Below are 223865 nucleotides of genomic sequence, written 5' to 3'. Positions count from 1 at the left end.
TCGACGATGGTGCCGTCGGGCTTGAGCGCGCCGCTCTTCTCCGCGTCTTCCACCATCGACAGCGCGATGCGGTCCTTGATCGAGCCGCCGGGGTTGGCGCGCTCGGACTTGATCCAGACCTGCTGCTTCGCATTGCCGAACAGGCGGTTGATGCGGATGTGCGGCGTGTTGCCGATGGTCTGGAGGATGTTCTGGGCCTTCATGGGATCTCCTTGGGATCAGTCAATGCGTTTGTCGGACGGACAGCGCGCATTGTGAGACCAGCCCATGACCCCTCGCCCACCGAGCCCTATGCCGTCCCGGGCGTGAACTTCATCGCCACGCCGTTCATGCAGTAGCGCAGCCCGGTGGGCTTCGGCCCGTCGTCGAACACATGGCCCAGATGGCCGCCGCAGCGGCGGCAGTGCACCTCGGTGCGGGCCATGCCGAAAGACCGGTCCTGCCGTTCGCCTACTGCCTTGTCCAGCGGCTGCCAGAAGCTCGGCCAGCCGGTGTGGCTGTCGAACTTGGTCTTCGACGAGAACAGGTCGAGCGCGCAGCCGGCGCAGCTGAAGCGCCCGGCCCGGTGCTCGTCGTTGAGCGGGCTGGTGTAGGGCCGCTCGGTGCCTTCCTGGCGCAGCACCGCGAACTGGTTGGCGGTGAGCAGCTTGCGCCATTCGGCCTCGGTGTGCGTGACCTCGAATTTTTCGTTCTCCGCCGCCTGCGAACTGCGCGTGCCCCAGCCGAGGAACTGGGCAATGGCCAGCCCCAGTGCGGAGGTGCCGGCGGCAATGGTGAAGCGGCGTCCGGTGTCGTGCGTCATGTCGTGCCTTCGATCTGGTGGTGGGTGGAATATCGTTTTCGATATGTTTTATTGAATACAACGATGTACATTCGCCCGTTGGCTGCGAGAGGGCAGACAAAAGGCCGATGGCGGCGTTGCTTCCGGTAGTTCGTGCCGGAGAGGCTGCGGGTTACAGCCGGAAGAACGCGATTCGCTATGTCGGATTGAATACATTGAGGATGGAGACTTGGGTATGGATTGGTCCAGAGGCTGGGTGTCGGGCGCGGTTGCGCTGCTGCTCGCGGGTTGCGGCGGAGGAGGCGACAACAACGGCGGTGCTTTCATTCCACTCGTTCCGGCCCCCGCGCCCGCGCCGATGCCGGCTCCGCCGCCTCCACCCGCGCCGCCGCCGGCCCCGGCTCCTGCGCCGGCGGTCCAGCGGGGTGGCGCCGTCGACCGCCCGGCGGCCTTCACCGCGGCCGATCTCGCGGCGCGCACGCCCATCACGCAGACCGTCAATTTCTCCAGCGGCAGCGGGCCGCAGACCCACACCTACACGGGCGCCGGCCTCTGGTCGCTGCTGAACGACGCCGGCATCCAGGCCGATGCCACACGCAAGAACGACCTGCTCGGCCGCTACGTGCTGGCCACCGGCGCCGACGGCTACAAGGTGGTGTTCGCGCTCGGTGAACTGAGCCCCGACTTCGGCAACAAGCCCGGCGTGGTTGCGTATGCCGAGACCATATCGGGCACCTCGGCCCCGCTGGGCACGGCGGACGGCCCGTTCCGCGTGACGGCGCCTGGCGACGTGAAGGGCGGGCGCTATGTGTCGAACCTCGTGCGGCTCGATGTGGCGGCCGCTCCGGCGACTGCGGCGGGTGTCGGCGGTGGCGTGTCGACCTCGTTCGCCGTCTCGGGCAAGGTCGGCACCTCGATGAGCTTCGACGCCACCGCGCTGAAGGGGCTGACGGCGGCGCCCGACCTGACCATCGGCGCCAACGTGTATCACGGGGTCAGCCTGTGGACGCTGCTGGGCGGGTTGGGGTTGCCCACCACGCCGAAGAACGCGACGCTCGGGATGTACGCGGTGGTCACCGGGAGCGACGGCTACCGGGCCGCCGTGTCGCTGGGCGAGATCGATCCGAACTTCGGCGGCAAGGCCGCGATGATCGCCTACCAGATGAACGGCGCCGACCTCACCACCACCGGCTTCGCGCGCCTCGTGGTGCCGGGCGAGGTGAAGCAGGGGCGCTCGGTGTCGAACGTGATCGCGATCGAGGTGTTCTCCACCCTCGGCCCCTGATCGAGATCAGCTGGCCAGCGCGCGCCGCTGCCGCAGCGGTGCCTTCCACAGCTCCGCCAGCAGCACGCCGGCCACCGTGAGCACGCCGCCCACCGCGTGGTAGGCCGCCAGCGATTCGCCGATGACCACAGCTGCGATCACCGCGGTGAACAGCGGAATCAGGTTGAAGAACATGCTCGCGCGGCTCGGGCCGATGTGGGCCACGGTGTGCATCCACACCAGCGGCGCGAGCATGGAGGCGCCAAGGCCTGCGAAGCCGATCAGCGGCAGGTTGGCGGCCGACAGGCCCATCTTCGGCGTCAGCAGGTACATCGGCAGCAGCGCGATCACCGCGAACACGATCTGCAGGTAGAGCAGTTGCAGCGCGGGCACTTCCTTCATGCCCCAGCGCTTGAGCAGGATCACGTAGACGGCATAGGCCAGCATGGCCAGCAGCATCAGGCCGTCGCCCATGTTCGCGCCGCTCTTCAGCAGCGCACCCAGGTCGCCCGACGACACCACCACCGCCACGCCCGCGATCGACACCAGCGAGCCTGCCACCGCACCGGCCGTGAGCCGCTGCCCCAGCAGCAGGATCGACAGCGCCAGCACCATCATCGGCGTGAGCGAACCGATGATGCCCATGTGCGTGGCCGTGGTGAGGTAGGCCGCGTAGTAGGCCAGGCTCTGGTAGATCACCATGCCCAGCAGGCCGAGCACCGCGATGCGGCCCAGCTGCGGGCGAATGGCCCGCCAGTTGCGCAGCACCGGCCGCAGCGCCAGCGGCGTGAAGAGCAGGGCGGCCAGCAGCCAGCGGTAGAAGCTGATCTCGGCCGGCGCGATGGTGCCGGCCGCCATCTTGCTGACGACGGTGTTGCCCGACCAGATGGCCACGGCGAGCAGGGGGAAGGCGTATTGCCACATGAAGACGGTCCTTGGAGTACGGGACTATCATCGGCGCGTCCGTCCTGAGGCATATAACTCGATCAGGACAATCCGTCCGTCATTCCGGACTCTCTTTCGGGAAGGAGCCGAGCCCATGGCCGACAGGCTGCGCCTACTGGCCATCCAGGACGTGGAGGGCATGGAAGGCCCGTTCTACTTCCGCTATGACGACATCGGCGCCGACACGCTCGCCGCGCCGCACAGCCACAGCTGGGGCCATCTGAACTACGCCGCCCACGGCACCATGCAGATGGACACCGAGGGCCTGCGTTTTCTCTCGCCGCCGCAGTACGCGGTGTGGATCCCGCCGAAGGTGGTGCACAGCTGCACGCTGCGGCACGCCATCGTCTACCGCTCGATCTACATCGCGCCTGCCCTGTGCGGGCGCCTGCCCGCCGAGCCCTGCACCGTGCACATCAGCCCGATCATCAAGAGCGTGCTCGCCGACTTCGCCGCGCGCGACTTGCACGTGCCGCAAACGGAGGCCGACCTGCGCCTCGCGCACGTGGTGGTCGACCAGCTGGCCGTGGCCGAGGTGCAGCGCTGCTACCTGCCGGCGGCGGCGTCGCCCGCGCTGGTTTCGGTGCTCGAGGCGCTGCAGGCCAGTCCTGGCGACCACCGCTCGCTGGCCGAATGGGCCGACAGCGTGCACATGACGGAGCGCACGCTCGCGCGCCAGTGCCAGCGCGAACTGGGCATGTCCTTCGGCGACTGGCGGCAGCGGCTGCGCTTCCTGCGCGCCATCGACGCGCTGGAGGCTGGACGCACAGTGCAGGAGATCGCGTTCGACCTCGGCTACAGCACCGCGTCGGCCTTCATCGCGATGTTCCAGCGCGAGGCCGGCACCACGCCGGAGCAATACAGACGCGAGTTCTGCGGGATCGCCTGAAGGCCGGGCGATAATCCACCCCGTGAAGCACGCCAGACCGTCGCTGGTGCAAGTGCCGAAAGGCCGCACTGGAGGAACGTCCGGACTGCACAGGACAGCGCAGGAGTTAACGACTCTCCACCGTGAGGTGAGGATCAGAGCAACAGAGACGAGCCGATTGAGTTCGGGTGAAACGGGCAATCTCTGCGCGCAGCAACACCAAGTAGGCCAGTATCGAGGTGGTTCCGCTGAGCTGGCGGGTAGGTGGCATCGAGCCGTCTGGTGACAGGCGGCCCAGAGTAATGGCGGTCACGCCGCAGGTTCCGCAAGGGGCCTGCGGTGCACAGAATCCGGCTTATCGGCGGGCTTCACACTTTTCTTCTTTCTCCCTTTCCGGTTTTCCGCGCCCTTCGGCTTGAAGGCGGGCGCAAGCCTTGCCGCCTGCAAGGATTGGTAGTTACCCGTATAATCGATAGCATGCTAATTAATAGGCGGCTATCGTGAACGACCGACCCAACCCCCAACCGACGCGCGAACAGGCGCTGATGCGGCTCGGCACGTCGCTCGCGGTGCTGCAGCGCGGCTACCGTGCCGCGGCGGACAAGGCGGTGGCGCACGTCGGCGTCTCGCAGACGCTTGCCTACCCGATCGTGATGCTCGGACGCATGAACGGCGAGGTGCGCCAGGGCGTGCTGGCCGAGGCGCTGGGCATCGAGGGGCCGTCGCTGGTGCGCTCGGTCGACCAGCTGGTGGAAGCCGGCCTCGTCGAGCGCCGCGAAGACCCGGCCGACCGTCGCGCCAAGACCCTTCACCTCACCGAGGCCGGCAAGGCCGCCTGCGCGCCCATCGAGGCCGCGCTGACGCTGATGCGGGCGTCGCTGTTCGAGGGCGTGTCCGACGAGGACGCCGCCGCCTGCCTGCGCGTGTTCGCGCTGCTGGAAGAGCGCATGGGCGTGCGCTCGGTGCAGAGCCTGCCGCCGCAGGAAGAGCGCAGGTAGCAGACAGATGGCCGCGTTCAGCCTGCCGCGCTTCAGCCGCGCGGAGATCCTCTTTTCCGCCAAGAGCTTTGCCGCGGCCATGCTGGCGATGTACCTCGCCAGCCGCGCAGGCCTGCCGCGCCCGTTCTGGGCGCTCATGACCACCTACGTCGTCGCCCATCCGCTGGCCGGTGCGGTGCGCTCGAAGGCTGTCTACCGTTTTCTCGGCACGCTCATCGGCAGCACCGCCACCGTGCTGCTGGTGCCGGCGCTGTCCAACGCGCCCGAACTGCTGACGCTGGTGCTCGCGCTGTGGGTGGGGCTGTGCCTGTGCATCTCGCTTTTCGACCGCACGCCGCGTTCGTACGTCTTCATGCTCGCGGGCTACACGGCGGCGTTGATCGGCTTTCCATCGGTGCAGACGCCGCTCGCGCTGTTCGACACCGCCGTCGCTCGCGTGGAAGAAATCGGCCTGGGCATCTTCTGCGCCACGCTGGTCCACAGCCTGGTGCTGCCCGCAGGGCTTGCGCCGACCGTGCTGGGCCTGCTCGACCGCACGCTGCAGGACGCGCGCAAGTGGCTCGGCGATCTTTTCCAGCCCGCCGGCCGTAGCGGAGGCGACCCGAAGCGCCTCGACGACGACCGCCGCCGCCTCGCCGGCGACATCACGCAGCTGCGCCTGCTCTCCACCCACGTTCCCTTCGACACCACGCACCTGCGCTGGACCGCCGGCGCCATTCGCGCGATGCAGGACCGCGTCGCCGCGCTCACGCCCGCACTCTCCGCCGTCGAAGACCGCCTGCTGGCGCTGGAGCAGGCCGAAGGCGCCATCGCGCCCGACGTGGCCGCCGTGCTCGCGCAGGCCGCACAGTGGCTGCGCGAAGAAGCCCAGCCCACCGGCGATGCCTCGGCACGCGCCGAACGCCTGCAAGCCCTGCGCCGCGCCATCGATGCACTCAGCGCCACACCCGCGACCACCGAACCACAGACTCAATGGGGCCGCGCCTTACGCATCGGTCTCGCAGGCCGCCTCGAGGAACTCGTCGACGGCTGGACCGCCTGCGCCCAGCTTCGCCAGGACATCGACGAGGGCCTGAAGGGCGCCGCACCGCTGCGCCGCACGGCTGCGCTCGGCAGCCGCGTGCTGCACCGCGACTACGGCATGGCGCTGCTGTCTGCTCTGGCGGCTGTCATCGCCATCTGCCTGTGCGGCGCCTTCTGGATCATCACCGGCTGGCCCATGGGTTCGGCCGCGACCATGATGGCCGCCGTCTTCTGCTGCTTCTTCGCCACCATGGACGACCCGGTGCCGGCGATCCACGGCTTCCTGAAGTGGACGCTGTGGTCCATCCCGATCTCGGCCGTCTACGTGCTGGTGCTCATGCCCACGGTGCAGGACTTCGGCATGCTGGTGCTCATCTGCGCGCCGCTTCTCCTGCTGCTGGGCTTCTACCTGCCGCGCCCGACGCACTTCATGCCCGCGATGGCGCTGGTCTTCGGCGTGTGCGGCACGCTCGCGCTGCACGACACCGCCAGCTCCGACCTTGTGAGCTTCCTCAACAGCATGATCGGCCAGATCGTCGGCGTGGTGGTCGCGGCGCGCGTCACGCGGCTGGTGCGTTCGGTGGGCGCCGACTGGAGCGCGCGCCGCATCCAGCGCGCCACCTGGCGCGAGCTGGGCGACATGGCCGCCTCCTCGCAGCCGCAGTACGCGCAGAGCGACGCGTACGCCGTGCGCATGCTCGACCGCATCGGCCTGCTCGCGCCGCGCATCGCGCAGGCCGGCGGCACCGTCGAGGGCGTGGCCGCGAACGACGCGCTGCGCGACCTGCGCATGGGCGCCGACATCGCCGTGCTTCAGCGCGTGCGCGGCCAGTTGCCGCTGGCCACGTCGGCCGCGCTGCTGGGCGGCATCTCGCGCTTCTTCCGCCAGCGTGCCGAGGGCCGAATGAATCCGCGTCCGCAGGGCCTGCTGCCGCAGATCGACGAGGCGCTCGGCGCCGTGCTCGATGCGCGCGACACGGCTTCCTCCTCCGCTTCGCGCTCGGCCGTCACCGCACTGGTCGGCCTGCGCCGGAATCTCTTTCCCGACGCGCCGCCCATGCTGGCGAGCGCGGCCATCAACAACAGCAAAGGAGCTTCCGCATGATCGGCGAAGCCAGCTTCTACGGCCTGTACCTGCCCTGGATCATGGTGCTCGCGCTCGCGGCACTGCTCGTGCTGTGGGGCGTGCGCCGTCTGCTCGCGGCCACCGGCGCCTATCGCTGGGTGTGGCATCCGGCGCTCTTCGACATGGCGCTCTACCTGCTGCTGCTCTACGCGCTGAGCCGCGCCAGCGCCTACCTCCAATGACAACAACGAGATTCCAATGAAAGCCGCCCGAACTCCAACCGACAGCAATCCGTGGGCCCAGCGCCTGGGCCGCATCCTCATCACCCTGGCCGTGGTGGCCGCCGCCGTGTGGGCCGGCCTGCGCCTGTGGGACCACTACGAACTCGCGCCGTGGACGCGCGACGGCCGCGTGCGCGCCAACGTCGTGCAGATCGCGCCCGACGTGTCGGGCCTCGTCACCGCGGTGCCGATCCACGACAACCAGCCGGTGGCCGCCGGCACGCTGCTGTTCGAGGTGGATCGCGCGCGCTACGACCTCGCCGTGCGCCAGGCCCAGGCCGCGCTCGCCGCGCAGCGCGCCGTGAGCGCCCAGGCCCAGCGCGAGAACGCGCGCAACACCGGCCTCGACGAACTGGTGTCGAAGGAGTCGCGCGAACAGACCCGCTCGCGCGTCGAGCAGATGCAGGCGGCGGTCGCGCAGGCCGAGGTGGCGCTCGACTCGGCCCGCCTCAACCTGCAGCGTGCCGAAGTGCGCGCGCCCACCGGCGGCCTCGTCACCAACCTCGACCTGCGCCAGGGCAGCTACGCCGCGGCGGGCCGGCCGGTGCTCGCACTGGTCGATGCGCAGTCGTTCTACGTCGAAGGCTATTTCGAGGAAACGAAACTGCCGCGCATCCACCTCGGCGACCGCGTGCGCGTCACGCCCATGGGCGGCGGCGCGGTGCTCGAAGGCGCGGTCGAGAGCGTGGCAGCCGGCATCGCCGACCACGACCGCTCCACCAGCGCCAACCTGCTGCCCAGCGTGAACCCGACCTTCAACTGGGTGCGGCTCGCGCAGCGCATTCCGGTGCGCATCAAGCTCGATCCGCTGCCGCAGGGCGCGCGCCTTGTCGCCGGCCAGACGGTCACGGTGCAGGTGCTGGAGAACAAGGCGGCGCAGAAGACGGCTGCAACGGCTTCCACGCCGCAGAAGGGATGAACGAAATGACCAGCTTCGCATTCCGCCTCGCATCGCAGGCCGCCGCCGCCGCGCTCGCGGCCTGCGCGGCGGTCGGCCCCGACTACAAGCAGCCGCCCGAAGCGCTCGCCAGCCAGAGCGCCGCCAGCAAGCCTTTCGCCGAGGCGCCCGCCGATGCCGCGCCGCTGCCCGCGCACTGGTGGCGCCTGTATCACGATCCGCTGCTCGACAAGCTGGTCGAGCAGGCCCTCGCGCACAACACCGACCTGCGCCAGGCCGTTGCGAATCTCGAGCGCGAGCGCGCCATCGAGGACGAGACCGCAGGCGCCAAGCACCCCACCATCGGCGTGAACGGCGGCCCTTCGTTCGGCCACGTCTCGGGCCTGTCGCTGCTGCAGAAGGGCTACGAGCCGCCGAGCACCTTCAACTACAGCGCGGGCGTCTCGCTGTCCTACCAGGTCGACCTGTTCGGCCAGATCCGCCGCGCCATCGAGGCCTCGCAGGCCAGCACGCAAGCCGCCGAAGCCGCGCTCGACCTCGTGCGCGTGAACGTCGCGGCCGGCACCGCGCGCGCGTACGCCGAAGCCTGTTCCACCGGCCTGCGGCTGCAGATCGCGCAGAAGTCCGTCGCACTGCAGCAGGACGCCGTCAACGTCACCGACCGCCTGCAACGTGCGGGCCGCGCCGGCGCCATCGATGCGAATCGCGCGCGTGCGCAGTTGCAGCAGCTCAACGCAGCGCTGCCGCCGCTGAAGGCCGAGCGCCAGGGCGCGCTGTACCGCCTCGCCACTCTCACAGGCGCGCTGCCGCAGGACTTCCCGCGCGAGGTGGCCGACTGCACCGTGCCGCCGCGTGTTGCTGGCGTGCTGCCGGTGGGCGACGGCGCCGCGCTGCTGCGCCGCCGCCCCGACATCCGCCAGGCCGAACGCAGCCTCGCCGCATCGACCGCGCGCATCGGCGTGGCGACGGCCGAGCTCTATCCGAAGGTCACGCTGGGCCTCTCGGGCTCCTCGGTGGGGCACGCCGACGGCTTTGGCCGCAAGGACACCTTCGCCTGGAGCCTCGGCCCGCTGATCTCGTGGACCATTCCGAACACCGGCGCGGCGCAGTCGCGCATCGCACAGGCCGAGGCCGGCACGCGTGCTGCGCTGGCGAAGTTCGACGGCACGGTGCTCACCGCGCTGCGCGAAACCGAAACCGCGCTCGCCACCTATGCACGCGAGCTCGACCGCCGCGCCGCGCTGCAGGCCTCTCGCGACGAGAGCGCCAAGGTCGCCGCGCAGGCGCGCCAGCTCTATCAGAACGGCCGCACCGGCTACCTCGACGCGCTCGACGCCGAACGCTCGCTGGCCGCCAGCGAAGCCGCGCTCGCGGCCAGCGAGGCGCAGCTGGCCGACGACCAGGTGGTGCTGTTCATGGCGCTCGGCGGCGGCTGGGAGCCCGATGACGCCCATCTCGCCCAGGGTTCGACGCCGGCCAACCCAGCGCAATGACATCGGCCGCCACATCCGCGCAGCCGCAGCGCCGCCCGCACGCGCCGCTGTGGCTGCTCGCGCTGGTCACCTTCAGCGGCACGCTGGCCATGCACGTCTTCGTGCCCGCGCTGCCCATCGCCGCGAAGAGCCTCGGTGCCGGCATCGGCGAGATGCAGATGACCGTGAGCCTCTACATCCTCGGCCTCGCGGTGGGCCAGCTGGTGTACGGCCCGCTGGCCGACCGCTACGGGCGGCGGCCGGTGCTGCTGTTCGGGCTGGGGCTCTATTGCGTGGCGGGTCTTGCGGCCGCGCTCGCGCCCGAGGTGCATTCGCTGATCGCCGCGCGCCTGTTCCAGGCGGTGGGTGGCTGCGCCGGCCTGGTGCTCGGCCGCAGCATCGTGCGCGACACGGCCGAACCGCAGGAGGCCACGCGCCGTCTCGCGCTGATGAACCTGATGGTCACCGTCGGCCCGAGCCTCGCGCCGCTGGTCGGCGGCGCGCTCGCCACTGCGTTCGGCTGGCGCTCGATCTTCTACGCGCTGTTCGGTCTGGGCGTGGTCGGCTTCCTGTTCACTTGGCGCCTGCTGCCCGAAACCGGCACGCCGGGCGCGGTCGTCAACGCACGCGACCTGGCGCGCAACTACGGCAAGCTGCTGGCCTCGCCGGCCTTCCTGGGTTTCTCGATAGGCGGCGGCTGCGCCACCACGTCGATGTACGCCTTCATCGCGTCGGCGCCCTTCATCTTCGTGGACCAGCTGCACCGGCCGGCGCACGAGGCGGGCATCTACCTCGCCATCCTCGTGTCGGGCGTGTGGCTTGGCAGCTTCCTCACCAGCCACCTGATTTCGCGGGTGCGGGTCGACCGCCTCATGATCCGCTCGAACGCGCTGAGCGTGGCCGCGGCCTTCGTGCTGCTCGGCGCCGCGTTGAGCAGCCATCTATCGGTGCCGCTCATCGTCGCCTGCATGTTCCTGTTCACCGTGGGTGCCGGCATGGCCGCGCCGGCCGCGCTCACGCAGGCCATCAGCGTCAACCCGCAGGTCATCGGCTCGGCCTCGGGCCTCTACGGCTTCACGCAGATGGCGGTGGGGGCGCTGTGCACTGCGCTTGCGGGCATGGGGCACAGTAACCCGGCGCTGGCCTCGGCCATCGTGCTGGCGGGGGCGGGCTTCGTGGCGCAGCTGTCGTTCGCGATCGCGCTGCGCACGCAGAAGCGCGCGGCCGCCGCAGCGAAGCTCAGCGCGTGAACAGCCAGCCGCCCTTGGGCTGGCGCACCAGCTCATGGCGCTTGATGGCGCGCTCTTCTCCGTCGTCGCCCACGTAGACCACCTCGAAGCGCAGCAGCTTCGGCGAGACCATCTTCCAGTTCTGGATGCGCTTCACGGTCACGCAGGCGGTCTTGTCGTGGTACTGCATCTCCGCCATCGGGCCGCCCTGGAAGCCGCTGCCGTCGAACAGACGGCCGGGCGCCGCGAAGGGGTTGAGCACCGCGCCGTTGCGCGCGGTGATGCAGCCCTCGGTACGCACGAACGATTCGATGGTCGGCGAGGCGCTGCGAACCACCTTGCCCACGGCGGGGCTCGGCGGCTTGCTGGCGATGGCCTCGCGGATGCGCTCGACCTGCTCCTCGGTGATGGGCGCGAGGCCGTCCTTCGAGACGATGGGCGGCGGTGGCGCGGGTGGCGCAGGCGGGGGCTCGGGCGCGAGGTAGCTGCAGCCCGCCACCAGTGCCAGCGGCACCGTGCAGGCAAGGGCGGTGCCCCGTGTTCCGAATTTCATGGCTCAGTCTCCCTGTCGGCGGCCCTGTGGGGCCGCGGCTGAAAAATTGCGGGCCGCGAACACGCGGTGCATCGTCGTCCTCTGTCTTCCTTCGCTTCTTTTCTTTCCTGGCTGTTGTTCTTCAGAAGCGTTCGTGGGGCGCAAGGTAGCGCCACTGGCCGGGCTGCAGTCCCGCCAGCGGCACGCGGCCGATGCGGATGCGCCGCATCGCCACGATGCGAAGGCCGACGCCGTCGCAGATGTTGGCGATCTGTCCTGGCCGCGCGCCCTTGAGCGCGAAGCGCAGGCCGGTCTGTTCGTCGGTCTGCCGGCCGATGCTCACGCGTGCCGGCGAGCGCTCCAGCCGCGTCAGCACCTCGGGGCTCACGGGGCCGGCCACGTCCACCATCACCTCGTGCTCGAGGATGCCGGCGTCTTCCTGCAGCTTGCGTTCGATGCGGAATTCCTGCGTGTACGCGACCAACCCGCTGGCGCCGGTCTCGAGCGGCGTCATGCAGCGCTGCGCCTTCGCATGCGCCGGCAGAAAGCGCAGCCCGGCGCGCTCGGGCTCGTGATGGTTCGCGGCAACAAGCAGGCGGTGCGCGGTGTCGGTAGGCATGCCCGCAGGCTTGTACAGCAGCAGCGTGACAGGCAACACGGGCTCGGGCTTCGCGCCGGCCTCGATCTCGACCTTCTGGTGCGGCAGCACGCGCGACTGCGGCAGCATCTGCGGCACACCGTCGACGCGCACCGCGCCGTTCTCGATCAGCAGCTCGGCTTCGCGGCGCGACACGCCGGCCAGCGCAGCCACGCGCTTGGCGAGGCGGATGCCTTCGTCTTCGGCGGGAGCGTTCATGCTCATCGGGCCGCCGCCAGCTGGCGGATGCGCGCCACGTGCGCGGCCAGCGAACGCGCGGCCACCGGCCACATGCGTTCGGGCACGTCGTCGTAGGCCAGCGGCAGCCAGTCATCGGGAGTGCCTTCGGGCAGCTTCTGCATCGCGGCGGCGATCTTGGCCTCGCGCTTCAGCCGGTGCGCCTTCAGCATGCCGATGGCGGTGCGGGCGAAGCCGATCACGTAACCGTGCGCGGGCAGGATGAATTCGATGCCGCCGGCCTCGCAGGCCGCGTCGAGAGCGTCGAGCGAATCGAGGTACGCGCTCATGTCGCCGTCCGGCGGATCGACCACCGTGGTGCTGCCGTTGAGGATGTGGTCGCCCGAGAACAGCAGGCCGTCTTCCTCCAGCACCAGGCACAGGTGGTTGGCCGCGTGGCCGGGCGTGTGGATCACGCGCAGCGTGTGGGTGATGGCCTCACCCGTGGCGCTTGTGCCGGAGAGCACGAGGCGTTCTCCATCGTCCAGCTCGCGCTCGGGCGTGAAGCGTGCAGTTGCGCGTGCGGTCGGCTTCGAGGCCAGCCCGAGGATCGGCGGCTTGCTGCCGTTCTTGCACAGCGCCTGCAACGGCGCCGCGCCCGGCGAGTGGTCGGCATGCGAGTGCGTGCAGACGATCATGCGGATGTCGCCCTGCGTGGCGCGCCACAGCCGGCCGATGTGGTCGAAGTCGTTCGGGCCCGGATCGATCACGATGTAGCCGGTGGCCGCGTCGCCCACGATGTAGCTGTTGGTGCCCGGGCCGGTCATCGCGCTCGGGTTGGGCGCGGTCAGGCGCATCACGTTCTTCAGCAGCGGCACCGGGTGCTCGCTCTGCCAGTCGAGCGCGTGCAGCACCTGGCCGTCGGGGCAGACCAGCGCGAGCTCGCCGTAGGGCGACTCGTGCTCCATGTAGCGCGCGTCCTCGCCCTTGAGCAGGCCGGCGCGCGGGCAGCTGGTCCACAGCGGGGTTTCGCCGGCGCAGGCCGCGAGCAGGGCGTCGACGGTGGCGTAGGCGGCCATGCGCTGCAGCGTGCGCACGGTCGGGAAGATCATGAAGAAGGTGCCGGCCTCGTGGCGCGCCAGCGCATCGGCGGGGCGCACCCAGCAGGGTTCGAACTGCTCGCTCTCGTCGGCCTTGGGCGACTGGCCCTCGGGCATGCGCGCCACCAGGAAGGGCACGTCGAAGCGACGGGGCAGGTCGCGGTCGGTCATCCAGTGCGCGAAGGTGAAGACGCGGTCGGAGTCGAGCACCAGGCCGCGCGCTGCGCACTGGTCGGCGAAGGCGGTGCCGGCGGTGTCGGCGCGGTCCATCGAGGCGATCTCCTCGGCCGTGACGGGGCTGCCGTCGGCATGGTGCGCGAGCAGGATGCCCAGTTCTTCGAAAGCCTCGCGGATGGCCGCGATGGCCTGCGTGCGCTGTACACGGCTCTGCGTGGGGCGGCGCGTGGCGATGCGCTTGGCCGCCTCGTCGGCTTCGTCGATGTGGCCGCCTGGAAACACGTACGCGCCGGGCGCGAAGCTGGCGGTGGCGGAACGGCGGGTCATGAGCACTTCGATGCCGGCGGCGCTGTCGCGCAGCAGCAGCACCGTGGCGGCCGGGCGAAGGGGCGCGGGCTCGCGTGGGATATGTAGTTGTTGGGAGGAACGGACCATGGGCCAATTATGGAGAGCGGGCGCGGTACGTGCATGTCGCGCATAAGCTCATATGGATTCGGGCATCAGCCGCGCGCCACAATGCGCGCCTGCACCGTCTGCATTGAAGACAAAAGACTGACCGACCGAAAGACTGCAATGGCTCATTCTCCACTCACCCGTCTTGCCAGATTCGCCCGATTCACCAGATCCGCCCGCCGCGGGCTGCTGCTGGCCACGGCATCGCTCGCCGTGCCCGCCGCCTTCGCCCAGCACGCCGCGCACGACTGGCCGCAACAACCCGTCACGCTCATCATGGGCTTTCCGGCCGGCTCGGGCGTGGACGTGGTGGCCCGCACCATCCAGGAGCCGTTGTCGAAGCAGCTCGGCAAGCCGGTCATCATCGACTACAAGTCGGGCGCCGCCGGCAACATCGCCAGCGACTACGTGGCCCACTCCAGGCCCGACGGCTACACGCTCTCGTTCGGCACCGCCGCCACGCACGGCAGCAACGCCGCGCTCTACAAGAAGCTGCCCTTCGACGTGGAGGCCGACTTCGTGCCGGTGGCGCCGGTGCTCGACGTGTCGAACGTGCTCACCATCAATCCCGACGTGATCAACGTCAAGACCTTGAAGGAATTCGTCGAGCTGGTCAAGGCCAACCCCGGCAAGTACAACTATGCGTCTACAGGCAACGGCGCCGGCACGCACATGGCCTTTGCCGAGTTCAACTCGCGCCTGGGCCTGAACATGGTGCACGTGCCCTACAAGGGCGGCCCCGAGGCCATCACGTCGGTGGTGCGCGGCGAAACGTGCTGCATCATGAACCAGGTGCAGACCGTGCTGCCGCACTACAAGGCCGGCAAGGTGCGCCTGCTGGGCGTGACCACCGCCGCGGCCGTGCCGGCGGTGAAGGAGGTGCCCACCATCGCGTCGAGCGGCCTTCCCGGCACCAAGGGCTTCGACAGCTCGATCTGGTTCGGCATCTTCGCGCCCAAGGGCACCGACCCGCAGATCGTCGACAAGCTCAATGCGGCCGTGAAGGCGGTGCTCGAGACCCCCGAGATCCGCGAGCGCTTCGAGAGCCAGGGCAACACCGTGCGCATCGAGTCGCCCGCGCAGTTCAGGAAGACCGTGCACGACAACCGCGTGAAGTGGGCCGAGATCGCGAAGGCCGCGAACATCAGCATCGACTGACGCAGTTCTTTTCCATTGCGTCTTCGTCTGCTTGAGGGCGCTTAGAGCCGAAGTCGTAGCCCGCGACCGCCTTCAGCGCGAACGCGGGCCGCGACGGAACTAGGTGCTCTCCTGCCTGACCGCCGACACCGCGGCGCGCAACGCCAGCAGGTAGCTGTCCACGCCGAAGCCGCAGATCTGCCCCCTGACGATCTCGGCGAAGACCGACTTGTGCCGGAACTCCTCGCGCGCGTGGATGTTCGACATGTGCAGCTCCACCACCGGGCAGGTCAGTATCGCCAGCGCATCGCGGATGCCGTAGCTGTAGTGGGTCCACGCCCCGGCGTTGATCAGCACCGCGTCCTTGCCCTGCTCGAAGGCCTGGTGGATGCGCTCGCACATCGGGCCCTCGCTGTTCGTCTGGTAGCTCTCTACCTCGGCACCCAGCTCGCGGCCGAGCGCCTGCAGCGCGGTGTCGATCTCCGCGAGCGTGGTGGTCCCGTACTGCTTCGGGTCGCGCTTGCCGAACATGTTGTGGTTGATGCCGTGAAGCATGAGCACGTTCATCGCGGTTTCCTTTCCTGCTGTTGATGATTCGGTCGGCTGCGGCATTGCCATCAGCGCGATGGCTGCCACGACGCCAGAAGCTCGCGCGTTGCCGCGCAAGCTCGAGCCGCGCGCTCTGCGTGCCCGAGCGCCGGATGGGTGCTGCCGGTCGGCACTTCCACGCCGACGGGTATGTCCCGCGGCAAGGCGTCCATGAAAGCCTTCAGCGGCAACTCGCCTTCGCCGGGAAACAGGCGCCCTTCGCGCGCCTCGGCCACGATGCCGGCATCCGTCGGGTCCTTGCGCGGCGCATCGCACAGTTGCACCGAGCCCAATGCGCTGGCCGGCACTTCCCGCAACATTTCCGCCGTGCCACCGGAGCGGAACAGGTGCAGCACGTCGATCAGCAGTCGCCCGTTGGCCCGCCCCGCGCGCTTGACGATTGCGAGTGCCTGCGGCAGCGTGCCGACGATGCGGAAGCGCATGAACTCCAGGTCCACGCCGAGGCCGACGCTCGCCGCGAGATCGCACAGCGCGCCGAAGCGATCGACGAGGCGGCCCGCGTCGGCATCGTCGCCCGACACGTTGATGCGCCTCGCGCCCAGCTCCGCAGCCAGCCCCAGCGCAGGCGCGAACTCCCAGAGGCGAACCTCCGGCGTCAGCGGAATGAATTCGACGTCGTGGATGCCTACGCCGGCATCGGCCATTCGACGTCGCCACGCCGGCACCGTGGCAGCGCTCAACGGGTAGGAGACCGCACCCGGCGCAGCGGGAAGGATGCGGATGCCGACGTTCTGGAAGCCGGCCTCGGCCGCAAGGTCGAACAGATCGGGTGGCGCAACGTCGAGCACCGTCAGGTGGGCGAGGGACAGGGGCGTCATTTGTGGAGCACCTGTCCGAGAAAATCACGCAGCCGCGCGTGCCTCGGGTTCATGAAGAACTCCTCCGGTGGCGCCTGCTCGACGATCTCGCCGCGGTCCATGAAGAGCACGCGGTCGGCCACGGCCCGCGCGAAGCCCATCTCGTGCGTCACGCACAGCATCGTCATGCCTTCTTCGGCGAGGCCGATCATGGTGTCGAGCACTTCCTTCACCATCTCGGGGTCGAGCGCAGAGGTCGGCTCGTCGAAAAGCATGATGCCCGGCGTCATGCACAGCGCCCTGGCGATGGCCACGCGCTGCTGCTGGCCGCCGGAGAGCTGCGCCGGGTACTTCTTCGCATGCTCGGGAATGCGCACGCGCGACAGGTACTTCATCGCCGTGGCCTCGGCTTCGGCCTTGCCCGTGCCGCGCACCTTCATCGGCGCGAGCATGCAGTTCTCCAGCACCGTGAGATGCGGAAACAGGTTGAACTGCTGGAACACCATGCCGACCTCGGCGCGCACGGCCTTGACGTTTCTCGCGTCGGCACCGAGGTCGATGCCGCCGACGACGATGCGGCCCTTCTGGTACGGCTCCAGTCGGTTGATGCAGCGGATGGTCGTCGACTTGCCCGAGCCCGACGGGCCGCAGATGACGATGCGCTCGCCCTTGCGCACCTTCAGGTCGATGTCGGTCAGCACCTGCATCGTGCCGTACCACTTGCTGACCTTTTCCATCGAGATCACGGTTTCCGCGCCGACCGCATGCGGCACGGCGTGGTCCGGGGCGATGCCGGAGTCCTGGGAAATCATGGCCGGCGCCATCACTTCGTCACCACGCGGGGCAGGGCAGCCTCGGTCTCGCCGGAGGCCGGCAGGTCCTTGTCCATCTCCTGCCCGATCCATTTCTTATAGAGCGCGGGCAGTTCGCCGCTGGCCATCTTGCGCCCGATGAAGTCGTTGATGTAGCCGACCCACTCACGCTCGCCCGGCCGCACGGTGGCGCCCTGGAAGCCGCGTGCCACCACCAGCTTGACCTCGTACTTGCCGGCGCCCGCGACCTGCGCGATGGGCCCGAGTTGCGAGTTCGCGGCGCCGGCCAGGTCCACCTGGCCCGAGAGCAGCGCCTGCACCGCGGCGGCATCGTCGTCGAAGCGCTGGATGGTCGCGCCCGTCCTGGCCTGCGTCACCGACGAGTCCTGCACGCTGCCGCGCGGCACGCCGATGCGCAGGCCCTTCAGGTCGGCGTAGCTCTTCATCGGCGGCGAGCCGGTCTTGCCGATCAGCACCGTCTCGAGGTACGAGTAGGGCCGCGAGAACAGCACGACCTTCTGCCGGTCGGCAAGGATCGTGACCACTGCCGCAAGCATGTCGACCTGCCCTGTCAGCAGCGCCGCCGTTCGGTTGGCCACCGTCACCGGCGTGAACTCGGGCTTCACGCCCAGGTCCTTCGCGAGCATTTCGGCGAACTCGATGTCGTAGCCCGTCAGCTTGCCGCCCTTGTCGCTGAACCCCCAAGGCACCTGGGCCACCTGCGCGCCGATCTTCAGCACGCCGGCTTTCTTGATGTCGGCCACTTTCTGCGCCTGTGCGAGGCCTTGCATTGCCAGCCCCAGCAGCAGCACGAGCGCGGCGCGGCGGATGAATTGTCTGAACATGATTTGTGCTCCTCGGGTGGATGCGGCGGGATCCGCGGTTCTCTGTCTGTCGAAAAGGGGAATCGAAAAGGGGAGTCAATGACCGGCGGCGAAGCGCCGCTCCAGCCGTGCGCTGTAGCGCGACAGCGGAAAGCAGATCGCGAAGTAGCAGGCCCCCACCAGCCCGAAGGCGAGCAGCGGCTTGTAGGTGATGCTGGAAACCAGCTGGCCCGAGCGCGAGAGTTCGACGAAGCCGATGATGGCCGCCAGCGACGTGCCCTTGATGAGCTGCACCAGGAAGCCGACCGTGGGCGCGAACGACATGCGCAGCGCCTGCGGCAGCACCACGTAGCGCATGCGTGCGCCGTAGCCCAGTCCCAGCGCGGCGGCCGCCTCGGTCTGCCCGCGCGGCACCGCCTGGATGCCGCCGCGCCAGATCTCTCCGAGGAAGGCGCCGGCATGCAACGTCAGCCCCACGGCCGCGGCCACCCAGACGTTGACCTTCCATCCGAGCACCGGCAATCCGTAGAACACCAGGAACAGCTGCAGCAGCATCGGCGTGCCCTGGAAGAAGTCGATGAAAGCGGCTGCGGTCATGCGCAGCCCCTTCGCGGGCGCCGTGCGCGCCAGCGCCACCAGCAGCCCCGCCAGACTGCCGCCGATGAAGGCGATGGCGGACAGCGCGAGCGTGGCGCCCAGGCCGGCGGCGACGAGCCAGAACTCGGTCAGCGTGAAGTCGCGGATCATGGTCGCCTCCTCACCGTGCGGGGTACGAGAAGTACAGCCGGTCGATCGCCTTGAACACCGTCGAGAAGATCGTCGACATCGCCAGGTACAGCAGCGCCGCCACGATGTAGACCTCGAAGCTGCGGAAGGTGGCCGAGTCGATGTTCTGCGCGACCGATGTCAGCTCTTCGGCCGAGATCGACGAGACGATGCTGGTCGTCAGCAGCAGCATCACGAACTGCCCCGTCAGCGCCGGATAGATCGTGCGCAGCGCGGGCTTGATCACCACGTAGCGCAGCGTCTGCAGGGGGCTCAGGCCGAGCGCCGCGCCGGCCTCGAACTGCCCGCGCGGCACCGACTCGATGCCCGTGCGCAGGATCTCCGCTGAGAAGGCCCCGAGGTTCAGGCTCAGCGCCAGCACCGCCGCCGTGTTCGGCGTGAGGCTGACCCCGAGCGACGGCAGGCCGAAGAAGACGAACAGTACCTGTACCAGGAACGGCGTGTTGCGGATCAGCTCGATGTAGGCCCCGGCGAGCCAGCGAAGCCCTTTGATCGGCGATCGCTTGCCGAGCACGGTCAGCAGGCCCGCGGCGAGGCCAATGGCCACCGACACGGCGGAAAGCCGCAGCGTCAGCCAGCAGCCTTCGGCGAAGGCTTCCCAATGCGGCAGCAGCACCGCGAAGTCGAATGTGTAGCTCATGGCTGTTTGCTCTTGTCTCGTTGAGCGGTTCTTGTTCGATGTCTCTCTCTCTGTCTCTCTTCAGGGGCCTGCGTGAAGGCCCGGCGCCCGCGTCAGGGCGCGTGCGTGTCCTACGAGGGCAAGGTCACGCTGCTTCCGGTGGCGGCCGCCTCGGTCACCGCCAGGGTCGCCTCGAGCGTGCGGAAGCCATCGAGCGCGGAGCACACCGGTTCCTCGCGGCCTTCGATGAGCGCGGCGAAGTGGCGTATCTGCTCGGTGTACGGGCAGCCGGTGTGCACGGCGGTGCGCTCCTGCGTCAGTGGGTCGTGCCAGCCTTCGGCCGGGCCCTGGTCCTCGCGGTAGCGCCAGAGCTCCAGGCGCGGCAGCGTCAGCGACCCCTCGGTGCCCGAGTAGAAGTGCGCGTTGATGTCCTGGCGCGGAAAGCGCTCCGCCTCTCCCACGCCCAGGTCCCAGTTCCACGGCGCCACCGCCGTGTCGGACACCGTGACCGTGCCCAGCGCGCCATTGCGGAACCGCAGCACCACCGCGGCCGTGTCCTCGACCTCGAAGCCGCGCACCGCATTCGAGGCCAGCGCCTGCACGCTCTCGATTTCCCCGTAGAGATGGCGCATCAGGTCGATGTCGTGGATCAGGTTGATCAGGATCGGCCCGCCGCCCTGCTGGCGCCGCCACTTCACGTCGAAGTAGTCGCGCGGCTTGAACCAGGTGCACAGCACCGTCGCGCTCACCGGGCGCCCCAGCGTGCCCCCGGCAACGATGGCCCGCGCCCTGCGCATGATCGGGTTGTGGCGGCGCTGGTGGCCCACCAGCACCGGCAGCCCCGTGGCCTTCGACGCCTCGCAGATGCGCCGTCCGTCTTCGAGCGTGTCGGCGATGGGCTTTTCGACCAGCACCGCCGCGCCGCGCTCCAGGCATTCGATGGTGATGCGCGCATGCGTCGCGTTCGGCGTCGCGACCACCACGCCCCTGGGCATCGTCTCGGCGAGCATCGCGCGATGGTCGGCGAAGCAGGGCACGCCGGCCGAGCGCGCCAGCTCGGCCGCCGCCGGTGTCGGATCGGCGATGCCGACCAGTTCTACGTCGGCGCTGTTCAATGCGCGATCGATGTGGGTCTTGCCGATCAGGCCTGCGCCGATGACCGCGATGGGGAGTTTGCTCATGGACCTTGTCTCGTTGGCTGTAGGAACTGCCGCGGAGTCTAGTAACAACAGAGAGAACTACAATCCGCCTTCTGTTGACCCGGTATCAACAGATCGTTGATAAAAAAGCCATGGACCTGAAAGACCTGGAAGTGTTCTGCGAGGCCGCCCGGCGTTCCAGCTTCGCCGGCGCCTCCCTCGAGATCGGAACCACGTCGGCGCACATCAGCAAGCGCATCGCCATCCTCGAATCGCAGCTCGGCGTGCGCCTGTTCCACCGCACCACGCGGCGCGTGGTGATCACCGAGGACGGCGAGCGCGCCTACCAGTGGGCGCAGCGCATCCTCGACGACGCCAACGCCATGTCGGAGGCCTTCAGCAGCGCCAAGAAGGAGCCCTCGGGCCCGCTGCGCATCGCCACCAGCCAGCGGCTCGGGCGCGAGCACGTCGCGCCCATCCTGTCGGCGCTGGGCAAGCGCTATCCGCGCATCGAGGTCTGGCTGGAGCTGATGGACCGGCGCGTCGACCTGATCACAGAGAACTTCGACCTGGACATCCGCGTGGGCGACCCCACCCAGCCGCGGCTCATCGCGCAACGCATGGTCGAGAGCCGGCGCATCCTCTGCGCCTCGCCCGACTACCTCGCGCAGCACGGCCATCCGAAGACCGTGGCCGAGCTTGCGGAGCACGAGTGCCTGCTGTTCCGCGAGCGCGACCAGCCTTTCGGCAACTGGCGGCTGATGGGCCCCCGGGGCATGGAGGCCGTCAAGGTGACGAGCCGCTTCAGCTCCAACCACAGCGACGTCGTGCGGGGGTGGAGCATCGACGGCAAGGGCATCTGCCTGCTGTCGATCTGGGACGTGGCGCAGCCGCTGATCGAAGGCCGCGTGACGCGCGTGCTGCCTGCGTACCACGAGCCGGCCGACATCTGGGCCATGACCAGCACCCGCACTGCCGGCTCGGCGAAGGTGCGTGTGTGCGTGGAGTTCCTGAAGAAGCAGCTGGCGAACGGGCCGCACGCGCTGAACATCAATCCGGAGGTGCCGCGCGGCTGAGCGGCGCTCTCAGCTGCGCTGCGGGCGCTTCGTGGCCGGCATCGTCATCGCCACCACCCCCGCCACCACGCAGGCCAGCCCGAGCCATGCCGTGGCCGCCAGCGTCTCGCCGAGGAACACCACGCCGATCGTCACGCCGATGGGCACGCGCAGATAGGCCTGGGCGGCGGTGGACATCGGCCCCAGAGTCTTGATCAGCCGGAAGTAGATCGTGAAGGCCAGCGCGGTCGAGAGCACCGCGAGCGCTAGCACCGCCGCCATCGATGCTGAAGAGGGCGAGAGCGTCCACGGCCTGTCGACCACGAGGCTCGCGGGCAGCAGCATCGCCGCGCCGCTGACCAGCGAACCTGCGGCCGGCACCATCGGGTCCAGCCCCTTGAACACGCGGCCGAACATCGCGGCGCAGCCGTAGCAGACGGCGGCGGCCACCAGCCCGAGCTGCGCGAGCAGCGAATGCCCGAGCCCGTTCAGCGCCTCGAAGCCCACGATCAGGCAGATGCCCGCAAGGCCCGCGCCCACGCCGAACATGCGGCGCAGCGTCGGTTTTTCGGAGCCGCCGAGGCCCAGCCCCAGCAGGAAGATGAAGATCGGCGAGGTCGAGTTGAGGATCGTCGCCAGCCCCGCGTCCACGCTGCGCTCCGCCCATGCGATGAGCGTGAAGGGCAGCACGCTGTTCAGGCAGGCCTGCAGCGCGAAGCGGCCCCACATCGCCGGCTCCTTCGGCAGCCTCACGCCGCGCACGCGCAGCACGGCGAGCAGAAGCGCTCCGGCAATGAGCGTGCGCGCCGCGATCAGCGTGACCGGCGGAATGGTCGCCACGCCGATCTTGATGAAGGTGTAGGAGGCGCCCCAGCAGGTGGCGAGCAGCGCGAGCAGTGCCCATTCGAGGGCGAGGCTGGTGTGGGGCTTGTCGATGGAGGAGGGTGTTGATGCGTGCATGGTGCGCCGATCATTCCCTCACCGGCGCGGCCACACTTCGGCCGCGAACGAAGCGTGGATGCCTCAGTGGTCGTGCGCGTGCGGTTTGCTGTTCATGCTGCCGTTCAGCAGCGTCGCCAGGTCGACTTCCTGCTCGGCCGCAGCCCCGGCGATCACGCGCTGCTCCAGCTCGTCCAGGTGCTCCAGCGCCACGGCCAGCGCCTTGTCGAGCGACTTGCCCGTGGCCAGCGCCTCGATGATCTGCTCATGCTCGCGCGGCGCGCAGCTCGCGGCCTCGGCGGAGTCGTACAGCGCCTTGTAGAGCTCGGTGTTCGAAATGAGCCGCTTGATGTACGACAGCAGCTCCTCGCTTTCCGCCATCTGCGCAAGCAGCAGGTGGAAGTCGCCCGCCAGCTTGATCGCGTCCTCGCGCCGGCCTTCCTTGAAGGCCTTCTGCTCCGCCTGCACGTGCTTGCGCAGCGCGGCCACCTGCTCGCGCGAGAGATTGCCGAACAGCGTGGTCACCAGCCCGGCCTCGACGATGCGGCGCGCGCGGTAGATGCCGCGCATGTCGTCGATGGAGGGGTTGGGCACGAAGGCGCCGCGGTTGTGCTCCAGCACCAGCCGCTTTTCCGACCCCAGCCGCGCCAGCACCTTGCGCACCGCGCCGCGCGTGCAGCCCAGCGCCTCGGCCAGCGCGCGTTCGCGCAGAGGCGTGCCGGGCCGCAGCTTGCCGCTGAGCAGCGCCTTCGACACGGCGGCGTAGACGCGTTCGTCCACGTTCGCGTCGTCGGCTTCCGTGAGTTCGGGGGAGGGGGCGGTCGCTGGGGTCTTGCGGGCGGCGGAGGGCATAGGCAGCCGGATTATTGCTTGCGCGATGTCGCCCCCGGGTAAGCCCCTGGATTGACTCGCCCGGTCGTGCTCCGTACCATTCGCGCCGTTTGGTTAACCAAAATAAATTGTATGGTTAACCAAAATCACAGAAAATCCCAACCAGAGACATGAATCGAGGCTCTCCATGAAATCCGCCAAATGGCTTGCCGCACTGCCGGTCGCCGCCTTCTTCAGCGGGGGATGGCTGTCCTCCGTCGCGCCCACCTTCGTGCTCGGCATGCCCTTCCTGATGGTGTGGAACGTCAGCTGGCTGGTGCTGACCTCGCTGATCATGGTGGTCATCGACCGCGCCGAGGGCGACATCGACGCGCCTTCGGCCACCGGAGACGCGCGATGAACGCCGCGCTCGGAGTCATCGCCCTGTTCGTCGTCGGCGCGCTGGGCCTCGCGGTGCTCGCGCGGCGCGGCCGCACCATGAACCTGGAGCAATGGGCGCTCGGCGGGCGCGGGCTGGGTGCCATCATGGTGTTCCTGCTGATGGCGGGCGAGTCGTTCTCCACTTTCACCTTCCTGGGCGCGAGCGGCTGGTCTTACAGCAAGGGCACGCCGGCCTTCTACATCCTGGCCTACGGCGGGCTGGCCTACCTCATGGCCTTCTGGATGCTGCCGGCCGTCTGGCGCTACGCCACCACGCACAAGCTGGTGTCGTTCTCGGACTTCTTCGCGCACAAGTACGACAGCCGCCCGCTCGGCGTGCTGGTGTCGGTCGTGGCGCTCATGGGCATGGTCGCGTTGCTGACCATCCAGCTGCGCGGGCTCGGCATCATCGTGTCGGAGGCCTCGTACGGCTCCATCGCGCCGCAGGTGGCGATCTGGATCGGCACGCTGGTGATGGTGAGCTACATCCTGTTCTCGGGCATCCACGGCTCGGCCAGCATCGCGATCGTGAAGGACATCCTGATCCTCGCGCTCGCCGTGTTCCTCGGCATCTACCTGCCGTGGCACTACTACGGCGGCGTCGCGCCCATGTTCACCGCCATCCATGCGGCCAACCCCGGCTTTTTCGAGTTCCCGAAGGAAGGCCTGAACCTCACCTGGTACAACTCGACCATCCTGCTGACGGCGCTGGGCTACTACCTCTACCCGTTCAACCTCACCTCGGTGTACGCGGCAAAGAGCGCGAGCGCGGTGCGGCGCAACACCATCCTGATGCCGCTGTACCAGGTGGTCATCGCCTTCCTGTTCCTGGTCGGCTTCGCGGCCATCCTGCAGGTGCCGGGGCTCAAGGGCTCCGACGTCGACCTGGCCCTCTTCGGCCTCGTCAAGCACACTTTCGACCCGTGGTTCGTCGGCGTGATCGGCGGCACGGGCGTGCTCACCGCGCTGGTGCCGGGCTCGATGATTTTGCTCACGGCCTCCACCGTGATCGGCAAGAACGTCTACAAGGAAGGCTTCGCGCCCCATGCCACCGACAGGCAGGTCTCGCGCGTGGCGCGCGGCGTGCTGCCGGTGTTCGCGCTGGTGGCGGTGTACTTCGTGCTGCGCGGCGGCACCACCATCGTGGCTGTTGCCATCTTCGCCTCCAGCCTGCTCACGCAGCTGCTGCCCTCGCTGCTCTTCAGCCTCATGAAGAAGCCCTTCGGCAACAAGCACGCCGCCTTTGCGGGCATCCTGGTCGGCGGCGCGGTGCTGGCCTTCATGATGACCACGAGCTCGAACCTCGGTACGCTGTTCCCGGCCGCGCCTGTCGTCTTCAAGTCGCTCAACACAGGGCTCGTGGCTCTGGCGACCAATGCGCTGGTGTTCGTGATCGTGGCGCTCTTCACCCCGCGCATCTCGCCGCGCACCGCCGTGGCGCAACCCGCCTGATGAAGATTTCAAGAATAGGACTCCCACCATGTCATCGCTCCTGATTCGCAACGTGCGCCCCATGGGCGCTTCCCCGGTCGACGTGCGGGTGCAGGACGGACGCATCGCCGAGCTCGGCACCGCGCTCGCCGCGCCCGCAGATGCCGCCGTCGAGGAAGGCCACGGCGCCTTGCTGCTGCCCGGCCTCGTCGAGGGCCACACCCATCTCGACAAGACGATGTGGGGCATGGACTGGTACCGCAACGAAGTCGGCACGAACCTCACCGACAAGATCGAGAACGAGCGTGCCTTCCGCCACACCAGCGGGCACGACGCGGCCGCGCAGTCGCTTGCGCTCGCCAAGGCATTCCTCGCGCTGGGCACCACGCGGCTGCGCACGCACGTCGACGTCGACACGCAGGCTGGCCTGCGCCATCTCGAAGGCACCCTGCGCACGCGCGAGACGCTGCGCGAGGTGCAGCAGATCCAGGTCGTCGCCTTTCCGCAATCGGGCCTGCTCGGCCGGCCCGGCACCGCCGAGCTGCTCGACCAGTCGCTGGCGATGGGCGCCGACGTGCTCGGTGGCCTCGACCCCTGCGCCATCGACGGCGACCCGGTGAAGTCGCTCGACGTGCTTTTCAACATCGCCCACAGGCACCAGCGCCCCGTCGACATCCACCTGCACGAGCCCGGCGCCATGGGGGCCTTCTCGCTCGATCTGATCCTGCAGCGCACCGAGGCGTTGGGCATGCAGGGCAAGGTCGCCATCAGCCACGGCTTCTGCCTCGGCGACGTTAGCGAACGCGAGCGCGATGCGTTGCTCGCGCGCATGGCGAAGCTGGGCGTGGTGCTCATCACCAGCGCGCCGCCTTCGCGCACCGTGCCGCCGCTCATGGCTTGCCGGCAGGCCGGCGTGACAGTGCTCGGCGGCAACGACGGCATCCGCGACACCTGGTCGCCCTACGGCATCCCCGACATGTTGGAGCGCGCCATGATCATCGGCCTGCGCTACAACCTGCGCCGCGACGACGAGATCGAAGTGGCGCTCGACACCGTCACCCACTCCGGCGCGCGCGGCTGCGGCTTCGAGAACTACGGCCTCGTGCCCGGCAACCGTGCCGACCTCGTGCTGGTCGACGCGCAGACGGTCGCGCACGCCGTCGTCTCGCGGCCCGTGCGCAAGCTGGTGGTGGCGGGCGGGCGCGTCGTTGCGCGCAACGGCATGCTGAGCGCCGAACTGGCCGCCTTGTGAAGGCAGGGGGCAAGCACGACGGAGGCATCGCCTTCGCAATCGTCATCGTGCTGGTGGCGCTGAACCTGCGCGCCTTTCTCACGTCGAGCAGCCCGTTGCTCGAACCCATCCGCACTGCGACCGGCATCGGCTTCCACTCGGTGGCGTTGCTGACGGTGCTGCCAATGTTCGCGATGGGCGCCACCTCGCTCTTCGGCGCGGCCGTCGGCCAGCGCATCGGCGCGCGCGGCGGCGTCGCGCTCGGGCTCGTGGCCATCGCCGTTGCCTGTGCCAGCCGCTATGTGGCCGGCGGCGCGGCGGCGCTGCTGTGGAGCGCCGCGCTCGCGGGCGCTGGCGTCGGCCTGGTGCAGGCGCTGATGCCCGGCGTGGTGAAGCAGGCTTACCCGGCGCGCATCGGCGTGATGACCGGGCTGTACTCCGCCGCCATCATGGGCGGCGGCGGGCTTGGCGCCATGGCCAGCCCGTGGGTCGCGCATGCACTGGGCGGCGACAAGGGGCCCGACTGGCACGCAGGCCTCGCGATCTGGGCCCTGCTCGCAACCTTCGCGCTGCTGTACTGGCTCAACATGCGGCGCATCGAATCCACTTCCACAGCCGAGGCGCCGGGCCTTCGCGGCCTTTCATGGCTGCGCTGCTTCGCGAGCCGCCGCGCATGGCTGCTGGCCGCGTGCTTCGGCCTCATCAACGGCGGCTACACCAGCCTCGTCGCGTGGCTGCCGCACTTCTATGCGCAACAGGGCTGGACCGCGCAGCAGGGCGGCTCGGTGCTTGCGCTGATGACTGCCGCGCAGGTGGTCTCCGCGCTCGCCATGCCTGCCATCGCGCGCAGCCGCGGGCGCGACCTGCGGCCCTGGCTGGTGCTCACGCTCGCCGCGCAACTCGCAGGCTTCTGTGCGCTGACCTTCGATGCGCCCGTGCCGGCCGTCGCCATCGCCGTCGTCCTGGGCTTCGGTCTCGGCGGCGCGTTCTCGCTGTGCATGGTGCTCGCGCTCGACCACCTGCCCGACCCCGCGCAGGCCGGTGCCCTCGCGGGCTTCATGCAGGGTGTCGGCTTCATGATCGCGGCGCTTGCGCCGTTCGTCACTGGCTGGGTGCGCGAGCAGACCGGCGGCTTCACGCTCGCGTGGGCTTATCTCGCGGCGGTCGTGGCGGCGCTGCTGCCGCTCATGCTGCGCTTCGATCCGCGTCGCTATGCAGCCGCCACGGCGGGCCTCTTCGTTGCGCGCGGCACTCAAGCCGGCGCACCATCCATCAACGCGCTCGACAGCGCGGCCACCAGAAAGGTCTGAACACGATGTACCAAGAGCAATTCATGCAGCGGGCGATCGCTCTTTCCGCACAGGCGCTGAGCGAGCCCGGCACCGAGCCCTTTGGCGCCGTCGTCGTGAAAGATGGCGTGATCGTCGGCGAAGGCTTCAACCATTCCGTCGCGCACCACGACCCGACATCGCACGGCGAAGTCGAAGCGATCCGCGATGCATGCCGCAAGCTGGGTACCGTCAACCTGCAGGGCTGCGAGCTCTACACCTCGTGCGAGCCGTGCGCCATGTGTGCGGCGGCGATGCACATAGCGGGCATCGCGAAGCTGTACTACGCAGCCTCGCTTGCGCAGTCGGGCAAGGCCTTCGAGGGCGTGACGGTGGAGGCTCGGCACCCCATCGACGTGGAGGCGCTGCGCGCCGAGGCTGGTGCGCCGTTTGAGCGGCGCAGCTTGCCCGCCGAGCAGAAGATGGATGGCGAAGCCGTGCGGATCCTGTCGGCGTGGGCCGCGCCACGCAAGGCCGCCTGACGCACCTGTGGCACCTATGTCTTGAGCGCTTTCACGACCGCATCGAAGAACGGAACCGCCGGAATGCCGGTCGCCGTCGGGTTGGTCTGCGCTCCCCAGATGACGATCACGACCTTTTCCTTGCGGTTGATGTAGATCTGCTGGCCCATGATCCCGACCGCGAAGAACGCGCCGTCCACCGCGGACTGGCTGCTCTTGTTGGTGGGGATCCACCACATGTAGCCGTAGTCCGATGCGGTGCCGGTGCTCAGTACCTTGGGGGAACCCGCTTCCATGACCCACCCCGGGGGCAGCAGTTGCTGACCGCCGGCAAAGCCGTCGTTCATGACGAACATGCCGAAGCGCCCATAGTCGCGCAAGGTCGCGCTGATGCCGCCGGCCGCGAACTCGATGCCGTCCGGCGAGTCCAGCCACCAGTTGGCTTGTGCTTCCATGCCGAGCTTCGACCAGACCTTCTCGGACAGGTACTGCGCCAGCGGCTTCTTGACCGCGTTGTAGACGATCTCGCCGGCCACCCGTGCCTCACCGGTGCTGTAGTTGTACACGGAGCCCGGTGCGGCCACGCGAGGCAGCTTGCTCATGAGGTCCATGGCCGACCCCGGCTTCTGGCCGAGCTGTGCTTCCAGCAACTGACGGCGATCGGATGAAGGGTCGGTGTAGGTCTCGTTCCATTTCACGCCCGAGGCCATCATCAGCACATTGCGTACCGTGACGCCGTCGTAGGCGCTCCCTGCCAACCGAGGCACGTACTTGACCACCTGGTCGTCGAGGCTGGCGATGTAGCCGTCCTTCACCGCCAGGCCGACCAGTGTCGACGTGATCGACTTGGCCACCGACATAGACATCCAGCGGGTCTTCTGCGTGTTGCCGTACTGGTAGGTTTCATTGGCGATCTTGCCGTCCTTCAGGATCAGCAAGCCGGCCACGCGGTTGGCGGCCATGAAGTCGGCCATGCTGTAGGTCGCGCCGCCAGTCGAGAAGCTCAGCTGGGTCAACTGGGAGGCGGCCGCGGGCAGCGCGTAGGGCGTGCCGCCGGGCTCGATCGTCCGTGTCGGGAACAGCCGGTCGGTGTTGCGGTATGTGTTGACGGCGAGATCCGGAGACAGGGCGCCGTCGTAGATCTGGCGGACCGTGCCGATGGGCTCCGAGGCATGCGGATAGCCGCTGCCGGTGCCCGGATTGCCGCCACCACTGGCAGGAGGAGGCGCCACGACGATGGGCAGGATGGCGCCGCTCCCACCACCTCCGCCGCCGCCTCCACCACCGCAGGCCGCGAGCAGCACTGCGGCAGCAATCAGCGAAACCGACAACGCAGCGCGCACCGGGCGCGCAACGACAAACACCCTCCGGACACCTTGATCCACGCGAATCTCCTCGTCTGTTTATTGGTGATGACGCCTGCGCGCCATGGGCAGGGCATTGCACCTTGCCGCCGCGAATGATCGCACTCATGCGCTCCGGCACCAAACCTGTCGTCGGGATTCACGACGATGTTGTTACTCACCACTCTGCCCAGCTCTGAATAGAGTGACCTCACGGCGCCACTCGACGCGCGCCAAGAGGAGCTGGCAATGTTCATCACCAGAAGCAGCGATAGCGGCAGCGCGACGAAGCCGTCTTCCGCCCGGGTCGCGCGTGCGCTCGAAATCCATCGCAGCGTGGCGGCGTGCAACGCGCACATAGCGCGCGGCAGTGACAGCACCCACGCACTCACCGCAGCACTGATGCTGCCTTGCTACAAGACCGAATTCCGCAATCTCGTGCTCGCATTGACCTCGGACGAAGAGCGCGAACTTAGGTACGCGCTCGATGCGCTTTGCGATTGCGCCGCATGAAGAAGAGAACCTTCGCGCCAATTTCCGGCGCATCAGGTTTCATTCCGAACCCTTGCGCGGCTTGCGGAATTACAGAGTTGGATTGAACGGGATTCCACTCGTAGCGGCAAGCATGCCGAGCGCCCAGACTCCGCTTCCCCGGCCGGGAAGTCATTTCATGGAAGTCATTTCTTTTGAAAGGAGTTGGCTATGGCGGAAACGCAGAAATTCACCATCCTCTCGTTCGTCGGCGGTGGCATACGAGGGCTGATGCCGGTGTCGGTGCTGAACAAGCTGTACCAGAAGTACCCTCAGATCATCGACAACACCGACCTCATCGCGGGGTGCTCGACGGGCTCGATCATCACGAGCGAGCTATTGGCGGGGAAGACGCCGCAAGACATCATCAATCTCTTCACCTCCCAGAACGGGGAGATCGGGTTCTATCAGAAGATGAACACCGATCCGAGGCAGCCCGCGTACTCGATCGACGAGGTCTACGCCTCGCAGCTTGCGCTGCATGGCGACGCGAAGGTCCAGGACATCCTGATGAAGAAGGCGCTCTTCGTGACCTTCAACGTCGGCGGGCTCGAGGTGAAGAACTCGGTGCAGACAGCCATTCCGTGGCAGCCGGTCATGTACACGAACATGATCCCCGGCCTTGGCGACGTGGCCATCGCCAAGGCGGCCACGTCGAGCGGCGCAATGCCCGGGCAGCTGGGCTCGTTCGACGGCAACGTCGACGGCTGCTTCTTCAACCACGACCCCACGGTCGCGGCAATCGCCCTGGCGGTGAAGGCGGGTCATGCACTCGAGGACATCACCGCCATCACCTTCGGCACCGGCTACATGCCCGACTGGGTTGCCAGCGACACCCACAACTGGGGCGCCGAGCAGTGGATGAACGGCGATGCGAATCCTTTCAACAACTCGCCGCCGTTCCTCATGAACCAGGCGAAGTCGTCGCCGGTGCTCGACATGAGCCTGAACGGCACTTCGACCGAGCTCATGCCGATGCTCGCCAAGATGCTGCTGGGCGATCGCTACACCAACATCAACCCGACGCTGCCCTTCTTCGTGCCGGAAAACACGGTCTACCCGCAGGCCCTGCAGCTGCTGCAGGACAAGGGCGCGAACGCGGACACCGCGTACGCCGAAGCCCTGCTGCAGAAGTACTGGGTCGAGCACTCGCTCGGCTCGGTGCGGACCTGAGCGCCACTTGCCACCGCTCACCACTGGCAAGCAAACGAAGAACGCATTCCAGGAAAGGAGAAACGACGATGTCGATCACCTCAACAGGCGCTCCGGCGTCAACGCCCGCCATCCCCGTGGGGAACCTGAACCTCGGGCCCTACAACATCCAGTACCTGCCGGGCGACCATTACGTGCTGGACGTGAACGGCAACAACCCCGCCAAGGGCGCGGGGGTTATCGGGTACACGCTCAAGCTGCCGCAGACCGGCAACCAGCAATGGTTGTTCATTCCCTCGCCCGATGCACCGGGCTGGTGGTATCTGCAGACGCAGATGGGCACCGGGTTCGTCCTCACGCTGCAGCCCGGCTCCACGATCGTGCCCACGTCCGTCGTGATGATGCCCGCCGGCCTGGCCGATGCCGACAGGCAACTCTGGAGCCTGCTCTCTACCGAGGAGCCCGGCTACTGGTACATCCAGTGCAAGCTGGGGGCGAGCAACTCGAATGCGCCGCTGGTCATCGGGCTTGCCGACAACAAGGTGGAATCGAGCGCCGTGGCCGGCCCCATCAGCTTCACCGGGTTCCGGGCGCAGGCCTGGGGGTTCAGGCCCGTGGGCAACGCGGGCTGAAGAGAGGAAAAAAGCGCAGGGAGGCTCAGTCCCAGGCCGGCGACAGACCGGCCGGGTCTGTGAGGCGCTCGTTGCGGTCGAGCGCCGCGATCTGCGCCATTTCGGCGTCCGTCAGCTTCAGCTGCAGCGCCTTCAGGTTGCCTTCGAGGTTCGCGCGCTTGGTGGACGACGGAATCACCGCGTAGCCCAGCTGCATCGCCCAGGCCAGCACCACCTGCGCGGTGGCTGCGCCGTGCGCCTTGGCAATCGCCTCGATCACCGGGTCGTTGATGACCTTGCCGTAGGCCAGCGTCATGTAGGAAGTGATGTGGATGCCGGCGCTCTTCGCGAATTCAGCCACCTTGCGGTTCTGCAGGTAGGGGTGCAGCTCGATCTGGTTGGTGGCAATGTTCTGCGCGCCCACGGCCGCGATGGCTTCCTTCATCAGCGCGATGTTGAAGTTCGACACGCCGATGTGCTTGGTGAGCCCCTGCGCCCTGGCCTCGGCCAGCGCGCCCATGAACTCGGCCACCGGCACCGCGTTGCCGGGCGAGGGCCAGTGGATCAGCGTCAGGTCCACATGGTCGGTGCGCAGCTTCGCGAGGCTGTCCTTCAGGCTGGGCACCAGCTTGCTCCTGGCGTAGTTGTCGGTCCAGATCTTGGTGGTGATGAAGAGACTCTCGCGGGCCACGCCGCTTTCGGCAATCGCCTGGCCCACCTCGGCCTCGTTGCCGTAGATCTGCGCCGTGTCGATGGTGCGGTAGCCCACGTCGAGGCCGTTCTTCACCGAGTCGATGACCACCTGGCCCTTCAGGCGGAAGGTGCCGAGGCCGAAGGCGGGAATGGGGTTCTTCGTGACGTTCGTGTTCATGGTGTTGTCCTTGTGCATTGAAAAGAGAGAAGAGAAAAAAGAGAAATTCAGTGGCCGACCGGCACCGGCCCCGAAGCCCGCACCGGAATGCCGGCACGGCGGTCGAGCCTTCCGCTCCATTGCGTGAGGGCCAGTGACACCAGCACCACCAGCGCACCGATCCACGGCGTGTGCATCAGCCCCAGGTGAGTCACGATCAGCCCGCCGGCCCAAGCCGCGCCGGCAATGCCCAGGTTGAAGGCCGCGATGTTCAGGCCCGAAGCCACGTCCACCGCCTGCGGCGTGAAGCGCTCGGCCTGCTTCACCACGTACACCTGCAGCCCCGGCACGTTGCCGAAAGCCACCGCGCCCCACATCAGCACCGCGAGCAGGGCCAGCCACTTGTGCGGCGCCGCGAAGTTGAAGAGCAGCAGCACCGCGGCCAGCAGCGCGAAGATGATCTTCAGCGCCGGAATCGGGCCCTTGCGGTCGGCCAGCTTGCCGCCCCAGATGTTGCCCACCGCCACCGACACGCCGTAAACCAGCATCACCCAGCCCACGGCGCCGGCGCTGAAGCCCGACACCTCCGTGAGGATCGGCGCGAGGAACGTGAACGGAATGAACGAGCCGCCATAGCCGATGGCCGTCTTCGCATACACCAGCAGCAGGCGCGGCTCGGCCAGCACCTTGGCTTGCTGCGCCAGCGAGGCCGGTGGCGTGTGGCGGATGTTGCCGGGCACGAAGAGCCAGCTGCCGATGAAGGCGATAACGCCCAGGGCAGACACGGCCAGGAAAGTCTCGCGCCAGCCGAAGTGCTGCCCGATGAACGTGCCCAGCGGCACGCCCGTGACCAGCGCCACTGTGAGGCCCGTGAACATGATCGCGATGGCGCTCGCCGCCTTTTCCTTCGGCACCAAGCCGGTGGCGATCGTCGAGCCGATGGAGAAGAACACCCCGTGCGCCAGCCCCGTGAGCACGCGGGCGGCAATCAGCGATTCATAGCTGGGCGCCTTCCACGCCAGCAGATTGCCGAGCGTGAACAGCGCCATCAGCCCGAGCAGCAGCGCCTTGCGCGGCAGCTTGCCCGTGAGCGCGGTGAGCACAGGCGCGCCGATGGCGACGCCCAGTGCGTAGAGGCTGACCAGCAGGCCGGCGGAGGGGAGGCCGATGTTGAGGTCGGCTGCGACTGTGGGGATGAGGCCAACGATGACGAACTCTGTCGTTCCGATGGCGAAGGCGCTGAGGGTCAGCGCCAGTAGGGCGATGGGCATGAGGGCACTCCTTCTTGGATGGGAGGAGTGTCTCGCGGCTATCCTTGCAGAAAAATAGCAAATTCTGCAGAAGATAGTTGACTTGAATTCAAGTATTAAGGCGCCGGCATGATTGATTGTTTTGCTTCAAATCGACCGCTATTGGGGTCGATATTCAATTCATGAGCTCTTGTGTTTTTCGAGTCGCTTGCTGACTTCGGTGACTATTTCGTCTATCTTTTTTAATGTCTCTGGTTCTAGATTGGAGCTAGTCAAGCGTCCTGCTTGAACTTCTTCCCAGAACTGATAGGCCATCACCGGCTTTGACCGTTTTGCGGATTTTAAAAATTCTGTATTCTTAATTGAAAAATTTGCTTCTGTGTCTCGAAGAATGTGAGATTTGAAATCACGGTGAGAGAAAATATCTTCGATTCCGGAGCAATCTCGAATTTTCCAAAGTCTCTCGGATGCGATTGCTTCATCGTCTCCACATAATTCTTGTTTTAATTGTTTGTAGACCGTGCGCCCTAAGTTGTCATCATCAATGACGGCAATGAATTTAAGCCCCCATCCGGTAAACATATTGGCTAGGGTTGGGATATTGCTAGCTCCTGTGGCTGCAATGAAATGCGCTGGCTGTTTGCAGTCCCTTAGTTTCCAGAAAGCATTGAAATAATAAAAACCACTGATCTCTTCAAGCAACACGTTGTGCTCTCTCTTGATCACGTTCTGGCTTGAAAGGTCAATCCCCATCGCCATCAAAAGTGGAGTAAGCGTATCGGTGGAGGCTGCACTCAAGCTGTGTGCATCAATTATTTCAGTTGGACTCTCATCTTCATCCCCTGTCCTTTGCACTGCATGCACTCGATAAAGCTTATTGAACTCCAGCAACGCGCTACTATGAGTCGAGTAGACAATTTCTATTCCAGAGCTTAGTGAGTTTACGAGCCGCAGTACATCTTCTTGTGCTTTTGGGTGTAGATTTGCACCTGGTTCGTCCATTAAAAAAATGCGCTTAAGGCCGCGCGACTCCGATGCCTTTAGCTGCAAATAGAATGAAACAAACCATCTAACGCCTTCACTTCGTTGTTTGGGATAAAGCATGGAGTGGCCATCGCTTATTCCAAAAACTAAGTGCGGCTTTCCTGCCTTGTCGCCGGCCTCTGAACTGTAAAATTCAATCTCGCAGCCGATTTCTAGTTTTCTATTTTTTCCAATGGTTTGAGTCCAGAAAAGATTGAAATCCTTGCTGATTTTCTCTCTTGCCTTGTTGAGTAGAAACTGTCGCTCCCTTCTGTCTGTATTTAGAAGATGTTTTAAATCAAGGCCGGCAATTTGAAGATAGTTTGACGCGGCTAGTTTGTTGACTCCAATAAGATTAAATTTCTCATCGATATCTACTGTATTTGGCAGCAATCCAGTTGCTGGATTGAAAAGGGTTGAAGAGGGTGAGGCGTTGTGCAGGCAATGTGCAATATCAGAGGATGTAAGGAAAATGATCTCACCTTCTTCCTCCTCTTCCTCCTCTTCATTTTCTTCTGTGGGTGTCGCGATGCTTGGAATCGGGGTAGCTGTCGCAATTGCTGAGACAGTTGCCTTGAGGTTATCTAGAGCGGTTTCTCGTAGATCAATGTTTTTTTGCTTCCTCTTGGAGTCTGTCAGAACGTTTTCCAATTGCTCGTCAAGAATGGTGACGTCATACGCAAATTTACTATCGTTCTCTCTACTTCGTCTCCAAGTCATTTTTAGTTCAAAAATAAACTTGCATCGCTTGGCGTAGCTGTGAAATGCATCTTCTTGAATGCTGCTCCAATTTTCCTCATCAATTGCATCAGTTAACTCTTGGGCGGAAAATTCACAGCGGATGTTCATTTCTGGCAAAGGCGCTGCTGCACGCAAATCGTCTTCCGAAATTGAGACTCCGCTTAGCAGGCAATGAAGTGCTTCCAATATGGAGCTTTTGCCGCTCTCATTTTGACCAACCAGAACTGTTACGTGGTCGCGTGAAAAAGGACACCATCCGGTGTTCACGATTGATCTGAAGTTTTTTATGTTGAAGGCGTGAAGGCGCATCTTTCTACTCCTGCGATCCGGAACCATAGCACGCTAGTACACACAAAGCACTCGGTGAAAAGGAGAGGGAACTGCTCCTAGCACGGCACCCTTGCTTGTTGAATCACTATTTCTTGGTATCTAGTGGCGCAGGATGATCAATCGATGTCCTCGCCGATATACTGCCCCGTCGCGAAAAAAACGCGGCCGGGTTTGGAAGCCCGTCGAAGTTCTGCGACGAAAGCCGCAGCTACCGCACATGGTCTGCGGCTTTTCTGTTTGCGCCCCCAGTTTTGGCGGCTCGAACGGGAAGGCGCGAGCCTTGCCGGTTCTCGTCAGAGCTTCCCGGTCTTCCAACCCGTTCGAGCTGCCGCCATCGTTTGGAAGCGGTTGCGGCGGTTGTTGCAAAACCGAAGTTCTGGGAGGCCACACATGGCTGAATCTGCATCCGCCTCGACGCGATCAAGCGCTCGATCCACTTCCCCCGATCCCGCATCCCCCAATCTCGACGACCTCGCCCTACAAGCCTGCGACGACGCCGAAAACCTCAACGACGTGATGCGCGCCTACGCCGCGCTCAGGAAGCTCGTCGACACCAGCGCCCTGAACGACAGCGAGGAACTCACCCCCAGCCGCACCGAACTGAGCGCCTTGCTCGGTGTGCTCAACGATGCGCTGACGGCGCGCATCGATGCCATCAACCTCGCGGCCGGCGCGGTGCGCGAAGCGTTGCAAGGCACCGCCGCTGCGTCGTACGGTTCATCAAGCGAAGTGGTTGCGCCATAGCCAGACGCTTCCGCTGACGCTCAGCACAAGGGCCAGCCCTAGCGCTCCGAGTACCTCGACCCAAAATCGAAAGGGGGCTGCTTCTGCCGGCAGCTCTCGGCCATCTTTCAATTTGAACTTCCTGCGCTTGTACGCATGGCGAGCGTAAATGGCGAGCGCAATGGCCAGAGGCAACCCAGCAGGGCCGATGAGAAATGCAGTCAATGATTCTTCAGTCACGGCTTGTACGTTCCTCTTGCGCGATCTTTACATAGCAGGCATGCCCGGCTGCCCCGCTTCACCACGCATCTCCCCAACATCCACTCCCGAAGCGCCACCGCCCGCGCGTCCTCACTGCTCCCCTCCGGATACACCAGGTGGTACGCATACGTCGGCGCCATGCTTACGCCGATGTCGAACAGCCTCACAAGTCGCCCCTGCGCGAGGTCGTTCGCGATCATGTCCAGGTCGGCCAGCCCCGCCGCGCCGCTTTCGAGGCAGATTGACCTCAGCCGTTCGACCATGACGCATGATGGCAAGCTGCCTCGGTAACCCCCCAGCCATGCAAAAAATCCTGATGCGCGCACTGGCGCTCTGCTGCGCCTGCACTTCCTTGATGATGGTGAGCGCATGCACCTCAACGCTCGAGACGCCGCCTGCCGTTGCGGTCGTGGCCACCTATCCGGCCGCTTCGTGGCAAGCCATTCCCGCATCGTCCCTGAGCGATGCGTGTCGGCGCGACCTCGATGCGGCGCGCGACTACCTGCATACGCTGGACTCCACCGCCCTCATGGCTGTGCAGGACGGCCGCGTGCTGTTCAGCTACGGCCCCGTGCAGACGGTCAGCATCGTGTTCTCCGCGCGCAAGAGCGTGTTGTCCATGATGTACGGCAAGTACGTGGCGAACGGCACGATCGATCTCGACCGCTCTCTCGCCGACCTGGGCATCGACGACATCGGCGGCCTGCTGCCGGTCGAGCGCCAGGCGCGCGTGCGCGACCTGCTTTCGGCGCGCTCCGGTGTCTATCACGCAGCAGCCAACGGTGGCGACGATGCGTCCGCCGCACCGGCACGCGGGTCACAAAAGCCCGGAAGCTACTCCCTCTACAACAACTGGGACTTCAACGCGGCCGGCACGGTGTTCGAGCAGTTGACCGGACGCAGCATCTACCGGTCGTTCGCGGACGACCTCGCGACGCCCCTTGCGCTCGAAGACTTCGACCTGGCCCGCCACAAGCGAAGCGGAAATGCCAGGCTGTCGCAGCACCTGGCCTACCCCTTCTACCTGTCCACGCGCGACATGGCGCGGCTGGGCTACCTGATGCTGAAAGAGGGCAACTGGCGCGGGCAGCAACTGATTCCGGCCGACTGGGTCAGGCAGATGACGCAGCAGCGAACGCCCTCCACGGACATGCATCCGCCGCACACGGCTCGCCGGGGCTTCGGGTATGGCTACCTTTGGTGGCTGCTGGAAGAGCCTCCAGACTCGCCGCTGAGCGGCGCCTACATGGCCTGGGGCGTCCATGGCCAGTACATCCTCGTGATTCCGAAACGGCAGATGGTGGTTGCGCACAAGCGCGAGGTGCCGGTGGCGGGCAACTGGAATGTGAGCTGGGTCGCGCCGAAGGACTTTCTGCGCGCGGTCCGCATGATTGCGGATGCTCCTTGTCGCTGAGTGAGGCTGTGTAAGGGCTGAGGCGCCGGGCGTCTCGAATCACGGTGAAGCTTGGATGTGCACGGGCCCTTCGAAGTCGTTCCCCGGTGCGGCACCGGCGGGTGTGGCCGCTAAGCGCCGTGGATCGCCAGCATGACCCAGAAGGTCACCCACAGTGCGCCTGCTCCAAGCAGATACATCCCCAGCAGAAAAGCGGCCAGATAGCCGATTCGTTGCCAGATTCGAGGGGCGCTCGGAACGAAGCGCCAATAGATCCAGGCCGCCCATACAAAAAGGATCGCGGCAGTGATCGGAACGATGTTCTCGAAGAGTGGCTGGAACTTGTGCTGGTCCAGCGCCCCCACAGCCACGAACATTGCCGGCATCGCGAGGAACCATGCCAGCACGCTGAGTAGAAGACGTCCCCAGACCTTCATCATCGAATTGCCTCTCCCTTGAAGAAATGCTCTGGCACTGGTGTTTCCCGGCTCGGAGCCCCGACCAAGACAACTCTGCGCATCATCCTGAAACCTCCCTTGTTGAGTCGGGGAGTTGTAGAAGGATGCGCGTGTTGACACTGTGGACCAATGTCAACCGACTACAGATTTTTCACGCTGGCTGGAGTTTTCGAGTTTCGAAGATGCGCTGCATGCACTGAAGAACACCGACGGCATTGCAAGCTATGGCGCTTTGGGTGAGCTATGCGGTTCAGGACGTCGATCTTTCTCTTGTTCATCACCATGTCGGCCGCCGTTGCGGACGCGGCCGTGTCTTCTTCGCCAGCGAAGTTCCAACCCAGCTCCGAAGAGGTGCTGGCCGTATTGGCGCATCGCTCCGGGTTGGCCGAAGACGCGCTGCGCGGCCTCTTGTCCAACTGCGATGCCAGTCAATCCGCGATGAACATATGTGCGTACCGCGATGCCGTCGCGGCGGACCTGGTTCTTCAGCACGCCATCGCCAACAAGGCAGAGCAGTTGCCGGCCTGCAAGGACCGGCTCGAAGCCAGGATTGCCCGCTGGGCAGCCGAGCGTGATCGAGCTTGCAAACGCAGCGCTGCCAAGGCTTACGGTGGTGGATCGCTCGAGCCGATGGCCATGGCAATGTGCGTGCAGCATGAGAACGAGCGGATGGCGAAGAAGGTCGAACGCCAGCGCAGCTGCGATCGCTAGGTACTTTCGAGGCCCTTCACGCAAGGGGCGGGCGGAGAGGTTCGCGTGCGGGCGCGGTTCAACTCTTCGCCTTGAGCAGGTCGTCTGCGAACTGGCCAGGTTCGTCAGGCGGCTGATTTGTCTGGCTGCCCGGTGTCACGACCTTCCACTTCTCCCAGCAGCCACTCCCGAAACGCCACGACCCGCGCGTCCTCACCGCTCCCCTGCGGACACACCAGGTAGTACGCATACGGCTGCGCCATCCGCACGCCGACGTCGAACAGCCGCACCAGCCGCCCCTGCGCCAGGTCGCCCGCGATCATGTCCAGGTCGGCCAGCCCCACGGCGCCGCTTTCGAGCACGGCCTGCACCACGAAGCTCGAATCGGTAAAGCCCACGAGGCGGCTGTCGTCGATGTCGTTGCTGTCCACGCCGGCCGCGGCCATCCACATGCGCCAGTCGGGCCAGGTCATGGTGTCGGTCTTCCAGTCGACAAAACAGAGCGTGAGGTTGTGGCGCAGCAGGTCGCGCGGCTCGTTGAGCGGCGGCCCGGTCTCGATGAGCCTGGGGCTGCACACGGGCACGATGAGGGTGTCGAACAGCCGGTCGGCGCGCGCGCCTTCATAGCTGCCGGTGCCGAAGCGGATGGCAATGTCGATGTCGTCGGCCTCGAAGTCGCGCAGCTCGTCGGTGATGTCGAAGCTCAGCTCCAGCCCCGGGTTGGCGGCCCTGAACTTCGGCAGCCTCGGCAGCAGCCAGTTGGTGGCAAAGCGCGCGCTCAGCGACACGCGCAGGTGCGCCGCGCTGCGCGTGAGCTTGCGCGCGCGGCCGGCTGCGCGGTGCAGGCTGTCGAGCGCGTCGGCGGTGGCCTCGAACATCACGGCGCCGGCGGGCGTGAGCTGGATGCTGCGACTGGTGCGCGTGAAGAGCACCACGCCGAGCTGGTCTTCGATCTCCTTGATCTGGTAGCTCACGGCCGCGGGCGTGAGCCCCACTTCGTCGGCCGCGCGGGTGAAGTTCAGGTGCCGCGCGGCCGCCTCGAAGGTGCGCAGGGCGCGAGTGCCGGGGAGCATGCGGTTGCTGCCGTTGTTACTGGTGCTGCTGTTGTTCGTCATCGGCGTGGATGCCATCGATCTTCAAGCTCCGTTTGACGGTTCGTTGAGAACTACTCGTTTCTCATCGCGGGGCGGGCGCGGGACGATCGGGCCAATCAAGAAACCATGGATTGATTGGAGCAATCGGATGTCTGCCAGCCTGAACCCGCGCGACGCGCGCCCTGACGATGAGGGCGCTGATGTTGTTGTTGATGTTGTCGGTGTCGCCGCGACGGAGAGAAACAAGGACCCCCTGCATTGGCCCGCGCGCATGTGGATCGCGCTGCTCATCTTCAGCGGCGTGATTCTGCTCGATGGGCTCGACATCTCGATGATCGCGGTGGCAATCCCCGAGATCCAGCATGCCTTCGGCATCGGCGCGGCCACCGCGCAGTGGCTGGTCAGCGCGTACATCCTGGCCTTCGGCGGCTTTCTGCTGCTGGGCGGGCGCTGCGCCGACCTGTTCGGCCGCAGGCGCGTGCTGGTGGCGGGGCTGGCGGTGTTCGCGCTGGTGTCGGTGGGCGGCGCCTTCGCCACCGACGCGGGGCTGCTGATCGTTTCGCGTTTTGTGAAAGGCATGGCGGCGGGCTTCACCGGGCCGGCCGCGATGTCGCTGCTGACCACCACCTTTGCCGAAGGGCCGGCGCGCAACAAGGCCTTCGGCATCTTCAATCTGTTCGAGGCCTCGGGGTACTCGTCGGGCCTGCTCATCGGCGGGCTGCTGGCGGCGCTGAACTGGCGCTACATCTTCGTGCTGCCGATCCCTGTCGCGGTGCTGCTGTTGCTGGCCGCGCTGCGCTACCTGCCGCCCGATGCGCCGCGTGTGAAAGGAGCGCAGCGGCCGCGCCTCGACATCGGCGGCGCCGTCACGCTGGTGGCGGGCATGCTGCTGATGGTGTTCACCGTGGTGTCAGTGGAAGAGGCGGGCTGGTCGTCACCGCGCACGGTCATCGGCTTCGCGGTGGCCGCGGCGCTGCTGGCGGCTTTCGTCGTCATCGAACGCACGGTGAAAGAGCCACTGGTGCGGCTGGGCATCTTCCGCAACCGCGCGCTGGTGGCCGCCAACATCAGCGCCGCGCTGCTGTACGGCGGCGCGATGGGCTTCCAGTTTCTGATCGCGCTGTACCTGCAGAACATCCAGGGCTGGAAGCCGTGGCAGATGGCGCTGGTGCTGCTGCCGGCGGGGCTGATGGTGGTGGTGATCGGCCCGAAGATCGGCGCGCTCATCAGCCGCTTCGGCGTGACGCGCGTGCTGATGGTCGGCCTGCTGGCATTCGTGCCGTGCTACCTGCTGATGCTGCGCATCGGGCCCGAGCCCGACCTGTGGGGCGTGCTGCTGCCGGCTTCGGTGCTGTGGGGGCTGGGGTTTGCGCTGAGCATCTCGGCGCTGATGGTGGCGGGGACGAACGGCGTGGCCGACGATGAGCAGGGGCTGGCGGCTGGGCTGCTGAACAGTTCGCTGCAGGTGGGTGGGGCTTGTGGGTTGGCGGTGTTGACTGCGGCGATTGGGCCTGGGACGGAGTTGGGGATGCTTTATGCGGGGGTGTGGGTGATTCTCGGGTTTGCTGTGCTGACGTTGCTGGCGCAGGTCATACGGGGTAGGGGGTGAGGTGGCCCCCAGTGCCAGTGTCGTTTCATGACGCGCGCCGCATTCGATTCAGGGGCACGTTGTCGGCTCTAAAAAATCTTCTGCCCCCTGCATCCAAACCCACTCCTGCCGTGTAGACCCTCCAGCAGCGAGGAGCTGCTGACCTTCTACAACCCAGGAGAATTTCCATGCACACCTCTCGTTCCACCCGCTCGCTCGCCGTTCTCGGCGCCGTCTCCGCCGCTGCCGCCGCGCTCACTGCCTGCGGCTCGATGTCCTCGGGCTCGATGGCCCCGGCCTTCAACCAGTCCAGCCTGCCGCCGACCATCCAGGTGCCGGCCGGCAACAAGGTCGCGATGGAAACCGTCGGCAAGGGCGAGATCACCTACGAATGCCGCGACAAGGCCAACGCCCCCGGCCAGACCGAATGGGTGTTCGTCGGCCCTGACGCCAAGCTGTGGGACCGCGGCGGCAAGCAGGTCGGCAAGTACTACGGCCCGCCGGCCACCTGGGAGTCGAACGACGGCTCCAAGCTCACGGCCACTCAGCTGGCCGTTGCGCCTTCGGGGCCGACGAGCCTGCCGTTCCAGCTCGTGAAGGCCAACCCGGCCGTGGGCTCGGGCGCGATGACGGGTGTGACCTACATCCAGCGCGTGGCACTGCAAGGCGGCGTGGCGCCAGCTTCCGTGCCCTGCACGCCGGCCACCAAGGGCCAGAAGCAGGTCGTGCAGTACCAGGCCGACTACATCTTCTGGAAGGCGTCCTGATCGGCGGGTAATTCAGCGGCGGGGCCGTTGGCTCCACTACCATCGGCCGGTGCAGAACCCGCCGCCCACCGCCGCCCCCTTCGACTACGACGCCGCTCTCATGGCTTGCGCCCGCGGCGATCGTCAGGCCCTGCAGCAGCTGTACCAGCGCGAGGGCCGCTACCTGATGGGCGTGGCGCTGCGCATCGTGCGCCAGCGCCAGCAGGCCGAAGACGTGCTGCACGACGCGTTCATCAGCATCTGGCAGCGCGCGGAAACCTTCAACCCGGCGCGCGGCGAAGGCCGGGGCTGGGTCTACAGCGTGGTGCGCAATGCCGCGTTGAACATGGTGCGCAGCGGCGCGCGCCAGGTGGACGTGAGCGAAGACGCAGCCGAGGCCATCGACGACCAGGCTGCGCTGGCGGCATACGCAGCGGCCGGCGACCAGTTCGAATTGCGTGCCGACCTGGGCAGGCTCGAGAACTGCCTGAACGGGCTGGAGCCGGCGCGGCGCGACTGCATCCTCTTCGCGTATGTCGAAGGCTGCTCGCATGGCGAGATCGCCGAGCGGCTGCAGACGCCTTTGGGCACGGTGAAGGCCTGGATCCTGCGTGGCATGCGCGCGCTGCGGGAGTGCATGGCATGAACGGCAACCCGACGACCACAACCGGCGACGAAGGCATCGACGCGCTGGCGGGCGAGTACGTGCTCGGCACGCTGTCGGCCGGTGCGCGCGCCGCGGTCGAGGCTCGCATGCGCGATGAGCCGGCCTTGCGCGATGCCGTGCAGGCGTGGGAGGCGCGGCTGCTGCCGCTCACTGTGCTTTCGCTGCCCGAGGAGCCGTCGCCGACGCTCTGGCCGCGCATCGAACGCAGCCTTGGCAGCGTGGCGGGGCCGGAGGAGAAGAAGGCCACGTCCGCGCGTCCATCGACCTTCCCGGGCTGGTGGAACGACCTGAGGTTGTGGCGCGGCCTTGCCGCGGGCGGGTTCGCAGCGGCCGCGTTGATGGTGGCCGTGCTCGTCACGCGTCCGCTGCCGACGCCGCAATACATGGTGGTGCTGGTCGCCCCGCAGGACAAGTCGCCGGGCTGGGTGATCCAGACCTCCTCGTCGCGTCAGCTGAGCCTGGTGCCGCTGGGCACATTCGAAGTGCCGCCGCAGAAGACGCTTCAGTTCTGGACCAAGGCCGACCAATGGCGCGGACCCGTGTCGCTGGGCCTGGTCAAGCAGGGCCAAGCGCTGCGCATTCCCATCGACAAGCTGCCTCCGCTGGAGCCGAACCAGCTGTTCGAGCTCACGCTGGAGCCGGAGAACGGCTCGCCGATCGACCGGCCGACCGGGCCGATCCAGTTCATCGGGCGTGCGGTCAAGGTGATGTAGCGGGGGCTTTTCTGCCGGCCACGGCCGAAGCAATTCCGATCGCCCCCACCAGCAAGCACACCGCAAAGATCACCCCGCGCGTCTGCGTCGCATCCGCGAACGCGCCGACGATCAGCCCGGCCAGCGGTTGCGTCAGGTTGTTCAGCAGCACGATCACGCCGGTGGTCTTGCCGTAGTCCTGCGCCGGAATGATCCGCTGGCGGTGGATGCGGATGTAGATGCTGAACATCTTGTCGAAGCCAATCACCAGCAGGAAGCCGGCCGCGTAGCCCCAGTGGCTGGTGCTCGCGGCGGTGAGCAGGCCGCCGGCCAGTATCAACGCGTAGGCGGTGACGCCCATGCGCCTGAGCGGGATCGACCCGCGGATGATCGCCAGCAGGATCGCGATGGTGGCGACGGCCCCGAGCGTCTGCAGCCCGGCGTAATAGGTGGCCGAGCGCTGGTGCAGGCCGGTGACCATCGCAGCGGCGGATGCCAGCGTGGTGCCTAGCATCAGGTTGACGCCGGAGGTGAGCATGGTCAGGCGCAGCAGTCCCGGCAGGCGCAGCACGTGGCCGAGGGCCGTGATGACGGGTTGCAGCAAGTGGCCTGGCGCGCCCTGCGGCTGTTGCAGCTGCACGGGGTTGCCGCGGCGCCAGTACGAGGTGGCGACGTCGGCCAGCAGGAAGAAGCCTGCGGCCGCGCCGACCACCGCCTGCCACGGCCACAGCGCGAACAGGGCCGCTGCCACCAGCGGGCCGAGCACGGTGCCGGTCTGCTCGGCGGTCTGCGCATAGGCCAGCACCTTGTCGAAGCCGTGCTGCGTGGCGATCTGCGGCAGCATCACCTCGCGGGCCATCACGCCCTGGGTGGTGAGCACGCCGCACACCGCCGAGAGGCCCACCAGCCAGCCGATGCCGCCCATCGCCTCGTTGGCCAGCACGCCGAGCACGCAGACCAGCGCGCGAAGAATCTGGCTGCCGCGCAACAGCTTCAGCGGCGACACCCGGTCGCACAGCGCGCCGCAGACGGGAAACGACAGAAAGCGCGGCAGCGTCTCGGCCGCGAAGGCGTAGCCGGACCACGCCACGTCCTGCGTCACCTGGAACACCACCAGCGGCACCAGGAACAGCAGGATCTGGTCGGCGAGCCGGGAAAGGAACAGCGAGAAAAGAAAGGCCGGGAACTTCATCGCGCCGCCATGTCCCGCGCGGCTGACCCCGAGGGGAGAGGGGTGGAAGGCGCGGCGAGGGCGGGCATGCGCTGAAGATAATCGAAACATGATCGCGCTCGACTGCTACTACAGCCTCTCCTCCCCCTGGGCCTACCTCGGTGGCCCGCAACTTCAAGACATCGTGCGCCGCCACCACGTGCGGCTCACGCTCAAGCCCTATGACTTCCAGGCCGTGGTGCCGCAGACCGGCGGCATTCCGCTGAAGACCCGCCCCGAGCCGCGCCGCACGTACCACGCGCTCGAGCTCGCGCGCTGGAGCGACTACCTCGGCATGCCCATGAACCTGGAGCCCGCGCACTACCCCAAGGGCGCGCCCACCGATCCGAACTGGAACAAGTACCCGGGCTGGATGGTGATCGCTGCACAACTGAAGGGCCTCGACGCCCAACCGCTGTCGCACGCGCTGCTTCGCGCGCTGTGGGCCGAGGAGCGCGACACGTCGAAGGCCGAGGTGCGCATCGCGGTGGCCGACGAGAACGGCTACGACGGCGCCTCGCTGCAGGCGATGGAGCAATCGGCCGAGGTGCTGGCGGTGTACCGCGCCAACAGCGCCGAGGCGGTGGAAGCGGGCGTGTTCGGCGCGCCGACCTTCATCCTGAATGGCGAGCGCTTCTGGGGACAGGACCGGCTCGCGTTCCTCGACCGGGCGCTGGACAAGCTGCGCGCGGCGGGCTGAGCGCCCTGACGTTCACAGGGCCGAGCGCGGCAGCAACGCCGGTATCAGCTTGCGATTCATCCGCTCGCGCCACCAGCGCAGCGCCTGCCCTTGCGCGCCGGTCTTCCAGGCCAGCCAGAACGCCTCGGGCGGGCGCGGTTCCTCGGTGGGCAGCTCGACCAGCGTGCCGCGCTTCAGCTCATCCGCGATGCAGGCGCGCGGCAAAAAGCCGTGGCCCAGGCCGGCCACCTGGCAGGCGATCTTCGCGGGCATCGAAGGCACGGTAATGCGCGGCTGCCCGGCCAGCAGACCGACGGTGCGCTCCGACAGCGTGCGTGCGCTGTCGCCCACCACGATGGCGTTGCATTCGAGCAGGTCGCCGCGCTGCAGCGGGCGGCCGATCCGCGTGAGCGGGTGCGAGGGCGCCACGCAGAACGCGAAGTCGAGGCTGCCCACGGTCACGGCCTGATAGCCGCCGCCGGCAGGGCCTTCGCCGGCGGCGATGACGATGTCGGCGCGGCCCTCGCGCAGCGCCTCCCAACTGCCGGTGAGCGCCTCGCAGCCGATGCGCAGCCGGGTGCCGCAGCGCAGGTCTTCGAAGGCGCGGATGTCGCCGATGAGCGCCTGCGTGGGAATCAGCGAGTCGTGCACGAGGCGCAGTTCCGACTCGTAGCCGGTGGCGATCAGCCGCATGCGCGATTCGAGGTCGCTCGCGGCGCTGAGCAGCCAGCGGCCCTCCTTGAGCATTTCCTCGCCGGCGGCGGTGAGCGTCACGCGCGGGCCGTTGCGCTCGAAGAGCAGCATGTCGAGCTGTTCCTCCAGCTTGCCCACGGCGTACGAGATGGTGGAGGGCACCTTGTTCAGGCGCGCGGCGGCGGCGGCGAAGGAGCCGTGGCGGGCGATGGCATCGACGACCTCGATGGCTTCCAGGCTGAGTTTGAGCACGCTGCGGTTCCTTGAAAGAAGAAGGAAGGGTTAAGTGGGAAATCGATGATCGAAAACTTCGATGATTGAAGGTGAAAAGTTTCGTCGATAACAGCTTGATTGACCTCGATGATTCATCCCGTGCCAAGGAGATTCCCTCCGAAAGCAAATTGTGAATCCAATCGAACATCCATTCAATCCAAAGGAGCTTCCCATGACCGTCAAAGCCACCCCCACCGCCGGCGCCAAGCTGCTCAACCCCACCGACCACACGCTGGTGATGATCGACTTCCAGTCGCAGATGGCCTTCGCCACCCACTCCATCGACGCCGTGAACCTGCGCAACAACGCCGCGCTGGTGGCGCAGGCGGCGGCCGGCTTCGGCGTGTCGACCATCCTCACGACCGTGGCCGAGAAGAGCTTCTCGGGCCCGATGTTCAGCGAGATCACTGACGCCTTCCCGGGCCAGAAGATGCTGGACCGCACCTCGATGAACACCTGGGAAGACGCCGCCGTGATCGAGCGCGTGAACCAGATCGGCAAGCCGCGCATCGTGCTGGCTGGCCTGTGGACCAGCGTGTGCATCGTCGGCCCGGCGCTGTCGGCGCTCGACCAGGGCTTCGAGGTGTACGTGATCGCCGACGCCTGCGGCGACGTGTCGACCGAGGCGCACAACCGCGCGATGGAGCGCATGGTGCAGGCCGGTGCGCAGCCGATGACCTCGCTGCAATACCTGCTCGAGCTGCAGCGCGACTGGGCCCGCGGCGAGACCTACGAGCTCACCACCGGCATCGCGAAGAAGGTGGGCGGCGCCTACGGCCTGGGCGTGACCTACGCCAAGACCATGTTCGGCGCGCACGAAGGTTGATCGACAAAGCCGAGGCGAACCAGATCATGAAGCCCTATGTCCTGTCGCTCGCGCTCGGCCTGCTGGTCGGCGTGATCTACGCACTCTTCCAGGTGCGCTCGCCGGCGCCGCCGGTCATCGCCCTGGTGGGGCTTCTCGGGATCCTGCTCGGCGAGCAGATCCCGCCGCTCATCAAGAGCGTGATCAAGCCCGACGCGGTGGCCACCTCGTGGCTGCACCACCAGGTCAAGCCGCACGTGTTCGGCGAACTGCCGAAGTGCGCCCAGCCCTCGGCGGCGAGCACCGCCGAAGCCCCGTCCACCGGCAGGCGCGACGCATGAGCCCATCCGCAGACCCCAGCCGCCGGCGCCTCCTCGGAGCGCTCGGCGCCACCCTCGCAGCCCCCGGCCTCGCGGTCGCCTCTCTTTCCAGCAACATGTCCAACACCCCCGACACCCTTCAACGCCCCGACCTGATCCTGCGCAACGGCCGCTTCACCACGCTGGACCGCGCCAACCCGGTGGCCGACGCCGTGGCCATCAAGGACGGCCGCTTCACCCGCGTGGGCCGCGCCGAAGACGTGCTGCCGCTGGCCGGCAGCGCCACCCGCGTGATCGACCTGCAGGGCAAGCGCGTGCTGCCGGGGCTGATCGACAACCACCTGCACATCATTCGCGGCGGCCTGAACTTCAACATGGAGCTGCGCTGGGACGGCGTTCGCAGCCTGGCCGATGCGATGTCGATGCTCAAGCGCCAGGTGGCGATCACGCCGGCGCCGCAGTGGGTGCGCGTGGTGGGCGGCTTCACCGAGCACCAGTTCGTGGAAAAGCGCCTGCCGACCATCGAGGAGCTGAACGCGGTGGCGCCCGACACGCCGGTCTTCATCCTGCACCTGTACGATCGCGCACTGCTCAACGGCGCCGCGATGCGCGCCGTGGGCTACACCAAGGACACGCCCGCGCCTCCCGGCGGCGAGATCGTGCGCGACAGCGCCGGCAACCCCACGGGCCTGCTGCTGGCCAAGCCCAACGCGGCCATCCTCTACGCCACGCTGGCCAAGGGCCCGAAGCTGCCCTTCGACTACCAGCTCAATTCCACGCGCCACTTCATGCGCGAGCTCAACCGCCTGGGCGTGACCGGCGCCATCGACGCGGGCGGCGGCAACCAGAACTACCCCGACGACTACGAAGTGATCCAGAAGCTCGCCGACGACGGCCAGCTCACCATCCGCCTGGCCTACAACCTGTTCACGCAGAAGCCCAAGCAGGAAAAGGAAGACTTCCTGAACTGGACCGCCAACTCCAAATACAAGCAGGGCGACGACTACTTCCGCCACAACGGCGCCGGCGAGATGCTGGTGTTCTCGGCCGCAGACTTCGAGGACTTCCGCCAGCCGCGCCCCGAGATGGCACCCGAGATGGAAGGCGACCTCGAAGGCGTGGTGCGCATCCTGGCGCAGAACCGCTGGCCCTGGCGCATGCACGCCACCTACGACGAGACCATCAGCCGCTCGCTCGACGTGTTCGAGAAGGTCAACAAAGATACCCCGCTGGCCGGCCTGAACTGGTTCTTCGACCATGCAGAGACCATTTCGGAGAAGTCGATGGACCGCATCGCCGCGCTGGGCGGCGGCGTGGCGGTGCAGCACCGCATGGCCTACCAGGGCGAATACTTCGTGGAGCGCTACGGCGCTGCCGCCGCCGAGGCCACGCCGCCGGTCAAGCGCATGCTGGAGCGCGGCCTGAAGGTCTCGGCCGGCACCGACGCCACCCGCGTGGCCTCGTACAACCCGTGGGTGTCGCTGTCTTGGCTGGTCACGGGCAAGACGGTGGGCGGCCTGCAGATCACGCCGCAGCGCAACCTGCTCGACCGCGAACAGGCTCTGCGCATGTGGACCGAGAACGTCACCTGGTTCTCGAACGAGGAGGGCAAGAAGGGCCGCATCCAGGCCGGCCAGCTCGCCGACCTGGTGGTGCCCGATCGCGACTTCTTCGCCTGCCCCGAATCGGACATCGCCGACACGACCGCGCTGCTCACGATGGTGGGCGGCAAGGTGGTCTACGGCGCCGGCGTCTTCGCCTCTCACGACGAGGGCTCGGTGCCGCCGGCCATGCCCGACTGGTCGCCCGCGCGCACCTTCGGCGGCTATGCCGGATGGGCCGACAAGAAGGAAGGCGCGCCGCTGCAGAAGGTGATGCGCAACGCTGCTGCGTCCTGCGGCTGCGCCAACAACTGCAACGTGCACGGCCACAGCCACGCCACGGCCTGGAGCAGCAAGCTGCCCGTTGGCGACCTCAAGAGCTTCTGGGGCGCCCTCGGCTGCGCCTGCTGGGCGGTGTGAGGATGACGATGCGCTGGACAACCTCACCCGCACTGCGCTGGATCGCCTTGCTGCTGCTGTGCGCGGCCTACCTGCAGGGCGGGCTCAACAAGGCGATGGACTTCAACGCGGCCCTCGCCGAGATGAACCACTTCGGCCTGTCGCCCGCCGGCCCGCTGGCCGTGGCAGTCATCGTGCTGGAGCTCGGCGCCTCGGCGCTGATCCTCACGGGCCGCCTGCGCTGGCTCGGCGCGCTGGCCCTGGCCGGCTTCACCCTGATGGCGACCTTCGTGGCACTGCGCTTCTGGCAGATGCCCGTCGGGCAGGAGCGCTTCATGGCGGCAAACTCCTTCTTCGAACACCTGGGGCTGGTCGGCGGCTTCCTGCTCGTCGCCTGGCATGACCTGAAGGAGCGCGCAAATGTCTGACACCTCGCACGGCGCAACAGCGTCGGCACCGCAACCCGGAGCCTTTGCGCCTCTTCGCCAGCCGGTCTTCGCGGTGCTGTGGGCCGCCACGGTGCTCGGCAACATCGGCAGCTTCATGCGCGACGTGGCCAGTTCGTGGCTGGTTACCGACCTGTCGGCCAACCCGACGGCGGTGGCGCTGATCCAGACGGCGGCCACGCTGCCGATCTTCCTGCTGGCGATTCCGGCGGGCGTGCTGTCGGACATCCTCGACCGGCGGCGCTTCCTGATCTTCGTGCAGCTGGTGCTGGCGGCCGTGAGCGGCGCGCTGCTGGTGCTCTCGCACACCGGCTCGCTGACGGTGGAATACCTGATCGCGCTGACCTTCGTGGGCGGCATCGGCGCGGCGCTGATGGGGCCGACCTGGCAGTCGATCGTGCCCGAGCTGGTGCCGCGCGCGGACCTGAAGGGCGCGGTGGCGCTGAACTCGCTGGGCATCAACATCGCGCGCTCCATCGGACCGGCGGCGGGCGGGCTGATCCTCGCGAGCTTCGGCGCGGCGGCCACCTACGGCGTCGACGTGCTGAGCTATGTGTTCGTGATCGCGGTGCTGCTGTGGTGGAAACGCCCGGCGCCGGCCGACAGCGGCCTGTCGGAGAACTTCCTGGGCGCCTTCCGAGCCGGCCTGCGCTACACCCGCGCCAGCAAGGAGTTGCATGTGGTGCTGCTGCGCGCGGCTGTGTTCTTCCTGTTCGCCAGCTCGGTGTGGGCGCTGCTGCCGCTGGTGGCGCGCCAGATGCTCGGCGGCAGTGCCGGCTTCTACGGCGTGTTGCTCGGCGCGGTGGGCGCGGGCGCCATCGGCGGTGCATTGGTGATGCCGCGCCTGCGTGCCCGGCTCGATGCCGACGGGATGATGCTTCTTGCCTCGCTGCTCACAGCCGCGGTGATGGGCGCCTTGGTCTTCGCGCCGCCCAAGTGGCTGGCCGTGGCGCTGCTGCTGGTACTGGGCCTGGGCTGGATCGTGGCGCTGACCACGCTCAACAGCGTGGCCCAGTCGATCCTGCCGAACTGGGTGCGCGGGCGCGGCCTGGCCGTGTACCTGACGGTGTTCAACGGCGCCATGGCCGCCGGCAGCCTGGGCTGGGGCCTGGTGGCGCAGCAGATCGGCGTGCCGATGACGCTGGTGGCCGGCGCGGTCGGGCTGGTGGTGACGGGCCTGGTCTTCCACCGCGTGCGTCTGCCGGCCGGCGAGGCCGACCTGCAGGCCTCGAACCACTGGCCGGAACCGCTGCTGGCCGAGCCGGTGGCGCACGACCGCGGGCCGGTGATGATCCAGGTCGAGTACCGCATCCGCAAGGAGGACCGCCCTGCGTTCCTGGATGCGATGAAGCGCCTGTCGCTCGAACGCCGCCGCGACGGCGCCTACGCCTGGGGCGTGCACGAGCACACGGCCGATGCGGAGCGGGTGATGGAGTGGTTCCTCGTCGAATCGTGGGCGGAGCACCTGCGCCAGCACCACCGCGTGTCGCATGCCGACGCCGACCTGCAGAGCGACGTACTGCGTTTCCACATCGGGCCGGGCAAGCCCGAGGTGCATCACTTTCTTGCGCTCTGATTTCCCTTCGTTCCTTCGTTCATTCACTTCACTTCACTGGAAAAACCATGACCACACTCACACTGCGCGACGGCACCGAGCTCTACTACAAGGACTGGGGCTCGGGCCAGCCCATTCTCTTCAGCCACGGTTGGCCGCTCAGCGCCGACATGTGGGATGCCCAGATGCTGTTCTTCGCGGAACGCGGCTATCGGGTGATCGCGTTCGACCGGCGCGGCTTCGGCCGTTCGAGCCAGCCGTGGACGGGCTATGACTACGACACCTTCGCCGACGACATCGCCGAGCTGATCGAGAAGCTCGACCTGAAGGACGTGGTCCTCGCGGGCTTCTCGATGGGCGGCGGCGACGTGACGCGCTACATCGCGCGCAAGGGCAGCGCTCGCGTGGCCAGGCTCGCGCTCATCAGCGCCGTGACGCCGCTGTTCATGAAGACGGCCGACCACCCGGTGGGCCCCGACGCCTCGCTGTTCGCAGGCATCCGCGCCGGTCTGGCCGCCGATCGTCCGCAGTTCCTCGACGACTTCAGCACGCTCTTCTACGGCACCAACCGCCCCGGCGCCAAGGTGTCGCAGGGCGTCTTCAAGCAGACCCTGCAGATCGCGCTGCAGGCCTCGATCAAGGCCGCCATCGACTGCGTGACCGCATTCTCGGAAACCGACTTCCGCCCCGACATGGCAAGGATCGACGTGCCCACGCTCGTGATCCACGGCGATGACGACCAGGTCGTGCCCTTCGAGGCCACCGGCAAGCTCGCGGCCGAGATGATCAAGGGCAGCCAGCTCAAGGTCTACGCAGGCGCGCCGCACGCCACCTGCACCACCCACAAGGACCAGGTGAACGCCGATCTGCTGGCGTTCATCCAGGGCTGATCGTCCATGGCGTTCGCGGCGCATGCGCGGACGCCACCTTCCCCACCCGAGACCCTCTTCATGACCACGCCTCCTCCCCCTGTCGTTCAGGACAATCCGTCGAAGCACCGTTTCGAGTTCGCATCGCAAGGCGAACGCGCGGTCGCGATCTACACCCTTGCGGGTGATGTCATCACTTTCGTCCACACCCTGGTGCCCGAGGCGCTGCAAGGCCAGGGCGTCGCTAGGCAACTGGTGCTCGCGGGCCTGGCCTCCGCGCGCGAGCGCGGCCTGCGCGTCGTTGCGCAGTGCCCCGTGTTCGCCGCCTACATGCGCACGCACCCCGAAACGCACGACCTGCTGTCCGACGAAGGCCGCGCACTGCTCGGTCTCTGAGGCGGCCTGCTTCCCGGCGCTGCAGGGGAGGGCTTGGGCCCATGGTCGCCAGGGACAGTGCCCGTGGCGATAATCCCGGGATGCGAATCCGCTTTACCAAAATGCAGGGAGCCGGCAACGATTTCGTCGTGCTGGACGAAACGCGCGGCACGCTGGGCCTCAGCGCCGCGCAATACCGCTTTCTGGCCGACCGCCACTTCGGCGTCGGCGCCGACCAGATCCTCACGGTGCGGCCTTCGCCTGCCGAGGGCGTCGACTTCCAGTACGTGATCCACAACTCCGATGGCGGCGAGGTGGAGCAGTGCGGCAACGGCGCGCGCTGCTTCATGCGCTTCGTCAGCGAACACCACCTGACCGAGAAGAAGCAGGTGCGGGTGCAGACGCTCTCGGGCGTGATCGAACCCCGCATGGGCGCCGACGGCCGCGTGACGGTCGACATGGGCGCCCCCATCTTCGAACCCGCGCGCGTGCCCTTCGACACCGCCGGGCTCGACCCTCAGCCTGAAGGCGCCTGGCACAAGTGGCACCTGGCCCTGGGCACCCGCGCCGGCACCGCTATCGTTTCCGTAGCTGTGCTGTCGATGGGCAACCCGCACGCCGTGCAGGTGGTCGACAACGTCGACACGGCGCACGTGGCCGAGCAGGGGCCGCAGATCGAGCACCACCCGCGCTTTCCGCAGCGGGTGAATGCCGGGTTCATGCAGGTGGTCGACCGCTCCAACATCAGGCTGCGGGTGTTCGAGCGCGGCGCCGGCGAAACGCTGGCCTGCGGCACGGGCGCCTGCGCGGCGGTGGTGGCGGGCATCCGCCTCGGGCTGCTGGAGCGCCGGGTCGACGTGCAGACGCGCGGCGGCATCCTCACGATCGAGTGGCAGGGAGAGGGCCAGCCGGTGCTGATGACCGGGCCGGCCGTCACGGTCTTCGAGGGAGACATCGAGGTACCGGAGCTGCCATGACCAACTTCACGAGCAACAACAACGACGCCAACGCCATGAATCCGATCACTGAAGACGACATCGCCAACTACCTGGCGAACACGCCCGACTTCTTCGAGCGCCATGCCCAGCTGCTGGCGCAGGTGCAGCTCACCAGCCCGCACGGCAACCGCGCCGTGAGCCTGCAGGAGCGCCAGGCCGAGATGCTGCGCGAGAAGATCAAGGCGCTGGAGCATCGCCTGATGGACATGGTGCGCCACGGCACCGAAAACGTGGTCATCGCCGACCGCCTGCAGCGCTGGACCAGCGGCCTTCTGACAACGCGCGACCCGCGCAGCCTGCCGTACCGCATCGCGGTCGACCTGCAGTCGCTGTTCCTGGTGCCGCAGACGGCCATCAAGGTGTGGGACTGCGGCAGCGAATACCTCAACGAGGCGTACGCCCAGTGGGTGAGCGACGACGTGAAGGCGCTGGCCACCTCGCTGACCTCGCCGTACTGCGGGCTCAACTCGGGATTCGAAGCCGCCAACTGGCTGCCGGAGCCGCAGGCCGCGATGTCGATCGCGCTGATTCCGCTGCGCCCCGACGCCGAATCGCCGGCCTTCGGCCTGCTGGTGCTGGCGTCGCCCGACGCGCAGCGCTTCAACGCCGAGATGGGCACCGATTTTCTCGAGCGCATCGCCACGCTGGCCTCGGGCGGACTTTCGCGGCTGCGTCCTTGAAGCGCCCGCGCTGGTTGCGGCGGCCCTGGCAGGTCGCGTTGGCCGGCGGGTTGCTGGTCGTGGCGCTGGCGTATGCGGCCATCGGGGCTTTCATCTGGGGGCATGCCGAGGAGCTGCTGGCGCACCCGCCGCAACGCCCGGCCGACGCGGCGCTGGTGCTCGGCAGCCGCGCGTACCTCGACGGCAAGCCGCACCCGTGCCTCACCGGGCGGGTCGACACGGCCCTGGGACTGGCGCGGGCCGGGCTGGTCAGGCAACTGGCCTTCTCGGGCGGCGTGGATTCCGAGGACAGCCGCATCGAGGCCATCACGATGCAGGAGCACGCCATCGCCTCGGGATTCACGGGGCCGATGGTGCTGGAGCCGGCATCGACTTCCACCCGGCTGAACCTGTCGCTGTCGCGCCCGCTGCTGCTGGCGGCCGGCGTGCGCAGCGTGGTCATCGTGTCGGAGCCTTTCCACCTGTGGCGCATCGAGCGGCTGGTGAAGATGAGCGGCTTCGACAAGAGCTTCGACGTGCAGTACGCGGCGGCACCCACTTCCTGCTGGCAGGCGCTCGGGCCGTTCTCGAAGGGCGCATTGCGCGAGCCGGCGGCCATCATCAACAATGCCGGGCATGGGTATCTCTTCTGACCCGGCTGCATCCGCTCCGACGACTTCCCCGGACTGGATCGAAAAATACCTGGAGCACGTGCGCGTGGAGCGCCGTCTGGCGGCGCGCACGGTCGAGCTCTATGCCTTTCACCTGCAGTCGCTGCGCGAGCACGCCGCAGAGGCGAAGCTGCCGCTGGACCGGGTGCAGACAGCCCACGTCCGCCGCTGGATGGCGCAGTTGCACAGCGCAGGGCGCGAGCCGCGCGGCATCGCGTTGGTGCTGTCGTGCTGGCGCAGCTTCTACCGCTGGCTGGGGCACGAGGGGCTGATCGGCTTCAACCCGGTGCAGGACGTGCACGCACCCAAGGCCGGCCGGCCGCTGCCCAAGGCCCTGGGGGTGGACGACGCGGTGCGCCTCGCCGAGCTCTACGACCCCGAGGCCGACCCGTGGACCGAGGCGCGGGACGGCGCCATCGTCGAGGTGCTCTACGGCTGCGGCCTGCGCGTGAGCGAGCTCACGGGGCTCGATGCGCAGGCGAGCAACACGGCGCGGGGCTGGATCGATCTCGATGCGCTGGAAGCCAGCGTGCTCGGCAAGGGCAGCAAGCGCCGCATCGTGCCGATGGGCAGCAAGGCGGCCGAGGCGGTGCGCGACTGGCTCGCGGTGCGCGACGACTGCGCCGGGCTGACGACAGCCCGGCTGCGCGACCCGCAGGCGGCTGGCGCGCTCTTCATCAGCGCCAAGGGCATGCGGATGTCGTCGCAGGCGGTTTGGAAGCTGCTGCGCGAGCGCAGCCTGAAGGCCGGCCTCGCGGCGCCGGTGCACCCGCACATGCTGCGCCATTCCTTCGCCAGCCACGTGCTGCAGTCGAGCAGCGACCTGCGCGCGGTGCAGGAGCTGCTGGGCCACGCCAACATCGCGACCACGCAGGTCTATACGCGGCTGGATTTCCAGCATCTGGCCAAGGTGTACGACGCGGCACATCCGCGTGCCAAGGCCAGGGAAGACAAAGACAAGTAAGCAAGCAGGAACAATGAAAACCCTTCGCCTCAAACCCGGCAAAGAGCGCTCGATGCAGCGCCGCCATCCATGGGTCTTCGAATCCGCCATCGCGCGCGGCGGCGCCGACTCCGGCGAGACGGTGCGCGTCGAGTCGCACGACGGCGCTTTTCTCGCATGGGCTGCCTTCAGCCCGCTTTCCAAGATCCGTGCGCGGGCCTGGAGCTTTGTCGAGACGCAGCGCATCGACGCGGCCTTCCTTGCATCGCTGTGCGCCCGCGCCGTGAACGCGCGCGGCCTGTTCGACCTGCAGAGCGATGGCGTGCGGCTGGTGCATGGCGAGGCCGACGGGCTGCCGGGACTGATCGTCGACCGCTACGGCGATACGCTGGTGGCGCAGTTTCTGTCGGCCGGGGTGGAGCGCTGGAAGGGCGTGCTGGCCGACGCGCTGCTCGAGGCCACGGGCCTTTCGAAGCTCTACGAGCGTTCCGACGCCAGCGGCCGCGAGCGCGAGGGCCTGAAGCCGGTCACGGGCTGGCTGCGCGGGGAGGGGCCGACCGAGATCGTCATCCGCGAGCATGGCTGGAAGCTGTCGCTCGACGTCGCCACCGGCCACAAGACCGGCTTCTACCTCGACCAGCGCGACAGCCGCCAGCGTTTTGCCGAACTGGCGCAGCACCGGCGCTTCCGGCGCGTGCTGAACTGCTTCTGCTACACGGGTGGGTTCACGGTGGCGGCGCTGGCGGGGCTGAAGGCGGCGGATGCGCTGCAGGGCGCGCAGCTGGTGTCGGTCGACTCCTCGCTGCCGGCGCTGGAGCGGGCGCGGGGCCACCTCGCGCTCAATGGCTTCGAGGGGCAGGGCATCGAGACCGAGTTTCTCGACGCCAACGTCAACACCGTGCTGCGCGACTTCATCGACCAGGGCCGCACCTTCGACGCCATCGTGCTCGACCCGCCCAAGTTCGCGCCCACGGTGGCGCACGCCGAGCGCGCCGCGCGGGCCTACAAGGACATCAACCGCCTGGCGCTCAAGATCCTGGAGCCGGGCGGCGTGCTGCTGACCTTCTCGTGCTCGGGCGGCATCAGCGCCGACCTGTTCCACAAGATCGTGGCCTCGGCGGGGCTCGATGCCGGCGTGGACGGCTACATCGCCGAGCGCCTGGGCGCGGCGCCCGACCACCCGATGACCATCGAGTTTCCGGAGGGCGAGTACCTGAAGGGCCTGGTGGTGGTCAGGAAGCCCGTGTAATGCCGGCTTGACCCTGCCACCAACGCAACTCAGTGGCATTGGCTAAACTGCCGGGCCGCGCCTTTTTCGGCCCCCATTTCCTGTTTTCCGCTTCCGGAGCACCAATTCCATGGCCCTCATCCCCGCGACCATCCTCACCGGCTTTCTCGGCTCGGGCAAGACCACGCTGCTCAAACGCATCCTGACCGAGGCCCACGGCCAGAAGATCGCGGTCATCGAGAACGAGTTCGGTGAGGAGAACATCGACAGCGACATCCTCGTGACCGAGTCGAAGGAGCAGATCGTGCAGATGAGCAACGGCTGCGTCTGCTGCACCATCCGCGAAGACCTGCGCGAGGCGCTGCAACTGCTGGCCGCCAAGAAGCGCCAGGGCCTGCTCGACTTCGACCGCGTGGTGATCGAGACCACCGGCCTGGCCGACCCCGGCCCCGTGGCCCAGACCTTCTTCATGGACGACGAGATCGCCGAGAGCTACCTGCTCGACTCGATCCTCACGCTGGTGGACGCCAAGCACGCGCCGCAGCAGCTCAACGACCGCCAGGAAGCGCGCCGCCAGGTGGGCTTTGCCGACCAGATCTTCATCAGCAAGAGCGAGCTGGTGTCGGCCGAGGAAACCGAGGCGCTCATCCACCGCCTGAAGCACATGAACCCGCGCGCGCCGCAGCAGAAGGCGCACTTCGGCGATGTGCCGCTGAAGGACATCTTCGACCTGCGCGGCTTCAACCTGAACGCCAAGCTGGACATCGACCCCGACTTCCTCAAGGAAGACGACCACGACCATCACGACCATGACCACGCGCATGGCGAGCATTGCGACCACCCCTCGCACAAGCACGAAGGCGGCCACGGCCACCATCACCACACGGACGACGACGTCAAGAGCTTCGTCTACAAGGCCGACCGCGCCTTCGACCCGGCCAAGCTGGAAGACTTCCTGGGCGCGATCGTCAACATCTACGGCCCGCGCATGCTGCGCTACAAGGGCGTGCTGAACATGAAGGGCACCGAGCGCAAGGTGATCTTCCAGGGCGTGCACCAGCTCATGGGCAGCGACCTGGGCCCGGAATGGGGCAAGGACGAGGCGCGCCAGAGCCGCATGGTGTTCATCGGCATCGAACTGCCGCGAGAAATCCTCGAGCAGGGGCTGGAGCAGTGCCTGGTCTGAGCCTGAACTGAAGGCTTCCTGAAAAAACGGCGCTGGCCCCAGGAGGCCAGCGCCGTTTGTCATTGGGGCAGGGCGGCTTTACTTGCCAGCGCCACCCATTCCGCCCAGCGGCTTGCCGTTGACCTTCAGGGCGCCTTCGCTGAACTCGACCTGGGCGGTGACGTCGTCACCGTCGCGCTTCACGAAGCCCTTCTCCTCGCCCTGTTCGACCAGCCCGGCCACCATTTCGGGCGGAGGCGTCTGGCCGCTCTCGGCGCCGGTTTCGGCCAGCTTCTCGATCCACTTCATGGGCAGTCGCGCGTGGGCCTTGAGCACGCCGCGCTTCATCATCAGCGCCGTGCCCGGCAGCTGCAGGTCTTCGTCGGTCACGCCGGCCATGCCGACCGAGTAGCCGAGTTCGGCGCGCTTGCCGTCGATCTCGACCAGCAGCTTGTCGATGCCGGCCTCGGGCGCGTACTTGGCCATGGCCTTGAGGTCGGGCGTGAGCTGCTCCATCAGCGCCTGCATGGCCGCCTGCGAGGCCTTGCTGCCGCCCTTGCCGCAGCTGTTGGCTGCGCTGGACTGCATCCAGGCGTCGGCCAGCTTCTTGTAGCCGGCGGCGTGGATGCGGCGTCCGCCGCTGGTCAGCTCGAACTTGTCGATCCTGGTCTCGCCGATCTTGCCGGAGCCCTTGAGCGTGGCGCTGGAGGCGTAGAGGCCGTCCTTGGTGCTCGCGTCGCCCACCAGGTCGATGTTCTGGAGCAGGACGGTGGGCAGGGCCTTCGGTGGTTCCGAGCCCTCCTCGGCCGCCTTCTTCTTGACGGCGAACTCCAGCGTGTCGAGCTTGCCCTCGGTCTTGCCGGTGGCCAGGATCCAGCCGGCGCTGCTGTCCATGTCGGCCTTGGCGACGAGCTTGCCCATCTTCATGGTCACGCCGCTCTTTGCCTCGCTGAAGTCCAGGCCGGGCATCGTCAGGTCGTAGCGTGCCTGGGTGCGCGCGGCGTTGACTTCGACGCGGGCCTGCATGCCCTGCCAGTCGAGCTTGCCCTTGCCCTCTTCGGCCAGCTTCGCGGGGGCGACGGTCAGGTCGGTCGTGAAGGCACCGTTGAAGCCGACCTTGGTGCGGGCGGACACGGGCCTGGCTTCGCCGAACAGCTTCTTCGCCTCGGCCTGGGCCTTGGCGTCGAGCACCAGTTCGCTGTCGATGGTGGCGGCCGCCAGCGTACCGCCGGCCAGCGGGCCGTGGTGGATGGTGTCGCGGATGGTCAGGCGCAGCTGCTTCGGCGGCTTGATGGCGTCGGCGTCTTCCTCGCCGTCTTCCGCTTCCTCTTCCGCGCCGGCGGCCGGCTGGCTGGCGGCGGCATCGGCCGCGCAGCCGATTTCCAGCGTGACGGTGCTGACGGCACCGAAGAAGCCGCGCTCGTACTTGCGTTCGATCACGCGAACCAGCGCGGTCTGCTTCGGCAGCTCGTCCAGCGCGGTGTCGTAGCGCGACTTGATCTGCGATCCGGCCCACCAGGTGCTGCCGCCGTAGGCGACGGCGATGGCGGCTGCCAGGACTCCCAAAACTGCTTTCTTGTTCAAGGCTTGTTGCTTTCTTCTGTCTTGCGAATGAGATCGGAATGATCGGATAGGCCCCCGGCGCCATATGGACAAAGGCCAGGGCCCGCGCGCCACCCCCTCCGGCGGCGCCGGGCGATGCTAACGGAGTCGGAGGGCACGCCGGGACTTCGCCCGCGCGTCCGAGTTCTCTATACAATCGCGCGCCTGTTCCGGCAGCCATGTCCCGTTCCCAAGGACAAGATGTGACTTCCGGCACGGGGCGCCGTACGTTTCTGGCGGGCTTTCGGGGGTATAACCCCGGGGTTCGCCACTTGGCGAGCACCCCGACAACGGGGGCCTGTGCGGTCTGAAAGCCGCAAGGGGCCTCCATGGGAGGAGACACCCAGTGAAAGCGCGTTCCAGTTCGTCCAAGGAGCCAGTCACCGTGAAGAAACCCGCCGCCAAGGCCACGCCAGCAACCAAGCCCGCCGCTAAGAAGGCGCCGGCTGCGAAGCAGGCTGTACCTGCGGTGAAGAAGGTTTCCGCCACCGTGCAAGGCTCCGCGACCAAGGAGAAAAGCGCGCCGTCCAAAAAGCCCGCAGCACCACCGGCCAAGGCCGTGACCGTTGCGACAAAGAAGTCCGCCAAGCCTGCAACTGCCGCCATCAAGACCGCGGGCGCGGGCTCATCGTCATCCAAACCCGTCGGCCGCCCTGCAGCCGTTCCTTCTGTCCCCCCGATACCCATGAAAAAAACGGCTGCCGCCTCCACTTCCGCCCCGGCGACACCCTCGATGCCCGCTCAAACCGCCACGCCCGCACCCGCCGCGCGTGGTGGCCGCGTGTCCCGGCTGTCGCAACTGACCGTCCCCTCGATGCCGCAGTCGGTGGCATCGACGGCCGCCAAGTCCACGTTCTCGCAGACCCATTCCAACGCGCTGGTGCCGCCGCCGCCCCTCGCCATCAAGAAAGATCCGAAACTGGTCAACAACTGGAAAACCAAGTCGCCCGCCGAGCTGAGCGATGCCGAAGTCATCGCCATGCCCGACGACGAGTACATGAACGAGAAGCAGATGGCGTTCTTCCGCCTGAAGCTCGAGGAACTCAAGCGCGGCATCCTGGAGAACGCCGGCGAGACCACCGAGCACCTGCGTGAAGACACGGTTGTCGTGCCCGACCCGGCTGACCGCGCCACCATCGAGGAAGAACACGCCCTCGAACTGCGCACCCGCGACCGCGAACGCAAGCTGCTCAAGAAGATCGAGCAGTCGATCCAGCGCATCGACGCGGGCGACTACGGCTATTGCGACGAAACCGGCGAACCCATCGGCGTCGGCCGCCTGCTGGCCCGCCCGACGGCAACGCTGTCGCTCGAGGCGCAGCAGCGCCGCGAACTCAAGCAGAAGATGTTCGGGGATTGAAACAAAGCAAGGTAGATAAAAGCCAGCGTCTTCGATAGCCTCCGCCGAATGCCAAAGGAAGAATCGGGCCGCCTTCTCTCCAAGGTGGCCAAGTTTGTCCGCAATCCCCTGAAGGATTGGTCGGAGCTGGATGCCCCTGCGTCCGCCTCGACCTCGGATTCCTCCCTGCCCGCCCAGACCTACAGCAGGGAAATGCTGAAGGAGATGATCGAGCGACGCCAGCGCAACGACTTCGTGCGCCGGCGCGAGTTCGACATGCTGCGCAAGCTGCGCCAGCGCGAAGCCGCGGCCCATGCCTTCGAGGCGACGGTCACGCCGTCTTCGTTCAACATCAACAGCACCTCCGAGAAATCGGAGGGTCGCGCGCTCACGCTCAAGAAGATCGACGAGATCGAGCAGCAGATGTCGCAGCAGTGGTGGAAGGGCCGGGGGCCCAACGGCGAAACGCTGGTCAACCCGCCGCCAGACGCCGGCGCCGAGACCCTGCCGCCGGTGCACACCGACGAATTGCTTTCCGAGCCCGCAGAGGCCCTGCCCGTGGCGGCGACGATGGTTCAAGGCGCGCCAGCGCCGGCAGCCGTCGCCCCGGCCGAAGGCGTGCCGCTGTTGTCCTCGCGCCTTGCGCACGACGGCGCGCTCGAGGAGGCGGTGATCCGCTTTGCGCACGGCGACGACATCGGTGCCGAGGCGATCCTGCTGCAGGCCCTGGCTTCTTCCGAGGGCACTCCGGTTCCCGAAGGTGCGCACGACGCCGCCGCCGAGCGCGACGACAGCCGCTGGCGGGCCTTGTTCGACCTTTACCGTGCAACGGGCGACGCCGCCAAGTTCGCCGCCGCCCGCATGCGCTATGCGCAGCGCATGCGGCGCATGGGCCCCGACTGGGTTTCGCTCGAGGAACTGGCCCGCAGCGTCAAGGCCGTCACCGCCAGCGAAGAGGCCGCCGGGGTTGCCGCCGAAGGCGCCAGCGCCCATGCCGACTGGACTTGCCCCACGCGCCTGGGGCGCGAGGGCCTGATGGACCTCACCCGTGCGCTGTCGAAGGCCGGCTCGGTCTGGACGCTCGACTGGCGCGCGCTGCACGCCGTCGAGCCCGAGGCCGCCGCGCCGTTGCGCGTGCTGTTCACCCATTGGTCGGATTCGCCCGTGCAGCTGCGCTTCATGGGTTCGGCCCAACTGCTGGCCGTGCTGTCCGAGGCCGCGCCCAACAACGAACGCGGCACCGACGACGTCTGGTGGCAGCTGCACCTGGCGGCGCTGCGCATGATGCACCTGCCCGACGACTTCGAGCTGGTGGCGCTCAACTACTGCATCACCTACGAGGTGTCACCGCCCTCCTGGCAGGACCCGAAGGGCGAATGCACCGCGCTGGCCGCGCCGCCGGCGAGCCGGCCCAGTTCAGTGTGGTCGCTGCTGTCGGTCGGCGGCGATTCCGAGAGCTTTCCCTCCACCGACAGCGGCTTCGCCGCGCTGGCGGGCGATCTGCGGGGCGAGTCGCTGTCGAGCTGGCAGCGGCTGGACCACGACCTGCGCCACACCACGGCGCCCGTCATCTCGTGCGCGGCGCTGCTGCGCATGGACCTCGCCGCCGCGGGCACGCTGCTGAGCTGGGTGCGCACGCGCGACGCCAACGGCGAGCGCGTGCAGTTCGTCGATGCGCATCGGCTCATTGCCGCACTGTTCAATCTGGTAGGCATTGCCGATCACGCAACGGTGGCGGTTAGGAAAAACTAAAACCCGCGCCGCCTTGCGGCGGTTGCATTGCCGTCGCGCATCCCCAGATGGCTGCGATGGAACAGTTTCACGGCACCACCATCGTGAGCGTGCGCCGCAAGACCCCCCAGGGCGACCAGGTCGCCATCGGCGGGGACGGGCAGGTCACTCTCGGCAACATCGTCATCAAGGGCACGGCGCGCAAGGTGCGCCGCCTCTATCACGGCAAGGTGCTCGCGGGCTTTGCCGGCGCCACGGCCGACGCCTTCACGCTCTTCGAGCGCTTCGAGGCCAAGCTCGAGAAGCACCAGGGGCACCTGACCCGCGCGGCGGTCGAGCTCACCAAGGACTGGCGCACCGACCGCGTGCTGCGCAAGCTCGAGGCCATGCTCGCCGTGGCCGACGCCACCACTTCCCTCATCATCACCGGCAACGGCGACGTGCTGGAGCCCGAGGACGGCGTCATCGCCATCGGCTCGGGTGGCGCGTATGCCCAGTCGGCGGCCAAGGCGCTGATCGAGAACACCGAGCTCTCGGCCGAGCAGATCGTGCGCAAATCGCTGGCGATCGCCGGAGAAATCTGCATTTACACGAACATGAACCACACGGTGGAAGCGCTCTGACCATGTCCATGACCCCCCAGGAGATCGTCTCCGAGCTCGACAACCACATCGTCGGCCAGCCGGCCGCCAAGCGCGCCGTGGCCATCGCCCTGCGCAATCGCTGGCGCCGCCAACAGGTCGACGACAAGCTGCGCCACGAGATCACGCCGAAGAACATCCTCATGATCGGCCCCACGGGCGTGGGCAAGACCGAGATCGCCCGTCGCCTCGCACGCCTGGCCGATGCTCCTTTCATCAAGGTCGAGGCCACCAAGTTCACCGAGGTGGGCTATGTGGGCAAGGATGTCGATTCGATCATCCGCGACCTCGCCGAGATCGCCGTCAAGCAGACCCGCGAGGCGGAGAGCGTGAAAGTGCGCGCGCGCGCCGAGGATGCCGCCGAGGAGCGCATCCTCGACGTGCTGTTGCCCCCCGCGCGCGGCGCCGACGGTGCCGCGGCCGACAGCACCGGCAACGCCACCCGCCAGGCCTTCCGCAAGAAGCTGCGCGAGCACCAGCTCGACGACAAGGAGATCGAGCTCGACCTCGCCGAGGCCCGCGCTCCGCTCGAAATCATGGGCCCGGCCGGCATGGAGGAAATGACCGAGCAGCTGCGCGGCATGTTCGGCCAGCTCGGCGGCGGCAAGCGCAAGATGCGCAAGCTCAAGATCGCCGAGGCGCTGCGCCTCTTGACCGACGAGGAAGCCGCCAAGCTGGTCAACGAAGACGAGATCCGCGCGCAGGCGATCGCCAATGCCGAGCAGAACGGCATCGTTTTCATCGACGAGATCGACAAGGTCGCCACCCGCAGCGAGGCACAGGGCTCGGACGTCTCGCGCCAGGGCGTGCAGCGCGACCTGCTGCCGCTGGTGGAGGGCACGGCCGTCAGCACCAAGTACGGCGTGGTGCGCACCGACCACATGCTGTTCATCGCGAGCGGCGCCTTCCATCTGAGCAAGCCCAGCGACCTGATCCCCGAGCTGCAGGGGCGCTTTCCGATCCGTGTGGAGCTGCAGTCGCTGTCGGTGGCGGACTTCGAGAGCATCCTCACGCAGACGCGCGCGTCGCTCGTTAAGCAATACCAGGCGCTGCTCGCCACCGAGGGTGTGACACTCGAATTCACGCCCGAAGGCGTGAACCGGCTGGCCACCATCGCCTTCGAGGTGAACGAGCGCACCGAGAACATCGGCGCGCGCCGTTTGTCGACCGTGATGGAGCGCCTGCTGGATGAGGTAAGCTTCGACGCGACCCGCCTCGAAGGGCAATCGATCCGCATCGATGCCGCCTATGTCGACCAGCGCCTTGCGGCACTAAGTCACGACGAAGACCTTTCGCGCTTCATCCTCTGAAGCCGCTTCTCCTTCCCCCTGTAACGGGGGAATCCTTCACGCATCACTTTCACTGCGTGAGCTAAGTGCTTAATTCTCAACGAAATTCGCCGATTCCAAGGATTTGGAATCGGCGCTAAGTCGTTGATTCCATTACAAAAAATAGCCCAAACGGCCAGTTGCTTCCGAAGTGTTTCCTGCTACAGTGCAAAAAAGTGCAGTTAAGTGGGAAAAAGTGCGGGTAGTGCCCCTTCCGGGTGCCGCAGCACTCCCAACACAGGGGTTTCGTGGTCGTGTTTCAAGGCGCTTCATCGCTCAGTCTGGATGCCAAGGGGCGGCTCTCCGTGCCGACCCGGCATCGTGACGTCCTGAGCGCGACGGCAGGCGGCCAGCTCACGATCACCAAGCATCCGCACGGATGCCTGATGGTGTTCCCCCGTCCCGAATGGGAAAAATTCCGCGAGCGCATCGCCGCCCTGCCGATGTCGGCGCAGTGGTGGAAGCGCGTCTTCCTGGGCAATGCCATGGACGTCGAGATGGACGGCACCGGCCGCATCCTGGTGTCGCCCGAGCTGCGCGCGGCCACCGGCATCACGCGCGACACGCTGCTGCTGGGCATGGGCAACCACTTCGAACTCTGGGACAAGGCCACGTACGAGGCCAAGGAGGCCGAGGCCACCCAGGGCGAGATGCCGGATGTGTTTCAGGACTTCGCGTTCTGAAAGGGCCCTGTGAACACCCCATGGACCCATACGACCGTCCTGCTCGGCGAGGCGGTGGAAGCTCTTCTTTCCGGCAAGACGGCCGCGACCGGCACCTACGTGGACGCCACGTTCGGCCGGGGAGGGCATGCGCGCGCGATCCTCGCGCGGCTGGCGCCGGAAGGCAGGCTAATCGCATTCGACAAGGATGCGGAAGCAGTGGCCGAAGCAGCGCGCATCTCGGATGCGCGTTTTTCCATCCGCCACCAGGGATTCCGTTCGCTGGGCGAGTTGCCTGACGCCAGCGTCGACGGCCTGCTGATGGATCTGGGCGTGAGTTCGCCGCAGATCGACAACCCGGTACGTGGTTTCAGTTTTCGTTTCGACGGCCCGCTCGACATGCGCATGGACACCACGCGCGGCGAGAGTGTGGCCGAGTGGCTGGCAACGGCCGAACTACAGCAGATTGCAGAGGTGATCCGTGACTATGGCGAAGAACGGTTTGCTGTTCAGATTGCAAAGGCGATTGTTGCTCGCCGACAGGAACGGGGCCCAGTTTCAACCACCACCGAACTGGCCGAGCTCGTGGCTGGCACGGTCAAAACCCGCGAGCCGGGCCAGAACCCTGCAACGCGCACATTTCAGGCTTTTCGGATTTTCATCAACGCCGAGCTTGAAGAGCTGCAACAGGCGCTAGAGGCGAGCCTGTCGGTGCTGAAGCCGCACGGGCGGCTCGCGGTGATCAGCTTCCATTCGCTCGAAGACCGCATCGTCAAGCAGTTCATCGCAAAGCATTCGAAAGAGGTCTACGACCGCCGCGCGCCGTTTGCCGCGCCCAAGGCCATGAAGCTGCGCGCCCTGGAGCGCATCAAGCCCTCCGACGCCGAGGTGGGCGGCAACCCGCGTTCGCGCAGCGCCATTCTTCGAGTGGCAGAACGCACGGAGGCCGACTGACATGGCCCGTGTGAACCTGCTCCTGCTGATGGCCGTCATTGCGACGGCTTTGTACCTTGTGCACACCCAGTACCTGTCGCGCCAGCTCTACACCGAGCTCGACCGCGTGCAGCAGGACGCCCGCCGACTGGAAACCGAGCGCGACCGCCTGCAGGTCGAGAAGCGCGCGCAGGCCACGCCACTGCGCGTCGAGAAGCTCGCCAAGGAGCAGCTGCAGATGCGCACCACCTCCCCGGCGATCACGCAGTACGTGCGCCCGGACGGTTCCGTGATCCCGGCGGTCGCGCCGGTGGCGCCCGCGCCGACGACCACGTCCAAGCCGGCCGCCAAGCCGGCGACCAAGCCAGCCACCGCAGCGAGGGCCACACGATGAGCCGGGGCAATCGCAGCGTGCGCTACACCACCAGCCCCTTGCTCGCGAGCAAGACGCCGGTATGGCGCAGCAAGTTCATCGTCGCCGGCATCGCCCTGGGTTTCGTCATGCTGGCGGGGCGGGCTGCGTACGTGCAGGTGCTCAACAACAGCTTCTTCCAACGGCAGGGCGAAGTGCGTTTTGCGCGCACGCTCGAGCTGCCGGCCAACCGCGGCCGCATCCTCGACCGCAACGGACTCATCCTGGCGTCCAGCGTGGTCGCACCCAGCATCTGGGCCATTCCGGAAGACATCGAGCGCGACGACCCCGAGGTTCGCGCCAAGCTCAAGCAGGTGGCCAAGCTGCTCGAGATGTCGCAGAAGGACTTCGACAAGAAGCTGGAAGACGAGGACAAGACCTTCGTCTGGATCAAGCGCCAGGTCGATGAGCCCATCGCCAAGCAGATCGCGGCGATGAACCTCAAGGGCATCTACCAGCGCAAGGAATACAAGCGCCAGTACCCCGAGGGCGAGGCCGCCGCGCACGTGGTGGGCTTCACCAACGTGGAAGACAACGGCCAGGAAGGCATCGAGCTGGCCTTCAACAAGGACCTGGCCGGCAAGGCCGGCTCGCGCCGCGTCATCAAGGACCGCCTCGGCCGCGTGGTCGAAGGCGTGGGCGATATCGTTCCGCCGCTCGACGGCAAGGACATCCAGCTCAGCGTCGACAGCAAGGTGCAGTTCTTCGCCTACCAGAAGCTGCGCGACGCCGTGACCGCGCGCAAGGCCAAGGCCGGCAGCGTGGTGGTGCTCGACTCCGTCACCGGCGAAGTGCTGGCGCTGGCCAACTACCCGAGCTACGTGCCCGACAAGCGCCAGAACCTGACCGGCGAGCAGCTGCGCAACCGCGCGCTCACCGACACCTTCGAGCCCGGCTCGACCATGAAGCCGATCACGGTGGGCATGGCGCTGGAGGCCGGCCGCGTGAAGCCCTCGACGCTCATCGAAACCGGCCCTGGCCGCTACCAGATCGGCGGCTTCACCATCAGCGACACGCACAACTACGGCACGCTGACCGTCGAAGGCGTGATCCAGAAGTCGAGCAACGTCGGCGCGCTCAAGATCGCCCAGAAGATGACCCCGCACGAGATGTGGGACACCTACACCGCGCTGGGCTATGGCCAGAAGCCGCAGATCCAGTTCCCCGGCGCCGTCACGGGCCGGCTGCGCCCCTGGAAGACCTGGAAGCCGGTCGAGCAGGCCACCATGGCCTACGGCTACGGCCTGTCGGCGTCGCTGTTCCAGATGGCGCACTCGTATACCTCGTTCGCGCATGACGGTTCGCTCATCCCGGTGACCATCCTCAAGAACTCCGAGCCGCCGGTGGGCGTGCGCGTGTTCTCGCCGTCGAACGCGCTGGCCGTGCGCAAGATGCTGCAGATGGCCGCCGGCCCCGGCGGCACCGGCACGCGCGCGCAGACGGTCGGCTATTCGGTCGGCGGCAAGTCGGGCACGGCCCACAAGCAGGTCGGCAAGGGCTACGCCAGCAACAAGTACCGCGCCTGGTTCACCGGCATGGCGCCTATCGAGAAGCCGCGCATCATCGTCGCGGTGATGATCGACGAACCCAGCGACGGCCAGTATTACGGCGGCCTGGCAGCGGCCCCGGTGTTCAGCGAAGTCGTGCAGCAGACCCTGCGCATGATGAACGTACCGCCCGACCTGGCGGTCAAACCGCTTGTGATGACGCAGGGCGTCGACGAGAGTTTCTGAAGATGCTGACCTTCACTTCCCCCCAACTGGTGGCCGCCTGGCTCAAGGAGCGCGCGCCGCAGGCCGCGCTGCATGCCGACAGCCGTGCCGTGGGCGCGGGCGATGTATTCATCGCCTGGCCCGGCGCCGCCACCGACGGGCGCAAGCACGTGGCGGCGGCGCTGGCGCAGGGCGCCGCTGTCTGCCTGGTGGAGCACGAGGGCGTCGAGCCCTTCGGCTTCGATGGTGATGAGCGCGTCGTGAGCTACCCCGGCCTGAAGGCCGCCACCGGCCCGATCGCCTCGGCCTACTACGACAACCCCTCGGCCCTGCTCGAACTGCTGGCCGTGACCGGCACCAACGGCAAGACCTCCACCGCCTGGTGGCTGGCCGAATCGCTCTCCACGTTGCGCGCGGCGGGTGGCGTTCGCGTGATGAAGCCCGACGGCACCATGCAGCGCGACGCGCCGTCGCCCTGCGCCGTGATGGGCACGCTGGGCATCGGCGTGCCGCCCGAGCTGACCTACACCGGCCTCACCACGCCCGACCCGGTGATGATGCAGCGCGAGCTGCGCTCGCTGGTCGAGCGCGGCTTCGGCGCCTGCGCCATCGAGGCCTCGTCCATCGGCATCGCCGAGCGCCGCCTCGACGGCGCGCAGATCGCGGTGGCCGTGTTCACCAACTTCACGCAGGACCACCTGGACTACCACGGCAGCATGGACGCCTACTGGCAGGCCAAGGCGGAGCTGTTCCGCTGGCCCGGCCTGCGTGCGGCGGTCATCAACATCGACGACACGCACGGCGCCAGCCTGTGCGCGAACCTGATCGACGCCGGCATCGGCGCGCTCGACGTCTGGACCGTCTCGGCCGGCGGCAAGCCGGCACGCCTCGTGGCGCGCGACATCGGCTACGACGCGCAGGGCCTGCAGTTCTCGGTGGCCGAGCACGGCACGGCTGCCGTGGAGCGCGTGTCGACCGGGCTCATCGGCCAGTACAACGTGTCGAACCTGCTGGGCGTGCTCGGCACGCTGCGCGCGCTGGGCCTCACGCTGGCGCAGGCCGTGGCCGCCTGCGCCAACCTCACCAGCGTGCCGGGGCGCATGGACCGCGCGGGCACCGGCGAAGGAACGCCGCTGGCCGTGGTCGACTACGCCCACACGCCCGATGCGCTCGACAAGGCGCTGATCGGCCTGCGTCCGCTGGCGAAGCAGCGCGGCGGCGCGCTCTGGTGCCTGTTCGGCTGCGGCGGCGACCGCGACCCGATCAAGCGCCCGATGATGGCCGCCGTCGCCGAACGCCAGGCCGACCGCGTGATCGTCACCAGCGACAACCCGCGCAGCGAAAAGCCCGACGCGATCATCAGCCAGGTGCTGCGCGGCTTCTCTCGCCCCGACGCGGCGCAGGTGCAACCCGATCGCGCGGCCGCCATCGCCGACGCGATCGCACAAGCCGCGCCGCAAGACGTGGTGCTGATCGCCGGCAAGGGCCACGAGGCCTGGCAGGAAATCGCCGGCCAGCGCATCGAGTTCTCGGACAAGGCCCACGCGCTGCAGGCGCTGGCAAGGCGGGGAGCCACGGCATGACCGGCATCACGACGCCCCTCGACATCACGCTGGCCCAGGTGCAGCAGTGGATCCCGGGTTCGCGCCTGGTGGGTGACGCCTCGACCGTCATCGCCCGCGTGCACACCGACACGCGCACGCTCGCGCCCGGCGACCTGTTCGTCGCGCTCAAGGGCGAGCGCTTCGACGCCAACGACTTCCTCGCCGACGCGAAGAAGCAGGGGGCGGTGGCCGCCATTGCGCACCACGGGCTGGAGGCCGCGGGCCTCGCCGGCCTCGAAGTGCCCGATTCGCTGGTCGCGCTCGGCGCGCTCGGCGCGGGCTGGCGCGCGCAGTTCGACCTGCCGCTCATCGCCGTGACCGGCAGCAACGGCAAGACCACGGTGACGCAGATGATCGCGGCCGTGCTGTTCGCCTTCCGCGCCGAGCGTGCGCTGGCCACGGCCGGCAACTTCAACAACGAGATCGGCGTGCCGCTCACGCTGCTGCGCCTGCGCGCGCAGCACCAGCGCGCGGTGCTCGAGCTGGGCATGAACCATCCGGGCGAGATCGCGCGGCTGGCCGCCATCTCGCGCCCGACCATCGCGCTGGTCAACAACGCGCAGCGCGAGCACCAGGAGTTCATGGCCACCGTCGAGGCGGTGGCCGTCGAGAACGCGGCCGTGTTCGCTGTACTGCCCGAAGACGGCACGGCCGTCTTCCCCTACGGCGACGAGTTCACCTCGCTGTGGACCGACATGGCGCTCGACGGCGGCTCGCGCCGCTGCCTGACCTTCGGCGAGCACGAGGACGCCGACGTCTCTCTGCAAGGCGCCGAATGGAAGCAGGGCGCCTGGGCCGTGAGCATCCGCACGCCGGTGGGCGACTTCGATGCACGCCTGCACATCGCGGGCCGGCACAACGTCGTCAATGCACTTGCCGCCACGGCCTGCGCGCTCGCGGCGGGTGTGTCGCTGGAGATCATCGGTGCCGGCCTGTCGGCCTTCGAGCCGGTCAAGGGCCGCTCGCGCGCCAGCGAGATCGCGTTGCCCGGCGGCCATGCGATCACGCTGGTCGACGACAGCTACAACGCCAACCCCGATTCCGTGATCGCCGCCATCGACGTGCTCGCAGCCCTGCCGGGCCCGCGCCTGCTTGTGCTCGGCGACATGGGCGAGGTGGGCGACCGCTCGCCCGAGTTCCACGCCGAGGTCGGCGAACACGCCCGCCTGCGCGGCATCGAGTCCGTCTATGCGCTGGGCGCCGCGACGGCGCACACCGTCGCCGCCTTCGGCGGTGCCGACGGACGTCATTTCGAAGAGTTCGGCGCGCTGAGCGCGGCCGTGCTCGCGCGCCTGCCGCAGGTCGGCAGCGTGCTCGTGAAGGGATCGCGCTTCATGAAGATGGAGCGCGTGGTGCAGGTCGTCGAGGCACAGGCACAACAACCACAACAACAAGAGGAGGGCGGCCATGACGCATGAGCCGCGCGAAACCACATGCTGCTGACACTGGCCCAATGGCTGCAGACGCTGTCGCCCGAGTTCGGGTTCCTGCGCATCTTCCAGTACCTCACCTTCCGCGCGCTGATGGCCGCGCTGACGGCGCTCGTGGTCGGCCTGGTGGCCGGCCCCTACGTGATCCGCCGCCTCGCCGCGCTCAAGATCGGCCAGCCGGTGCGCGGCTACGGCATGGAAACGCACCTGACCAAGAGCGGTACGCCAACCATGGGCGGCGTGCTGGTGCTGTTCTCCATCGCCTTCGCCACGCTGCTGTGGTTCGACATCTCGAACAGGTTCGTGTGGATCGTGCTGTGGGTCACGATGGGCTTCGGCGCCATCGGCTGGGTGGACGACTGGCGCAAGGTGGTGCGCAAGGACCCCGAAGGCATGCGCTCGCGCGAGAAGTATTTCTGGCAGTCGGTGGTCGGCCTGATCGCTGGCTTCTACCTGCTCTTCAGCATCTCGGAAAGCTCCAACTGGCGCGTGGTGCAGCTGTTCTTCGCATGGGTGCAGTCGGGCTTCGACCTCGACTTTCCGCCCAAGATCAACCTGCTGGTGCCCTTCTTCAAGGAAGTGAGCTATCCGCTGGGCGGCATCGGCTTCGTGATCCTCACCTACCTCGTGATCGTGGGTGCGAGCAATGCCGTGAACCTGACCGACGGCCTCGACGGGCTGGCGATCATGCCGGTGGTGATGGTGGGCTCGGCGCTGGGCGTGTTCGCCTACGTCACGGGCAGCGCGGTGTACTCCAAGTACCTGCTGTTCCCCAACATCCCGGGCTCGGGCGAGCTGCTGGTGTTCTGCTCGGCCATGGCCGGCGCGGGGCTCGCGTTCCTGTGGTTCAACACGCATCCGGCGCAGGTCTTCATGGGCGACGTGGGCGCGCTGGCGCTCGGCGGCGCGCTGGGCACCATCGCGGTCATCGTACGCCAGGAGATCGTGTTCTTCATCATGGGCGGCATCTTCGTGGTCGAGGCGATCTCGGTGATGGCGCAGGTCACGTACTTCAAGTACACGAAGAAGCGCTTCGGCGAAGGCCGGCGCGTGCTCAAGATGGCGCCGCTGCACCATCACTTCGAGAAGAGCGGCTGGCGCGAGACGCAGGTCGTGGTGCGCTTCTGGATCATCACGATGCTGCTGTGCCTCGTGGGCCTTTCGACGCTGAAGCTGCGGTGAACGGAAGAAGAGAAGAAGCATGCGGCACCTGAAAGACCTCCCCGTCCTCATCCTCGGCCTCGGCGCGTCCGGGCTGGCGATGACGCGCTGGTGCGCGCGGCACGGCGCGGTCGTGACCGTGGCCGACACGCGCGAGGCGCCGGCGCTGCTCTCCACGCTGCGCGAGGAGCTGCCCGGCGTGAGCTTCGTCGGCGGGCCGTTCTCGGCCGCGCTGGTCGAGGGAACGCCGATCCGCGCCGTGTACCGCTCGCCGGGCCTGTCGCCCGAGACCATCGCGCCGGTGGCGGACGCGGCGCGTGCCGTGGGCCTGCCGGTGGGCGGTGAGCTGGACCTGTTCGCGCGTGCGTTGCTCGATCTGCGGACCGTCGATGTGCCGGTGGTGGAAGCCGAGCCGGAAACCGAGGCGGAAGCCACGGCTGAACCTGTGGCCGAAGCGCCTGTGGAAGTCGTCGAGCCCGAAGCTCAGGCGCAGCTGCCGCTGGACGAACCCGCGCCCGCCGATCAGGCAGTGGCCGAGGCTGAGCCGGTGCAGCATGCCGAAGCTGCAGCGCCTGAAGCCGCCGTCGCGCCTGCGCCCGAACCGGTTGTGCCCGCCCAGGCCGAGGCCATGCCGCGCGATCCGTCGATGAGCGTAGCCGTGCTGCCGCCGCAGGACGAAACGCCTGCGCCGGCCGAGGCCGTGGAGGCTGTCGCAGAAGAGCCGGCAGCAGAAGTCGCGCCCGAATCGACATCGGAAGCCACCGAGGCGGTCGCGGCCGAAACGCCCGAAGCCCCGGCAGCGGCGCCCGCTGCCGCGCCTGCCACCGCTTCGCGCCTGCCCGTCACCGGCAAGCCCTACGTTCCGACCGCCGCGAAGGAAGCCGCGGAATTCGTCGCGAGAATCGCCGAAATCTCCGCCACAAATCCAGCCTCGGCAGCCGTCGAGGAAGAGGCCTCGCCACAACTCGAACTGGCGCCGCCCGTCGAACCCGAGGCGCCCAAGGGCTACACGCCCGCGGTGCTCGCCATCACCGGCACCAACGGCAAGACGACAGTCACCTCGCTCACCGGCCAACTGGTCGAGCGCGCCGGCAAGACCGTGGCCGTCGCCGGCAACATCGGCCCGACGCTGCTCGACACGCTCTCGGCGCACATGGATGCCGACACGCTGCCCGAGGTGTGGGTGCTGGAGCTGTCCAGCTTCCAGCTCGACGGCGTGCAGGGCTTCGAGCCCACCGCCGCCACCGTGCTCAACCTCACGCAGGACCATCTCGACTGGCATGGCGACATGGCGGCCTATGGCGCGGCCAAGGCGCGCATCTTCGGCGCGCAAGGCCTGATGATCCTCAACCGCGACGATGCCGGCGTGATGGCCATGTTGCCCGCGCCCGTCAAGGTCAAGCTGCAGCGTCCGCAGATCCGCACGCACGTCACCTTCGGCGGTGCCATGCCGCTGCGCCCGGGCGACTACGGCATCGAGCGCGTCAACGGCATGGCCTGGCTGGTGCGCGCGCTGGAAGCCGATGAAACCCAGAAGCGCAAGCGGGGCGCCGTGGTGGAAGAAGAAATCTTCCTGCAGCGCCTGATGCCCGCCGACGCGCTGCGCATCCGCGGCCGCCACAACGCCATGAATGCCCTGGCGGCGCTTGCACTGGCCAGCGCCGCCGGCTGCCCGTTGAACGCCATGCTCTACGGCCTGCGCGAGTACAGCGGCGAGCCGCATCGCGTGGAGCCCGTCGCCATCATTGACGACATCGAGTATTTCGACGACAGCAAGGGCACCAACGTCGGTGCCACGGCGGCCGCGCTGACCGGCCTCGGCGAGGAGCGCCGCGTGGTCGTCATCCTTGGTGGCGAAGGCAAGGGACAGGACTTCGAGCCGCTGGCCGCGCCGGTGCGCCAGTACGCGCGCGCCGTGGTGCTCATCGGCCGCGACGCGCCGCTCATCGAAGCCGCGCTGGCATCGACGGGCGTCTCGCTGCTGCACGCCGCCTCGATGGACGAGGCCGTGAAGCTCGCGTCCGCGCGCGCCAACCCCGGCGATGCCGTGTTGTTGTCACCGGCCTGTGCGAGCTTCGACATGTTCAAGGACTACGCGCACCGCGCCGAGGTGTTCCGCGAGGCCGTGCAGGCCTACGAGGACAGCCCGCGCGGCCTGGGCGATTCGACGACGGAGGACCCGGTTTGAACTCTGCCGCCTCAGGCGCAACGCCCAACGCATCCACCAGCCGTTTCGGCGGCTGGTTCAGGCGCGCCCGCAGCGGGATCGACTCGCTGCCCGTGCACCTGCCCGTGCGGCTGGGCGGCGCCGGCATCGCGCAGACAAAAGCCACGCCGATGCGCGTGCTGGGCTTCGACCAGGCGCTGGTCTGGGTCACGGTGGCGCTGCTGACCTGGGGCCTGATCATGGTGTATTCGGCCTCCATCGCGCTGCCCGACAACCCGCGCTTCGCGCGCGCCGGCTACAGCGCCTCGTACTTCCTCACACGGCACGCGGCCTCGGTGGTGTTCGCGTTCATCGCCGCGCTGCTGGCCTTCCAGATCCCGATGAAGACCTGGGAGCGCGCCGCGCCCTGGCTCTTCGTGGCCTCGCTGCTGCTGCTGGTGGCCGTGCTCATTCCGCACATCGGCATCAACGTGAACGGCGCGCGCCGCTGGTTGCCGATGGGCTTCATGCGCTTCCAGCCCTCGGAGCTGGCCAAGCTCGCGATGGTGCTCTACGCCGCCAGCTACATGGTGCGCAAGATGGAGATCAAGGAGCGCTTCTTCCGCGCCGTGCTGCCGATGGGCGTCGCGGTGGTGGTGGTCGGCATGCTGGTGATGGCCGAGCCCGACATGGGCGCCTTCATGGTGATCGCCGTGATCGCCATGGGCATCCTGTTCCTGGGCGGCGTGAACGCGCGCATGTTCTTCCTGATTGCCGCGCTGGTGGTGGTGGCCTTCGGCACGATCGTCGCGAGCAGCCCATGGCGCCGCGAACGCATCTTTGCGTACCTCGATCCGTGGAGCGAGGAGCACGCGCTCGGCAAGGGCTACCAGCTGTCGCACTCGCTGATCGCCATCGGGCGCGGCGAGGTCTTCGGCGTGGGCCTGGGCGGCAGCGTCGAGAAGCTGCACTGGCTGCCCGAGGCGCATACCGACTTCCTGCTGGCCGTGATCGGCGAGGAGTTCGGCCTGATCGGCGTGCTGCTGATCATCGGCATGTTCCTCTGGCTCACGCGCCGGATCATGCACATCGGCCGCCAGGCCATCGCGCTCGACCGCGTGTTCTCGGGCCTCGTGGCGCAGGGCGTGGGCGTGTGGCTGGGCTTCCAGACCTTCATCAACATGGGCGTGAACCTCGGCGCGCTGCCGACCAAGGGCCTGACGCTGCCGCTGATGAGCTTCGGCGGCTCGGCGATCCTGATGAACCTCGTGGCGCTGGCGATCGTGCTGCGCATCGACTATGAAAACCGCGTGCTGATGCGGGGAGGTCGCGTATGACCGGCCGCACAGCACTCGTCATGGCCGGCGGCACCGGCGGCCACATCTTCCCCGGACTCGCGGTGGCCGAAGCCCTGCGCGAACGAGGCTGGAAGGTGCACTGGCTGGGCGCGCCCGGCAGCATGGAGGAAAAGCTGGTTCCGCCGCGCGGCTTCGCCTTCGAGCCCGTGCAGTTCGGCGGCGTGCGCGGCAAGGGCCCGCTCACGCTGTTCCTGTTGCCGCTGAAGCTGCTGCGCGCCTTCTGGCAGAGCCTGCGCGTGGTACGCCGCGTGAAGCCCGACGTGCTGGTGGGCCTGGGTGGCTACATCACCTTCCCGGGCGGCATGATGGGCGTGCTGGTCGGCAAGCCGCTGGTGCTGCACGAGCAGAACTCGGTGGCGGGCCTTGCCAACAAGGTGCTGGCGGGCGTGGCCGACCGCGTGTTCACCGCCTTCCCCAACGTGCTGAAGAAGGCGCAATGGGTGGGCAACCCGCTGCGCGCGGCCTTCACCTCGAAGCCTGAACCGGCAGAGCGTTTCGCGGGCCGCACCGGTCCGCTGAAGCTGCTGGTGGTGGGCGGCAGCCTCGGCGCGCGCGGCCTCAACACCGTGGTGCCGCAGGCGCTGGCGCGCATCGAGCTGGCCGCGCGCCCGCAGGTGCTGCACCAGAGCGGCACCAAGCAGATCGACGAGCTGCGCGCCAACTACGAGGCCGCGGGCGTCGAGGGCGAACTCACGCCCTTCATCGAAGACACCGCTCAGGCGTATGCCGATGCCGACATCATCGTCGCGCGCGCAGGCGCCAGCACCGTCACAGAAATCGCGGCCGTCGGCGCAGCAGCGCTGTTCGTGCCTTTCCCCTCGGCGGTCGACGACCACCAGACCACCAACGCGCGCTTCCTCGTGGACGCGGGCGGCGGCTGGCTGGTGCAGCAGGTCGACCTCACTCCTGAATTGCTGGCTGACTTGCTACAGAAAACCGGGCGCGATGCGCTGATAGAGAAGGCCGCCAAGGCCAAGACCATGCAGAAGACCGAAGCCGTCGAGGCGGTCGTCCGCGCCTGCGAGGAGCTTGCCAAATGAAGCACGCGATTCGTCACATCCATTTCGTGGGCATCGGTGGGTCCGGCATGAGCGGCATCGCCGAGGTGCTGCTGAACCTGGGCTACAAGATTTCCGGCTCCGACCTGTCCGACAGCGCCACGCTGCGCCGCCTCGCCGGCCTGGGCATCGCCACCTTCGTGGGTCATGCCGCCGCGCACATCGACGGCGCGGACGCGGTCGTCACCTCGACCGCCGTGCAGTCGGACAACCCCGAAGTGCTGGCCGCACGCGAGAAGCGCATTCCGGTCGTGCCGCGTGCGCTGATGCTGGCCGAGCTGATGCGCCTGAAGCAGGGCATCGCGATTGCCGGCACGCACGGCAAGACCACCACCACCAGCCTGGTGGCGAGCGTGCTCGCCGCCGCCGGGCTCGACCCGACCTTCGTGATCGGCGGACGCCTGAACAGCGCCGGCGCCAACGCGCAGCTCGGCAGCGGCGACTACATCGTGGTGGAGGCCGACGAGTCGGACGCCTCGTTCCTGAACCTGCTGCCGGTGATGGCGGTGGTCACGAACATCGACGCCGACCACATGGAAACCTACGGGCACGACTTCGCGAAGCTCAAGAAGGCCTTCGTCGACTTCCTGCACCGCATGCCCTTCTACGGCGTGGCCATTCTCTGCACCGACGATCCGGCGGTGCGCGAGATCGTGGCCGACGTGACCTGCCCGGTCACCAGCTACGGCTTCGGCGAGGACGCCCAGGTGCGCGCCATCGACGTGCGCGCCGTCGGCGGCCAGATGCACTTCACCGCGCAGCGCCGCAACGGCGTCACGCTGCCCGACCTGCCCATCGTGCTGAACTTGCCGGGCGAGCACAACGTGCGCAATGCACTGTCGGTGATCGCCGTGGCCGTGGAGCTGGGCATCTCCGACGAGGCGGTGCAGCGTGGCCTTGCGGGCTTCAAGGGCGTGGGCCGGCGCTTCCAGAGCTACGGTGACGTGGCGGTGCAGGGGGGCGATGCAGCCGGCACCTTCACCGTGATCGACGACTACGGCCATCACCCCGTCGAGATGGCGGCCACCATCGCCGCCGCGCGCGGCGCGTTCCCGGGACGCCGGCTGGTGCTGGCCTTCCAGCCGCACCGCTACACCCGCACGCGCGACTGCTTCGAGGACTTCGTGAAGGTCATCGGCACGGCCGACGCGGTGCTGCTCGGCGAGGTCTATGCCGCGGGCGAGGCGCCCATCGTGGCCGCCGACGGCCGCACGCTGGCGCGCGCACTGCGCGTGGCGGGCAAGGTCGAGCCGGTGTTCGTCGACGACATCGCCGCCATGCCGCGAGCCATTCTCGACAACGCGCGTCCGGGCGACGTGGTGCTCTCCATGGGCGCCGGGTCCATCGGCGCGGTGCCGGGCAAGGTCGTCGAACTCGGCGCAGCGGCCGGTGCGGCCGCCGCCCCCTCAACATCGGAGCGCGGTTCGCGCAAAGGGAGGGCCTCATGAGCCTTCAGGACCCCAAACTCTTCGGCAAGGTTGCCGTGCTGTTCGGCGGCAGTTCCGCCGAACGCGAAGTCTCCCTGATGTCGGGCACCGGCGTGCTCGACGCGCTGCGTTCGCGCGGCGTCGATGCGTATGCGTTCGATCCGTCGCAGCGCGAACTGGCCGAGCTGAAGCATGAAGGCTTCGCCCGCTGCTTCGTCGCGCTGCATGGCCGCCATGGCGAGGACGGCACCGTGCAGGGCGCGCTCGAGCTGCTCGGCATTCCCTACACCGGCTCGGGCGTGATGGCCTCGAGCGTGGCGATGGACAAGGTCATGACCAAGCGCATCTGGCAGGCCGACGGCCTGCCCACGCCCAAGTACGTGCGCCTGGCCTTCGACCAGCAAAGCCGCGAACAGGTGATGGCCGTGCCCGACGTGCTGGGCCTGCCGCTCATCGTGAAGCCGCCGCGCGAGGGCTCGTCCATCGGCGTGACCAAGGTGCAGGGCTATTCGCAGATGCAGGACGCGGTCGCCCTCTCGGCCAAGTACGACGCCGACGTGCTGTGCGAGGAATTCATCGAGGGCGAGGAAGTGACCTGCGCCGTGCTTGGCCACGGGCTCGACGCGCGCGCGCTGCCGGTGGTGCGCATCGCCGCGCCCGAGGGCGCCTACGACTACCAGAACAAATACTTCACCGACGACGTGAAGTACCAGTGCCCGAGCGGCCTGCCCGAGGCGGAGGAGCGCGAGATCCAGAGCATCACGCTGGCTGCCTACCGCACGCTCGGCTGCCGCGGCTGGGGCCGTGCCGACGTGATGATCCGCGCCAGCGACCGCAAGCCCTTCCTGCTGGAGATGAACACCTCGCCCGGCATGACCAGCCATTCGCTGGTGCCGATGTCGGCCCGCGCCGCGGGCATCGCGTACGAGGAGCTGTGCCTGCGGGTGCTGGCTTCCGCCACGCTCGACGCGACGGGAGGCTCGCTATAGCCATGGCCGACAGCATCCCAGCGCCCTTCGACGTCAAGCTCATGAACATCGTCGCGAACATTGCCTTCGTGATGGTGGCGCTCATGCTGCTTGCGGCGGGCGCGTGGTGGGTGCTGCGCCAGCCTTTCTTCCCGATCGCCGGCATCAAGGTGGACGGCGAGGTCACGCACAACAATGCCGTCACGCTGCGCGCCAACGTGGCGCCGCAGCTCAAGGGCAACTTCTTCACCATCGACCTGGGCCGTGCGCGCGCGGCCTTCGAGTCGGTGCCGTGGGTGCGCAGCGCGGTGGTGCGGCGCGAGTTCCCGAACAAGCTGCGCGTGACGCTGACCGAGCAGGTGCCGGTGGCCAACTGGGGCGACGAGTCGGGCTCGAAGCTCATCAACGGCTTCGGCGACGTGTTCGAGGCCAACGTGGCCGAGGTGGACGACAACCTGCCGCGCCTGGACGGCCCGATCGAACAGGCCGGCCAGGTGCTGGGCATGTACCGCGTGCTGCAGCCGCAGTTCCAGCCCTACGACCTGAGCATCGACGAGCTCACGCTGTCGAGCCGTGGCAGCTGGAAGGTGGTGCTCGACAGCGGCGCCGAGCTGGAGCTGGGCCGCGGCCAGAGCGAAGAGGTGACGGCCCGCCTGCAGCGCTTCCTGAAGACCGTGACCCAGGTCGCGGGCCAGTACCGCCGCACGATGGCCGACGTCGAGGGCGCCGACCTGCGCCACAACGACGCGTATGCATTGCGGCTGCGCGGCGTCACCACGGTCTCGCCCGAGGCCCCAAGAAAAATCAAGTAGCGAATACCGAGGAATCGAGGACATTTCAATGCCCAAAGAATACAAAGACCTGGTCGTAGGACTCGACATCGGCACCGCCAAGGTGATGGTGGTCGTGGCCGAGGTGCTGCCCGGTGGCGAGCTCAAGCTGGCCGGCCTCGGCATCGCGCCGAGCAACGGCCTCAAGCGCGGCGTGGTGGTGAACATCGACGCCACCGTGCAGAGCATCCAGCAGGCGCTGAAAGAGGCCGAGCTGATGGCCGACTGCAAGATCAGCCGCGTCTACACCGGCATCACCGGCAGCCACATCCGCGGCATCAATTCGAGCGGCATGGTGGCGGTGAAGGACAAGGAAGTGACGCCCGCCGATGTGGCCCGCGTGGTGGAGACGGCGCGCGCCATCAACATCTCGAGCGACCAACGCCTGCTGCTGGTGGAGCCGCAGGAGTTCGTGATCGACGGCCAGGACGTGAAGGAGCCGATCGGCATGAGCGGCATGCGGCTCGAAGCCAAGGTGCACATCGTGACCGGTGCGCAGAGCGCGGCCGAGAACATCATCAAGTGCGTGCGCCGCTGCGGCCTCGAGGTCGACCAGCTGATGCTGAACCCGCTGGCCTCCAGCCAGGCGGTGCTGACCGAGGACGAGCGCGAACTGGGCGTGGTGCTGGTGGACATCGGCGCGGGCACGACCGACGTGGCGATCTTCACCAACGGCGCGATCCGCCATACGGCGGTGATCCCGATCGCGGGCGACCTCATCACGAGCGACATCGCGATGGCGCTGCGCACGCCGACCAAGGACGCGGAAGACATCAAGGTCGAGAACGGCTTCGCCAAGCAGCTGCTGGCCGACCCCGACACGCAGGTCGAGGTGCCGGGGCTCGGCGACCGCGGCCCACGCATGCTGAGCAAGCAGGCGCTGGCCGGCGTGATCGAGCCGCGCATCGAGGAGATCTTCTCTCTGGTGCAGCAGGTGGTGCGCGAGTCGGGCTACGAAGAGGTGCTGTCGTCGGGCGTGGTGCTCACGGGCGGCAGCGCGGTGATGCCCGGCATGGTCGAGCTCGGCGAGGACATCTTCCTCAAGCCCGTGCGCCGCGGCATTCCGAAGTATTCGAGCGCGCTGTCCGACATGGTCGCGCAGCCTCGCGCCGCGACGGTGATGGGCCTGCTCGAGGAAGCACGTTTTGCACGCATGCGTGGTTTCAAGGTCGCACAGAAGAACGGGTCCGTAAAGACTGCATTCGGACGTTTCAAGGACTTCATCGTGGGGAATTTCTAGCCATGATCAAGTCTCCACTCTGGCTGGCCCGTGGCAGCCCTCCCATGCATTTCAACGAGCGATGGCGACGAACAGGTCCACCATCGCGACGGGCTCATCGTTGAACCCGTCAGCACACAAGAAGTATTCATAGACACATAACGGCAACTGCAAGATTCAAGGAGTTAAAAATGACCATCGAAATGATCGAAGTCGAAGAGTTCAATCAGGGCACGCAGATCAAGGTGATCGGTGTCGGCGGTGGCGGCGGCAATGCGGTCGCCCACATGATGGAGCGTGGCGTGCAGGGCGTTCAGTTCGTCTGCGCGAACACCGACGCACAGGCCCTGCAGCGCAGCAACGCGCACAAGATCATCCAGCTCGGCACCAGCGGCCTGGGCGCCGGCAGCAAGCCCGAGAAGGGCCGTGATGCGGCCGAGGCGGCGGTGGACGACATCCGCGCGGCCATCGACGGTGCGCACATGCTGTTCATCACCGCCGGCATGGGCGGCGGCACCGGCACCGGCGCGGCACCCGTGATCGCACGCGTCGCGAAGGAAATGGGCATCCTCACCGTAGGCGTGGTGACCAAGCCCTTCGACTGGGAAGGCGGCCGTCGCATGACCAATGCCGACGCCGGCCTGACCGAGCTCGAAGCCAACGTCGACTCGCTTATCGTGGTGCTCAACGAGAAGCTGCTCGACGTGCTGGGCGAGGACGTGACGCAGGACGAAGCCTTCGCGCAAGCCAACGACGTGCTGAAGAACGCCGTGGGCGGCATCTCGGAAATCATCAACGAGTACGGCGGCGTGAACGTCGACTTCGAAGACGTGCGCACCGTGATGGGCGAGCCCGGCAAGGCCATGATGGGCACCGCAGCCGCAGCCGGCCCCGACCGCGCGCGCATCGCCGCCGAACAGGCCGTGGCCTGCCCGCTGCTCGAAGGCATCGACCTCTCGGGCGCCAAGGGCGTGCTGGTGCTGGTGACGGCGTCGAAGAGCTCGCTGAAGCTGAACGAGTCGAAGCTGGCGATGAACACCATCCGCGCCTACGCTTCGCCGGACGCGCATGTGATCTACGGCGCCGCCTACGACGACAGCCTCGGCGACGAGATGCGCGTGACCGTGGTGGCCACCGGCCTGTCGCGCGCCGACGCACGCCGCCAGCAGCCGACGCTGGAAGTGATCCGCACCGGCACCGACAACATCCCGTTCACCGTGCCGACGCTCGGTGGCGTGGGTCATGCCGGCGGCACGGGCGGCAGCCAGCCCAACTACGACGGCATGGCCGTTCCCAGCGTGTGGCGCACCAACCGCACGATGGCCGCCGCGAAGGTGGACGCGCTGTCTTCGGGCGGCATGGACGACTTCGAGATCCCGGCCTTCCTGCGCCGCCAGGCAGACTGACTCGCCCCCAGGCTGCGCGCACTTCGTGTCGCTTCGCTAATCCCCTTCCGGGGGCAACACCTGAGGCCCGGCAAAGCCGGTTCCTCGGTGTTTCGCGAAGTGACCAGCCGGACGCAGAGGGCACGAGAGGGCGTAAGGGGTACAGGGACGACCCGAAAGGGACGTCTGCTGGCTCTAGGCGCTGCGCTCGCCTCGTGCCCTTTGCGTCCATTTCAGGCCAATTCGAAGGAATTGCATAGAACCCATGTCTATCGGTGCCATAGCGAGGGGCATAGGCCGCCACGCCCGTCGCGCGCCTAAAATCCCGGCCGTGCTGCAACAACGTACCCTCAAGTCGATCAGCCGCGCCGTGGGCGTGGGGCTCCACAGCGGCCAGCGCGTGGAGCTGACGCTGCGTCCGGCGCCGGCCGACACGGGCATCGTGTTCCGCCGCGTCGACCTGCCCGAGCCGGTCGAGATCCGCATGACCGCCGAGTCGGTCACCGACACGCGCCTTGCGTCCACGGTCTCCACCGGCGGCGCCAAGGTGCAGACCGTCGAACACATCATGTCGGCCTGCGCGGGCCTCGGCATTGACAACCTCTACATCGACATCACGGCCGACGAAGTGCCGATCCTCGACGGATCGGCTTCCTCTTTCGTGTTCCTGCTGCAGAGCGCGGGCATCGCGCTGCAGAAGGCGCCGCGCCGCTTCATCCGCGTGACCCGCAAGGTCGAGGTGCGCGAAGGCGAGGGCGCCAACGAGAAGTGGGCGAGCCTGGAGCCGTACCACGGCTACAAGCTGAGCTTCGAGATCGACTTCGATCACCGCGTCGTCAACTCCACCGGCCAGCGCGTGGAGTTCGACCTGGGCACCGACTCGTACAGCCGCGACATTGCACGGGCGCGCACCTTCGGCTTCACGAAGGAAGTCGAGTACATGCGCAGCAAGGGCCTCGCGCTCGGGGGCGGCCTCGACAACGCCATCGTGATGGACGACACCAAGGTGCTGAACGAAGGCGGCCTGCGCTACGACGACGAGTTCGTGAAGCACAAGATCCTCGACGCGATGGGCGACCTGTACATCATCGGCAAGCCGCTGCTGGCCGCGTACACCGCATTCCGCTCGGGCCATGCGCTCAACAACAAGCTGCTGCGCGAACTGCTCTCGCACAGCGACGCGTACGAGGTCGTGACCTTCGAGGACGAGAAGCGCGCGCCGCGCGGTTTCGGCGAAGTCGCCCGCGCCTGGTAGTCACTACAGGCCGCACCGCCCCACATGCTTCTCTTCCGCTGGGCCATCCTGCTGCTTCTGCTGGTGGCCGGCGTGTGCTTCGCGTTCTACGCGGGCACGGGGCAGGTCAAGTACCGGCGCATCGGCTGGATCGTGCTGAAGTGGACGCTGCTGGCTGCGTTCGGCTTCTTCGCGGTGCTGATCGCCGAGCGGGTGGCCTGACCTGAGCCTTCCTCAGCCGGCCGCCTCCTGCCGGCAGATGAAGAGGCTCAGGTAGGACGGTGTGCGCTGCGAGACTTCGCGCAACGTCACTTCGTCGAAGTTCTTCGGAACGTTCTCCACCACCAACTGTCGCAGCGCCTGGGCAGCCTCCGTCTCGTTGTCCCGCGGGTTGTAGCGGACCTGTACGCCGCGGATCAGGTAGCCGGGAACGGCATTGCTCGCCTCGGGAAATTCGCGCAACCGCCAGGTGACGTCGCTGCGCGCGGCCTTCAGCTTGCCGAGCAGATCGCGCGCAGGCCCTTCGTTGCGCTTGCGGACTTCCGTGTCGCGCTCGCTCGTGCAGTACAGGATGTCGACCCGGAAGCCGGCGAATTTCCCCGATGAAGAGTTGGCTGGCGGTTTTGTCGCCGCTACAGCGCTGCGGTTGACTTCGATGGCTTTCTGCTCCTGCGCGAACTCCCCGACTTTGCCTGCCTCGGCGCGCAGCACCGGATCGGCGAAAGACAGCGCCACGATCGGAAAGAGCCGGCCCGCCAGCTCTTCCGACGCCACCGAGTTGATGAGCGCGAAGGCCGCCTGCTCGCGGCGATGCCGGCCGGGCGCCTTCTCTTCCATCTGGAGCACTTCGACCACCTTCTCGTAGACGTACTGGTCGCGCTTGAAGCGCGTTTCGTCGAGTGAGATGTCGACCCGCTTGCGTTCGAATTCGATGCGCAGTGCCTCGTTCGCCTGCGCCGAAGCGGCGGCGCGGTGCTGGGCATCCTCGGCGGCCCTCTTCGAATTCTCGGCCTTGTATTGCCAGTAGAGGCCAAGCGCCGCCGCAAGCACGGCGATCAGCGCGGAAGCGCCGCTGGCCCATTTCGTGACCCTCTCCACCCGCGACGAAGGCGCGGGCGTTCCTCCACCGTGATCTTCTCCTGCCATGGTTCGCTCCCGATGTTGTTGACGCCGACGCGAAGTCTGTCACCGCGCCCGCGCGGTGGCCTCCCTACAAATGGGGAGGCTCGGCGCGGAAGTGTCCGGCGCTTGTGTTTCAGTTTTCGGTCAGCGCCTGCAAGGCTTGCACCTGCCGCGCCAGCAGCGGGCCCTTGCGATGCGCCGGCACCAGCAGCATGACCGTGTCTCCCAGCGCCTTCGGCCGCCCCCAGGGTGCGTGCAACTTGCCCTGAGCCAGCAGCGGCGCTACGAGACGCTCGCGTCCCATGAGCACGCCTTCGCCGTCGAGCGCAGCCTGCAGGGCGAGGCTGTAGAGCGAGAAGTCCGGCCCGGCGGCCATTGCCTCGGCTTCGGCCGTCGTGACGCCGGGACGAACAGCCTGCAGCCAGCGTTGCCAATCGTCGCGCCACACTGTGTCGTGCAGGCCGCCGCAGCGTGCGAGCAAGTCCGCCAGATCATCGAGCGGGCGAGGTCGGCCGCTGGGCAGCGGCTGCTGCAGGCGCGGGCTGCACACGGGCAGCAGCCGGTCGCGTGCGAGCGGGATTGCCTGCGCGCCCGCGGCAGTCTCGATGCGCTCGCCTGCCCGCGCATAGAAGAGGCCCAGGTCGAAGGGCTCGCGGCGGAAGTTCGGCGGCTGCTCCAGCGCGGTCACCGACACCTGGACGCCAGGCAACTCCGCCTTCAGACGCGAGAGCCGGGGCGACAGCCACAGCTGCGCGACGGCCGGTAGCGCGGCCACCTGCAGCGTGCTGCGGCGCGCGGCGGTCTGGGTTTCGTGGCGCAGCGCCTGCACGGCCAGTCCGAGTTGGTCGACGGCCGCGCTGAGGGCCGGCAATGCGCGCCGGCCGTGCGCGCTGAGGCGGATGCCCTGGCTGTGCCGCTCGAACAAGGCGCCGCCGGCCCAGGTCTCCAGCGCCTTGATCTGCTGCGCGACGGCGGCCGGCGTCACGAAAAGCTCTTCGGCCGCACGCGCGAAGCTGCCGTGGCGGGCCGCAGCCTCGAAGGCGCGCACGGCCGTATGCGGCGGAAGGCGGGGACGCGGCGGTGCGAGCGGCATGGGGGCGATCCTTCAGGCCAAGTTTTTCTATGGCCCGGGCCCAGATTATCCGGTTTGCCCGGCTGGCGGAGGCAGGCGACGATGCCTCCACCCATCACTTCCAGCGAGATCCACCGCATGCCTGCCGCCGCCCTGCAACGCCGCCCCTGGGTTCCCGCCGCCAGCGAAGACCACGTGCTTGCCATCGCCGCCGATGCCGCCGCGCGCGATGCGGCAGGCGTCGCCGCCGAGATCGAGAGGCTGGTGGTCGACAACCACCGCATCCACGACGTCGACGGCCTGAACCTCAACCCCGCCACCAACGTGATGAACCCTGCCGCCGAGGCGCTGCTGTCGCGCGGACTGGGCTCACGCCCGTCGCTCGGCTATCCCGGCGACAAGTACGAGATGGGGCTCGAAGCCATCGAGCGCATCGAGGTCGTCGCGGCCGAGCTGGCGGCCGAGGTGTTCGGCGCGAAGTTCGCCGAAGTGCGCGTGAGCTCCGGCGCGCTGTCGAACCTGTACGTGTTCATGGCCACCTGCCAGCCCGGCGACACCATCGTCGTGCCGCCGCCCAGCATCGGCGGTCATGTCACGCACCATGCGGCGGGCGCGGCGGGGCTCTATGGCCTGAAGCCGGTTTCCGCGCCGGTGGATGCCGACGGCTACACGGTCGACGTGACCGCGCTGGCGAAGCTGGTGCGCGAGGCGAAGCCGAAGCTCATCACCATCGGTGGCAGCCTGAACCTGTTCCCGCATCCGGTGCCCGCGATCCGCGAGATCGCCGACAGCGTGGGAGCGAAGCTGCTCTTCGACGCGGCGCATCTCTCGGGCATGGTGGCGGGCAAGGCGTGGCCGCAGCCGCTGGAGCAGGGCGCGCATGCGATCACGATGAGCACCTACAAGAGCCTTGGCGGCCCGGCCGGCGGGTTGATCGTGTCGAACGATGCGGCGCTGATGGAGCGCATCGACGCCATCGCCTACCCCGGCCTCACGGCCAATTCGGATGCGGGCCGCACGGCTGCGCTGGCTCGCGGTTTGCTCGACTGGAAGGTGCACGGCGTCGCCTATGCGGCCGCGATGCGCGAGACGGCACAGGCACTGGCACGCGCGCTCGACGCGGAGGGGCTGCCGGTGTTCGCGAAGGCGCGCGGCTTCACGCAGTCGCATCAGCTGGCGGTCGAGGCGGCTCGCTGGGGCGGTGGGCAGCGTGCGGCGAAGAAGCTCGCGCAAGGCGGCCTGCTGGCTTGCGGCATCGGCCTGCCGATCGCGCCGGTGGAGGGCGACATCAACGGCCTGCGCCTCGGCGTGCCCGAGATCGTGCGACTGGGCTTCGCGCCCGACGACATGCCGCAGCTGGCCGGCTGGATCGCGCGGGCCCTGGAAGGCGACGCCGCATCGGTGGCCGCCGAAGTGCGCGAGCGCCGCAAGCGGCTCGGCGAACTGCGCTACATCGTGCGCTGACGAGCCTTCAGTTCAGCGCGAACGCCCTTGCCGGTAGGTTCCGGCGTGGGTTTTCGACAGTTCGGCCGCTTCCGCGAGCCGCGCCATCGAGCGTCCCACCTGCGCGTGCGTGATGGCGATGCCCAGTGCATCCGCCGCGTCGGCGCCCGGCAGGCCGGGGAGGTCGAGCAGCCGCCGCACCATCTCCTGGACCTGCGCCTTGGCGGCCTGGCCATGTCCGGCCACCGCCTTCTTCATCTGCAGTGCCGTGTACTCGGCCACCGAGAGGTTGTTGCTGACCAGTGCGGTCACGCACGCACCGCGCGCCTGCCCCAGCAGCAGCGTCGACTGCGGGTTGACGTTGACGAAGATGATTTCTACCGCCGACGCATCGGGCTGGTAGCGCGCGGTGATTTCCGCGATGCCGTCGAACAGCACCTTCAGCCGCGCCGGCAGGTTGCCGGTGCCCAGGTGCCGGGTACTGATGGTGCCGCTGGCCACGTAGCGCAGCGCATGGCCGTCCGCGTCGACCACGCCGAAGCCGGTGGTCTGCAAGCCGGGGTCGATGCCGAGAATGCGCATGAAAGGAAACGTAAAGGCCTAAGCCGGGGAAAAGAATGTCAAAAGAGTTGCGAAGAGGGGGCTGAAAGCCGGCTGATCGTGTGCAGAATGCGCCCCGGTCCGTACCGCCCGCCCCGCCTCGCGCGAGGCGCACCATGCAAGGAAGCGAATGTGAATGTAGTCGAGTCCTCCGCGCAGCAGCAACTGGACGAGGTGCAAGCCTTGATCGCACGCCTGCGGCAGCATCCCGCCGAACGCGCGGCCGCGAGCTTCCGCCGCATCGAGCTGCTTGACGACATGGGCCGCCGCAACGAGGCGTTGGCCGCCTGCGCCCGGATGCTCGACGAGTTCGCGGCGATACCCGATGCCGGCGTGGTCGTGCCCTGCTGCCAGGCGCTGCGCCTGCTGGCGCACATGCTGCGCCAGATGCATCGTCCCGCCGACGCGCTCGCCACGCTCGACCGCCTGGTCGCGGCGCATGGCCAGCGCGCCGAGCCGGAGATCCGCGAGCACATCGCCCATGCGCTGTACCAGCGCACCTGGTGGATCGACGAGCCCGCCGCGCGCTGCGAAGCCTGCGATGCCATGAGCGAGCTGCTCGACAGCCAGCCCGATGCCGCGCTCGACACGTGGCGCGTGGAAGCGCGGCTGCTCAAGGCCGAGGTCGAGCATCACCGCGGCCTGCCGCAGGAAGCTCTGGCCACGCTGGAGGCGGCCATCGAGCGCTTCGACGGGAGCACCGACCCCGGCGTGGTGCTGCGCGTGGCGCGTGCGCGTCTGGCCTCGGTGCTGAATCTGCGAGAGCTCGCACAGCATGCGCAGGCGCAGGTCATGTGCCTCGCAGTGGCCGACCAGATCGAGTCCGATCTCGCTCATGCGGCGCCCGAGCTGCGCATTGAGGGCGTGCGGGCGCTGACGCTGTTCTTCGACGGCTTCGGCATCGACGAGCATGCAAACCGCGCCGAGCTGGTCGGCTGGCTGCTCGACCGCTATGGCCACGATGCGTCGCCGCAGGTGCGCCGCATGGCCGTACGCCGTGCCTACGACTGGTCGGTGGGCCTGCGCGAGCAGGAAGACGGCGAGGCCGCGCTGGCCGCCTGCGACCGGCTGCTCGCCACCTTCGGCGCGGACACCGACGCCGTGGTGCATCGCACCGTCGCGAGCGCGCTGCTCAACAAGGGCTTCGTGCTGCTCGAACGGCTGGGCCGCGCGGAGGATGCGTTTACCGTGTATCGGCAACTCGCGCGCCAGCTCCAGGGCGCGCCTGCGCCCGAGCTGCAGGACACGCTGGCCAAGGCCACCGCAGGTTGCCAGGCCTGCCTGAAGCGGCTGCGCAAGGCCGACGCCGCAGGCAACCTGCCGGAGCTGCCGCGTGAACTGCGCGACGAGGTGCGCGACAAGGTCAAGCAGGGCCGCGGTCTCGGCGATGCCGGCGAGTCGCGCGAGGCCATCGCGCTGTTCGATGAAGTGCTGGCAGCACACGCGGCATCGCCGCATCCGGAACTGCGTCGCCAGTGCGCGCGGGCGCTGGTCCACAAGGCCTTCTGCCTGGTCGCGCTCGAGCGCTTCGACGAAGTGATCGCAGCCTCCGACGCGATGGACGCGCGCTACGGCGCCGACCCTTCGACCGAGATGCAGGAGACCGTCGCGCTGTGCCTGCAATACAAGAGCACCGCGCTCGACCGCCTCGGCCGGCACGACGACGAGATGCGCGTGCATGACGAGATCGTCGCGCGCTGGGGCAACTCCGAGCTGCCCGACCTGCGCGGGCGCGTGGTCGGCGCGCTGTTCCGCAAAGGGGCCACGCTGCGCCAGACCAGCCAGCTCGAGGCGGCGGTGGCCTGCTACGACGAGGCCATCGCGCGCACGACCGGCGCGAGGGAGGGCACGCTGCAGCTCTGGGCAGCCAAGTCGATGATCAACAAGGCCAAGGCGCTCGACAAGCTCGGCGACCCGGCCGGGCAGGTCAAGGCCTACCGCGCGCTCATCGCGCGCTTCGGCGATTCGGGCGATGCCGCGCTGCGAGAGCGCGTCGCCAATGCCTGCGAATGGCTGGCCGAGGCCGAAGGCCGGCAGGGGCGCGTGGAGGCGCAACGCGCGGCGCTAGAAGCCGCGCTGGGCCGCTTCGGCACTGCGCTGTCGGCCGAGCAGCGCGCACGCCTGGCGCGCGAGCTGCAGGCCTTGAAGGCCAGGGCCCTCGGGCGCAAGGCGAAGGAAGTCTTCGGCCGGGTGGTGCGCCGCAAGGCCTGAATCAGCGCACGGCGCGTCAGTGTCTCTTCAAGGGAATACCGCGGAACCGGCTCTGCCGGGCCGTAGGTATTGCCCCCTGCAAGGGGGGTGGCGTAGCGACACGAAGTGCGCGAAGCCTGGGGGTGAGCTCCGGCCCCCGCGGAACCGGCTCTGCCGGGCCGTAGGTATTGCCCCCTGCAAGGGGGGTGGCGTAGCGACACGAAGTGCGCGAAGCCTGGGGGTGAGCCAGTCTCATGCGTTGAAGTACCAGCGGATGGAGTGGAAGAAGATCGGGGCCGCGAAGCACAGCGCATCGACGCGGTCCAGCAGACCATTCGCACCCGTGACGCCCACGCCCTTCTGGCCCCAGTTCGGAATGCCCCGGTCGCGCTTGAGCGCCTTCATCACAAGGTGCCCCATCGACCCCGAGATGCACGCGATGACCGACACCGCGAGCGCCTGCCCGAACTTGAAAGGCGTGATGAACGAGAACAGCGCACCCACCAGGCTCGCCACCGCGATGCCGATGGCCCAGCTGGTCCAGTTGAAGCTGCGGCTCACGTTGGGCGCGAAGGGCGTGCGTTGCATGCGCCGCGAGATCAGGTGCTGCACCAGCACCGAGGTCTGCACCACGAACACCAGGAAGAACACGAGGAACGCGCTCTTGCCCTCGTAGCCCGGAAAGCTCAGCAGCAGCAGTGCCGGCACGTGGCTCATGCCGTAGACGCAGACCATGATGCCCCACTGCAGCTTGGCGTTGCGCTCCAGGAACTGGCTCGGGTCGTTGGCCAGCGCGCTCGTCACCGGGATCGCGAGGAACACGTAGACCGGGATGAACACGGTGAACAGGTCGAAGCGCGCCGTGGCCACCAGCCAGAACTGGATCGGCAGCACCACGAAGAAGGCGAGGATCAGGCTGCGGTGGTCGCCGCGCCGCGTGGGCGAGAGCGTGATGAACTCGCGCAGCGCGAAGAAGGAGATCAGCGCGAACAGCACGGTGGCCACGGTCTCGCCGAGCGCCCAGCCGATCCAGAAGACCAGCACCATGAACCAGGTGGTGCTCAGCAGGGCGCGGAAGTGCGCGAGCTCGGCCTGCCAGGCGGCGTCGTGCACCGGGTTGCGCTTTTCCCTGAAGCTCAGGAAGAAGGCTGTGGCGCTCACGATCGCGAGCACGCCGAAGACGATGAGAAAGAGCGCCGCGACCTGCTGGGTCGGGCTGAGGCTGCGCAGGAATTCGTTCATGTCGTCGTCAGACGTCGCGCAAGGCGATCACGGCGGCGCGCGCCCGGTCGAGGAAGGGACGGCGCTCCTCGCTTTCCTCGACGCGGATCGGCGCGCCGAAGGTGACGGAGCAGAGGATGGGCACGGGCACGATCTCGCCCTTGGGCATCACGCGCTGCACGTTGTCGATCCATGCGGGCACCAGCACCACCTCGGGGAACATCGTGGCCAGCGTGTAGAGGCCCGACTTGAATTTTTGCGGCTCGCCGGTATGGCCGCGCGTGCCCTCGGGGAAGATGATGATCGAGTCGCCGCTGCGCAGGGCCTCGACGAGCGGGGCGAGCGGATCGACGGCGGGAGCCGCCGCGACGGGGGCGGGCTCGGGTTCCGCCGGGGGCGGAGGTGGCTCGGGTGGCGGCGCGGGCGGTGGAGCAGGGGGCTCGGGCAGGTCGAGCCGGCCTTGTGCGCCGGGTACGGTTTCGGCGGGCGGCTCGTACGAGGTGAGGGGCAGCAGCGGTTCCATCGAGGGCTCGATGCGCTCGGCCAGTGGGGGAACGGCTGCGCGTACGGCGGGCGGCGGTGGCGGTGCCTCGGCCATCGCGGGCGCTGCTGCTGCGGCAGGTGCCGCCGGGGCGGGCGTTGCCTGCCGCTCCACGTAGACCGCGTTGAACACCTCCGTCGTGATCCAGCGCTTGACTGGCGTGTTGGCCCAGTAGTCGCGCGCGGCAATCGGCCGCGTGATGCTGCGCAACTCTTCGGGCAGCGCCGCCCAGATCATCACCAGGTCGGCGTGGCTCTGGTGATTGGCGAAATAGATGCGCTGCTCGGCCTTCGGCGGACAGCCATACCAGCGCGCCTGCGCGCCCGTGAGCAAGCGGACGATCCCAAGAAGCAACCAACCCGTGAGCTTTGCCAGCATATGGGCGCGATGATACGGGCCATGCGATGGCGTTTCGATCCTCTTTCTCTGGCCTGGGCCGTGGCCCTGTTTCTCGTCCTCCTGCTGCTGGCCACCGTCGGCGCGCGCTGGGGCTGGCTGCGCAGCTTCTTCGGCGACGTGCTGGCCGTGGTGTGGGTGTACTTCGTGTTCAAGACGGTCATCGGTGCGCGCGTGCTGCCGCTGGCGCTGGCTGCGCTAGGCGTGGGCCTCGTCGTCGAGCTCGGCCAGTACCTCGCGGCGGCGTGGCACCTGCACATTCCGAACCGCGCCCTGCGCATCGTGCTCGGCAGCACGGCCGACTGGTGGGATGTGCTGGCCTACACGATCGGCTTCGCGGCCGTGCTGGCCATCGAGGGCCTGCGCGGCGCGGCCATCTTCAGGGCAGCTCGGCCGCAGGCATCCGCGCCATGACCGTGGAAGCACGCCCGCTCAGATAGGGCGAGCCGGTCCGGCGCTCGAAGAACTTGGGGCTGGGCAGCATCACCGCGAGGCGCGCCGCCTCGCCGGTGCCCAGGCGCGAAGCCGGCTTGCGGAAGTAATGTTGCGAGGCCGCCTCGGCGCCGAACACGCCTTCGCCCCACTCGACGTTGTTGAGGTAGATCTCCAGGATGCGGCGCTTGTCGAGCAGCACTTCGAGCAGCGTGGCGAGCACCAGCTCCTGCCCCTTGCGCAGCATGGTGCGCTCGCCCGACAGCAGCAGGTTCTTCGCGAGCTGCTGCGTGATGGTGGAGCCGCCGCGCAGCTGCACGGGCTTTACCGGCCTGCCGCGCGCCACCGCACGCGCGGCCCGCTTCGCGGCGAGTTCCTCGGCCTTGGCGTTGCGCTGGCGCGCGCGCTCGATGGCTTCCCACTCCACGCCGTTGTGGTCGACGAAGCCGGCATCCTCGCTTGCGATGACGGCGCGCTTGAGCGTGTCGCTGATCTGCGAGTAGGGCACCCACTCCTGGCGCCAGCCGCCGTCGCGGCCCTGGTGCACGGCGATCTGGAAAGCCTCGGAGCGCTGGAACGCGGTGCTCTGCGGATCGACCACGGCCATCGCCGCGATGCGCACCACGAAGAAAAGCTGGAGTGCCACGCCCGCCACCGCGAGGCAGGCGACGAGGCGCAGCACGGCCTTCATTTCAGTTCGGCTCGGATTTCGGCCAGCACCTGTGCGGAGGGGGGGCGCACGCCGCGCCAGATCTCGAAGGATTCGGCCGCCTGCTCGACCAGCATGCCGAGTCCGTCGCGCGCGACCGCGCCGTGCGCCTCGGCCCAGGCCATGAAGCCCGCCGCGGCCGGGCCGTACATCATGTCGACCGCGAGCCCGCCTTCGCGCAGCACGCTGGCCTTCACCGGCACCGCATCGCCCGCGAGGCTGGAGGCGGTGGCGTTGACCACCACGTCGAAGGCGCCCGGCACTTCGTCGAGCGCCCAGGCTTCGAGCGAGGCGCCGTGGCGCAGCGCGATGGCCGCATGCCGGCGCACCAGCTCGACGGCCTTGTCCACGGTACGGTTCGCCACCACGACGCGCGAGGCGCCCGCATCGAGCAGCGGGCCCAGCACGCCGGCCGCCGCGCCACCCGCGCCGATCAGCAGCAGCGCCTTGCCCTGCAGCGGCACGGCCGCGTTGCGCACGATGTCGTTGACCAGCCCGATGCCGTCGGTGTTGTCGGCGTGGATGCCGCCGTTGGCATCGAATCGCAGCGTGTTCACCGCCTGCGCGAGCCGGGCGCGCTCGCTGGTGTGCTGCGCCAGCGCGGCGGCCTCGAACTTGAAGGGCACCGTGATGTTGCAGCCGCGAGCTGTGTCGCCGCGTTCGGCGGCTTCGTTGCGGAAGGCCGAGATGCCTTCGGCGAACGCGCCGAGAGGAATCAGCCGGCGGCCGTAGTCCATCTGCTGGCCGCAAAGCTCGGCGAAGCGGGCGTGGATGCGGGGCGAGCGGCTGTGCTCGACCGGGTTGCCCATGACGCAGTACAGGTCCATGGTGTCTGCCTCTTGTCTTCCGTCTACTGCGATGAGAGTTCGACCGATCCGTCGTGCGCGAAGCGGAAGTGCGGCCGGATCACGATCTGGTCGGCGTGCTCCTTGCGCATCGCGTCGGTGAAGGTGCCGAAGTTGCCCACGCTGGCCACGATGGCCTGGGCGCGCTTGTCGAGTACCGGAACGCCCGAGCTTTCGTCGACCACCGTCGAGAGCAGCCGGCCGTCGAAGTTGACCGTGATGGTCATCGTGAGTTCGCCGTAGAGCTTCTTGCCGGCAAGCGTCGGGAAATTGGCGGTGCCCTGCGCTTCCACCCGGCGGCGCAGCGAATCCACGTAGCTGGCGAAGGCGGCCTCGCGCGTGAAGGGGCTCAGGAAGCGCTTCTTCGGGCGGGCGTTCTCCTCGTTCACGCGCCGCTCGATCTCGGCGAGCAGGTTGATCATCTGGCGGCGCTTTTCTTCCTGCGCCGTGGCCTCGGTCGGGTCGCCGGGGTTGCGCGGATCGGGCGCAGGCATGGCGGCCAGGTCGCGCTTGAGCTGGGTGAGCATCTGCATCTGCTCGGCCTGCATCGCATCGACCTTGCGCTGCGCATCCTCGAAGGAATCGCCGACGGTGGTGAAGCTCGACGGCGGCAGCGGGCTGGTCGCGCGGCCCTTGTCGAGGTCGCCGCCGCCCGCGAGCGAGGTCTGTGCGCGCAGACGGGCAGCGGGGTCGGGCTTGTCGTTGGTCTTGCTGTTGACCAGGATCACTTCGAGCGGCGTGTCGCTGAAGACCTTGTTGAACGACTCGGGATCGACGAAGCGCACCGCGAGCAGCGCGGCGTGCGCAATGACCGACACGCCCAGTGCAATCTGCAGCGTGCTGAGGTCCTTGAAGTTCATTCTCGAAACTCCTCCAGGGGCCGCATCATTTCTCCGGACGACGATCCGCCGGGTTTCATGCTGGCGTGTTTTCCTCGGGCGCGGCCTCGCTGTCGTTCAGGTCGACGGCAATGGCGATCGGGCCCGCAACCACTTCCTCTTCCTCCTCGTCGCCCTCCTGGCCGTCGGCCGCGCCGGTCTTGGGCGCATCGAGGCGCTCGAGCACGGTGCCGCTCACGTCGAGGGCGATCTCGTCGATCTCGCCGAGCTTCACGCGCAGGCGCGCGCCGCGCTCCTGCTGACCAGCCACGGGGAACACCAGCGGCAGCGCATCGGCGCGAACCAGCGCGCCGTTGGGCAGGTCCTTGATGACGGTGGCTTCCAGTTCGGCGATGCCCTGCTGTTGCAGGTACTTCAGCGTCCAGAAGCGCTCCATGCCGCCCTGGTAGGCGTTGTACGCGGCATAGGCCGCGTCGAAGCCCGAGAGGATCGAGAACAGGTCGGCATCCTTCGGCTTGAAGGGGGCGGCCAATGCGGCGGTCTTGCCGTGGCGCGCGGCGGCGATGATCTGCCACTGGTTCACCAGGTCGGTGTAGCGGCGCAGCGGCGAGGTGCTCCAGGCGTAGCTCTTCACGCCCAGGCCGGCGTGCGGCAGCGGGCGCGTGCCCATTCGCACCTTGATGCCGGGCGCCAGGCTGGCCTGGCTGCGGTAGAGCCCTGGCACGCCGAGTTCGCCGAGCCAGCCGCCCCAGCTGCTGTTGGCCAGGATCATCGCCTCGGACACGATCAGGTCGAGCGGCGCGCCGCGCTGGCGCGTGCTGATCTGCACCTGTTCGCCGCCGGTGGGTTCGGCGCCGTCGTTGCCGACGAGGCGGAAGTTGTAGTCGGGCCGGTTGAAGTTCTCCGGCTTGCCGCGCACCACCTCGCGCTGGGCCTTCAGCTGCTTCGCAAGGCGGAACAGGAAGGAGAGTGGGGCGCGCATGCTGGCTGCGGCCTCGGGCGTGCCTTCAGCCTGGAAGGATGCATCTTCGAGCCACTGCTGCGTGACGACGGTGTCGAGCTGGTCATGGCGCAGGTTGGCGACGATGGGCACGCGCTCCAGTTTCGTCTCGGTGCCCTGCAGTTCCAGCGTGGCTTCGTCGAAGCGCGCGTAGAGCGACACCGCCGGGCGGTCGCCGCCTTCTAGCAGCGTGTAGGTGTCGACCACCTCGTCGGGCAACATCGTGATCTTGTAGCCCGGCATGTAGACCGTCGACATACGCGCGCGCGCCACGTTGTCGATGGCGCTGCCCGGCGTGAGCGCCAGGGCCGGCGCGGCGATGTGGATGCCGACCGTGACGGTGCCCGTGCCCAGGCCCTGCACGGAAAGCGCGTCGTCGATTTCCGTGGTCTGCGAGTCGTCGATGGAGAAGGCTTGCACGCCGGCGGCCAGCGGCAGGTCGTCCGCGATGGCGGGCGCCGCGAGCGCGGGGAAGCCCGTGCCCTTGGGGAAGTTCTCGAACAGGAAACGCCGCCAGTGGAACTGGTAGGGCGAATCGATGGCACCGGCGCGCTCCAGCAGGTCGAGCGGCGGGCGCTGCGTGGCGCGCGCGGCCTCGACCACGGCCTTGTACTCGGGGGCGTTCTTGTCGGGGCGGAAGAGAATCTTGTAGAGCTGCTCGCGGACGGGCGCAGGGCACACGCCTTCGGCCAGCTGAGCGGCCCACTCGGCGATCTGCGCCAGGACGGCCTTCTTCTTCTCGATGGCGGCCAGCGCCTGCTGCACGATCTCGGCCGGCGCCTTCTTGAAGCGCCCCTTGCCGGCGCGCCGGAAGTAGTGCGGTGCCTCGAACAGCGCGAACAGGGCGGCTGCCTGCTGGGCGAGCGAGGGCTTTTCGCTGAAATATTCAGCGGCCAGCTCGGCAAAGGCGAATTCGCCCTCGGGCGCGAATTCCCAGGTGAGGTCGAGATCCATGGCGGCGGCGAGCGAGCGGCCCTCGGCGATCAAGTCGGCGGGCGACGGTTTCTCGAAGCGCAGAACGATGTTGGCGCCCTTGACCTTGACGCGCTTGCCGGTGTCGAGCTCGACCTGTGCCGACGCTTCGGCCTCCGACAGCACGCGGCCGCCGAGGTACTTGCCGGCTTCTTCAAACAATACAAACATCCCTCGATTGTCCCACGCAGAAACCGGCGCGCTCCCATTCAAGGGACGCCGCGGAACCGGCTTTGCCGGGCCGCAGGTGTCGCCCCCTGCGAGGGGGCGGCGCAGCGACACGAAGTGCGCGAAGCCTGGGGGTGTGCCTAGATGGGGTTGATGAAGGCCATCACGTCGTCGAGATGGGCCTTCTCGAAATCGGAAAGAGCATGGTCGCCGCCTTCGAGCAGCTTGATGTTGCTGTCGGGGTAGCGCGCGGACATCTCGTGCCAGTCGAGCGCCTCGTCGCCCTTAGCGATGATGGCGAACACGCGCTCGGGCCGCGTGAGCGGGCCGACTTCCATCGCGCGAAGCTCGTGGATGTACTCGGGACGGAAATAGAAATGCTCGGCCGGGTCGTGCCAGGCGGTCTGGTCGCCGATGTAGCGCATGAGATCGCGCGCAGGGTGCACGGCCGGATTGAGCAGCACCGCGCGGCAGCGCGTCATGCCGGCGACGTAGGTGGCGTAGTAGCCGCCGAGCGAGGAACCCACCACCGCCATCGACTTGCGCGGCCAGTGCGCGATGCCCTTCATCACCATGTCGATGGCGTCGTGCGGCGACGGCGGCAGCTGCGGACACCACCACTGCAGGTTCGGATGACGCCGTGCGACGCGGTCCGCGACGATCCGGGCCTTGGTCGAGCGAGGCGAAGAGCGGAAGCCGTGCAGGTAGAGCAGGTGGGTTGTTTGCGGATCCATGCGAGGAAAAGACGGGAGGTGCGGCGGCCGCACCTCGCTTGCCGGGAACGGGTAATTCTGCATGAGGTCTGTTCTCGCGAGGCCGCCTCCAACATACAAAAACCCGGCTGGGCGGGTTCTTCGATGGAGCCGCGGCCCACCGAGTCCCCGGGGTGCACCGGCATTCCATGTGCCCCGGTTCGGGGCGCGTCACGTATCTGGAATTCGAAAGTATTCAGACTTCGTTCGCGCGCCGTGCGAACCGCCTACGTTCCGGTTACTTCGTCCGCGCGGACAGGGGAGAAACCGCCCGGAAAAAAGCGGCCAGAGTTTCAGGCAAGCCCGCGCTCGCACATATCCCATGAACGAGGGATGTGCACATGGATTCCCCATGCTCGCCGAGGCTTATGCTCGGAGGATGAACATTGAGGCTCAGGACGACGCGACGCTACGCCGCTGGGGTGTGCTCGTCGTCGAAGACGATAGCCGCGCGCGCGCCTTTTTCGAGGCAAGCGTGCAGCGCAGCCCCCGCCTTTTCTGGCTCGGCAGCGCGGGCACCGTGCAGGAAGCGCTGGGCTGGCTGTCTCGTACCACCACCATTCCCGACGTGCTCCTGGTCGACCTCGGCATGCCGGACGGCACGGGCCTCGACGTGATCCGCGACGCCGTGTCGCGCTTTCCCGGCTGCGAGCCGCTCGTCGTTTCGGTATTCGGCGACGAGGAAAACGTTCTCGCCAGCATCGAGGCGGGCGCCGTGGGCTACATCCACAAGGACGCCGCGCCGGAGGACATCGCGCAGACCATCGTCGAGATGAAGGCCGGCGCCTCGCCGATCTCGCCCATGATCGCGCGGCGCGTGCTCGCGAAGTACCGCAGCCTGCAGACGGCGGCGCCCCCCGGCACGACGCCGGGCGCAACGCCCGAGGCGGCCGCGGAAGAAGCCGACCGCGGCCTGCTGTCGGCGCGCGAGCACGAGGTGCTGACGCTGATCGCGCGCGGTTTTTCCTATGCGGAGATCGCCCGGCTCAAGGGCCTGAGCGTGCACACGGTGCAGACCCACATCAAGAACCTCTACGGAAAGCTCGCCGTGCATTCCAAGAGCGAAGCGGTCTTCGAGGCGACGCGTCTCGGCCTGTTGTCTCATCCGGGCTGAGCGCAGATGCGACAGAACTGGGTGTCGCTGGTGATGCCGTGGCTGGCGATGCTCCTGATGGGCATCGCAGGCGTTTCCGGCGCGGCCGCCGTTTCCGAGGCGCCGATCGAGCTGCGGCAGGGCACCGTGACGACCACCGTCGACGGCGTCACGCGCACCGGGCCGGTCGAGCTTTCCTACCATTGGGATCGCCAGCACGGCGGGCGGCCCGGCGAAGCCAGCTTCGACCTGCCGTTCACGCTCGAAGCCGAGCCCGAGACGCCGTGGGGCATCTTCATCCCGCGCGCCGGCAACGTCTTCGAGGTGCAGCTCAACGACGCGCTGCTGCAGGTCTACGGCGACCTGACGCGCGGCAACGGCGCCGACTACGCCAAGGCGCCCATCTACGTGCCCGTGCCCGGCAAGCTGCTGCGCAAGGGCGACAACCTGCTGCAGATCCGCCTGCACGCCGACACCGCCCGCCTCGCGGGGCTGTCGCAGGTGGTCATCGGACCGGCCGCGGTGGTGCGCAATGAGCTCTTCGAGAGCGCCAACGCATGGCGTTTCACCGGCTCGGTGCTGCTGATGGCCTTCAGCCTGATCGTCGGCGGCATTGCGCTGGCACTGTGGCTCACGCAGCTCGATGTCGACGCCGGCGGCGTGCAGCGGCGCGTGGGCATCTACTTCTGGGCCGCGCTGGCGGCATTCTTCTGGGCGGCGCGCATGGCCGACGGGCTGGTCGCCGAGCCGCCGTTGTCCTGGGGGTCGTGGGGCGTGCTGATGGCTGCCTGCTATGCCGGCTGGGTGGCTGCCTCCATGATGTTCGTCTGCCACCTCGCGGGTTGGGCGAACGAGCGGCGCTACCTCTGGGTGCGCTGGTCGGTGGCGGGCATCGTGGCCGGAACGGTGCTGTTCAGCGCGCTGTCGCTGCAGCGGGACGAGCCGGCGTGGTTCACCGGCTGGCTCGCCGTCGAGCTCGTGTTCGTCGCCGCCTTCGTCGGCGCTTTCGCCGTCGCCACGCTGCGCAGCCCGAGCGACGACCGCCTGCTGATGGCCGGCGCGGCACTGGTCACCGTGGCCTTCGGCGCGCGCGACTGGCTTGTGATCCGCCTGAGCGACGCTTACGGCGAGACCACCTGGGTGCGCTATTCGTCGGTGTTCTTCGGCGCGGTGCTGCTCCTGATCGTGTTGCGGCGCTTCCGCGCGGCGACCGTGGAGGCGCGGGGCTCCGTCGCGGCCCTGGCCGAGCGGGTGGCCCAGCGCGAGCGCGAGCTGGCAGCCACCTATGCCGAGCTGGAGGCCGCGGCGCAGGTCCAGGCACGCACCCACGAGCGCGAACGCATCCTGCGCGAGATGCACGACGGCGTGGGCTCGCACATCAGTTCGGCGATCCGCCAGCTTCAGTCGGGCCAGAGCAGCTCGGGCGACCTGCTGCGCACGCTGCGCGACTCGCTGGACCAGCTCAAGCTGCAGATCGATTCCATCCACCTGCCGCCGGGCGACGTGGGGGCGCTGCTCGCGGCCGCGCGCTACCGGCTGGAACCCCGCCTGGCGTCCGCCGGCATCGAGTTCGAATGGGCTGTGGACGAGGTGGAGCCGGTGGCCGGGCTCGACGCGCACGGCATGCGGCAGCTGCAGTTCCTGCTGTTCGAGGCCATCTCCAACGTGCTGCAGCACGCCGAGGCCACCGTGCTTCGCTTCGAGGCCGGCATGCAGGGCAAGACGGTGCAGCTGCGGGTGATCGACAACGGCAAGGGCTTCGACACCGCCAAGCACATGCCGCGGTCGCTGTCGGAGCGCTCGGGGGCCATCGGGGCCCGGTTGACGGTCGAAAGCCGACCCGGGCGCACGGTCGTTCAGCTCGAATTCGATTGAGGCGGTTGGCGGGGCTGGGATAATCCGCCTCCATGTCCGCCGTGTTCAATCAGCCCTCCCTGGCGCGTCGAATTGCGCCCATCTTCCAGGGCTTCGACGGCTTCCTGGCCTTTGCCGTCCTGCTGCTCGCCTTCGCCGGGCTGCTGACCATGTATTCCTCGGGTTACGACCACGGAACCCGTTTCGTCGACCATGGCCGCAACATGCTGCTGGCCGGTTTCATCATGTTCGTGGTGGCGCAGGTGCCGCCGCAGCGGCTGATGCTGGCCGCGGTGCCGCTCTACACGATGGGCGTGGCGCTGCTGGTGGCGGTGGCGCTGTTCGGCATCACCAAGAAGGGCGCCCAGCGCTGGATCAACGTGGGCGTGGTCATCCAGCCCAGCGAAATCCTGAAGATCGCCATGCCGCTGATGCTGGCCTGGTGGTTCCAGCGGCGCGAAGGCCAGTTGCGGCCGCTCGACTTCGTGGTGGCGACGATGCTGCTGGCTGTGCCGGTGGGGCTCATCATGAAGCAGCCCGACCTGGGCACCTCGCTGCTGGTGCTGGCGGCGGGGCTGTCGGTGATCTTCTTCGCGGGGCTGCCGTGGAAGCTGATCGTGCCGCCGGTGGTGATCGGCGCCGTGGCCATCACGCTGATCGTGAGTTTCGAGTCGAGGCTGTGTGCCGACGGGGTCGACTGGCGCGTGCTGCACGACTACCAGAAGCAGCGCGTGTGCACGCTGCTCGACCCGACCAAGGATCCGCTGGGCAAGGGCTTCCACATCATCCAGGGGATGATCGCCATCGGTTCGGGCGGGGTGGGCGGCAAGGGCTTCATGCAGGGCACGCAGACGCACCTCGAATTCATTCCCGAGCGCACCACCGACTTCATCTTTGCCGCCTATTCCGAGGAATTCGGGCTCATGGGCAACCTGGCGCTGATCTCGGCCTTCATCCTGCTGATCTTCCGGGGGCTGGTCATTGCGGCCAATGCGGGAACCCTGTTCTCGCGCCTGCTGGCGGGGGCGGTGACGATGATCTTCTTCACCTACGCCTTCGTGAACATGGGCATGGTGAGCGGCATCCTGCCGGTGGTGGGCGTGCCGCTGCCATTCATCAGCTATGGCGGCACCGCGATGGTGACGCTGGGGCTGGGGCTGGGCATCCTGATGTCGATCGCCAGGGCGAGGAAGCTCGCCCAGAACTAGCGCCCGAGTGCCCTTCGGGGCAGCGCGGAAGAGGGCGGCTGCCTAGAATGGCGATCATGATCTCCCGCGAACCCACCATCGAGCGCCTCGCCACGGCGCAACAGCTCCTTCTCACGCCGTTCGGCCTCGACGAATCGCACCTGAGCAAGGCCCTGGCCGAGATCACCGCACACCGGGTGGACGACGCCGACCTGTATTTCCAGTACACCCGCAGCGAGGGCTGGAGCCTCGAGGAGGGCATCGTCAAGACCGGCAGCTTCAGCATCGACCAGGGTGTCGGCGTGCGCGCGGTCAGCGGCGAGAAAACCGCCTTTGCCTATTCGGACGACATTTCAGAGGCCTCGCTGCTCGATGCGGCACGCACCGTTCGCTCGATTTCCTCCGCCGGCCGCACCGGCCGCGTGAAGACGGCGGCGCGCAAGATCGCCTCCAGCCGCTCGCTCTACCAGGGCATCGACCCCATTTCCACGCTCGACAGCACCGCCAAGGTGAAGCTGCTCGAGAAGGTCGAGAAGCTCGCCCGCTCGCGCGACCCGCGCGTGGCGCAGGTGATGGCGGGCCTGGCCAGCGAGTACGACGTGGTGCTCGTGGCTCGGGCAGACGGCACGCTGGCCGCCGACGTGCGGCCCCTGGTGCGCCTGTCGGTCACCGTGATCGCCGAGCAGAACGGCCGCCGCGAAATCGGCTCCGGCGGTGGCGGTGGGCGCTTCGGCCTGGCCTATTTCACGGACGAGCAGATCGCCGAATACGTCGACCACGCCGTGAAGGCCGCCCTGACCAACCTCGACGCACGTCCGGCGCCGGCAGGCGAAATGACCGTGGTGCTCGGCTCCGGCTGGCCCGGTATCCTGTTGCACGAAGCCATCGGCCACGGGCTCGAGGGTGACTTCAATCGCAAGGGCTCGAGCGCGTTCTCGGGCCGCATCGGCCAGCGCGTGGCGGCCAAGGGCGTGACGGTGCTCGACGACGGCACCATCGCCGACCGCCGCGGCTCGCTCAACGTCGACGACGAGGGCAACGCCAGCCAGCGCAACGTGCTGATCGAGGACGGCATCCTCAAGGGCTACATCCAGGACGCGCTCAATGCGCGCCTCATGAAGGTCAAGCCCACCGGCAACGGCCGCCGCGAGAGTTACGCGCACGTGCCGATGCCGCGCATGACCAACACCTACATGCTCGGCGGCGACAAGCAGCCGGAGGAAATCGTCGCCAGCATCAAGAAGGGCCTCTACGCCACCAACTTCGGCGGCGGACAGGTCGACATCACGAGCGGCAAGTTCGTGTTCTCGGCCAGCGAGGCCTATTGGGTCGAGAACGGCAAGATCCAGTACCCGGTGAAGGGTGCGACCATCGTGGGCAACGGCCCCGACGCGCTCACCCGCGTGACCATGATCGGCAACGACATGGCGCTCGACTCCGGCGTCGGCACCTGCGGCAAGGAAGGCCAGAGCGTGCCGGTCGGCGTCGGCCAGCCCACCCTGCGCATCGACGGCCTGACTGTAGGTGGAACGGCTTAGGACTTTCGGCACTTGTCGATTGTTTCTTTCGGTTGCTAAGCTGCGCTCCTTTTGCGAACGACAAGTTCAAGGAGCATCTCGATGGGGAACAGGATCAATTCGCCTGCCGTGCTGTGGGCTGTGACCGCCGTAGTGGCGCTGGCCACTGCCGGTTGCGCATCCCGCGGCGGCTCGGGCAGCCAGCCCGAGGCGGCGCCCGCGGCCGCCGCTCCGGCACCCGCCGCGCGCGGCGGTGCCAAGGCCGGCATGGACGCCCAGGGCAACGTGACCGATTCGTCCAAGGTCGAGGCTGGCAGCGGCAAGACGGTCAAGGGCCTGAATGGCTACGAAGGCGAGATCACCGGCAATCCGGCGCGCAACAGCAAGTTCGCACGCCTGCAGATCGGCATGAGCGCCCGGCAGGTCACCGACCTCGCGGGCCAGCCCACCGACCAGGGCGCCTACGTGACGGGCAAGGCCTTCATTCCCTTCTATTTCGGCAGCGACCGCCACCGTTTCGAGATGACCTACAAGGGCCAAGGGCGCCTGATCTTCGCGGGTGGCGGGATGGGCGATTTCTCGAGCGGCAACCTGATCTGGATCATCCACAACGCCAACGAATCGGGCTACCGGTAAACAACGCCAGCCCCGGTCGCTTGACCGGGTTTTTGCTTTCCGTGCTACATTCCGCCCACATGTCCGCCCTCCGCGCTTATTTCTTTGCCTACTTTTGGTTCCCGGTTTCCGGCGGACGAGAGGCGAGCGCGTAAAGCAAACGAACACCCTCCCAAAACCGCCGGTGCCCTGAGCCCCGGCGGTTTTTTTTTGCCCCTGCGATATCCACTCAAACCCGACAGACAAGGAAGCAACCATGAGCACGAACACTGCCCCCGCCAGCGACAGCTGGTATGCGAGCGTCGAAAAAACCAGCAAGACCGACGACGAACGCATCAAGGACATCAACGTGCTGCCCCCTCCCGAACATCTGATCCGCTTTTTCCCGATCCGCGGCACGCCCGTTGAAACCCTGATCGAAGGCACCCGCCGCAACATCCACAACATCATGGGCGGCAAGGACGACCGGCTGCTGGTGATCATGGGGCCCTGCTCGATCCACGACCCTGCCGCCGCCCTCGAATACGCCCGCCGCCTCAAGGTCGAGCGCGAGAAATACGCCGGCACGCTGGAAATCGTGATGCGCGTGTACTTCGAGAAGCCGCGCACCACGGTCGGCTGGAAGGGGCTGATCAACGATCCGTACCTCGACGAGAGCTTCCGCATCGACGAAGGCCTGCGCATCGCGCGCCAGCTGCTGATCGACATCAACCGGCTCGGCTTGCCGGCGGGCAGCGAGTTCCTCGACGTGATCTCGCCGCAGTACATCGGAGACCTGATTTCCTGGGGCGCCATCGGCGCGCGCACCACCGAGAGCCAGGTGCACCGCGAACTGGCTTCGGGCCTGTCGGCGCCCATCGGCTTCAAGAACGGTACCGACGGCAACATCCGTATCGCCACCGACGCCATCCAGGCGGCGGCGCGCGGCCATCACTTTCTCTCGGTGCACAAGAACGGCCAGGTCGCGATCGTGCAGACCAACGGCAACCGCGATTGCCACGTGATCCTGCGCGGCGGCAAGGCGCCGAACTATGACGCCGCCAGCGTCGAAGCTGCGTGCAAGGATCTCGAAGCCGCCAAGCTGCCGCCCACGCTGATGGTCGACTGTAGCCACGCCAACAGCTCCAAGCAGCACCAGAAGCAGATCGACGTGGCGAGGGACATCGCGGCGCAGATCGCCGACGGCTCGAATCGCGTGTTCGGCGTGATGGTCGAAAGCCACCTGCAGCCGGGTGCCCAGAAGTTCACGCCGGGCAAGGACCAGCTGTCGGGCCTCGAATACGGCAAGAGCATCACCGACGCCTGCATCGGCTGGGACGATTCAGTGCAGGTGCTCGATACGCTCTCGAAGGCGGTCAAGCAACGCCGGGGCTGAGGCTGGAGCCGGGTCAGAGCATCCCGGCCAGGTCGGGCCAGTGGTGCAGCATCGACGCGGCTTCGTCGCTGTCGGGCGGCACCATCGAGAAATCGGCGAAATCGAAGCCCGGTCCGACCATGCAGGCGACCAGGGTGTAGTCGCCCGAACTGTGGCTCTGGATCGGCCGCGCCGCCTGCCACTGGCCGGCGGGCACCACGTGCTGGGGGCGCGTGCCGTGTGCGTCGACCGGGCCGAGGCGCACATGGGCCGGCGCGGTGCGCATCGCGGCGTCGCAGGTCCACAGCGCAAGCGGCACGCCTTCCAGGTGCACCCAGACTTCGTCGGACAGCACCCGGTGCCAGCGCGAATGCTGGTTCGCCTCGAGCAGGAAATAGATGCTGGTCAGCGCGCTGCGCGATTCGCGGCCATCGGCGGGCGTGACGCTCGAGGTCGAGCGGAACACCTCGCCGTACCAGCCGCCCTCCGGGTGGGGCTGGAGCTTCAGGGTTTCGATCAGCTCGCGTGCACGTGCGAGGGGGGCCATGGCGGTCATGATGCCGCCGCCGTTCGCAGCGCCGCAAGCAGCTTGTCGTGCACACCGCCGAAGCCGCCATTGCTCATGCAGACGATGTGATCGCCCGGCCGGGCTGCGGTGACGACCTGTTGAACCAGGGGCTCGATGGCTCCGGCGACCTTCGCGCGCTCGCCCATCGGAGCGAGCGCCGCGGCGGCATCCCAGTCGAGCCCGGCCGTGTGGCAGAACGACAGGTCCGCCGACTCCAGGCTCCAGGGCAGCTGCGCAGCCATGACGCCCAGCTTCATCGTGTTGCTGCGTGGCTCGAAGGCAGCGAGGATGCGCTCACTTTTCTTGCCGGCGGCATCCAGTTTCTTGCGCAGGCCGTCGAGGGTGGTGCGGATTGCCGTGGGGTGGTGGGCGAAGTCGTCGTAGACCGTGATCGCGCCGCCGTCGCGCTCGACCGTGCCGCGCAGTTCCATGCGCCGGCGCACATTGCGGAAGCTGCCGAGCGCGCGGGCCGCCTCGGCCGGCGCAACGCCCACATGCTCGGCCGCGGCGATGGCGGCCAGAGCGTTCATCTGGTTGTGAAGACCGGAGAGCTCCCACTCGACCCGGCCGACCGCCTCGCCGCGCAGCAGCACGTCGAAGGCATCGTGCGGGCCGCGCGCCTGCCATTCGCCATTCGCGCCGAAACGCGCGAGTTCGCTCCAGCAACCCTGGGCCAGCACGCGCTGCAGGCTTTCCTCGGTGGCGTTCACCACCAGCCGTCCGGTGCCCGGCACGGTGCGCACGAGGTGATGGAACTGGCGCTCGATGGCGGCAAGGTCGTCGAAGATGTCCGCGTGATCGAACTCGAGGTTGTTCAGCACGGCAGTGCGCGGCCGGTAGTGCACGAACTTGCTGCGCTTGTCGAAGAAGGCGGTGTCGTATTCGTCGGCCTCGATCACGAAGGCGGGGCCGTCGCCCAGCCGGGCCGAGACGCCGAAGTCCAGCGGCACGCCGCCCACGAGGAAGCCGGGCGCCTTGCCGCCTTTTTCCAGGATCCAGGCGAGCATCGAGGTAGTCGTCGTCTTGCCGTGCGTGCCGGCCACAGCCAGCACATGGCGGCCCAGCAATACGTGTTCGGCCAGCCACTGCGGGCCGCTGGTGTAGGGCTTGCCGGCGTCGAGGATGGCTTCCATCAGCGGGAACTTGGGGCTCCCGTCGGGCAGCCGGGCGCGGGACACCACGTTGCCGACCACGAACATGTCGGGTGCCAGGGAAAGCTGGTCGGCGCCGAAGCCTTCGATCAGGTCGATGCCGAGGGCGCGCAGCTGGTCGCTCATCGGGGGGTACACGCCGGCGTCGCAACCCGTGACCCGGTGGCCGGCTTCGCGCGCCAGGGCGGCCACGCCGCCCATGAACGTACCGCAGATACCCAGGATATGAATGTGCATCGGTCGATTCTAGGGAAGCGATGCTCCGCCCCCTCGGGTTGACGGAGCGTTTGTCCCGCGCTCCGTACTGATGTTCATGTGAGGGGCGCCTACTGCGGGCAAAATGCCCCGATGGACACGTCCAAGCGTGAAATCGCCGCTGCTGCAGCCCGCCTCGTCGTCGAGGAGGGGCTCGAATATGGGCCGGCCAAGCGCCGCGCCCTGCGCGACCTGGGGCTTCCCACGCGCACCTCGCTGCCGAACAACGACGAGGTCGAGGCCGAGGTGCGCGAATACATCGAGCTTTTCTGCGCCGACACCCAGCCGCAGGAATTGCATGCATTGCGCTTGCTCGCGCTCGAATGGATGGAGCGCATGGCCGCCTTCCGCCCCCATGTGGGCGGCGCCGTGTGGCATGGAACGGCCACCCGGCTGTCAGACATTTATATTCAGTTGTTCTGCGACGATTCCAAATCGGCCGAGATCGCCCTGATCGATCACCACGTGGACTACGAGCCGCGCATGGTGACCGGCTTTCATGGCGAGCAGGTCGAGGCCCTGAGCGTGCATGCCTCGAGCCGCGCGCTCGGCGAGGAAATTGGCGTGCACCTGCTGGTGTACGACCTCGACGACCTCCGCGGAGCCCTGAAGCCCGATGCCCAGGGGCGCACGCCGCGCGGCGATCTGCCGGCATTGCGCAGACTGATTGAACGAGAAAAGGACAAGTGAATGACTTCTTCGCCCACCCGACGCGGCATGCTCTATGCCGGCGTGGCGGCAGCGGCTGCGGCCGCCGGGCTTGCCGGCGCCTGGTGGAAGGAGCGCGGTAGCAGCGGTAGCGCGGGTGGAGGAGAGATGCTCGACGCGGCCTTCTGGGCCCAGAGCTTCGAGCGTCCGGAAGGTGGTGACCTCGTCCTGTCGAGCCTGCGCGGCAAACCGCTGCTGCTCAACTTCTGGGCGACCTGGTGCCCTCCCTGCGTCGAGGAAATGCCGATGATCGACGCCTTCTTCCGTCAAAATGGCACCAACGGCTGGCAAGTGGTTGGCTTGGCCATCGATCAACCCAGCGCCGTGCGCAAGTTCCTGCAGCGCACGCCGGTCACCTATCCGACCGGCCTGGCCGGCCTGCAGGGCACGGAACTGGTCAAGAATCTGGGCAACACAGGCGGTGGCCTGCCCTTCACGCTGGTCCTGAATGCGAACGGCTCCGTGGCGGCCCGTAAAATGGGCAAGCTCGAATCCACCGACCTGGACACTTGGCGGCGTGAACTGGTTCATGGTTAGAATCAGTTGCTTACGCTGGCGTTAGACGCCGAACGCCGAAAATCACCGATTTTCGAACAAGTTATATCCTGAAGACCGGCAAAGCCGGCACTGGAGTCCCATGGATCTGCGCAAACTCAAGACACTGATCGACTTGGTGTCCGAATCGAATATTTCCGAACTGGAAATCACGGAAACCGAAGGCAAGGTTCGCATCGTCAAGGGCGGCGGCGCTGCCCCGGTGCAGTATGTGCAAACCTTGGCGGCGCCCCAGGCGGCTGCCGCACCGGCCCCGGCCGGCGTTCCTGCCGCGGCGCCTGCCGTGGCCGGCGCACCGGCCGCCGAAGCCGCACCGGCCGGCCACGCCGTGAAGTCGCCGATGGTCGGCACCTTCTACCGTTCGTCGAGCCCGGGCGCCGCTGCGTTCGTCGAGGTCGGCAGCAAGGTCAACGAGGGCGACACCCTCTGCATCATCGAGGCGATGAAGATCCTCAACGAAATCGAGGCCGACAAGTCCGGCACGGTTACCCAGATCCTCGGCGAAAACGGCCAGGCGGTCGAATACGGACAGCCGCTGTTCATCATCGAGTAAGCATGTTCAAGAAGATCCTGGTTGCAAACCGGGGGGAAATCGCCCTCCGGATTCAGCGCGCCTGCAGCGAGCTCGGCATCAAGGCCGTGATGGTCTATTCGGAAGCCGACCGCGACGCGAAGTACATCAAGCTCGCCGAAGAGGCTGTCTGCATCGGCCCGGCCCCCTCTGCGCAGAGCTATCTCAACATGCCGGCGATCATTTCGGCGGCCGAGGTGACGGATGCCGAGGCGATCCACCCCGGCTACGGCTTCCTGAGCGAGAACGCGAACTTCGCCGAGCGCGTGGAGCAAAGCGGCTTCCAGTTCATCGGCCCGACGCCCGACAACATCCGCACGATGGGCGACAAGGTGTCGGCCAAGCAGGCCATGATCAAGGCCGGCGTGCCTTGCGTGCCCGGCTCGGAGGGCGAGCTCTCGGACGACGCCGCCACCAACAAGCGCATCGCGCGCGCCATCGGCTACCCGGTCATCATCAAGGCGGCGGGCGGCGGTGGTGGCCGCGGCATGCGCGTGGTGCACACCGAGGCGGCGCTGGTCAACGCGATCCAGATGACCAAGGCGGAAGCCGGCGCGGCCTTCAACAATCCGGCCGTGTACATGGAGAAGTTTCTCCAGAACCCGCGCCACATCGAGATCCAGGTGCTTGCCGACAAGCACAAGAACGCCGTCTATCTCGGCGAGCGCGACTGCTCCATGCAGCGTCGCCACCAGAAGGTGATCGAGGAGTCGCCCGCACCCGGCATCCCGCGCAAGCTGATCGAGAAGATCGGCGAGCGTTGCGCCGCGGCCTGCAAGAAGATCGGCTATCGCGGCGCCGGCACCTTCGAGTTCCTCTACGAGAACGGCGAGTTCTACTTCATCGAGATGAACACGCGCGTGCAGGTGGAGCACCCGGTGACCGAGTTCACCACCGGCATCGACATCGTCAAGACGCAGATCATGGTCGCGGCCGGCGAGAAGCTGCCGTTCACGCAGCGCCAGATCCAGATGCACGGCCACGCCATCGAGTGCCGCATCAACGCGGAAGACGCCTGGAAGTTCACCCCCTCGCCGGGCCGCATCACCATGTGGCACCCCCCGGGCGGCCCTGGCGTTCGCGTCGACTCGCATGCGTACACCAACTACTTCGTGCCGCCGAACTACGACTCGATGATCGGCAAGATCATCGTCTACGGCGACACGCGCGAGCAGGCCATGGCCCGCATGCGCACGGCGCTGAACGAGACGGTGATCGAAGGCATCCAGACCAACATCCCGCTGCACCGCGAACTGATGGTCGACGCCAAGTTCATGAGTGGCGGCACCAACATCCACTACCTCGAAGAGTGGCTGGCTGCACACAAGCGCTGAGCCTGGAATATCGCGATGTTTGAACTCCGCCTGATGGCGCCGGAAGACCGGGTCGAGACGCTCTGCGAGGCGCTCGATGCACTCGATGCATTGAGCGTGTCGGTGGAAGACGCCGACGCGCAGACCGATGCCGAGCAGGCGCTGTTCGGCGAGCCGGGCATGCCGCCGCCGAAGGAAGGCTGGCAGCGTTCGCGCGTGATCGCGCTGTTTCCCGACGAAGCCCAGGCGAAGGAGGCCGCGTCGGTGCTCGCGCTGCAGGACTTCTTCGAGGGCTGCGAGGTGCTCGGCATCGCGCCCGTGCCTGAGCAGGACTGGGTGCGCCTGACGCAATCGCAGTTCGCGCCCGTCGAAGTCACGCCCGAGTTCTGGATCGTGCCGACGTGGCACGAGCCGCCCGGGCAGGCGAAGCAGGTGATCCGGCTCGATCCGGGCCTGGCTTTCGGCACCGGCACGCATCCCACCACGCGCATGTGCCTGCGGTGGATCGCGATGCAGGGCGAGGGCGCATTGGCCAGCCGGCGCGTGCTCGACTACGGCTGCGGCTCCGGCATCCTGGCGATCGGCGCAGCGAAGTTCGGTTCGACGGACATCGACGCCGTCGACATCGACGAGGCGGCAGTCTCCTCGACCGTGCTCAATGCCGAGGCCAACGGCGTGAAACTGAAGGCCGGGCTGCCCGACGCAGCCAAAGGCGAGTACGACATCGTGCTCGCCAACATCCTGGCCACGCCGCTCAAGCTGCTCGCGCCCCTGCTGCGTGGCCATGTGAAGGCGGGCGGATCGCTCGTCATGGCCGGCATCCTCGAGCGCCAGGCCGACGAACTCAAAGAGGCCTACGCGCCGTACGCAACGCTCGAAGTCAGCGACGCCGAGGACGGCTGGATCCTCATGACCGCCCGCTGCTGAGCAGTCGCTGCGCGCGGCTGGCCGGCTTTTTGCGTCGCCTCGCAGCCCTCCCGCGGCGAGGGCGCAACCCTACAATCGCCCGGTCATGAGCCTCGTCACGCGCTGCCCCGCCTGCACCACCACCTTCAAGGTGGTGCGGGACCAGCTTCGCATCTCGGATGGCTGGGTGCGCTGCGGTCGCTGCAGCAACGTGTTCGACGCCACGCTCGACCTGCATGAGACGCCCGACGGCGCGCCGGCGCCGGTGCAAGGCAGCGGCTACATGCCGGGATTGGTCGAGCAGCAGCCCGCCGTCGAGGCTGCGCCGCTGGTGCCGGAGCCTTCCGCACCGCCTGCGCCCCTGCCCGAGCCCCTGATCGAAGAGGAAGAGCCGGCGCCTGCGGCATCGACGACCGAGGATGCGGACTTCTTCGACGATGAGCCCGAGCATCAGCAGCAGTCTCGTGAGAGGGAAGAGGATCTGCTGCCGCCGGATGCCCTGGTGCTCGCGCCGGCCTCGGCGGTCGTGTCGTCTCCGGTGCAGGCCCCATCGCCTCCACCGCCGTCTGCACCGCTGCCCGCGTTCTCGCTGACCCTGCCCGAGCATGGCATCGTCGCCGACGAACCGTGGTCCGATCTCGACGTCAGTGAGCCTGCCTGGAAGCCGCCGCCGAGCACGCTGCCGCCGTTTCCGAACATCGATCTGAATCTTGCTGCGCCACCGCCCGCACCACCGCCCCCGGCACCGCCGCTGCCTGTCGCCCCGCGTGCCAAGATGACGACGCGCGCGCTCATCGAGCGCGCGAGTGAGGAGGGCGATGACGCGGAGCGGGTGCGCGAGCAGCAGGAGAAAGAGCACGACCAGGTGCAGATGCAGAAGGCGCTGCGCCGTGCCCGCATCAAGTCGGCCAAGATCGCGAGCGCCAAGGCGCGGGAGGAGCGCGCGGCCGCGCCAGCGCCGGCCGTGGTGGTGCAGGCGGAGAGCGAACCCGAGCTGCACGTGCACTCTTCGGATTTCGAACTGCCGGTGGGGCATCCTTTCGCGGACGAGGACGAGTCCGCCGAAAAACCGGCGGGCTTCTGGCAACGCAGGGGCGTGCGTGCCGTGCTGATCCTGCTGGTGTTGCTCGCTGTGCTGCTGCTCGTCCTGCAAGTCATTCGCCACGAGCGCGATGGCATCGTCGCGCGCCAGCCCAATCTGCGACCCGCCCTTGCGGCGTTGTGCCAGTACACAGGCTGCGAGCTCGGGGCCCTGCGCCAGATCGGCGACATCGTGATCGAAGGCGCGGCCTTCGCGCGCGAGAAGAGCGGCGGCAACGACTACCGCCTGAGCTTCACCTTGCGCAACGGCGCGACCGTGCCGCTTGCGATGCCTGCCGTCGAGCTTTCGCTGCTCGACACGCAGGAGCGCGCCGTGGTGCGCCGCGTGCTGATGCCGGCGGACTACGGTGCTCCTTCGGTGCTGCCGGCGCGTGCGGATCGTGCGGCCTCGCTGCCCCTGACGCTGTCTGCCTCCGAAGCGGCTGCGCTGCCGCCTGTGGCGGGTTATCGCGTCGAGGCTTTCTATCCCTGAGCGGGGCGCGTGCAAGCGTCCCGCCCGGTTCCATTCATCCAACAACCAACGGTTCAACCATGGCAGCAGTGATTTGCGGTTCCCTCGCATTCGACACCATCATGACTTTCGAGGGCCGGTTCGCCGACCAGATCCTTCCGGATCAACTGCACATCCTCAATGTGTCGTTCCTGGTGCCGACGCTACGCCGTGACTTCGGCGGCTGCGCGGGCAACATCGCCTACAGCCTCAATGCGCTGGGCGGCACGGCGCTACCCATGGCCACTCTGGGCAGCGACGGCGCGACGTACTCGGAGCGCATGCGTTCGCTGGGCATCAGCACGGAATTCGTGCGCCAGCTCGACGACACCTTCACCGCGCAGGCGATGATCATGAGCGACGTCGACAACAACCAGATCACCGCCTTCCACCCCGGTGCGATGCAGCAGGCGCACATCACCAAAGTGGCAGCGCGCGACGATATCAAGCTCGGCATCATCGCGCCCGATGGCCGCGATGCCATGCTGCAGCACGCCGAGCAGTTCGCCGCCGCGGGCATTCCGTTCGTGTTCGATCCGGGCCAGGGCCTGCCGATGTTCGACGGCGAGGCGCTGCGCCATTTCGTCGAGCTCGCGAGCTGGGTGGTGGTGAACGACTATGAAGGCAAGATGCTGTCGCAGCGCACCGGCTGGAGTCTGGCCGAGATTTCGAAGCGCGTGCGCGGCCTGGTGGTCACGCTGGCGGCCGAGGGCTGCGAGGTGTGGACGAACGGCGAACGCGAACACGTGCCGGGCGTGGTGGCCACCGAGGTGGTCGAGCCCACGGGCTGCGGCGATGCATGGCGCGGTGCGCTGCTGTTCGGTCTGGAAAAGGGCTGGTCGCTCGCGCAGTGCGCGGCGCTGGGCAACAAGGTCGGCGCGATCAAGATCGCGCAGCGTGGCCCGCAGAACTACGAGATCGATCGCAAGGCGCTGGGCCTCTGAGTTCCTTCGTTGAGCAAGCGTCGGCAGGGCCGACGCAATGAAAAAAGCCCGACACCGTGAGGTGTCGGGCTTTTTGCCTTCAAGGCCGCTGAGAAACTCAGGGCTTGCTGGCCGTGGGGAACGGCCATGCTGCCTGGGGATTCAGCGTCGTTTGCGCCGCAGGGGCAGGCGCTACGGCGGCAGCCTTGGCAGGGGCAGCGGCCTTGGGAGCCTTCTTCGCAGCAGGCTTTTTGGCAGCAGGCTTTTTCGCGGCTTTCTTGGCCGCAGCCTTTTTGGCAGGGGCCTTCTTGGCAGCAGCCTTCTTCGCAGGCGCCTTCTTGGCAGCGGCCTTCTTCGCCGGAGCCTTCTTGGCAGCAGCCTTCTTCGCAGGCGCCTTCTTCGCTACGGCCTTCTTCGCCGGAGCCTTCTTGGCAGCGGCCTTCTTGGCCGGTGCTGCCTTCTTCGCTGCTACCTTCTTGGCAGGAGCCTTCTTGGCCGCGACCTTCTTGGCCGGTGCCTTCTTGGCGGCTACCTTCTTGGCAGGAGCCTTCTTGGCGGCCACAGCCTTCTTTGCCGGAGCCTTCTTTGCAGCGGCTTTCTTAGCCGGCGCTTTCTTTGCAGTTGCCATTTCTATTTCTCCTTGATCAAGTTGAAAAAATCAACCTATTGAAGCACTCCACGCACGTTGGGTAGCGTGAAGCGATTCATGGCGTTGGAATCTGAGCTCCAGCACCATGAACACCTGAGCCCTCGTCCATGCCGCGCTCTTCGGCGCGATCGGTGGCAAGGGCAATTCTTGAATTCATTAATTCTTGTCGAAAGATTCAATCCCAGGAGAGCGCACCACCCGACTGGTACTCGATCACGCGGGTTTCGAAAAAGTTGCGCTCTTTCTTCAGGTCAATCATTTCGCTCATCCAGGGGAACGGATTTTCTTCGTTCGGGAAGAGCGTTTCGAGGCCGATCTGCTGTGCACGCCGGTTGGCGATGTAACGCAGGTAGCCCTTGAACATGGAGGCGTTCATGCCGAGCACGCCACGTGGCATCGTGTCTTCGGCGTATTTGTATTCGAGCTCGACGGCGCGCATGAAGAGCGCCTTGATCTCGGCCTTGAACTCTGCCGTCCAGAGGCCGGGGTTCTCGAGCTTGAGCTGGTTGATCAGGTCGATGCCGAAATTGCAGTGCATCGACTCGTCGCGCAGGATGTACTGGTACTGCTCGGCGGCGCCGGTCATCTTGTTCTGGCGGCCCAGCGCGAGGATCTGCGTGAAGCCGACGTAGAAGAACAGGCCTTCCATCAGGCAGGCGAACACGATGAGCGACTTGAGCAGCGTCTGGTCGGTCTCGTGGGTGCCGGTCTTGAAGTTGGGGTCGCTGATGGCGTCGATGAACGGGATCAGGAACTGGTCCTTCTCGCGGATCGACGGCACTTCGTTGTAGGCGTTGAAGATCTCGCTCTCGTCCAGGCCGAGCGACTCGACGATGTACTGGTACGCGTGCGTGTGGATCGCTTCCTCGAAGGCCTGGCGCAGCAGGAACTGGCGGCATTCGGGGGCCGTGATGTGGCGGTAGGTGCCCAGCACGATGTTGTTGGCGGCCAGCGAGTCGGCGGTCACGAAGAAGCCGAGGTTGCGCTTGACGATGCGGCGCTCGTCTTCGGTCAGGCCGTTCGGGTCTTTCCAGAGCGCGATGTCGCGCGTCATGTTCACTTCCTGCGGCATCCAGTGGTTGGCGCAGGTGGCGAGGTACTTCTCCCACGCCCACTTGTACTTGAACGGCACCAGCTGGTTGACGTCGGTCTGGCCGTTGATGATGCGCTTGTCGGAAGCCTTGACGCGCTGGGTGGATTGGGTGGTGGCGGCAGGCGTTGCTGCTGCTGCGGCAACCGGACGCACTGCAGCGCCGTCATCGAGCGTGCTGAATGTGCGGAGGGCGGGTTGCGCGATCGACGAAGTCGGAGCGTCCACCGAACGGCCTGCGGGCAAGCCGCTGGTCGATGCGTTGTGGTGCTGCAAACCTTGTTGCATATCCTTTGGTAAGGAGGGCTTGACTTCTTCGTCCCAGGTCAACATAGAAAAATCCAATGCTCAAATTATCGGAGTAACGATGTGAGTTGCAAAGTGCTCGTTCACATCGCACGCCATTTATGTGGTTGTTATGTTGCTCGCATGCATCGCGTGATGTCAGTCAATGCCTTCATTGAATGAACGTCGCGCGATTTTTCGCATGCACCTCACTGACTGACTGTCGCGAGCATCGACGCGTTTATTGGCACGCTTCGCAGGTCGGATCGTCCACGCCGCAGAACGCGATGTCGGTGGCGGGAATCGCGCTCATCTGCGCCTTTGCTGCAGCCGCTGCTGCTTCGAGTGCGCTCATGCCCGAGGGCGCTTCGCTGTTGCCCGACGACACCGCATTCAGTCGGCCCGATTGCACCGTCGACTTCTCGGCGTGCGTCGCGCTCTGCGTACGCAGGTAGTAAGTCGTCTTCAGGCCGCGCAGCCATGCGAGCTTGTACGTGTCGTCGAGCTTCTTGCCCGATGCGCCGGCCATGTAGATGTTCAGCGACTGCGCCTGGTCGATCCACTTCTGGCGACGCGCGGCGGCTTCCACCAGCCAGGTGGTCTCGATCTCGAACGCGGTGGCGTAGAGCGCCTTCACGTCCTGCGGCACGCGGTCGATGGGGCGCAGCGAGCCGTCGAAGTGCTTCAGGTCCATCACCATCACGTCGTCCCACAGGCCCAGGCGCTTCAGGTCGCGCACCAGGTAGTGGTTGATCACGGTGAATTCGCCCGACAGGTTCGACTTGACCGAGAGATTGCCGAAGCAAGGCTCGATCGAGGCGTCCACGCCGATGATGTTCGAGATGGTCGCGGTCGGGGCGATGGCCACGCAGTTCGAATTGCGCATGCCGTCGGACTTGATCTTCGAGCGCAGCGCGTCCCAGTCGAGGGTGGCCGTGCGGTCGACTTCGACATAGCCGCCGCGAGCCTTCTCGAGCAGGTCGAGCGAGTCGATCGGCAGGATGCCCTTGTCCCACAGCGAGCCCTTGTAGCTCGAATACTTGCCGCGTTCCTTGGCCAGTTCGGTCGAGGCCCAGTAGGCGTGGTAGCAGATGGCTTCCATCGACTCGTCGGCGAACTGCACGGCTTCCTGCGAGGCGTAGGGAATGCGCAGTTCGTACAGCGCGTCCTGGAAGCCCATCAGGCCCAGGCCGACCGGACGGTGGCGCAGGTTCGAGTCGCGCGCCTTCTTCACGGCGTAGTAGTTGATGTCGATCACGTTGTCGAGCATGCGCATTGCCGTGGAGATCGTCTTCTTCAGCTTTTCCTGGTCGACCTTGCCGTCCTTCAGATGCTGCAGCAGGTTCACGGAACCCAGGTTGCAGACGGCGGTTTCGGTGTCGCTGGTGTTCAGCGTGATCTCGGTGCACAGGTTCGACGAGTGCACCACGCCGGCGTGCTGCTGCGGCGAGCGCACGTTGCAGGCGTCCTTGAACGTGATCCAGGGGTGGCCGGTCTCGAACAGCATCGTGAGCATCTTGCGCCACAGGTCGGTCGCCTGGATGGTGCGCGCGGGCTTGATCTCGCCGCGGGCGGCCTTCTCTTCATAGGCGACGTAGGCCTTCTCGAAGTCGGCGCCGAACAGGTCGTGCAGGTCGGGCACGTTGGAAGGCGAGAACAGCGTCCAGGTGCCCTTTTCCATCACGCGGCGCATGAACAGGTCGGGGATCCAGTTGGCGGTGTTCATGTCGTGCGTGCGGCGGCGGTCGTCGCCGGTGTTCTTGCGCAGCTCCAGGAACTCCTCGATGTCGAGGTGCCAGGTTTCCAGGTACGTGCAGACGGCGCCCTTGCGCTTGCCGCCCTGGTTCACGGCCACGGCCGTGTCGTTCACCACCTTCAGGAACGGCACCACGCCCTGCGATTCGCCGTTGGTGCCCTTGATGTGGCTGCCCAGCGCGCGAACGCGGGTCCAGTCGTTGCCCAGGCCGCCGGCGAACTTCGACAGCAGCGCGTTTTCCTTGATCGACTCGTAGATGCCGTCCAGGTCGTCGGGCACGGTGGTCAGGTAGCAGCTCGACAGCTGCGAGCGCAGCGTGCCGGCGTTGAACAGGGTGGGCGTGCTCGACATGAAGTCGAACGACGACAGCACTTCGTAGAACTCGATGGCGCGGGCTTCGCGGTCGATTTCATTGAGCGACAGGCCCATGGCCACGCGCATGAAGAAAGCCTGCGGCAGCTCGATGCGGGTCTTGCGCACGTGCAGGAAGTAGCGGTCGTACAGGGTCTGCAGGCCGAGGTAGTCGAACTGGTTGTCGCGTTCGGCCTTCAGCGCCGCGCCCAGGCGGGGCAGGTCGTACTGCAGCAGCTTCTCGTCGAGCAGGTCGTTGTCCACGCCCTTCTTGATGAACTGCGGGAAGTAGTCGGCATAGGCGGTGGCGCGCTCGGCGGGCATCACTTCACGGCCGATGATCTCCTTGAAGATCGTGTGCAGCAGCAGGCGCGCGGTGGCGAAGGTGTAGTCGGGGTCTTTCTCGATCAGCGTGCGGGCCGCCAGGATCGAGGCCTTGTAGACCTCGTCGAGCGGCACGCCGTCGTACAGGTTGCGCATCGTCTCGGCGACGATGGGCGCGGCCGTGATGCTGTCACCCAGGCCCGTGCAGGCCGACTCGATCAGGCCCTTGAGTTCGTTCAGGTCGAGTGCGACCAGCTCGCCGTTGTCCAGCACGTGCAGCGCGGGGGTGGCCGGCACTTCCTGCTCGCCCTGCTTCGAACGCTCCTGCGTGCGGCGTTCGCGATACAGCACGTAGGCGCGGGCAATTTCATGATGGCCGCCGCGCATCAGGCCGAGCTCGACCTGGTCCTGCACGTCCTCGATGTGGAAGGTGCCGCCGCCCGGACGCGAGCGCACCAGCGCGCGGATCACGCCCTGCGTGAGCACGTCCACCGTTTCGCGCACGCTGGCCGAGGCCGCGCCCTGGGTGCCGTGCACTGCCAGGAAGGCCTTCATCATCGCGATGGCGATCTTGTTCGGCTCGAAGGGAACGACGGCGCCGTTGCGGCGGATGATCTGGTAGTGGGCCAGGTTCTGGCCGGAGGGGGAGCCAGCAGTGTCTCGCTGCTGTTGCGGTGGCGTCGAGGGAACGGCACGCGGGGTCGATTGGGGGTTCAGAGCTGTTTGCATTCGCTTCCTCTCGGTTGGCAATTCTTGTTGGATGGCGGCGCCTGGGCCGGGCACCGCGTCGGTGTGTGTGACCGGACGGAGGACACTATATCTAGGGTGCATGGGGCGTACAACCCACTAGATGTAGCGTTTTCCAATAGATACAAGGATTGCCGGTATTACTTCCGCAATAGGCTGCGGGCGAAGATGCCCCGTAAATACTGGCCTATGGTCACGCAACCCGCATGGGGCGTGGCTTGCAAGGCGATTTGGGCCTGCAAGGCGCATGGTTGCTACATCGCGCAGCCGGCATTTTCGCATTGCTGCGCCGCAAGAGCGGCGCATCGCGGGGCGCCGCGCGATTGAAAAAATTAGCGCTGCCTCACCTGCTCAGGAAACATCTGTGGATTCCAGCCCAGTTGTTCGCGCAGCAGGCGCCAGTCGAAACCCGCGCCCGGGTCCTGCTTGCGGCCCGGTGCGATGTGCTCGTGGCCCGCGATGTGCTCGACCGGAAAGTGCTGCGCGATGGCGGCGCACAGGCTTGCGAGCGTCTCGTATTGCGGCTCCTCGAAGCGCTGTCCTTCGAGGCCCTCGAGCTCGATGCCGATGGAGTCGTCGTTGCAGTTGCCGCGGCCGCGCCAGGACGACACGCCCGCATGCCAGGCGCGGTCGTCGCAGCTCACGAACTGCCAGAGCTCGCCGTTGCGCCGCACGTAGAAATGCGAAGACACCTCGAGGCCGCGGATCGACTGGAAGTAGGGGTGCGCGTCCCAGTCGAGCTGGTTGGTGAAGAGCCGCTGCACCGAGTCGCCACCATATTCGCCGGGCGGCAGGCTGATCGAGTGCAGCACGACGAGGTCGATCCGTGCGCCTTCCGGGCGGGGACCGAAGTTGGGCGAGCGCAGCGCCTTCGCGAAGCGATACCAGCCGCCTTGCCAGAGCCCGTCGCCGGCAGCTTCAGTCGTCGGCATGGCTGCTCGGGCCATCGTCGCCGTTGGGCGTGGTGATGCCCAGGCGCGCGATGCGATAGCGGATCTGGCGCAGGCTCATGCCGAGCCGCGCGGCGGCCGCGGTGCGGTTGAAGCCGCTCTCGTGCAGCGCGCGCACGAGGATTTCGCGCTCCTGCTGGTCGAGGTAGGCCTGCAGGTCGGAGGGCAGCGGCGGGGGCGCTGGCTTGAGGGGGGCGGCCGGCGCGGCGCTCGGAGGCGGAACCGCGGAAACGACAGGCGCATCGGCGGCGGAAGAGAGCGGAGCCGGCGCGGACGCCGCCGCTTCGGCCGCGGCGGTGAAGCCGCCCATCAGATCGAGGTGCAACTCGTCGCCGTCGTTCAGCGCCACCGCGCGGTGCAGCAGGTTCTCGAGCTCGCGCACGTTGCCGTTCAGCGGATGCTGCGCGAGGCGGCGCAGCAGATCGTCGGACAGGTGCGGCACCGGCAGCCCTCCGTCCTGTGCGATGCGCGAGAGCAGCGCGCTGCACAGCGCCGGCAGGTCTTCGCGGCGGTCGCGCAGCGCGGGCACCGCGATCTCGATCACGTTGAGGCGGTAGAAAAGGTCTTGCCGGAAGCGGCCGGCCTGCACTTCGGCGTGAAGGTCCTTATGGGTGGCGCTCACGATGCGCACGTCGACGGCGTCTTCCTGCGTCGAGCCGATGGAGCGCACGCTGCGCTCCTGGATCGCGCGCAGCAGCTTCGACTGCATGGCCAGCGGCAGGTCGCCGATCTCGTCGAGAAACAGCGTGCCGCCGCGCGCTGCCTGGAAGTAGCCGTCGCGGTCCTGCGACGAGCCGGTGTACGAACCCTTCTTCGCGCCGAAGAATTCAGCCTCGAGCAGGTTCTCGGGAATCGCGCCGCAGTTCACCGCGACGAAGGGGCCCTCGCTGCGCTGGCTGCACGCATGCACCGCGCGCGCGACCAGTTCCTTGCCGGTGCCCGATTCGCCGCGCACCAGCACCGGCGCCATGCCACGTGCCACCTTGGCGATGCGCGACTTGACGAGCCGCATCGGCTCCGATTCGCCCACGAGGCGGTCGAGCGCGGCGATGCCGGTGCCGGACGTGACCGCTGCCGCTTCGTTTGCGGTGCTCGCGGGCGCCGCCTGCACGGCCTTGGCCACCACCGGTTGCGGTGCCAGCCGCGCCTGCACGGCCGAAGCCACCACCGCGCGGAACTGCTTCAGGTCGACCGGTTTCGTGAGGTAGTCGAAGGCACCTGCCTTCAGCGCCTCGACCGCGTTCTCGGCCGAGCCGTAGGCGGTCATCACCACGCAGCGCTCGCTGCGCTGGTCTTTCTGGATGCGGTGGATGATCTCCATGCCCTGCCCGTCGGGCAGCCGCATGTCGGTGATCACTGCGTCGAAGCGGCCGGCTTCCAGGTGCTGCCAGGCTTCCGACACGCTGCCCGCGGCCTCGACGCGATAGCCCTCGCGCAGCAGCGTCAGCTCGTAGAGCGTGCGCAGGTCCGGCTCGTCGTCGATGACCAGGATCTGCGCCGGCCGCTGGGTGGAAGGGGTGGAGTTGCTCACGGGCGTTATTGTGTCAGCCGGTTTTCGCTGGCGGCAAAGCTGACGAAGAATTCGTTGCCCTCGGGCCCGCCCGGCACCAGCGCGCGCCGTTCGTAGCCGATGGTGGCGCCGTGCCGCCGGCACAGCTCGCGGCACAGGAACAGGCCGAGCCCGCTGGAGCGGCTTTCGGAAGAGAAGAATGGCTCGAACAGGTGCCGCTGCACCGCCGGCTCCAGCGGCGCGCCGTCGCTCCACACCATCAGGCTGGGGCGGTTGGTACCGCCGCGCTGCTGCGCGGTCAGCACCTGGATCGAGCCTTCGCGCTTGCCGGCGTAGCGCGAGGCGTTGTCCAGCAGATTCACGATCAGGCGGCGCAGATGCTCGGCGTCGAAGCGCACGTCGCAGCTCGGCGCATCGAGCGACACCAGCACGCCCTTGCGCTGGGTCTGGCGTACCCATTCCTCGGCCAGCACCTGCACCGCGGGGTCGAGCACCAGTTGCTCGCCCAGCGACAGCACGCGTTGCTGGCGGGCGCGTGAGACATCGAGCACGTCGTCCACGATGCGCGCGAGCCGCTGCGCGTTGTGCTGCACCATGCTCGTGAGCTTGCGGTGCGCGGGGTCGGTCAGGTCTTCGTTGAGCAGCGCGCTGGCCTGCGTGATGGCGGCCAGCGGATTGCGGATTTCGTGGGCAACGGCCGCCGACATGCGGCCCATGGCAGCCAGCTTCTCGGTGCGGATGCGGGCCTCGAGTTCGCGCAGGTCCTGCAGGAACATCACGCACAGGCTGTCCGCGCGCTTCTCGCTGGTGGGCGTGAGCCGCGTGCGCACGCGCACCTCGCGTGCCGCGCCGCGCGCCTGCGCCACCGGGATCTCTTCCGACTGCGGCGCCCGCCGCGCGAAGGTCTGGCGCGCCAGCGCGGCCAGCGCGTGCCATGCGGGCTGGGCATGCAGCGGGAACGGCAGGGTCAGTTTCGCCAGGCCCTGGCCGAGGATGGCGTCGGCCGCCGGGTTGGCCGCGTGTACCAGTCCTTCGGCGTCGATCACCAGCACGCCCTCGCTCAGCGTTTCGATCACCAGGTCGTTGACCTGCGCCTGCATCTGCGCGCTGCTGCGGCTGCGCTGCGCCACGGCTTCCTCGCGCGCCAGCCGGCGGGCCATTTCGTGAGCGAGCAGCGCCACCACGAAGAAGCCGGTGCCGGTGAGCGCCGCCTGCACGAATCGCGGCGATGAATCGCCCGACTGCTGCAGCCAGTGCCAGCCCGCGTCGGCCAGCAGCAGCAGCGTGACGGTGGCGGAGGTGCCCAGGCTCACGAGCATGGTGCCCAGCACCGCGCTCATGAGCACAGGCAGCGCGAACAGCGGCGTGTAGTTGACGTTGCCGCCCTGCAGCACCTGCAAGGCGGTGAAGGCAGCCAGGTCGACGCCGATGGTCAGCAGCCACAGCGTCGCGAAGCCGCGGATCGGCGGATGGAAGCGCGTGTAGCGCATGCCCAGCCAGGTCGCGCCCAGATAGAGCGCGGAGATGCCGATGGCGATCGGCTGCATCGTCTGGCCGATCGCGAAGGCCACGCCCTGCAGCAGCATCAGCACCAGTGCGACGAAGCAGCGCGCGCCCATGAAGCCGCGCCAGAGCCGGCCCAGCGCCGTGCTTTCGCCCGGGCCCTGGTCGAGCACGTCCCAGTCGGTGACCGGCTCGCCGCGCGACCAGAGAGGGGCGCTCATTGCCGTGCGGCGGCTTCGCGGTGAGCGGTGCTGCAATAGACCGCGCCGCCGGGGCCGGCGATGGCATCGGTCGCCGGCAGGTGCAGGCCGCAGTGGGCGCAGCGCACCATGGCCTGTGGCTGGCCGGCGGGCGTGCGCTGCTGTTGCTGCGCCTTGGCCGCGCGTTCGCGCATGGCGTCGCGCATTTCTTCGCGCCGGTTCTTGCGCCAGAGCCAGATCGCGACCCAGAGCACCGCGAGGACGAGGAGGTATTTCATTTCAGACGGGAGGGCGCGCCAATACGACCTCGAGCACGAAGCGCGAGCCCACGTAGGCCAGCAGCAGCAGGGCCGAGCCGGCATACAGCACGCGGCGCGCCGTGCGGCCGCGCCAGCCGAAGCGGGCCCGGCCGATCAGCAGGACCGCGAAGGTGATCCAGGCGAGCACCGAGAAGATGGTCTTGTGGTCCCACTTCCAGGCGCGGCCGGCAAGGCCGTACAGCTGCTCGCTGAACAGCAGTCCGGCCAGCAGCGTGGCGGAAAGCAACACGAAGCCGGCGGTGACGAAGCGGAAGGTGAGCCGCTCGAGCGTGAGCAGCGGCACGCCGCCCTGTGCTTCGGCGGAAGCCAGCCGGATCTGCTTCTCGGCGCGGGTGATCAGCCAGGCGTGCACCACCGCGGCGGCGAACAGTCCGTACGAGGCGATGCCCAGCGCCAGGTGCAGCGGCAGCCATGGCGAGGCCGTCACGTGCAGCGGCGTGCCCGGGAACAAGATGGCCAGCAGCACGGCAGCCGCGCCCAGCCAGGCGAGCGCGCGCCGCACCTTCAATTGGGGATACATGCGGCTTTCGACCGCATAGACGGTGAGCACCAGCCACGCCGTGACCGACAGCGCAGGGGCGAAACCGAAGCGCGGCTGGCTGCCGATGAGGCCGTGGCCCAGTGCGGCGGCATGCAGAAGCCATGCAATTCCGAGGGCCCATTGGGTCGATTGACGGCTCAGCCGGGTGCCCGCGGCGGCGACAAATCCGTAGGCAACCGCGGTGGCGATGCCCAGTGCCACGCCGAGCGGGGAGGGGATCGCTAAAATCATCGGCCGGAGTTTAGCGTCTCGCTCTTGCGTTCCCGGCGCCCGGCTTCAAGTTCTTTCCCGTCTCCCAGGCTTCTCATCCGGCCCGCGCCACAGCGGGCAGCAAGGCATCCCGTTCATGGCCACCGCCCTCACAGAAAAGTTCTCCCGCCTCGTCAAGACGATGAGCGGCCAGGCCCGCATCACCGAAAGCAACGTGCAGGACATGCTGCGCGAGGTGCGCATGGCGCTGCTGGAAGCCGACGTGGCGCTGCCCGTGGTGCGCGACTTCGTCGCTCGCGTGAAGGAAAAGGCGCTCGGACAGGAAGTGCTGGGCTCGCTCAAGCCGGGGCAGGCACTGGTCGGCATCGTCAACCGCGAACTCGCGGCGACCATGGGCGAGGGCGTGTCCGACATCAACCTCGCGGCCCAGCCGCCGGCGGTGATCCTGATGGCCGGCCTGCAGGGCGCCGGCAAGACCACCACCACCGCCAAGCTCGCCAAGCACCTGATCGAGAAGCGCAAGAAGAAGGTGCTCACGGTGTCGGGCGACGTGTACCGCCCGGCCGCCATCGAGCAGCTCAAGACCGTCACCAAGCAGGCCGGCGCCGAGTGGTTCCCGAGCGCCCCCGATCAGAAGCCGCTGGACATCGCGCGCGCCGCGCTCGATCACGCCAAGCGCCATTACTTCGACGTGCTACTGGTTGACACGGCCGGCCGCCTCGCCATCGACGAAGTGCTGATGGCCGAGATCAAGCAGCTGCACGCGGCGCTCGATCCGGTCGAAACCTTGTTCGTGGTCGATGCCATGCAGGGCCAGGACGCAATCAACACCGCGAAGGCCTTCAAGGAAGCGCTGCCGCTCACCGGCATCATCCTGACCAAGACCGACGGCGATTCGCGCGGCGGCGCGGCGCTGTCGGTGCGCCAGGTGACGGGCGTGCCGATCAAGTTCGCGGGCGTGAGCGAGAAGATCGACGGCCTGGAAGTGTTCGACGCCGAGCGCCATGCGGGCCGCATCTTGGGCATGGGCGACATCGTCGCGCTGGTCGAGCAGGTCACTGCCGGCGTCGACGTGGCGGCGGCGCAGAAGCTCGCGGCCAAGGTCAAGAGCGGCGCGGGCTTCGACCTCAACGACTTCCTCGGCCAGTTGCAGCAGATGAAGCAGATGGGCGGTCTGTCGAGCCTGATGGACAAGCTGCCCACGCAGATGGCCGCCAAGGCCAGCGAGGCCGACCTGAGCCGTGCCGAGCGCGACATCCGCCGCAAGGAAGGCATCATCAACAGCATGACGCCGCTGGAGCGCCGCAAGCCCGAACTGCTGAAGGCCACGCGCAAGCGCCGCATCGCGGCGGGTGCCGGCGTGCAGGTCCAGGAAGTGAACCGCCTGCTCAACGAGTTCGAGCAGATGCAGGGAATGATGAAGAAGATGAAGGGCGGCGGCCTCATGAAGATGATGAAGCGCATGGGCGGCATGAAGGGCATGGGCGGCCTGGGTGGCCCCGGCGGCCCGAAGCTGCCGTTCTAGGCGAAGGCTGCGGCCTGCATATATATAAGAAGGCCCGCTGGTTCGCACCGGCGGGCCTTCCGTCTTTCAGGTCTGTACTTCGTAGACCGTCTGGTGCGCTTCCACGGGCGCGGGCAGCTCCCAGCGGTGCAGCATGCGCTCGATGCCCGCGTTCGGCAGCGTCGTGTCGCGCTCGCGGTTGCGGCGCATCAGCTCCGCGTGCGGCACCTCCAGGTACACCAGCTCGATCTGCGCGTGATAGGCCCAGAGCAGGTCGAGCGTCTTGGTGCGCATCTGCTGGCTCAGGTGCGTGGCGTTCCAGACGAAGCGCTCCTGCCTGCGCAGCAGCGCTTTCGCTTGGTCGACCGCGTGGTGCGCGGCAAGCCCGTCGTTCTCGCCATGCTTCAGGCCCAGCTCGGCGCGCGCATCGTCGAAGGACACCACCGGCCAGCCCTTGCGGTGCTGTGCCACCCAGTGGTTCTTGCCGCTGGCGGGAAGGCCGCACATCACCGTCACCGGCGAGCCCGCGTTCTGGAACAGCGGGTAGTCGGGGCTGGTGTCGGCGCCGCGGAAGTAGGCCAGGCGGGTGTGGTCGTCGGCCATCTTTCTCGGGCCTTCCCAGCAGCCTTCTTCCTGCGCCAGCTCTTCGAAAAGCGCGATGTCGGCCATGCTGTCCGCGCGCTTCTCGTAGTGGCGGCCGAGCATGTCGCAACGCGCCACGCAGCACAGGTCGGGCAGGTTCAGCTCCCATGAGAGCTTGTGCACCAGCCACTCGGGCCGCACGCCCTTGCGCGAGGCGAAGGCGTGGAAAGGCACCTGGTGCACCGTGATGATCCGGCACACCGCCTCGCGCAGCGCGAAGGGCACGCGGGCCTTCCACATCAGCACGCGCACGTCCACGGCACCGCGGCGCGAGTGGCCTGGTTGGCCGATGCGGCCGCTGGCTTCATCGATCATGGTGGTGTCGGGTTTGGCGATGTCGTGCAGCAGGCAGGCCATGAACAGCACGAAGCGGCTGTCGGCATCGGCGCGGCGGTAGTGGTCGTCTTGCATCAGGGCGTCGAGCACCATGCGCGTATGGATGCCGACGTTGCCTTCGGCGTGGTAGTACGGGTCCTGCGGCGTCTCCTCGAGGCGCAGCAGGGCCGGCAGCAGGTCGCTGCATTGCGCCCAGTCGTAGCCCTGTGCGGGCGAGGGGGCCAGGGCGCGCAGATCGTCGTATGTCATCGCGGCCTCCCTAGGGTTGCGAGTTCGGCGGGATCGCGCAAGGTGCGCAGCCCCAGGTCTTGCCAGCTCACCAGCGGCGTCGGCGCGTAGAGATCCACGCCCGGCGCCAGCTGGTTCGGCAGCACCGGCCGGCGGCTGTGATGCGAGCCCGAATCGAGGATGGTCTGGACGAAATCCGGGCGCACCCACTTGTAGCGCCCCGTCACCTTGCCGTCCGATTCGGTCTTGAGGTACAGGCCCTCGGCGAGGTCGGACAGGTCGGTCTGCTGGCGCACGAGATCGAGCGGCTGGCCTTCTTGCGCCACCGCGATCTCGAAGGCCGTCTTCCAGCTCGCGCTGCGCGCCAGCGAAGGCCGCATGAGCGAGCGCAGAGCCTTCGCATGGCGCGGTATCTCGCCCTCGTAGAGCACGGGCACCGGCAGCACCGGGCCGCCTTCGAGCAGCGCGTGACGCGCCGGTGTCGAGAGAAAGCATTGCGACTGCCGGTCGTAGATGTCGAACTCGAGGAAGAAGGCCGGCAGCCGGTCGTACCAGCAGCTGTGCTTGGCGAAGCACCATTCGCCGTACATCACGTAGCGGTCTTCGAGCCGCTCCAGCAGCGCCGCTTCATGGGTGGCAGCCCAGTGCTTGAACAGGTTGAACTGCCGCTCGCCGGCGCCGCCCGCGAGGTAGTGGCCGCGCGACTGCAGCAGCAGTTCGCCCGCCGGGGTGAACGACACCGCCGCATTGGCGCCATCGAGCTTTTCCTCGATGACCACATGCTGGCCATGCAGGTCGGACAACGGCGTCTGGCCGTCGTCGCTGTCGCCCGCTTGCAGTCGCGAGCCTTCCAGGTGCGCAGTACGCGGGTACTTGAGCAGCGGAATCGATGAAAGGGAAGAGAGAGGAAACACGTTTGTTCTCCGGATGGAAACCAGGAAGAACCGACAACGTGCGGGAGCGAAGCTGGAAAGCTGGGGAACGGATTGCGGTCAGCGGAAAGCGCAGCTTGGCGCCCGACATGACCAGCAATGAAGCGGTGTTGTCGGCGTCAGAGGGTGATGACGGCGAAACGGGGCACTTGGCGCTCCTGTGGATCGAAGAGATCCGTGGGTGGATGAAAAAAGAAGTGCGCGATTCTAGCCACGCGCCATGAAAAAAGCCGGCCCAGTGGCCGGCTTTTCGAGGCGTTGTGTCTTCAGCGCATCAGGCGGTTGCCAATGCCGGGCGAGCCAGGCGCACCGCGTGCATCCACGCGCGGCGCAGCACGGCCGGCGAACGCGATTCCTCGGGAATCAGCAGGTAGCCGCGGTCGCGCAGCGTGGTGCCCAATGCGATCTGGCTGGTCAGCACGGTCAGCGGGATCGCCAGCAGCAGCGGCAGGCCGACGGGCATGAGCCAGATCAGCGCGCTCGGGTCGATCATGGCGACGCCAACGGCCAGCATGGCGATCACCAGCGTCATGGGGGCCAGCTGCGAGGCAGCGACCTTCCACGGCACCGCGGCGGCTTCGCGCGGGGGCGACTTCCAGTCGAGCTTGATGCCGGTGAGGGCGACCAGCACGAAGAGCGAATGAGCCAGCATGCGGACCGGAGCCTGCACGATGGCCAGGCCGGCTTCCATCGCCGAGCTCTTCACCAGGCCCCACAGGCCACCGTACTGGCGCTGCTCGCCGCGCATCAGCACGGCGGCGATGCCCAGCACGCGCGGCAGGAACAGCAGGCACAGGGTCCAGACCCACAGGCCGGCCAGTTCGGCGGGCAGCACGTTCCAGCTCGAGACCAGGCTCGAACCGCTCAGCCACAGGGCCGTGCCCAGCGTCAGGAAAGCGAGCCACAGGGGGGCCGAGACGTAGGCCATGGTGCCGGTCACGAACATCGCGCGGTGCACCGGGTGGATGCCGGGCTCGGCCATCAGGCGGGCGTTCTGCAGGTTGCCCTGGCACCAGCGGCGGTCGCGCTGCAGCTCGGCCAGCAGGTCCGGCGGTTGCTGCTCGTAGCTGCCGACCAGGTCGGACACCAGCCACACGTTGTAGCCGGCACGGCGCATCAGCGCGGCTTCGACGAAGTCGTGCGACATGATGCCGCCCGACATGCCGCCGGTGCCCTTGATCGGGGCCAGTGCGCAGTGCTTCATGAAGGGTTCGACGCGGATGATCGCGTTGTGGCCCCAGTAGTGCGACTCGCCCAGTTGCCAGAACTGCATGCCCAGCGTGAACAGGCGGCCGGTGACGCGCGAGGCGAACTGCTGTGCGCGGGCATGCAGCGTGACGTGGCCGATGGCCTGCGTCGCGGTCTGGATGATGCCGGCGGTCGGGTTGGCTTCCATCAGCTTGACCATCGAGGTCAGGCAGTCGCCGCTCATCACGGAGTCGGCGTCGAGCACGACCATGTAGCGGTAGTCCTTGCCCCAGCGGCGGCAGAAGTCGGCCACGTTGCCGGCCTTGCGGTGCGTGCGGCGGGTGCGCAGGCGGTAGTAGACCTCGACCTGCAGCTGGTTCGGGTTGTTCGCGTGATTCTGGGCCAGCGCGGCGCGAAGGTCTTCCCAGGCGGCGCGCTCGGCGGCGGCGGTCTCGGGGTTGTAGCTGTCGGACAGCACGAACACGTCGAACTGCTTCGCGTGGCCGGTGGCCGCGACCGATTCGCAGGTGGCGCGCAGGCCGGCGAACACGGTGGCCACGTCCTCGTTGCAGATCGGCATGATGATCGCGGTGCGTGCCTCGGGGTTCATCGGGTGGTGAGCCACCTGCTTCGCCGAGAGGGAGTACTTGTCACCGCGCACGGAAACGTAGAAGCCCATCAGCGCGGTCACGAAGCCGGTCACGACCCAGCCCGACAGCAGGCCGTACAGGCCGATCTGACCGTATTCGAGCCAGAGGTTGTCGTAGTCGGGTTGCACGCTGGCGAAGAGCGAGGACGCGATCACGGTGCTCAGCAGCGTGAGCATCATGAAGGCGAAGCGGCGGCGGGCGGCGGCGCGCTGCCAGGGTTGCTTCGCTTCGGTGGCGGTGGGGTGAGCGCCGGCTTCGGCGTCACGGCCCGCGCCGAGCTTGACCAGCGCGGCGGTGCCGAGGCTGTTCCAGAAACCGCGCCAGGGGCGGGGCGTCATGGAGCCGCGGTTGACCGGGGGGGCGGTAACGGAGTTGGGATGGCGTTCTTCGCGAACCGGGCTGCGGCGCGAGAAATCGGTGTCGGCCAGCACGTTCAGTTGGGAGAAGTCGTTCGGCTTCATGCGATTTACCAACGTTGCTTGTCGGAGGGGGTGTCGCCAATGGCCGGAAGGCGCTTGAAGACGCAATCCGTTGCGGCGCCGCCAGCGCTTGCGAGCGCGGCCAGCGAATGGCCCGCGGCGCGGGGCCGCGAGGGGGAAAACTGCTTTTGACGCAGGCCGTCGCGCTGCTGGCGCAGTGCGAAAGATGGGCTGGTAAGTGCTGTCATGCCTGTACAGGGGCAAACCCTGTGCCAGGCTGGAAAAACGCTTTCAGATCAACGACTTGGGGCGATCCGGAGGCATTTTTCTGAGGGAGAGGCGGCTGGAGGGCCTCAAAACCCCTGTTTTTGTCGCCGAATCCCGACAAGCCTCCGGGGCTGGTGGGGATAGGCCATATAAATCAACGACTTAGGGGCGTCGCTACTCGGCGACAGGATCTCCACCCGGAGCGACAGCGTCGGCCTTGAAGTGGCCCGGCGTGAGTTCGTGCTTCTGCAGAAGCCGGTAGAACTCCGTGCGATTGCGGTCGGCGAGGCGGGCCGCGTCGGCCACGTTGCCGTCCGTCAGTTTCAGCAGGCCGACGAGGTAATCGCGCTCGAAACGCTGCTTGGCCTCGGCATAGGTCTGCACTTCCACCGTCGGCACGCGCAGGGCCCGTTGCACCAGCGCCAGCGGAATCAGCGGCGAGCTCGACAGCGCACAGACTTGCTCGACCACGTTGAACAGCTGTCGCACGTTGCCCGGCCATGCCGCCATGGTCAGCGCCTTCAGCGCCTCGGGCGCGAAGCCCGAGAGCCGCTTGCCGTACTTGGTCGACAGGCGTTGCAGGAAGTGGTTGGCCAGCAGCGGAATGTCTTCGCGCCGCGCCGACAGCGGCGGCAGCGTGAGCGTCACCACGTTCAGCCGGTAATACAGGTCCTCGCGGAACTGGCCGGCTTCCATCGCGGCGTCGAGGTCGCGGTGCGTGGCCGAGACGATGCGCACGTCGACCTGGATCGACTGGCTCGCCCCCAGCGGCCGCACCGCGCGTTCCTGCAGCACGCGCAGCAGCTTGACCTGCAGCGCGGGCGGCATGTCCCCGATTTCGTCGAGCAGCAGCGTGCCGCCGTCGGCCTGCTGGAACAGGCCCTTGTGGTTGGCGTGGGCGTCGGTGAAGGCGCCCTTCATGTGGCCGAAGAGCTCCGACTCGAGCAGCGCCTCGGGGATGGCGCCGCAGTTCACGGCCACGAAGGGCTTGTCGGCGCGCGCGCTGGCCTTGTGGATGGCGCGCGCCAGCATTTCCTTGCCGGCGCCGGAGTCGCCGCGCAGCAGCACCGAGGCGTCCGACTTGGCGACCATGCGCGCCTCGGCCAGCAGCTCGGCCATGCGGTTGCTGCGGCTCACGATCTCGGCGCGCCAGCTGTCGTCGCCGGCCTTGCTCGGCGTGGCGGCGGGGGCGCCGAGCGCCAGCGCCTGCGCGATCTTGTCGAGCAGCTCGCGCCCGTCGTAGGGCTTGGTGAGGTAGGTGAAGACGCCGCGCGCCGTGGCCTCGACCGCGTCGGGAATCGTGCCGTGCGCGGTCAGCAAGATGACCGGCAGCGAGGGATGGCGCTTGCGGATCTCGTCGAAGAGCTGGAGGCCGTCGCGTCCGGGCAGTCGCACGTCGCTCAGCACGAGCTGCGGATGCTCGATCTCGAGCTGCGTGAGCGCGGTCTCGGCGGATGTGACGGCCGTGACCTGGTAGCCCGCCGAGCTCAGCCGCATCGACAGCAGCCGCAGCATGTCCGGGTCGTCGTCGACCACGAGAAGACGGGCGCCGGTGGTGCTCATTGATTCGGTTTGCCGTTGGGCGGCGCGGCCGGTGCGGCCGACGCCGGATTGGTGTTGGGCCGAGCGAAGCTGCGCTCGATGGCGCGCAGGGCTTCGATGCGGTCGTTCAGTTGGTCGATGCGGCGCTGGCTGTCGCGCAGCTGCTGCACCTGCTTGTCGCGGTCGTCTTCCACGCGACGCTGCTCCACATAGCGCGCGGCCAGTGCGCGTGCCAGCGGATGCAGGGCCTGCGCCTCGGGCGCGGGGTTGGCGATCACGCGCTGCAGCAGGCCCAGCGCGCGCGCCAGGTCGGCCGGCACGCGGGTCTGCGAGAGCAGCAGCGCCAGCTGCATCTGCGCCGTGGGCGAATCGCCGGGGTCGCCGATGCGCGCGATTTCAGTGCTCAGGTCGGCGCCGTTCAGCGGGCGCACCTTGTCGGCATACGACAGCATTGCCGACTGCGGCCCCTGCGTCATGAGCGTGAAGAGCGAGGAGGCGGGCTGCGTGGCCGGCGCCTTGGGTTCGGCCTCCACCGGCATCACGCGCGGCACGACCGGAGGCGGCGGCAGCGCATTGGCCTCCGCGGGCGGCTTGGGCTGCGTGGCGCAGGCGGCCAGCAGCAGGACGAAAGGCACGGTCATCGCCCCGGCGAAGGAGGAACGGCGGACGAACGAAAAAGACATGGGTCGAAGAAAGGACGCGAGGCGGTCGGACAGTATCTGGAGAGAGGGAGCCGGGGTGGTCAGGCCGTGCGCGGCAGTTCGATGCGAAAGCGAGCACCGGGTCCGCCGGGCTGCAGAGTGATGCGGCCCCCGTGGGCTGCAATGTACTCCTGCACGATGGAAAGTCCGATGCCCGTGCCTTTCACCGTGTGCTCGGGCTGGCGTTCGCCGCGGAAGAAAGGTTCGAAGATCCGGTCGCGGTCTCCTTCGGCAATGCCCGGCCCGGCGTCGTTCACGTCGATGTGCACCGCCTCGGGCGTCTGCGACACCTCCAGGGTGATGACACCGCCCGTTACCGAAAAGCGGATGGCGTTGCTCAGCAGGTTGGCGATGGCAGTGCCGAGCTTGGTGCGGTCGACCGTGATCGCGACGGGCTCGCCCTCGGCGCGCACGCGCAGGCCGTGCGACTGCCACTGCAGGCGCTGAGCCTCGATCTGCTCTTCTATCAGCGGCAGCAGCTCGGTGCGTTCGCGGCGCAGCTGGCGCGCCTCGAAGGCGGCGGCGTTGAAGCGCAGCAGCGCCTCGATTTGGCCTTGCAGCGCCACGGTGTTCTGGTTGAGGATCTGCGCGACTTCGAGCTGCGCCGGGTTCAGCGGGCCAGGCACGCCGTCTTCCAAAAGCGACACGCCTTCGCGCAGCGCCGCCAGCGGCGTCTTCAGCTCGTGCGACACATGGCGCAGGAAGCGCGCCTTGTCGGCGTCGAGCTCGGTCAGGCGCAGCCGCAGCCATTCGAGCTGCTGCGACACGCGCCGCACGTCGGCTGGGCCGCGGATGTCGATGGGCTCGTCGAGCCGGTTCTGCCCGAGGCCGACGATGGCGTGCTCCAGCCGCTTGAAGGGCCGCGCCAGCCAGATGCCGAAGGCCAGCGCCAGCGACACGGCCAGCACGCTGGCGGCCACCACTTCGCGCATCAGCCGGCGGCGTGCGTTCTCGATGCGCTTGGCCAGCGCGTCGTTCTGCGTTTCGATGAGGAACTGCGCCTGCTGGGCGAGATTGGTGTTGAGCGCGTCGAGTTCGCGGAACTGCATGGCCATCGTGCTTTCGCGCTGGAGGGCGCTGTCGGCGCTGCCGCTCATCAGGCCCTCGATCACGCCGAGCTGGGTTCGCCACATGTCGATGCCGGCGGGCGGCAGGCCGTTCTTCTCCAGTCGATCGAGCACCTGGTGCGCTTCGCGGGCGGCATCGTCGAAGCGGCGGCGCAGCACCGCGTCGTTCAGCACCAGCGACTGGCGCCCGGCGCGCTCCATGGCCGCGCTGCGCTCGGCCAGCGACTGCGACGCGCCCGACAGGCGCAGCGCCCGCGCGGCTGCGTCGCGGCTCTGCGTCATCAGCACGTCGTACTGCAGCACCGAGCGCAGTGCGACGCCGACCAGCAGCGCGGTGATCAGCAGGAAGGCGAAAAGCAGGAGCTGCTGGAACGAGCCCCGTATGGAAGGTCGCTTCGCCATCAGTGGTGGGCGAGCGCCATCGGCGATTCGTTCGTCACGACCTCGCCGCGCAGCGTGTAGGCGAGCGAGCGGGTGATGCGCAGGTCTAGCATCTGGCCGACCAGCCGGGCATCGCCCTCGAAGTTGACGACGCGGTTGCACACGGTGCGGCCCATGAGCTCGTTCGCGTCCTTGCGCGAGGCGCCTTCGACCAGCACGCGCTGCGTGGTGCCGACCAGCGCCTGGCCGAAGCGCTTCACGTTGGCGTCGATCACGGCCTGCAGCGTGTGCAGGCGCGCGAGCTTCACCTCGTGCGGCGTGTCGTCGTGCAGCGCGGCGGCGGGGGTGCCGGGGCGCGGGCTGAAGATGAAGCTGAAGCTGGCGTCGAACTGGCAGTCGTCGATCAGCTTCATCATCTTGTTGAAGTCGTCGTCGGTCTCGCCGGGGAAGCCGACGATGAAGTCGCTGCTCAGGGCCAGCTCGGGGCGGATGGCGCGCAGCTTGCGCACCGTGCTCTTGTATTCCATGGCGGTGTAGCCGCGCTTCATCGCCATCAGGATGCGGTCGCTGCCGTGCTGAACCGGCAGGTGCAGGTGGCTCACGAGCTGCGGCACCTTGGCGTAGGCCTCGATCAGGCGCGGCGTGAACTCGTTCGGGTGGCTGGTGGTGTAGCGGATGCGCTCGATGCCGGGGATCTCGGCCACGTATTCGATGAGCAGCGCGAAGTCGGCGATCTCGGCGGTGTCGCCCATCTTGCCGCGGTAGGCATTCACGTTCTGGCCCAGCAGCGTGATCTCGCGCACGCCCTGGTCGGCCAGGCCGGCGATCTCGACCAGCACGTCGTCGAGCGGGCGATTCACTTCCTCGCCGCGGGTGTAGGGCACAACGCAGTAGCTGCAGTACTTGGAGCAGCCTTCCATGATCGACACGAAGGCGGTGGCGCCCTCGACGCGCGCGGGCGGCAGGTGGTCGAACTTCTCGATTTCGGGGAAGCTGATGTCGACCTGCGGGCGATCGAGGCGCTCGCGGTCGTTCAGCATCTCGGGCAGGCGGTGCAGCGTCTGCGGGCCGAACACGATGTCGACGTAGGGCGCACGCGCGATGATGGCCTGGCCTTCCTGGCTGGCCACGCAGCCGCCCACGCCGATCTTCACGCCCTTGGCCTTCAGGTGCTTCACGCGGCCGAGGTCGGAGAACACTTTCTCCTGGGCCTTCTCGCGCACCGAGCAGGTGTTGAACAGGATGAGATCGGCCTCGTCCACGTTCTGCGTGGGTTCGTAGCCCTGGGCTGCGTTCAGCACGTCGGCCATCTTGTCCGAGTCGTACTCGTTCATCTGGCAGCCGAAGGTCTTGATGAATACTTTTTTCATGGGGAGCTCTCTCTCTCTCGTGGCCCGGCACGGCGGCGGGGCGCGACGGCATATGGCGCGCAGCGCAACAGGCTGCGCCGCCACCCGTCTCTTTCTTACTGCGTGTTGATGGTGTCGTTCGAGGTGAACGGCCAGACGTTGAGGAACGGCTTGTTCAGCGATTCGCGGCTGGCGGTGGCTTCGTCGGGCGTGAGGATCCACACCTCGCGCAGCAGCCCGGCGGCGTCGCGCGTGTAGTTGACGAGGTACTTCTGGCCAATGATGGCGCCGGGCATCACCAGCATGTTCTGGCCGCTGCGGATGCGCGCGCCGGCGCCGAGGCGGTCGGGCTTGCCGTCGAGCTCGACGTCGGGCGCGTTGGTCACCATGAACTTGCCGCGCAGGGTGCCGACGGGGAAGACGCGGCCGCCCACGAGCGATTCATTCTGGGTCTGGGGGCGGGGCGCTTCGTCCTGGGCGCTGGCGGTGAGCGGGAAAAGGCCCATGGCAGCCATGGCTGCTGTGCAAAGTGCTATGAAAGTGAGAGCATTCGTGGGTTTCTTGCAGCGGTTCATGGGGTTTATCCAGAGGCTGTGGACCGGCGATTTTAGCGAGGGGGTGTGGTTTCCTCGCGCCGTCCGCAGGGTGTTGAGCGGGCTTCGGGTTGACCTGCTTTACATTTCTTTACAGGCCCCATGATCACTGAGAGTCAGCCGCTGATCCAATAGCTGCTGTCAGCCCAAAGTGCACAAGAACCCATGAAGAAAAGTGTCGCCGTCGCCCTTTCGGGCGTGTTGATCGTAGCCGTCGCAGGCGGGTGGTGGAGCATGTCCGGAGACAAGTCCGCCGCGAAGAGCGCCAAAGAGGGTGCCAAGGCCCCGAATGCGGGCGCTGGCGGCGGCGCGCCTGCGCTGGTGACGCTGGCCACGGCGAAGAAGCAGGACGTGCCCGTGACCGTGCAGGTCAACGGCAGCGTGGTGTCCCTCAACAGCGTCGACCTGCGCCCGCAGGTGACCAACACGGTGAGCGCGGTGCATGTGAAGGAAGGCCAGTTCGTCAAGGCCGGCCAGCTGCTCTTCTCGCTCGACGACCGCAACGACCAGGCCAACCTCGCGCGCGCGAAGGCGCAGCAGCAGAAGGACGAGGCCACGCTGGCCGACCTCGAGCGCCAGTACAAGCGCAGCCAGGACTTGGTGGCGCAGAACTTCATCGCCAAGAGCGCGGCCGACGCCACGCTCTCGCAGCTCGAGGCGCAGCGCGCCGCCGTGGCCGCCGACCGCGCGGCCGTGCAATCGGCGCAGGTGGCGCTGGGCTACGCCACCCTGCGCGCCCCCATCGCCGGGCGCATCGGCGCCGTGAATATCTACCCGGGCACGCTGGTGCAGCCGACGCTGTCGCTGGTGACCGTCACGCAGCTCGATCCGATCGCCGTGAGCTTCCCCGTGCCCGAAGGCAACCTGCAGGACCTGCTGGAGGCCGCGCGCTCGCGCTCGAAGGTCGAGGCGCTCGTCACCGGCCGCAAGGAACTGCTGACGGGCACGCTCGATTTCGTCGACAACACGGTCGACCCGCAGATCGGCACCGTGCGCGCCAAGGCCGTGTTCGCCAATGCCGACCAGAGCCTGTGGCCGGGCCAGTTCGTCGGCACGCGCATCACGGTGCGCACGCTCAACGGCGCCACGGTGGTGCCGGCCGCGGCGCTGATGATGCTGTCCGACGGCGCTTCGCTCTACGTGGTCGACGAGGGCAAGACGGCCACGCGCCGCAAGGTGAAGACGCTGCACACCTTCGGCACCCAGGTGGCGGTGAGCGGCGTGGAGCCCGGCGAGCAGGTGGTGATCGAGGGCAGCCAGAACGTGCGCCCGGGCGGCAAGGTGCGCGTGGACACCAAGGGGCCGGCGAGCGCTCCGGGTGCCCCGGGCACTCCGTCCAACGGCACCACGGGCGTCACGCCCGGCAGCGCCGCGTCCACCGACGGCGCGGACATCAAGCCGCCGCAGCAGGAACGCGCATGAACATCTCGGAGCTCTGCATCCGTCGTCCCGCGATGACGGTGCTGCTGTCTGCCGCCGTGGTGGTCATCGGCATCTTCGCGTACTTCAGCATTCCCGTTGCCGCGCTGCCCAGCTACAACACGCCGGTCATCAACGTCAACGCGCAGCTGCCGGGCGCGAGCCCGGACACCATGGCGTCGTCGGTGGCGCTGCCGCTGGAGAAGCAGTTCTCGACCATCCCGGGCCTGCAGACCATCAGCTCGGTGAACACGCAGGGCGTGACCTCGCTCACGCTCGAATTCGTGAGCAGCCGCGACATCGACGCCGCCGCCGTCGACGTGCAGGCCGCGCTGCTGCGCGCCCAGCGCCAGCTGCCGCAGGAGCTCACGCAGCTGCCTTCGTACCGCAAGGTGAACCCGGCCGACGCACCGGTGCTGTTCATCGCGCTGATCTCGCCGTCGATGAACCCGTCGGAGCTCAACGACTACGCCGAGAACCTGATCTCGCCCACCTTGTCGACCATCGACGGCGTGGCGCAGGTGGGCGTGTACGGCCGCAAGGCCTTCGCGGTGCGCATCAAGGCCAACGCCGACCTGCTCAACGCGCGCAACATCACGCTCGACGAGCTCGCCAAGGCGGTGAATTCCGCCAACGCCAACACGCCGGTCGGCACGCTCGACGGCCCGCGCCAGACGCTCACCATCCAGGCCAACCGCCAGCTCATGAAGGCGGCCGACTTCGCCAAGCTGATCGTCGGCCAGCGCAACGGCGCGCCGGTGCGGCTCGATGAAGTCGCCACCATCGAGGACAGCTTCGAGTCGGTGAAGACCGCCAGCAGCTTCAACGGGCAGGACTCGATCTCGCTGGCCGTGCAGCGCCAGCCCAACGCCAACACCGTGCAGGTGGTGGACGCGGTGCGCGCGCTCATCCCGCGCTTCAAGGCCGAGCTGCCGCAGTCGGTCGAGATCCAGATGGTGAACGACCGCTCGCTGTCGATCCGCGAGGCGGTGCACGACGTGCAGCTCACGCTGCTGGGCACCATCGCGCTGGTGGTGCTGGTGATCTTCCTGTTTCTGCACCGGCTGGTGGCCACGCTGATTCCGGCCGCGACCATTCCCATCTCGTTGATCGGCGCGGTGGCGCTGCTCTACGCCTTCGGCTACAGCCTGGACAACATCTCGCTGCTGGGCATCACACTGGCGGTGGGCCTGGTGGTGGACGACGCCATCGTGGTGCTGGAAAACATCATGCGCTACGTCGAGAAGGGCATGGACCCGTTCGCGGCCGCGCTGCGCGGCGCGCGCGAGGTGGGCTTCACCATCGTGTCGATCTCGATCTCGCTGGTGGCCGTGTTCATCCCGATCTTCTTCATGCCGGGCGTGATCGGCCTGCTGTTCCACGAGTTCGCGGTGGTGGTGGCGCTGGCGGTGCTGGTGTCGGCCGTGGTGTCGCTCACGCTGGTGCCGATGCTCGCGAGCCGGCTGCTCAAGCAGGTGCCGCGCCGAGCCGGCGCGCTCGACCACGAAGAAGAACACCCCGAGCCCGGCACCGCCATCGGCCGAGCCTTCGAGCGCGGCTACCGCGCCGTGCACGGCGGCTACATGCGCACGCTCGACTGGACGCTGATGCACCGCAAGGTGATGCTGCTGATGGCGGCGCTGACCTTCGTCATCACCGGCTGGCTGTTCGCGACCATCCCGAAGGGCTTCTTCCCCGAGGAAGACATCGGCCAGATCCAGATCACGACCGAAGCCGCCGAGGACATCTCCTTCACCGCCATGAAGGCGCTGCAGGACCGCGTGGCCGCCGCGCTCAAGGATGACCCGAGCGTCGACTACGTGAGCTCCTTCGTCGGCGTGGGCGGGCCCACCGCCACGCAGAACTCCGGCCGGCTGTTCGCCGTGCTCAAGCCGCGCAGCGAACGCCCGCAGATGGCGAAGGTGCTCGAGTCGCTGCGCCAGCGCTTCCGCGAGATCCCGGGCATCGCCGTCTACATGCAACCGGTGCAGAACCTGCGCCTGGGCGGCCGCCAGAGCAAGGCGCGCTTCCAGTACACGCTGCAGAGCGTCAACGCGGGCGAGATGGTGCCGTGGGCCACGCGGCTCATGGAGCGCATGCGCGCCGACCCCGACTTCCGCGACGTGACCAGCGACTCGCAGAACCGCGGCCTGCAGGCCACGCTCGAGATCGACCGCGACAAGGCCGGCGTGCTCGGCGTAGCGGTGGGCGACCTGCGCACCGCGCTCTACAACGCGTACGGCGACCGCCAGATCGGCAGCATCTACGGCGCGAGCAACACCTACCAGGTGATCCTCTCGGCCGCCGACAACGACCGCCAGTTCGAGGAAGACGTCTCCCGCCTGTCGGTGCGCAGCACCACCGGCAGGCTGGTGCCGCTGTCGGCCTTCTCGACCGTCAAGCGCACCGTGGGGCCGACCGCGGTCAACCACCAGGGCCAGCTGCAGGCGGTGACGGTGTCGTTCAACCTCGCGCCCGACGTGCCGCTGGGCAACGCGACCGCGAAGATCGACCGCTTCAAGGACGAGCTGAAGATGCCGCAGTCGATCATCACCACCTACGGCGGCGATGCGGCGGTGTTCCAGAGTTCGCAGTCGAGCCAGGCCGTGCTGCTGGTGCTCGCAGTGCTGGTCATCTACGTGCTGCTGGGCGTGCTCTACGAGAGCTACATCCACCCGATCACGATCCTGGCGGGGCTGCCTTCGGCCGCGGTGGGCGCGCTCATTTCACTGAAGCTCTTCGGCTTCGACCTGACGCTTATCGCGACCATCGGCATCCTGCTCCTGATCGGCATCGTGAAGAAGAACGCGATCATGATGATCGACTTCGCCCTCGACGCGCAGCGTACCGAGGGCATGCAGCCGGTGGATGCGATCCGCGAGGCCTGCCGGCTGCGCTTCCGTCCGATCCTGATGACCACGTTGGCCGCGCTGATGGGCGCGCTACCGCTGGCGCTGGGCCTCGGTGCAGGCGCCGAACTGCGCCAGCCGCTGGGCGTGGCGGTGGTGGGCGGGCTGATCTTCTCGCAGGTGATCACGCTGTACATCACGCCGGCCATCTACCTGGCGCTCGACCGTTACAGCGGCACGGGGCCGATGGTCGATCTGCCGGGAGAGGCTCAGGCCGAGTCGTCGAACTCGCAGCACTCGCACGCCTGATCCACGCCGGAGATCGGAGGCGGGCTCCGCGCCCGCGTTCCCTCGTCAGGTCGTGGTTTCGTCGAGTGCGTCGTCCACCAGATGCGCGGTGTCGCTCCAGCCGACGAGGCTGAAACCCTCCTGCGTCCACAGCATGCGGTTGATGGCTGCATTGCCCAGCTGCCAGGTGCGCGGCGCCTGCAGCTCCTGCCGGGTGGCGGCGCGGTAGAGCACGTCCATCACGCCGCCGTGCGCGACCAGCACGACCAGCTTGCCCGGGTGGCGCGCCGCCAGCTCGGAGGCCACGCCCGTCACGCGGTCGCGGAACGCCAGCAGGCTTTCGCCGCCCTCGGGTTCGAATTCAGGGTCGCGCTCGCGCCAGAGCTTGGCCTGCACGGGCAGCGTGGCTTCGATCTCGGCGAAGCTCAGTCCTTCGAAATGCCCGAAGGCCCGCTCGCGCAGGCGCGGCTCGGGCTGCACGGCCAAGCCGTGGGGCCTGGCGATTTCTTCCGCGGTCTGCCAGGCGCGAGAGAGGTCGCTGGCATAGACCACCGACACGGGCTCGTCGGCCAGCGCGGCACCGGCGCGCCGGGCCTGCCAGACGCCGGTTTCGTTGAGCCCGATGTCGAGCTGGCCCTGGATGCGGGTGTCGACGTTCCAGGCGGTTTCGCCGTGGCGAACGGCGATCAGGCGGGTGGGTTCTTCCATCCGGGGAATTCTAGAAGGCGCTACTTCCTGGCCTGCGCCGTCGGCAGCTCGATGTTGACCCTGCGCTCGCCCTGCGGCGGGTTCGGAAAGCCCTGCAGCGCGGCCTGGAACATCACCGGCAGGATCGCCGCGCTCGAGGTGTACGGGCCGTCGTTGCGGGCGCGGGTCTCGTAGACCACGCGGTTGGAGCCCACCTCGCGCAGCACGATGCTCACCTCGCGCTCGTACCAGGGGTTGGCCGGCGGCGCGAACATCGGGCCGCCATACCAGCCGCCGCCGTACCAGCGCCGGCCGTAGTAGCCATAGCCGCCGTAGCCGTAGCCCCAGGGGCCGTTGTAGAGCCACGGGTCGGCCCAGGGCGAGAGCCCGGCCGTCACGCGCGCGCCGATCTGCGCGGTGTACTGGGGCTTGGCGTCGTCGCGGCGCAGCCCGACCTTGTCGAGCTCCGCGCCGGCCATGGCTTCGAGCGATTCCTGCCGGGCGCCGTCGGCCTGCTGCGAGGGCAGGCGGTCGAAGCGGTAGGTGGCGCCGGGCGCGATGGCGCCCGGGGAGGCGAAGCTCTTCACGTCGCTGTCGACCACCCACGAGGTGGCGCAGCCGGTCAGGCTTGCTGCAAGAAGAAGAGCAGAGAACGCAGATTTCATGAGGGTCTCCGGGCATTGATGCCCAAAATTCCCCTGGGTTGCCCGGTCAGCCCTGGACGATGCGCAGGGCGGCAGGTGCCTGGGAGAGCAGATCGAAGGAGGGCGGGTCGAAGGCCTTGTCGCCTTCGTCGTCGGCCACGCCGGTGGCCTTCAGACCCTTGAAGTCGTGCCGCGTTCCGTCGAGCAGGTGCGAAGGCACCACGTTCTGCAGCGCGGTGAACATGTTCTCCACGCGGCCGGGGTACTTCTTGTCCCATTCGCGCAGCATTTCGCCGACCTGCTTGCGCTGAAGGTTTTCCTGGCTGCCGCACAGCGTGCAGGGAATGATCGGGAACTCGCGGTGCTGCGCCCAGCGCACCGTGTCTTTCTCGGCCACGTAGGCCAGCGGGCGGATCACCACGTGCCTGCCGTCGTCGCTCACCAGCTTGGGCGGCATGCTCTTGAGCTTGCCGGCGAAGAACATGTTGAGGAAGAAGGTCTGCAGCATGTCGTCGCGGTGGTGGCCCAGCGCGACCTTGGTGGCGCCCAGCTCGTCGGCCACGCGGTAGAGAATGCCGCGGCGCAGCCGGCTGCACAGGCCGCAGGTGGTCTTGCCCTCGGGAATCACGCGCTTGACGATGCTGTAGGTGTCCTGGTTCTCGATGTGGAAGTCCACGCCCAGTTCGCTCAGGTACTTCGGCAGCACTTCCTCGGGAAAGCCGGGCTGCTTCTGGTCGAGGTTGACCGCGACGATGTCGAAATGAATGGGCGCACGCGCCTTCAGCTTGAGCAGGATGTCGAGCAGCGCGTAGCTGTCTTTTCTTATCGGACTTGGGAGCTATCCGAGATGCTTCCTCTGAAGGTGTCCCCAGAGGGGATGCGGCAGCGGGCAAGGGCGCCATGCCTTACAACTACTGTACTTTGTCAAGAAAACGCGCCAACTACGGCCAATGTTTACATTGAGGGAGGCGCCTGTCGAGGCCTCCTTACAATGCACCAGAGGTTTCTCATCTATGAGTGTTGAATTTAATAAGCTGCGCAAGCGCATCCGCCGACTCGCCGGCCAAGCTATCGTTGACTACGGGATGATCGAGGAAGGCGACCTCGTCATGGTCTGTCTGTCGGGGGGGGCAGACAGTTACACCATGCTGGACAGTCTTCTGTACCTCAGGGAAGTCGCTCCGATCAACTTTGATGTAGTGGCGGTCAACCTGGATCAGAAGCAGCCAGGCTTCCCGGAGGACATCCTTCCCACATATTTGACTCAGCTAAACGTTCCGTTTCGCGTCATCGAGGAAGACACCTACTCCATCGTCAAGGAGAAGGTGCCTGAGGGAAAGACGACTTGCTCTCTTTGCTCAAGGCTGCGGCGCGGCATTCTCTACCGGACGGCGGTGGAATTGGGTGCGACCAAGGTAGCTTTGGGTCACCATCGGGACGACATTTTGGAGACGCTGCTTCTCAACATGTTCTTCGGCGGAAAGCTGAAAACCATGCCGCCGAAGCTGGTCTCAGACGACGGAAGAAATGTAGTCATTCGCCCACTCGCGTACTGCAACGAGCGAGACATAAAGGCCTATTCGGCGGCGATGAATTTCCCGATCATTCCTTGCAATCTGTGCGGCTCTCAGCCCAACCTCCAGCGCAGAGCAATGAAAGAAATGATTCAGGAATGGGATCGACGCTTCCCGGGGCGCTCCGACAACATGTTTCGTGCACTGACCGACGTGGTGCCATCACACCTGCTCGACCGAAAATTGCATGATTTCAACACTCCGGCGAAGGTGAGCGGCGAGCTGGACGATGTCAGCAACTGGCTCGCTGCGCCAAATGAGCCTTCGGAAATCGTGGCAGCCCCGATCCGGCTCATGCCTGGTATTTCGACGATCGGTAGTTCAGCGAACTGATCGGGGAGCTTGGCGCCGAATGGGAATCGACGAGCGCATGAAAACAGCAACCGGGGCGAGAACCGTAGAGGGATACAACTCCTTGTCGTCTGGCAGCGTCTGGGGAGTTCTCTACCTATCTTCTCGCCTTCTGCGCGTATTGCTGGGCAATGGAAGAGCGAGCAGCCCGATGCCGCCGGGCAATAGGGACACGTTGTGAACTAGCTGCGTGTGACGCAACTGCAGTGCAGCTTGTTTCGCAGACAGGTCGGCAACCTTTCGCTCCAACTCGATAACTCGTTTCGCGTACCAAGACCGGCTGTGCTGGGGGGCGCTCGAGCGCTCAGCATCTGGCTTCTTTGCTGCTTCGTATGCGCTGTAGATGGCTTCATTTGCCCCAAGAGATTGACGCGACCACACTTCTGACGCCTTGAACTTCCTGGCTATTTGCTTTCTGAGCGAATCCCAGGTTAATCGTTGCTTGGCAGGCCATTCTTTCAAGATGGCAACGATCGATGCTTCGGCCTTCCGACTAATCTTCGGCATCCCCATGGTCATCTCTTTCCGGCGGCTCGCCGACATGTTTATCGTGTAATCGAGACGTGAGTTCGGACAGGCCAAGAGCCTCTGGCGCCGCATCGAACGTCACAATCGTGCCCGGTGCAATTGAGGGGTCATTCTCCACAGCGAAGATCTCTTCACAGCGAGCGCGAACCCACTCGTGTTGCCTGATGTGGCGCTCGATCGGCTTCTTCAGTCCCCCGCTTGATCGCAACTTTTTGCGTCCCTCGGCGATCATGTGGACGGAGTGCCGATGCATCTCTTTGATGATCGGCAAGCGCTTCTTGTCCCCTTTCCTCCAGACGTGGTGGGCACACCCCATGCAGTCGCCATGCTGTTCACAAGGGTTGAGAGACCAAGATGTTGAGCATCCCCCCACTTCCGTGATTTGCTTGGGTACAGCTCTTTCAAAGAGAAAGATTTTTCGATCTACCACTTCAATTGTTCGTGCGGCGTTCGCAACAGGGCCAGTCACCTTAAAGTCGACTGCCGGATCAAACCCCTCGATAGAGCCGCTCACGATCTCTGCCGGAGTGCGCAAATCGTAGTGTGCTGACTGCGGGCCTGTCGTTCGTCCCGCAAGTAGATCAAGGTATTGCTCGCTCACCCCCAGCGTTAGCGCTCGCGTTTGAAGATAGGCCCGTGCATCGTGAAGGGTAAACGACGGATATTCGCCATTCGAGAGTTTGATGTCCAGTGTCGCGAAGAGCCTCGGAGGCTTACCCAAACGGCTGCTAGTCCATCTGACAAAACGAGAATACGTAAGGACAACAGGGCGCCACCAAGCCCGCTTCCGTGTCAAGTGATCAGTTTCCTGATCAATCTGACCATCAAACGCGGCGCAGAGGACCTCGTCGAGCCGCGTCTTTCTATCTCTGGATGAGTAAGGCCAATGAGGGAACCTTGCCTTCTTGAAGTCCACCAAAAGTCTGGTGTGTAACTCTTCAACACTGGAAAAACAGGAGAGACTTCTCCCGGCCACGAGAAAAGCCAGTTCGATTCCGATCTTCTGTCCTTCGTTTGCAGTGATCGAGTTGAGTAAGTAGTCCCGATCAATGAAGATACCTTTGTCAAGCAGTCGGACTTCATCAGGTAATTTGACCCCGATGACCCTGAACAACACGCTCAGATCAAGGTGCGATAGGTAGATTCGTCCTGAGAATTGAGATCTGGTCAGCTGCGGGAAGAAGTCTTGCGGATGGTTCACGCCACGTAACGTGCGCAGCTTGACGCAAATGGTCTCTGGGATCTTGTCGTAGAGTGAAGGGTATTCACGAGCCGTTAAATCTACGGCACTGACGGGTACATATGGAGCAGTATTTTTTGCGCTAGGTGGAGGTCTTCTGAAGTACGACTGCGAAAAATCGCTCTGCAGATGGTCCGGGATGTACAGCTGATTAATCTTTTCGAAGCTGTCGAAGTTCTCGATGTAGTACTTGAACGCTGCTCTTGCGTCCGATGAGAAATTGGCGGCGACCTCGATCAGTTCCTGGGCAAGAGCCTCGAGTTGTTTTGGGATAGGAAGTTCTTGGTACAGATCGGTCTTGGGTCGATAAATTGATATCCGAACCCTTCCGTCAACACTCCTGAGGGCGTTGGGGTGAAGCTGCAAGAGATCCGATAGACGCATCGACACGGTTGTGAAGGGCAACGCTACCAATGCGGCCATTGAGGTAACTTCATGTGTCGGACCGAAGCGCTGTTGGGCGGAACGGTATGCCAGTCCAACAGCCGTTACGACTTCATTCGGTAGCCGCCTGGCTTGGCTCTTCCTCTGCACATCTTCATCAAGAAGTTGTGCCTTCCGTTTCGTCGGCATGGGCACCTTGGACTTGAAAGTGAAGCGATTTGCCAGCAGGCCAAAACCGTATTGGCCAAACCTGAAGCTTTTCGTGTGATGGCCACCCTGCAACATACCTGCAAGCAAGTCCAACTCGCATCCGACATCGTATTTGATAGATGCGCAATCTGATCCGCCAATCAAGGCTTGTTCGGCGAAAACAAAGGTCGCTCGCGTCAGCAGGCTTGGATCATTGTTTCCAGAGTTGAGCTGGCGCAGAGCCCAGTCCAGGAGTTCCAGGGTGCGAACGATCGTTTTCGGTGACCCTCTCAGATTGCGGTAGATGATCATCACATTGATGTATGTCTTCGCAAACGTGAGGAACCGGTCTCCGCCAATCATTGCCTCTGGGTTGGTGATCTTGGGTGGCCCGGTTCGAGTGCGAATGAATATCTTCCGTGCCCTTACGCGGTGCTCAATTTTTATGAGAGGTAGTCGCGTGGTCTTGTCACCCGCTTTCAGACGGTGTGGCGCCATCGCAAACCATGGAACACTTGGGTCATAACCTTGCTCATGCACTGTGTCAAAACCTGCGACTCCACCGGGGCATCCCCACCTGACAAACTCCTCAAATCTGTCGGGGCCTGCAGCGGTCTGGCTTCTGAAGAGCGGGACTACTCCTTGCATTCGTTTTCCCTTCTGCGCTCACAGATTTCCATGACTTGCTTCACCGCAGAGATGATGTTGTCGTCTCTTTGAATCGTTTCCACTGGCAATAGCATCAGCACCTTCCTTTCTCGCGCCTTCTCCATCTTCGCTAGAACTTGGTCGTGCGGTCCATCTACGAAGGCCTTGAATCGCGGACAGATATAGCAACCATCGGGAGCTAAAACGCCGCATAGTTCATCTCCGCATCCGCCCAGGCTGTCGTTCAACTCGGCGTTGAGGATGAGTTTGTCTTCAGGTATGGACTTCTCGGTACCTGCATCCAATACCGAACCTCTGAACGCGTTTATCACAAGCACGAAGTGCGGATCCATCTGCCGTTCAAACGCATCAGCCATCTCGTCGGTCAAGTTGACGTAGCGCGTGAGCGAGCCAGATGTGGTGTGAAAGGCCGCCTGCCTGAGGACCTCCAATGGCGCACCTAGGATTGCCAGATGGGTGAGTTTGGTGTGTTTGAATCGCCTGGTGAAAAGATCGAGGTCGCGAAGTTCTGCAATGTGGTCTGTGATGCGCCCTCGAGTGCGAACTATCAGAGACGTGATGCCGATGGTTCGTTGCTGCAGGAAAGGAGCTTGCTTGTTGATGTTGACGCAAAAGAGAGGCTGATCTGGAGGAAGGTCGCTGCCGGAGAGCTTTTCCATCCAGGCCAGATGATCGCGAAGAGCCACGTGTACAGCCTCCGAGACGGTCACATTCATCATCCTTGAACGGCTCGGCTTCCCCTGGAGCTTGACCAGGGGCACCGCGAGAGCTTTGGCGGATAACGAAACATCCTTGACCCTCAGAAGTTGCATTTGGGAAGGCCGCAAAGCCTCAGAGATCATCAGGCGCCAAAGCAGGTTCTGCTGTGGGTTGAACTTCCCGTCGATGTACAAGTCATCCACTTGCCGATGAATCGCGCGAATCTTTTCTATCGTGAATGGTCGCTCATGTGTCTTCCTTGCCTGAATCTCGATGGATGTCGCACTCTTCGGTGATTGAGAGGTCAGAATGTGAGCCTTAAGGTCCGGGGCGATGCCTGGATAGCCGAGACGTATCCAATACCTCAACAAGCTCCTGAGCGTCTTCAGGTCATTTGGAGACGATTGCCGCGCTTCCTCCATGTACATCTTCAGCGTGATGGATGCAGCTCTTTTGGCGAGATTCAACCTTCTGAGCATCCGTTCAAAACGAGAAAACCACTGGAGCCCGGTGGAGACTTTGCGCTTGCCGTCCAAGGCATTCAGAACCACTGCGTAATAAATGGTCGCTGTGGCGGGCGTCAGAAGATCTTCGACATCCCTGAGCCGGAATGCGATTTCTATGCCGCCAGTTGTGGGAAGCAACATGCCATCCAAATTGACGCGGATGAGTCGCGACTCGTCGTCGATGATCCTGATGTGAGTTGGAAGATCATTGGGGAAGATTTCATCGCTCCCGACGACGAATTCGGTGTAGGGGCCGTACATGCGGTGACTTGTCAGGAAATAATGCGGTCTCTCTGTTGAACAAGCTCGGCCGAGCGCTCTTCGATTGCACGAGCTGCATATCGATCAGGCATCGTTGATTTCGTAGACCATCGACCTCTTTGGATCACGATCTCACGAGCGTCACGGCCTTTTGACGTCGCAGTCTTGTAAACGTGATTGAGGTTGGTATGTCGCAGAACGTGAGGCGAGATGCTGGAAGGAAGCGAATCGAAGGATTTGAGTTTGCCGAGTACGCGATTCAGGTTTCTTCGGCCGAGAGGGCTTCCTTCGAACTTGCCCTCATGGTTCACAAACAGAAAGGGCGTCGTAGAGTTTGATTTGAAGACGGCAGCTTCGCGGTCGCCGACGACGTACTCAATGAGTTTGGTCGCAAGTGATGTGGAGATCGGCACCAGGCCACCCCCTGTCTTGCAAGCGGGTTCATGCAATCGTGTGTCGGCAGGATCGTTTTGCGCTTCGACGACTTTGAGGCACCCGGTGAAATGCCCGGGCTTGTACTCCCACGACTCAATCACATCTACACAGCAAAGCTTGAGTAGCTCTCCCGCCCTGAGGCCTGACTCGTGGAGTGTTTCCACTATCAAGCGGTCGCGCCGCCCCGTTGGAGTTTGAGGAAATGGGCCACCGTTCCCGATGGCTCTCTCAAGGCTGCTCCGTTGTTCGTCGTTTAACGAGCGGACCTCTACAGAATCGTCGCCTGTGGCGATGTGTTTATGAAATTCCATTCGAATGCTCTGCGCGCTGGCCTCAAGCATTCGATGCTCCTCTGCCGTGAGTTCCAACCGGGGATCGCATTCCTTCGTTAGCCAGGCAACGTAGTTTCCGGTGGTCCTGATGCGGCGGTTAGACGTGCCGAATTTGACTGCTTTGCCGGTTGCCAACCGAGCGAAGGTGGAGGATTCGTCTTGTAGCGCGATCGCGAGCTTGTCGGCATGCAGGCACGCCCAACGGCAGTACTCAGTAATTTCTCTGTTCGTCAGTGCACGCGTGCCGGCAAGCACGCGACCTTCCGGACTGATGAAGGGCGCTTTCGCTTTTCCCGAGGCTTCCGCACGCCTTGCGCGAAGCAACTGCCATTCGAGGAAGAACGCGAGATCTGAAAGAACCGCAATCTGGGTGTTCAGCGGCTTTTGGCCAAACTCGTCGAGCAAAAAAGCTACGGCAAGCTCGTGCTGCAGTTCGGTTTCGCGGTCGGCAAGGACGACGCGGCGAACGGCGTCGCTGCCATCCGGCGATGTGTCCAACAGAAATTCAATTCGGAAGTGAAGCGTCATGGCTGAAACCTTACAAAGAGCGGGTCGTCTCAGCAACAAGATTCACGGATGGCAAAGGGCCATGGCTTCATTTGCCTCGAAAATCTTGTCAAATTGGAATGGAATCCGATAAGTGCGTTCTCCGCTGAGCAAGACCTCTGGCGAAGGAGGATGTGGCCGGGCGCCATGGTGTCGGACGTGCGATCACGACATGTGCGCGTCGAAGTTTGGGATGTCAGTTGATTGCGACAGGCATGGGCAGCCCGAGGGCGCAATGGCGCAGGCCGTGCGTGTCCGGCAGCCCTCGGCGCTTGCGGACAGAGAGGCTGCAGCTCTCGACGCGACCGTCACCGGCTTGGTTTGGGCATGCATCTCAACGCAGCCGTCGCGCGCTGCGGCAACACAGCGACGGTGCGGCCGCATCTTAGGAAAACGGCAGCACCTTCACGTCGAAGACCCGCTCGCCCAGCCAGATGACGGCGACCAGCACCGCCAGCGCCGAGCCGCCGCGCAGCACCACCGGCGGATAGTGCTGCCAGTTGCGCATCGCCAGCAGCGCGACGAGCACCACGCCGACCACCATGAGCTGCCCCGCCTCCACGCCCAGGTTGAACTGGAGCAGCGCGATCACGAAGTCGTGCAACGGCAGGTCGAGCTCGGCCAACGCGCCCGCGAAACCGAAGCCATGGATCAGGCCGAACAAAAAGCTGAACAGCTTGCGGCGTCCGCGCAGCACCGGGTAGATGTTGTCGATGGCGGCCAACATGATCGTGATCGCAATGCCGGGCTCGATGATGCGCGGCGAGATGGTCACCACCTTCAGCCCCGCCAGCGCCAGCGTGATCGAGTGCGCGATGGTGAACATCGTGACGATGCCGAGCATCGGCCACACGGCCTCGCGCCACGCCACCACCGGCTCCCATTCGCCGGCCCGCGGACGGCGGCGCAGCACGGCAGGCAGCAGCAGGCAGATCAGGAACAGGATGTGGTCGTAGCCGATCAGGATGTGATGGATGCCGTCGCGAAAGAAGCTGGTGTCCGGTGCGGCGTCGGCTGCGCCTGCGCCCGGCGCGTTCGGCCACGGCACGGCAACCGGTCCGCCCGATGGGTCGAGCGAGCGCACCGCGGGCTGCGCCCCGCCGTCGGCCTCCACGCGCAACAGACCGCGGTGCGTGGGATCGACCTCGCGGAACAGCCGGTAGTCGATGTCGAGCGCGGCGCCTGCGCCGCAGCGGGCCTGCAGTTGCAGCACGAGGTACGTGCCATCGACGCGGTCCTCGATGGCGGCGGGCTGCGCCTCGGCCAGTGCGCACCGGCCCTGCTGCAGGCTGAGGCGTGCCAGCGCATAGGCGCGGATCTCGGACAGGCGTGTGCGCACCTCGCCCCAGCTGAGCTTGCGGTCGGCGTTGGTGTCCAGGTCGAGCATCGCGTCGAGGTCGCGCAGCGCAATGTCCCAGCGCAGGTCCATCGTGTCGCCACTGCGGTGCAGTTGCAGGTAGGCGTCGCTCGCCTTGTGGGCGTGCGCCGGCGCCGCGCCGCAGAGCAGCGCCAACAGCAGCAGCACGGCGAGGCCGGTGCGTTCAAGGGATCGCATCGACACGCGCATCCTTCAGTCCGATCTGTTGCATCAGGGCCTTCACTTCGCCGCGCGCGGCACTGTCGTTGGCAGCCGCGGCGGCGCGCGCGAACACCAGCAGGTCGATGGGTTCGCGCTGCAGCTTGACGTTCAAGCGCGCGAGTTCGAGCGCGCGCTTCGGGTCGTTCTGCACGTCGAGCGCGAACATGGCTTCTTCGCGCGCATGCAGCGCCGTGGTGCCGGGGCGCAGCGCCGAGGCCTCGAAGCGCTGGCGCAGCTCGTCGGCCTCGGCCTTCGCCCCCTTGTCGCGCGCGGCTGCGCCCGCGATGGCCAGCCGCAGCAGCACGGCGTCGCTGCGTGCCTCCCGGGCAAGGAGCGAGGGAATCTCGGCGTGCCGCCCGACGCGTTGCAGGTAGTCGCTGTAGGCCAGCAGCAGATAGCCCGAGGATTGCTCCGCCACCGCCTTGCGGTAGGCGGCATCGGCCTGGGCGGATCGGCCCGCGAGCTCCTCGACCTCGGCCACGCTGGTCAGCAGCCACTGGCGCGTGCCCGCCTGCGCGGCGCCGGCCAGCGCAGGGTTGGCGAGCAGCTCCTGCAGCGTGTCGCGCGCCTCGTCGTGCCTGCCGCGCAGGCCGGCGTTCTCGGCCAGGCAGGCAACGCCGTAGAGCACGGGAGCGACGCGGCCGAGCGCGCGGCATGCGGCGTCGGATTCGTTGTAGCGCCCGCGCACGCGCAGGATGGTGGCGAGCGTGATCCAGCCCTGGGGGTCATTGGGCTGGCGTGCCAGCGCGGTCTTGAGCGTGGCCTCGGCGCCGTCGAAATCGTGCAGGAACTGCGCGATGGTGGCGCGCATGACGAGCACGGCCGGCGGCGTGTCGGCCGCGGGCTTGCCCTCCCAGGCTTGCAGCGCGCCCATGGCATAGCCGGCGTAGCGCGCGTCGCCCTGCTCGCGCGCCAGGTTCAGGTAGGTGGTCGCCGCCTCGATGGCGGTGGCCGGATCGCCGGGCCGCTGCACCAGCTCGCGGCGCAGGTGGCGTTGTTCGCTCGACCAGCCGGTGACGGCGGGCAGTGTTTCCACCACCATGTCGTCGCTGGCCGGCACGCGCGGCACGGCATGCGCCGTGCCCGCGAGCATCAGCATCGACACCAGCGGCGTCAGCCATCGCCGGATGGCGCACACGGTGAAGATGCCGGTCCGCACGATGCAGCGCCTACTGCGTGGCGACCGGGTCCTTGGTCTCCGACGTAGGCGGCGGATCGAACTGCGCCACGTTGGCCGCATCCTGGTTGTCGATCTGCGTGGAAACAAGCGCCACCACGTAGGCGATGAAGGCGTCATAGGCGCTGACCTGCGCGGGCGGCTGGTTGTCCGGCGGTGGCGCAGTGGTGCCGGTCGGGAACGGGAAGAAGAAGCCGCCCCCACCGCCGCCTCCACCGCCGCAGCCGGCCAGGGCCGCGGCAATGACAACCGCACTGGCGGCACGAGAGAAGAGTCGTGTGTTCTTCATGAGAGGACCCCGGTTCACGGTGCGGCGGCGGCGTTGACGGCGCCAGGCAGCGGTGTATTCAGATACGGGAAGGCGGCAGGAAACTGCGAGGGACTCTGCAGTGCGCCGTCGGTGATGGCCGCGCCGCCCGCCGGTGCATCGCTGGGCTTGCAGCCGACCTTGAGGGTGTCGTTGGCACCCGTCAGTACGCACAGGGCGCCCATGGCCACGCGCAGCTCGATGTCCACTACGTCGTCGCCCGGGCGGCGCCCGTTCGGGAAGCCCGCGTTGTCGCCGCCGGCCACGCCCAGGTTGCTCTGGCTCGCCATCGCGGTGGGTGCGATGCCGGTGTTCAGGCGCAGCATTTCCGACGCCTTGACGTTGGCCGGCTTGTTCACGCCGTCGATGCCCGTCAGGAAGGCCGCGACCAGGTCGGTGCGCGGGAAGTTCGTCGGCGCCGGTGCGCCGGGGTACAGAGTCTGGATCAGCGCGGGCAGCGTCGGATTAGTCACGTAGGTGGCAAACTGGCCGTCGTCCATCGGCCTGGAGCTGTTGAACGTGTCCTTGTCCTTCAGGCCGATGACCACCTCATTGACCAGCGGCATGCCCAGGCGCGAGACCTGCGCCCAGGCGCCGCCGTTGAGCGTCGTGGTGCCGTGGCCGCTCTTGGGCGGGCTGGCGATCAGGCGGCCCTGGCGCGCGCTGGCCGTGGTCCAGCCGCCGATGATCGGGCCGGTGCCGCCCGCGGTGAGGCAGGAGATAGGCACTTCGAGCGCCAGCGTGCTGACGTTGCGCGTGGCCAGCGTGCCCGCGCCGTAGGCGCTGGTCGAGCCGAGCGGGTTGAGGTTGATCAGGTCGAACACCTGGCCCAGCGCGACCGCGAACGGGTCCTGGCGCTGGCCCGCGAACACGCGGCCCCCCGCGGCGCAGCCCGGGATGTTGATGCTGTAGATCTGCTGGGCGGCGTAGGCGGCATAGCCGTTCGGGCCGCCGAAGGTCTTCTCGCCGATGTTGTCTGTCGGTCGGTCGAACACCGCAGCGCCACCGGCGGCGTTGGTGACGGCGGCGGCTTGGCCCTTGCGGCGGTCACCGCGCACCACGGTCAGCGTGAAGGTCTCGCGCAGGTTGCTCGTGGCCTGGTTGGGCGCCGTGATGGCGCCGGCCTGCACCAGCGGAATGGAGACCTGCTTGCCCGCAATCGGCAGTTGAATGTCGCGCAGCGTGTTGGTGAAGCGGAACTGGAAGGTGAGGTTTTCGGTGGCGCCGCCGGTGTTGTCGATGTGGATCTCGTACAGCCCGTTGGGATCCATCGTGTAGTAGTTGGGACCGCCATAGGGGCCTTGGTCGGGCTGGTAGTTGGCGATCAGCGTCACGAAGTCTTGGCGATTGGGCTCGTAGCTGCGGAACATGTAGAAGTCGGTGGCGTCCAGCTTGGGCATCCCTGCGATCGAGGGCGCCTCGCGGTGGCTGGAGGCCAGGGCCGTGGTGGCGGCAACCGCGCACAGGGCGAGAACACAGGCCTGGACAGGCGTTGGGAGCAATCTCATTGGCGTCACCTCGAAAATGAAAATGTTGGAATGGGCACGAACGACTCACGCGGCGCAAAAGCCGGCGCTGTGTGAGTACGCGCAACAAGTTCACCCGGATGTGCAAGCGCGGTTAGGGAGTTACGCGCATTGCCAATGCCGCGCATCTTCGAGACAGATTTTCGAAAGCTCAGTTCGCCCAGATCCGCGTTGGGGCGCTGCTCAGCAGCCAGCTTGCTGGCAAACCCTGACTAACATTTGTTGACATCCGTCGAAACTGGCTTTGCCCGCATTTGGGTGAGGAGAACGAAATGAAGAAGATCGCATTCGCGTTGACCGCTCTGGTGTTGAGCGTTGGGGCCTGGGCTCATTCCGGCGGTACGGACAAGAACGGCTGCCACCAGGAAAGGGCAACCGGCACCAGGCACTGCCACTGAGCCGTCGATCCCGGGCGAGCAAGGGACCGCAAAGGCCAAGCTCGCCGTTCCCAGTAAGCATTCCATCACCACGAATTCCCCTTCGCAGCGCGTGCCTCTTTCGAGCGTTTCGTATCCCCCCTGATAGGATACGCAGGTGCACGGCGAACACCTCCACCAAAGTCACCCGGATCTGGTCAAGCGCCTGAAGCGCGCAGACGGGCACTTGCAGAACGTCATCGAGATGATGGTGAGCGGGCGCGACTGCGCGGATATCGCGCAGCAGTTGCACGCGGTCGAGAAGGCGATCAGCGCAGCCAAGAAGCTGCTGATCCACGATCACCTGGATCACTGCCTCGAGGAGATCGCCAAGTCGCCTCGCGACTTCGGCACGGCCATCGCCGAATTCAAAGACATCACGAAGTACCTGTGACCGCACGTGCCTTCCAGCTGTCGGAGTCGGTCGCCCCCGCCAAGGCTGTGGTGATGCTGCTCATGCGCTGGTTGCTGGTGCTGGTCATTGCCGTGGACCTGGTCAGTTCACCGTTCCACGCGCATCACCACGAAAGCGGCCCCGAGGGCTACTCGAGCCATGCCGGTCAGCTGGATGTGGGTCACTCGTCCTTCGAGCAAGTGGCTCATCAAAACGATGATCTTTCGCTGCATGTTGACTCGGACAACGCGGATCACGGTGGCGGGCATTCGATGTCGGCGTTGCAAGGCACCCCAATCCAACTCGCCAGTCCAGACTCCGCGCCGAAGCTTCTGGCGCTTGTGCCGCTGTTCGTTTTATTCGGGCTCATCACGCAGCCCGTGGCCGAAGCGCTCACGCGCTGGCGCCCAGGTCGAGAGCGAGTGCCCATCCCGCTGTTTCGAACCGTTCCTCCTGACGGCCGCGCGCCGCCCTCACTCCACGTCTGAAGCCCTGGCGGCGCCATTGCGGCGCTGCCTTCTCCTCGTCGCCTGATTGCGCGGCGGGATCGCTTTCTCGTGGAGTTTCTATGTCCTATTTGCTCGCCCGCCGTGCCGCGCTCGGTTGCGCGTCCAGTTTTCTCATGGTGGCCAGCGCCTTTGCGGCGACGCCATCGACCGCCGAATTCCCGGTGTCTGCCGCACAGATGCAGGCCCTTGGCATCACGCTCGCGCCGCTGGAAAAGCCGTCGGCGATCGGCGGCATGGCCTATCCCGCCCGCGTGGTGGTGCCCCCCAGCGGCAACCAGGTCATCAGTGCCCCGTTCGGTGGACGGGTCGAAGAACTCCTCGTCGACGAGCAGCAGCCCGTCAAGGCCGGCCAACCGCTGCTGCGCCTGAGCAGCCCGGAGTACAGCGACCTGCAGCTCAAGCTGCTGGAGGCGGCCAGCAAGGCCAGGCTGACCGGTCAGACCGCCGCGCGCGAACGCCAGCTTTTCTCCGAGGGGATCATTCCGGAGCGGCGTGTCCAGGAGGCCAATGCCGCCAATCAGGAGGCCGCGGCCCGCCTGCGGTTTGCCGAAGCTTCCTTGCGCCTCGCCGGGGTCGATCCTGCAGCCATTCGGAAGATGGGAGGCGCTGGCAACCTGCAGGACGGCCTCGTCGTGCGCGCCAGAAGCGCCGGCACGGTCGTCGGTCTGGATGTGAAGGCCGGGCAGCGCGTGCAGGGCTCTGATTCCCTGCTGCGCCTGGTCAACACGGCGCAGCTCTGGCTCGACATCCAGATCCCATCCGATCGCCAGCAGCAGGCGCTCTCGAGCAAGGTCGCCGGCTCGATCACGGTGGTCGGGCGAGAAGCCAGCGCGACACCGATGTCGGTCGGTGCCACGGTGAGCGACAACCAGACGGTCACGCTGCGTGCCCGGGTGGTGGGAGGCGGCGAGCTGCTGCGCCCGGGCGAAGTCGTGCAGGTCAAGGTTCCGTTCGCGGAGAACACCGCCGGCTGGGCGTTGCCCCTGCCAGCCATTGCCCGCCAGGACGACAAGGCCTACGTGTTCGTCCGAACCGAAAAGGGCTTCGTCGCGCAACCGGTCAATGTCATCTCCAGCGCGGGTCAATCGGTCCAGGTCACGGGCAACCTGCGCGCCGGCCAGCAGGTGGCGACCGGTTCGGTGATCGCACTGAAGGCGGCATGGCTCGGCAAGAGCGGAAGCAACTGACATGCTCAACCGCCTTGTTCAGTTCGCGCTGTCGCAGCGCCTGTTCGTGCTGCTCGCGACCGCTCTGCTTGCGGGCTTCGGCTGGTATGCCTTCCGCAATCTGCCCATCGATGCCTTCCCCGACGTGTCCAGCACGCAGGTGAAGGTCATCATGAAGGCGCCCGGCATGACGCCGGAAGAAATTGAAAGCCGCATCGCCGGCCCGATCGAGGTCGAGATGCTCGGCATCCCGCAGCAGCGCATGCTGCGCTCGGTGTCCAAGTACGGCCTGGTGGACGTGACGGTGGACTTCCAGGACGGCACCGACATCTACTGGGCCCGCCAGCAGGTGTCCGAGCGCCTGGCCAACATCTCGGCCGATCTGCCCGCTGGCATCAGCGGCGGCATGGCGCCCGTCACCACGCCGCTGGGCGAAATGTTCATGTTCACCGTGGAGACCGACGGGATGTCGCTGGAGGACCGGCGCAGCCTGCTCGACTGGGTCATCCGGCCAGCCCTGCGGGCCGTGCCAGGCGTGGCCGACGTGAATGCGCTGGGCGGCAAGGTGCGCAGCTTCGAGGTGGTGCCGGACCCCGTCAAGCTCTCGGCGCTCGGCGTGTCGACCGCGCAGCTCAAGAGCGCCATCGAAGCCAACAACCGCAACGACGGCGCGGGCCGGCTCGGCGAAGGTGGCGAAGTGCTGCTCGTGCGCAGCGAAGGGAACATCAAGACCGCGGACGACCTGCGCGCGATCGTGGTCAGCCGCAAGGACGGCAACCTGGCGCGGCTGGGCGACGTGGCGCAGGTGCGCGACGGCAGCGTCACGCGCTACGGTGTCGTGACCAAGGACGGCAAGGCCGAAGCGGTCGAGGGCCTGGTGCTCGGGCTGGCGGGCGCCAATGCCCAGAAAGTGGTCGAGGGCGTGACGGCGAAGCTTGCCGAGCTCAAGCCCACCCTACCCAAGGGCGTGGAGATCAAGGTCTTCTACAACCGCGCCGAACTCGTGAAGAAGGCCGTCGGCACGGTGTCCACAGCCCTCATCGAGGCGACGCTCATCGTGCTGGTGCTGTTGGGCGCCTTCCTCGGCAATGTGCGCGCAGCCGTGGCGGTCGCCGTGATCCTGCCGCTGTCCGCGCTGAGCACCTTCATCCTGATGCGGGCCGTCGGCATGTCGGCCAACCTGATGAGCCTGGGCGGCCTGGCCATTGCGCTGGGCATGCTGGTGGACGCCGCGGTCGTGGTGGTCGAGAACATCGTGCAGCACATCAGCCGCGAGAAGGAAGACAGCAAGCTGCCGCGCCTGCATGTGGTGCTGCGCTCGGTGCGCGAGGTCTCGGTGCCGGTCTCTGCCGGCATCCTGATCATCGTGACCGTGTTCCTGCCGCTGCTGACGCTGCAGGACCTGGAAGGCAAGTACTTCGTGCCGGTGGCGATGACCATCGTGTTCGCGCTGTTCAGTTCGCTCGTGCTGTCGCTCACCGTCATCCCGGTGCTGTCGTCGTTCCTACTGAAGAAGGTCGCACACGAAGACCCATGGCTGCCACGCAAGCTGCTCAAGCTCTACGAACCGGTGCTTGGCTGGGCGCTAAGCCACCAGAAGGTCGTGTTCATCGTGGCCGGCGTTATGCTCGCCGCGGCCGCAGGCGTCTACACCCAGGTCGGCAAGACCTTCCTGCCGGCGATGGACGAAGGCGACATCATCGTGGGCATCGAGAAGCTGCCTTCGGTGAGCCTGGAAGAAACCGCCGCGCTGGACCTGAAGATCCACCAGGCGCTCATGAGCCAGATCCCGGAGATCACCGGCGTGGTGGCGCGCGCCGGCTCAGACGAGATCGGGCTGGACCCGATGGGCCTGAACCAGACCGACACCTTCCTCGTGCTCAAGCCGCGCGCGGAATGGAAGATGGCCAACAAGGACGCGCTGATCGCCCGGATCCGGGAAGTGCTCGACCAGATGCCGGGCATCAGCTACAGCTTCACCCAGCCGATCGACATGCGGGTGTCCGAAATGATCATCGGCGTGCGCGGCGACCTCGCCATCAAGATCTTCGGCCCCGAGCTCGACAAGCTCAACGAGCTGGCGGGCCAGGTCGAGACGCTGATGAAGACGGTGCAAGGCAACCAGGACGTGTACACCGTCGAGAACGACGGCGTGCAGTACCTGCGGGTGGTGGTCGATCGCCTGAGCGCCGGGCGCTACGGCCTGTCGGTAGAAGACGTGCAGGATGCCCTGCGGGTCCAGATCGAGGGCCAGCGTGCCGGCACCGTGATCGACGGCAACCGGCGCGTTCCGATCGTGATTCGCGGGCCCGACAGCGTGAAGATCTCGCCAGCCGAGTTTGCAGCCCTGCGCATCACCACGTCCGATGGCCAGAGCGTTCCGCTCGAAACCTTGGCCACCCTGACGCGCGAGAGCGGACCGGTGAAGATCGACCGCGAGATGGGCAGCCGCTACAGCGTGGTGATCGCCAATGTCACGGGACGCGACCTGGTCGGCTTCGTCGACGAAGCCAAAGCCAAGGTGGCGGCGCAGGTGAAGCTGCCCACCGGCTACCGCATCAGCTGGGGCGGTCAGTTCGAGAACCAGCAGCGTGCCGCGGCGCGGCTCACCCTCGTGGTGCCCCTCGCGATCGGGTTCATCTTCCTGATCCTGTTCACCACCTTCGGATCAGTGCGCCAGGCCCTGCTGGTGCTCAGCAACATCCCGTTCGCGCTCGTGGGCGGCATCGTCGGTCTCTGGGTCACCGGCGAGTACCTGTCGGTGCCGGCCTCGGTCGGTTTCATCGCGCTGCTGGGCATCGCGGTGCTCAACGGGGTGGTGCTGGTGAGCTACTTCAACCAGCTGCGCGCCGAGGGCCATGACCTGGTCACCTGCGTCACGCAGGGTGCCCGACGGCGGCTGCGGCCGGTGCTGATGACGGCGGCGATCACCGCGTTCAGCCTGGTGCCGCTGCTTTTCACCAGCGGGCCGGGCTCCGAGATCCAGCGCCCGCTGGCGATCGTGGTGATCGGCGGCTTGATCACGGCCACCGCTCTGACGCTGATTCTTCTGCCGCTGCTGTACCTGCGGTTCGCCTACGCGCGCGACCAGCGCGACGACCCAACGCTGGAGGTGCGCCATGCATGAGTACTGTCTGAACCTGATCTGCCCGCCCGCGGTCGAGGAAAAGTTGCTCGACGCCTTGCTGGAGAGCGAAGGCAGCGAGGTGTTCACCAGCGTCCAGGTTCACAGCCACGGTGCGCCGCATGGACGGTTGAGTGCGCAGGAACAGGTCATGGGCCGCAGCCGCGCCATGCAGATCCAGGTCCTGCTGAGCGGGGAAGCCCTGGCGCAACTGCTCGAGCGCTTCCAACGCGACTTTGCCGGCACCGGCATCCGCTACTGGGCCACGCCCGTGGCCTTTGAGGGAGAAATCAAATGAAGTTGTGGACCGGGATCGCAATGATCGCCTGGGCTTTGCCCGTATCCGCCGACAACCGGGCGACGCCTGCCGACTTGCCGCCGACGGTCTCGGCGCGGCAGTGGATCGCGCAGGATCCGGCCGTTCAGGAAGCACGCAGCGCCTTGTCGGCGGCAGGTCACACCTCCGCGATGCTCGCCGCGTCGCCCAACGAATGGACAACCCGGCTTTCCATGCAGCGCCGCAACTATGACAGCGGCGGACCGGCCTCCAATGAATGGAACGCGCAACTCGAGCGCCCCATCCGCATCAACGGCAAGGCGGATCTCGACCGGCAGCTCGGCGAAGCGGAGCAGGTCATCGCGCAGGCCAAGGTCGGCGAGGCCGTCCGCGAAGCCGCTCGTTCCCTGCTGGAATTGTGGATCGACGGGCTTTCTGCTGCACAGGCCCAGAAGCTGTTCCAGGAACAGCTGGCCTTTGCGCAGGCCAACCTGCGAGCTGTGGAGAGTCGCAAGAAGGCCGGCGATGCGTCGGCACTGGATGTGAGCGTCGCCGCGGCGGACTTCGCGGACGTGGAGCGCCAGGCGAGCCTGGCGGCCTCCAACCTCGCCAAGGCGCGCGCCAAGCTGCGGGTTCGCTTCCCAGGTGCGCAACTGCCTGCGCAATCGATGGCTGATCCGCTGCCGCCCGGAGACACCGAATCCCTGTGGCTGCAGCGGGTGCTTGCTGCCGCCGCTCCAATGCGCGTCGCCGAAGGACAGCTGCGCAGAGCCGAACTCGCGGCCTCGCGCGCTTCGGCCGACCGTGTGCCGGATCCGACCGTGGGTGTCTTCGCGGCATCGGAGGCGTTTCGCAAGGAACGCATCGTGGGGGTGAGCATCAGCATTCCGCTGAGCGGCACCTACCGCAACGAGCGCATGAAGCAGGCGCTGCAGGAGGTCGAGGTGGCACGTGCTGCCGTCGATCGGCAGAAGCGAGAGCTGGAAACGACGGTGGCCGAGACCTACGCGGACGCCACCGGGCATCTCGCGCGCTGGCAACTCGCCGAGAGAGGTGCAGCGGCCACCGGCGAGAGCGCGCGACTCACCCAGCGCGCGTACGCGTTGGGAGAAGCGGATCTGCAATCGCTGCTGCTGGCCAGGCGCCAGTTCCTCGAGGCTTCCCGCTCAGCGCTCGAGGCCCGTGCCGACGCGCTGCGTGCGAACTACCGACTTCTCGTCGACGCGCACCTGATCTGGGACCTGGCGCTCGAGTGAGTGCGCCTTGCCCGTCCATCTTCTGAACCTTTGTCCATTGAAAGAGATTTGATGTTGATCCCTCACCGGAAACTCGCGTTGCTGGCGCTCGCCGTGCTGGCGCTGCTGATCGGTCTGCCTTTTGACGTGCTCGCCCACGGCATCTCCGAAGCCGATCGCCAGCGCATGCTCAGCGGCGGCTACCTGCAGTACGTCGGCCTTGGCGCCACGCACATGCTCACCGGCTATGACCACCTGTTGTTCCTGTTTGGCGTGGTGTTTTTTCTCACGAACTTCAGGGACGTGGCCAAGTTCGTCACGGTCTTCACGCTGGGCCACTGCATCACCCTGGTGTTCGCGACGTACTTCAAGATCACCTGGAACTACTACCTGATCGACGCCATCATCGCGATCAGCGTCATCTACAAGGGCTTCGACAACAACGGCGGCTTCCAGAAGTACTTCGACATGAAGTCGCCCAACCTGCTGGTCGCAGTGTTCGGTTTCGGACTGCTGCATGGCTTCGGCTTGTCCACGCGGCTGCAGCAGCTGCCGCTCGGCGACGACAGCACCTCGATGCTGATCCGCATCCTGAGCTTCAACCTCGGCGTCGAGATCGGCCAGATCGCTGCACTGGCAGTCATGGTCGCGCTGCTGGCGCTCTGGCGTCATCGCCCCTCGTTCCGGCGCTTCAGCTTCGCCGCCAACCTTGCGCTGGTCTACGCCGGCGTGTTGCTGCTGCTCATGCAACTGCATGGCTACCAGCACGACTCAGATCCCAACGGTTTCCGTTTCCCTGACCAAGAGCACAACCACGCGCACGAGGACATGGAGATTGGAAAGACTGCCGATCCTGGCAGGGATTCCCTCGACTAACCAATCATCAAGAAAGGATGACTCAATGAAGAAAATCGCGATGGCCCTGGCCTCGTTTGCAGCCCTCGCCGGCGCCGGTTCCGCCATGGCTTCGGAGGGCGGCAGCTGCCACTTCCACGGCAACACGCCCGCATCGGAAAAGGTCGTGGTCGATTGCGCCTCCCAGCGCAAGGCTTCGCTGGTCAGCGGCGGCAAGCTCGACAAGAGCTGGGAAGCCGTGAAGGTGGAGAAGGTCGAACAGATCGACGGCAAGAAGGGCAAGGAGTGGAAGGTGAGCTTCAAGAACGCGGCCGTCACGCAAGCCGACAAGAGCACCCTCTATGTCTTCCTGAGCCAAGCCGGCAATTACATCGCTTCGAACTTCTCGGGCAAGTAAGCGCGCAGCGCCGGCCCGAGTGCATCGACATGAATCCCAGGCGCCTGCTGTTGTGGACTTCCATCGTTCTCTCGCTCGGGGCGGTTTCCGGCTGTGCCACCGTCTACGAAGGCCAATTCGCTTTCAACGACGGCTGGCGCAAGGCCAAAGTCGAGAAGGTCGGCTCAGCATCGACGCTCGATGCGATGTCTGCGAGCGATTGCCGCGGCGTCGCCCCCGCCGATGGCTTTGCGCTCGTTTCTTACGCCGACTTCGGTCACTTGCGGCGACGCATCGTGGCGCTCCCTTCTCACACCCGCTTTGAAGCGGGTGACGCTGTGTACATCAAGTTGCGCAGCTGCTCCGGCGACGTCGCACGTCAGCGCGCGTTGTCTCGATAGACGGTTCAACAAAGGAGTCTCCATGCTTGACGTGCTCCGTAATACAACATACCGGCACTTATTCTTCGCCCAGGTGATCGCACTGCTCGGCACAGGCCTTGCCACGGTTGCACTGGGCTTGCTGGCCTTCGACCTTGCCGGCGCGAACGCCGGCGTGGTCCTCGGCACGGCGCTGGCCATCAAGATGGCAGCGTACATCGGCGTGGCGCCGATCGCATCGGCCTTTGCCGAACGCCTTCCACGCAGGGCCGTCCTGGTCGCGCTCGACCTGATCCGCGCAGGCGTTGCATTGACACTGCCTTTCGTCACACAGATCTGGCAGATCTACATTCTGATCTTCGTGCTGCAGTCCGCGTCGGCCGCGTTCACGCCCACCTTCCAGGCAACGATTCCAGACGTGTTGCCGGATGAGGACCAGTACACGCGCGCGCTGTCCCTGTCGCGTCTGGCCTATGACATGGAAAGTCTAGTGAGCCCGGCGCTCGCTGCGCTGCTGCTGAGCGTCGTGAGCTACCACGCGTTGTTCGGAGGCACCGTCGTCGGCTTCGTTGCTTCCGCGGCGCTGGTCGTGTCCGCGGTGTTGCCCAAAGCCAAGGTTCCGCCCAAGCGCGGAATCTACGAGCGCACGACGCGGGGGCTGCGCATCTATCTTGCAACGCCGCGGCTTCAAGGCCTGCTCGCGCTCAACCTGGCGGTGGCATCGGCCAGCGCAATGGTCATCGTGAACACGGTCGTCCTCGTGCAAGCGACCTTCGGGCTCACGCAGACCGCCACCGCCGTCGCGCTCTCGCTGTTCGGCGCGGGCTCTATGCTGGTTGCGCTAGCGCTGCCCAAGGTGCTCGAGCGGCTTCCAGAGCGGCTGGTGATGTTGAGCGGCGCGGCGCTGCTCGCCGTGGGATTGTTCCTGGGGTTCCTGGCGGCGAAGTGGTACGCCGCACTTCTTCCTCTCTGGTTCGTCCTCGGTCTCGGCTATTCGCTGGCACAGACACCGTCCGGTCGTCTGCTTCGCAGATCCGCGCATCCGGAGGACAGACCCGCGCTCTTCGCGGCGCAGTTTGCGCTCTCGCACGCCTGCTGGCTCATCACCTACCCATTGGCCGGCTGGTTAGGCGCGAAGACCGGCTTGACCGTGAGCTTCCTTGCCTTGGGTGGGTTGGCGACTGCATCCGTCGTGATGGCCGCCTATCTGTGGCGCGGTTCGGACGAGGCGATGCTAGAGCACACCCATGCCGATCTGCCTGCCAATCATCCTCACGTGGCGGCCGCCGGCCACGCACGAACGTCGCACGATACGACCCACGCGCACGACTACGTCATCGACGACGACCACCCGCGCTGGCCGTCATAGCCAAGCCCGCACCAAGACATGCTTCTCCTGCTGATCGAGGACGAAATGAAGCTGGGCGACCATTTGCACGAAGGTTTGACCGAGAGCGGCTTCAGCGGGAATTTCTCGCGCGATGGCGCGGAAGGCCGTGCGATGGCGCTGACCTTTTGGTGAGGCTGCTTTGAGATGGCTCGGAGTCCTCATTGGCAACACAGGATCTGCTTGTTGTATCCATAGGGGGAGGATAGGATATGTATGAACTTGAAGCACCCCTCTCCGAGCTGACCATCATGTAAATCGGTCGATGTCAGGCTCCTCCTCGCATTCAAAAAAATGGATAACTTCGCTCAACTTCTTCAATCTGGAAACGCTTGGGTTTTCATCCCATCCGCCATCCTTCTGGGTGCTCTGCACGGCCTGGAGCCCGGACATTCGAAAACGATGATGGCTGCCTTCATCGTTGCGGTCAGGGGCACGGTCGGACAGGCCGTCTTGCTCGGACTCGCGGCAACGCTCTCGCACACCGCTGTCGTCTGGGCCGTCGCGATGGGTGGCCTCTACCTCGGGCGCAACTGGAGTGCCGAGGAGACCGAGCCTTACTTTCAGATTGCTTCAGCAGTGTTGATCATCTCGATTGCGCTCTGGATGCTCTGGCGGACCTATCGCGAACAGCAGCGCGAGCGTATCGAGACAGACGACGACCATGGGCATGATCATCACGGCCATGGTGAGGAGAAGCGTCGCATCGATACCGGTCATGGAATCGTTGACCTGGAAGTCTTCGAGGATGGAGTCCCGCCTCGATTCCGCGTCCGATTTGAGGGGCATGACACCGTGCCGCAAGGCCAGACCGTCACCCTCGAAACTGAACGCCCTGGCGGGGAGCGCCAGGCGTTCGTTCTGGCCAGCAAGGGCAGCTATCTCGAATCAGTCGACGAGATTCCCGAGCCGCATGAGTTCACGGTCCGGCTGTCGATTGCACATGGTGGCCATGCACACAGCTTTGATGTGGAGTTCGTCGAGCATGGACATGGCCATGACCACGGAGACCACGGCCTGGATGTCTCGGATCCTGGTTTTCAGGACGCGCATGAACGGGCGCACGCCAACGATATCAAGCGCCGCTTTGCGAGCCGCAACGTCACCACCGGGCAGATCATCGGCTTCGGCCTCACGGGAGGCCTGATTCCCTGTCCTGCTGCCATCACGGTGCTGCTGCTGTGTCTGCAACTCAAGCGCTTCACCCTCGGAGCGTCACTCGTACTCTGCTTCAGTATCGGCTTGGCGATCACGATGGTTGCCGCTGGCGTCGTCGCTGCCCTGGGCGTGAAGCACGCGTCGAAACGCTTCTCCGGCTTCGGAACGTTCGCGCGCAGGGCTCCCTATGCGTCGAGCGCCCTGATCATCCTGGTCGGGCTCTACGTTGGGTATCACGGGCTCCTGTCACTCCATGCGACTGGAGTTGTCTAGTTCCGATAGCGGTCGGAACTGAATCAACGGCTGCGCGCAGCGTGCGATGGCTGCTCCTGCAGCGCGGAAATCAGTGGACAAGACACCGTACCGTGGCTCGCAGAACAGTCGTCAACCAACGTGGCCAGCACCGACTCGATACGGTGCAGATCGGCTAGCTTGGATCGAACATCAGCAAGCTTCCCCTGCGCGACCTGGCGCGCCTCATTGCAGTGGGTGCCGTCATCCAACGCGAGCAGACTTGCCACTTCGTCAAGGCTGAAACCCAGGCTCTGGGCGGACTTCACAAACCGGACCCGCGCCACATCGGTGGCGCCGTAGCGTCGAATGCTGCCTGAGGGCCTGTCCGGCTGCGGCAGCAGGCCTTTGCGCTGATAGAACCTGATCGTCTCCACGGTGACCCCCGCTGTGTCAGCAAATTCGCCGATGCTCAGGTTGTCCATGTCACTTGACTCCGTACTTGACTACGGAAGTATTGTGGCGCTATCGAAATACAAGGACTTGATCAATGGAATGGATCACGCGCTTGGCCGACAAGACGGGCGCCTTGGGCAGCATCGTCTCCGCAGCCTCATGTCCGGCTTGTTTTCCCGCGTTCGCTGGCCTCGGCTCGGCCATGGGCTTGGGATTCTTCGCCGGGTATGAAGGCCTGTTCATCAACACACTGCTCCCGCTTTTTGCGGCGATTGCACTGATCGCCAATGCGCTCGGCTGGTTGCGTCATCGGCAATGGCGACGCAGCGTGCTGGGCATGGTCGGCCCCGCAATGGTGCTCGCGGCCATGCTTCTGTTCTTCGGTCGGTGGTGGACCGCCGATCTGTTGTACGTGGGACTGGCACTGATGATCAGCGTTTCGATTTGGGATCTCTTGTCGCCGGCGAACAGGCGTTGCCAATCGGAAAGCTGCGACGCCTTGAACGCGCACTCATGACGCGCGAGCAGAACCCAGAAAGGGTCGCGGTTCTCGACTCGGTGCTGACCTGTCCACACTGCGGCTACGCAAAGAGTGAACACATGCCCATCGACGCGTGCCAGTTCTTCTATGAATGCGACAACTGCAAGGCGCTGCTGCACCCAAAGCCCGGTGATTGCTGCGTGTTCTGCTCGTTTGGATCGGTGAAATGTCCACCGATCCAGGCGCAGAGGTCGTGTTGTGGAGATGAAGCAATAGCTCCACAGCAGATTTGCATCTAGTGGCCGTAGATTGGACCTATTCGCATTTTTGATGCTGCTTGCAGCGGGTGTCGTCGCTGCCTTGGGCCTGAAACATGCGTTGAAGCGATTTTCCGGCTTCGGAACATTTGCACGCAGGGCACCTTATGCATCGAGCGCCCTGATCATCCAGTTCGGGCATTACGTTGGCTATCACGGCATCCCGTCGCTGCATGCGGCCGGTGTGGTCCAGAGCCACAGTCAGTCCGCAGTGACCACCTTGACATAGAGCTCGACAACCACCCAGCCGATCAAGGCCGCGGCGCCGATGACCAGCAGCACCGATGCGGCAGCCCGCTCGATTTGGCGAAATGTAGTCCGCATCTTCGAACGGCCGCCTGAAGAATCATCCAACAGGCGTCTCATAGCAATCATTGTGATCCTTCGCCACCTTGCGTAAAAGGCGCGTGCGCATAGGTGTTTCTGGCCTGTGGAAGCGCTCCAGATCGGGAGCGCTTTATGTGGCTACTCCCCGTCCAGCCGATCCCGCCGCATGGCGCGCCAAAGTGTGAGGTCGTAGGTGATCTTGAGCAGTCCGCATGCGACGAGCGGCAGCGAGATCCAGCCGGCCGCGAAGAGCGCACCGCTGATCGTCGGGCTGATGGCTGCAGCAAGGCTCCGGGGCACCGCAGTGAAACTCGCCGCAGCGGCACGCTCGGCCGGCGTCACGACAGCCATCACGTAGGCCGTCCGCGTGGGGACATCCATCGACGACAGCGCGCTGCGGATCGTCAGCAAGCCCAGCGCGATCGGCAGGTTGGGCGACAGCGCCGCCAACACCAGGCAGACGTTGGCCGGCAGGTGCGTGAAGACCATGGTGTTGAGCAATCCGATGCGCTGCGCCACCACTGGCGCTGCGAGCTGCGACGCCGCGCTCAGCAAGCCGGTCCAGAAGAAAAACACCCCGGCCTGCGTGAGCGAGAAGCCGAACCGCTCTAGCAACCACAGCGACATCAGGGCGTTGACCGTCAACCCGCCGGCAAAGGCATCGACGCTGAAGAGCGCTGCCAGTCGCACCACCACGCGGCGTGACGGACCGAGTGGGGCCGGTGCGACAGGCGGGCTGTCTGTGTTGTTAGCTGAGGTGTGTGCCGGCAGGCGCCGATAGAGGCAAAAGACGGTCAGCCCGATCGCGGCGTACACAACGAACATCCCTCGCAACGCGTCCAGGCGCGCGAACTCGGTGTGTCGCACCAACCAGTCGGGCACAGCAGCGGCCAAGGCCCCCAGTGCGGCGCACAGCGCGCCCACGAGGCTGTAGCGTGCAAACAGCGCGGTTCGCGCGTGACCCTGAGCCGCGGCGGCCAGGCGGGCATGTTCCAACGGAAGGAAAACGCTCACGTCGCCAGAACTGGGATTAAGCGTGCCGACCAGTGCGATGACCAGCAGAGGCCAGAACGATGCCAAGCCTGAAAAGCCCAAACCCGTGGCGGCCATCAGCAAGGCAGCGCCGCGCAGCAGCCGTCCGCCTGCAAAGCGGTATCCCCAGGCGCCAACTGCCAGCGTGGCCAGCGCAGAGCCCAGCATCGTCGCTGTGCTCACGATGCCCACCTCCAGCGTGCCCAGCCCGATCGACAGCAGGTAGGCCGGCAGCAGAACCGCCATGTACCCGTCGCCGAAGGCGCGAAGCCCTCGTGCGGCGAGCAGTGGCAAAGCTCCTGGGTCGACGCCGACAGGCAGCAGGCGCGAGAAGCCCAGACGTGAGTGAGGCAAGGGAGTGGTTCTCATCGCTCTGCAGGTCCTCGAGCTTCATTTCCCATCTCTGCGCTTGGCGTTTTTCTTCGCTGTCGGCTTCTTGGCTGCAGGGGTCTTGGAGGGGGCGCGTTTCGCTGCGGCTGGCTTCTCCAGCGGCTCACCCTTGGCGTTCTGTTCGCGCTCGAACACCTCGTTGGCGTAGGCCTCAAGCAACTCCTCGCATTCGGCGAGGCGCTGCTGCGCCGTTGCGCGTGCCGGCGCGCCATAGAAGTCCAGCGCCTTGATGCGCTCCAGCCAGTTCTTGAGCTTCTTCAGGTCTTCGTCGTTCTCCTTCACCTCTGCAAAGGTGTAGTGATCGGCCTTGACCTCCTTCTCGATCTCCTTCTTGTAGTCGACGCACTTGTCGAGGAACTCTTCATAGTCCTGGTCGCGGTCGTGCTTGAAGTAGGCAACGACACGTTCTTCCTGCTTCGTGTCGAGGGCAAGGGTTTCGAAAATCACGGCCTCGCCACCGGCACGATCGATGTCGGCCTGAACCATGCGGAACTGGCGCTGGTGTTCGGTCGTGGTGGGCAGCACGCAGATGCTGTTCTGCAGGTAGACAGCGCCCAGGCTGCGGATGCGGCGCCAGATCGCCACGCGGAACTTGGACGGTTCGGCGGGCACCTTGTAGGTCAGCAGGAGCCAGCTCTGTTTTTTCTCTCGATTCATCAATAATGTAGCGGTCGTTACATCGTGAATGTACCGTTGAAGTTCGAACTGAACAAGTTAACCCAATCCGTCTCAAAGAGGAGGCCTCCTGTTGTCGATCCTGCAAAACATCCGCCAATGGGCCCGTCGCGTCAAACGCGATGCCGTGACGCTGTGGTTCGCGTGCCGCCATCCGGGCACCTCGTGGCTACCCAAAGCGCTGGCGGCCTTTGTCGTTGCCTACGCGCTCAGCCCGATCGACTTGATCCCGGATTTCATTCCGGTGCTGGGGTACGTGGACGATGCGCTCCTGCTGCCCGGCCTGATCTGGCTGGCGATACGGCTGCTGCCCAAGGACGTGCTCGCCGAATGCCGTGTGCAGGCGGACGACTGGATACGGCGTGGCGAGGGCAAGCCGCGAAGCCCGTGGGGCGTCGCATTCGTTGTTGCGGTCTGGCTCGGTGTTGGGGTGGCTTTGTGGCTGTGGCTTCGATAAGTAGGGAACATCCATGAACCCCATTGCATGGTCGCGCCGTTGCGTAGTGACCTTGCTGGCGCTGTGCATGAGCAGCTTGCATCGCGATACTCCGCGTGCGGCGAAGGCTATCGGGCTGTTCGTTCTTGTCTACGCGGCGAGCCCTGTGGACTGGACCCCGGACGTGGTGCCCATGCCGGCCTACCTGGACGATCTGGTGTTGTTGGCGGCCCTGTCGTGGCTGGCGTTGCGTATGTTGCCGCGAGGTGTATGGCAAGAGTGTCTCACTAGGAGCGCGGATTGGATCGGCGTCTGTGTTGGTTGGCTCGACGGTGCTTCGACGGCACTCATGCTGGTGTTTGCGTTGTCAGCGGTTGCTGGGTGGCTTTGGCTGTGGTTCGTCGCGTGGTCGCAGCGATAGGGCAAGGCTCACGCTGCACCGCTACGACCGATTAGGTAGCAACCCGTCGCACTAGCGACGGCTGCGCGAGCTTGTCGAGCATCTATCTGTACACCGAGGGCGATGCATCCTCACGATGCCACGGCGGCTGCGCACCAGGTTGGCCGGTGCACGCTGTAAAGCTTCGGCCGCTTCGAACTCCAGTGCATAACCTCGATCATTCAAAACTCGTTGAATTATTTCCATGATTCAACTATTATTGAATAATGGAAGAGAGAATCGTCATTCAAGGCTTGGCCGCGCTGGCCCAACCTGTGCGCCTTCAGGTCTTTCGAGCGCTGGTCGTCGCTGGCCCCACAGGGCTCACGCCTGGCGTGCTCGCGGAGCAACTCGGCGTGCCGTCAACCAGCCTTTCGTTCCACCTCAAGGAGCTGACGCACGCAAACTTGGTCAGCCAGGAGCGTGACGGCCGCAACCTGATCTATCGCGCGGTGTTCGAGCAGATGAATGCGCTGCTCGGCTACCTCACGGAGAACTGCTGTCAGGGCGAGGCATGCCTCGTCGACAGCTCCACTGTTTGCGAATGCTGAAGGAGAAACACATGAAGCGCTTCCATGTCCATCTGCACGTCGACGACCTCGCCAAGAGCATCGCCTTCTACTCCAACCTTTTCGCGTCGCCGCCGGCACGTGTCGAGGCCGACTACGCCAAGTGGATGCTCGACGATCCGCGCGTCAACTTCGCAATCTCTACTGTCGGCCAGGCCAGAGGCATCGACCATCTCGGTATTCAGGCCGAGGACCACGAAGAACTCGCAGAGTTGAAGGCTCGCGGCCAAGCCGCCGACCGCACGCTGCTCGACGAAGGAGAGACCGTGTGTTGCTACGCGCGCAGCGAAAAGCACTGGGTCACCGATCCGCAGGGGATCGCGTGGGAGCACTTCCAGACCTTGGACGGCGCCGTGCCGGTCTACGGTCAGCCCAAGGCTGTCGCCAAGACCGAGTCCGCCTGCTGTACGCCTGGTGCTGTCCGAAGCATTCCGGTCAACGTGTCTGGCAAGGGCACCGGCGCCTGCTGCTGAGGGCTACGGCATGTCGCAACCGCCCGAATCGCTGGTCAGGTCGCTGTTCGTCCGCGCAGAAGCCGCGTCTCTGTCGCCCGTGCGATCCCTTCTTCGGGATGCCAGCCTTCCCGAATCCGACCTCAGGGAAGAGCACATGGAAGCCTTCTTCGTGAGCCGCGCAGGCGACGAAGGGATCCTTGCCTGCGTCGGTCTGGAGCGCTTCGGCGACACCGCCTTGCTGCGGTCCCTTGCGGTTCGCGCCGATGCGCGCGGCAACGGTGTGGGCGACCAGGCCCTTCAGACCATGGAGGCCTTCGCCGCGTCGAAAGGCGTGAATCGCCTCTGCATCCTGACCACCACGGCAGAGCCGTTCTTCAAGGCACGAGGCTTCGAACGCTGCGACCGCGCGGCGCTGCCGGCATCCGTGCAGGCGAGCAGTGAATTCAAGAGCCTGTGCCCGGCCTCGGCTGTCTGCATGTTCAAAGAAATCACCCCGACTTCCTCCACCGAGAAACATCCTCATGGCTGAGAAAACCTACAACGTGCTGTTCATCTGCACGGGCAACTCTGCGCGTTCCATCCTGGCCGAAGGCCTGCTCAACGAACTGGGCAAAGGGCGATTCAAGGCCTACTCCGCTGGCAGCCATCCGGCCGGCAAGGTCAATGCCTACGCGTTGCTCACTCTGAACAAGATGCACCTTCCCTCCACCGGCTATCGCAGCAAGGACTGGGACGAGTTCGCGAAGCCGGATGCGCCGACAATGGACTTCGTTCTCACCGTCTGCGACAAGGCCGCGGGCGAGGTATGCCCGGTGTGGCCCGGCCAGCCGATGACCGCGCACTGGGGCGTGGCCGACCCTGCGGCCTTCGCGGGACCGGAAGAGGCCACCGAGCGCCAGTTCATGGACACGGCCCTCACGCTCAAGCGCCGGATCGAACTGATGCTGGCCCTGCCTCTGGCCCGGCTCGACTCGATGGCCATCCAGCGCGAAATCCGCGACATCGGCAAGGTTCAGAAGGCTGCGCAATGACGCTCAACGTACTCATTCTCTGCACCCACAACTCCGCCCGCAGCGTGCTGGCCGAGGGCATGCTCAACCACTGGGCCCGCAAGCTCGGCAAGGACGTGAAGGCGTTCAGCGCCGGCAGCGCGCCCAGCGGAAGAATCAACCCGTTCGCCATCGAGGTGTTGAAGGGCGCCGGCGTGGACACCGAAGGCTTCCGAAGCAAGAGCTGGGACGAATTCGCCACGCCGGTCATGCATGTGGTCATCACCGTCTGCGACAGCGCCGCACAAGAGACTTGCCCCTACTGGCCGGGAACACGCGTCAAGGTCCATTGGGGGTATCCGGATCCTTCCAACACCGAGGGCGGCGACGCCGCCAAACGCCAGGCCTTCGAGCTGACGCGCCAGGCGATCTCCTACCGCATGCTGCAACTGCTCGCACTGGACCACCCGGAAGCAATGAGCGACGCCGAGCTGCAAGAGCGGCTGCAGCGCATCTCTTCGAACTGACACCATGAGCGCAGTCATCGAAAGCCCGCGCGCCAGCGCGGCCCCCATGAGCGTGTTCGAGCGCTACCTGACGGTGTGGGTGTTCCTCTGCATCGTCGTCGGCATTGCGCTGGGACAGCTGTTCCCGGCGGCATTCCAGGCGGTGGGCCGCCTCGAGGTCGCCAAGGTCAACATCCCCGTGGGCGTGCTGATCTGGGTGATGATCATCCCGATGCTGCTGCGGGTCGACTTTGCGGCCCTCGCCGAGGTGAAGAACCATTGGCGCGGCATTGGCGTGACGCTGTTCATCAACTGGGCCGTGAAGCCGTTTTCGATGGCCTTCCTGGCCTGGCTCTTCGTGCGGCAGGTCTTTGCGGGCCACCTGCCGGCCGACCAGCTCGACAGCTATGTCGCGGGCTTGATCCTGCTGGCCGCCGCACCCTGCACGGCGATGGTGTTCGTCTGGAGCCGGCTGACTGGCGGCGACCCCGCCTTCACGCTGTCGCAGGTCGCGTTGAACGACGCCATCATGGTGTTTGCCTTTGCGCCCATCGTCGGCCTGCTGCTGGGCCTGTCGGCCATCACGGTGCCGTGGGACACGCTCATCACCTCGGTGGGGCTCTACATCGTGCTGCCGGTGATCTTTGCGCAGGTATTGCGCAAGCAACTGCTGAAGGCCGGGCGCGCCGCTTTCGAGCGAGCCATGCATCGCATCGGTCCTTGGTCGATTGCTGCGCTCCTGCTGACGCTCGTGCTCCTGTTCGCCTTCCAGGGCGAAGCCATCATCAAGCAGCCGCTCGTGATCGCGATGCTCGCGGTGCCGATCCTGATTCAGGTGGTGCTCAACTCCGGGCTTGCGTACTGGCTCAACCGCAAGCTCGGCGAAAAGCACAACATCGCCTGCCCGTCCGCGTTGATCGGCGCCTCCAACTTCTTCGAACTGGCGGTGGCCGCCGCCATCAGCCTGTTCGGTTTCCACTCGGGCGCGGCACTGGCCACCGTGGTCGGCGTGCTGATCGAGGTGCCGATCATGCTGGCGGTGGTCAAGGTCGTGAACTCGTCGCGGGGTTGGTATGAGTCATGAGCTCGGTACTTCGGCCGCCGGTGCTTTCGCAGTGCTGCACGGCTTGGGAAATGGCATCCTGACCATCGCCATCGGGACGCTTCCGCTCCTGATCTTCGGCGCCAAGGGCTACGGGCGGCGCCAGGGATTTTTCATGGTGCCGGCGCGCATCTTGCAAGCTGGCGCACCATTCCTGTTCGGCAGGGCAGTGGAACGTAAGGGCGACAGTTCGCCGTGGTTCTCCGCCCTGCTTGGCCTGTCCGCTTGTCTTGAGCTGGTGATCATGTCTGCCGATATGAAAAAGACAGCTCTCGCGCCCGAACCTTGCTGAAATCAGCGTCCGGAAATCGGAGTGCCCAGTTCATGGCACAGCTATCAGGGCCTGACCGGCCACCTACTTCATGTTGACCGAGGCTGTCGTGCCTTCACCGCGTTCAGCGCAAAGCCCGCCAGCGCAATGATCAGGACCACGGCCTGCGCAATTGTGGTCTCAGCGGACGGATACATCCCGAGCACCTCGATGCGCGGCCAATGGATCGGACTTGCGCTCAACCAGCCCGCCTCCTGAAGGCCCGCGACGCCCTTGCCGGCGAGCACGACTGCGAGCACAGCCACCAAGATTGAGCTGAGGCTGAAGAATTTGCCGATCGGCATGCGAGCGCTGGTGCGCAACATGAGCCATGCGACGACCGCGAGGACGGCCACTCCGCCGACCAATCCACCAAGCAAGGCGCCGTTATTGCCGTCGCCTGCGAGCGCCGAATAAAACAGGACTGTCTCGAAGACTTCGCGGTAGACGGCTATGAACGACAGAGCGAACAGCGCCCACGCCGAGCGCCGTGTCATCGCCGCGGAGAGCTTTTCCTTCAAATAGGCCTGCCATTTGCCGGCGGTGCTCTTCTGGTGCATCCAGAGGCCAACACTCAACAGAACGATGGCCGCAAAGAGTGACGACACCCCTTCGGTCACTTCCCGGCTGGCACCGCTGATGCTCACGAAGTAGGTTGCTGCGGTCCAGGTCAGGCCACCGCAGGCGAGTGCCGCGATCCAGCCGCTATGGACATAGGCCAAGACATCGCGCCGTTCCGCTTTCTTCAGGAAAGCCACCATGCCGACGACAATCAGCAGCGCCTCTACACCTTCGCGAAGCAGGATGGTGATCGATGCGATGAAGGTTGTCAGTGGGTCGGCCTTGTCCGCCCCCAGCTCGGTATCGACCTGGGCGAAGAGATAGTCCAGCTTCTGGGCCGTGGCGTCGGCTTGTTCCAGCTTGCCGCTGGCAAGTGCGCCGCGGTAGGCCAGCATGGCGTTTTCCACTTCGGTGAGTAGCACCTGGTTGCGCGCTCGCAATGCAGGCTCGAGTGGTTCGAACCCATCCAGGTAGGCCGACAAGCCCAGGCGCGTTGCGTTGGCTTGGTCACCCGCGCGCGCTGCGGCAAGGCTCTCCTGAAGGCGCGAGCGGGCCAGGCCCAGTCCTCCTGGACCGCTTGCGGCAACGGCGACTTCCGGGTGGCTTCGAACGTAGGCGGTAAGGTCGCGCGCCGCATCTGGAGACATCCGTTCCGACAGCGCAGCCTCGGTCAATGTGGCGGCGGCGGCCAGGTCGGGAAAGACGGCTTTGGCGGCAGCATCTCGGCCCCATGCCTGTTCACCGCGCGTGCGCATCGCGTCGTCGTGCGACAGCGTTCCGGCGAAAAATGCCAATGCCCATCGATCCTCGTCGGGGAGCGTCGCGAAACTGGGCATCGGCGTGCCAGCGACGCCTTGAGAGACGACCTGGTAGAGCGCGAGCACACTGCGCGAGCGGGCGCGATCCCGATCGGTGAACGCGATAGGCGGCGGGGTCAGCTTTGCGCCCAGTGGGCCATCCCCCCGGCCGGTCGCCCCGTGGCATGCGGCGCAGTTGGCTTCGAACAGCACCTTGGCGCGCACGAGATCCGGTGGCTTGGATGGCGAGAGCGGGAACGGGTAGGCCTTGACCAGTGCCGCAGCCAATGAATGGGCACTGTCGGCCACCGCCTTTGCATCTGACTTCGCCGCGATGAGCTCGCTCAGCGCCGTGGCTTGGCGTTGCAGATCCGCAAGTGCCGGCGTGCTTGGCAGTGCGGCGAGCTGCTGCCCAGCCGTCGCAGCGAACTCCTTCATCTCTTCGTATTCGCTGGCACTCTGGATCTTGCCGCCACTCACCGCGCCGCCGTAGTCGACGGCAAGGTAATCCAGCAGTTGCCAAGTCTGTTTGGCGCGATCGCTCGCCGCGGAGTCCGCAGCCCAGGCAAGAGAAGACGACCAGAGCGCGAGAAGCGCCGCCATGGTCAGGAATTGCCTGACGCAAAGGGAGAGCATTTTCATGTTGTAGTGGTGCTATTGATTCTCATTTTATTGACAGCCAGCATTGCTGCTTGGGTAAATGGACGGCGGCCGCTCGCAAGACTGGTACCCACATCGGCCAAGATCGCCAGCCACAAGAGTCCTCAGCGCCCGAAAGACGCAGGTGTCTGCCGAGCGCTGGCAGGGACTATGACTGCATGTCCTTGCACGCCTTTAGGTCGGCGTCGTGCCGTGCCTTGCGCTGGCGGTTTTCGCCCGGCGTAGTCAGTGCGCGCGGGCCATGATCCAACGGGAGTACGAGTGGCGGCGGCGGGCAGTTCGGCGCGCCTTTGCCGGCCAGCGTATCGGCTCGGCGTTCGGCGGCTGCAACTTTTGCAGCCTTGCGCCCTTGCTCGATGACCTGGAAATCAGGTCCTGCCAGAGCGGATGCGGCGACCCCCAAGGTCAGGGCGCCGATGAGGATGATGAATGACTTTTTCATGATGAACTCCTGGAATTGATGAGCGAAAACAAACGCGAGCTGTGACGCTCGCTGTTGCCGATCAATCCAGCCAACGGCAGTACAGGATGCGCACCGGCAACCGGACATGCCGACCTCCAGGGTCGAAGTAAGTCACCGCAGGTGCCGGCGAAACATGCACCGGCCACGCCATTGCCTCATGTTCGCGACATTCACCACCGACGCCGTGCGGCGATGGCGCCGGGGCGCTGTAGCACAGCGCGCAGGGCATGGCATCCATGGCCACTGGCATTGACGTCTCGTCCATGGCTGCAAACGCGACCGGCACCGTCGCGACCGAAACGATCAAGTGCTCCGCCCATCCCTCGTCGTGCGACGCAGGCGTCGAGGCGAGGGCCGCCGTGCTAAATATGGCCAGGTACAGATACAGCAGCAGCGCGACGCCGAGAGGTGTGCGTTGTTGCTGCAGGCGCTCAGGTCGGGCCATGGCCTCTTCTCCAGAACGCGCGGCGAGGTGCATGCTCGTCACGCGGCTTGCGCGGCCGCCGCATCAGCAGATACGCCGCCGGGATGACGAACATCGACAGCAACGGGGCCGTGATCATCCCGCCCACCATCGGCGCGGCAATGCGCTGCATCACCTCGGAGCCGGTGCCCGTTCCCCACATGATCGGGAACAGGCCCGCCAGGATGACGGCCACTGTCATGGCCTTGGGCCGCACGCGCAGCACGGCGCCTTCGCGGATCGCGTCCAACAGGTCTGCCGTGCTCGTCTTGCCCTGGTCGATCCGGTCGTCCCAGGCGTGTTTGAGGTACAGCAGCATGATCACGCCGAACTCTGCGGACACACCGGCCAGCGCGATGAACCCGACCGCCCCCGCGACCGACAGGTTGTAGCTCAGCAGGTAGAGCAGCCAGATGCCACCGACCAGGGCAAACGGCAACGCGGCCATGATCAGGAGCGCTTCGTCGAACCGCTTGAAGGTCAGGTACAGCAGCACGAAGATGATGAGCAGCGTGAACGGCACCACCACCTTCAGCTTCGCGGTGGCGCGCTCGAGGAACTCGAACTGGCCGGACCAGGAGACAGAGTAGCCCGGCGGCAGTTTCACGTCTTTTGCGACCGCGCGCTGCATGTCCTGTACCGCCGAGCGCAGATCGCGTCCGCGGATGTCCACATAGACCCAGCCTGACAGCCGCGCGTTCTCGCTGCGCAGCATGGGCGGCCCGTCGGCGATACGGATGTCCGCGACATCGGAGAGCACCAGCCGTGCCCCGCGCGCGGTGACGATCGGCAAAGTCCGCAACCGCTCCAGCGAATCGCGGATCTCGCGGGGGTAGCGCACATTGATCGGAAAGCGTTGCAGCCCTTCCACCGTCTCGCCGACGTTCTCGCCGCCCACGGCCGAAGCGATGACCGACTGCACATCGGCGATGTTCATGCCGAAACGCGCCGCCGCGTCGCGCTGGATGTTCACATCCACGTAGCGACCGCCGGTGAGGCGTTCAGCCAGCGCGCTGGAGACGCCCGGCACGTTCTTTAGCACGCGCTCGATGTCGCCCGTGATGCGGTCGATGGTGGCCAGGTCAGTGCCGGCCACTTTCACGCCCACCGGGCTCTTGATCCCGGTGGCCAGCATGTCGATGCGGTTGCGGATCGGCGGCACCCAGATGTTGGTGAGACCCGGCACCTTGACGATGCGGTCCAGTTCCTCGACCAGCTTGTCCTGCGTCATGCCGGCGCGCCACTGCTCGCTCGGCTTGAACTGGATCGTGGTTTCGAACATCTCCATCGGCGCCGGGTCGGTGGCCGACTCCGCGCGCCCAGCCTTGCCGTAGACGCTGGCCACTTCCGGGACCGTCTTGATCAGGCGGTCGGTCTGCTGCAGTAGCTCGCCGGCCTTGCCCGTCGACAGGCCCGGCAGTGCCGAGGGCATGTAGAGCAGGTCACCCTCGTCCAGGCGCGGCATGAACTCCCCGCCGATGTGCTGCAGCGGCCACAGGCTCAGGACCAGCACAACCACGGCGCCCGACAGCGTCAGCTTCGGCCAGCGCAGCACCGCGTCCAGCAGCGGCCGGTAGACCGCGATCAGCAGCCGGTTGAGCGGGTTGGTTTTCTCATCGGGAATCTTGCCGCGGATCAGGTAACCCATCAGCACCGGGATCAGCGTGACCGCCAGCCCGGCTGCCGCCGCCATCGCATAGGTCTTGGTGAAGGCCAGTGGAGAGAACATGCGTCCTTCCTGGGCCTCGAGCGTGAACACAGGGATGAACGACAGCGTGATGATGAGCAGCGAGAAGAACAAAGCCGGCCCGACTTCGGCCGCCGAGTCGGCCACGATCCGCCAGTGGTTCTCTCCCTGCAGACGCTGCCCAGGATGCTCGTGGTTCCACTGCTCGATGTGCTTGTGGGCGTTCTCGATCATCACCACCGCCGCATCGACCATCGCGCCAATGGCGATCGCGATGCCGCCCAGCGACATGATGTTGGCATTGACCCCCTGGTAGCGCATCACGATGAACGCCGCCAGGATGCCGATCGGCAGCGAGACGATCGCGACAAAGGCCGAGCGCAGGTGGAACAGGAAGATGAAGCACACGACCGCCACGACGAGGAATTCCTCGAGCAGCTTGAAGCCGAGGTTTCGAACCGCTCGCTCGATCAGGTTGGACCGGTCGTAGGTCGGCACGATCTCCACTCCCTTGGGCAGGCTGGCCTGCAGCGTCTGGAGCTTTTCTTTCACAGCGGTGATCGTCTCCAGCGCGTTCTTGCCAGAGCGCATCACGATCACGCCGCCGACGGCTTCGCCCTCGCCATCGAGCTCGCCGATGCCGCGGCGCATCTCCGGACCGAGTTGGATGCGCGCTACGTCGCCCAGGCGCACCGACACGCCGGCGTCGGTCGTCACCAAGGGGATCTTGCGGAAATCCTCCAGGCCCTGGAGGTAGCCCGAGGCTCGCACCATGTATTCGGCCTCACCGAGTTCGAGCACCGAGCCGCCGGTTTCCTGGTTGGCCTTCTGGATGGCCTCGACGACCTGGGTGTGCGGGATCCGGTAGGCCGCCAGTTTCTCGGGATCGAGCACGACCTGGTACTGACGCACCATACCGCCCACGGAGGCCACCTCGGCGACATTGGGCACGGTCTTCAGTTCGTACTTGAGGAACCAGTCCTGCAGGGCGCGCAGTTGCGAAGCGTCCTGCGTGCCGCCGCGATCGACCAGCGCGTACTGGTAGATCCAGCCGACGCCAGTGGCATCGGGCCCGAGCGAGGCCTTGGCGCCCGCGGGCAGACGCGACTGCACCTGGTTCAGGTATTCCAGCACCCGCGAGCGCGCCCAGTACAGGTCGGTCCCGTCCTCGAACAGCACGTAGACGAATGAATCGCCGAAGAACGAGTAACCGCGCACCGTCTTCGCGCCCGGCACTGACAGCATGGTCGTGGTGAGCGGGTAGGTGATCTGGTTCTCGACAATGCGCGGCGCCTGGCCCGGATAGGTCGTGCGGATGATGACCTGGACATCCGAGAGGTCGGGCAACGCATCCAGCGGCGTGCGCAGCACCGAATACACGCCCCAGGCGCTGAGCATCAGCGCGGCCAGCAGCACGAGGAATCGGTTGGCGATGGACCAGCGGATGAGCCTGGCGATCATGGCTTGCCCCCTGGCTTGGCAGGTGTGGCGAGTGTGGCGCCGGGTGCGACCGGCGTCACGCGGGTGAGCTGCGGCAGGTCGTCCTTGTCGATGAAGAATTCGAAGCTCGCACGATTACCAGCCTTTACGTTGACCGGCGCGCCGCCTGGCGGCAGTTTGAAGTCCATGGTCATTGCGCCCCACTTCATCGTCGGGATCGGTCCGTGCGAGAAGGTCATCGTGTCCGCGGTGATGCTTTCTACCGTGCCTTCGCCCACATGCCTGGGCGAGGCCGCGCTCGTCGAAGGCCTTGCCGTCGATGGCGAAGCCGTCGCGGGTTCCGCGGCGCCCGCAGCCGGTACGGCGTTCAGCCGTGCCTCAACGCCCTTGAGACTCGCCTCCGAGTCGATCAGGAATTGCGAGGACACCACGACGCGCTGGCCGGCTTGCAGCCCGCGTTTGATCTCGGTCTGGCCGCCGCTTTCGATGCCGATCTCGACATCGACCGGCCGGAACCGGCCGTTGTCCTCCGCCAGCATGACGACCGAGCGCTTGCCCGTCTGGATGACGGCCTCGGTCGGGATCAGCAACGCCTTGTCGGCGCGCGTGTCCGTGAACTGCATCGACACGAACATGCCGGGCACCAGCCTGCCGGTCGGATTGGTCAGCTCCACGCGTGCCTTCAGGGTGCGCGTCGCCGGATTCACATCGGGAAGAATGGCCTGCACCTTCCCATCGAAGGTCTCACCAGGCGCGGCAGGCGTTCTGGCCTTCACCGTGGCACCCAGTCGCACCAGCGCTGCCTGGCTCTCGGGCACTTCGGCATTGGCCCAGACGGTGGCCAGGCCGTTGATGCGGAACAGCGTAGTGCCGGCGCTCACCGTCATGCCTTCGCGCGCGGCAAGCTCGGTGACCACGCCCCCGATGGGCGTAACCAAGGTGATGCGAGGCTGGGTGCGGCCGCTGCGCACAATCAGTTCGATCTGCCCGTCGCTCATGCCGACCTGGCGCATGCGTTGACGCGCACCGTCGACCAGCGAGGCCAGGTCGGTGCCGCGCATGCGTTGCACCGACAGGAACTCCTCCTGTGCCGCGATCCATTCCGGGACGTAGAGCTCGGCCAGGGCCTGGCCTTTTTTTACCTGATCGAGCGTGGCACGCACGTTCAGGCGTTCGACGTAGCCGGTCGCCCGGGCCTGCACGATGACCTGGTCGCGCTCATTGAAGGCGATGCTGCCGACAGTGGCGACCTGCGGCGATACGCTGCCCTCGGACACGAGAGCGGTTCGCACGCCCAGGTTCTGCTGCACCCGTGCACTCACCGTCACGCTGTTCTGATCGCCATCACCGCCTGCGTAGACGGGCGACATCATCATGTCCATGAACGGCGACTTGGCCGGCTTGTCGAACCTGTTTCCAGGCACCATGGGGTCGTGGTAGTAGAGGATCTTCTTGCCGTTGGCGGGGTCGGTGTCGCCGGCCTTCAGTCCTGCTGCAATGTGGCGCCGTGTGGCGTCCTCGCCGGTCTCGTTAGGGGAAGTTGGCGATGCCATCTGGGTGCTCGCCGCGGGCACCGATGCCGCAGGGCTCCCGGCGGCGGGTGGCGAGGCCATGCTCCTGCCGCGCTGCAACCCGAAGGTGTACGCGCCAACGGCGGCTGCAGCGAGGACCGCCGCAGCGATCAATCCAAGGAAAAAGGGTTTGGTTTTCATTGTTGTGGCTCCTTGGCGTCCACGGCCGTTGTCGACGCGCCGGCGGCGAGTGCCGGGTGGCCGGCGGGAATCAGGAATTCGAGTTGGGCCCATAGGGCGGCGGTTTCCATCTCGAGGCGCAGGCGTTCCATCCGCGTGTCGATCTCCATGCGTCGCGCCTCGAGCGCGGCGCTCAAGGTGCCCACGCCGCCGCGGTACGCAGCCAGCACCGCTTTCGTGCGTTCGGCGGCGAGCGGGATGACCGAGCTGTCGTACAGCGCCAGCCGCTTTCGATTGCTCTGCCATTGCTGCAGCCACGAGAGCGCCTCGGCTGTACTCTCTCTCGTCGTCTCCTCGCGTTGGGCCTGCAGTTGCTCGACCGTTGCCAGCTTGGCCGCGAGCTCCCGCTCCTGACGATTCTTCTGGTCCCACTGCAGCGGGATCGACACGTTCAGCGAGACCATGTTCGAGTACGCCGGGCCGCGCTGGTTGTACATCAGCTCGACGCTCCAGTCCGAGCGCTTGTTGCTTTGCGCGATGTCGGCTTCCGCACGTGCCACGGCTTCCTGCCGCGCCATCAGTGCGATCTGCGGATGCTCACCGATCTGGGCCTCCAGATTGCGGGCGTCCAGGCGGACGGCGCCCAGATCCGGGAGCGTGGTCGAGGGCTGAGACGTGCCCAGCCCGACCCAGCGCGCCAGACGCGTCTGGGCCGTGGCGATCTGGCGCTCCTGCCCGAGGATGCGGTCGTCCAGTTGTGCCAATGCGGAGCGCGCCGTGAACACATCGGCCTGCGTGCCACGACCGCCACGGTAAGCAGCGTCGGCGCCCTCGATCTGCAGGTTCAGCTCGGCACGTTGCGTCTGCAGCAGGTCTCGCATCCGCCCCTGGTAGTAGCGATCGAGCCAGGCGGTCGCGGTGTCACGGCGCAGGTTGGCCAAGGCAACGGCGCGGCCTGCTTCGGCGACCTCGGCTTCGCGGTCAAAGCGCGCCGCGCGGGCCTGGCGCTTGTCGGAACGGGTGAACTCCTGCATCACCCCGATCGAGCGCATTGTCATGAAATCGCGTGTGAGGCTGAAACGATCGCTGCCGTTGACTGGCAGGTTGCTGATGCCGGCCTTCAATACGGGGTCGGGCAGTTGCCCGGCGGCCACAGCCATGGCGCGTGCGGCACCGGCGGCCGAGTCCTGGGCGACGAGCTGGCGCGAACGCTCCTCGGCGAGCCGCAGCGCTGCGTCGAGAGAAAGCGTCTGTTGTGCGTGGGCGCTCGGGCCGAAAGCACTCGCGCTCAGCGCCAGCGCTACAGCCCAGAGACAAGCAGGGCGAAAGGGGGGGCGAGCTGATCGAGCGATCAACGCAGCCGGAAAAGAAAAGGTGAACATGGAATCTCCTGACGAACCTGCGGGTAGGTTGTCGGGCCACGCCGGCGCGCCGAGCACAGCTCGACGAACACGGCAAGGCGCGACCGATGCGCCAAACCAGCCTACAACAGGCCGTCGGCGCAAGGTCGGTCAGGCGATCAAGTTCGGTAGACGCAGTGCAGGATGGCGTGCGGCGGCGATGCCGCAACCAATGCACTCAGGGAAGCCGCCGCGGGGCGCGGTGGGGGGGCCGTCTCAGGCACCCAGGGAGTCATCGGGTAAAGGGCCGACAGCAACACCGCGGGGACCGTCAGCGTGGACGCATGGTCGCTTTGCTGTCCGTACTTGCAGTGCTCGGCACACAGGTTGCTGGAGCCCGTATCCGTCGCGCCGACCGTGTCTGCACAAGGCGACCCTTGCATGGCGGAGCTGCGAGTGCCCTCCTGTGCAGCAGCATCCTGCGCCATCGGCATGGACATCTCGGAGGACGAGCCACCCGCCAGACCCGCGGACAACGCGGGGCAGGCGTAGGCGGCGATCGCCAACTGCGCGAACAGCAACATGCCGATCAGGCCGCGGGCCACCATGCGCACGAGTCCGCGCGTCATCGCTGCACCCCTGGCAACGCCAGCACGAGCACACGCCCAACGCAGGGTGCGCTGGCGAGCCGTGTGAGGGGGGGTGCGGTGATGGCCATGGAGAGAACGCGTGTAATGCTGCTGATGGAGTCAGTGCTCGCGAAGTGGTTCCACGAATTCTAGGCCCGTCGCCCAAAAAAGGGGCAAGCCGCGTCGACATGCACGGCTTGCGGCGGGCACGAGCGTCGTGGTCGACGCTCAAATCTCCGGCAGCCCGTCGCCTGCAGTGTCGGGCAGCCCCCAAGATCAGCGGCGAACCGTCGCCGGGGCGCCCGGCAGTTGGCCCTGCTGGGTGAGGCGCTCTACCGGCGTGCCGAATTCCGGCTGCTCACCGCGCAGGCGCGCGTACTCGGCAGCGGCTTGCCGGTAGGCGGGGCGGGTCGTGTCTGCGCCCGCTTCGCCGTTCGTGGCCGCAGCCAGACCCGACCGCATCCAGGCCAGAGTGTCCGCCTGGACCGTCGCACGGGTGTTGGACGACACGCTCACGACGGCACGCGGGTTGCCCTCGGGGTAGCCCTGATCCAGCGAACCCTGCAGCCAGCGCTGCGTATCCGAGGCCACTGCTGCACGGCTGGTACTCGACGTCAGAGGCACCGGGCGAGGATCGCCTTCGGCATAGTTGCCGGCCAATGCGGGGCCGGCGATTGCGCCGAGCAGTGCGGCCAGCGTCAAGGAGGTCTTGAGGGAAGTCTTCATGTTCGATCCTTTGGCAATGAGAGGGTTGGCATTTCCGGAAATGAACAGTTCTGTGACTTGTCTCTTTCCGATGCATCCACTCTAGGCCGCAGGTCCGCAGGTTGCCGCACACGCAGATTACAGTTATGTCATCCGCAGGGTGCGTTGAATCGACACCGCTTTCAGGCGCCGATGGCAGGTTCGGCGGGCACGGGCTGGACCGCCACGGCTCTTCCCAGCACGAGCGCATCGAGACGCTCGAGCGTGCTGACCACCAACTCGACAACCCCGGGCTCAAAGTCTTCGCGATCTTCTTCCTCGTGAGTGCCCTTGTTCAGGTAGGTCCAGACGTGAGCATTGGCGGCAAGGAGGGTCTGAAGGCACGCGATCACCTCCGTCTTATCCTGATGTGCGAATCCGGCCGCCCTGGATTTGCTGAGAAGCTGGTCGCACAAGTTCCGAAGTTCTGGCTCCGCGCCCGGTCGACGCATGGAAATCGACAGATTGCCATGGTCGTGGCTGATCAACCATTTCCAGACTCTGCCGCTGAGCATTTCCAACGCCTGGCGCGAAGAAGCAAGAGCGCCCCGATCGTTCATCCCGTTGATCGCCGCTCGAGCTTCCACCAGATAGCTGCGAATCTGCGGATCGGCATGGATCACCGGGTGGTAGTCGCCTCGGTGAGGACGGATTCCATACACTTGCAGGTCGTTGCGCTGAGCCGGTAGCAAGTGATTCTGAATGTCCTTGATGAACTCTTGGCTGTGACAGGTCACGATGAGTTGCGTGCCGGCGAACCGTTGCGCATCGAAGATGGTTTCCCGAATGCCTTGACGGTGCTCGGTGTCGATCGCGTTGATCGCATCGTCGAAGACGATCAGCGGTGCGCCAATAGCAATCGCTTTGGCTAGCACTACGGCCAAGCCGAGGCACCGAATGTGCCCTTCGCTGAGCACCTGCAACGCGTCGTGCCGTCGCTCGGGACTGGCTTGGAAGGCAACCTGAATGCGCATGGCGTTCGAGGTCGGTAGAAAAAGCGCGGCAAGCTTGTCCTCGTTCCGGTCCTGCCGGTTGAAATCGTTGTAGAGCGCCATCGCCGATTCATTCAGCCCGGCCATCAGTTGCGCCGGCAGGCCGTCACGGTACTGCCTGAGCAACGGAAGAAATGCGTCGTACGCTACGCCAATGCGCATGTCGAGTTCGATCTCGATTTTTTCCGCCTCTGCTTGCTCGATAAGCGCCGCGTTCTGCTCGTCGAATGCAGCCACGCGAGCGCGTGCCGCGTCGACCAGGAGCGCAAGCTGTTGCCGCTTGGAAACTTGGGCCACGGCACGTTCCTTCAGGCCTTGCAGCGTGTCTCGCTCGCGGATTCGCTGAGCGCGCTCATTCGTGGCGGTCCTCGTCTCGGCGTCGCGCAACGCCGCGCGGTCCGCTGCTGCGCAGAGCCTTTCGAATTGGGTTGCGCCGCCATCGACGGGTTCCTGCAGCGTCGTCCACCAAGGGCTGGCGATCTGGATTTGCAGGGGAACCCGGGCGGGTGCTGCACCACCCATTTCCGCATGCTCGAATCCCAGCAGCCTGTCGACCACCTCGCGCAGCGCTGTAGAGGCTGCGTCGCGCGTTGTGCGCGCGGCATCCCGCGCGTTTTGCAGTTCCGCGAGCTCGCGAAGTTGAGCGAGACCGTCGATCGCTTTGGCGAACGGATCACGAGTCACCTGCGTCAGCGGCGTGTCGCACGCAGGGCATGTCGCGCTGTCGGCCTTGCGCAATTTCGAGACCGCGGTGTAGAGCTCCTGGAAGGAGATCTGATCGCCCTTGCCGCGCAACTCTTCCTCGCGGGCATTGAGTCCAGTCTGTTCTTCTGTCGCTTCAGCCAACTGACGGCTGACGTCCGCGCGCGATACGTTCACCATCGCCGGTTGGACCCTGTCGATCAGCGCCGAAAGCTCCTGCAACCTTCCGGGGGCCTGTTCCGTACCGATATAGGTCTGCATGGCCTCGAAGGCCAGATTTGGCTGCAACTCGGCGGCCAAGGCGGCGTCTTCAAGGTCCAGCGTAGCGACCGTCTCCTTTTCTCGTTCCAGAGTCTGCTGGTCTTGGGCTAGGCCCGCCCGTGCGGTCATCAGTTGCCGCTGCTTGACAGACACCAGCTTCAACTTCGCATCCATGGAATCATTGAAATTCCCCACGAAGTCGTTGAACTGGTCCATGCCGAAAAGCGTGGCAATCAACGCGGAGCGCTCGGCAGGCGCGCGGGATGCCAATCGAGAAAATGCATCGATTCTGTTCTTTTCCACGAAGAGAAAGCGGTGCGCATCCTGGTTGGGCCTCAGGTTCACCGCTTCGCCGCGTGCGTCCGTTGCGCTGAGCACAGGAGCGACGAAGCGGCGCTCGTGCACATTCGCCAGATACGCGTCGGTTTCGAGGCGTGTCGCCTGCGCCTCATCAACGCTGCCAAGCAGCGCATATTCCAGTGCTTCGCAGAAGCTGCTCTTGCCGCTTCCATTCGGGCCATACATCAGCGTGACGCGCTTGCTGAGATCAAATTCCTCGGCTTGGCGAAAGCCCCTGAAGGGGCCCACACGCAATCGATTCAGTCGCGTCCACGCCCAGTCCTGTGCCGCCGCGTTGGCAGCGATCTCTGGGATGTCGGTTGGAGAATCTGCAAGATCGCGACGACAGAGGTCTGCAAGGAGGCCCGCTCTCTGCGATTGACGGGTCGAGGTGCGTGCAACGGCGTCGAAATTGGCGAGTACCAAGTGCGCCAGACGTTTCACGTCACCGGCGATACCCAGGGGTTGCCCATGCAGCCATTGGACGAATTGCTCGAAGTCTCGCTTTGCTGAAGACATGCTCTCCCCCTCTTGAAAGTAGGCACCGCTCGCAAGCAGGAATCTGGATTACAGCAAGTGAGAGATCTCACTCAATGGCTTCAAGCCCGACCCGAACCGTCCGATCGCTTCGCGATGCGTCCCGAGTTCGCTGTAGGGAAGATAGCGGATGCCGAGTTCGGCGACACGCGAGAACGCAGGGCGACGCAGTTGAAGCCGTACATCGTCGCGCCGCGCGTCGGGCGCGACCAGGAACATCGACACTCCGGCACCCAGTTCGGTCCCTAGTGCGAGATCGAGCATTCGCACGATGCCCGAGTAGATGGAGGTCGAGTGCTCCACCTCGAAGGCTGCGGCGATCTTGGAGCCGTCGGCCTCCACCCAGATCACGTCGATCAGGCGAACCGAGTCCAGACCGGGTTGGGCACCCGAAGGCAACTGCGTCAGGCAGCCGTCGCCGAGCCGCCCGCCTGCATAGCTGCGGCCCTGGTCGTTGGAGGCGATCCAGACGCCGTAACCGAGTGACTTGCCCAGGTCGCGCAGCCATCCCTGGATCTCGGTGTGGGTTGCGTCGCTCTCGCGCTCGGCGATCCAGCGCTTGTGTGCGGCGGCCGATTCCTCACGCACTTTCTCGAGATCAGCCTCCCAGCCCCGGACAGCTGCCACGTCGTCGCTGCGCGGCGGCGCCGTATAGCGGCCCGAGCCGATGTCGAAGAGGAGGCCTGCCAAGGCGCCCATGTCGTTGGACAGCAACCGGCGGTGCTGCGTGTTCAGGCGAAGGCAGCCTTCGCGCATCGATAGGTAGTGATCCCACTTTCCGAGCTTGACATTGCTGCCCGTGACGGCGTTGTAGCCTTTGACGATCGCGGTGTTGAACGGCATCACGATCGTGGGATGAACGAAGTACAGCAGGTTCGCCACGGCCGGGCCCAGCCCCTTGATCTGGTGCGCGTCGATGCGGCGGATGGCTTCGACCACCTCCTCGGCGCTGTCGCAACAGTCGCACGCATGCAGCAGCCGGGCGAACGCGCGCTGGTTGGCGGCGTTCTCGTAGATGTCGGGAATGCGCAGCTTGGGCTTCCAGAGAAACGCGTGGTCGGCCCCCTTGAAGATCTGGCGCTGCTCTGCCACGGATCCCACGACAGTCTCGAGCGAGGAGCCGCGAAATGCGCTGCCGAAGGTCCCCGCGTCAATGTCCTTGACCACCTGCGCCAGACCGCGGCGGATGGAGCGGAAGTTCTTCAATCTCTCGTCCCACAGGAACCATGAGTTGTAGGTGCTCAGCGAATCGGTCTTCCAGTGACCGATGAGAACTTCGAGACCGATGGACATGGGGGCGGGCGGTTGGTAAGCGCGAGGCGCGATCCGTCGATTGAAGCATGCCGCGCCTCTCCTGCCGTCAGGGCTTTCCGCGGTAATCGGGGCCGAAGTCCGAGCGATTCAGTCCTCGGGCTTCATGGAGAAGCTGATTTCGGTGACGCCGGATCGGGAGGTGGCGCGGGTCTGGCCTCCATGCATCCGCGCGATCGCGGCCACGATCGCCAGGCCCAGCCCGTGGTGCTCTGACGAGTCGGTGCGGGAACGCTCCGCCCGGAAGAAGCGTTTGAAAAGATTGGGTAACACGTCGGCTGCGACCGGCTCGCCCCGGTTGGCAACCCTGACCCAGACGCCGTCGGGCTGCGTGTCGATCACGACCGCGATGGTCGAGCCCGGCATCGCATACCGGCTCGCGTTGCTCAGCAGGTTCGACAGCGCCCGGCGCACCAGACCGGCGTCGACACCGATGCGCGCATCGCCGCTGACATGCACCTTCAACCCCACGTCTTCGAGCGTGGCCTCGTGGAAATCCAGCACCGTGCGCACCTGGTCGGCCAGGCTGACCGGCGCCGAGCGGCGGGCGACGGCGCCGCGGTCCGCATGAGACAGGAAGAGCATGTCGATCACGATCGCGGAGACGCGCCTTGCTTCTTCCAGTGCTGAAAGCAATGCGTCGCGCAACTCCTCGATCGACCTCGGCCGCGCCAACTCGACCTCCACCATCCCGATCAGGTTGGCCAGCGGCGTGCGCAATTCATGCGCAACGTCCGCATTGAACGATTCCAGCTGCTGATAGGCCTGCTCCGCCCGGTCGAGCACTGCGTTGAACTGTACGACCCAGGGAGTGATTTCGGCGGCATACGGGGAGGGATCGATGCGCAGTCCCGGGTGCGCGGGCCCCGTGGCGGCGGTCTGCAGTATCAGTTTCTTCAAAGGTTTCAGGCCTCGGCGCACAAGCAATGCCCCGGTCAACGCGATCAGTAATGAGCCCAGCACGACGGCGCCGACCAGTGTCCAGGCTAGCCGACTCAGGAGCCGGGTGTCTTCTTGGATGTCGATGCCCAGTTGCAACTGCATGGCAGCTTCACCCGGTTGCGCCTGGTGCTCCTCTGTCGGCTTCCACAGCCAGCGCGCGGATGCCCGAGTGGGCCTGGTCGAGTAGATAGTCTCTTCGCCGCGACGCAGGACAAGACTGATCTCTGCGTGAGTCGAAAAGAAGTCGTCCAGCTTGTGGCGCAACCCGTCGCGCCCTGGGTCGTCGCGCGACTCCTGAATCAGGTGCTTGATCAGTTCGGACTGTCGCTCGAACTCGCTGGCTTGTTTGACCTGAAAGCTCCACGCGGTGACGGCGTAGATCGCCACACAGACGAGGCTCAGGCCAATCAATGCCTGAGCCGCAAACCAGCGAGACAGGGCGGCCTGGATGGAGCCTGTGGTTTCGGTCTCGGATGCAGCATCGGTTGCCGCCGGTTTGAAAACCGCAGGAGTCGCTGAGGTATCGGGTCCGCGCACTATTTCTGCGGGGTTCACGATCCGCTGCCCTCCCGGCTCTCCAGCACGTACCCCATGCCGCGCACCGTGTGCAGCAGCTTCTCATCGAAAGGATCGTCGATCTTGCTGCGCAGACGCCGGATCGCCACTTCCACAAGGTTCGTATCACTGTCGAAATTAATGTCCCAGACCTGCTCCGCCAGTTGGGTGCGCGACAGCACATTGCCCTGGCGGCGCATGAGCAGCGTCAGCAGCGCGAACTCCTTGGCGGTCAACTCCAGGCGGTGACCGTTGCGCGTCGCCTTACGCGCCACGACATCGAGGTTCAGGTCTTTGAGCGTGTAGTTGGACACCTCATGGAGCTTGCCGCGCCGCAGCAACGCCTGGATCCGTGCAAGCAGTTCGGAGAACGCGAACGGCTTGGCGAGGTAGTCGTCCGCGCCGCTTTGGAGTCCTCGCACGCGGTCCGCTACTTCATCTCGGGCTGTGAGCATCAGCACAGGCATTGACTTGGATTTTCGAAGGGCTTCCAGAACGGCGAAACCGTCGATGCCCGGCAGCATCACGTCCAGCACCAACAGGTCGTAGTCGCCGTCCAAGGCGAGGCTGCGCCCCTCCAGGCCGGACCGTGCGAGATCAACGACGAAGCCGCTCTCGGTCAGGCCCTTGACGAGGTAATCGCCCAGTTTGTGTTCGTCTTCGATGACCAGGATTCGCATCGTCGAATGCTATGGCGCGGGGTCGCGTGCGTGCATTACTTCTTTGTAATCCAAGTGGCGGTTGATTGGCGGACTGGCTTCCTAGAGTCATTGCATGCCAGCCAGTTGACTGGCATCGCCGGCTCGGTGGTCGATGCCGACGGGTTCAGTGCAGCTCGCGAAGTCGAGCAATTCATTGAAGGAGACCTATCATGAAGAACCGTCAAATCCTCTCGCTCGCGCTTGCCGTTGGTGCAGGCGCTGCATTCGTCGCGCCCTTTGCGGCCTATGCGGAAGGCCCGTCCCACTTCGCGCCCAACGAAGCCGGCGTGGTCTATCACGCAGGTGAAGCGGGACAGGCCAAATCCCAGGCCCAGGTATCGGCTGAACTCGCGGATGCGCAGAAAACCCCTGCTGGGGCCAGCATGCTGCGCTGGGGATCGATGAGCACGCCGAAGGTCGGAGCCTCAAAGTCGCGCGCCGAAGTGGTAGCCGAACTGGAAGCTGCGCAGAAGCAGCCCAACTGGGATGCCGCTGCAAGGCTCGGTGCGCCCCTGCCAGCGCCCAAGGGTGACGCGAGCAAGGCTCGCGCACAGGCACAGCCCTGAGGGCTATGCGCAGGACTGGATACACGTACAGGCCACCTGATACATCGCTCGATCTAGAATTCGCCTTATGCACCAGGTTCGCCTGTTCGTCCTTTGGATCATGATGTTTGCCGTACCCTTCCAGGGGTACGCAGCGGCAGCCATGGTCTTTTGTGGACCTGGACACGCCGGTGCGATGACGGAAATGTCCGTCGAGCGGTCCGGGATGCACGACCACGCCCAACATCCGCATGCGGACGGGCGCAGCGACCCTCACCACGAGGCGTCACAGGCGGCCAAACCGCCTGCGAAAGACAGCACTGCCAAGGTTGCAAGCGCGGAACCTGACGCGATGCACAAGTGCGGAACCTGCGGCGCGTGCCATGCCACGGCGCTGACCAGTACGTTGGAAGTGGCCGTCTTCCACGATCTTCCCCGCGCCGATCTGGCGGAGCCCGCCATCACGGTGGCCACGCTCGCGCCGCGCGTTCTCGACAAGCCTCCTCGCTCCTGACGCGTTCGTGCGCCCGTGATCCGTCACGGGGTCGCCGCGGACGCTCATGCATCGCTGCGCCATGCCTTCAGGGCAGTTCTGGCGCATCCCGTTCATGATCTTGCGAGGACTCCATGTTCCATTCATCGTCGGCCCGTCGGCTGGCAGTCTTTCCCGCCGTGGCTGCGTTCGCAGCCCTGGCAACGCTGAGCACTGCTGTCGCCTTGGCTCAGCCTGCATCCGCCCAGCCCGAGGCGGCACCCACATCAGTGCCACCTGTACTGACCTACAGGTCCGCACTCGAGGGCTATCGGCCCTTCGCTGACGAAAAGGCCATCCCCTGGAAGGAGGCCAACGAGACGGTCTACCGCCGAGGCGGCTGGCAGGCCTACGCCAAGGAAGCATCGGGCACGGGGTCGGCAGAGTCCGAGTCGCCCAAGGGCGCAGCCGCTGCACCTGCCGCGCAGCCAGGCCACTCGATGCCCATGCCTGCGAAGAAGGAGAAGCCATGAAGCGCGCTTTGCGTTTGACGGCCGTCGCCGTCGCGGCCGCCTTCCTGGCCGGGTGCGCCTCGGTCAGTATCGACGACGCCCTGAAGGAAACGAACACCAATGCCCAGCAGTTCACAGGCGGTAAGCTCGAGCTCAGCAGGACCCAGGAGCAGCGCGATCGCCGCGCCGCGTTGACACAGGATCTGCTGGCCAAGCCACTGTCGCAGAGCGACGCGGTTCAGCTCGCGCTGGCCAATAGCCCGTCCGTCCAGGCGCTGATCGCGCAGAGCTGGGGTGACATTGCCGCGACCAACCAGAGCAGCCGACTGCCGAACCCGATCCTGTCGTTCGCACGAACCCGACTGAACAGCGAACTCGAGCTTGAACGTCTGCTGTCCTTCGGACTGGTGGACCTCATCCTGTTGCCGCAACGCTTGTCGATCTCCAGAAGCCAGGCCAGCCAGGCCAAGGTCCAACTGACCAGTGCCGTTGTCGACCAAGTCACGCAGGTCAAGCAAGCCTGGGTCCGTGCCGTTGCCGCGCAGCAGTCGCTTCAGTACGCCGAACAGGTCAACAAGTCGGCTCAGGCCAGCGCCGAACTCGCGCGCCGGATGCAGCTCATTGGGAATTTCTCCAAGCTGCAGCGTGCACGCCAACAGGTGTTCTACGCCGACGCGACCACCCAACTCGCCTCGGCTCAGCACGCGACTACCGCTGCGCGCGAAGAGTTGATTCGTGTCCTGGGCCTCAACGACGAGCAGGCTGCCAAGTTGACCCTGCCCGAACGTCTGCCAGACCTGCCCAAGGCCCCTCGCGAGGCGAAGGAAGTCGCGGCGACCGCGACCGAGCAGCGCCTGGATGTCCAACTCGCACGTGCCCAGCTGGATGTGGCGGGCAAGTCGCAAGGCATCAACCTGCTGTCGACCTTCATCGATGTCGAGGTTGGCGGTCGGCGCGACACCGTGTTCGATAGCGCAGAAAACACAAAGAGCACCCGTCGAGGCTTCGAGCTCGATATGCGCCTGCCGCTGTTCGATTGGGGGTCGGCGCAACGCGACATGCTGAATGCGCAGTCGTTGGCCGCAGCGAACCGGTACGACGCCACGGTTCGCGGTGCGGCTTCGCAACTGCGCGAAGGGTATTCGGCCTACCGCACCGCCTACGACATCGCGCGTCACTACCGCGACGAGATCGTCCCGCTGCGGCAGGCCATGGCCGACGAAAACGTGCTTCGCTACAACGGGATGCTGATCGGCGTCTTCGAGTTGCTCGCCGAGGCACGCGACCAGATTTCCAGCGTGACCAACGCAATCAACGCCCAGCAGCAGTTCTGGCTGGCCGACGCCGCCTTGGCTGCGTCGGTGATGGGCAAACCCACCGCGACGGGCGGTGCGATGGCCGGCGGCGGCGGTGAAGCCTCCGCTGCCGCCGCGCACTGACCCCTTCAACGAATCAAACGATATGACCAGCAGACGTAACTTCATCACTGGCGCCGGCGCCATCACCGGGGCTGTCGCCGCGGCCAGCGTGAGCAAGGTGGCCATGGCTGCCTTGCCAGAGCCTGTGCTCCAGACCTCTCCGAACACGATGCCGCCACTCGCTCCCTCGAGCGGCCGGCCCTACAACCCCGTGGTCACACTTAATGGCTGGACTCTGCCCTGGCGCATGAACAACGGCGTGAAGGAGTTCCACCTCGTGGCCGAGCCCGTGGTGCGCGAAATGGCGCCTGGCTTCAAGGCCAACCTCTGGGGCTACAACGGCCAGTCGCCCGGCCCGACCATCGAGGTGGTCGAAGGCGACCGCGTGCGCATCTTCGTGACCAACAAGTTGCCCGAGCACACCAGCGTGCACTGGCATGGTCAGCGCCTGCCCAACGGCATGGACGGCGTCGCGGGCCTGAACCAGCCGCCGATCCGGCCGGGCAAGACCTTCGTCTACGAATTCGTGGCACGCCGCCCCGGCACCTTCATGTACCACCCGCATGCGGATGAGATGACACAGATGGCGATGGGGATGATGGGCTTCTGGGTGACCCATCCCAAAGGCGAGCATCCGCTGATCGAGAAGGTCGACCGCGACTTCGTGTTCCTGCTCAATGCCTACGACGTGGAGCCCGGCAGCGCCACGCCCAAGATCATGACGATGCTGGACTTCAACCTGTGGTCCTGGAACAGCCGCATCTTCCCCGGCATCGACTCGCTCAATGTGCGGCTCAACGACAAGGTGCGCATCCGCATCGGCAACCTGACGATGACGAACCACCCGATCCACCTGCACGGGCACGAGTTCCTGGTCACAGGCACCGATGGTGGGCCTACGCCCAAGTCTTCGCGCCAGTACGAGGTGACCACCGACGTGGCGGTCGGCCAGATGCGCCAGATCGATTTTCTGGCCGACGAGGAAGGCGACTGGGCCTTCCACTGCCACAAGAGTCATCACACGATGAACGCCATGGGCCACGACGTGCCCACCATGATTGGACTGGACCACAAGGACGTAGCCAAGCAGATCTCGAACCTGGTGCCCGACTACATGGTCATGGGCGAGCGCGGCATGGCCGACATGGCTGAAATGGAAATGCCCATCCCCGACAACACCGCGCGAATGATGACCGGCGAAGGCCCGTTCGGTTCGGTTGAGATGGGCGGCATGTTCAGCGTGGTCAAGGTGCGCAAAAACCAGAAAGCCGGTGATTACTCCAACCCCGGCTGGTTCAAGCATCCCAAGGGCACCGTGGCCTACGAGCTCGATGGCCCGCCGCCTGAGACCTCGCGCCAGCGCGATGCCGGCGCGGCTGCGATGCCCGCGAAGAACATGCCCGCCAAGAACATCGAAGTCCAGATTCGCAAGCCGGGCAGCGGACATACCGGCCACTGATTTTCTCTCTTCTCCCCAACTGCAACTCTCAAAGGAAACACATGAAACACACCCTCCGCAATACCGCGCTCGCAGCACTGGTCGCCCTCGCCGCCGCCGGCGCTTCGGCCTCGGGCTCCCATGCCGGTGGCCACGGCCACGACGCCAATGAGGCGATCGGTAAGCCCGGCGTGGCCACCAAGGCCACTCGCACGATCAACGTCGACATGACGGACAGCATGCGCTTCACGCCCGCCGACATCAGCGTCAAGCAAGGCGAGACCGTGCGCTTCGTGATCAAGAACTCCGGCCAACTGAAGCACGAACTCGTGATCGGGACCGAGAAGGAGCTCAAGGAGCACTACGAAGTCATGAAGAAGAACCCCGAGATGGAGCATTCCGATCCGAACATGGTCACGCTGGCCGCGGGCAAGAGCGGCGAGATCGTCTGGCAGTTCACCAAAGCTGGCAAGGTCGACTTCGCTTGCCTGCAGCCTGGCCACTACGACGCGGGCATGAAGGGCGCCGTGAACGTGACCAAGACCGGCAAGTAAGCGCGACGCGTCCGCCGCGAGTTCCCATCGGGACGCGGCGGGACTCCAAATTCATTCATATCCAAGGAGATCCTCATGTCGAATATTCGCATCACACTCTTGGCATTCATTGCCGCACTCTCGTTTGCCGGCGCGGCCAGCGCGCAGACTTCCAAATCCATGGCAGACATGCCCAGCACGTCCGAGAAGGCGCCGACCGCCGGAGGCTCAGATGCTGCTGCAGCGTCGGAACTCACCGAAGGCGAGATCCGCAAGGTCGACAAAGACAACAAGAAGCTCACGATCAAGCACGGTCCGCTCAAGAACCTCGATATGCCCGGCATGACGATGGTGTTCGGCGTCAAGGACGACGCCATGCTCGACAAGGTCGAGACTGGCGCCAAGGTCCGCTTCCAGGCGGAAAAGGTCGACGGAAAGATCGTTGTCACCAAGATCGAATCGGCCCGCTGACACCACACGCAAGCTGGTCGGCATCGCTCATCAGGCGAACGGAGAAAAACATGGCTGACTCCGATGCGGCACAAGTCCTGCGGCGAATCCTGGAAGGGCCGCTCACGCGGCCGGCGTTGCAACGCTGGCGGCGCAGACGGTTCTTTTCCGCAATGGGGTTCGCCGGCTACTTTGGCGTGTTCGAGGACTTTGCGCAAGCCCGGGGCTGGCTTCCCACCAGTCTGGAGTTTGACCACGCGGCCCTGGCAGCCGAGTACGTGGACATCCGAACGAAGAAGGTTTTTGCCTACGACTATCCGGTGATGTGGTGGCTCGATCGCGCATTCAGAGACGGTGCCACCAAGGTGCTCGACATCGGCGGATCGGTCGGTGTCCACTACTACGCCTACCGCCGCTACTTGGAGATGCCGCACGACTTGTCGTGGCGTGTCGTCGAAGTACCAGCAATCGCTTCCATCGGCCGGGAAATGGCCGGCCAGGCAGGGGCTGGTGCGCTGAGCTTTTCAGACACAGCCGCCCTGGAGCAGATGCTGGATGGCAATGACATCTGGATCTCTGCTGGAGCCCTGCACTATCTGGAAAATGCGCACCCTGCCGATCTGCTTGCAGAGGGTGAAAATCGTCCGCGGCACATCTTGCTGAACAAGCTGCCCCTGTACGACGGCGAAGACTACGTCACGACGCAGAACATCGGCGACGGATGCTTCTCACCGATGTACGTCTACAACCGCCAGCGCTTTATCAACGATATCGAGACGCAGGGCTATGTCTTGCGCGACGAATGGCAAGTTCACGAGCGCGCTATCTATCTTCCAGGGTTTCCTGAGCGCTGCGTGCCAGTGTTCAGCGGTCTCTACTTTCGCAAGCTGGACGGCGCAAGCCACAGCGGCGATGCGTCCTAGCCGATCTTGGAGTCACATGCCGCAGGTTGTTTCTTCCGATATGACGAAGATGGAACACCCCGTCGTCGGCATTGCACGTCCTGTGGCAACGGGGATTCTTGGCGTGGCAGTCTCCATCGGTCTGTCGGGCTGCGCCGGTTTCTACCAGCAGCATCGCGATTTCCAGAACGGTTGGCGTACAGGCGAAATTGTCGAGATTGGCCGCGCGACCGAGATTCAGCGCAGCGGTCGCACGGACTGCAGAAAGACGGTCAGCCCGAACGAGCTTGCACTGAATCGCTTCGCCATCCTGGCTGATCGCTCGACGGGGCAGCGCCACGCGCACATCGTGATGCTGGATCCTGAGACCTCCCTCGAACTGGGCGACATCGTTTCGACCAACGTCGTCAGGTGTGGCACGCCCATTCGCGTGTTGTCGCATGCGCGAGCGCCGCATGGATGACACGACCAACACGATCTCCAGCCACCTCTCGCAGCCAGCCTTCCCAGAACCTGAAAACCCCATGAAATTTTTCGTGCCTCTTTTGCTTGCTGCTCTTGGCGGACTGGCTTCTGGCTCCTCTTTCGCAGCCGATCCCATGCCTATGGCCGCCACCGAGAAAGCCCCTGCCAGGCCGGCCAAGGCTGACATCGCAAACGGCGAAGTCGTCTTCAATGCAAAGTCATGTGCCGCGTGCCACAGCGCCGACGGGAATTCGGTCGTTCCCGCCAATCCCAAACTGGCTCAGCAGCATCCCGAATACCTGGTCAAGCAACTCCAGGAGTTCAAGTCCGGCAAGCGCAAGAGCCCTGTCATGGCTGGCATGGCGGCGATGCTTTCCGAGCAGGAAATGCGCGACGTCGCCTGGTTCCTCGGTTCCAAGCCCATCAAGCCCGGCTTCGCAAAGGAGAGGGATCTGGTCACCCTGGGCGAGAGGATCTACCGCGGCGGCATCGCAGATCGCAGTGTGCCGGCGTGCGCAGGCTGCCACAGTCCCGACGGCGCAGGCATACCCGTCCAGTACCCACGCCTTGGCGGACAGAATGCCGAGTATGTGGCGGTGCAACTGACGGCGTTTCGCGATGGCGTGCGTCTCAACAGCGGGCCGATGATCGGCGTGGCGGCGCGCTTGAACGACCGCGAAATCAAGGCGGTGTCCGACTACATCGCAGGCCTGCACTAGGCAGTCGTACATGCTTAACCGCTTGGCCCGACCATGACCGCATCGTGTTGCTGGAGGTTCGGTCCACCGGAAGAGCGGCGGCCACTGACGCCCCGACTTTCACCGACGCGGGACAATCCATGTACGTGACCGGACGCTGGGTTTCCCAGAACGTGGTGAGCACGATGTTCGTGGCTTGGTTGATCGGCGTGGCCGTCTTCGTCGGCATCCTGCTCTGGCAACGCCGCAAGCACCGAGACAAGGCGGGCGGCGTGCCGCGGGCATCCTCACGCAAGCGCAAACCCCTTGCATCCCGGCATCATCGCCGCAACGGTCGATGACTAGGACGGTGGTCGTGGGCTGATGATGACGCTGGACGGTCAGGCCAGACATCGAAATGCCGACCTTTCTGCAAGGAAATGACCGGCACGCCACTTGACCTTCACATGGTGTCAACCTCGACACTGGGTGCCATCATCAACGAAGGAGCCCTTTTCATGCAAGAGTTCGAAATCCAGTCGATGTCCTGCGGCGGCTGCGCGAGCCGGGTGGCCCAGGCGGTCAAGAACCTCGACGCGCAAGCCAAGATCGAGGTCGACATGCCGACCCGGACTGTGCGCATCGAAACCACGGAGGATCGCGCGACCGTTGCTGCCGCCTTGGCGGAAGCGGGGTACCCACCGAAATAGTTGGCCCGCGCAGCCCGGCAGGCTGCGGGTGCACCGCCGGCCTGCCAGCTGTCTCTCAATTTCTTGTCGGAGAACTCGAATGAACGATATGTCCACCAGACAAACAGGACACCACCATGGCCACCCCGCGTCACATGGGCATGCGCCAGCGGCCGATTCGCCTGATGTGGCTAATGGGGCGCTGAAGGATCCTGTCTGCGGGATGAAGGTGACTGCGCAGTCTCCGCATGTCTTGCAGCACGAAGGCGCGTCGGTCTACTTCTGCAGTGCGGGCTGCAAGGCCAAGTTCGAGGCCAACCCGGCAAAGTATGCAAAGCGCAGCGAACAGCAGACGGTCCCGCTCGTACTCGCGCCCGCGGATTCCGCGCAGCCCGCCGCGCAAGGCACGGTCTACACCTGCCCCATGCACCCGGAGATCCGGCAGGACCACCCGGGCAACTGTCCCAAGTGCGGCATGACGCTGGAGCCCGAGATGCCGACCCTCGACGAGGGCGAAGATCCCGAGCTGAAAGACTTCAAGCGGCGCTTCTTCTGGACGTTGCCGCTCACCGTCGTCGTCACCGTGCTTGCCATGGCCGGCCATCGTCTGCAGTGGTTCGAGATGGGCGCGCAAAGCTGGATCGAGCTCGTGCTCACCGTGCCGATCGTGCTGTGGGCCGGGTGGCCGTTCTTCGAGCGCGCGGTGCAATCGGTGGCGAACCGCAGCCCGAACATGTGGACCCTGATCGGCCTGGGCACGGCCGCCGCCTTTGTCTACAGCGTCGTGGCCACGGTGGCGCCCGGCGTGTTTCCCGCGTCGTTCGTATCGATGGGGCGCGTGTCGGTCTACTTCGAAGCGGCGGCGGTGATCATCTCGCTCACCTTGCTGGGCCAGATCCTCGAGCTCAAGGCGCGCTCGCAAACCTCCGCGGCCATCAAGTCGCTGCTGGGGCTCGCGCCCAAGACGGCACGCCGGATCGGCGCCGACGGCACCGAGGAAGACGTCCCGATCGGCCATGTGCACGTCGGCGACAAGCTGCGCGTCAGACCGGGAGAAAAAGTACCCGTAGACGGGGTGGTGATCGAGGGCAGCAGCGCGGTCGACGAGTCGATGCTCACCGGCGAACCGTTGCCCGTGACTAAGCGCGTGGGCGACAAGCTCATCGGCGCGACACTGAACACCAACGGCGCACTGGTCATGCAGTCGGAAAAGGTCGGCTCGCAGACCGTGCTCGCGAGCATCGTGCAGATGGTCGCGCAGGCCCAGCGCTCCAGGGCACCGATGCAGCGGATGGCCGATCAGGTCGCAGGCTACTTCGTCATGACGGTCATCGCCATCGCGGTGCTGACCTTCTTCGCCTGGGGCTTCTTCGGGCCGCAGCCCAGCTGGGTCTACGGCCTCATCAATGCGGTGGCGGTGCTCATCATCGCCTGCCCCTGTGCGCTCGGCCTCGCGACGCCGATGTCGATCATGGTCGCCACGGGCAAGGCGGCCACGCAGGGCGTGCTGTTCCGCGATGCCGCCGCGATCGAGAACTTCCGCAAGGTCGATGCGCTCATCGTCGACAAGACCGGCACCCTGACGGAAGGCCGGCCGCAGTTCGAGCGCGCGGTGCCTGCGCCGGGCTTCACCGCAGACGAGGTGCTGCGCCTAGCAGCCAGCCTGGACCAGGGCAGCGAGCACCCGCTGGCCGACGCCATCGTGCGGGCGGCGCGCGAGCGCCAGCTGACGCTGGACACGCCCGAGGGTTTCGAATCCAGCAGCGGCATCGGCGTGAGCGGCGCCGTGGCTGGCAGGAAGCTGGCGCTGGGCAACACGGCGCTCATGGAACAGCTGCGCGTGCGGGTCGACGACCTCAAGCCGCAGGCCGAGGCCCTGCGGGCCGAGGGCGCGAGCGTCATGTTCCTGGCGGTGGACGGCCAGGCCGCCGGCCTGCTCGCGGTGTCGGACCCGATCAAGCCCACCACGCTGGAGGCGCTGGCCGCGCTCAAGGCCTCGGGCCTGCGCGTCATCATGGCCACCGGCGACGGGCTGACCACGGCCCGGGCCGTTGCTGCAAAGCTGGGCATCGACGAGGTGCACGGCGAAGTCAAGCCCGCCGACAAGCTCGCGCTGGTCGACAGGCTGCAGCGCGAGGGCCGCATCGTCGCGATGGCGGGGGACGGCATCAACGACGCTCCTGCGCTCGCCAAGGCCAACGTTGGCGTGGCGATGGGTACCGGCACCGATGTTGCGATGAACAGCGCTCAGGTGACGCTGGTCAAGGGCGACCTGCGCGGCATTGCGCAGGCGCGTGTCATCTCCGAGCAGACCATCGCCAACATGAAGCAAAACCTCGGCTTCGCCTTCCTTTACAACGCCCTGGGCGTGCCGCTGGCCGCAGGGGTGCTGTTCCCGTTCACCGGATGGCTGCTGTCGCCAATGATCGCGGCGCTGGCGATGAGCCTGAGCTCGGCCTCGGTCATCACCAACGCCTTGCGCTTGCGTGGAGCCAAGAGCGACGTTCACGCGTCCCACATCGGTGAAAGATCGACCTAGGGGCGTGCGGCCCGGGCGGCTTCGCTGCGCGCGAAGGAGTTCCCATGAAGAGCCCTAAGGCACTCGAGCTGCACTTGCTGGAAATCTACCAAGATGCCCTGCGACAGCGAAACTGGGCGGTTGCCGAGCACTTGCTGTGCGCCATCGAGGCGTGCGCCCCTGCCGATGCGCCGATCAGCGAGACAGTGGCGAAGGCCTACGGGGTCCTGGCCGCCGAGGCGCAAAAGCCTCGCTGCTGTGGGATGCGAACGAAGCGTCACTGAGGCTTGGCGGTCAAGCTTTGGCGCGGGGTTTGAGAAGATTGGCGAGGGCCTTCTGGTCTTCGGCCAACTGCATGCGCATGAGCTGAAGCACTCGAGAGGCGAGGCCGGACAGCGGCTGTCCCGGGGGCAGTACCAGCACCCCTGCGAAGGAGACCTCTAGAGACAGCGGGCGGATGACCAGGCCACGTTGGGCATACTCCATGGCTGTGACCGGATTGACAAAGCCGATGCCCATGCCGCTCAGGGCCATCTCGCACACGCTCGCCGCGTAGGGGGTTTCGACCAGCACGCTCAACCCGACGTTGCACTCCGCCAATGCCCGCTCCAGGCGTCGCCGGGACGCGTCCTCGGGGTTGAGCGCGAGGAATGGCTCTTCCGCGAGCTGATGCGGCTGGATAGTCCTGGCCTTGGTCAGCCGGTGCTTCGCGTGCATCACCACCACGCCCGGGAAGCGGGCAAATTCGGAATGCTCCAGGCCTGTCGTCGGCATCTCGTCGGCCATCAATCCGAAGTCGACCTGACGCCCCAGCACGGCTTCGTGCACCTCCCGCGAACTGAGCACCTGCAGCGAAATCTGGGGCCGTGCGTCGGCATCGCGGCGCTCGGCCACCAACCGCGATAGAACCCGTGGGACGAAGGTAAGGCCGAAGGCCGGATAGACCGCCATACGCAGGGTGTTCACCCCGAATCGCTTCAGGCTGCGCATGCGGTGCTCGATGCTGCTCAGACCCACGAAGACGCGCTCGACCTCGACCAGCAAGGCTTGCGCTTCGGGCGTCGGATGCAGACGCCCCCGCAGCCGGCGAAACAGCGGGAATCCAGCCGCTTCCTCGAGCCTGCGCAGCGACTGGCTGATGGCGGGCTGCGTGACACCCAGCAGCGCGGCCGCCTTGCTCGCAGACCCCACGGACATCACGGAACGGAACACCTCGATCTCTCGGAGCAACATATAACAACCGCTTATGGAGAAAGAACCTCGAGCACGATCCGGATTATCCCCGTCGTCCTAAAGTTGGCGTCTTCAGCCACCTTCCGGAGAAGCGACATGAAACTTCAAACAGCTCTTGCAGTGACCGTCCTGGCATGCGCTGCGCCTGTCTGGGCGCACGATTTTTCCGGCGACATCGCCAAGTTCCAGACCATCGCTGCGAGCAAGAAGCCCGACAGCCAACAGGCGCTTGCCGCGAGGCTCGCGCTGGAGCGCGCGCAGGGCGAGATGGAGCAGTCGGACGTGAAGATGGTGTTGCGCATCCGCTCGATGACCAACGCCGGCCTGCGTGCCATCGGCGAACAACCGGCCTTTCTCACCAGCGAGTACAAGCGCCTGGAGGCCGCACTGGCCAACCCAAAGACCAATGACCCGGCCAAGATTGCCGCCGCCAAGGAAACCTTCGCTCGCCTGACGGTGGAGATGAAGGTCTATACCGATCTCGAGAACATGGCCGTCGACCAGATGAAGCAGGCACTGCAGCTCATCGAATCCGCACCCGCCAACTGATCGCAACTCCGACGAACAGCTCCGTCCTCTATCGTGAACTCTCCCATTCCCAACCTCGACACTCCCCGGCGTAACGCGTTCGCCAGCCTGGTCCCACCGGTGTGGCGTGCTTCCACGGTCGTCTTCGATTCGCTCGACGATTTCGTAAACCGCCGCACCCGCCTGCCCGATGGCTTCAGCTATGGCACCACGGGCACACCGACACAGCGCGCCCTCGAGACACGTATCGCCGAGCTGGATGGCGCCGCGCATTGCGTCGTCTTTCCCTCTGGACAGGCGGCCATCTGCAGTGCGCTGCTGGCGCTGCTCAAGAAGGGCGACCACCTGCTGATGACCGACGCCGCCTACGGTCTGGCCAAATCCTTCGCCGCCGAACGGCTGCAGGCGCTGGGCATCGAGGTCGAGTTCTATCCGCCGCGCATTGGCGCGGACATCGAGCGCCTCGTGCGCCCCAACACGCGGCTCATCTGGCTGGAGTCCCCCGGAACAGTGACCATGGAAGTGGAAGACGTGCCGGCGATCACTGCCGTCGCGCGCGCTCGCGGCGTGCTGACTGCCATCGACAACACCTGGGCCAGCCCGCTGGGCTTCGCGGCCTTGGCGCACGGCGTGGACCTGTGCGTTCACGCCTGTACCAAGTACATGGGTGGCCATTCCGACGTGCTCATGGGCAGTATCGCAATCAATGACGAGGGCCTGTACAGGTCGTTGCGCGGCCTCCAATCGCAGATGGGGTTGGCCGTGAGCCCAGAGGATTGCTTCCTGGTCGCCCGGGGCCTGGACACGATGCAGGTGCGCATGGAGCGCCAGGCCACCAGCGCGCAGCTGATTGCCGAGCGACTCGCGGTGCATCCCCTGGTGCGCCGGATGCTCTTTCCGGCGCTGCCCGGCGCGCCGGACCATGCGCTCTGGGCGCGCGATTTCAAGCAGTCCGGCTGCGTGATGTCGTTGCAGCTCGTAGACAGTTCCTACGACGCTTATCGGGCACTGTTCGCAAAGCTGAAGCTCTTTTCCATCGGCGCGAGTTGGGGTGGCGTGCGCAGCATCGCGGCCTTCTACCCTGCGGAGGAGATCGCCAAGCGCAATTTCTGTGACGTCCAAGGGCCGGTCATCCGCTTGTCGATTGGCCTGGATGATCCCCAGGCGCTGCTCGACGAGTTGCTGGACGCCTTGAGCGCCCATGAGACGAGTTTCAACCTCTGATTCACGATATCTGGAGCCCGCGATGAACCTCAAGCCAATCATTCACTCAGCACTGTCCCGATCCATTTTCGCAGCCGCAAGCATCGCGCTATGCGCCAGCGTTGCAGCGCAGACGCTGGATGGCACGCTCAAGAAGATCAAGGACACCGGCACCATCACTGTGGCCACACGCGGCGCGTCCATTCCGTTCAACTACCTGGACGACAACAACAAGCAGGCGGGCTTTGCGTGGGAGATCTCACAGCGTGTGGTCGAACAGGTGAAGAAGGATCTCAAGCTCGCCAAGCTCGAGGTCAAGACGCTGGAAGTCACGCCGCAGACGCGCATTCCGCTGGTGGCCAACCAGACCGTCGACCTGGAGTGCAGCTCCACCACGAACAACGCCGAGCGCCAGAACCAGGTGTCGTTCTCCACAACCTTCTTCGTGGTTGGCGCGCGCCTGCTGGTGCGCAAGAACGCGGGCATCAAGCACTGGTCGGATCTTGTGGGCAAGAACGTCGTCGTGAGCGCGGGCACCACAGCCGAGCGCATGCTGCGGCAGCTCAACGAGAAGAACAAGTGGGGCATCAACATCATCCTGGCCAAGGACATCAACGAGAACTTCCTGACCGTCGAAACCGGCCGGGCCGTGGCGGCCACGCAGGACGACATCATTCTCTTCAGCAACATCGCGCGGGCCCGCAATCCGGCGGACTGGGAGGTGGTCGGCGTGCCCCAGCAGAAGGAGGCCTACGGCTGCATGCTGCGCAAGGGTGACGTTGCCTTCAAGAAGCTGGTCGACGGCGTGATCACCGGAATGATGCGCTCCGGCGAGTTTGCCTCGCTGTACGAGAAGTACTTCTTGAAGCCCATTGCGGTGAAGGGCAGCGTGACTGTCAACTTCCCGATGTCGTCCGACATGCAAGAACTCCTGCGTCATCCGAACGATCAGCCGCTGTAAGCCGCTGGCGCCCCACGTTTGACGATCGTCCTCACGAATCATCTAAGCACTCTTCACGATGCACTACACCTGGGATTGGCTGATCTTCTTCAAGCCTTCGGTCACAGGCGAGGGCCTGTACGGCATGATGTTGCTGCGCGGATTGCTGTGGACGGTGGTGTTGTCTCTGCTGGCCTGGACACTGGCACTGGGCATTGGTCTGATCGCCGGGGTCGCTAGGACGTTGCCCAACCGCGCTGCGCGGTACCTGTCGACGGCGTACATCCACTGTTTTCGCAATACACCGTTGCTCGTGCAGCTGTTTCTCTGGTACTTCGTGGTGCCGGAGTTGTTGCCCCTCGAATGGGGCAATGCGCTCAAGCAGATGAACCCGACGACAAACCAGTTCCTGACCGTGCTGGTGGGGCTCACCCTGTACACGGCGGCGAAGGCGGCGGAACAGGTGCGCGCGGGCATCGAGTCGGTGCCGCGCAGCCAGAAGCAGGCAGCCATGGCACTCGGGCTGGGGACCGCGGCGGCCTATCGGCACGTGGTCCTGCCGCAGGCCCTTCGCATGGTCATCCCGCCGCTGACCTCGGACTTCTTGAATGTCTTCAAAAATTCGGCCGTCGCACTCACGATCGGGCTCATGGAGCTGACCGGGCAGACGCGCCAACTCAGCGAGTTCAGCGCCCATCCGTTCGAGGCCTTCATTGCGGCGACGCTCATCTACATGGCGATCACCTACGGCGTGATCGTGCTGATGCGTCACATCGAACGCCGGGTTCGGGTGCCCGGATTGCTGGGAGCCGCGTGATGGGCTACGACTTCGATTGGGCCTCCCTGCAGCGCGCTTGGCCCTACCTGCTGCAAGGCCTGCAGATGACCGCCTTCCTGGTGGTGGCCTCCATGGCCGCCGGGATCGGTCTCGGGACCTTGTTGGCGATCACCCGGATCTTTGCGCCGCGGCCGGTGGCGGCCCTCGTGGCGGGGTATGTGAACCTATTCCGCTCGATTCCGCTGATCCTCACGATCCTGTGGATCTACTTCCTGATGCCGGTGGTGCTCCGCGGCGTGACCGGCGATCCCAACCTCAGCGTCGGGCCGATCTATGCCGCCCTCGTGGCGTTCGTGCTTGCGGAGTCCGCCTACTACTGCGAGATCATCCGCGCCGGCATCGGCAGCGTGCGTGCGGGCCAGATGCAGGCGGCGCAGTCCCTGGGGATGTCGCCATGGCAAGCCATGCGGCATGTGATCCTGCCGCAGGCGTTTCGCAACATGACGCCCTCGCTCATCAACCAGACCATCGCCCTGCTCAAGGACACCTCGCTGGTCTATGTGATCAGCCTGAATGACTTCCTCGGTGCCGCCAGCAAGGTGGGGCAACGTGACGGGCGCGTTGTCGAGGTCTACATCCTGGTCGCCGTCGTCTACCTGGTGCTGTGCACGGCAGGCGCCTGGTGGGTCACCTGGCTGCAGCGGCGCAAGGCCGCGGCGACGATCTGAATGAACGCAATGATCGAAATCAACGACGTCTCCAAGTGGTACAGCCAGTTCGCGGTGCTCACGGAATGCAGCACCGACGTTCGCGAGGGCGAGGTGGTCGTGGTCTGTGGCCCTTCCGGCTCCGGTAAGTCCACGCTCATCAAGACGGTCAACGCGCTGGAGCCCATTCAACGCGGCAGTATCACGGTCAATGGCATCCAAGTCTCCGATCCCAAGACCGACCTACCGAAGCTGCGCTCCCGGGTCGGCATGGTGTTCCAGCACTTCGAGCTCTTTCCACACTTGAGCGTGATGGAGAACCTTGTACTGGCGCAAGTTCAGGTGCTCAAACGCTCGCGTGCAGAAGCGGTCGAGCGCGGGCTGCGCATGCTCGATCGTGTGGGCTTGTCGATCCACAAGGACAAGTTCCCGGGCCAGCTCTCTGGTGGTCAACAACAGCGCGTCGCCATTGCGCGGGCGTTGTCGATGGATCCGATCGTCATGCTGTTCGACGAGCCGACCTCGGCGCTCGACCCAGAGATGGTGGGCGAGGTGCTCGACGTCATGGTGAAGCTCGCACGCGAAGGCATGACGATGATGGTAGTGACCCACGAGATGGGGTTTGCCAGGCAGGTCAGCGACCGAGTGATCTTCATGGACCAGGGGCGCATTGTCGAGGACTGCTCGAGCGAAGAGTTCTTCGGGCGTCCCGAGAGCCGGGCACCGCGCGCGCAAGACTTCCTCTCCAAGATCCTCGCGCACTGAGGGTCGAAAAAGCCATCGAACCCATTTCCCAAAAAGCCCAACAACCTCCCAAGGAATCTCATGAAATCGATCAAGACATTGGTGCTCGCCAGCACCCTGGCGTTCTCGAGCCTGGCCCTCGCACATGGCGATGAGGACCACAGCGCGTCGAGCGGGCCCGTGCGCAAGGAACAAAAGAACTGGGGCATCGCGGGCGATGCGAGCGCGGCCAAGCGAACGCTGGAATTCAAGATGAGCGACAGCATGCGCTTTACACCTGATCGCATCCAGGTCAAGCAAGGCGAGACCGTGCGGCTGTTCATTCGCAACGAAGGACAAGTCATGCACGAGTTCGTGATCGGCACGAAGAAGGAGCTCGACGAACATGCCGCACTCATGATGAAGTTTCCCGGCATGGAGCATTCCGAGCCCTACATGGCGCATGTCGCTCCTGGCAAGACCGGCGAGATCGTCTGGACCTTCAACCGTGCGGGCGAATTTGATTTCGCCTGTCTCATCGCGGGACACTACCAAGCTGGCATGGTCGGCAAGGTCAAAGTCGCGGCCGCCACAGGATCTTGAGGGCGACGCCGGAGGACACGCCGTCGTGAGAAACCCTCACTACCGTGGATAGCCGGGTTTCAGGGTGAGAAAGTTTTCAACGATCCACGCTGTGACCTTGGTTCTTCCTTGAACATTCGGCGGCAGTTTTTCATGCACGATCCATTCGATGATGAGCCGCGTTGCCTTCGACAGGTCGGCCTTCTCAGGTCCGACAAACGAGTTGAGGTAAGCAAGGACTTCGTAACCTTCCTTGCGGCTCAACCGATCCGCATCTGCTTTCACCTTGGTCGGATCGTCTCCGGGAACGGCAGTCCAGCTGTAGTCCGTGTAGTACAAATCGGCTTTGGTAAGTTGGGGCATGGTGTTCCTTGGAAGCTAGCTCTGTAGGTGCGGGACTGCGCGTTGCGGTGTTGCGTGCGGGTGCGAGTGCTGCGTTAGGAAGAAGGAAGCGGCCGAATCAGTCCCGCTGTCTCATATGGCCGACGACGTGAACACCAGGTGGTGACTCGCGGCATCGCGCCGCCAACTGGTCGGGTTGCCATTGCCGAGCACGCCGACGGACGCTTTGTCGTAGCAATCGTCGCCGTAGCTGAACGCGGCGCCTGAATACACCGGATCGCCTTTGAGCAGGATGCACAGGTTCTTGTATTGATCCTGCTTCCCCTTCTTGAAACCGCCAGCCTTGAACAAGCGCCAGAAGCCGTCGCTGGCATAGCGGATGGCCACCGACGGATTCATCATGGTGGGATCGATGTCAGGCGCCGGAGCCGGGTTGCTTACGGTGTAGTCGCTGAACAGCACCTTTGCGTATGCAGGTTTGGCAACCAACGTCTTCCAAGCTTTCCATTCAACGCGCTCGATGTCGTGGAGCCCTTGCTTGCGGCCCACGAGGTTCAGCGGAAATGAGCCACCGGCGAGCGTGGTGCTGCTGCACCCGGCCGCAAGCGCCTCGTCAAGATAAGGCTGTACAGCCGCTATGCACGCCGCGGGGGCGACACCCACGATAGAGAACTGATCGACGAGCAGATGAAGCCTCGACTTAGCGATACCCGCGCCGACCACGACTTTCACAAAATCCTTGACCTGGTCGGAGGTCACGCCGTGTGTCTGGATCCTGAGCACGAAGACCTCGAAGGCCTTAGTGAGATCCGGCAGGTCTGCCGGACGCGCAACCATCGCCTCCGTGATGACCGGGATGATCTGACGACCGGTCAGTGCCGACAGGCGCTTGCAGATCGAGGTGAGCACCTGGGTCTGTTTTGCGTAGGTGGGCATGAAGTACCGAATGTCGATCGCGATGGGCGTGCCCTGCGGAATCGATTTGGCCATTTGCCCTCCAATCTTGGTGATGTACGGCACCAGCGTTTCGGAGAGCGTCCCCTTCTTGGGGTCGATGGGGAGAATTTCGATCAGCGGGACCATTTCATCCCACTGGGCGCCCGTGAGCTTGCTCAAGGCGATCCGTTCCCCCTGCTTCCATTTCAGGATGGGCAGGTATTTCCATATCGCAGGCATTGATCCCTCCAGACTTTTTTGAGTCTAAAGGGTACGTCACGATTGCTTACACTGGATTACGGGATTTCCCAGGCTCCACCAACGCTGCGGTTTCAGTTCGCCGATGTATGTCTCGCTTTGTTGGCCTTGTTGGTTCAGGCCGCGCCACGGCCTATGCCAAGCAACTCAGTGCGAAGGCGACGGCATCCGAGGTGCCATCCGAAGTGAGCGAAGTCGACGGCAAGAAACCCGCCTGCCGTTTGCGCAGAAAACTGGTGACAGCTTCGCGCAGCGTACGCACGCTCAGTTCCCGAGCGAGCATTTCTTGCAACTCGAACTTCGTAGCTCGCTTGGGCGGCAGTTCGCCCCTATGCGACGCCAGCGCTTCGATGCATTCGGCGCGCCACAAGAGCATGGCCATGCTCAGGCGGTCCTGTATCGGGTTGGCCTTCGGCTTGCGCAGCACGCGCAGTGCGAGCGTGCCGTCCACACGGCGCGCGGCTGACCAGACGCCCCACCATGTAGGCATCAAGGCCAGACTGGCCTCGGAATAGATCGGACCCGTGACCAACGTCACCCGGTCGAAGACGCGGTTGTAGGCATGAATCTGGTTGTGCAAGCGTGCGAACGAATCGAGATCGCTCTTCAGCTCGAAGGCGCTGAGCTGTGTATCCACCAGCGCCAGATCTACCCGCGCCTCCCCACCTTCGATCCCGAGCTCTTCGAAGAGCCTTCCACCCGACTTGGTGGCGTCGGCGAGGAGTCGCGAACGCACCGCTTGGCGCAGCTCGCTTTCGGTGATGGAGGGAGTGCTCATTTTATGCATTGTATAATGCAACTATGCCAAGAACAGCAAAGCCCACCACGTTGGAAGCGGTCCGGGCCAGAGAAGCACTCAGGCTGTACCTGAAGCGACAGAGCATGTCGGTGAATGCGCTTTCTCAGGCTGCAGGTGTAGGCCAGCCCACAGTCAGCCGGTTTTTGAGCGGGCGGACGAAGTCCGTGACGACAGCCATTCGGCCGCTGTTGGATTATGCAAATATTGATTTCGAAAATGGCATAACAGAGATAGGCGGTGTGCTCGATAATCCCCGTGTGCGAGACGCGCTCGAGCGTGTCTGGGACGGGCGGCCGGAGACGGCCGACTTGCTCGCCCGATTGATCGAGGCGTTGGGACCCGTCTTGAAGAGCGCGCCATTGACGGCAACCAGGAACATGCTGTGACCCATCCGGATGCCAAGACCATCTACCAAGCCGTGTCGGCGATCGGCCTGACGCGCGCGCAAGTGCGCCGGCTGCTGCCTGACTGGTGGGACCCTGCGCTGGAGAAGGAACGCGGCGGTGCGGCGGAGTTGGCGATGCACGTCAGCAGGCGGCTGAGCGTCGAGCTTCAGCCGCTGCTGTCGGGTCAGATCGTTCCCAAGGGCGCCATGGCCAGTGTTGCCTACAAGCACTCGGTCAACATCGAGGCATCGTCACTGTCGGCCGCGAGCTTCATTGCGTCATCTCTCGCACAGGCAGTGCTGGCTGCCTTGCCGATCTCATATGTTCCGCTGCCTCAAGATCCAAGCGAGTTGCGCGCACTGGCCATGCGCGATCGCGCTGGTCAGTTCGGCTTCAGTGCTCTTCTGGACCTGTGCTGGGCCCACGGAATCCCGGTGATTCCCTTGCCACACCTGCCTGTGGGCGTGCGCAAGATGGATGGGGCCGCGCTGCAGTTGGGCGGACGTCCGGCCATCGTGATCGCGAAGAAGAAGTCGTCGCGGGCCTGGCTGAGCTTCATCCTGGCGCATGAGATCGGACACATCGCACTGGGGCACCTGCGCCCCGGATCCTCCATCATCGACGTATCGCTTCAGGAGACGAGCACGTATGCAACCGAGTTGTCGACAGACGGCCAGGAGGCAGAAGCAGACAGCTTCGCGCTCCAGACGCTGGGCGGCGATGAGGTGACGGCGCATGTGACCAAATGGCCAGCCTTGGCTGCGCCTGTGGACATCGCGGTACTTGCCCGCGGCGCTGCTGGCGCTGTGGGCATCGAAGCGGGGCACTTCGTTCTGAGATATGCCTTTCTCACGAAGCGTTGGCCCACCGCGCTGACGGCGTTGAACTTCCTCAGTGAAGACCTGGATCCAGAGGGGGCGCTCCTGCAGCAGTTGCGCTCGCACCTGGATCTCAGTCGCGTCGCCGATGACCTGCAGGACCTCGTGTCGCAGATCACCGGCTGGGATGGAGCGAACTGAAGCGTGCGTCTACTGATAGACGTCGACGCGCTGTGCAAGCTGGCGCATTGGGGGCTTCTCGATGAGATCCCATCGTTGATGGGCATCCCGCTGCAAGAGTGCACTACGCTCGCCTCGTCAAAGTACCGGGCCATCAAAGCAAAGAGCAAGCTCGACATGCGTGTGTTCCACGCAGTCGAGGCAGCCGACCGCGTGCTCGAAGCCATAGCCTTGATGCAGGCGCCGATAGAGCCTGCGAGCCAAAGCCTTGGGGATTTCGAAAACGTGTTGGGCATCGACGCCGGTGAGGCGGTGCTTCTCGCATCGCTCGTGGCCGCGCCAGATACAAGGCTGCTGACCGGAGACAAGCGGGCGCTGCGCGCACTCGCAGCGCTACCGCCTGAAGCGCGTGAACCGTTTCATGGTCGGGTGATCTGCGTGGAGCGAATCATCGAGGCAGGGCTGAACCAATGGGGATTGGACGTCCTTCGATCTAAGGTGTGTCCTTGGAAGAAGATCGACGTTGCAGTGAACATCATCATGGGGAGTCGCTGCGACGCAGGGGAGGCCTCGGTCCGGGAGGCGCTCGCCTCGTACATCGGCGAACTGACTTCGCTGTGCGATCCCTCGCTGATCTGCGAAAAGCTCTGACTATCGCGTGGTTAGGCGCTCCGCAATTTCGCGTGCGCCAAGATCTCGCGCTGCCGCAAGATTTTCGAGTTGTGCCGCCCGCGGGCGTGCCTTGCCTTGTTCCCAGTGGTAGATCGTTTGCCCGGAAACGCCGATCAGTTGCCCATAGCTCGCCGCGGAGAGCCCGAGCTTTGCGCGGTGTGCCGCCAACCTGGTTGCGCTGAATCGGCGCTTCGTGCCTTCTGCCGCTTCATTGTCCGGATCAACGGCTGTGGCGGGGCGCTTCGAACCCTTCGCAACACGACGCAGTTCCTTCTCAAGTGAATTCACTTGGCGACGTAGCTCAGCAATCGATGAGCGATGGGCGACGGATGCCTTCTTGAGCGTTTCTATCTCAGCGCGCACCTCTTTGCGAGCAACGCGGGAGATTTCAGCTTTCAGGATCGAGGCGATGTTTGGCATGGACGCATTGTGCCGTCTCGTCGCCGCGCTTGTAGCCGGACAAATCCTTGGAGAACTTTGGGCAGATTAGACTGCCGGCATGCAAGACATCATTGCCGGCTTTCTTCGCTTCCAGGCGGAAGTATTCCCCACTCGTAAGGAGCTCTTCCGGGAGTTGGCAAAGAGCCAGACCCCAAAGGCGTTGTTCATCTCGTGTTCGGACAGTCGGATGGTGCCCGAGCTCGTCACGCAACGAGAGCCGGGGGATCTCTTTGTCATGCGCAACGCAGGCAACATCGTTCCTTCCTTCGGTCCAGAACCCGGTGGCGTCTCGGCAACCGTTGAGTTCGCTGTATCGGCGTTGAAGGTCAGCGATATCGTCATCTGCGGGCATTCTGATTGCGGCGCCATGAAGGCGATTGCAACCTGTGCCTGCCTGGACACGATGCCTGCTGTGAAGTCTTGGCTGCGCTACGCTGACGCCGCGCGCATGATCAATGAAGCGAAACCGCACGCGGACGAACGCTCACGCGTGGATGGCATGGTGCGGGAAAACGTACTCGCTCAATTGAACAACTTGCGAACGCACCCGTCTGTTGCGCTGGCACTTGCCCAAGGTACGCTGACTCTGCACGGCTGGGTTTACGACATTGAAAGCGGCTCGATTGACGCGCTGGACATGGGGACGAATAGTTTTGTGCCGTTGGCGAACCATCCTGCGGCTAGAAAGCCGGATAGCGCCTGATTTAGGGCCACGAGATCCAGATACTGCGGCAGCCTTGTTGGCCTCAAGCTCCGTACTAGCCCCGCGACGAACTCACGAGTTTTTGGTTTCGGGCAGGGCCAGGTCGTGGACGTCGCTATCGTCGATGGAGCAGCGCTTATGACCAATCTGCTGCTGTCACTTCAGGCCGCAGGGCAAATGAGCACGACACGCGGGCTAAGCCTGCTGGATGGCCCGCACTGGCACAACACCTGCCGTTGTGCCGACGATGGCTTTGTCTCGATCGCGTCCCTCGGGCCAAAGTCCTACCGCGAACTGTGTGATCGCCTCGAACTTGCCTGCGATCCTGCGTTTGAGAAGCCCTATGCGTAAGCGAACAGCGATCCCGCCTTGTCTTCGCAATGGCTCCTGACCAGCAAGCTAGACTTCTGGTGTCGGCCAGCATCGGACACTGGCGTCGAAGCAGCCAAACGGACAAGCACACATGACGCAACAGCTTACGGATCTCTTCAATCGTTGGGAACAGGTTTGGCACGAGGGCAGCTTTGACCTCGTCCCCAGTTGCGTGACGGAGACTTACACCCGTCACGATCAGAAGGGGGACCGGACAGTGAGTCGCGAGGCCTATGCCGCCGAGATCGCCCAGATGCGCCAAGCCAGACCGGGAATCCGTATCGTGGTCTACGACCACTCCTTCAGTGGTGATCGCGCTTGGTATCGGTTCGCTTTCAAGTGGAACGACCCGCAGACTGGGGAAGCGCAGAGCCAGGCGGGTCTCCAACTCTATCGGACAGTCGGCGGCAAACTTACCGAGACGTGGCTAACGCTTTCGCCCTTGGGCTCGGCATGGCCGGATACCGAAGCCCAAGCGAGTTGGACAAGCCCATCCCCAGTCAAGTAGCGCAGCCCGAGGAAGGCGCGCGCATGCTGGCCACCGCGGCTGTCGGCGAAGTCGAACACCGACTGGCCACCCCGGATCCGTTCCACCCTGGGGCAACATCACAATGAGGTATTCGTCGAATGGGCGGAGAGCAAGAGGGGGACGGCAGTCCCATCTTGACCTTGCGTCATGCGTAGGCGCCTCTTTTGGCAAGAGAGAGGATGTTCGATACGACCACCTGTCCCTCTGCAGTGTCCATCAGTGCCGCAGGTCGTTGCCCACCGAGAGCGGGTAAAGGCTGATCGAGCCACTGCGCAACCCATGTTGCCGTATCAAAGTCATCGGGATTTGACGTCGATGATCAGGGCGGGATCGAACGCCTTGTTCTCGATCCTGCCGCTCCAGTTCACATAGCCGCGCGGATTGCACACGACTTGGCAAGAACGGGCTTGATAGTTGAACGCCTGATGTGTGTGGCCGTGCACCCAGAGTACGGGCACATCGAAGAAGGTTTCCGGGAGCTCGGTGACGAATGCGCCTGAGGACCAGTCATCGGCGTAACGCTGCGCCAGTGAGCCGCGATGAGGCGCGTGGTGAGTCACGACGACCGTCGGGCCATCGAACGGTTGCGAAAGCCTGTCTCGCAGCCACGCGCGCTGCGCCTGATGAATCTGAAGCGTGTCCGCCGCCTGGAGCTTTCTTCCTTGCTTGTAGCGCCAGGTATCGGGCTCGGCCGACTCGTCGCACGTGCGGATCAGCGCATAGTCGTTCAGCAGATTGGTCGCCATCTTCATGGCGCGTCCGACATCGCTGACCAGACCTTCAGGCGTCTCGATGGCGAGCGCGAAGTCGGTCCACAGCGTTGCACCAAGGAAGCGCACGCCATCGATCACCAGTTCGTCACTGTCTAGCAGATGGACATTGCTTCCTTCGGCTTCGGCGCGTGCTTCAGCCAGTGTCGTGTCAAGGCGCCCATCGTAGTACTCGTGATTTCCGGGCAGGTAAACCACGGGCTTGCCGCGAAAACGATCCGCCGCCCACTGGACGGCACGCTTGGCCGGCGAATGAATGTCGCCCGCGAGGATGACAGCATCGAACTCGAGATCAGGCACCGGCTCGAAGGGCGCGAACTCGAGGTGAAGGTCGGAAAGAATCAGCACTCTCATCAGGATGCTCCTTCAAAGTGCGCGCGAAGCTCGGCACAGGCGTTGTCATCGAAGCCGGTGAACGAACCACACACCACCAGATGGTCCTTGCAGTGCTCGAACTGCCAATAGGCATCGTCGAGCGCGACCCAAGGTTCGTCGACGGCATCGTGGATCTGGAGCCAAGCGAGGATCTCTCTTTCACGCTTCCTGTACGGCGATGGAAGGCCGAAGCCCGAACGAGGCGTGGCTCCAAGGATACGAGCCCGGATGTCACTGGAGAACGGCTTCAGCAGAGTCTCATAGAGAAGTTGCTCGCGCCAAGACGAACTGATCACGATGTTCACATGCGGGAATTCGCGCAGCAACGCTTCAAGCGGCGGCAGGAAGCAGAAGTCGGCGCCGCCGTTGAGGACGTGATCTTCCCCCTCCGGATGCAGCACGCCGTCGAAGTCGAGGAACAGGATCACGCTGAATCTCCTGGCCCATTTCCACCGGCCCTCATACGACACCGCCGTGTTGAATCGCGATGAGCATCGATCGCACTCTGTCAGCGCCGCCCTCGACAGCGAGCGTCGCCGGCGTTTGACCATCGAGCCGTTCGTGCGGCTTGTCCAGCCAGGCTTGGGCCGCAGCGCCGAACACCTGAGTAGCGAGATCGAGCACGTCTTGTGAAGGCCCTCCCGGCCCAGGCTCATCGCGCGGCCAGGTCAAGTGCGATCCCATTTCGACCCCGAAGGCGCGGAAAGGCGTCGCGGTGGTCATCAAGCCCTCGCCGACATAGTCGATGTTCTGATGGTGGTGGCCATGGACCGCCAGTTCGACGCCAAGTTTTTCGGCGAGTTCGTCGATCACCTTCCAGCCATGTGGGTGGGCCGTCGGCGCTTCGTGCGTCACCAGGATGTCAGCGGGTCCGCTGCGCAGCAACCGCTGGTACTCATCCGGGAAGATGGAGGATCGGTGCTTGCGCGAGATGCCGTCACGCCATCGCTCATGGCTCTTCATGGTTCGGCGCATGGCGTCGCTCGATTGGAACGCCGCCTCGTCCATCGGCCGCCGTGGATCCCAGATCTTGCTGCGGAAGATGCCGCCCAGGCCCGCGACCTTGAACCCGGCGATCTCGACGATCCGCCCGTGCAGGTTGCGGGTGGCCAGCTCTGATCCCCACAGGTTGTCGTAGTCGGCGTCGGAGTCCGTGTCGTGGTTCCCGGGGATGAACCAGATCTCGGTGAGATCCATGATCGGCCTCAGCTCGACGTGCAGAGGCCGGCACGCCTGGATGTCACCCAGCAGCACGATCGCCTCAGGCTGAAGGCGTTCGACCGCGGCGATCACGAGGTCGAAGTTGCCGTGCGGGTCGCCGAAGAACATCAGCTTTGGCGCTGACCGCTCGCGCTCGGATCGCGCATGGAGGTCCGACGAGATGAGCGGTTTCATTTCATATGCCGATGGCGGTTCATCGTTCATTCGCGAACCGCAGGAAGTGCGAGCGCAACTCCTGGAAGCTGTCCTGGTCGAATGCCCGCGTGGGATCGGTGAGCACGAGCCGCGCGAAGCCCGGTTCGAAGCTCGAGGGCCAATCGTCAAGCGCGACCCATTCCGCGTCGCTGCGGCCATTCCCATCGAGCCAGGCTTGGATTTCCAACTGGCGCCGGTGGTGGACGACCACATTGGGATCAATCTGTGGCGTCGCTCCGATGATCCGATGCCGGATGTCAGCACAGAAATAGCGCTGCAACTGCTCGATGCTCTCGGCCAGTCGCCAATCCGACGAGATGACGACGTCGACAGAATCGAACTCTCGAAGAAGCTCTTCGAGCCGCGGCAAATGGCTGAAGAACCTGCTGCTGAACGAGTAGTCCGCGCCGACAGGATGAAGAACACCATCTACATCCAGGAACAGCAGATCGCTGGAATCGCTCATGCGGCCGGTGGCGCCATGGGTCAACAACGCTTCTGCCATGGATAGACGGCAAGCGCAGGACCTCATCATCCAACAAACCCGGCTTGGAAGGACTCAAGAAGATGGAGCACATCGGCAGCTCGCCCCTCGGCTACCAGCGACTCGGCGGTCTTGCAATCAAACAGCGCGAGTGGCTCGTTCCTGTACCAGAGAATGGCCGCCTCGAGGTCCCCACCCGAGACCGCAGTCGCGGCAGCCAGCACTTGCTGGATCGTGCGGGTAGATGACCGGATGTCACTCATAGCTCGACCACGAGCTCGGGGTTGAACTGCTTGTTTTCCAGGTCACCGCCATGCCGCAAGTACCCCCGGGGGTTGCACACCACCCGGCAGTTGCCGGCTTGATAGTCGTGGCTCTCGTGAAGGTGGCCATGCACCCAGAGTGGCGGCACTTCGAAGAAGGAACTTGGGAGCTCGCTCACAAAAGAGGCGGACAGCCAGTCGGACTGATAGTGCCGCGCGAGAGAGTTTCGATGAGGGGCGTGGTGGGTCACAACCACCGTTGGCCCGTCGAAGGGCTCGGCCAGCTTCTGGGCCAGCCAGGCGCGGTCACTCTGGTGGAGCGCCAGCGTGTCTTCGGGTACCAGGCGGCGCTTTCTTGACTTGGCTGATACCACGGATGCGTCGGAGGATTCCTGCGCCTCGGCCCACCGGATCGATGAGTAGTCGTTGAGACGGACCTTGGCCGCCTTCATGGCCCGCTCGGTGTCGGTCAGAGTTCCCGTCTTGGTCTGGATCGGCAGTTCGAAGTCTGTCCACAGCGTGCAGCCGAGAAAGCGGACGCCGGCGATCACAGCTTCGCCCGGTGCCAGGAGATGCACGTTGCACGAATTCGCGGTGAGCGCCATTTCCTTGAGCGTGGTCTGCAGAACGCCTTGATAGAACTCATGGTTGCCAGGCACGAAGACGATGGGGACCGTCTCCCCAAAGTTCCCCGCCCGCCGGGCCCAGCGCATGGCCTTGGAGCCGGGGACGAAGATGTCCCCAGCAAGGATCACTGCGTCGTAGTCGACCTTCGGGACGAGAAAGGTCCCGAACTCGAGGTGCAGGTCCGAAAGGATGAGCAGCTTCACGTCGGCAGGCCCATTTCTTCAGCGCATTCAGGGCATCAGGATCGAGAGCTTGGCGTTCCATGCCTCGCCATCGGACTTGGAGGGCACGGCGACGCGGATCGTCGGGCGATCGAAGTCACTGGTCTCGAAGAGGAAGTGCACGTGCTGAAAGCGAAACACCGGATTTCCGGGATATTCGGTCCACTTGAGTTGCCAAGTGTTGAAGTACTCGAAATCGACCGTCCGGGCTTTCTTTCCGCGATTGACGATGCAGGCCTTGCGGGCATCGGGATCGAACAGGATGCAGGTCCCGTCCCAATCGCCCAGCATTCGGCGAGGATCGATCGGGAAGAAGGTCGCCCCAGATGCTTGGCCTTGCGCCCGCAGCAACTGCTCGCGTCCCGTTTGAATCGAACGAGGCAATGCGATCCAGGCCCAGTAGAAGAGAACCAAGACGACGGCGAGGGCCAGCAGGAGCGTGATCTCCATGTTCAGTTGGTCGGCCAGATCTGATGCCGAATGCTGAACGAAGTGCACATGCCGTAGTGTGTGAACTGCGCTCCGTTCTCATCTTCGAGGACCAGAAGGTCGACTTGATCGGCATCGGCGCTGGTCGCTGACCAGATCTTCCGAATGTCTCGAATTTGCCAGCGATCGGGATTGCTCTCCGTCGGCGCCAGATACTGAACGTGCCGCAGCGACTGCGGCCCCACGCTCTCGAAGAGATCGAGGAAGTCGCTTTCATAAATCAACAACGCACGCTCCGAGATCTCGAGGGCGTCTTCTTGCACCACCCAGGTCGGGAAGAAAGCAGGAATGGTCAAGTTCAACTGGACTGCTCTCCAACATCTCGCACCAGGCCCGGCCAGCATGGAAGAGATCCTCACCTCATGTGAATCCATCGTCATGAACATAAAAATGAACCCTATAGGTTGCAGTCCAATGTGAAGCTTGGTCGTGGATGTCTTGCTGATCTGATGCTCAAGCAATTCAACAAGCTCCATAAACACTACTCACTGCCCTTCGAGAAGCTATTTTGCTACTTAAATGCATCTAATAGCTATCTTAGTGCTGTCGATAAAAAATGCTAGACGGGGGATTCTTGGTGGATGGGCCAACCTCAACCAAGAACGCAGAGTGCAAGGCAAAGGGTGGCGTTCCATCTACGTGTCATCCGCGCGGAACGCCGCATCTCCCAGGAGCAGCTTGCCGAGGCTGCTGGGCTTCATCGAACGTTTGTAGGGGCCGTCGAGAGGGAGGAGAGGAATATCTCGATCGACAACCTCGAGCGCATTGCTGCCGCGCTGAGTGTCGACGTTTCGTTTCTCGTTTCGCCGGTGGTTCCGCGTTCCTAGACCTCTTGAGGGCGGCGAGAACCTCAAGCATTCCTGCTGTGACTATCGGTGCCGATTGCGGTCGGCACCCAGCTGACCCTATTCGAGGAGGCAGCGGCACTGAGCGCCGAAGTGCGAAAGCGATCAGCACCAATCTGAACGGTAGGGATCTGCAGCCCCTAAGGCTTGGCCTCGGGTGCGCTATGGTGGAACGAGCTGCGCAAGCCATGAGCAGGGACCTCCAATGAGTTCACCCTCGCAGCAATGAAATTAGAAGACTGCTTGGCTGACGTCGCTGAAAACTGCTTGATGACCTTCCTGTGGAAAGGAGCGAAGGTGTTTCCGGCCGAATCGATTGAGTAGAGAAGCGTAGCCTATGAGGAGGGTCGCCTCTCAGTTCTGAGGAGCGAATCTATCCATGACGGAACGAATGAAGAGTCGTTGGCGCTTCGCGAAGAAAAGTCTGTTCGATCACGACGGCGCGACCCTCACTGAGATCGCGTGGAGCCAATATAGATTGGCGTTCAAACACAGCCAAATCCTTCCACTTCGGAACCTGTTCCGCAATACAGGGCGCAGTTGTCGCGCCTCACAATCCTTTTCGTGGCCCTGAGGGAAAAACATCAATCAGATCAAGTAGTTAGCAAGTCAAAGCCACCAGATCAAGGGCTCAGTCCAATATCCTTTCCGCCCGAGACGCACACCATGACCTTGTCGCCCTCCTCGATCATGTTGTAGTCGACGATCGCACGGCCGACCTCGCGGCACAGGCGCTTCTCGAGCTTGTGCGTCTCGCGCTCGATCTTGAGGGAGTTGGTGGCAGTGGCGTCGGCGGCGGCGGGCGCCTCGTCGATCCAGACGGCGTTCATGGGCAGGCTGCTTCAGGGAGTCGGGGGAAGGGGGTGATTGTCCCCGATCCCCATTTCACCCGCCATCCGGCCCGTTTCCGGCCATTGCGGTCGTTCCGGCCTCAGGCAGCGGGGATTCAGGAAAGGCATGGCGCATCGCTTCCACGAAGAGCCGCAGCCTGGCCGGATAGAAGCGCGCGTACGGGTACACGATGTACACCGGCGCGGGCGTGCCGCGCCACTGCGGCGCCAGGTGAACCAGCCGCCCGGCAGCCAGTTCCTCGGCGAGCATCCAGGCCGACGACACCCCGACGCCCACGCCCAGAACGGCCGCGCTGCGCAGCGCATAGAGGCTGTCGGTGATCATGCGCGGGCGGATCGGCACCCGGCACACCTCGCCTGTGCTCTCGTGCGTGAACACGGCTTCGGTCCGGTAGAAATTGCGCGCTGCCAGCCAGGGCAGGGCTTCGAGATCGCGGGCGTGCACCGGCAGCGGCGTGCCGGCCCCGAAGAGCGATGGTGCCCCGACCGCGATGCGCGGCACGTCGAAAAGGCGGATCGCCACGGCATTGGGGTCCGTCACCTCGCCG

At 65.9% G+C, this 223865-nt stretch carries 223 protein-coding genes, 1 other RNA gene and 5 pseudogenes (2 of these 229 running past the window's edge); 134 read left to right on the top strand and 95 right to left on the bottom strand.

Annotated features, from left to right (window positions below):
• Both cysK and msrB read right to left on the bottom strand, forming a co-directional pair.
• Nucleotides 1–203 carry the 5' end (the start) of a cysteine synthase A gene (cysK, locus tag EJO71_RS09465; RefSeq protein WP_125948248.1) on the bottom strand. Its footprint begins 718 nt before the window's first position, so 203 of the gene's 921 nt are visible here — the first part of the coding sequence; the start codon lies at nt 201–203; its stop codon lies beyond the left edge, outside the window.
• 86 nt (nt 204–289) lie between these two features.
• On the bottom strand, nt 290–802 hold the full coding sequence (gene msrB / locus EJO71_RS09460; RefSeq protein WP_125948249.1) for a peptide-methionine (R)-S-oxide reductase MsrB: 513 nt from the start codon (nt 800–802) through the stop codon (nt 290–292).
• Nucleotides 803–1016: 214 nt separating this feature from the next.
• Here msrB and EJO71_RS09450 point away from each other — a divergent pair, with 214 nt between their 5' ends.
• Nucleotides 1017–2066 (top strand): molybdopterin-binding oxidoreductase, encoded by a 1050-nt coding sequence (locus EJO71_RS09450; protein ID WP_164546784.1) that lies wholly within the window; start codon nt 1017–1019, stop codon nt 2064–2066.
• Between the two features lie 6 nt (nt 2067–2072).
• Here EJO71_RS09450 and EJO71_RS09445 read toward each other — a convergent pair whose 3' ends face one another.
• Nucleotides 2073–2969 (bottom strand): DMT family transporter, encoded by an 897-nt coding sequence (locus tag EJO71_RS09445; RefSeq protein ID WP_125948252.1) that lies wholly within the window; start codon nt 2967–2969, stop codon nt 2073–2075.
• 115 nt (nt 2970–3084) lie between these two features.
• Between EJO71_RS09445 and EJO71_RS09440 the strand changes: the two genes are divergently transcribed.
• The 8 genes from EJO71_RS09440 (at nt 3085) to EJO71_RS09405 (ending at nt 10846) form a co-directional block, all read left to right on the top strand.
• Nucleotides 3085–3879, top strand: coding sequence for a helix-turn-helix transcriptional regulator (locus EJO71_RS09440; protein ID WP_125948253.1), 795 nt, complete (start codon nt 3085–3087; stop codon nt 3877–3879).
• A 24-nt stretch (nt 3880–3903) separates the two neighbouring features.
• Nucleotides 3904–4232: RNase P RNA component class A (gene rnpB, locus EJO71_RS09435), an RNA gene on the top strand.
• A 171-nt stretch (nt 4233–4403) separates the two neighbouring features.
• Nucleotides 4404–4856, top strand: coding sequence for a MarR family transcriptional regulator (locus EJO71_RS09430; RefSeq protein WP_125948635.1), 453 nt, complete (start codon nt 4404–4406; stop codon nt 4854–4856).
• Nucleotides 4857–4863: 7 nt separating this feature from the next.
• Nucleotides 4864–6984: an FUSC family protein gene (locus tag EJO71_RS09425; protein ID WP_125948254.1), complete on the top strand. Its 2121-nt coding sequence runs from the start codon at nt 4864–4866 to the stop codon at nt 6982–6984.
• Entirely contained in the window at nt 6981–7187 is a 207-nt protein-coding gene (locus tag EJO71_RS09420) for a DUF1656 domain-containing protein (protein ID WP_019658367.1), read from the top strand. Before EJO71_RS09425 ends, EJO71_RS09420 begins: the two co-directional genes overlap by 4 nt.
• A 16-nt stretch (nt 7188–7203) precedes the next feature.
• Nucleotides 7204–8145 (top strand): HlyD family secretion protein, encoded by a 942-nt coding sequence (locus EJO71_RS09415; protein ID WP_125948255.1) that lies wholly within the window; start codon nt 7204–7206, stop codon nt 8143–8145.
• A complete protein-coding gene (locus tag EJO71_RS09410; RefSeq protein ID WP_125948256.1) occupies nt 8142–9617 on the top strand; it encodes a TolC family protein in 1476 nt (491 codons plus the stop codon). The genes EJO71_RS09415 and EJO71_RS09410 overlap by 4 nt, the downstream gene beginning before the upstream one ends.
• Nucleotides 9614–10846 (top strand): multidrug effflux MFS transporter, encoded by a 1233-nt coding sequence (locus EJO71_RS09405; protein WP_125948257.1) that lies wholly within the window; start codon nt 9614–9616, stop codon nt 10844–10846. Before EJO71_RS09410 ends, EJO71_RS09405 begins: the two co-directional genes overlap by 4 nt.
• Here the strand turns inward: EJO71_RS09405 and EJO71_RS09400 are convergent.
• From EJO71_RS09400 to EJO71_RS09390, 3 genes are all read right to left on the bottom strand, one after another.
• The gene (locus EJO71_RS09400) at nt 10836–11378 is read right to left on the bottom strand and encodes a hypothetical protein (protein WP_125948258.1); all 543 of its coding nucleotides are present in this window, start codon (nt 11376–11378) and stop codon (nt 10836–10838) included. The genes EJO71_RS09405 and EJO71_RS09400 overlap by 11 nt on opposite strands.
• Before the next feature lie 121 nt (nt 11379–11499).
• Nucleotides 11500–12213 (bottom strand): RNA pseudouridine synthase, encoded by a 714-nt coding sequence (locus tag EJO71_RS09395; protein WP_125948636.1) that lies wholly within the window; start codon nt 12211–12213, stop codon nt 11500–11502.
• Between the two features lie 2 nt (nt 12214–12215).
• Nucleotides 12216–13883: an MBL fold metallo-hydrolase gene (locus tag EJO71_RS09390; RefSeq protein WP_125948259.1), complete on the bottom strand. Its 1668-nt coding sequence runs from the start codon at nt 13881–13883 to the stop codon at nt 12216–12218.
• 138 nt (nt 13884–14021) lie between these two features.
• On the opposite strand from EJO71_RS09390, the gene EJO71_RS09385 reads away from it, so the two are divergent.
• Nucleotides 14022–15059 (top strand): tripartite tricarboxylate transporter substrate binding protein, encoded by a 1038-nt coding sequence (locus EJO71_RS09385; protein ID WP_171022512.1) that lies wholly within the window; start codon nt 14022–14024, stop codon nt 15057–15059.
• Between the two features lie 99 nt (nt 15060–15158).
• Here EJO71_RS09385 and aroQ read toward each other — a convergent pair whose 3' ends face one another.
• From aroQ to EJO71_RS09350, 7 genes are all read right to left on the bottom strand, one after another.
• On the bottom strand, nt 15159–15605 hold the full coding sequence (aroQ, locus tag EJO71_RS09380) for a type II 3-dehydroquinate dehydratase (protein WP_125948260.1): 447 nt from the start codon (nt 15603–15605) through the stop codon (nt 15159–15161).
• A 50-nt stretch (nt 15606–15655) separates the two neighbouring features.
• The gene (locus EJO71_RS09375) at nt 15656–16465 is read right to left on the bottom strand and encodes a TIM barrel protein (protein WP_125948261.1); all 810 of its coding nucleotides are present in this window, start codon (nt 16463–16465) and stop codon (nt 15656–15658) included.
• Nucleotides 16462–17256, bottom strand: a complete 795-nt coding sequence (locus EJO71_RS09370; protein WP_125948262.1) for an amino acid ABC transporter ATP-binding protein — start codon at nt 17254–17256, stop codon at nt 16462–16464. The genes EJO71_RS09375 and EJO71_RS09370 overlap by 4 nt, the downstream gene beginning before the upstream one ends.
• Before the next feature lie 11 nt (nt 17257–17267).
• Entirely contained in the window at nt 17268–18101 is an 834-nt protein-coding gene (locus tag EJO71_RS09365; RefSeq protein WP_125948263.1) for a transporter substrate-binding domain-containing protein, read from the bottom strand.
• 75 nt (nt 18102–18176) lie between these two features.
• Nucleotides 18177–18827, bottom strand: a complete 651-nt coding sequence (locus EJO71_RS09360; protein WP_125948264.1) for an amino acid ABC transporter permease — start codon at nt 18825–18827, stop codon at nt 18177–18179.
• Nucleotides 18828–18837: 10 nt separating this feature from the next.
• Nucleotides 18838–19506, bottom strand: coding sequence for an amino acid ABC transporter permease (locus tag EJO71_RS09355; RefSeq protein WP_125948265.1), 669 nt, complete (start codon nt 19504–19506; stop codon nt 18838–18840).
• A 110-nt stretch (nt 19507–19616) separates the two neighbouring features.
• Nucleotides 19617–20666, bottom strand: a complete 1050-nt coding sequence (locus tag EJO71_RS09350; protein ID WP_125948266.1) for a Gfo/Idh/MocA family oxidoreductase — start codon at nt 20664–20666, stop codon at nt 19617–19619.
• A 110-nt stretch (nt 20667–20776) separates the two neighbouring features.
• Here EJO71_RS09350 and EJO71_RS09345 point away from each other — a divergent pair, with 110 nt between their 5' ends.
• Entirely contained in the window at nt 20777–21700 is a 924-nt protein-coding gene (locus tag EJO71_RS09345) for a LysR family transcriptional regulator (RefSeq protein ID WP_125948267.1), read from the top strand.
• A 9-nt stretch (nt 21701–21709) separates the two neighbouring features.
• Here the strand turns inward: EJO71_RS09345 and EJO71_RS09340 are convergent, their stop codons facing one another.
• Together EJO71_RS09340 and EJO71_RS09335 are read right to left on the bottom strand one after the other, a co-directional pair.
• Entirely contained in the window at nt 21710–22639 is a 930-nt protein-coding gene (locus EJO71_RS09340; RefSeq protein WP_125948268.1) for an EamA family transporter, read from the bottom strand.
• Between the two features lie 63 nt (nt 22640–22702).
• Nucleotides 22703–23470: a GntR family transcriptional regulator gene (locus EJO71_RS09335; protein ID WP_125948269.1), complete on the bottom strand. Its 768-nt coding sequence runs from the start codon at nt 23468–23470 to the stop codon at nt 22703–22705.
• A gap of 166 nt (nt 23471–23636) precedes the next feature.
• Between EJO71_RS09335 and EJO71_RS09330 the strand changes: the two genes are divergently transcribed.
• Genes EJO71_RS09330 through EJO71_RS09310 form a run of 5 tightly spaced genes read left to right on the top strand, consistent with a single transcriptional unit; the run spans nt 23637 to nt 28341 of the window.
• Entirely contained in the window at nt 23637–23849 is a 213-nt protein-coding gene (locus EJO71_RS09330; protein ID WP_125948270.1) for a DUF3311 domain-containing protein, read from the top strand.
• The gene (locus EJO71_RS09325; RefSeq protein ID WP_125948271.1) at nt 23846–25321 is read left to right on the top strand and encodes a sodium:solute symporter; all 1476 of its coding nucleotides are present in this window, start codon (nt 23846–23848) and stop codon (nt 25319–25321) included. The genes EJO71_RS09330 and EJO71_RS09325 overlap by 4 nt, the downstream gene beginning before the upstream one ends.
• Nucleotides 25322–25349: 28 nt before the next feature.
• Nucleotides 25350–26552: an amidohydrolase family protein gene (locus tag EJO71_RS09320; RefSeq protein WP_125948272.1), complete on the top strand. Its 1203-nt coding sequence runs from the start codon at nt 25350–25352 to the stop codon at nt 26550–26552.
• Nucleotides 26549–27841 (top strand): cyanate transporter, encoded by a 1293-nt coding sequence (locus EJO71_RS09315; protein WP_125948273.1) that lies wholly within the window; start codon nt 26549–26551, stop codon nt 27839–27841. The genes EJO71_RS09320 and EJO71_RS09315 overlap by 4 nt, the downstream gene beginning before the upstream one ends.
• Nucleotides 27842–27846: 5 nt before the next feature.
• Nucleotides 27847–28341 carry a nucleoside deaminase gene (locus EJO71_RS09310; protein WP_125948274.1) on the top strand — a complete coding sequence of 165 codons (495 nt, stop codon included), beginning with the start codon at nt 27847–27849 and terminating at the stop codon, nt 28339–28341.
• A 14-nt stretch (nt 28342–28355) separates the two neighbouring features.
• Here EJO71_RS09310 and EJO71_RS09305 read toward each other — a convergent pair whose 3' ends face one another.
• On the bottom strand, nt 28356–29705 hold the full coding sequence (locus EJO71_RS09305) for a serine hydrolase (protein ID WP_276311652.1): 1350 nt from the start codon (nt 29703–29705) through the stop codon (nt 28356–28358).
• 207 nt (nt 29706–29912) lie between these two features.
• On the opposite strand from EJO71_RS09305, the gene EJO71_RS09300 reads away from it, so the two are divergent.
• From EJO71_RS09300 to EJO71_RS09290, 3 genes are all read left to right on the top strand, one after another.
• Nucleotides 29913–30176 carry a hypothetical protein gene (locus EJO71_RS09300; RefSeq protein WP_125948275.1) on the top strand — a complete coding sequence of 88 codons (264 nt, stop codon included), beginning with the start codon at nt 29913–29915 and terminating at the stop codon, nt 30174–30176.
• Nucleotides 30177–30365: 189 nt separating this feature from the next.
• Nucleotides 30366–31367, top strand: coding sequence for a patatin-like phospholipase family protein (locus tag EJO71_RS09295; RefSeq protein ID WP_125948276.1), 1002 nt, complete (start codon nt 30366–30368; stop codon nt 31365–31367).
• A gap of 68 nt (nt 31368–31435) precedes the next feature.
• Nucleotides 31436–31978, top strand: a complete 543-nt coding sequence (locus tag EJO71_RS09290; RefSeq protein WP_125948277.1) for an RICIN domain-containing protein — start codon at nt 31436–31438, stop codon at nt 31976–31978.
• 25 nt (nt 31979–32003) lie between these two features.
• Here the strand turns inward: EJO71_RS09290 and dkgB are convergent, their stop codons facing one another.
• The 3 genes from dkgB to EJO71_RS09275 form a co-directional block, all read right to left on the bottom strand.
• Nucleotides 32004–32828 carry a 2,5-didehydrogluconate reductase DkgB gene (gene dkgB, locus EJO71_RS09285; protein WP_125948278.1) on the bottom strand — a complete coding sequence of 275 codons (825 nt, stop codon included), beginning with the start codon at nt 32826–32828 and terminating at the stop codon, nt 32004–32006.
• 47 nt (nt 32829–32875) lie between these two features.
• Nucleotides 32876–34078, bottom strand: coding sequence for an MFS transporter (locus tag EJO71_RS09280; protein WP_125948279.1), 1203 nt, complete (start codon nt 34076–34078; stop codon nt 32876–32878).
• Between the two features lie 159 nt (nt 34079–34237).
• Nucleotides 34238–36130, bottom strand: coding sequence for an AAA family ATPase (locus tag EJO71_RS09275; protein ID WP_164546785.1), 1893 nt, complete (start codon nt 36128–36130; stop codon nt 34238–34240).
• 411 nt (nt 36131–36541) lie between these two features.
• On the opposite strand from EJO71_RS09275, the gene EJO71_RS09270 reads away from it, so the two are divergent.
• Entirely contained in the window at nt 36542–36895 is a 354-nt protein-coding gene (locus EJO71_RS09270; protein WP_125948281.1) for a hypothetical protein, read from the top strand.
• 215 nt (nt 36896–37110) lie between these two features.
• On the opposite strand, the gene EJO71_RS34735 is transcribed toward EJO71_RS09270, so the two are convergent.
• A complete protein-coding gene (locus EJO71_RS34735) occupies nt 37111–37398 on the bottom strand; it encodes a hypothetical protein (protein ID WP_240651322.1) in 288 nt (95 codons plus the stop codon).
• A 38-nt stretch (nt 37399–37436) separates the two neighbouring features.
• Between EJO71_RS34735 and EJO71_RS09255 the strand changes: the two genes are divergently transcribed.
• A complete protein-coding gene (locus EJO71_RS09255) occupies nt 37437–38549 on the top strand; it encodes a serine hydrolase (protein ID WP_125948282.1) in 1113 nt (370 codons plus the stop codon).
• 110 nt (nt 38550–38659) lie between these two features.
• Here the strand turns inward: EJO71_RS09255 and EJO71_RS09250 are convergent, their stop codons facing one another.
• Nucleotides 38660–38968, bottom strand: coding sequence for a hypothetical protein (locus EJO71_RS09250; RefSeq protein ID WP_125948283.1), 309 nt, complete (start codon nt 38966–38968; stop codon nt 38660–38662).
• 288 nt (nt 38969–39256) lie between these two features.
• Between EJO71_RS09250 and EJO71_RS09245 the strand changes: the two genes are divergently transcribed.
• A complete protein-coding gene (locus tag EJO71_RS09245) occupies nt 39257–39697 on the top strand; it encodes a lysozyme inhibitor LprI family protein (protein ID WP_240651323.1) in 441 nt (146 codons plus the stop codon).
• Between the two features lie 104 nt (nt 39698–39801).
• Here the strand turns inward: EJO71_RS09245 and EJO71_RS09240 are convergent, their stop codons facing one another.
• Nucleotides 39802–40791 carry a LysR substrate-binding domain-containing protein gene (locus tag EJO71_RS09240; protein WP_125948284.1) on the bottom strand — a complete coding sequence of 330 codons (990 nt, stop codon included), beginning with the start codon at nt 40789–40791 and terminating at the stop codon, nt 39802–39804.
• On the opposite strand from EJO71_RS09240, the gene EJO71_RS09235 reads away from it, so the two are divergent.
• The 4 genes from EJO71_RS09235 to EJO71_RS09220 all read left to right on the top strand — a co-directional run bounded on the left by EJO71_RS09235 (nt 40748) and on the right by EJO71_RS09220 (nt 44484).
• Nucleotides 40748–42379 carry an MFS transporter gene (locus tag EJO71_RS09235; RefSeq protein ID WP_240651324.1) on the top strand — a complete coding sequence of 544 codons (1632 nt, stop codon included), beginning with the start codon at nt 40748–40750 and terminating at the stop codon, nt 42377–42379. The genes EJO71_RS09240 and EJO71_RS09235 overlap by 44 nt on opposite strands.
• A gap of 167 nt (nt 42380–42546) precedes the next feature.
• The gene (locus EJO71_RS09230) at nt 42547–43125 is read left to right on the top strand and encodes a DUF3455 domain-containing protein (protein ID WP_171022510.1); all 579 of its coding nucleotides are present in this window, start codon (nt 42547–42549) and stop codon (nt 43123–43125) included.
• A gap of 49 nt (nt 43126–43174) precedes the next feature.
• Complete coding sequence (locus EJO71_RS09225) at nt 43175–43750, top strand: sigma-70 family RNA polymerase sigma factor (protein WP_125948286.1); 576 nt, start codon at nt 43175–43177, stop codon at nt 43748–43750.
• Complete coding sequence (locus EJO71_RS09220; protein ID WP_125948287.1) at nt 43747–44484, top strand: anti-sigma factor; 738 nt, start codon at nt 43747–43749, stop codon at nt 44482–44484. Before EJO71_RS09225 ends, EJO71_RS09220 begins: the two co-directional genes overlap by 4 nt.
• On the opposite strand, the gene EJO71_RS09215 is transcribed toward EJO71_RS09220, so the two are convergent.
• Nucleotides 44471–45655: an MFS transporter gene (locus tag EJO71_RS09215; RefSeq protein ID WP_125948288.1), complete on the bottom strand. Its 1185-nt coding sequence runs from the start codon at nt 45653–45655 to the stop codon at nt 44471–44473. The two genes, EJO71_RS09220 and EJO71_RS09215, sit on opposite strands and share 14 nt — an antisense overlap.
• An 88-nt stretch (nt 45656–45743) precedes the next feature.
• On the opposite strand from EJO71_RS09215, the gene EJO71_RS09210 reads away from it, so the two are divergent.
• Nucleotides 45744–46373, top strand: a complete 630-nt coding sequence (locus EJO71_RS09210; RefSeq protein ID WP_125948289.1) for a 2-hydroxychromene-2-carboxylate isomerase — start codon at nt 45744–45746, stop codon at nt 46371–46373.
• Between the two features lie 12 nt (nt 46374–46385).
• Here EJO71_RS09210 and EJO71_RS09205 read toward each other — a convergent pair whose 3' ends face one another.
• Nucleotides 46386–47297, bottom strand: coding sequence for a LysR family transcriptional regulator (locus EJO71_RS09205; RefSeq protein ID WP_125948290.1), 912 nt, complete (start codon nt 47295–47297; stop codon nt 46386–46388).
• A gap of 193 nt (nt 47298–47490) precedes the next feature.
• On the opposite strand from EJO71_RS09205, the gene EJO71_RS09200 reads away from it, so the two are divergent.
• From EJO71_RS09200 to EJO71_RS09140, 13 genes are all read left to right on the top strand, one after another.
• Nucleotides 47491–48144 carry a hydrolase gene (locus EJO71_RS09200; RefSeq protein ID WP_125948291.1) on the top strand — a complete coding sequence of 218 codons (654 nt, stop codon included), beginning with the start codon at nt 47491–47493 and terminating at the stop codon, nt 48142–48144.
• Nucleotides 48145–48170: 26 nt separating this feature from the next.
• Nucleotides 48171–48464, top strand: coding sequence for a DUF1427 family protein (locus EJO71_RS09195; protein WP_125948292.1), 294 nt, complete (start codon nt 48171–48173; stop codon nt 48462–48464).
• Between the two features lie 95 nt (nt 48465–48559).
• The gene (locus tag EJO71_RS09190; protein WP_206169011.1) at nt 48560–50464 is read left to right on the top strand and encodes an amidohydrolase; all 1905 of its coding nucleotides are present in this window, start codon (nt 48560–48562) and stop codon (nt 50462–50464) included.
• A gap of 8 nt (nt 50465–50472) precedes the next feature.
• The gene (locus tag EJO71_RS09185) at nt 50473–50871 is read left to right on the top strand and encodes a DoxX family protein (RefSeq protein ID WP_125948294.1); all 399 of its coding nucleotides are present in this window, start codon (nt 50473–50475) and stop codon (nt 50869–50871) included.
• On the top strand, nt 50864–52465 hold the full coding sequence (locus EJO71_RS09180) for an MFS transporter (protein WP_125948295.1): 1602 nt from the start codon (nt 50864–50866) through the stop codon (nt 52463–52465). The genes EJO71_RS09185 and EJO71_RS09180 overlap by 8 nt, the downstream gene beginning before the upstream one ends.
• 47 nt (nt 52466–52512) lie before the next feature.
• Complete coding sequence (locus tag EJO71_RS09175; RefSeq protein WP_125948296.1) at nt 52513–53334, top strand: alpha/beta hydrolase; 822 nt, start codon at nt 52513–52515, stop codon at nt 53332–53334.
• Nucleotides 53335–53394: 60 nt separating this feature from the next.
• Nucleotides 53395–53709 carry a GNAT family N-acetyltransferase gene (locus tag EJO71_RS09170; protein WP_125948297.1) on the top strand — a complete coding sequence of 105 codons (315 nt, stop codon included), beginning with the start codon at nt 53395–53397 and terminating at the stop codon, nt 53707–53709.
• Between the two features lie 80 nt (nt 53710–53789).
• A complete protein-coding gene (gene dapF / locus EJO71_RS09165) occupies nt 53790–54665 on the top strand; it encodes a diaminopimelate epimerase (RefSeq protein ID WP_125948298.1) in 876 nt (291 codons plus the stop codon).
• A complete protein-coding gene (locus tag EJO71_RS09160; protein ID WP_125948299.1) occupies nt 54662–55366 on the top strand; it encodes a DUF484 family protein in 705 nt (234 codons plus the stop codon). Before dapF ends, EJO71_RS09160 begins: the two co-directional genes overlap by 4 nt.
• Complete coding sequence (locus EJO71_RS09155) at nt 55363–55998, top strand: YdcF family protein (protein ID WP_171022509.1); 636 nt, start codon at nt 55363–55365, stop codon at nt 55996–55998. The genes EJO71_RS09160 and EJO71_RS09155 overlap by 4 nt, the downstream gene beginning before the upstream one ends.
• The gene (locus EJO71_RS09150; protein ID WP_125948300.1) at nt 55982–56980 is read left to right on the top strand and encodes a tyrosine recombinase XerC; all 999 of its coding nucleotides are present in this window, start codon (nt 55982–55984) and stop codon (nt 56978–56980) included. The genes EJO71_RS09155 and EJO71_RS09150 overlap by 17 nt, the downstream gene beginning before the upstream one ends.
• 13 nt (nt 56981–56993) lie before the next feature.
• Nucleotides 56994–58208 (top strand): class I SAM-dependent methyltransferase, encoded by a 1215-nt coding sequence (locus tag EJO71_RS09145; RefSeq protein WP_125948301.1) that lies wholly within the window; start codon nt 56994–56996, stop codon nt 58206–58208.
• 109 nt (nt 58209–58317) lie between these two features.
• Nucleotides 58318–59373, top strand: a complete 1056-nt coding sequence (locus EJO71_RS09140; protein WP_081271346.1) for a GTP-binding protein — start codon at nt 58318–58320, stop codon at nt 59371–59373.
• Between the two features lie 78 nt (nt 59374–59451).
• On the opposite strand, the gene EJO71_RS09135 is transcribed toward EJO71_RS09140, so the two are convergent.
• Complete coding sequence (locus tag EJO71_RS09135; protein WP_240651325.1) at nt 59452–60936, bottom strand: YdgA family protein; 1485 nt, start codon at nt 60934–60936, stop codon at nt 59452–59454.
• Between the two features lie 577 nt (nt 60937–61513).
• Here EJO71_RS09135 and dksA point away from each other — a divergent pair.
• From dksA to EJO71_RS34295, 21 genes are all read left to right on the top strand, one after another.
• A complete protein-coding gene (gene dksA / locus EJO71_RS34730) occupies nt 61514–62314 on the top strand; it encodes an RNA polymerase-binding protein DksA (protein WP_240651352.1) in 801 nt (266 codons plus the stop codon).
• A gap of 48 nt (nt 62315–62362) precedes the next feature.
• A complete protein-coding gene (locus tag EJO71_RS09125; RefSeq protein ID WP_125948303.1) occupies nt 62363–64045 on the top strand; it encodes an STAS domain-containing protein in 1683 nt (560 codons plus the stop codon).
• A gap of 56 nt (nt 64046–64101) precedes the next feature.
• A complete protein-coding gene (gene hslV, locus EJO71_RS09120) occupies nt 64102–64647 on the top strand; it encodes an ATP-dependent protease subunit HslV (protein WP_007832466.1) in 546 nt (181 codons plus the stop codon).
• Nucleotides 64648–64649: 2 nt separating this feature from the next.
• Complete coding sequence (hslU, locus tag EJO71_RS09115) at nt 64650–65975, top strand: ATP-dependent protease ATPase subunit HslU (RefSeq protein ID WP_125948304.1); 1326 nt, start codon at nt 64650–64652, stop codon at nt 65973–65975.
• A 272-nt stretch (nt 65976–66247) separates the two neighbouring features.
• Entirely contained in the window at nt 66248–66676 is a 429-nt protein-coding gene (gene mraZ / locus EJO71_RS09110) for a division/cell wall cluster transcriptional repressor MraZ (protein ID WP_057597021.1), read from the top strand.
• A gap of 9 nt (nt 66677–66685) precedes the next feature.
• Entirely contained in the window at nt 66686–67609 is a 924-nt protein-coding gene (gene rsmH, locus EJO71_RS09105; protein WP_125948305.1) for a 16S rRNA (cytosine(1402)-N(4))-methyltransferase RsmH, read from the top strand.
• Nucleotide 67610: 1 nt separating this feature from the next.
• Entirely contained in the window at nt 67611–67982 is a 372-nt protein-coding gene (gene ftsL / locus EJO71_RS09100) for a cell division protein FtsL (RefSeq protein ID WP_125948306.1), read from the top strand.
• A complete protein-coding gene (locus EJO71_RS09095) occupies nt 67979–69733 on the top strand; it encodes a penicillin-binding protein 2 (RefSeq protein ID WP_125948307.1) in 1755 nt (584 codons plus the stop codon). The genes ftsL and EJO71_RS09095 overlap by 4 nt, the downstream gene beginning before the upstream one ends.
• Nucleotides 69734–69735: 2 nt before the next feature.
• A complete protein-coding gene (locus EJO71_RS09090) occupies nt 69736–71295 on the top strand; it encodes a UDP-N-acetylmuramoyl-L-alanyl-D-glutamate--2,6-diaminopimelate ligase (RefSeq protein WP_125948308.1) in 1560 nt (519 codons plus the stop codon).
• Nucleotides 71292–72734, top strand: coding sequence for a UDP-N-acetylmuramoyl-tripeptide--D-alanyl-D-alanine ligase (murF, locus tag EJO71_RS09085; protein ID WP_125948309.1), 1443 nt, complete (start codon nt 71292–71294; stop codon nt 72732–72734). The genes EJO71_RS09090 and murF overlap by 4 nt, the downstream gene beginning before the upstream one ends.
• A 15-nt stretch (nt 72735–72749) precedes the next feature.
• Entirely contained in the window at nt 72750–73928 is a 1179-nt protein-coding gene (gene mraY / locus EJO71_RS09080) for a phospho-N-acetylmuramoyl-pentapeptide-transferase (protein ID WP_125948310.1), read from the top strand.
• Nucleotides 73929–73947: 19 nt separating this feature from the next.
• Nucleotides 73948–76095, top strand: coding sequence for a UDP-N-acetylmuramoyl-L-alanine--D-glutamate ligase (gene murD, locus EJO71_RS09075; RefSeq protein ID WP_125948311.1), 2148 nt, complete (start codon nt 73948–73950; stop codon nt 76093–76095).
• Nucleotides 76092–77390, top strand: coding sequence for a putative lipid II flippase FtsW (gene ftsW / locus EJO71_RS09070; RefSeq protein WP_125948312.1), 1299 nt, complete (start codon nt 76092–76094; stop codon nt 77388–77390). The genes murD and ftsW overlap by 4 nt, the downstream gene beginning before the upstream one ends.
• Complete coding sequence (gene murG, locus EJO71_RS09065) at nt 77387–78451, top strand: undecaprenyldiphospho-muramoylpentapeptide beta-N-acetylglucosaminyltransferase (RefSeq protein ID WP_125948313.1); 1065 nt, start codon at nt 77387–77389, stop codon at nt 78449–78451. Before ftsW ends, murG begins: the two co-directional genes overlap by 4 nt.
• Complete coding sequence (gene murC / locus EJO71_RS09060; protein WP_125948314.1) at nt 78448–79917, top strand: UDP-N-acetylmuramate--L-alanine ligase; 1470 nt, start codon at nt 78448–78450, stop codon at nt 79915–79917. The genes murG and murC overlap by 4 nt, the downstream gene beginning before the upstream one ends.
• Entirely contained in the window at nt 79914–80885 is a 972-nt protein-coding gene (locus EJO71_RS09055; protein ID WP_125948315.1) for a D-alanine--D-alanine ligase, read from the top strand. The genes murC and EJO71_RS09055 overlap by 4 nt, the downstream gene beginning before the upstream one ends.
• A gap of 2 nt (nt 80886–80887) precedes the next feature.
• A complete protein-coding gene (locus tag EJO71_RS09050; RefSeq protein WP_125948316.1) occupies nt 80888–81676 on the top strand; it encodes a cell division protein FtsQ/DivIB in 789 nt (262 codons plus the stop codon).
• 28 nt (nt 81677–81704) lie between these two features.
• A complete protein-coding gene (gene ftsA / locus EJO71_RS09045) occupies nt 81705–82934 on the top strand; it encodes a cell division protein FtsA (RefSeq protein WP_081270183.1) in 1230 nt (409 codons plus the stop codon).
• Between the two features lie 170 nt (nt 82935–83104).
• Nucleotides 83105–84319: a cell division protein FtsZ gene (ftsZ, locus tag EJO71_RS09040; RefSeq protein WP_125948317.1), complete on the top strand. Its 1215-nt coding sequence runs from the start codon at nt 83105–83107 to the stop codon at nt 84317–84319.
• A gap of 310 nt (nt 84320–84629) precedes the next feature.
• Nucleotides 84630–85553, top strand: coding sequence for a UDP-3-O-acyl-N-acetylglucosamine deacetylase (gene lpxC / locus EJO71_RS09035; RefSeq protein WP_171022508.1), 924 nt, complete (start codon nt 84630–84632; stop codon nt 85551–85553).
• 24 nt (nt 85554–85577) lie between these two features.
• A complete protein-coding gene (locus EJO71_RS34295; RefSeq protein ID WP_019656766.1) occupies nt 85578–85754 on the top strand; it encodes a hypothetical protein in 177 nt (58 codons plus the stop codon).
• A gap of 12 nt (nt 85755–85766) precedes the next feature.
• On the opposite strand, the gene EJO71_RS09030 is transcribed toward EJO71_RS34295, so the two are convergent.
• Together EJO71_RS09030 and EJO71_RS09025 are read right to left on the bottom strand one after the other, a co-directional pair.
• Nucleotides 85767–86582, bottom strand: a complete 816-nt coding sequence (locus EJO71_RS09030; RefSeq protein WP_164549652.1) for a hypothetical protein — start codon at nt 86580–86582, stop codon at nt 85767–85769.
• A gap of 205 nt (nt 86583–86787) precedes the next feature.
• On the bottom strand, nt 86788–87747 hold the full coding sequence (locus EJO71_RS09025; protein WP_125948319.1) for a LysR family transcriptional regulator: 960 nt from the start codon (nt 87745–87747) through the stop codon (nt 86788–86790).
• A gap of 117 nt (nt 87748–87864) precedes the next feature.
• Between EJO71_RS09025 and EJO71_RS09020 the strand changes: the two genes are divergently transcribed.
• Nucleotides 87865–89190: an aminotransferase class I/II-fold pyridoxal phosphate-dependent enzyme gene (locus EJO71_RS09020; RefSeq protein WP_125948643.1), complete on the top strand. Its 1326-nt coding sequence runs from the start codon at nt 87865–87867 to the stop codon at nt 89188–89190.
• 12 nt (nt 89191–89202) lie between these two features.
• On the opposite strand, the gene ruvC is transcribed toward EJO71_RS09020, so the two are convergent.
• Nucleotides 89203–89751 carry a crossover junction endodeoxyribonuclease RuvC gene (gene ruvC / locus EJO71_RS09015; RefSeq protein WP_125948320.1) on the bottom strand — a complete coding sequence of 183 codons (549 nt, stop codon included), beginning with the start codon at nt 89749–89751 and terminating at the stop codon, nt 89203–89205.
• Between the two features lie 150 nt (nt 89752–89901).
• Between ruvC and EJO71_RS09010 the strand changes: the two genes are divergently transcribed.
• Nucleotides 89902–91980, top strand: coding sequence for a tetratricopeptide repeat protein (locus EJO71_RS09010; protein ID WP_125948321.1), 2079 nt, complete (start codon nt 89902–89904; stop codon nt 91978–91980).
• A 231-nt stretch (nt 91981–92211) separates the two neighbouring features.
• On the opposite strand, the gene EJO71_RS09005 is transcribed toward EJO71_RS09010, so the two are convergent.
• Entirely contained in the window at nt 92212–93201 is a 990-nt protein-coding gene (locus EJO71_RS09005) for a phosphatidate cytidylyltransferase (RefSeq protein ID WP_125948322.1), read from the bottom strand.
• A 7-nt stretch (nt 93202–93208) separates the two neighbouring features.
• A complete protein-coding gene (locus tag EJO71_RS09000; protein WP_125948323.1) occupies nt 93209–94099 on the bottom strand; it encodes a 1-acyl-sn-glycerol-3-phosphate acyltransferase in 891 nt (296 codons plus the stop codon).
• Nucleotides 94100–94108: 9 nt separating this feature from the next.
• On the opposite strand from EJO71_RS09000, the gene EJO71_RS08995 reads away from it, so the two are divergent.
• Nucleotides 94109–94531, top strand: a complete 423-nt coding sequence (locus tag EJO71_RS08995; RefSeq protein WP_125948644.1) for a DUF2809 domain-containing protein — start codon at nt 94109–94111, stop codon at nt 94529–94531.
• On the opposite strand, the gene EJO71_RS08990 is transcribed toward EJO71_RS08995, so the two are convergent.
• The 5 genes from EJO71_RS08990 to EJO71_RS08970 all read right to left on the bottom strand — a co-directional run bounded on the left by EJO71_RS08990 (nt 94497) and on the right by EJO71_RS08970 (nt 99816).
• Nucleotides 94497–95240 (bottom strand): transglycosylase domain-containing protein, encoded by a 744-nt coding sequence (locus EJO71_RS08990; protein WP_125948324.1) that lies wholly within the window; start codon nt 95238–95240, stop codon nt 94497–94499. The two genes, EJO71_RS08995 and EJO71_RS08990, sit on opposite strands and share 35 nt — an antisense overlap.
• Entirely contained in the window at nt 95237–96085 is an 849-nt protein-coding gene (gene aroE, locus EJO71_RS08985; RefSeq protein WP_125948325.1) for a shikimate dehydrogenase, read from the bottom strand. The genes EJO71_RS08990 and aroE overlap by 4 nt, the downstream gene beginning before the upstream one ends.
• Before the next feature lie 23 nt (nt 96086–96108).
• Nucleotides 96109–96963, bottom strand: a complete 855-nt coding sequence (locus EJO71_RS08980; RefSeq protein WP_125948326.1) for an energy transducer TonB — start codon at nt 96961–96963, stop codon at nt 96109–96111.
• A 55-nt stretch (nt 96964–97018) separates the two neighbouring features.
• A complete protein-coding gene (locus tag EJO71_RS08975; RefSeq protein ID WP_125948327.1) occupies nt 97019–99085 on the bottom strand; it encodes a ribonuclease catalytic domain-containing protein in 2067 nt (688 codons plus the stop codon).
• A 137-nt stretch (nt 99086–99222) separates the two neighbouring features.
• Entirely contained in the window at nt 99223–99816 is a 594-nt protein-coding gene (locus EJO71_RS08970; protein ID WP_125948328.1) for a YqiA/YcfP family alpha/beta fold hydrolase, read from the bottom strand.
• A gap of 370 nt (nt 99817–100186) precedes the next feature.
• On the opposite strand from EJO71_RS08970, the gene EJO71_RS08965 reads away from it, so the two are divergent.
• The 6 genes from EJO71_RS08965 to EJO71_RS08940 all read left to right on the top strand — a co-directional run bounded on the left by EJO71_RS08965 (nt 100187) and on the right by EJO71_RS08940 (nt 107475).
• Complete coding sequence (locus tag EJO71_RS08965) at nt 100187–100948, top strand: response regulator transcription factor (RefSeq protein ID WP_125948329.1); 762 nt, start codon at nt 100187–100189, stop codon at nt 100946–100948.
• Between the two features lie 6 nt (nt 100949–100954).
• Nucleotides 100955–102802 (top strand): histidine kinase, encoded by a 1848-nt coding sequence (locus tag EJO71_RS08960; RefSeq protein ID WP_125948330.1) that lies wholly within the window; start codon nt 100955–100957, stop codon nt 102800–102802.
• A gap of 32 nt (nt 102803–102834) precedes the next feature.
• Entirely contained in the window at nt 102835–103989 is a 1155-nt protein-coding gene (rodA, locus tag EJO71_RS08955) for a rod shape-determining protein RodA (protein ID WP_125948331.1), read from the top strand.
• 56 nt (nt 103990–104045) lie between these two features.
• Complete coding sequence (tldD, locus tag EJO71_RS08950) at nt 104046–105506, top strand: metalloprotease TldD (RefSeq protein WP_125948332.1); 1461 nt, start codon at nt 104046–104048, stop codon at nt 105504–105506.
• A gap of 81 nt (nt 105507–105587) precedes the next feature.
• Entirely contained in the window at nt 105588–106121 is a 534-nt protein-coding gene (locus tag EJO71_RS08945) for a hypothetical protein (RefSeq protein ID WP_125948333.1), read from the top strand.
• A gap of 235 nt (nt 106122–106356) precedes the next feature.
• Nucleotides 106357–107475 (top strand): 3-deoxy-7-phosphoheptulonate synthase, encoded by a 1119-nt coding sequence (locus tag EJO71_RS08940; RefSeq protein ID WP_125948334.1) that lies wholly within the window; start codon nt 106357–106359, stop codon nt 107473–107475.
• A gap of 13 nt (nt 107476–107488) precedes the next feature.
• Here EJO71_RS08940 and EJO71_RS08935 read toward each other — a convergent pair whose 3' ends face one another.
• Nucleotides 107489–108010 (bottom strand): cupin domain-containing protein, encoded by a 522-nt coding sequence (locus EJO71_RS08935; protein ID WP_125948335.1) that lies wholly within the window; start codon nt 108008–108010, stop codon nt 107489–107491.
• The gene (gene mpl, locus EJO71_RS08930) at nt 108007–109410 is read right to left on the bottom strand and encodes a UDP-N-acetylmuramate:L-alanyl-gamma-D-glutamyl-meso-diaminopimelate ligase (protein ID WP_125948336.1); all 1404 of its coding nucleotides are present in this window, start codon (nt 109408–109410) and stop codon (nt 108007–108009) included. Before mpl ends, EJO71_RS08935 begins: the two co-directional genes overlap by 4 nt.
• 111 nt (nt 109411–109521) lie before the next feature.
• Between mpl and EJO71_RS08925 the strand changes: the two genes are divergently transcribed.
• The 7 genes from EJO71_RS08925 (at nt 109522) to EJO71_RS08895 (ending at nt 116016) form a co-directional block, all read left to right on the top strand.
• Entirely contained in the window at nt 109522–110118 is a 597-nt protein-coding gene (locus EJO71_RS08925) for a hypothetical protein (protein ID WP_125948337.1), read from the top strand.
• The gene (locus EJO71_RS08920; protein ID WP_125948338.1) at nt 110119–110673 is read left to right on the top strand and encodes a TlpA disulfide reductase family protein; all 555 of its coding nucleotides are present in this window, start codon (nt 110119–110121) and stop codon (nt 110671–110673) included.
• Nucleotides 110674–110773: 100 nt separating this feature from the next.
• Entirely contained in the window at nt 110774–111244 is a 471-nt protein-coding gene (gene accB, locus EJO71_RS08915) for an acetyl-CoA carboxylase biotin carboxyl carrier protein (protein WP_125948339.1), read from the top strand.
• A 2-nt stretch (nt 111245–111246) separates the two neighbouring features.
• A complete protein-coding gene (gene accC, locus EJO71_RS08910) occupies nt 111247–112596 on the top strand; it encodes an acetyl-CoA carboxylase biotin carboxylase subunit (RefSeq protein ID WP_125948340.1) in 1350 nt (449 codons plus the stop codon).
• Nucleotides 112597–112611: 15 nt separating this feature from the next.
• Nucleotides 112612–113502: a 50S ribosomal protein L11 methyltransferase gene (prmA, locus tag EJO71_RS08905; RefSeq protein ID WP_125948341.1), complete on the top strand. Its 891-nt coding sequence runs from the start codon at nt 112612–112614 to the stop codon at nt 113500–113502.
• Nucleotides 113503–113587: 85 nt separating this feature from the next.
• Nucleotides 113588–115054, top strand: a complete 1467-nt coding sequence (locus tag EJO71_RS08900; RefSeq protein WP_125948342.1) for a zinc-ribbon and DUF3426 domain-containing protein — start codon at nt 113588–113590, stop codon at nt 115052–115054.
• A gap of 59 nt (nt 115055–115113) precedes the next feature.
• The gene (locus EJO71_RS08895; protein WP_125948343.1) at nt 115114–116016 is read left to right on the top strand and encodes a carbohydrate kinase family protein; all 903 of its coding nucleotides are present in this window, start codon (nt 115114–115116) and stop codon (nt 116014–116016) included.
• Nucleotides 116017–116113: 97 nt separating this feature from the next.
• Here the strand turns inward: EJO71_RS08895 and EJO71_RS08890 are convergent, their stop codons facing one another.
• From EJO71_RS08890 to ccsA, 8 genes are all read right to left on the bottom strand, one after another.
• Complete coding sequence (locus EJO71_RS08890) at nt 116114–116623, bottom strand: histone H1-like DNA-binding protein (RefSeq protein WP_019656794.1); 510 nt, start codon at nt 116621–116623, stop codon at nt 116114–116116.
• Nucleotides 116624–116819: 196 nt separating this feature from the next.
• Entirely contained in the window at nt 116820–118067 is a 1248-nt protein-coding gene (locus tag EJO71_RS08885; RefSeq protein WP_125948344.1) for a ribonucleotide-diphosphate reductase subunit beta, read from the bottom strand.
• A 193-nt stretch (nt 118068–118260) separates the two neighbouring features.
• On the bottom strand, nt 118261–121179 hold the full coding sequence (locus tag EJO71_RS08880) for a ribonucleoside-diphosphate reductase subunit alpha (RefSeq protein WP_125948345.1): 2919 nt from the start codon (nt 121177–121179) through the stop codon (nt 118261–118263).
• A 350-nt stretch (nt 121180–121529) separates the two neighbouring features.
• Nucleotides 121530–122129: a 1,6-anhydro-N-acetylmuramyl-L-alanine amidase AmpD gene (ampD, locus tag EJO71_RS08875; RefSeq protein WP_125948346.1), complete on the bottom strand. Its 600-nt coding sequence runs from the start codon at nt 122127–122129 to the stop codon at nt 121530–121532.
• On the bottom strand, nt 122116–123678 hold the full coding sequence (locus EJO71_RS08870; RefSeq protein ID WP_125948347.1) for a sigma-54 dependent transcriptional regulator: 1563 nt from the start codon (nt 123676–123678) through the stop codon (nt 122116–122118). The genes ampD and EJO71_RS08870 overlap by 14 nt, the downstream gene beginning before the upstream one ends.
• 5 nt (nt 123679–123683) lie before the next feature.
• The gene (locus tag EJO71_RS08865) at nt 123684–125381 is read right to left on the bottom strand and encodes an ATP-binding protein (RefSeq protein ID WP_125948348.1); all 1698 of its coding nucleotides are present in this window, start codon (nt 125379–125381) and stop codon (nt 123684–123686) included.
• Nucleotides 125378–125638 carry a PP0621 family protein gene (locus tag EJO71_RS08860; RefSeq protein WP_125948349.1) on the bottom strand — a complete coding sequence of 87 codons (261 nt, stop codon included), beginning with the start codon at nt 125636–125638 and terminating at the stop codon, nt 125378–125380. The genes EJO71_RS08865 and EJO71_RS08860 overlap by 4 nt, the downstream gene beginning before the upstream one ends.
• Nucleotide 125639: 1 nt before the next feature.
• Entirely contained in the window at nt 125640–126452 is an 813-nt protein-coding gene (gene ccsA / locus EJO71_RS08855) for a cytochrome c biogenesis protein CcsA (RefSeq protein WP_125948350.1), read from the bottom strand.
• A 115-nt stretch (nt 126453–126567) separates the two neighbouring features.
• Between ccsA and ffh the strand changes: the two genes are divergently transcribed.
• Nucleotides 126568–127956: a signal recognition particle protein gene (gene ffh / locus EJO71_RS08850; RefSeq protein WP_125948351.1), complete on the top strand. Its 1389-nt coding sequence runs from the start codon at nt 126568–126570 to the stop codon at nt 127954–127956.
• A gap of 66 nt (nt 127957–128022) precedes the next feature.
• Here the strand turns inward: ffh and EJO71_RS08845 are convergent, their stop codons facing one another.
• Together EJO71_RS08845 and EJO71_RS08840 are read right to left on the bottom strand one after the other, a co-directional pair.
• Complete coding sequence (locus tag EJO71_RS08845; protein ID WP_125948352.1) at nt 128023–129162, bottom strand: AAA family ATPase; 1140 nt, start codon at nt 129160–129162, stop codon at nt 128023–128025.
• Complete coding sequence (locus tag EJO71_RS08840; RefSeq protein WP_125948353.1) at nt 129159–130055, bottom strand: RNA ligase family protein; 897 nt, start codon at nt 130053–130055, stop codon at nt 129159–129161. The genes EJO71_RS08845 and EJO71_RS08840 overlap by 4 nt, the downstream gene beginning before the upstream one ends.
• Before the next feature lie 107 nt (nt 130056–130162).
• Between EJO71_RS08840 and EJO71_RS34940 the strand changes: the two genes are divergently transcribed.
• Nucleotides 130163–130297 carry a hypothetical protein gene (locus EJO71_RS34940; RefSeq protein WP_276311653.1) on the top strand — a complete coding sequence of 45 codons (135 nt, stop codon included), beginning with the start codon at nt 130163–130165 and terminating at the stop codon, nt 130295–130297.
• Nucleotides 130298–130347: 50 nt separating this feature from the next.
• Here EJO71_RS34940 and mdoH read toward each other — a convergent pair whose 3' ends face one another.
• From mdoH to EJO71_RS08805, 6 genes are all read right to left on the bottom strand, one after another.
• Entirely contained in the window at nt 130348–132372 is a 2025-nt protein-coding gene (mdoH, locus tag EJO71_RS08835) for a glucans biosynthesis glucosyltransferase MdoH (RefSeq protein WP_125948354.1), read from the bottom strand.
• Nucleotides 132373–132771: 399 nt separating this feature from the next.
• Nucleotides 132772–134160 carry a sigma 54-interacting transcriptional regulator gene (locus EJO71_RS08825; protein ID WP_125948356.1) on the bottom strand — a complete coding sequence of 463 codons (1389 nt, stop codon included), beginning with the start codon at nt 134158–134160 and terminating at the stop codon, nt 132772–132774.
• Complete coding sequence (locus tag EJO71_RS08820; protein ID WP_240651327.1) at nt 134157–134780, bottom strand: hypothetical protein; 624 nt, start codon at nt 134778–134780, stop codon at nt 134157–134159. The genes EJO71_RS08825 and EJO71_RS08820 overlap by 4 nt, the downstream gene beginning before the upstream one ends.
• Before the next feature lie 101 nt (nt 134781–134881).
• Nucleotides 134882–136309: an ATP-binding protein gene (locus tag EJO71_RS08815; protein WP_125948358.1), complete on the bottom strand. Its 1428-nt coding sequence runs from the start codon at nt 136307–136309 to the stop codon at nt 134882–134884.
• On the bottom strand, nt 136309–137658 hold the full coding sequence (miaB, locus tag EJO71_RS08810) for a tRNA (N6-isopentenyl adenosine(37)-C2)-methylthiotransferase MiaB (RefSeq protein WP_125948359.1): 1350 nt from the start codon (nt 137656–137658) through the stop codon (nt 136309–136311). Before miaB ends, EJO71_RS08815 begins: the two co-directional genes overlap by 1 nt.
• Nucleotides 137659–137753: 95 nt before the next feature.
• Complete coding sequence (locus EJO71_RS08805; RefSeq protein WP_240651328.1) at nt 137754–138152, bottom strand: hypothetical protein; 399 nt, start codon at nt 138150–138152, stop codon at nt 137754–137756.
• Between the two features lie 312 nt (nt 138153–138464).
• Here EJO71_RS08805 and EJO71_RS08800 point away from each other — a divergent pair, with 312 nt between their 5' ends.
• A complete protein-coding gene (locus EJO71_RS08800) occupies nt 138465–139652 on the top strand; it encodes an efflux RND transporter periplasmic adaptor subunit (RefSeq protein ID WP_125948361.1) in 1188 nt (395 codons plus the stop codon).
• Nucleotides 139649–142807, top strand: a complete 3159-nt coding sequence (locus EJO71_RS08795; protein WP_125948362.1) for an efflux RND transporter permease subunit — start codon at nt 139649–139651, stop codon at nt 142805–142807. Before EJO71_RS08800 ends, EJO71_RS08795 begins: the two co-directional genes overlap by 4 nt.
• A gap of 45 nt (nt 142808–142852) precedes the next feature.
• Here EJO71_RS08795 and EJO71_RS08790 read toward each other — a convergent pair whose 3' ends face one another.
• The 3 genes and pseudogenes from EJO71_RS08790 to ttcA (EJO71_RS08780) all read right to left on the bottom strand — a co-directional run.
• Entirely contained in the window at nt 142853–143494 is a 642-nt protein-coding gene (locus EJO71_RS08790) for a histidine phosphatase family protein (RefSeq protein WP_125948363.1), read from the bottom strand.
• 20 nt (nt 143495–143514) lie between these two features.
• Nucleotides 143515–144138 carry a DUF4136 domain-containing protein gene (locus EJO71_RS08785; protein WP_125948364.1) on the bottom strand — a complete coding sequence of 208 codons (624 nt, stop codon included), beginning with the start codon at nt 144136–144138 and terminating at the stop codon, nt 143515–143517.
• Nucleotides 144139–144184: 46 nt separating this feature from the next.
• Nucleotides 144185–144937 (bottom strand): annotated as a pseudogene (ttcA, locus tag EJO71_RS08780) (tRNA 2-thiocytidine(32) synthetase TtcA); the annotation flags it as partial.
• Between the two features lie 196 nt (nt 144938–145133).
• On the opposite strand from ttcA (EJO71_RS08780), the pseudogene ttcA (EJO71_RS08775) reads away from it, so the two are divergent.
• A pseudogene (gene ttcA, locus EJO71_RS08775) lies at nt 145134–145892 on the top strand (tRNA 2-thiocytidine(32) synthetase TtcA); the annotation flags it as partial.
• A 243-nt stretch (nt 145893–146135) separates the two neighbouring features.
• Here ttcA (EJO71_RS08775) and EJO71_RS08770 read toward each other — a convergent pair.
• The 8 genes from EJO71_RS08770 to EJO71_RS08735 form a co-directional block, all read right to left on the bottom strand.
• Nucleotides 146136–146555: a hypothetical protein gene (locus tag EJO71_RS08770; RefSeq protein ID WP_137860742.1), complete on the bottom strand. Its 420-nt coding sequence runs from the start codon at nt 146553–146555 to the stop codon at nt 146136–146138.
• Entirely contained in the window at nt 146536–149031 is a 2496-nt protein-coding gene (locus EJO71_RS08765) for a hypothetical protein (RefSeq protein WP_164546787.1), read from the bottom strand. The genes EJO71_RS08770 and EJO71_RS08765 overlap by 20 nt, the downstream gene beginning before the upstream one ends.
• Entirely contained in the window at nt 149019–150518 is a 1500-nt protein-coding gene (locus EJO71_RS08760) for a site-specific integrase (protein WP_125948368.1), read from the bottom strand. The genes EJO71_RS08765 and EJO71_RS08760 overlap by 13 nt, the downstream gene beginning before the upstream one ends.
• Nucleotides 150519–150529: 11 nt before the next feature.
• Entirely contained in the window at nt 150530–151813 is a 1284-nt protein-coding gene (locus EJO71_RS08755) for a tyrosine-type recombinase/integrase (protein ID WP_125948369.1), read from the bottom strand.
• 403 nt (nt 151814–152216) lie between these two features.
• Nucleotides 152217–153386, bottom strand: a complete 1170-nt coding sequence (locus EJO71_RS08750; protein WP_240651329.1) for a HupE/UreJ family protein — start codon at nt 153384–153386, stop codon at nt 152217–152219.
• Entirely contained in the window at nt 153373–154569 is a 1197-nt protein-coding gene (locus tag EJO71_RS08745; RefSeq protein WP_240651330.1) for a hypothetical protein, read from the bottom strand. The genes EJO71_RS08750 and EJO71_RS08745 overlap by 14 nt, the downstream gene beginning before the upstream one ends.
• Nucleotides 154570–154579: 10 nt before the next feature.
• Nucleotides 154580–154876, bottom strand: coding sequence for a hypothetical protein (locus EJO71_RS08740; RefSeq protein WP_125948371.1), 297 nt, complete (start codon nt 154874–154876; stop codon nt 154580–154582).
• 14 nt (nt 154877–154890) lie between these two features.
• Nucleotides 154891–156402, bottom strand: a complete 1512-nt coding sequence (locus tag EJO71_RS08735; RefSeq protein ID WP_240651331.1) for a DUF4331 domain-containing protein — start codon at nt 156400–156402, stop codon at nt 154891–154893.
• A 290-nt stretch (nt 156403–156692) separates the two neighbouring features.
• On the opposite strand from EJO71_RS08735, the gene EJO71_RS08730 reads away from it, so the two are divergent.
• The 13 genes from EJO71_RS08730 to EJO71_RS08675 all read left to right on the top strand — a co-directional run bounded on the left by EJO71_RS08730 (nt 156693) and on the right by EJO71_RS08675 (nt 167970).
• Complete coding sequence (locus tag EJO71_RS08730) at nt 156693–156818, top strand: YHYH domain-containing protein (RefSeq protein ID WP_125948372.1); 126 nt, start codon at nt 156693–156695, stop codon at nt 156816–156818.
• 136 nt (nt 156819–156954) lie between these two features.
• A complete protein-coding gene (locus tag EJO71_RS08725; protein ID WP_125948373.1) occupies nt 156955–157230 on the top strand; it encodes a metal-sensing transcriptional repressor in 276 nt (91 codons plus the stop codon).
• A complete protein-coding gene (locus tag EJO71_RS08720; protein ID WP_125948374.1) occupies nt 157227–157718 on the top strand; it encodes a hypothetical protein in 492 nt (163 codons plus the stop codon). Before EJO71_RS08725 ends, EJO71_RS08720 begins: the two co-directional genes overlap by 4 nt.
• 80 nt (nt 157719–157798) lie before the next feature.
• On the top strand, nt 157799–158926 hold the full coding sequence (locus tag EJO71_RS08715) for an efflux RND transporter periplasmic adaptor subunit (protein WP_125948375.1): 1128 nt from the start codon (nt 157799–157801) through the stop codon (nt 158924–158926).
• A gap of 1 nt (nt 158927) precedes the next feature.
• Nucleotides 158928–162032, top strand: a complete 3105-nt coding sequence (locus tag EJO71_RS08710; protein ID WP_125948376.1) for a CusA/CzcA family heavy metal efflux RND transporter — start codon at nt 158928–158930, stop codon at nt 162030–162032.
• Nucleotides 162025–162327 carry a DUF3240 family protein gene (locus EJO71_RS08705; RefSeq protein ID WP_125948377.1) on the top strand — a complete coding sequence of 101 codons (303 nt, stop codon included), beginning with the start codon at nt 162025–162027 and terminating at the stop codon, nt 162325–162327. Before EJO71_RS08710 ends, EJO71_RS08705 begins: the two co-directional genes overlap by 8 nt.
• Entirely contained in the window at nt 162324–163562 is a 1239-nt protein-coding gene (locus EJO71_RS08700) for a TolC family protein (RefSeq protein WP_125948378.1), read from the top strand. The genes EJO71_RS08705 and EJO71_RS08700 overlap by 4 nt, the downstream gene beginning before the upstream one ends.
• Before the next feature lie 51 nt (nt 163563–163613).
• Nucleotides 163614–164417, top strand: a complete 804-nt coding sequence (locus EJO71_RS08695) for a HupE/UreJ family protein (RefSeq protein WP_125948379.1) — start codon at nt 163614–163616, stop codon at nt 164415–164417.
• 25 nt (nt 164418–164442) lie between these two features.
• On the top strand, nt 164443–164793 hold the full coding sequence (locus EJO71_RS08690) for a DUF6488 family protein (protein WP_125948380.1): 351 nt from the start codon (nt 164443–164445) through the stop codon (nt 164791–164793).
• 29 nt (nt 164794–164822) lie between these two features.
• Nucleotides 164823–165173 carry a hypothetical protein gene (locus EJO71_RS08685; RefSeq protein WP_125948381.1) on the top strand — a complete coding sequence of 117 codons (351 nt, stop codon included), beginning with the start codon at nt 164823–164825 and terminating at the stop codon, nt 165171–165173.
• 22 nt (nt 165174–165195) lie between these two features.
• Nucleotides 165196–166521 (top strand): MFS transporter, encoded by a 1326-nt coding sequence (locus EJO71_RS08680; RefSeq protein WP_125948382.1) that lies wholly within the window; start codon nt 165196–165198, stop codon nt 166519–166521.
• An 18-nt stretch (nt 166522–166539) separates the two neighbouring features.
• Nucleotides 166540–166674 carry a hypothetical protein gene (locus EJO71_RS34935; protein ID WP_276311654.1) on the top strand — a complete coding sequence of 45 codons (135 nt, stop codon included), beginning with the start codon at nt 166540–166542 and terminating at the stop codon, nt 166672–166674.
• Nucleotides 166675–166833: 159 nt separating this feature from the next.
• Entirely contained in the window at nt 166834–167970 is a 1137-nt protein-coding gene (locus EJO71_RS08675) for a nickel/cobalt efflux protein RcnA (RefSeq protein WP_125948383.1), read from the top strand.
• Nucleotides 167971–167993: 23 nt separating this feature from the next.
• On the opposite strand, the gene merR is transcribed toward EJO71_RS08675, so the two are convergent.
• Complete coding sequence (gene merR, locus EJO71_RS08670; RefSeq protein ID WP_125948384.1) at nt 167994–168413, bottom strand: Hg(II)-responsive transcriptional regulator; 420 nt, start codon at nt 168411–168413, stop codon at nt 167994–167996.
• A 65-nt stretch (nt 168414–168478) separates the two neighbouring features.
• Between merR and merC the strand changes: the two genes are divergently transcribed.
• Together merC and EJO71_RS34725 are read left to right on the top strand one after the other, a co-directional pair.
• Complete coding sequence (merC, locus tag EJO71_RS08665; protein ID WP_125948385.1) at nt 168479–168901, top strand: organomercurial transporter MerC; 423 nt, start codon at nt 168479–168481, stop codon at nt 168899–168901.
• Entirely contained in the window at nt 168898–169164 is a 267-nt protein-coding gene (locus EJO71_RS34725; protein WP_125948386.1) for a GDCCVxC domain-containing (seleno)protein, read from the top strand. Before merC ends, EJO71_RS34725 begins: the two co-directional genes overlap by 4 nt.
• A 219-nt stretch (nt 169165–169383) precedes the next feature.
• On the opposite strand, the gene EJO71_RS34290 is transcribed toward EJO71_RS34725, so the two are convergent.
• The 3 genes from EJO71_RS34290 to EJO71_RS08650 all read right to left on the bottom strand — a co-directional run bounded on the left by EJO71_RS34290 (nt 169384) and on the right by EJO71_RS08650 (nt 171588).
• Nucleotides 169384–169536 carry a hypothetical protein gene (locus tag EJO71_RS34290; RefSeq protein WP_164546788.1) on the bottom strand — a complete coding sequence of 51 codons (153 nt, stop codon included), beginning with the start codon at nt 169534–169536 and terminating at the stop codon, nt 169384–169386.
• Between the two features lie 111 nt (nt 169537–169647).
• A complete protein-coding gene (locus EJO71_RS08655) occupies nt 169648–170910 on the bottom strand; it encodes an MFS transporter (RefSeq protein ID WP_125948387.1) in 1263 nt (420 codons plus the stop codon).
• Nucleotides 170911–170931: 21 nt separating this feature from the next.
• The gene (locus tag EJO71_RS08650) at nt 170932–171588 is read right to left on the bottom strand and encodes a Chromate resistance protein ChrB (protein ID WP_206169003.1); all 657 of its coding nucleotides are present in this window, start codon (nt 171586–171588) and stop codon (nt 170932–170934) included.
• 91 nt (nt 171589–171679) lie between these two features.
• Here EJO71_RS08650 and EJO71_RS08645 point away from each other — a divergent pair, with 91 nt between their 5' ends.
• From EJO71_RS08645 to EJO71_RS08605, 9 genes are all read left to right on the top strand, one after another.
• The gene (locus tag EJO71_RS08645; protein ID WP_125948388.1) at nt 171680–172063 is read left to right on the top strand and encodes a YkvA family protein; all 384 of its coding nucleotides are present in this window, start codon (nt 171680–171682) and stop codon (nt 172061–172063) included.
• Nucleotides 172064–172076: 13 nt separating this feature from the next.
• Nucleotides 172077–172463: a DUF1232 domain-containing protein gene (locus EJO71_RS08640; protein ID WP_125948389.1), complete on the top strand. Its 387-nt coding sequence runs from the start codon at nt 172077–172079 to the stop codon at nt 172461–172463.
• A gap of 245 nt (nt 172464–172708) precedes the next feature.
• Complete coding sequence (locus EJO71_RS08635) at nt 172709–173032, top strand: metalloregulator ArsR/SmtB family transcription factor (RefSeq protein WP_125948390.1); 324 nt, start codon at nt 172709–172711, stop codon at nt 173030–173032.
• 11 nt (nt 173033–173043) lie between these two features.
• Nucleotides 173044–173523, top strand: coding sequence for an ArsI/CadI family heavy metal resistance metalloenzyme (locus EJO71_RS08630; protein WP_125948391.1), 480 nt, complete (start codon nt 173044–173046; stop codon nt 173521–173523).
• Between the two features lie 10 nt (nt 173524–173533).
• Nucleotides 173534–174034: an arsenic resistance N-acetyltransferase ArsN2 gene (arsN2, locus tag EJO71_RS08625; protein WP_125948392.1), complete on the top strand. Its 501-nt coding sequence runs from the start codon at nt 173534–173536 to the stop codon at nt 174032–174034.
• A complete protein-coding gene (locus tag EJO71_RS08620; RefSeq protein ID WP_125948393.1) occupies nt 174027–174536 on the top strand; it encodes an arsenate reductase ArsC in 510 nt (169 codons plus the stop codon). Before arsN2 ends, EJO71_RS08620 begins: the two co-directional genes overlap by 8 nt.
• Complete coding sequence (locus EJO71_RS08615; RefSeq protein ID WP_125948394.1) at nt 174533–175021, top strand: arsenate reductase ArsC; 489 nt, start codon at nt 174533–174535, stop codon at nt 175019–175021. The genes EJO71_RS08620 and EJO71_RS08615 overlap by 4 nt, the downstream gene beginning before the upstream one ends.
• A gap of 4 nt (nt 175022–175025) precedes the next feature.
• Nucleotides 175026–176084, top strand: coding sequence for an ACR3 family arsenite efflux transporter (gene arsB / locus EJO71_RS08610; protein WP_125948395.1), 1059 nt, complete (start codon nt 175026–175028; stop codon nt 176082–176084).
• Nucleotides 176074–176394: a hypothetical protein gene (locus EJO71_RS08605; RefSeq protein ID WP_346428055.1), complete on the top strand. Its 321-nt coding sequence runs from the start codon at nt 176074–176076 to the stop codon at nt 176392–176394. Before arsB ends, EJO71_RS08605 begins: the two co-directional genes overlap by 11 nt.
• A gap of 68 nt (nt 176395–176462) precedes the next feature.
• Here the strand turns inward: EJO71_RS08605 and EJO71_RS08600 are convergent, their stop codons facing one another.
• From EJO71_RS08600 to EJO71_RS08545, 12 genes are all read right to left on the bottom strand, one after another.
• Nucleotides 176463–178412, bottom strand: coding sequence for a cytochrome c/FTR1 family iron permease (locus tag EJO71_RS08600; protein ID WP_125948396.1), 1950 nt, complete (start codon nt 178410–178412; stop codon nt 176463–176465).
• Nucleotides 178413–178578: 166 nt separating this feature from the next.
• The gene (locus tag EJO71_RS08595) at nt 178579–178872 is read right to left on the bottom strand and encodes a hypothetical protein (RefSeq protein WP_125948397.1); all 294 of its coding nucleotides are present in this window, start codon (nt 178870–178872) and stop codon (nt 178579–178581) included.
• Between the two features lie 61 nt (nt 178873–178933).
• Entirely contained in the window at nt 178934–179338 is a 405-nt protein-coding gene (locus tag EJO71_RS08590) for a hypothetical protein (RefSeq protein WP_125948398.1), read from the bottom strand.
• Nucleotides 179325–182504: an efflux RND transporter permease subunit gene (locus EJO71_RS08585; protein ID WP_125948399.1), complete on the bottom strand. Its 3180-nt coding sequence runs from the start codon at nt 182502–182504 to the stop codon at nt 179325–179327. Before EJO71_RS08585 ends, EJO71_RS08590 begins: the two co-directional genes overlap by 14 nt.
• Nucleotides 182501–184195: an efflux RND transporter periplasmic adaptor subunit gene (locus tag EJO71_RS08580; RefSeq protein ID WP_125948400.1), complete on the bottom strand. Its 1695-nt coding sequence runs from the start codon at nt 184193–184195 to the stop codon at nt 182501–182503. The genes EJO71_RS08585 and EJO71_RS08580 overlap by 4 nt, the downstream gene beginning before the upstream one ends.
• Nucleotides 184192–185556 (bottom strand): TolC family protein, encoded by a 1365-nt coding sequence (locus EJO71_RS08575; RefSeq protein WP_125948401.1) that lies wholly within the window; start codon nt 185554–185556, stop codon nt 184192–184194. Before EJO71_RS08575 ends, EJO71_RS08580 begins: the two co-directional genes overlap by 4 nt.
• A 137-nt stretch (nt 185557–185693) precedes the next feature.
• Nucleotides 185694–186143, bottom strand: a complete 450-nt coding sequence (locus EJO71_RS08570) for a hypothetical protein (RefSeq protein ID WP_125948402.1) — start codon at nt 186141–186143, stop codon at nt 185694–185696.
• Nucleotides 186144–186419: 276 nt separating this feature from the next.
• On the bottom strand, nt 186420–186869 hold the full coding sequence (locus tag EJO71_RS08565) for a hypothetical protein (protein WP_125948403.1): 450 nt from the start codon (nt 186867–186869) through the stop codon (nt 186420–186422).
• Between the two features lie 161 nt (nt 186870–187030).
• Nucleotides 187031–189700, bottom strand: a complete 2670-nt coding sequence (locus EJO71_RS08560) for an AAA family ATPase (RefSeq protein WP_125948404.1) — start codon at nt 189698–189700, stop codon at nt 187031–187033.
• 48 nt (nt 189701–189748) lie between these two features.
• On the bottom strand, nt 189749–191011 hold the full coding sequence (locus tag EJO71_RS08555) for a type II restriction endonuclease (RefSeq protein ID WP_125948405.1): 1263 nt from the start codon (nt 191009–191011) through the stop codon (nt 189749–189751).
• A 108-nt stretch (nt 191012–191119) separates the two neighbouring features.
• The gene (locus EJO71_RS08550) at nt 191120–192526 is read right to left on the bottom strand and encodes a heavy metal sensor histidine kinase (RefSeq protein ID WP_240651332.1); all 1407 of its coding nucleotides are present in this window, start codon (nt 192524–192526) and stop codon (nt 191120–191122) included.
• Nucleotides 192523–193206 carry a heavy metal response regulator transcription factor gene (locus tag EJO71_RS08545; protein ID WP_125948406.1) on the bottom strand — a complete coding sequence of 228 codons (684 nt, stop codon included), beginning with the start codon at nt 193204–193206 and terminating at the stop codon, nt 192523–192525. The genes EJO71_RS08550 and EJO71_RS08545 overlap by 4 nt, the downstream gene beginning before the upstream one ends.
• A 191-nt stretch (nt 193207–193397) precedes the next feature.
• On the opposite strand from EJO71_RS08545, the gene EJO71_RS08540 reads away from it, so the two are divergent.
• The 14 genes from EJO71_RS08540 (at nt 193398) to EJO71_RS08475 (ending at nt 204130) form a co-directional block, all read left to right on the top strand.
• Nucleotides 193398–193793, top strand: a complete 396-nt coding sequence (locus EJO71_RS08540) for a hypothetical protein (RefSeq protein ID WP_125948407.1) — start codon at nt 193398–193400, stop codon at nt 193791–193793.
• A 67-nt stretch (nt 193794–193860) separates the two neighbouring features.
• Nucleotides 193861–194286 carry a hypothetical protein gene (locus EJO71_RS08535; protein ID WP_240651333.1) on the top strand — a complete coding sequence of 142 codons (426 nt, stop codon included), beginning with the start codon at nt 193861–193863 and terminating at the stop codon, nt 194284–194286.
• A 203-nt stretch (nt 194287–194489) separates the two neighbouring features.
• Entirely contained in the window at nt 194490–194777 is a 288-nt protein-coding gene (locus EJO71_RS08530; RefSeq protein ID WP_240651848.1) for a hypothetical protein, read from the top strand.
• A complete protein-coding gene (locus EJO71_RS08525) occupies nt 194774–196195 on the top strand; it encodes a TolC family protein (protein ID WP_125948409.1) in 1422 nt (473 codons plus the stop codon). Before EJO71_RS08530 ends, EJO71_RS08525 begins: the two co-directional genes overlap by 4 nt.
• A gap of 22 nt (nt 196196–196217) precedes the next feature.
• Nucleotides 196218–197633: a copper oxidase gene (locus EJO71_RS08520; protein WP_125948410.1), complete on the top strand. Its 1416-nt coding sequence runs from the start codon at nt 196218–196220 to the stop codon at nt 197631–197633.
• Nucleotides 197634–197674: 41 nt separating this feature from the next.
• Entirely contained in the window at nt 197675–198166 is a 492-nt protein-coding gene (locus tag EJO71_RS08515) for a cupredoxin family protein (RefSeq protein WP_125948411.1), read from the top strand.
• Between the two features lie 168 nt (nt 198167–198334).
• The gene (locus tag EJO71_RS08510; protein ID WP_164546801.1) at nt 198335–198616 is read left to right on the top strand and encodes a copper-binding protein; all 282 of its coding nucleotides are present in this window, start codon (nt 198335–198337) and stop codon (nt 198614–198616) included.
• 50 nt (nt 198617–198666) lie between these two features.
• Nucleotides 198667–199518, top strand: coding sequence for a methyltransferase, TIGR04325 family (locus tag EJO71_RS08505; RefSeq protein ID WP_125948413.1), 852 nt, complete (start codon nt 198667–198669; stop codon nt 199516–199518).
• A gap of 16 nt (nt 199519–199534) precedes the next feature.
• Nucleotides 199535–199960, top strand: coding sequence for a hypothetical protein (locus tag EJO71_RS08500; protein ID WP_125948414.1), 426 nt, complete (start codon nt 199535–199537; stop codon nt 199958–199960).
• A 61-nt stretch (nt 199961–200021) separates the two neighbouring features.
• The gene (locus EJO71_RS08495; protein WP_125948649.1) at nt 200022–200681 is read left to right on the top strand and encodes a c-type cytochrome; all 660 of its coding nucleotides are present in this window, start codon (nt 200022–200024) and stop codon (nt 200679–200681) included.
• 119 nt (nt 200682–200800) lie between these two features.
• Nucleotides 200801–201001 (top strand): hypothetical protein, encoded by a 201-nt coding sequence (locus EJO71_RS08490; protein ID WP_125948415.1) that lies wholly within the window; start codon nt 200801–200803, stop codon nt 200999–201001.
• A gap of 156 nt (nt 201002–201157) precedes the next feature.
• Nucleotides 201158–201349 carry a heavy-metal-associated domain-containing protein gene (locus tag EJO71_RS08485; RefSeq protein ID WP_116266867.1) on the top strand — a complete coding sequence of 64 codons (192 nt, stop codon included), beginning with the start codon at nt 201158–201160 and terminating at the stop codon, nt 201347–201349.
• Between the two features lie 79 nt (nt 201350–201428).
• The gene (locus EJO71_RS08480) at nt 201429–203867 is read left to right on the top strand and encodes a heavy metal translocating P-type ATPase (RefSeq protein WP_125948416.1); all 2439 of its coding nucleotides are present in this window, start codon (nt 201429–201431) and stop codon (nt 203865–203867) included.
• A gap of 44 nt (nt 203868–203911) precedes the next feature.
• Complete coding sequence (locus EJO71_RS08475; protein WP_125948417.1) at nt 203912–204130, top strand: hypothetical protein; 219 nt, start codon at nt 203912–203914, stop codon at nt 204128–204130.
• Between the two features lie 10 nt (nt 204131–204140).
• Here EJO71_RS08475 and EJO71_RS08470 read toward each other — a convergent pair whose 3' ends face one another.
• On the bottom strand, nt 204141–205079 hold the full coding sequence (locus EJO71_RS08470) for a LysR substrate-binding domain-containing protein (protein ID WP_125948418.1): 939 nt from the start codon (nt 205077–205079) through the stop codon (nt 204141–204143).
• A gap of 96 nt (nt 205080–205175) precedes the next feature.
• On the opposite strand from EJO71_RS08470, the gene EJO71_RS08465 reads away from it, so the two are divergent.
• The 7 genes from EJO71_RS08465 to EJO71_RS08435 are packed head-to-tail and all read left to right on the top strand — an operon-like array spanning nt 205176 to nt 210561.
• Nucleotides 205176–205628 carry a hypothetical protein gene (locus tag EJO71_RS08465; RefSeq protein ID WP_125948419.1) on the top strand — a complete coding sequence of 151 codons (453 nt, stop codon included), beginning with the start codon at nt 205176–205178 and terminating at the stop codon, nt 205626–205628.
• Nucleotides 205629–205661: 33 nt separating this feature from the next.
• Nucleotides 205662–206831, top strand: a complete 1170-nt coding sequence (locus EJO71_RS08460) for a PLP-dependent aspartate aminotransferase family protein (protein WP_125948420.1) — start codon at nt 205662–205664, stop codon at nt 206829–206831.
• A gap of 22 nt (nt 206832–206853) precedes the next feature.
• Nucleotides 206854–207771 (top strand): transporter substrate-binding domain-containing protein, encoded by a 918-nt coding sequence (locus tag EJO71_RS08455; RefSeq protein WP_125948421.1) that lies wholly within the window; start codon nt 206854–206856, stop codon nt 207769–207771.
• 58 nt (nt 207772–207829) lie between these two features.
• On the top strand, nt 207830–208567 hold the full coding sequence (locus EJO71_RS08450; protein WP_125948422.1) for an amino acid ABC transporter permease: 738 nt from the start codon (nt 207830–207832) through the stop codon (nt 208565–208567).
• Nucleotides 208567–209256, top strand: coding sequence for an amino acid ABC transporter permease (locus EJO71_RS08445; RefSeq protein ID WP_125948423.1), 690 nt, complete (start codon nt 208567–208569; stop codon nt 209254–209256). Before EJO71_RS08450 ends, EJO71_RS08445 begins: the two co-directional genes overlap by 1 nt.
• A 9-nt stretch (nt 209257–209265) precedes the next feature.
• Nucleotides 209266–210000 carry an amino acid ABC transporter ATP-binding protein gene (locus tag EJO71_RS08440; protein WP_125948424.1) on the top strand — a complete coding sequence of 245 codons (735 nt, stop codon included), beginning with the start codon at nt 209266–209268 and terminating at the stop codon, nt 209998–210000.
• Nucleotides 210001–210060: 60 nt separating this feature from the next.
• Complete coding sequence (locus tag EJO71_RS08435) at nt 210061–210561, top strand: cupredoxin family protein (protein WP_125948425.1); 501 nt, start codon at nt 210061–210063, stop codon at nt 210559–210561.
• Between the two features lie 39 nt (nt 210562–210600).
• On the opposite strand, the gene EJO71_RS08430 is transcribed toward EJO71_RS08435, so the two are convergent.
• The 3 genes from EJO71_RS08430 to EJO71_RS08420 all read right to left on the bottom strand — a co-directional run bounded on the left by EJO71_RS08430 (nt 210601) and on the right by EJO71_RS08420 (nt 212854).
• The gene (locus tag EJO71_RS08430) at nt 210601–210903 is read right to left on the bottom strand and encodes a hypothetical protein (RefSeq protein ID WP_125948426.1); all 303 of its coding nucleotides are present in this window, start codon (nt 210901–210903) and stop codon (nt 210601–210603) included.
• Nucleotides 210904–211014: 111 nt separating this feature from the next.
• Nucleotides 211015–212058: a beta family protein gene (locus EJO71_RS08425; protein ID WP_125948427.1), complete on the bottom strand. Its 1044-nt coding sequence runs from the start codon at nt 212056–212058 to the stop codon at nt 211015–211017.
• A gap of 151 nt (nt 212059–212209) precedes the next feature.
• On the bottom strand, nt 212210–212854 hold the full coding sequence (locus tag EJO71_RS08420; protein ID WP_125948428.1) for a sce7726 family protein: 645 nt from the start codon (nt 212852–212854) through the stop codon (nt 212210–212212).
• Between the two features lie 185 nt (nt 212855–213039).
• Here EJO71_RS08420 and EJO71_RS34285 point away from each other — a divergent pair, with 185 nt between their 5' ends.
• The 3 genes from EJO71_RS34285 to EJO71_RS08405 are packed head-to-tail and all read left to right on the top strand — an operon-like array spanning nt 213040 to nt 214910.
• The gene (locus EJO71_RS34285) at nt 213040–213261 is read left to right on the top strand and encodes a hypothetical protein (protein WP_164546790.1); all 222 of its coding nucleotides are present in this window, start codon (nt 213040–213042) and stop codon (nt 213259–213261) included.
• Entirely contained in the window at nt 213258–214280 is a 1023-nt protein-coding gene (locus EJO71_RS08410; RefSeq protein ID WP_125948430.1) for an ImmA/IrrE family metallo-endopeptidase, read from the top strand. Before EJO71_RS34285 ends, EJO71_RS08410 begins: the two co-directional genes overlap by 4 nt.
• Before the next feature lie 3 nt (nt 214281–214283).
• Nucleotides 214284–214910 (top strand): hypothetical protein, encoded by a 627-nt coding sequence (locus EJO71_RS08405; protein WP_125948431.1) that lies wholly within the window; start codon nt 214284–214286, stop codon nt 214908–214910.
• Here EJO71_RS08405 and EJO71_RS08400 read toward each other — a convergent pair whose 3' ends face one another.
• Nucleotides 214911–215351: a helix-turn-helix transcriptional regulator gene (locus EJO71_RS08400; protein ID WP_125948432.1), complete on the bottom strand. Its 441-nt coding sequence runs from the start codon at nt 215349–215351 to the stop codon at nt 214911–214913.
• Between the two features lie 79 nt (nt 215352–215430).
• Here EJO71_RS08400 and EJO71_RS08395 point away from each other — a divergent pair, with 79 nt between their 5' ends.
• The 3 genes and pseudogenes from EJO71_RS08395 (at nt 215431) to EJO71_RS08385 (ending at nt 216955) form a co-directional block, all read left to right on the top strand.
• The gene (locus EJO71_RS08395) at nt 215431–216075 is read left to right on the top strand and encodes a carbonic anhydrase (RefSeq protein ID WP_125948433.1); all 645 of its coding nucleotides are present in this window, start codon (nt 215431–215433) and stop codon (nt 216073–216075) included.
• Nucleotides 216076–216177: 102 nt separating this feature from the next.
• Nucleotides 216178–216426, top strand: a pseudogene (locus EJO71_RS08390) (CoA transferase); the annotation flags it as partial.
• A 112-nt stretch (nt 216427–216538) separates the two neighbouring features.
• Entirely contained in the window at nt 216539–216955 is a 417-nt protein-coding gene (locus EJO71_RS08385; RefSeq protein ID WP_125948435.1) for a nuclear transport factor 2 family protein, read from the top strand.
• Nucleotides 216956–217121: 166 nt separating this feature from the next.
• Here the strand turns inward: EJO71_RS08385 and EJO71_RS34720 are convergent.
• From EJO71_RS34720 to EJO71_RS08340, 8 genes and pseudogenes are all read right to left on the bottom strand, one after another.
• Nucleotides 217122–217259 (bottom strand): annotated as a pseudogene (locus EJO71_RS34720) (MbcA/ParS/Xre antitoxin family protein); the annotation flags it as partial.
• A gap of 13 nt (nt 217260–217272) precedes the next feature.
• Complete coding sequence (locus tag EJO71_RS08375) at nt 217273–218100, bottom strand: metallophosphoesterase (protein WP_125948436.1); 828 nt, start codon at nt 218098–218100, stop codon at nt 217273–217275.
• A complete protein-coding gene (locus EJO71_RS08370) occupies nt 218100–218549 on the bottom strand; it encodes an HAD domain-containing protein (RefSeq protein WP_125948437.1) in 450 nt (149 codons plus the stop codon). Before EJO71_RS08370 ends, EJO71_RS08375 begins: the two co-directional genes overlap by 1 nt.
• Nucleotides 218550–218580: 31 nt before the next feature.
• Nucleotides 218581–219546: a metallophosphoesterase gene (locus EJO71_RS08365; RefSeq protein ID WP_240651336.1), complete on the bottom strand. Its 966-nt coding sequence runs from the start codon at nt 219544–219546 to the stop codon at nt 218581–218583.
• Nucleotides 219536–220042, bottom strand: coding sequence for an HAD domain-containing protein (locus tag EJO71_RS08360; RefSeq protein WP_125948439.1), 507 nt, complete (start codon nt 220040–220042; stop codon nt 219536–219538). Before EJO71_RS08360 ends, EJO71_RS08365 begins: the two co-directional genes overlap by 11 nt.
• Nucleotides 220043–220280: 238 nt before the next feature.
• On the bottom strand, nt 220281–221114 hold the full coding sequence (locus EJO71_RS08350) for a metallophosphoesterase (RefSeq protein WP_125948441.1): 834 nt from the start codon (nt 221112–221114) through the stop codon (nt 220281–220283).
• 27 nt (nt 221115–221141) lie between these two features.
• A complete protein-coding gene (locus EJO71_RS08345) occupies nt 221142–221582 on the bottom strand; it encodes a hypothetical protein (RefSeq protein ID WP_125948442.1) in 441 nt (146 codons plus the stop codon).
• Between the two features lie 2 nt (nt 221583–221584).
• Nucleotides 221585–221923 (bottom strand): hypothetical protein, encoded by a 339-nt coding sequence (locus EJO71_RS08340; protein WP_125948443.1) that lies wholly within the window; start codon nt 221921–221923, stop codon nt 221585–221587.
• A 279-nt stretch (nt 221924–222202) separates the two neighbouring features.
• Between EJO71_RS08340 and EJO71_RS08335 the strand changes: the two genes are divergently transcribed.
• Complete coding sequence (locus tag EJO71_RS08335; protein WP_125948444.1) at nt 222203–222448, top strand: helix-turn-helix transcriptional regulator; 246 nt, start codon at nt 222203–222205, stop codon at nt 222446–222448.
• Nucleotides 222449–223107: 659 nt separating this feature from the next.
• Here the strand turns inward: EJO71_RS08335 and EJO71_RS08330 are convergent.
• Together EJO71_RS08330 and EJO71_RS08325 are read right to left on the bottom strand one after the other, a co-directional pair.
• Nucleotides 223108–223296, bottom strand: a pseudogene (locus EJO71_RS08330) (tRNA 2-thiocytidine(32) synthetase TtcA); the annotation flags it as partial.
• Between the two features lie 55 nt (nt 223297–223351).
• Nucleotides 223352–223865, bottom strand: partial view of a LysR family transcriptional regulator gene (locus EJO71_RS08325; protein ID WP_125948445.1) — the 3' portion only. 476 nt of this gene lie beyond the right edge of the window; the window shows 514 of its 990 coding nt (coding positions 477–990); its start codon lies off the right edge, out of view; its stop codon occupies nt 223352–223354.

It is taken from the genome of Variovorax sp. 679, assembly GCF_003952185.1.
GTDB lineage: Bacteria > Pseudomonadota > Gammaproteobacteria > Burkholderiales > Burkholderiaceae_C > Variovorax.
Note: the sequence above shows the minus strand (reverse complement) of the source record. Positions and strands in the feature narration are given on the sequence as shown.

Coding starts and splice junctions, on each gene's coding strand:
- msrB (WP_125948249.1), bottom strand. CDS start 802: ATGACGCACGACACCGGACGCCGCTTCACCATTGCCGCCGGCACCTCC.
- EJO71_RS09450 (WP_164546784.1), top strand. CDS start 1,017: ATGGATTGGTCCAGAGGCTGGGTGTCGGGCGCGGTTGCGCTGCTGCTC.
- EJO71_RS09445 (WP_125948252.1), bottom strand. CDS start 2,969: ATGTGGCAATACGCCTTCCCCCTGCTCGCCGTGGCCATCTGGTCGGGC.
- EJO71_RS09440 (WP_125948253.1), top strand. CDS start 3,085: ATGGCCGACAGGCTGCGCCTACTGGCCATCCAGGACGTGGAGGGCATG.
- EJO71_RS09430 (WP_125948635.1), top strand. CDS start 4,404: ATGCGGCTCGGCACGTCGCTCGCGGTGCTGCAGCGCGGCTACCGTGCC.
- EJO71_RS09425 (WP_125948254.1), top strand. CDS start 4,864: ATGGCCGCGTTCAGCCTGCCGCGCTTCAGCCGCGCGGAGATCCTCTTT.
- EJO71_RS09420 (WP_019658367.1), top strand. CDS start 6,981: ATGATCGGCGAAGCCAGCTTCTACGGCCTGTACCTGCCCTGGATCATG.
- EJO71_RS09415 (WP_125948255.1), top strand. CDS start 7,204: ATGAAAGCCGCCCGAACTCCAACCGACAGCAATCCGTGGGCCCAGCGC.
- EJO71_RS09410 (WP_125948256.1), top strand. CDS start 8,142: ATGAACGAAATGACCAGCTTCGCATTCCGCCTCGCATCGCAGGCCGCC.
- EJO71_RS09405 (WP_125948257.1), top strand. CDS start 9,614: ATGACATCGGCCGCCACATCCGCGCAGCCGCAGCGCCGCCCGCACGCG.
- EJO71_RS09400 (WP_125948258.1), bottom strand. CDS start 11,378: ATGAAATTCGGAACACGGGGCACCGCCCTTGCCTGCACGGTGCCGCTG.
- EJO71_RS09395 (WP_125948636.1), bottom strand. CDS start 12,213: ATGAACGCTCCCGCCGAAGACGAAGGCATCCGCCTCGCCAAGCGCGTG.
- EJO71_RS09390 (WP_125948259.1), bottom strand. CDS start 13,883: ATGGTCCGTTCCTCCCAACAACTACATATCCCACGCGAGCCCGCGCCC.
- EJO71_RS09385 (WP_171022512.1), top strand. CDS start 14,022: ATGGCTCATTCTCCACTCACCCGTCTTGCCAGATTCGCCCGATTCACC.
- aroQ (WP_125948260.1), bottom strand. CDS start 15,605: ATGAACGTGCTCATGCTTCACGGCATCAACCACAACATGTTCGGCAAG.
- EJO71_RS09375 (WP_125948261.1), bottom strand. CDS start 16,465: ATGACGCCCCTGTCCCTCGCCCACCTGACGGTGCTCGACGTTGCGCCA.
- EJO71_RS09370 (WP_125948262.1), bottom strand. CDS start 17,256: ATGATTTCCCAGGACTCCGGCATCGCCCCGGACCACGCCGTGCCGCAT.
- EJO71_RS09365 (WP_125948263.1), bottom strand. CDS start 18,101: ATGTTCAGACAATTCATCCGCCGCGCCGCGCTCGTGCTGCTGCTGGGG.
- EJO71_RS09360 (WP_125948264.1), bottom strand. CDS start 18,827: ATGATCCGCGACTTCACGCTGACCGAGTTCTGGCTCGTCGCCGCCGGC.
- EJO71_RS09355 (WP_125948265.1), bottom strand. CDS start 19,506: ATGAGCTACACATTCGACTTCGCGGTGCTGCTGCCGCATTGGGAAGCC.
- EJO71_RS09350 (WP_125948266.1), bottom strand. CDS start 20,666: ATGAGCAAACTCCCCATCGCGGTCATCGGCGCAGGCCTGATCGGCAAG.
- EJO71_RS09345 (WP_125948267.1), top strand. CDS start 20,777: ATGGACCTGAAAGACCTGGAAGTGTTCTGCGAGGCCGCCCGGCGTTCC.
- EJO71_RS09340 (WP_125948268.1), bottom strand. CDS start 22,639: ATGCACGCATCAACACCCTCCTCCATCGACAAGCCCCACACCAGCCTC.
- EJO71_RS09335 (WP_125948269.1), bottom strand. CDS start 23,470: ATGCCCTCCGCCGCCCGCAAGACCCCAGCGACCGCCCCCTCCCCCGAA.
- EJO71_RS09330 (WP_125948270.1), top strand. CDS start 23,637: ATGAAATCCGCCAAATGGCTTGCCGCACTGCCGGTCGCCGCCTTCTTC.
- EJO71_RS09325 (WP_125948271.1), top strand. CDS start 23,846: ATGAACGCCGCGCTCGGAGTCATCGCCCTGTTCGTCGTCGGCGCGCTG.
- EJO71_RS09320 (WP_125948272.1), top strand. CDS start 25,350: ATGTCATCGCTCCTGATTCGCAACGTGCGCCCCATGGGCGCTTCCCCG.
- EJO71_RS09310 (WP_125948274.1), top strand. CDS start 27,847: ATGTACCAAGAGCAATTCATGCAGCGGGCGATCGCTCTTTCCGCACAG.
- EJO71_RS09300 (WP_125948275.1), top strand. CDS start 29,913: ATGTTCATCACCAGAAGCAGCGATAGCGGCAGCGCGACGAAGCCGTCT.
- EJO71_RS09295 (WP_125948276.1), top strand. CDS start 30,366: ATGGCGGAAACGCAGAAATTCACCATCCTCTCGTTCGTCGGCGGTGGC.
- EJO71_RS09290 (WP_125948277.1), top strand. CDS start 31,436: ATGTCGATCACCTCAACAGGCGCTCCGGCGTCAACGCCCGCCATCCCC.
- dkgB (WP_125948278.1), bottom strand. CDS start 32,828: ATGAACACGAACGTCACGAAGAACCCCATTCCCGCCTTCGGCCTCGGC.
- EJO71_RS09280 (WP_125948279.1), bottom strand. CDS start 34,078: ATGCCCATCGCCCTACTGGCGCTGACCCTCAGCGCCTTCGCCATCGGA.
- EJO71_RS09275 (WP_164546785.1), bottom strand. CDS start 36,130: ATGCGCCTTCACGCCTTCAACATAAAAAACTTCAGATCAATCGTGAAC.
- EJO71_RS09270 (WP_125948281.1), top strand. CDS start 36,542: ATGGCTGAATCTGCATCCGCCTCGACGCGATCAAGCGCTCGATCCACT.
- EJO71_RS34735 (WP_240651322.1), bottom strand. CDS start 37,398: ATGGTCGAACGGCTGAGGTCAATCTGCCTCGAAAGCGGCGCGGCGGGG.
- EJO71_RS09255 (WP_125948282.1), top strand. CDS start 37,437: ATGCAAAAAATCCTGATGCGCGCACTGGCGCTCTGCTGCGCCTGCACT.
- EJO71_RS09250 (WP_125948283.1), bottom strand. CDS start 38,968: ATGATGAAGGTCTGGGGACGTCTTCTACTCAGCGTGCTGGCATGGTTC.
- EJO71_RS09235 (WP_240651324.1), top strand. CDS start 40,748: ATGCGGTTGCTGCCGTTGTTACTGGTGCTGCTGTTGTTCGTCATCGGC.
- EJO71_RS09240 (WP_125948284.1), bottom strand. CDS start 40,791: ATGACGAACAACAGCAGCACCAGTAACAACGGCAGCAACCGCATGCTC.
- EJO71_RS09230 (WP_171022510.1), top strand. CDS start 42,547: ATGCACACCTCTCGTTCCACCCGCTCGCTCGCCGTTCTCGGCGCCGTC.
- EJO71_RS09220 (WP_125948287.1), top strand. CDS start 43,747: ATGAACGGCAACCCGACGACCACAACCGGCGACGAAGGCATCGACGCG.
- EJO71_RS09215 (WP_125948288.1), bottom strand. CDS start 45,655: ATGAAGTTCCCGGCCTTTCTTTTCTCGCTGTTCCTTTCCCGGCTCGCC.
- EJO71_RS09210 (WP_125948289.1), top strand. CDS start 45,744: ATGATCGCGCTCGACTGCTACTACAGCCTCTCCTCCCCCTGGGCCTAC.
- EJO71_RS09200 (WP_125948291.1), top strand. CDS start 47,491: ATGACCGTCAAAGCCACCCCCACCGCCGGCGCCAAGCTGCTCAACCCC.
- EJO71_RS09195 (WP_125948292.1), top strand. CDS start 48,171: ATGAAGCCCTATGTCCTGTCGCTCGCGCTCGGCCTGCTGGTCGGCGTG.
- EJO71_RS09190 (WP_206169011.1), top strand. CDS start 48,560: ATGTCCAACACCCCCGACACCCTTCAACGCCCCGACCTGATCCTGCGC.
- EJO71_RS09185 (WP_125948294.1), top strand. CDS start 50,473: ATGCGCTGGACAACCTCACCCGCACTGCGCTGGATCGCCTTGCTGCTG.
- EJO71_RS09180 (WP_125948295.1), top strand. CDS start 50,864: ATGTCTGACACCTCGCACGGCGCAACAGCGTCGGCACCGCAACCCGGA.
- EJO71_RS09175 (WP_125948296.1), top strand. CDS start 52,513: ATGACCACACTCACACTGCGCGACGGCACCGAGCTCTACTACAAGGAC.
- EJO71_RS09170 (WP_125948297.1), top strand. CDS start 53,395: ATGACCACGCCTCCTCCCCCTGTCGTTCAGGACAATCCGTCGAAGCAC.
- dapF (WP_125948298.1), top strand. CDS start 53,790: ATGCGAATCCGCTTTACCAAAATGCAGGGAGCCGGCAACGATTTCGTC.
- EJO71_RS09160 (WP_125948299.1), top strand. CDS start 54,662: ATGACCAACTTCACGAGCAACAACAACGACGCCAACGCCATGAATCCG.
- EJO71_RS09150 (WP_125948300.1), top strand. CDS start 55,982: ATGGGTATCTCTTCTGACCCGGCTGCATCCGCTCCGACGACTTCCCCG.
- EJO71_RS09145 (WP_125948301.1), top strand. CDS start 56,994: ATGAAAACCCTTCGCCTCAAACCCGGCAAAGAGCGCTCGATGCAGCGC.
- EJO71_RS09140 (WP_081271346.1), top strand. CDS start 58,318: ATGGCCCTCATCCCCGCGACCATCCTCACCGGCTTTCTCGGCTCGGGC.
- EJO71_RS09125 (WP_125948303.1), top strand. CDS start 62,363: ATGCCAAAGGAAGAATCGGGCCGCCTTCTCTCCAAGGTGGCCAAGTTT.
- hslV (WP_007832466.1), top strand. CDS start 64,102: ATGGAACAGTTTCACGGCACCACCATCGTGAGCGTGCGCCGCAAGACC.
- hslU (WP_125948304.1), top strand. CDS start 64,650: ATGTCCATGACCCCCCAGGAGATCGTCTCCGAGCTCGACAACCACATC.
- ftsL (WP_125948306.1), top strand. CDS start 67,611: ATGGCCCGTGTGAACCTGCTCCTGCTGATGGCCGTCATTGCGACGGCT.
- EJO71_RS09095 (WP_125948307.1), top strand. CDS start 67,979: ATGAGCCGGGGCAATCGCAGCGTGCGCTACACCACCAGCCCCTTGCTC.
- EJO71_RS09090 (WP_125948308.1), top strand. CDS start 69,736: ATGCTGACCTTCACTTCCCCCCAACTGGTGGCCGCCTGGCTCAAGGAG.
- murF (WP_125948309.1), top strand. CDS start 71,292: ATGACCGGCATCACGACGCCCCTCGACATCACGCTGGCCCAGGTGCAG.
- mraY (WP_125948310.1), top strand. CDS start 72,750: ATGCTGCTGACACTGGCCCAATGGCTGCAGACGCTGTCGCCCGAGTTC.
- murD (WP_125948311.1), top strand. CDS start 73,948: ATGCGGCACCTGAAAGACCTCCCCGTCCTCATCCTCGGCCTCGGCGCG.
- murG (WP_125948313.1), top strand. CDS start 77,387: ATGACCGGCCGCACAGCACTCGTCATGGCCGGCGGCACCGGCGGCCAC.
- murC (WP_125948314.1), top strand. CDS start 78,448: ATGAAGCACGCGATTCGTCACATCCATTTCGTGGGCATCGGTGGGTCC.
- EJO71_RS09055 (WP_125948315.1), top strand. CDS start 79,914: ATGAGCCTTCAGGACCCCAAACTCTTCGGCAAGGTTGCCGTGCTGTTC.
- EJO71_RS09050 (WP_125948316.1), top strand. CDS start 80,888: ATGGCCGACAGCATCCCAGCGCCCTTCGACGTCAAGCTCATGAACATC.
- ftsA (WP_081270183.1), top strand. CDS start 81,705: ATGCCCAAAGAATACAAAGACCTGGTCGTAGGACTCGACATCGGCACC.
- ftsZ (WP_125948317.1), top strand. CDS start 83,105: ATGACCATCGAAATGATCGAAGTCGAAGAGTTCAATCAGGGCACGCAG.
- EJO71_RS34295 (WP_019656766.1), top strand. CDS start 85,578: ATGCTTCTCTTCCGCTGGGCCATCCTGCTGCTTCTGCTGGTGGCCGGC.
- EJO71_RS09025 (WP_125948319.1), bottom strand. CDS start 87,747: ATGCCGCTCGCACCGCCGCGTCCCCGCCTTCCGCCGCATACGGCCGTG.
- EJO71_RS09020 (WP_125948643.1), top strand. CDS start 87,865: ATGCCTGCCGCCGCCCTGCAACGCCGCCCCTGGGTTCCCGCCGCCAGC.
- ruvC (WP_125948320.1), bottom strand. CDS start 89,751: ATGCGCATTCTCGGCATCGACCCCGGCTTGCAGACCACCGGCTTCGGC.
- EJO71_RS09005 (WP_125948322.1), bottom strand. CDS start 93,201: ATGAACGAATTCCTGCGCAGCCTCAGCCCGACCCAGCAGGTCGCGGCG.
- EJO71_RS09000 (WP_125948323.1), bottom strand. CDS start 94,099: ATGCTGGCAAAGCTCACGGGTTGGTTGCTTCTTGGGATCGTCCGCTTG.
- EJO71_RS08995 (WP_125948644.1), top strand. CDS start 94,109: ATGATACGGGCCATGCGATGGCGTTTCGATCCTCTTTCTCTGGCCTGG.
- EJO71_RS08990 (WP_125948324.1), bottom strand. CDS start 95,240: ATGAAGGCCGTGCTGCGCCTCGTCGCCTGCCTCGCGGTGGCGGGCGTG.
- aroE (WP_125948325.1), bottom strand. CDS start 96,085: ATGGACCTGTACTGCGTCATGGGCAACCCGGTCGAGCACAGCCGCTCG.
- EJO71_RS08980 (WP_125948326.1), bottom strand. CDS start 96,963: ATGAACTTCAAGGACCTCAGCACGCTGCAGATTGCACTGGGCGTGTCG.
- EJO71_RS08975 (WP_125948327.1), bottom strand. CDS start 99,085: ATGTTTGTATTGTTTGAAGAAGCCGGCAAGTACCTCGGCGGCCGCGTG.
- EJO71_RS08970 (WP_125948328.1), bottom strand. CDS start 99,816: ATGGATCCGCAAACAACCCACCTGCTCTACCTGCACGGCTTCCGCTCT.
- EJO71_RS08965 (WP_125948329.1), top strand. CDS start 100,187: ATGCTCGCCGAGGCTTATGCTCGGAGGATGAACATTGAGGCTCAGGAC.
- EJO71_RS08960 (WP_125948330.1), top strand. CDS start 100,955: ATGCGACAGAACTGGGTGTCGCTGGTGATGCCGTGGCTGGCGATGCTC.
- rodA (WP_125948331.1), top strand. CDS start 102,835: ATGTCCGCCGTGTTCAATCAGCCCTCCCTGGCGCGTCGAATTGCGCCC.
- tldD (WP_125948332.1), top strand. CDS start 104,046: ATGATCTCCCGCGAACCCACCATCGAGCGCCTCGCCACGGCGCAACAG.
- EJO71_RS08945 (WP_125948333.1), top strand. CDS start 105,588: ATGGGGAACAGGATCAATTCGCCTGCCGTGCTGTGGGCTGTGACCGCC.
- EJO71_RS08940 (WP_125948334.1), top strand. CDS start 106,357: ATGAGCACGAACACTGCCCCCGCCAGCGACAGCTGGTATGCGAGCGTC.
- EJO71_RS08935 (WP_125948335.1), bottom strand. CDS start 108,010: ATGACCGCCATGGCCCCCCTCGCACGTGCACGCGAGCTGATCGAAACC.
- mpl (WP_125948336.1), bottom strand. CDS start 109,410: ATGCACATTCATATCCTGGGTATCTGCGGTACGTTCATGGGCGGCGTG.
- EJO71_RS08925 (WP_125948337.1), top strand. CDS start 109,522: ATGGACACGTCCAAGCGTGAAATCGCCGCTGCTGCAGCCCGCCTCGTC.
- EJO71_RS08920 (WP_125948338.1), top strand. CDS start 110,119: ATGACTTCTTCGCCCACCCGACGCGGCATGCTCTATGCCGGCGTGGCG.
- accB (WP_125948339.1), top strand. CDS start 110,774: ATGGATCTGCGCAAACTCAAGACACTGATCGACTTGGTGTCCGAATCG.
- accC (WP_125948340.1), top strand. CDS start 111,247: ATGTTCAAGAAGATCCTGGTTGCAAACCGGGGGGAAATCGCCCTCCGG.
- prmA (WP_125948341.1), top strand. CDS start 112,612: ATGTTTGAACTCCGCCTGATGGCGCCGGAAGACCGGGTCGAGACGCTC.
- EJO71_RS08900 (WP_125948342.1), top strand. CDS start 113,588: ATGAGCCTCGTCACGCGCTGCCCCGCCTGCACCACCACCTTCAAGGTG.
- EJO71_RS08895 (WP_125948343.1), top strand. CDS start 115,114: ATGGCAGCAGTGATTTGCGGTTCCCTCGCATTCGACACCATCATGACT.
- EJO71_RS08890 (WP_019656794.1), bottom strand. CDS start 116,623: ATGGCAACTGCAAAGAAAGCGCCGGCTAAGAAAGCCGCTGCAAAGAAG.
- EJO71_RS08885 (WP_125948344.1), bottom strand. CDS start 118,067: ATGTTGACCTGGGACGAAGAAGTCAAGCCCTCCTTACCAAAGGATATG.
- EJO71_RS08880 (WP_125948345.1), bottom strand. CDS start 121,179: ATGCAAACAGCTCTGAACCCCCAATCGACCCCGCGTGCCGTTCCCTCG.
- ampD (WP_125948346.1), bottom strand. CDS start 122,129: ATGCCGACGACTGAAGCTGCCGGCGACGGGCTCTGGCAAGGCGGCTGG.
- EJO71_RS08865 (WP_125948348.1), bottom strand. CDS start 125,381: ATGAGCGCCCCTCTCTGGTCGCGCGGCGAGCCGGTCACCGACTGGGAC.
- EJO71_RS08860 (WP_125948349.1), bottom strand. CDS start 125,638: ATGAAATACCTCCTCGTCCTCGCGGTGCTCTGGGTCGCGATCTGGCTC.
- ccsA (WP_125948350.1), bottom strand. CDS start 126,452: ATGATTTTAGCGATCCCCTCCCCGCTCGGCGTGGCACTGGGCATCGCC.
- ffh (WP_125948351.1), top strand. CDS start 126,568: ATGGCCACCGCCCTCACAGAAAAGTTCTCCCGCCTCGTCAAGACGATG.
- EJO71_RS08845 (WP_125948352.1), bottom strand. CDS start 129,162: ATGACATACGACGATCTGCGCGCCCTGGCCCCCTCGCCCGCACAGGGC.
- EJO71_RS34940 (WP_276311653.1), top strand. CDS start 130,163: ATGACCAGCAATGAAGCGGTGTTGTCGGCGTCAGAGGGTGATGACGGC.
- mdoH (WP_125948354.1), bottom strand. CDS start 132,372: ATGAAGCCGAACGACTTCTCCCAACTGAACGTGCTGGCCGACACCGAT.
- EJO71_RS08825 (WP_125948356.1), bottom strand. CDS start 134,160: ATGAGCACCACCGGCGCCCGTCTTCTCGTGGTCGACGACGACCCGGAC.
- EJO71_RS08820 (WP_240651327.1), bottom strand. CDS start 134,780: ATGACCGTGCCTTTCGTCCTGCTGCTGGCCGCCTGCGCCACGCAGCCC.
- EJO71_RS08815 (WP_125948358.1), bottom strand. CDS start 136,309: ATGGCGAAGCGACCTTCCATACGGGGCTCGTTCCAGCAGCTCCTGCTT.
- miaB (WP_125948359.1), bottom strand. CDS start 137,658: ATGAAAAAAGTATTCATCAAGACCTTCGGCTGCCAGATGAACGAGTAC.
- EJO71_RS08805 (WP_240651328.1), bottom strand. CDS start 138,152: ATGGCTGCCATGGGCCTTTTCCCGCTCACCGCCAGCGCCCAGGACGAA.
- EJO71_RS08800 (WP_125948361.1), top strand. CDS start 138,465: ATGTCCGGAGACAAGTCCGCCGCGAAGAGCGCCAAAGAGGGTGCCAAG.
- EJO71_RS08795 (WP_125948362.1), top strand. CDS start 139,649: ATGAACATCTCGGAGCTCTGCATCCGTCGTCCCGCGATGACGGTGCTG.
- EJO71_RS08790 (WP_125948363.1), bottom strand. CDS start 143,494: ATGGAAGAACCCACCCGCCTGATCGCCGTTCGCCACGGCGAAACCGCC.
- EJO71_RS08785 (WP_125948364.1), bottom strand. CDS start 144,138: ATGAAATCTGCGTTCTCTGCTCTTCTTCTTGCAGCAAGCCTGACCGGC.
- EJO71_RS08770 (WP_137860742.1), bottom strand. CDS start 146,555: ATGGGGATGCCGAAGATTAGTCGGAAGGCCGAAGCATCGATCGTTGCC.
- EJO71_RS08765 (WP_164546787.1), bottom strand. CDS start 149,031: ATGCAAGGAGTAGTCCCGCTCTTCAGAAGCCAGACCGCTGCAGGCCCC.
- EJO71_RS08760 (WP_125948368.1), bottom strand. CDS start 150,518: ATGTACGGCCCCTACACCGAATTCGTCGTCGGGAGCGATGAAATCTTC.
- EJO71_RS08755 (WP_125948369.1), bottom strand. CDS start 151,813: ATGACGCTTCACTTCCGAATTGAATTTCTGTTGGACACATCGCCGGAT.
- EJO71_RS08750 (WP_240651329.1), bottom strand. CDS start 153,386: ATGCGATCCCTTGAACGCACCGGCCTCGCCGTGCTGCTGCTGTTGGCG.
- EJO71_RS08740 (WP_125948371.1), bottom strand. CDS start 154,876: ATGAAGAACACACGACTCTTCTCTCGTGCCGCCAGTGCGGTTGTCATT.
- EJO71_RS08735 (WP_240651331.1), bottom strand. CDS start 156,402: ATGAGATTGCTCCCAACGCCTGTCCAGGCCTGTGTTCTCGCCCTGTGC.
- EJO71_RS08730 (WP_125948372.1), top strand. CDS start 156,693: ATGAAGAAGATCGCATTCGCGTTGACCGCTCTGGTGTTGAGCGTTGGG.
- EJO71_RS08715 (WP_125948375.1), top strand. CDS start 157,799: ATGTCCTATTTGCTCGCCCGCCGTGCCGCGCTCGGTTGCGCGTCCAGT.
- EJO71_RS08710 (WP_125948376.1), top strand. CDS start 158,928: ATGCTCAACCGCCTTGTTCAGTTCGCGCTGTCGCAGCGCCTGTTCGTG.
- EJO71_RS08705 (WP_125948377.1), top strand. CDS start 162,025: ATGCATGAGTACTGTCTGAACCTGATCTGCCCGCCCGCGGTCGAGGAA.
- EJO71_RS08700 (WP_125948378.1), top strand. CDS start 162,324: ATGAAGTTGTGGACCGGGATCGCAATGATCGCCTGGGCTTTGCCCGTA.
- EJO71_RS08695 (WP_125948379.1), top strand. CDS start 163,614: ATGTTGATCCCTCACCGGAAACTCGCGTTGCTGGCGCTCGCCGTGCTG.
- EJO71_RS08690 (WP_125948380.1), top strand. CDS start 164,443: ATGAAGAAAATCGCGATGGCCCTGGCCTCGTTTGCAGCCCTCGCCGGC.
- EJO71_RS08685 (WP_125948381.1), top strand. CDS start 164,823: ATGAATCCCAGGCGCCTGCTGTTGTGGACTTCCATCGTTCTCTCGCTC.
- EJO71_RS08680 (WP_125948382.1), top strand. CDS start 165,196: ATGCTTGACGTGCTCCGTAATACAACATACCGGCACTTATTCTTCGCC.
- EJO71_RS34935 (WP_276311654.1), top strand. CDS start 166,540: ATGCTTCTCCTGCTGATCGAGGACGAAATGAAGCTGGGCGACCATTTG.
- EJO71_RS08675 (WP_125948383.1), top strand. CDS start 166,834: ATGGATAACTTCGCTCAACTTCTTCAATCTGGAAACGCTTGGGTTTTC.
- merR (WP_125948384.1), bottom strand. CDS start 168,413: ATGGACAACCTGAGCATCGGCGAATTTGCTGACACAGCGGGGGTCACC.
- merC (WP_125948385.1), top strand. CDS start 168,479: ATGGAATGGATCACGCGCTTGGCCGACAAGACGGGCGCCTTGGGCAGC.
- EJO71_RS34725 (WP_125948386.1), top strand. CDS start 168,898: ATGACGCGCGAGCAGAACCCAGAAAGGGTCGCGGTTCTCGACTCGGTG.
- EJO71_RS08655 (WP_125948387.1), bottom strand. CDS start 170,910: ATGAGAACCACTCCCTTGCCTCACTCACGTCTGGGCTTCTCGCGCCTG.
- EJO71_RS08650 (WP_206169003.1), bottom strand. CDS start 171,588: ATGAATCGAGAGAAAAAACAGAGCTGGCTCCTGCTGACCTACAAGGTG.
- EJO71_RS08640 (WP_125948389.1), top strand. CDS start 172,077: ATGAACCCCATTGCATGGTCGCGCCGTTGCGTAGTGACCTTGCTGGCG.
- EJO71_RS08635 (WP_125948390.1), top strand. CDS start 172,709: ATGGAAGAGAGAATCGTCATTCAAGGCTTGGCCGCGCTGGCCCAACCT.
- EJO71_RS08630 (WP_125948391.1), top strand. CDS start 173,044: ATGAAGCGCTTCCATGTCCATCTGCACGTCGACGACCTCGCCAAGAGC.
- arsN2 (WP_125948392.1), top strand. CDS start 173,534: ATGTCGCAACCGCCCGAATCGCTGGTCAGGTCGCTGTTCGTCCGCGCA.
- EJO71_RS08620 (WP_125948393.1), top strand. CDS start 174,027: ATGGCTGAGAAAACCTACAACGTGCTGTTCATCTGCACGGGCAACTCT.
- EJO71_RS08615 (WP_125948394.1), top strand. CDS start 174,533: ATGACGCTCAACGTACTCATTCTCTGCACCCACAACTCCGCCCGCAGC.
- arsB (WP_125948395.1), top strand. CDS start 175,026: ATGAGCGCAGTCATCGAAAGCCCGCGCGCCAGCGCGGCCCCCATGAGC.
- EJO71_RS08605 (WP_346428055.1), top strand. CDS start 176,074: ATGAGTCATGAGCTCGGTACTTCGGCCGCCGGTGCTTTCGCAGTGCTG.
- EJO71_RS08600 (WP_125948396.1), bottom strand. CDS start 178,412: ATGAAAATGCTCTCCCTTTGCGTCAGGCAATTCCTGACCATGGCGGCG.
- EJO71_RS08595 (WP_125948397.1), bottom strand. CDS start 178,872: ATGAAAAAGTCATTCATCATCCTCATCGGCGCCCTGACCTTGGGGGTC.
- EJO71_RS08590 (WP_125948398.1), bottom strand. CDS start 179,338: ATGGCCCGACCTGAGCGCCTGCAGCAACAACGCACACCTCTCGGCGTC.
- EJO71_RS08585 (WP_125948399.1), bottom strand. CDS start 182,504: ATGATCGCCAGGCTCATCCGCTGGTCCATCGCCAACCGATTCCTCGTG.
- EJO71_RS08580 (WP_125948400.1), bottom strand. CDS start 184,195: ATGAAAACCAAACCCTTTTTCCTTGGATTGATCGCTGCGGCGGTCCTC.
- EJO71_RS08575 (WP_125948401.1), bottom strand. CDS start 185,556: ATGTTCACCTTTTCTTTTCCGGCTGCGTTGATCGCTCGATCAGCTCGC.
- EJO71_RS08570 (WP_125948402.1), bottom strand. CDS start 186,143: ATGACGCGCGGACTCGTGCGCATGGTGGCCCGCGGCCTGATCGGCATG.
- EJO71_RS08565 (WP_125948403.1), bottom strand. CDS start 186,869: ATGAAGACTTCCCTCAAGACCTCCTTGACGCTGGCCGCACTGCTCGGC.
- EJO71_RS08560 (WP_125948404.1), bottom strand. CDS start 189,700: ATGTCTTCAGCAAAGCGAGACTTCGAGCAATTCGTCCAATGGCTGCAT.
- EJO71_RS08555 (WP_125948405.1), bottom strand. CDS start 191,011: ATGTCCATCGGTCTCGAAGTTCTCATCGGTCACTGGAAGACCGATTCG.
- EJO71_RS08545 (WP_125948406.1), bottom strand. CDS start 193,206: ATGCGAATCCTGGTCATCGAAGACGAACACAAACTGGGCGATTACCTC.
- EJO71_RS08540 (WP_125948407.1), top strand. CDS start 193,398: ATGAAGAACCGTCAAATCCTCTCGCTCGCGCTTGCCGTTGGTGCAGGC.
- EJO71_RS08535 (WP_240651333.1), top strand. CDS start 193,861: ATGCACCAGGTTCGCCTGTTCGTCCTTTGGATCATGATGTTTGCCGTA.
- EJO71_RS08525 (WP_125948409.1), top strand. CDS start 194,774: ATGAAGCGCGCTTTGCGTTTGACGGCCGTCGCCGTCGCGGCCGCCTTC.
- EJO71_RS08520 (WP_125948410.1), top strand. CDS start 196,218: ATGACCAGCAGACGTAACTTCATCACTGGCGCCGGCGCCATCACCGGG.
- EJO71_RS08515 (WP_125948411.1), top strand. CDS start 197,675: ATGAAACACACCCTCCGCAATACCGCGCTCGCAGCACTGGTCGCCCTC.
- EJO71_RS08510 (WP_164546801.1), top strand. CDS start 198,335: ATGCCCAGCACGTCCGAGAAGGCGCCGACCGCCGGAGGCTCAGATGCT.
- EJO71_RS08505 (WP_125948413.1), top strand. CDS start 198,667: ATGGCTGACTCCGATGCGGCACAAGTCCTGCGGCGAATCCTGGAAGGG.
- EJO71_RS08500 (WP_125948414.1), top strand. CDS start 199,535: ATGCCGCAGGTTGTTTCTTCCGATATGACGAAGATGGAACACCCCGTC.
- EJO71_RS08495 (WP_125948649.1), top strand. CDS start 200,022: ATGAAATTTTTCGTGCCTCTTTTGCTTGCTGCTCTTGGCGGACTGGCT.
- EJO71_RS08490 (WP_125948415.1), top strand. CDS start 200,801: ATGTACGTGACCGGACGCTGGGTTTCCCAGAACGTGGTGAGCACGATG.
- EJO71_RS08485 (WP_116266867.1), top strand. CDS start 201,158: ATGCAAGAGTTCGAAATCCAGTCGATGTCCTGCGGCGGCTGCGCGAGC.
- EJO71_RS08480 (WP_125948416.1), top strand. CDS start 201,429: ATGAACGATATGTCCACCAGACAAACAGGACACCACCATGGCCACCCC.
- EJO71_RS08475 (WP_125948417.1), top strand. CDS start 203,912: ATGAAGAGCCCTAAGGCACTCGAGCTGCACTTGCTGGAAATCTACCAA.
- EJO71_RS08470 (WP_125948418.1), bottom strand. CDS start 205,079: ATGTTGCTCCGAGAGATCGAGGTGTTCCGTTCCGTGATGTCCGTGGGG.
- EJO71_RS08465 (WP_125948419.1), top strand. CDS start 205,176: ATGAAACTTCAAACAGCTCTTGCAGTGACCGTCCTGGCATGCGCTGCG.
- EJO71_RS08455 (WP_125948421.1), top strand. CDS start 206,854: ATGAACCTCAAGCCAATCATTCACTCAGCACTGTCCCGATCCATTTTC.
- EJO71_RS08450 (WP_125948422.1), top strand. CDS start 207,830: ATGCACTACACCTGGGATTGGCTGATCTTCTTCAAGCCTTCGGTCACA.
- EJO71_RS08445 (WP_125948423.1), top strand. CDS start 208,567: ATGGGCTACGACTTCGATTGGGCCTCCCTGCAGCGCGCTTGGCCCTAC.
- EJO71_RS08440 (WP_125948424.1), top strand. CDS start 209,266: ATGATCGAAATCAACGACGTCTCCAAGTGGTACAGCCAGTTCGCGGTG.
- EJO71_RS08435 (WP_125948425.1), top strand. CDS start 210,061: ATGAAATCGATCAAGACATTGGTGCTCGCCAGCACCCTGGCGTTCTCG.
- EJO71_RS08430 (WP_125948426.1), bottom strand. CDS start 210,903: ATGCCCCAACTTACCAAAGCCGATTTGTACTACACGGACTACAGCTGG.
- EJO71_RS08425 (WP_125948427.1), bottom strand. CDS start 212,058: ATGCCTGCGATATGGAAATACCTGCCCATCCTGAAATGGAAGCAGGGG.
- EJO71_RS08420 (WP_125948428.1), bottom strand. CDS start 212,854: ATGAGCACTCCCTCCATCACCGAAAGCGAGCTGCGCCAAGCGGTGCGT.
- EJO71_RS08400 (WP_125948432.1), bottom strand. CDS start 215,351: ATGCCAAACATCGCCTCGATCCTGAAAGCTGAAATCTCCCGCGTTGCT.
- EJO71_RS08395 (WP_125948433.1), top strand. CDS start 215,431: ATGCAAGACATCATTGCCGGCTTTCTTCGCTTCCAGGCGGAAGTATTC.
- EJO71_RS08385 (WP_125948435.1), top strand. CDS start 216,539: ATGACGCAACAGCTTACGGATCTCTTCAATCGTTGGGAACAGGTTTGG.
- EJO71_RS08375 (WP_125948436.1), bottom strand. CDS start 218,100: ATGAGAGTGCTGATTCTTTCCGACCTTCACCTCGAGTTCGCGCCCTTC.
- EJO71_RS08365 (WP_240651336.1), bottom strand. CDS start 219,546: ATGAACGATGAACCGCCATCGGCATATGAAATGAAACCGCTCATCTCG.
- EJO71_RS08360 (WP_125948439.1), bottom strand. CDS start 220,042: ATGGCAGAAGCGTTGTTGACCCATGGCGCCACCGGCCGCATGAGCGAT.
- EJO71_RS08345 (WP_125948442.1), bottom strand. CDS start 221,582: ATGGAGATCACGCTCCTGCTGGCCCTCGCCGTCGTCTTGGTTCTCTTC.
- EJO71_RS08335 (WP_125948444.1), top strand. CDS start 222,203: ATGGGCCAACCTCAACCAAGAACGCAGAGTGCAAGGCAAAGGGTGGCG.